Source organism: Paenibacillus sp. V4I5, assembly GCF_030817255.1.
GTDB lineage: Bacteria > Bacillota > Bacilli > Paenibacillales > NBRC-103111 > Paenibacillus_E.
Genome location: NZ_JAUSZB010000002.1, coordinates 7,406,454 through 7,637,139, shown reverse-complemented (window position 1 = coordinate 7,637,139; position 230,686 = coordinate 7,406,454). Strand labels below are relative to the sequence as shown.

Genomic DNA, 230,686 nt, shown 5'->3' with positions numbered 1-230,686 from the left:
AGGAAAAGAGCTCTAACGTCCCCAAAAATATTTCGTTGATTCTTCCAAGCCAAATTACCTTTATACCAACCGTTTGCCAGCACGGCGCCAAGGGTATGTTTTTCACCTTGCTGCAGCAGGCTCGTTACCTCATACGTCTGAACCTGCAGCCGGTGTCGGTAGCTGGTCCAGCCGGGTGTGAACTCCCAATCCCCGACACGAGATCCGTTGAGTTCAAGCTCATAAATGCCTAGACTCGTCGCGTAAATTGTCGCTTTACGAATTCCCTTACGTGCTGTGAATGTCTTCCTCAAATAGAAAGCTTCTTCTGCGTCAGGATCAATAGAAGCTGCATCAGGTGTAATCCACTTTGCTGACCAGTCATTGGGACTTAGCTGTCCCATTTCCCAGAAAGCGATTTCACTCCAAGGCGATTGCAAACCAGACTGATCCCATACTTTGACACGATAAAAGTAACGATTTCGCGCCAGAAGCTCTTGACCCTCATAAACAACAAGCACAGATTGTTCCGATTGTATGTGACCGGAATCCCAAACCAAACGACTCGGTTCGAAAGAATTTTCAATCCTACTAACCTGGATGTGATAAGCTGATTGGATGGTATGTTTGATGTCCGATTCTAGTTGCCAAGTAAAGCGAGGCTGGGTCGTATCCAACCCAATCGGGTTGACGCGGTATTCGCATGTTAAGTTAGAAATATGGAATGTCGTCATTCAAAAAAACCTCCTACTTTCATCAAAATGTCATGTACCCTTTTTATAAAGCAAGCATCAATATGTCCTATTGTAGTGCATCATATGACATAATATGAAGGTGGATTCAGACAATCTTATAGGTAGAATACGACACGGAATATTTATTTTTTTCGGCTTCCCCTCAATTTAGAAATCGCATACGAATAATATACAGTTATCGATAAATCACGTATGGGTAGGAGTTTAAGATGTTACAAAAAACACACAGTATTGCCGGATTCATTTCCGCGGAAATCGTTCTCACGTATCAAGATATTAGTTTCTTCTCATGGGATGCCGCTGGGGCTCTTCTACTTGGTTGTTTGGCAGGCACGTTAGCGGATGTCGATAAGCCAGGTTCTACCATGGCGAAGGTTCTTTTCCCTTTATCTGCTCTGCTGCGGCTGCTGAAGGTAAAGCATAGAACTGTCACCCATTCTTTGCTATTTCTACTACTCTTAGTTGTCATTGCAATGCCCTTATCTCCTTTATATTTCTGGGTATTCATCCTCTCTTACGCGTCTCACTCGTTTATCGATTTATTCAATGATAGAGGGGTTCAGCTCTTCTGGCCTATTCCCTTCAAGATTCGTCTACTCCCAAAATGGATAGCTATTGACACGGGGTCAGTGAGTGAAACCGTATTCCGCTGGTTACTTCTGGCTTTGAGTTTAATCATCCCTTTTTGGACTTATTTACTTCCTCAAATCTTGCTTCATAGCGCTTTGTTTTAATGCGTTGCAACAATGTAGTCCCCATTGGCATTGAGAAGAAATTGTGCATGATAAGCTCCTTGAGCGTCGGGCTCAGCTAAGCTCTGCACGATCTCGCCAACGGCAGGAACACCTAAGAAGTCGTTCAATTCCTTCTTCATCGTTGATTGGACAAGGATCTCGACTTCTTTCCCCCTATTTCCTGGAATAATAACAGGATGTCTCAAATGAGTCGGATTGTTCTCATCCAATAATTCAGAGTGGTGCAGCAGATGGCTCGGAATTTCCAGATTGTCTGGAACTGAGACCAATAAAACTGTTTCCGTATCATTCGTTTTTACTTGCATGACCCTTCCAGCCACATAGGCTGGAGCCGGTTGAATTTCTTCCATCGACATCATACTTTTCTCCGGAGAAATGAATGCAAACAGCAGAAACAAAGGAAATAAATGTATGAGACTTTTCTTGAACTCTTCCTTGTAACGGTACTTTGGCCTATTCATTCTATGCTCCCCCTTCTCGATTCATTTACATATCACGAGTCTTTTCATTCGTTAGTTATCCTTACCCCATACTTAAGCGTTTGAAAACTAAATGAAACGATTTTATGAAAAAAGAAAGTAGACTGGCCCAAAAGTCGGTACCCCGCATTTGCTGGGGACGTCGATTCGCTATTTGGACGAAAAATACCCGAAATCATCAGGAAGCGGAACGACGATGCGCTATTTCACGATTTTTGCCTCCGAATCGTTCCTTTGATCAAATAGCGCACCTACGTTCCTCACATTCGACTTCAAGCGCCGGTTTCCCAAAATAACGCATGGACGTTCCGCTAACTAGAAGTCCGTTGACTTTTCCCTTGCCTTCGGCAGAAAAACAAAAAAATGAGAAGGCAAGTAACTTTGCCACCTCATTTTTTTGTTTTTCTGTGCCCCTATTTACTTTTCGGACTGCCCATTCATACCAGATCCCCCATTTCCTTCCCTTGAATGGTGATCACAAATCGTGTATACAGCTCATAACAGGCAGAGCTAATACCCAATAACAAAAAGCCCAAGATTTACTTGGGCTTTGGTCGAATCAAAAGAAGCTTGGATACGATGATTATTGCATCGGAACCGATATTTGGAAACAGATGCAGCCGTCTGCAACAGACACTTCAATGGTCCCTTTGTAATGCTCGATTCGTTCCTTCACAACCGATAGACCAAGCCCCTGGTGATCACCGCCACCTTTGGTGCTGTAGCCAATCGTGAACATTTTGTTGTAATCATCAAGTTGGAATTCGGGATCAACCGGGTTGGTTACGGAAATGGTTAAATGGTTAGACTCCGACCATCCGTTCACCATAACTTCACGTTCGTCTGGTGGGAATTTATTGACCTCATCAAACGCATTATCAATCAAGTTCCCAATAATTTTCACGATATCAACGGATTTCACTCCTAATGACAAGCCTTCTAGGCCGGTAAAATGGTAATTGAAATCGATTTTGGTTCTCATGGCAAGCGCAATCTTTGCTTGGATAAGCGCTGCAATAGCCGGATGCCCAATTCGAATGATATCGTTCACTTCGTTAATTTCTTCAATTAATTCCTTCATGTATTTCATTTGATCTTCTTTTTTTCCTTTAGACAGGAGAGCATACATGGTTTGTACATGGTTTAGAAAGTCATGCCGTTGACTGCGTATCGTAGCAAACATGAGATCCACGTTTTGAATGTACATTTCTTGTGTAGACTGGACTGCTGTTTCTCGGCTTTTCGTAATAAATCGGAAAACCAAATATATAAGTACACAGCTAAAAATCGTAAATAAAACAATGAGAAGCGTAAGCTGAACGAGCTGCTTGTTTAAAGTGCTTTGAATCGTTTGATAATCCGAGACGATGGTGATGACATAAGGAACTTCCCTTTGAACTTCAGTCAATTTTTTCTTAACAGGAACATACATGAAGGTTTTCAGAATAGGCTTCCCATTCCAATTCTCCACAACGCTAACTGGTTTATTTTCCAGTATGGACGTCTTGTAGTTATCCAAATCTTTCGTACTCGTTATGTTATATGTACCAAATAAAACCGGGCGGTCATAGACCGATATGAATGGCACCCCACTACTGTCTTTATACTCAATCGGCTTTGTACCAAAAGTTACTCCGTTCAGTCCCGATATTTCCATAATATCTGGATTCGAAGCGAGCGTTTTCTTCACGATCGTATCCGCGCCTACGATTTGCTTGAATTTCTGAATTTTATCTGCATTGACAAATACACATATTAAATAATTCGTGCTTCCATCATAATAGTACCCAAACTTACTAACATCGCTTGAACCTGAAGCCGGAACTTCATAAATACCCGACCAGAAATTAGGCAGCTTTTGCCCTTCAGCAATCGTAACTTGATGGTTATCCAGAAGCTGGCTAAAAGCCGTAAACCAATACCCGAATGCTTTTGTACTTGTAATCTGAAGCTCCTTGGGCTCGGATGATTTACCTACCATAATATCATCACCATTTCGCTTCATCAGCGAGAAACCATCGACACCTGCTTGCCTGGCAAGCTCAATTAATTGTTCATTCGTAACTTTATCAATATCCGGATTTAGCTGACTCTTGGCGAAAAGCGCGACGGAATGAAGATTCTCACCAATCAAATCTTCTACAAAGAATGAACCTTCCTCTGATTGCTCAATGGATGTGCGAATTTGACTCGCAGTCGATTCCATACGTTCAGATAACGCTTGCGTTAAGAGAGATTTCGTGAACCAATAATAAGAGGTGTTATTCGTTACAAGCAATAAAATAACAATAGCAAAAGTGACATAAATGACTTTGGTGTTGATTCTCATGAAGTTTCACACTTTCATTTTTAATGTAAACTCAATATTACAACATAGACGTAAAATAAGGTTCGTTATTTTTCGACACAAACCGAGGAAATACCCCTCTTTCAGTAGTATAGTTGGATACGAATGCATTGTCTATCTATTAATATACATGCATCAAACCGTTTGGTAATATAGGGAAGAAATCAATAGATTTAAGATCGTGGGGGTCGCAATATATGACAAAAACAGCATTAATTACTGGAGCTTCTTCTGGAATTGGCGAGGTTTTCGCTAGACAATTTGCCGAGAAAGGGAACCATCTCATTCTAGTCGCACGCTCCAAAAACAAATTGGATCAACTAGCTTTAGAGCTTTCCACTACTTATGCTATTAAAGTCCATGTTATTGTTATCGATTTGAGCGTAGAGAATGCAGCATCCGAGGTCTTTAAGCAAACGGAACAGCTAGGAAAGCACGTCGATATTTTGGTCAACAATGCCGGATTTGGCTTGAGCGGCGAGTTTTTAAATCACTCCCCCGACAACTACCGGCAGCAGATAATGCTGAATATAACTTCGGTCGTGGAAATGACTCATTATTATTTACCGAAAATGGTTGCAAAAGGCGATGGGACCATCATTAATCTGGCATCCTTGTTATCCTTCTTCCCTTTTCCTTATTGTTCTGTTTATAGTGCGACGAAAGCTTTCGTTCTATCTTTCACTGAGTCACTATGGGAAGAATATCGCCATAAAGGAATTAAATTGTTGGCTCTGTGCCCTGGACCGACGGATACCAAATTTTTCGATACAGCCAAAGATGTTGAAACCAACAATAAACGGACACCGGAACAGGTCGTAGCTACGGCTATGAAGGCTCTGGGACGTAATAAAACCTACGTCATTGACGGCAGCGTAAATAAGTTCAATGCTTTTCTGGGACGCGTCCTCCCCAGGAAGACCATTGTCAAATTGTTCGGATCTGCCATCCGAAAATCGATGACAGCCAAGTAATACATGCAGTCCATTCTCCATTTGGAATTGGGCTGCATTTTTTCTTGATTAGAGCTTGATTTTCACGAGAACGAATGTTTGCTATAATGAATTCAACCAATAACAATTCCGGAACTTAACTATTTTGCAAAAGGAAGGATCTAGGTCATGAGCTTTCAGCTGACAGATGGGGTCATTAGGTTGTTGTGCGGCCGGTTTTCTTATGAAAAAGGAGAAGCCTACTACCATGAAAGACAAGTGTCTTTCCTAATTGAAGATCCTGAAACACCGCTCTATGAAGCCACGGTCGAAGGATATAACGGCACCTTCCTAGTGACCGTTGAAGAAGATACAAACGGGGAGGTTATTGCCCATTGCACCTGTCCTGCGTATGATCCGGACGATAAATATTGCGAACATATTGCTGCCGTGCTGCTGAACATTCATGCTATTCAGCAAGTACCTCGTGTTGTCGGTACAGCAGCCCGACCTTTTGGAAATCCAGAGGGAGATCGTAGATTGACGAGCCATATACTGGATTTGTTCGGGAACATACCGCAGCGTCCTAGCCGTTCACAACCTTTTTTCGATACAAGAGCAGTACTAGAACTGGAGATAACCTGCAAACCATTCCAATACGGCTATCGGAAGTTCATGTTCGGGATTGAGATGAAGGTCGGTCCTAAACGACTGTATATCGTCCAAAGGTTAAGAGAATTTCTTGATCATATTGAGCGGAGAGAAGCCTATGTATTTTCAAAGCATTTCACCTACGACCCTAAGCTCCATAGTTTTCAAAAAGAAGATGATGCGGTCATTCGGCAGCTCATCGAAATTTATCGCAATGAGCAGATGTACCTTGAGACTTCAACTACGTACTCCGTTCGTGCGAATTATTTGAGTGGCGATCGGATGCTTCTGGTTCCTCCGTTCTCATGGACAACCTTTCTTCCTGCGCTTACCGAGGCTAAGTCTGTAAAACTTGAGCAGCATGACCGCACATTCGATGGAATCCGTGTATCCGATGAACCCATCCCGCTCCACTTTGAGTTCGACCAAACAGAGGCCGAAGACTTCCAATTGGATGTCCAAGGTCTTGAAAAGATTACGGTTATGGAATCGTATGGGATTGTCCTTTCCGAAGGAAAGCTGATGCACATGCAAGCCGAACCGTGCAAGCGTCTTTCGGAGCTAAAGCAAATGCTCGAAAACTCCAGCAAGCACCAAATTCAGATTCCGCCCGCGCAAATGGAACCTTTTATGGAAAAAGTGATTCCTGGCCTGATGAAGCTAGGCAGTGTCCATATCGCTGGGGCCATTTCCGACCGCATTATGCGAACGCCGTTAAAGGCTAAGTTGTATTTGGATCGAGTGAAAGATCGACTGCTTGCCGGTCTGGAGTTTCAATACGGCGATATTGTCATTAACCCGCTAGAAGGCAATGAACAGAGACGCGGAACCGACCGCATTCTAATGCGAGACGGAGATCAGGAGCGACGAATTCTGGAGCTTATGGAGCAAAGTCCCTTCGCGAAGACGGAGGGGGGATATTTCATGGATAGCGAAGACGAGGAATACGAATTTCTGTACCACATCGTTCCGCAGTTGGAGAAGCTGGTGACTGTTTATGCCACATCTGCCGTGAAAACAAGACTTCTAACTGGACATGTCCCGCCGCGAGTTAAGGTTGATGTGGATGAACGAACGGATTGGCTGGAATTCAAGTTCGATATGGAAGGTATTCCTGAATCGGAAGTCCGCAATCTGTTGAAATCCCTTGGGGAGAAACGCAAATACCACCGGCTGCCGGATGGAGCGTTACTGCCGCTCGAAAGCGTGGAGTTTCAGGAAATTGTCCGCGTCATGAACGAAATGGGCATTACCAAGGAGGACGTGAAAGCAGCAGAAATTCGCCTCCCATTAGTCCGCGGGCTCTATTTGATGGACTCTGAGAGGCAAGGAAATACGGTTAAGCTGGGCAGAACATTCCGCCAGTTACTAGAAAACATGCGGAATCCGGATAATCTGGATTTCACGGTGCCGGCCAGTCTGGAAGCTGTTCTTCGGGATTACCAGAAGTATGGCTTCCAATGGCTGAAGACGCTGGCCCAGTACAGTTTCGGCGGCATCTTGGCAGACGATATGGGCCTAGGTAAAACCATACAAAGCATCGCTTTTATTGTCTCTGTGCTGCCCGAGATCAGAAAGCAGGCGCTGCCGGCGATTATTGTTGCTCCTGCTTCTCTCGTATACAATTGGCTCAATGAGTTGAAGAAATTCGCGCCAGAGATTCGGGCCTCCATTGCCGATGGGAGCAGAGAAGAGCGCAGCAAGATTCTGAAACATGCGTCACAAGTGGATGTCCTCATAACCTCATACCCGCTTTTGCGTAGGGATATCGACCTGTATACGGAGCAATCGTTCCATACGCTTATTTTGGATGAGGCGCAGGTGTTCAAGAACCACACCACACAGACGGCCCAGGCGGTGAAGGAGATTCAGGCCCAATACCGTTTTGCCCTTACTGGAACTCCAGTGGAGAACAGGCTTGAAGAACTTTGGTCCATCTTTGACGCGGTGTTCCCTCAATTGTTCCCCGGGAGAAAGGCATTCAATGACTTATCCCGTGAAAGTGTAGCCAAGCGGGTCCGGCCGTTTCTGCTGCGCAGGTTGAAGTCCGACGTGCTGAAGGAACTACCGGAGAAGATCGAGTCGCTGCAAGCTTCCGAGCTGCTGCCGGAGCAGAAGAAGCTGTATGTCGCCTATTTGGCCGAACTACAACAGGAAACACTGAAGCATCTGAACAAAGACAGCTTTAATAAACATCGAATAAAAATTCTGGCCGGCTTGACGCGACTTCGCCAGCTATGCTGCCACCCGTCTCTGTTTGTCGAAGATTATGCCGGAAGCTCGGCCAAATTCGAGCAGCTCATGCAGATTATCGAAGAATGCAGAAGTGCCGGCAAGCGGGTGCTGATATTCTCGCAATTTACAGCAATGCTGGGAATGATCGGGCGAGACCTAGGCTATCAAGGGGTGCCGTATTTCTACTTAGACGGTAAAACCCCAACTGCCGAACGTGTAGAGTTGTGCAACAAATTTAATGAAGGCGAGCGAGACCTGTTCCTCATCTCATTAAAAGCTGGCGGTACTGGACTAAACCTTACTGGTGCCGACACCGTTATCCTTTACGACCTATGGTGGAACCCTGCTGTGGAACAGCAAGCAGCCGACCGTGCACATCGTATCGGGCAGAAGAAGGTCGTGCAGGTGATTCGCCTTGTTGCGCAAGGCACCGTAGAGGATAAAATGTATGAGCTCCAACAGAAAAAGAAGAACATGATTGATGAAGTGATTCAGCCGGGTCAGGAAGCATTATCCGCCTTGACGGAGCAAGAAATTCGGGAGATTTTGATGATAGGATGATTACATGGCAAAAAGAAGGGCAATCCCAAGGTCATTGTAAGATGATGGAGGATGCCCATCTTTCGTCTATTATTAGTGTGATGGGTTACTTAGCTGCTATTTCAACGCTCTGCTTCCAAATGATCCTTTCACCTATACGTATAACAACATTCAATTGGTGAGTTCCGGCTGCCAGCGGTCGAGATGCTTTCAAGCTAAACAAAGCAACTGACGAATCACTAGCATCTGGCTTGCTAACGATCCCTTCCGTTTTGGAAACATGTGCGTCTCCACCTTGGTCTCCGTTCTCTATGAACATCTGAAGCGGCATCTGTCCAGACTTATAATCTTCCCGACTGGTCCAATCATAAGCAAAGGCTTGTAATTCTAGATGCCCCTTCTCCGCCTGGGTCGGGAGTTCTCCTAACGTCACATTATAATTCTTCTCAAACAAGCTGTATTCTTTCCCAGCAAATACCTGCATTAATCCAAAAAGCGCTTGAGCGTCTTTCAAATGAAGATACCAGCTATCGCGGGAATGACGCGGCATCTCTGCCAATTGAACACTTTTATCCTTAGTACCGTGCCAATAAATCATCGCATTCTTAGCTCCAGCTTTCAGCTCAAAAGAGTAGTCATCCTTACTCAAAGTGACAGCGGCGGTGCTCTGTACCTTTTCAACTTTGAATTGAAAATGTTCGGCAAGCTGGATGACATCCAAATAAGTTTGACTATTATCCGTATACCCAATCCGCTGACCATTGTAAAGCTGCAACCCATTATTCGCGGCAGGGGCAATTCCTAAGCTATTCGTGTTTATTTTTGAAATATGAGATACCGTTTGTGTATCTTCATCCCATATTGTATCTTGCCCCCAGTATGGAATCCATCCGGATCGCCCATCAACATGAGCTTTCAGCCACACGGGCCCGCTGTTGGGTGAATTCCAAACCTCTGTAACCTCCACCGTCTGATCGCGAAGCAGTAATGTTGATGAGCTGAACGGAGTTTCCGGGTAGCGCTGTAGTTCCCTTGGATCTTTAACTAAGACTTTCCAATGAACAGGTATTGCAGCTTCAGGCTCGCCAACATGTTTGTTTATCCATCCTGTCCCTTTAGAAGAACGTACATGGTACCAAGTACTGTTGTACCAGATCGGATAAGGGCCTCTCCCCGTATATAGTCGCTCTTCTATTTTCTCAAAAACGGTTACCGTTTCACCTGCTATAACGGCATCTTCCTTCTTCAGTCCATCCCATACATCATGAATAAGCGGCTTTTCACGCACGATATCCATGGTTTCATTCGTACTCAGGATTGGGACTCCCTTTTCACGCGTCCACGTGGTCCCTTGATCCGTTTGAACTTCGAATGCACGATCATAGATGGTTGTGAACTCCCTTGCGATCGTGTAATCGCCTGCCTTGGAGTTTGACCAATCTTGCTTCTGCTCGCCAATCCCCATAGCCGTTCCAAGATCACTATTGGACGGTAGCCCATAATAATGCGCTTTTCGCTGCACCTTATGTACAGTACCTATTTGATTGACGGGTATATGCGCCCAGAGATCACCTATCCAAGTGGTATGTACCTTAATCCATGCTTTACTGGTGGGGTCGTTCGTATAGAACCACTGTTTTTCGGCCGCAACTACTTCAACCTCTTGTGCGGATAATGAGGCTGCAGGTCCGCCTTTGGTGCTTTGACTGCGATATAGCGGAGTTTCTTCTAAAAGTGTAATTCGCTTAGGTGGTTCCATGTCAATTTCCCATGGATTTGGCCTGATCCACCGCGGTCCGAACATCGTCTCAATCTTCCAGGTGGCTGCACCTATCGACCATGAGCTATCTACCGTGAGGACATTTACCTCCTGAGGTGCAAAAGTACCTTCCGGCTCATCATCGGGCTGATTAGGATCTGCATAATAGGGTGTCTCCGCCAAAAGCTCAATCGTGGCAGGGAACCTAATTCCTTCTGGCGCGTACGAGCCGCCAAAGATGTTTTCAGCTTTCGTCTGATGTGCCAAACTGCCCAATCCTAGACCAGCAGCTAGGATTGTGATAGCTAAGATCTTCCTTTTAATCATCTGGAACAATCACATCCTGACTTGAATAAATTAGGGAAAACTTACCATTAATTTGACGCCAGTCATCGTCTAAAGTTGCTTACACCCAGCCCAGCTTATGAAAAAAAGCACCAGTTAGACCGTTCTCCTTGTCTTACTTACTTTACTTGCCTCAGTTACTTTAGTAGTATATCTAGTATCGAATGAATGAGGAGCTGCAAAACATATGTCCAATGATGAAATTATTCTAACTCCAGAAGGATTACGTAGTTTAGAATTAGAGCTTGAAGATCTCAAAACCGTCAAACGTAAAGAACTAGCCAGCCGTATTAAAACAGCGATTAGCTATGGCGATCTCAAGGAAAACAGCGAGTACCATTCCGCCAAAAATGATCAATCTTTTATGGAAACCAGAATATTGACGATTGAAAGAATGTTGAAGAAGGCTAAGGTTGTTAAGAATATCGGCACATCCAAAGTTCAAGTTGGCTCTACCGTTATTCTCAATGATGTGGAATTTGCTGAGAAAATTGAGTATAAAATCGTCGGTTCTCAGGAAGCCGATGTGAATGAAAATAAAATTTCCTACGAAAGTCCACTTGGCGTTTCCCTCATGGGCAAATCTGTTGGCGATGTGATTAGTGTGAATGCACCCATGGGTGTCATTAGCTATGAGCTGCTTGAAATCAGAGCGTAATCTAACGCAATCCTTCTACTAAACATAATAAAGGCATTGTCATGCAGCGGCGGCTGCACAGCAATGCCTTTTTGACTTGTTCCCAAACCTTACTCACCAATAGCTTGAATGATTTCCAAGGCCTTTTCCATTTTCTGAATATAAGCTGTCACATTGCTGGAACACATGAATTTGATGTTGGACTGCCCCTCGCCAAGTAATTGGTTCCGGTCATTGAGCAGCTGTATCAACCGGTTAACAGTACCCGAGCTTCCATCAACAATTTGAATGTGACTTGGCAGGATCTTTCTTAGAACTCCCCTATAAAAGGGGTAATGTGTGCATCCTAGAACAACAGTCCCATACCTTCTCAGGTCGAAGGGCTCAAGCTTAGCTAGAAAATAATCAATGATTTGTTGACTCTCCACATTTAACTGTTCACAGAATTCAACCAATTCCGGCAGCGGCACCGAATCCACCATACCCATATCATCCATACGAGAAACTAGCTCTCTATATTTCGATTGCTTGAGCGTTAAAGGCGTAGCGAATACGAGCACTCTTTTACCAGATGAACGATTCATTTCGAGAGCTGGCTTTACCGCGGGTTCCATGCCGATAATCGGCATCTCATAGGTTTTTCTTAATTCTGCAATGGCTATACTAGTTGCTGTATTGCAAGCAATGACGAGGGCTTTGACCTCTTCTTTGATAATCATGTCTACGGATTTTTTGACAAAAGCAAGAACCTCGTCCTTCGACTTCGTCCCGTATGGAACATGAAGGGTATCCGCAAAATATAGAAAATCTTCATGAGGCAGTTGCTTCATGGCTTCGTGTAAGACAGTAATACCGCCTATCCCTGAATCAAAAAAAGCTATTCTCATTATCTTCACCCTGTATGTATTGTTTCTTTTCTATAGCAATCCTGCCGTAATAAGTCCATTTCGAATACCATCTTCATCCACATGTGTCGTAACATGATCGGCATAAGGTAGTAAGTCTTTGTGGGAGTTCCCCATCGCGATACCGAATCCGACATACGAAAGCATCTCCACATCATTTAAACCGTCCCCGAAAGCTACGGCATCTTCCGGCTTCAATCCAACAAGCTCCAAAAGCGCGGCAATCCCTTGGGCTTTCGAACCACCTGCTGGTAATACGTCAATCGCATGCTGGTGCCAGCGTATCAGCTTAAATTCCGATTGCAGTTCCTCGTACAAATGATCATCCGTGTCTTCAATATGCAAGAAGATTTGATAAATATCGTTTGTTTTCCAGAAATCCGGGTCATACCCCGGCAAATCTACCTTCAAGGAGGAAATAGATCCTACAACAAAAGGATGGTCGTCATCCGTATCCGTGAAGTAGTTATGCTCCCCTTCGAATACGAGGGAATGCTTATGCTTAGCCGCCAATTTCACCAGTGCTTCTATGCTGTTCTTGGCAATAATCCGTCTGTAGAGCGGTTCACCACGATAAACGGCATAGCCGCCGTTCAAGCATACATAGGAATCGATCCCAAGCTGCTCAGCCAAAGGCTTGATGAAGTAGGGAGCTCGTCCTGTTGCAATAACCGGTTCAATCCCCTGCTGCTTTAATTGTTGAATAGCTACGATCGTACTGGCAGGAACTTCTTTTTCTTCGTTAACTAATGTGCCGTCAATATCAAAAAATACAATTTTATACACGGTATGGATCTCCTTTTCATTAGGGGACAGCCACGGCTGCTCCTCTTCTCTCTATCTCTCAATTAAACACCAAAAGCAGAGAAAAAACAAAGAAAAAGAGAATCCCTCAGGCTTCTCTCCGCCATGCCTAAACAATTTCATCAATAATCCCAAAAGATAAGGCCTCTTCAGGACTCATATACCAATTGCGTTGATGCTCCTGTACACGATGCAGCTCGTCTGTATGCAGTTTCGTTTTCGATAAGATATAGTCATCATAAATGTTTTGCAGCCTTTGTGTTTCATCCACACGATTCTTCAAGTGTTCCAAATGACCGTCGATATGTGTAGATACAGAATGATACATGAATGTACTAAGTCGGCCAGCGTACCTCTTATGACCACTAACAGCAATTAGTAAACTCATGCTAGCAGCAAGTCCATACACGTATGTATGCACCGGCGTCTTACTGTTATCAATCACATTGATCAATCCTAGACCATCATAGACACTCCCCCCATTACTATTAATAATTAAGTCGATGGGCAGACGTTTGAAGTCTTTTTCTTTCTTATCTTTGTCATCATCAAATTGATTAATTTTCATGATTTGCTCGACAATGGTTTTCACAGAGCTTTTATTAATGCCATCGAATAGATATAGGGTCCTGTCATTCATAGCATGCCTCCTGTCCATATGGCCTACTGATACGTTAGTCTATTCTCGTTTTATAGACTTTGTAACTCTTTTCCCTTTCTTTTCTGGATTTTGGGCAAAATAAAAAGGCCAACCCGTTGGTTGACCTCTCAATACCCTTTTGACAAGCTTGTTTAAACCGTTAGGAATATTAATGAGTTTTGAATCTAGAAAGCGATTCTTGCAGTTCTTGCGCCATATTGCTTAAATCCTCTGCTGAGGCGGATATTTCCTCCATGGTTGCGTGCTGCTTCTTGGACCCTTCAGAAATGCCTTGTCCATGGTCATACGAGGCTTTGGTCATGTGAACAATTTCGCTCATGGACGCCGTTACTTCCTCCGTGCCAGCCGACATTTCCTGAGATGCAGCCGATACTTCCTGGATTTGGTCCGAAATTTCTTGGAATGTCGAGGTAACACGGTTAAAGACTTGCCCTGCCGCATCAATAAGCTCGGAACCTTTCTCTACGTCCAGCACACCTTTATTCATTGCTTGTACGGCTCTTGATGTCGAAGACTGCACTTCCCGAATCAAACTCGAAATATCAGCTGCAGAGGATGACGACTGTTCCGCCAGCTTCTTGACTTCGTTCGCCACTACCGCAAACCCGCGTCCTTGTTCGCCAGCGCGCGCTGCCTCAATAGAAGCATTGAGTGATAGCAGCTGGGTTTGGCTTGTAATTTCGGTAATAACCGACACAATTTCACCGATTTTTTGTGAGTATGATTCAAGTGCTCTCATATCATCCGCAGATTTCCCGACGGATTCATTAATGAACTTCATCTGTTCGACAGCCTGATTGATCGCAACGCGTCCTTGCTGAACTTCCTGCAGTGATGCATGCGATGCTTCTGTCACGACCGACGAAGATTCTGCAATCCGTTGTACCCCAATAGCCATTTCCCCCATCGCGGTCGATGTCTGCTCCGCTCCCTGCAGTTGACCTTTACTCGCATTGAACACTTCTTGAATCGATTGGGCGATCGCAGTGGAAATGTCGACCGATTCCGCAGCGCAAGCCGTAAGCTCCTCCGACGAAGCGCCTAACAGTTCCGCGGTGTATCTAGCCTTTCCGACAATGTCTGAGAAAGAATCGAGCATAAGATTCATGTTATCGGCAAGCTGTCCGAGCTCGTCACTTCGCTTGATAGCAAGACGATGCGTTAAATCGCCCTCAGCCATCTTCTTCACTGCTTCCGTAATAGCAATAATTGGGCTCGTTGTTTTCGTCGAGACAATCAGTGCGAAAGCCGCTACTACGATAGTCGTAATCACTGTCAGCCATATCGATACTTGATTTGATGTCTTTACTGAGGTATATACTTCCTCATTCACTATATTCGTAACCAAGCGCCAGCCTGTTGACGGGATTGTATCAAAGCTAATTTCTGCAGCGACCCCATCCTCGCGAGTAAATTGAAACGTTCCTTTGTCATCTTTCAAAACAGTCTCTTTAAACTTAGCTGCTTCCGACGGCGTAAATACATCCTCCATTTTTTTGCCCACTTTACCTGCGTCAGGATGGGTTAAAAGCATTCCGGATGGAGACATTAAGTAACCGTAGCCTGTCTCCCCTATTTGTATCGTCTTGGTGTAGACGGTAAGATTATCCGTTGTTAATGGACAGAATAATCCACCGATATAGTTTTGCTTATCATCAAGCAGCGGGACAAATACAATGATGACATTTTTACCCGAAGCTTTACTGACTAGCAAATCACTACTCACTGGAAGCTTCGTCTGCTTGGCTTGCTTAACATAATCGCGTTCAGCAATGGGAATCTTTTGACCAGCCGAAGTAAGGGCAATATCATCTTTATTTGCATAAACATACTGTTCAACTTCTTTGTTCGCTTGTTCAAATTTCTTAAGCGTTTTCATAATTTCCTGTTCATTACCACTCTTGATCTCGTCAAACTTGAGCATTTCTTTCAAAATCGCTATATGCCGCTGGATGGAATAGTCAATTGCTGTTGCATTGGCTTTAACGACACTCTCTTCCTTGGAGTGAACTTCACTTGTCACGACATTCTTCAAATAGTAAGAAGAAAAAATAATACTAAACAACATCGGTACTAGCGCAATAATAAGAAACATGGCCGTCATTCTTGTTTTAAAAGACTTAAATGATAGATTTCTTGCCAAACCTTTTACATTTAGTGTTTTCTGTGGCTTCATTCCTTATGACTCCTCCATTTGATCATTAATCTTTCCTGTGAATTCGATATATTTCGTCAAATTCCTCTATATTTCGACATTAAGTAGAGGCAGCATTCAGTAATTATTAGAATAAAAAAAAACACGCCAATCCGCGATGTTTTTCACGGTTTGAACATGTTCTTTTTCACCCGACTATTCGGCATCTATTTCAACTAACTGCACAATAAAGATCGAGCCTTTGCCCAACTCCGTATCAACAACCACTTTCCCATGATGTGCTTCAATGATTTCCTTGACAATAGATAACCCTAGACCCGTTCCTCCGATTTTCCTGCGATCCGAATTATCGACACGGTAAAACCTCGTAAACAGTTTGTCCAAAGCCTCGGCTGGAATCCCAAGACCATAATCTTGTATCTTAATTAACACTTTACCGTTATCGGTTTCAACATAAATATCAATTTTCGTCGCACCCGGCGAATACTTAATCGCATTGGAGATCAAATTATGGAACACTTGCTTTAAACGGTCTTCATCTCCTTGGACAAATATTGGCTCGGCTGCTGCATGCAGCTCAGCTTCGTGATTGTCTTTCCCCTGCCACTGCTCAACGATTTCGCGGAGTAACAAAACAGCATCCAAAGATTGGAAATGAAACTCTTGCCGGCCCGAATCCATGCGCTGCAAATCAAGAAAATCGTTAATCAAATTCGATAGGCGTAAGGATTCTTTATGAATCGTCTCGATATACTTGGCGCGCTTCTCTTCCGTCACTGCACGTGTTGCCAGGATTTCAATAAAACCCACAATCGAGGATAGTGGTGTCCGAATTTCATGAGAAATAATGCTAACGAACTCATTTTTTAACTCATCAACTCGCTCTTCTTCGGTACGATCTCTAAATCCGATTAGATGTCCCCTTAGCGTCCCTTCCATTTCACCTGAAATTGGATTGACATAGCACTCATAGTGCCTTGTTTCACCTTTCAACGTTAATCTAGATATTCGTTTACGAAAAGGCGGGATGGTTTGTTCGAAATAAGCGTCAATGACCTCATCAAAAGCAGCGTCTGCGGTTTTCATTCCTAGACAATAGCTAGACATCCTTTCTCCGCTTTCGAGTGGACGTTCAAAGAAATGTTCCACGCGGCGATTTGTAAAGTTGACCCGTCCTTCTGTATCACACATGATAATGGCTTCATGGCTGGACTCAAGCATCCGCTCAATTATATCGCTTTGTTCTGAAATCTTTCTCTCAGCCAGCTGGCTTTCACCAAGCAGCACCTTATATTTATTTTTACTATCCTTCACCTGCTGGAAGAGCTCTGTCATACTCAGATACATTTTGGTAAACTCATATATCATTCCTGCAAGCACAATATTTGCAAATACAAAGGTGTTCCACCTAGCCACATACCATCCCACACTGAAGCGACCGCCGCCACAAAGAATAATCGCCACATCAAGCATTGAAGCTAGTATGGCTACACATAGCCAGGTCGAAGTAACCGTACTCGCTTTGGTTCTTTTATAGTAGACAATTAATGTTATCAAAGTAATGAAGACAATAGGCAGCCCAAGACCATATATAAACAAAGGCGTTAGCTTACCTTGTGACAACACGGCCGGCATTTGATTTTTGAAATGCGTAGTGATGTAAGTCAATCCTGTGATTAGTAAAACGACACCTATCAAGGTGTAAAGACCTAATCTCTTAGCCTTACTAGCACTATAATTAACATGCGCATATTTGGATTCAATCCTCATATGGAGAGCAATCGCTAAAGGAAAACCTGCGTGCAAGAATACGTATAGCCAAGCCGAAGTTTGCGTTCCTGCATGGAACAAGCCATTTTCAGCGAAAACACGAGGGAACGTGAGGATATAGACCAAACTCATACCACCAGAGAACAGATACAAGGCAAACAGGACGAGTACCGACGGTGATCGATTGATTTTGAACTGACTATAAATCACGTAGGCTGTAATTAATTCAAAACAAATAACGGTAGAGAAAATAGCCGGCTGATAGGCCTGCAGCTCGACTAACTGTATCCTTACAAACGGCACGGAAAATAGTGAAATCAAAGCCACAATAGCCCCAATCATAAAAGCAAACCGCCGCTGTGATGGATTTGACTTCATCGTTATTAAATTATATATCATTGCCGGTGAAGCTTGATCCTGATTCATAAAACCTCCGCGAATTGATCTTCCTTTTCACAAGATTCGACAAAGCTTAACTCACTTCCTTCTTGTAAAAAAGCCTCACTTCTTCCAGTTGCAGAAGTGAGGCTTCCTATGTACATTCATGCATCTTCTTGCATTTGATACTGGTAATGCGCAAGGGAAATATACCGCTGATCCGTAATGATGATACCTTCTGCTTGTAGTAAAAAACTTTGCATATGAGATCCCTCATCATCACTGATTGCTATCTCTCCCTTTGCATTAATGACTCTGTGCCACGGAAGACGATGCTTCTTGCTCATTGCATGCAAAATTCGTACAACTTGCCGAGCCGCCCTTGGGCTTCCGGCAAGCCTGGCAATCTGACCATAGGTCATGACTTTGCCCTCGGGGATACTTCGAATGATGTGAATAACCCGCTCCGTGAAAGGTGTCATTCTACACTAGCAAACTTGATGCATACCGGCTTAGACACATGTAGCACACTTCCGGTTGGAACGAGCTTCCCCGATTGCGAGTCACGTGAGAACGAAACAATATGATCCGAATCTTTGTTAGCTACCAGCAGAAATTGTCCATCCGGCGATATCGCAAAATTGCGTGGATGCTTCCCTAACGTAGGTGCGTACTCCACCACTGTTAACTTACCCGTAACTGGATCGATTGCATACACGACAAGACTATCGTGCCCACGGTTAGATCCATATAGGAACTTTCCATCTGGTGAAACATGAATATCCGCACAGGCATTTTCCCCATCATAAGACTCGGGGAGTGTGGAAATCGTTTGGATTTCGGTCAGCTCTCCTCGTTCTTCCTCATAACTGAATGCTGTGACTGTGGAGCCAAGTTCATTAATGACATAGCCAAAGGCATAGGACGGGTGGAAAGCAAAATGCCGTGGACCTGAGCCAGGGGCTACTTGCACTTCATGATGAGGAATAAGCCGTTTGGCAGGGATATCGAGCTTGTACATCATAATTCGATCCAAACCTAGATCACAGACTCCCGCATAACGGTTTGCTCGATCCAAGAAAACGGAGTGTGCACGAGGTCTATCCTGCACCGATAAGATGCTTGCGCCCTTGTGCTGCTGGATATCAGCCGTTGTACCTAAACGACCATCCGCTAATACAGGAGACAAACCTACCATACCCCCGTGATAACTGGATACCATCACCACTTGGTTCGTATGGTCTAATGTAATGTGGCACGTCGTCGCAGGCAGCGTGATCTCGTTGTTCAGAAACGTTAATTCACCTGTAGCTGAATCAATATTATAAGAAGATGCCGCCCCGCAGCGCTGCTGATTCTCGTCAACACCCTCTGATAAAGCATATAGTTTCCAATTTCTCGCATCTACAGTCAAGAACGTCGGGTTTTGCAAACCATTTACTTGATGGGTGACTTCCAAGCTTCCATTCTCTTCATCGTATTGGCAGGTGTATACCCCAGGATTATTCGAATCTGCATATGAACCTATAAATGCTAACGTTTTTTTCTTCTTTTCCAAAAATGCCACTCCCATTCTTCTATTATCGATAGAAGCATTATCTCAAATCCTCCTCTAAGGAGCAAACATTATGAATGATCGGTCGGCTGAGGAGTGCTGCTGATCCCATAGAAAAACAAATGCACCATTTCCTCGATCAATGTGTCTATATCCCCATGTATTCCGGAATACTCCTGCATGGTGTCTGCCTGGTTCGTCGGCGTTCTCCAATAATGAGGTGGCACAACATTATCATTTTCCGCTATACTAGAGTTATTCAATCAAGCTGGTCGTGAAGCACACGCCGCTTTCATCTATGTTCGTAAGGAGTCAGCTCCTAGCGAAAAGATGAGAGCGGCGTTTTGTTTTAGCCGACAATCGCTTAGAAAGTAGGAATAACGATGAAATTTGAGCATGCATTCGAAGCTTTCATGACTTCACAGATTGCATTAGAGAAGTACGGACGCAGACGAGAACGATTAGAGCGGGGGCTCGGATATGGAGAAATGGAATTTCTGCGCTCCGTCTGGTATCCGGCAGTAGGACATTTCGACCATCTTTACCCTGAATGGGAGGTGCGCGACTTCGCGAACGGCTACCGCTATTTGGACTTTGCTTATAGGCCAGGGGATGCTAAGGGTGTGATTGAGATCCAAGGCTACAGCTCCCACGCACGCGATCTTGAGCTATGGAGATTCAAAGACCTCTGTCTCCGGCATTGCCATCTTGCTTTGGATGGCTGGCTGGTGATGCCAATCGCCTACCCATCCATTGTTGAGACTCCGAAGCAGTGTCAGCAGCTTATTCTTTCGTTCGTAGGTAAATTCATCTCATCCAATGTACCAGAGTCACTCTCTTGGATTGAAAGCGAAACAGTCCGATTCGCGCGGAGACTATTGCGCCCATTCTCCCCTTCAGACCTTTCCGCTCATCTCCAAGTAAGCACAAGACACGCCAGAACTGTCTTACACCTTTTATGCGAAAAGCAGCTATTAATTATATCGCGCGGACAAGAGCGGGCTCGGATGTACCAGCTTAATTTATAAGGAATTACGAAGACTGGATCACTTGGATGGTTTCTGAGGAAATCCTCTTCAGCATGGTTTTCCAATTGGACCGGAAGGCCGGATTCACCTCGCATGTCGGGACGAGTACGTCATCGATACTACTGAAAGGGAACGTCGGTACGCTATTTATGCTAAATTGGCCTGTTTAATTACTTAGACGGAACTACAATCTCTTATTTCCACTTTTAGGACAGTATTTCAGCCAAAATGGCCATATAGCGCATCGACGTTCCTCTACTGACCAAAAAGGCAGCAATATTGATAAATAGCGTATCGTAGTTCCTTTTCGCTGCTCGGAGACCGATCCTTGAGGCGTATTATTGTTCCCAATAGCTACTCGCATCCAATCCTTTCAGCGAACCTAATCCTCTGGCGTTTGCGCAGCTGGGCTGCCGTTCCTAACAAAAAAAGAAGGCAAGACTCATCGTCCGCCCTCCTCTGCCAATCCTTATATTTTGCGTGAAGTCAGTTTCGCTTGTGTGAGAAGCATGAGGTAATCGTAACCGCCTGCTTTGGAATCTGTTCCCGACATATTGAAGCCGCCGAATGGATGTACACCCACCAATGCGCCTGTGCATTTGCGATTAATGTACAAGTTGCCGCAGTGAACAGTGTCTAATGCCTCAGAAATCCGCTCCTCATTCGTGGAGAAGTAAGAGCCCGTCAAACCAAATTCCGTATCATTGTACATCGCGATGGCTTCTTTCCAATCCTTCGCTTTAGCGATAGCCAAGACTGGTCCGAAGATCTCTTCCTGCATAACACGCGCTTTGCCGCTTACATCGCCGAACACAGTTGGCTGAATGTAATAGCCGTTTCCTTCGGCCTTATTACCACCTGCAAGCAGTGTTCCTTCGGTTTTCCCAATTTCAATGTAATCTAAAATTTTATCATAGGAACCTTTATCAATGACCGGACCTGCTGCGAAATTGTGCTCAGGCAGGCCGCTTTGCAGCTGGTTCGTCAGAGCAACTACTTTGTCTACCACTATGTCGTAAACAGATTCAACAATGATAGCACGTGAACCAGCTGAGCATTTCTGCCCTTGGAAGCCGAAGGCTGAAGCCACAATCGCAGCGGCAGCCGCGTCGAGATCCGCTGTTTCGTCCACGACAATACCGTCTTTGCCGCCCATTTCCGCAATCACACGCTTAATCCAAATTTGACCTGGCGCCACGTCCGCGGCCAACTTGTTGATGCGCAAACCAATCTCTTTGGAACCCGTAAAGCTAATGAAACGAGTCTTCGGATGTGTCGTTAAATAGTCTCCTACTTCCGCACCGCTTCCTGGAATGAAATTAATTACGCCAGCAGGAAGTCCAACTTCCTCCATAAGAGCCACGAATTTGTGAGCAATAACAGGCGTTGTTGAAGCTGGCTTCAGCAAAACAGTGTTACCAGAAACAACCGCCGCAATGGTCATTCCTACACAAATCGCTAGTGGAAAATTCCATGGCGGGATAATAACGCCGACGCCTAATGGGATATAACTAATTTGGTTGTTTTCACCGGGAATTTTGGCTAACGGCTGCGTCTCGTTGATTTGGCTCAAACGAATCATTTCGCGCGCGTAGAACTCGATGAAATCAATCGCTTCAGCAGTATCTACATCCGCTTCAACGTAGTTTTTGCCTGATTCCAGAATCATCAAAGCTGAGAATTCATGCTTACGATCACGCATTAGCGCAGCAGCTTTAAATAAATATTCCGCACGCTCTCTAGCGGGAACCTTTTTCCAAGTTTCGAATGTTTCGAGGGCAACGTTCATCGCTTTTTCAGCAAGTTTCTGATCCGCTTTGCTAACGTATCCAATGATTTCGTCTACATTCCCCGGGTTAATCGAAGTGATCTTAGCATCAGTTACAATTTTCTCAGTACCGATATATAGCGGGTATTCGCGCCCCAGCTCACTTTTCACATTGGCAATGGCAGCTTGCATCGCCTTCACATTTTCCTCTAGACCAAAATCAGTAAATGGCTCATTTGCATACGTACTAACCTTCGTAAATGTATTCATCTTTTTTTCTCCTCTCCGAATGGGAAACCTGGTTGTTATTTAAACATATTTTTCAGAACAAACCAGACATTCGCTGGACGCTCTGCTAACCTTCTCATGAAATATCCGAACCAATCTACACCGTAAGGGACATAGACACGAACCCGATATCCTTCTTTCACTAATTGCTTTTGCAAATCTTCACAAATCCCATAAAGCATCTGGAATTCAAACTGTTCGATGGAGATACGATTTGAACTTACAAATTCTTTGGTAAAATGAATGATTGCCTCATCATGACTAGCAATAGCTGTATAGTGACCGTTCAGAAGATGTTTTTGAATGATTTTTTTATAATTTTCATCAACGTCACTTTTTTCTGGAAAAGCAACTTGCGGAGATTCCTTATAAGCACCTTTCACAAGGCGCAAATTGGCTCCGAGTGCATGTAAATCATCGATATCCTGCATGGTGCGGAACAAATAAGCTTGAATGACAATGCCTACGTTGTCATATTCTTGTCGAAGCTCTCGGTAGATATCAAGGGAGATTTGACAATGCGCATAATCCTCCATATCAATTCGCACGAAATTTCCATGCTGACGAGCACAATCAAGAATACGTTTCATGTTGTTTACACAAAGCTCTTTGCTGATATCTAGCCCAAGTGAAGTCATTTTAAGCGAAAGATTGGATTGGACGCCTGAACTAGCAATCGCATCTAGCGTTTGAATACACATGGCAGCTGATTCCAACGCTTCTTCTTCACTAAAGACGAACTCACCCAAATGGTCCAGGGTCGCTACACGGCCATCTTGATTAAGCGCGCGCACAGCTTCGATGGATTGCTGGATGGTCTCTCCCGCTACAAAACGCGCTGCACCAAAGCGTAAACCATACTTTTTGGCTAATCGATTAGCAGTGCGGCTTTTGCCTAAAGATTGAAACATACTTTTCATCAGAAGTTCCATCTGCTATTCCCCCAAAAGGAATTATACAATAGTGTTGAATCAATGATTTTATTATACACTTTAACTTAAAATTTGAACACTATTTGTTTATGTGCATATTTTTCTTAATATTGAACAGTTATTATTTCTTTACCTTTATCATACTCACCATCTCGGCTTCCTGTGTTGAATCTCCCTTGCTTTCATGGTAAATTTAAACCAAATAAATGGTACAAATGAGGTCAATTATGTTCATTAATGAACACATTCCGTTGAACAACCCTATTCTCACTCTCCCTGTTGAAACAACGCTTGAAGAGCTTTCTTCCTATTTAAACAATGGAACGGCTGTTATCACCCATTGGCACGATGAGATATGTTTATTTACACCGGAAGATGCAGGCCTTATGACGGCCTTTTCCGCTAGAAACATCCAAGAATTGGTAGCAAGCAGCAAATACTTTGTACCCGCGATTATTACTATGGACGAAAACACCCCTTTGCCGCTTGTGCCTCAACGAACAAATCGACCGGTACTTTTCAAAAATAAGGATGGATCCATCAGGGGATACTCCGTTTTATCCACGTATCTCAATTTCGCCCTTTCCGAGCTGCAAAAGTGGTCTGCCTATTTCAATGCACTCGCGGATACCGTCACCGATGCTGTCACGGTCGTTGATCGAGCTGGCGCTGTGATCTGCTGGAATTCCGTCGCCGAGGATCTATATCATCTTCCGGCAGTAGATATTTTGGGGAAACGCATTGGCGAACACTTTGATATCGAAACACTGATGGTACTGAAAATTTTGGACGAAGGCCGAATGATTCGTAATACCTACCACCGTCCTCGGCCGGATACCCACGTCCTTATTAATGCGTCACCGATCAGAGATGCTCAAGGGCATATCATTGGGGGCATTGCGACCGAGCAGGATATCACACAATTGGTACGATTAAACGAACAATTAACAACAGTCGATTCTTTCGGACTACCGCAAAAAGATCAGGCTGAAGATCTCTTTACCTTAATCAAAGGAAAAGGACCTGCTATCGGCAAAGTCATCCAATGGGCCAAGAAGGTAGCAGCAACAGAAACACCCGTCCTCCTGATTGGAGAATCGGGTGTTGGCAAAGAGCAGCTCGCTCATATTATCCATCAGTCAAGTTCAAGATCCGAGCAGCCTTTCTTGACAATCAATTGCGGCATCGTTCCCACAGGTTTATTGGAAGCCGAATTATTTGGCTATCAAGGGGGCGCCTTCACGGGCAGTGATAGTGGACAAGCTGGTAAGTTGGAGCTAGCCAAAGACGGCACCTTGTTTATTAATGAAATCGAAAAGCTTCCATTAGAGCTTCAAGCTAAGCTTTACCATTACATTACTCAGCAAACGATCGTTCGCTCCGGAGGAAGTCAACCTATCAGCGTGCGTACCCGAATCATAATTGCGACTACACAAGATTTAGCAAGTAAGCTAGTCAATCAAGAATTCCGCTCGGATCTGTATTATGCGCTCAACGTGATTTCCATTCGGATTCCGCCTTTACGGGATAGAACCGAAGACATTCCTGCGATGGTCCAAATGTATCTCAAACAGTTTTCACTGCAATACCAGAAGCCTGTTCCCACACTTTCGCCAGAGGTCATCTTGGCTTTGACCAACTATTCATGGCCAGGAAACATCCAAGAATTGAAAAATGTCATCGAACGATGCATCATTCTTAATGATGAAGACTTGATCACCTTGGAACATTTACCAGTCACTTTACAGGAGCAGCAGCCAAGTCTTACTTCTTCAGAGACAGATACTGCGGCGAATTCATTAAAAGCAAAGGTATCTGATGTGGAAGAAATACACCTGATTGAAGAAGCTCTGACCAAAACGGCAGGCAATAAAAGCGCAGCTGCCAAACTGCTCGGCATCTCCCGCGGTACCCTTTACAACAAGATGAAGGAATATCAACTGGAGTGACATGATAGGAAGAACGTCCGAGTATTTCGAAGACACAGAAAAATGATCATGATTTCTACATAGTAGATTTCATGATCATTTTTCTGTGTAGGGAGTAATCGGATGGTCTTCACTGTTGTATTATTTGTGTTAAACGGTAGAATCGCGATGCAATTTCCGATACACTTAACTTACTTAGCTATTCATCAAACGTCATTGAGGAGGAAATAGGTTGGACACCGCTGCAAAACCACAGCAAAGTAAACGAAAAGCATTGCTTGAAGTATTTCTCGTATCAACAAAATTAGGGTTGACGTCCTTCGGTGGACCTATTGCCCATCTGGGCTATTTTCACAACGAATATATTCAGAAACGTAAATGGATGGATGAGAAAAGCTACGCCGATCTCGTTGCTCTATGCCAGTTTCTCCCAGGTCCAGCCAGCAGTCAGGTTGGTGTTGGTATCGGTACCATTCGGGCCGGATTGTTGGGAGGCGCAGCTGCTTGGCTAGGATTTACGCTACCTTCTATTATCCTTTTACTACTCTTTTCCCTACTGATGAAAGCTATGGATGTGAGCAGCAGCGGTTGGATCCACGGTCTCAAAATCGTCGCCGTTGCCATCGTCGCACAGGCTGTTCTCAGCATGGGAAAAAAGCTAGCGTCAGATAAAAGCACGGCCTCCATAGCTATTGCAGCAGCTTCGGTAACCTTGCTATGGCAAACGGTTTATAGCCAAGTTGTTATTATTGTACTCGCCGGACTTATCGGACTATTTGCCTTCAAAACCGTTTCGAACCAAGATATCAGCACCATTCAAGTGCGCGTTCATCGCTCAGTAGCGATCTTTTGCTTGATGCTGTACATACTGCTGCTCCTGCTTCTTCCAATTATCAACGGTTTATGGCACTCACAGCTCTTATCCCTTTTCGATTCGTTTTATCGGGTGGGTTCCTTTGTCTTCGGCGGCGGCCATGTCATTCTCCCCCTTTTGGAACGCGAAGTTGTCCCGCAAGGTTGGGTTAGTAAAGAAGTCTTCCTGGCTGGCTATGGGGCAACGCAGGCAGTTCCGGGCCCGCTTTTTACATTCGGCACATATTTGGGTGCTATGTTTGACGGATTCAGAGGGGCTCTCGTGGGAACCTTGGCCATTTTCCTGCCAGCTTATCTTCTGATTATAGGGGCCTTGCCTTTTTGGAATTCATTACGAACAAATGTCAAAATCCAAAGTGCTTTTGTAGGCATTAATGCGGCCGTTGTCGGTATCCTGCTCGCAGCACTTTATAACCCGCTTTGGACAACTGCTATTATTCGTCCTTATGATTTTGCATTGGTTATCGTGTTATTTGGCCTGCTGGTGTTCTGGAAATTACCGCCTTGGTGCATCGTCCTTTTAGGGGCTGCTGCGGGTGAAGCTTTGTATTATTTATAAAAAAGAAATCGTCCTTTTCCCACAGTAATGTGGAAATAGGACGAATTTTATTTTTGTCCGCTTTCAATCGTATATCTAACCAAATCAAGGGTCTCATCTAACGCATCCAGTTCTATACCCTCGCGCCATGTCAAAGCTCGCTGGATTAGCACACGTAATGTTTCTACCTCTTCATCGGGATAAAACGACATCGCCTTTCAGAAACCCTATTTCATCGAATTGCTTGATTTGCTCCTGTGTTAGCATAGTTGATTTCTCCTCTAACCGTGTACTTTCATCACTTTTTTCGTCCTTTGATCAATTGATCACGCATCCATGGATTATGTACTAAGCCGTCGTCATCTCGATGCAGAATATCATACAACCGCTTGCGAAGCTCCAGAACAATACTTTTGTTTGCAGGATGCTGAATGACGTTTCGAAGTTCGTACGGGTCGTCGATCATATCGTAGAGTTCATCGACATCCGTAGAATTCCAAACGTATTTCCATTCTTTGCTGCGAATCATTCGCTGTGTGTAGAGCCCAAATTGCCCACCATTGTAAGTCGTGACGACTTCATTCCTCCAATCGGCAGGTTGGGTGCCGCGAAGCAATGGCAATAAGGATTCTCCGTGAAACCGATGATCAGGTGGCGAAGTTGAACAACCGATCTCTAACAGTGTCGGCGGCAGATCCAACAAGGATTGTACGAATTCATCACAGCGTCTGCCAGAGGGGATGACACTTGGCCAACGTATAATGAGGGGAACTTTCACGACATCCTCATACATCACATAGTGTTTATCCAACATCCGATGTCCACCGCACATGTCCCCGTGATCGGATGTGAAAATCACGACCGTATCCTGGCTTTCCCCCAACAAATCTAGCTCCTCTAAAAGTCTGCCTATGGCATCATCCAATTGACTAATGATAGCGTAATAACGGGCGACGATAGGTGCCCAGTCCTCCCAGTCTAAGTTCTCGATCTGCCAATTCCGAAGCTGCTGCTCTTGAATATAAGGCTTATCAGCGAACGTTTCGCTGAAGCTGCCCCACATCGGAATGCTCTCTATGGCATACTTTTCAGCAAATACTGCTGTCGGATGGCACGGCAGATGGGGCTCTTGGAAATTCACTCGAAGATGCCAAGGGGAGCCTCCCTTGGACAACTGCCTCATTAACACTGCTGCCATTTCTCCTGTTCGGTGTGTTCGAGTATCCGCTAGTGGTAGAGGATCCGTTTCTCCGAAGTAACCACTAGTGTAAGCCAGCCCCGGATAAGCCTCCTGCAGCCATGTGCGGTATCTTTCATCACTAGGAACAAACTCGTCATACCCATAACAGGTAGGGTCATTAGTTGGATGAACATCCCACTTTCCGATATAACCATTGCGATAACCCGCCTCCTGTAAGGAGCGAGCCCACGAATAGGCAGTGGGCTCGAGTGCACTTACCTTCAAGCCAAGTTTGAAATTCCAAAGTCCGCCGAAGGCTTCAGCTCGCCTGCCGCATACGAACGATTGTCTTGCTGGGCCGCATACAGGAATTGGGGTGTAGGCACGGTTGAACCACATGCCCCCGGCAGCAAGCCGGTCTATATGTGGCGTTAAGACAGGGGCTAACCCACTATAACCAAGACAATCATACCTTAGCTGATCGACCATAATGATCAGAATATTGGGCCGTTGCGCCAGCTTAGTCAAATCGAATGCCTCCCCTCATGTCGGGCGGCTGCGGACGCTTCATCGAATCGCTCACGCCTTGGATCTTGTATCCATTCCGACCAAGTCAGGCCATACTGCTGTAGTATCTCATGGATTCTATTCCGGAACGGGAGTCCTGCTTCCATCTGTGTCAGCATAGGATCTATACGTCCATTTAGCATTTGCGCAACCCACTCATCCAAGCGATAAGCAAGATCATTCGCAATAGGAGCGGAGCTTTCGGCTACATTCCTCACTTCCTCTGGATCGGAGCGCAGATCATATAGCTCTCTATGTGGACGCACAAAAGGCCCAGAGTCTAACGTGCGGATAAATTTATAATCCTTCGTAACCACGCCTCTGCTGGCCTGCCAAGCACATTCACTCAAGTAAACGAAGTCATGCGTCCCATCAGCTTCTCCCCTTAAGCTAGGCCACAAGCTGCGGCCATCCAACGAAGGAGGCGCCTTAATCCCGGCGGCTTCTAATATCGTAGGCATCATGTCCACCTGCTGGACTAACCCTTTGACTCTGCGTCCGGCTGGAATTCGTCTCGGGTATCTCATGATCATCGGGACTTGAACCGTCGTCTCATAGAGACCGCAATGATCCCAATAAATATCATGCTCCGTCAAGCTTTCACCATGATCTCCGAATAAAATCAACAGGGTGTCCTCATATAACCCCTCTGCAATAAGTCGTTCATCAAGCTCGCGCAGACGATCATCGAGATAACGAACTTCCGCATCATACAATGCATTTACATAGGTAGCGTCCGTCACAGGACCTAATAAATCATAATGATGGTGCTTGAAAAAAGGGTAAGCCGCATGATTATATGCGGCTTGCATACTGCGATTCGCAGGATCATACGGATCGCGGCCCTGCTCATAGAACGGTGAAATATAGTTTTCCGGTGGCTGATAAGGCGTATGTGGATCCCAATAATGAAGAAATAGAAAGAAATCTTCCTGCTTATGCTCACGAATCCATTGAAATGCCAATTGATTTATGGTTTTTCCGTCAATGCTGCGCTTCTTGCCTACCGAATTAATGTAATACCGATATCCTCTTGCGAACCATTCCTTCAGTTGATATAAATTATCGACTGCTGCTGTCGTGAACCCATTGTTTTGCATAAGAGACGGGAGCCACGCTTCCTTCTTAGGCAGGTGAGTTAGCGGCGAACCGTGAGCGACAACCCCCGTTCGTAAGCCAACTTTTCCCGTGAAAATGCCGGTGTGGGCCACTTCAGTCGGAATATCAGCCGCATAGGCTCTTTCAAATAACGCTCCTTGGGCGGCTATTTGATCCATGTACGGTGACGTAGGCTTCGCATAACCGTAGCAGCCCAACCGAGTAGCGCGAAGGGTGTCCAAAGAGATGAAGACGATATTCATACAGACTCACCCCGACCTATTTTCGTGGCCATGAAGTCCATGATTAAGGCTACGTTGCTCTCGAGCTCGTCAACATGCGTACGGATCACGATGTCAGGCTGCTCCGGCAACTCATAAGGATCTCCAATGCCCGTAAATTGTGGAATTTCCGCTTTTCTAGCTTTGGCATATAATCCTTTCACATCACGTCGTTCACATTCTTCTAGTGGGCAATCAACGAATATTTCGACATATCCGGGCAGCTCGGCGCGGGCATATTCTCTCATTTCCTCATAGGGGGTAATCGCCGATACAATAACGATAACCCCGTTGCGTGATAACAACTTGCACATATATACAATTCTTCTGATATTTGTGTTACGATCCTCACGACTAAAGCCGAGACCTTGGGATATCGTCTTACGAAGTTCGTCTCCATCCAACAGCTCAACCTTACGGCCGTAAGCGCGTAGTGGTTCAACCAAGGCACAAGCCGTCGTTGATTTTCCTGAACCTGAAAGACCTGTAAACCATAGTACCTCCCCTTGTTCACTCATAACCTTCCTCCTTCGGATCGGTCCATCCGACATGGATGCACATCAGGAAACTTCAATAACTGTACCATTCGCAAGATGAGAACGAATAGCCGCTTCTATTATTTCTTGGACGGCAAGGGCATCCTCACCAGAAGCGGCGACTTGATCAGGGGAAATACCCTCCTTCACTTCTAGAATAAAAGCACCCAGTCGGAGCCGAAACGTATCCTCGAAGCCTCGCATTCCTGTCATGATGGAATTGCGATATACCCGCAGCTCTTCCTGCCTATGAGGATAATAAGTGAGCGATTCATAGACATTATCAAGAACGAACCTCCCTTGGTCGCCTGCCACTTCACAAGCCTCAATAGGATGAACACCAAACATGTCATAGCTGCCCATCAAATGGCCTACTGCACCAGAGGCAAACTCTAAGTTAATGGAAGCCGTTGACCAAACCGAGCGGCTAGGCCCCTTAGTCAGAAATGCTTGAACTCGCCGAACATTTCCGGCAAAATATCGCATGACATCCAACGAATGAGGATGCAGTGCCCGCAAATGTATCCAAGGACTGGATTCATTCGGATTGCCGATGGTGAGCTTCATGTTCACAAAGAGCTGGTGGCCAATGTCGCCTGCAGCGATCCATTCCTTCGCTTTCCTTGCCGCTGGAGTGAACCGATGGTTGAGATTACAACCAAAACGAACTCCCTTTTCCTTTGCAAATTGAACCATTTCTCTCGCTTCTTCCAAGCTGTTCGAAATCGGCTTCTCGACCAGGACGTCTTTTCCGGCAGCAATTGCCTTCATAACAGGCTCTCTATGGTGAGAGCCATTTTCTATCCCGCCGGTAGCGACGCTAACGATATCAATCTGTTCGACTTCCAGCATCGTATCAACATCATAATAAGCCTTCGCTCCAAACTGCGCGGCAACCGAATCCGCAAGTTCCCGGTTCAGATCACAAATCGCGGTCAGTTCAACCTCTGGGTGTTCCTTATAGCAGCGGCAATGAATACGGCCGATGTGATTGACGCCGATAACAGCTACCTTCAGCATGTTGAATCCGCTTCTACTTCTTCAGTGCCTACTTCTGTTTCTGCTTCCGCTTCATATTCGGCTTCGTCAACTGCGTCTTCATCCTTCATTTGCAGTGATTTCGCCGACTTCGGAGAACCAATATGCATGGAATCGAAGGCTTGCTGCGACGATTGAAACGGACCGCAACCGAGTCCATGCCAGTTCACATTTGTGTAGATCGGATTCTCTCGGCCCGTCTCTTTCTCCCGCTTCGCGATATGAGCCTCCAAGCGCTGCATCAGCAAGGCAGCTATGTCTGGCTCTTCATCGACCACATTGTGCAGCTCATCAGGATCACGAATCAGATTATACAGCTCAACCGGCGGCTTGAAATGAAGATCCGGCTCCAGTGCCACGATCAGCTTCCATTCCGGTGTCCGCCAGCCATGCTTACGCATCCACGTGCACTCGGTGATATACATTTCACTTTCGGGTACGCGATCCCGCTCCTCATCCCGAACTAATGGCAATAAGCTGCGGCCATCAAAAGAAATGTCACAATCTAGTCCCAGGAGTTCAACAATGGTCGGCATCACATCTTTGATTTGCGTGGAACTGGACACACGCTTTCCTGCCGGGAGCTTGCCTGGAAATCTCAGAATCAACGGGATACGTAAATTGGTTTCATATAAGCCATGATGATCATAGTAGCAATCATGTTCATTGAGCGTTTCACCATGGTCCGACGTGATGACAACAAGCGTTTCGTCTTCAATCCCCAGCGTGTTAAGCGCCGTAAAAATCGACTGAATGCCCGCATCCATATAAGCTACAGCGCCATCATATTGTGCATCGATATAAGTGCTGTCCGTGCAGCCTTCAGGAAACCAAGAACTGAAATAATCAGCAAATGGCTTAAAGGCATACAGCTCATCCAAAGAATGATTATCGGGATCACACTCATTGCCGTCATAAAACATCCGTTCAAACGGCTTTGGCGGCAAATAGGGGGAATGCGGATCCATATGACGTAGAAAAAGGAAAAATGGCTTCCCCTCTTCCTTAAGACGCTTCATTTCCGGGATGGCGACACGGTTCAAATTATCGGCCTTGGGACTTCGGCCCGTTTCATCAGCGCCCCAGCCTTCGAAATCCAAATAGGTCTGAAATCCCCGCGCGGAAGGATTCCCCGTGAATCCAATGCAAGTTGTATTGTAGCCCTCCTCTTCCAGCAGCTCGGAGAGCATTTTCACATGATCGCCAACGGCACCACCATGCCGCAGAGCAACAACATCGGTCCCGAAACAATCCATTCCCGTGAGCATAGAGGCATACCCCGGCGTTGTTGGGATGCTTGGGGAGAAGTGCTGTTCAAACAACACACCGCCCTGACTATATCGATCAATATGCGGAGTTGTCAGCCTATGATAGCCATAGCCGCTCATATGATCCCTGCGTAAGCTATCTATACCTAACAACAATAAATTCGGCAATTTTGTTGTCATTTAATCAACTCCTTCTTCCTTCATTCTGCTTTATCGCGCCCCAAAAGAACGTAGAACCGCATTCAAGTAGCCGTAACTTTCAGCTGCGACAATCGATACTTGCGCGAGCGAATGACCATTCGCTCCGATGACTTCCAAACAAACCGGCCCCTCATAGCCGTTATCCGTGAGTACTTTGCAATAGCCAATAAGATCAATGTCACCGCGCCCACAGGCCTGCTTGTCGATGGTTCCCGGACCCGCTTGCCTACCGCTGCAATCCCGGATATGAATATGCCGAACGCGTGATATCACGGCTGGCAGTGCGGCTTCAGGATTCTCACCGGCACGATAAATATGACTGGGGTCCATATCGATGCCGAAAGATGGTGCAGCAATCGCTTCTATCGCTATTAACGAGGTTGGGGTGTTATAAATTGAGCCGCCCACGTGAGCTTTAACACACAATGTAACGCCATATTCCCCCGCCAGCTTTGACATCCGGCCCAGCTTTTCAATCGTGAATAATAGATCCTCTTCGACATCCGATTTGCCGCCAGGACCCACATTAACAACCGGAATACCTAATTCAGCAGCCGCTTCGAACGCGAGAGGAAGTCGTGTTTCACTAAGCTCGGCGACTTCCATCGAAAGCAGCTTGAGCCTATGATCCGCGGCAATCTGCTTGATCTCTGCTGCTTGTTCACGCCACCGATCCAACTCAAGATGCTCGCACATGCCTTTGATCGCCGATATTTCAACACCGTCAAACCCGCAAAGCTTGATATGCTGCGCAGCTGTCGCGAAATCAAAATCCTTAAATAACACGGAATTAATACCTATCTGGATCATGTGCTCAACCTCCTAAAAGTTTTCGAAGAAAACTGACATCGTAAGCATAATCCTAAAGTTCAACAATGCTGGATGTTTCGAATGAACGTATGGCTGCCTCGATAATCGTTTGCGCCTTCAGCGCTTCTTCACCCGAACCATTGATTTGATCATAAGGCACCTTCGCATCAAGCTGCTCAATCCAATCGCTGATGCGGCTTTTGAACGTTTCATTGAAATTACGCATACCTCCCAGGTAAGTGTAGCTTTCCGTTGCAATACTGTGGCGGGGATAGAACGTCAACAGCTCGCAAGCATCATCGAGCACAAACCGCCCCTTGGATCCAACAACTTCGCATCGCTCCAAACCGTAGCTTGCCCCAGCATCGTAGCTGCCGACTAGGTTGCCAATTGCACCATTTTCAAACTCCAGCATAACCTGCGCATTGGACCAGATTTTCCTGCCTTCGCCCTTCATCATGAAGGCGGCTACCCGCTTCACGTCCCCACAGAAATATCGAATCACGTCAAATGAGTGCGGATGAAGCGCACGCAGATGAAACCATGGGGACGTTTCTACCGGGTTATTAATCCACATTTTCATATTGATCATATGCAATTGACCAAGACGGCCTTCCTCCACCCATTCTTTGGCGCGAAGGGCTGCCGGTGTAAAACGATGATTCAGATTCACTGCAAAAGGCAGCTGTCTCTCCTTGGCAAGCGCCACCATCCGCTCCCCTTCGTCGATCCGATTGGAAATAGGCTTCTCACCCAGAACAGGAATGTTCGCCGCTAACAGCTCCATCGTTGGCTGGTAGTGCTCGCCGCCATTCTCCTCCCCTTTGGTAGCCATGGAGCAAGCATCCAAATGGATGCCGCTGCTCAGCATATCCTGCACACTGTAAAATGCTCGGCAGCCGTATTTGACCGCTGCCGCATCAGCTTTCTCTTTGATAATGTCACAAACCGCTACAAGCTCTGTCTTGGCATGTTCTTTATACACTTTAGCGTGGATCGTCCCGATATTACCGATTCCGACTACTCCGACTTTTAACGTCATAGCTCATCCCTCCAGTGTCTAGCTAATAATCTCATTCCTTTTACTTATGTAACTCTCGAAACTGACCAGGCGAACAACCAACCTTCCGCCGAAATAAATGGGTGAAAAAGGCGGGGTCCTCATAGCCTACACGGTGAGCAATATAAATCACCTTCTCATCACCTTCTGCCAAATACTGTTTGGCACGTTCGATGCGAATTTCGTGAATACGCTCCATCACCGTCTGGTTAGTTTCCTGTTTGAATACCCGATTTAACTGACGGCTGCTGATGTTAAACAGCTCAGACAGAGCTGGAATGGTCATTTTTTTATCAAAATGGCGCTCCAAAAATCCGGTCATCCGACGGACAAGAATCGTATGATTACCTGATCGTTGCGAACCCTTTTTTTCCTTGTTCTTCACATCTGCGTAGCAGCGCGACAACAAAATGAGCAGCTCCAGCATTTGCAGCTTAACGATCGTTAAGTATCCCGGACGGTGCTGCTCCCACTCGGTAATCATCATCTCAAGCAGGGAAAGTACAGGAATGGATGCCAAACCACTCAAATTCAAACGATGATGAAAGCGTTCTCGCGGATTCAAAAAAGGGTGTACATAGTAGTAGTCCATGGACTGTGACACACCTAACTCCTTTAGCAGTGACTCATGAATGAGCTCAGGGGTGAATAAACAATTTATAATCTCGATGTGCTCATCCGGTTTCGTTCGGTAAGTATGAACTTCTCCGGGATTAATAATAAACACATCTCCCCCTTGAATGAGGTACGATTCGCCTTCAAACAAATGCTCTGCTTGGCCGCTGACAAGATAAACAAGTTCAATAAAGTCGTGTGAATGGCTCGACGGGGTATTGTCTTGATCATGAAAACAGCGACCGATGGTGAACGGGATTCGCTTATCATTCATAAATTGACTCTGCCGCAATTGATTGACCATAGGTTCGGTTCCTTTCTCCCTCTATCCTCATCTTAAGGCTTCCTGCTCGTGCTTTCATTGCGGTTTCAGCCATCTTGCATGGGGATTGCGCCATTTTCTCAATGAGATTACTCCTTCTGCAATTGAATGACATTTATGAATTTACGCTGCAGCAGCTGCACGTGATCAGAAGATGTTTGCTCGTCGGTGATGAGATGATGGATTTGATTCCAAGAGCCTATCATTGTAAAAGCCTGCATATCGAATTTACTGTAATCGGCGAGGACGAATACTTGCTCAGCCATGCCGACCATTTTTCTTTTAACCCGAGCTTGCATTTCATTGGATTCACTAACACCCCGCTCCATATGAACACCTTTACAGGAAACAAACGCTTTGTTAACGTGGTATTCATCCAAAGCTTGCTCCGTAAGCGGTCCTACGAAGGAAAGTGAATTAGGCACAAGGATGCCTCCTGTGCTGATGACGCTCACATTTTTCTTCTCACTAAGGACCAGGGCTACTTTCAAAGAGTTGGTAATAACGGTGAGCGGAATATCGGGAAGCTGGGCCGCCATATGCCATGTCGTAGAACTTGCATCAAGCACGATGCGATCATTCGGTTCCACATATTTGACGGCTTCTACGGAAATACGCTGCTTTTCTTTCACATGAATCGTTTCTCGCAGCTGGTACGACGTCTCCGATGTTTGCTGCTGAAGGCGGATCGCTCCGCCATAGCTGCGCAGCAGGCGCCCTTCGCTCTCCAAGCGATCCAGATCACGTCGGATCGTTTCTTCGGTTACCCGGCACAATTGGCTGAGTTCAGTGACGCGCATACTTCCCCGCTCGTTAACCAGCCGTAGAATGTGCTGAACCCTTTCCGCGACTAGCATCATCAAACACCTCCCTGAGCCTCGAATTTCCGATTTCCGAATGGTGAAAAATTAGCGGGATTGATCAAAAGCAAGCACCCGATCACGAATATCGCAGAAATTCTGGATGTTTACATACTCCAAAATGAACGGAACGCCTTCGGTATGTTCATGATACAAATTCAGCAGCTTAGCCCAATCAATATCGCCGTCTCCGACACAACGACCATAGGTATCATTGACTTTTCGGTCTTTCCCATGGAAATAGGCAAGATGCGGCGCCAAGTAACGGAACATTTCCTCTTCGGAGTTATTGGCAATTAAATTAGCCGGATCCAGCAGCACTTGAACATGCGGGGATTCTACCTGCGCCAGAAAATCAGCCGTTCGTTTCGCACTCGGAACCACGTCCAAGACACATGGCTCAAGCGCAAGCTTGATACCATAATGTCCAGCCCGTTCCCCAAGCCACCTCACTTGAAGCAGTAGTCGCTCGAAATCCTTTTCATAGGACTCCGCTTGTATACCGCGTTTACCCGGAATAAAACCACACTCCGTAGCAACAACCGGCACACTGTTTAAAGCAGCAATTTGCATATGTCGTTCAAAATATGTCAAATTCTCTTCCAACTCAGCGTCATCCGTTTCCAGCAAATTCGTAAAAACACCGATAGATGCAACTTCAACACCATACTTCCGGTACGTTTCTATAATTTCACGGCTTCGCTCATCCGTTAGGTCGCTCAGATCACTCCGCCCATTGTATCGCCAATAGTTGGAATCCGTCTGCGAGAAGCAAAGCTCCGTCCATTTGAATCCGCTACCTGCAAGTAAAGCCGCCACTTCTTCGTTCGTTAATTGCGGAAAGCTGCGTGAAACGACACCTATATCCATTCGTATGGAACCACCTTCACTGGGGATTTATTGGAGGAATTTTTGGCGGCGAGCCGCTTTGGCTGCAAATAGACTGAGACAGAGAGCCGCAGTGCCTTCTATGACCAAAAACAACATCATGTAGGACTCAAATGGAACATGAAGCAGAAAGTGTGAGAGCAAGTTGCACACAAATAAGAGACCCAATTGAATGGCTAGAAGCTTAGCAGTCGCTTGCATAACCTGTTTGCTTATCGCTTTCTTTTTCAAAAAATATTGGCAATAAAACACATAAGCGAGCCAAGCAACACCAAGCATTAAAAATGTGAAATTATCGATGCCCTGCCACGAAGATGATTTGACGTTAAAAAAAGCCAAGCAAGCAAGCAGCAAACTTCGTAACTCGAACCAATTCACAATACCCAGCACAGCGGTGAATAAGGTTAACCCCACAGAAATAAACCCAGCTGCTGTATCCCGTTGTTTCATCTCATGAAAAGGATCCATGCGTCGTCCTGTCCCTCCATTCCCTCTCCACTCTTTGCAACATGCGCAAGGATTGGCTGCGTGCTTCTTCACTTTCAACCAGCGCCGTTCTTCTTACATAAGCCAATAGTTTACTGATTTTGCTCAAATAAAGCTTTCTCGCTGTTTGCTCAATTCGTTTCACTTGCTTGGTATTTCCAAGCGATTGGTATCGAATAATTTGCCGATCATATTTCGCCGACCATGTCTCGGGAATAGCGCCTGTAGCCGTCAGTGTCTCCAAGTCTCGCAGCTTGCTGCCAATCATCTTCTCGAGCAGAACTCGCATATACCAAAGAGATGCCAGCATGATGAGACATAGGCATACAAAGAAGACCAGCAGCAGAAAGGCAATATACGTCATATTGTGGCTGCCCCCCTAAGCTCAAGCTCCCCTGCAAAATGACATGCGGCGAAGTGTCCTTCACCTACCTGTTTCAGCTCCGGGGACTGCATCTTGCATATGTCCTTCGCATAGGAGCATCTTGGATGGAAATAGCACCCCGATGGTGGGTTTGCCGGATTTGCAACCTCTCCGGAGAGGATAATGCGATTGGACTTCTTACGCGGATCCGGTACCGGCTTGGCAGAAAGCAGTGCTTCTGTATACGGATGCTTCGGTGTTGCGAACAAGTCCACCGTCGCTGCGGTCTCCACCATTTTCCCCACATACATGACCCCGACTCGGTTTGAAATATGTTGAATAACGCCTAGGTCATGAGAGATAAACAGATAAGCTAAATGCAGCTTTTCCTGCAAATCCTGCAGCAAATTAATAATTTGCGCCTGCACAGATACATCCAGAGCGGATACGGCCTCATCGCAAACAATGAACTTGGGCTCCGTTGCCAAGGCTCTCGCAATGCCGATACGCTGCCTTTGTCCTCCACTGAAAGCATGTGGATACCGTTCAAGATGCCGACTATTTAAGCCAACCATTTCCATAAGATCAGCAACGCGCTCTTTCAGTTGGGCACCATGAGCCATGCCATTGCAGATTAGAGGTTCAGCAATGATGTTGAGCACCGTCATCCGAGGATTCAGTGAGGAGTAGGGATCTTGAAAGATCAACTGCATATCCCGCCTTATCGCACGTAACTCCTTAGCATCCAGCTGCAAGACATCCTGCATGCTTCCCTGACGATTTCGGAATAAGACGGAGCCCGCTGTCGGTTCAATGGCCCTGAGAATACAGCGTCCAAGCGTCGTCTTCCCACAGCCTGATTCGCCAACCAGGCCGAACGTTTCTCCAGGTCGAATATGGAACTGAACATCATCGACAGCTTTGACGTAGCCAACGTTTTTTTGCAGAAATCCCTTTTTAATCGGAAAATATTTCCGCATATAACGGACATCCAGGATGAGTTCATCGGTTTGAACGCTCATGAGACCACCTCGGCTTCTTTAGTCTCCGCTTCAACCATTAAGCAGCGAACTGCATGATTCTTCTTAACCTGCACAAGAGGGATGTCAGCGACGTTACAAACACCGTCAACAGCCTGCTTACAGCGGGAATAGAAGCCGCATCCCTTAGGCAAATTCATCGGAAATGGAACAGTTCCCTCAATGGACTCCAGCCTTTTATTCGTCCTGCCAATCGCAGGGATGGAGTTCAGCAGTGCTTTGGTATACGGATGCTGCGGATTATGAAATAAGGAGTCCACATCGGTATACTCTACGATTTTGCCTAAGTACATAACCGCGACTTCATCCGACATTTCGGCAATCACCCCAAGATCATGTGTGATGAAAATAATGGAGGTGTCGTGATTGGCCTTCAGATCGTTAATGAGCTGCAGAACCTGCGCTTGGACCGTGACATCCAAGGCGGTTGTCGGTTCATCTGCAATGAGAATCGATGGATTGCAGGACAAGGCCATAGCAATCATAGCCCGCTGCCGCATCCCGCCTGATAGCTGATGAGGATACTCGCTGAGCCGCTGCTCGGGATTCGACATCCCGACCTTCTTCAAGATGTCCACCGCCAGACGGTATGCTTCCTGTTTATCCTCCGTCACATGAAGCAGAATCGCTTCCATGATTTGATTACCAATCGTATGGATGGGGGAGAAAGCCTTCATCGGTTCTTGAAAGATCATAGCGATCTCGTCGCCCCGAATAGTCCGAATTTCCTTACCACGCGGATCAAGCATCGCCAAATCTATGGCTTCATCCTTTAAATCGGCGGTTCTGCCTCGGAACAGCTTGATCTCACCTTTCACTTCACCCGGCTTCGGCACTATGCGAAGCATCGCCTGTGAGGTCACGCTTTTGCCGCAACCGCTTTCCCCAACGATGCCGAGCGTTTTGCCACGCTTAATTTGCAAATCGATTCCGTCCACGGCTTTCAGTACTCCTTCATCCAAATGGAAGTGAACTTTCACATCCTTCAATTCCATGATGACGGTATCTCGTTCTGACATTCACGCCACCTCCTATTTGTAAGGGTCCGCAGCATCCCGCAGTCCGTCTCCAAGGAAATTAAACATTAAAACCGTCATGATAATGAAAGCAGCAGGCCATAGCAGCCATGGATGATGGGCTAGTGTTTGTAAGTTTTGCGCATCCTGCAGCAGCACACCCCAGCTTACAACGGGAGCTTGAAGACCAATACCGAGGAAGCTTAGCGCCGTTTCTCCTAAAATAGTGCCGGGAATGGAAAGCGTGACGTTCACAATGATGTAACTGGCGAATGAGGGCAGTAAATGCTTGCGAATGATGCGGAAATCACCTGCTCCTGCCAGTCTGGCAGCCATCGTGAAGTCTTCCTCGCGGAGGGACAATATTTTTCCCCGAACTACACGGGCAAGTCCTGTCCAGCCAATGATGGAGAAGATGATAATCAAGCCAAAATAAGTTTGCAGCGCTGACCAATCTCTCGGTAAGGCAGCTGTCAGCGCCATCCAAAGCGGTATCGTGGGGATACATATCAGTAAATCTATCGTTCGCTGAATAATTGTATCTGTAACGCCTCCCAAGTAACCGGATATTCCCCCTAGCAATAAACCTAGGAAGAGCGTCACCACAATACCTAACAAACCGAACGACAAGGATATACGTGCTCCGTATATGATCCGTGATAATAGGTCATGCCCCAGCTTATCCGTACCCATCAGAATAAGCGCATCGTTCGGATTCTTCAGTCCAAACAAGTGTCGATCCATGGGAATGAGTCCCCACAGCTTATACGCTTCACCTTTCGTAAAGAAATAAATCTCGTATTTCTTCTGCTGATCTTCGGAAAAGGTACGCTTAAAGGTTTTGGGATCGACCTTCTCTGTCATCCCGTACACGAAAGGCCTTAGCTGAAAGCCCTTGTTCGGATCTACAAAATGAATACTTTGCGGGGCCGCATTCTTATATTCGGTGTACCTAGCTTCTTGCAGCGTGGGCGCCAAAAACTCACAGAAAATCGCTACTAGATAAAAAATCGAAAGTATGATGGCCGAGAATACCGCCATTTTATGCTTAATAAATTTCCACCACATTAATTGCCATTGTGAAGCTACTTCATATTGATTATCAGCACCCATCCTGTTTTGTCTATTGATTTTGGTCCTGCGGAACAACCGGTTCGCAAGCGTAGTCTTGCCACTCATTCTCCAACACCCCCGAAGCGTATTCTAGGGTCGACGAAAGCAAGCAAAATATCCGATAGCAGTGTCCCAATGACCGTCATGACACTAAGAATTAACAGGAAGCTTCCCGTTAAATAAATGTCTTGGAACATTAAGGCTTTGAGGAGCATCGGTCCTGTTGTTTGTAGATTAAGTACAATGGATACAATTGCTTCACCGGAAATAAGTGCCGGTAATGTCCAACCAATGGTAGAGATCAGTGGATTTATGGCTAAGCGAACGGGGTATTTGAACAACAGCTTCCCCTCAGGTACGCCTTTGGCTCTAGCCGTAATCACATACTGCTTCGATAACTCATCCAGCAGCATTCCACGTGTGACCCGGATCAGTGAGGCTGTTCCCGACATCCCAATAACAACAACCGGGATAATGAGTCTGGGCAGCATATTCATGACTTTAGCCATATTCCACGGTGCATCAACAAACTCAGGAGAGAATAGCCCTGTGATGGAAACACCTGTCTGAGCGAAGATGAAATACACGATGATCAATGCAATTAGGAAGCCAGGCATTGCAAGGCCGATAAAACCTATAAAGGTAAACACATAGTCAAGTACCGAATATTGGTGTGTGGCCGAATAAATACCGATCGGAATAGCTATAACCCACACGAATACAAGGCAAATGAGCGATATGATGACTGTCAACGCCAGTCTTGGGCCAATGACATCAGCAACTGGCTGATTCCATTGGAAGGATCGACCTAAATCACCGTGAATCAAAATATTTTTCATCCAGATGATGTACTGAAAAATTAATGATTTATCTAAGCCATATTCCTGTTGAAGGGTAATCACTGTACTCTCTGAAACCTCCGTACCCGCTAACTTCATTTGAGCAATATATTGCGTTAGGAAATCCCCGGGGGGAAGCTGAATAATCACAAAAACAATAATGCTGATAGCGATAAGCAGCGGGATGAGCTGCAGCACACGGTAGGAGATATAATTCAGCATGTGGATCCTCCTTCCAAAAATGTACCCTGTGAAACGAACCTTGAAGCCCGGATCGAACACCCTGCCGCCGTCCGGGCTCACATCGGTTCTTTCCTATTTATTTACCGAAGAAGAACTGCTCGCCACTGAAGTTCGCGCCGATGGCAAAGCTGGTGTCATTCGGAATGTTGTGCAGCTTCGCATTGACGATCAACGGCTGCTTCACTTCCGAAATCGGAATGAAGTAGTAAACATTGTCTTTCATAATTTGCTTAATTTCTGCCACTTTCTTCTTCGCATCCTCTGGTTTAGCAGCTGCTGCGTCATTGATCATTTTGTACAGATTTTTCACGTCTGCTGGCGGTTCCTTCCCTTGCTTACCGCCTGTAGTACGCCAAAGATCCCACTGGGTTCCCCATCTCTGCGTACCCCAATCTCCCATATACCAGAGCGGTGTATGCGTCCAAATCATTGTAGCCTGAAGTTCATTATTCGTACCGCGAGTCGTCCAAAGTGTCTGATCAATTGTCTTCATCGTCACATTCAGACCGAGCTGCTTCCACATTTCCACAATCAATTGCGTGAGCGGTACGATATCCGGCGCTTGAGCGCCAACTTCGAACGGGATTGTAAACACTTTACCATCCGGGCCTAATCGTTTGCCGTCCGCACCTTTCTTAAGACCCATATCATCGAGAAGTTTATTCGCCCCAGCCAGATCAAATGTCGCATCTTCAATACTACCCGGCTTCGCAAAACCATAGTAAACCGTATCGATAATCTCTTTGCGGTTCAAAGCCAGACTTAACGCTTTTCGGAAACGAACGTCCTGAACGACTTTTTGCCAGTTTGCATCATCGAATGATTGATTCAGGAATATATCGGTAGGTGTCACGTGCATATTCGCAAGCAATGCTTTATAGCCATTCTTTTCATTTTCCCTGTATAGAGGCATTTTGATTAGCGCTGCCGACTCCCTTGAGAAATCGACCTCACCGGAAATCGTTTTCAAACCAACGATCTCGATATCCTGTACGAGTGTACTTTGGATGCGGTCAATATACGGCAGTTGATTGCCAGCAGCGTCAACTTTGAAGTAGTATGGGTTGCGTTCAAAAGTCGTTACGCTTTCTGTCGTTTTGGCCATAATCCAAGGGTACAGCACAGGGAATCCGACCGCTTTCTTGTTCGCGAGTTCCCAGTTTGTGATGTCTTTATCGTTGAAAAGATTAAACCATTCGCCAGGCTGGAAGCCGGCTTCTTTGATCAATGGCTCGAGTTTATCCATCGTCGTGTATTTCTTGTGGAACTGTTTGAGATAGTGTGCCGGACGGATGAGCTCCGTATATCCACGCCAGCCTTGAATCGCTAATCGGATCAAGATTCCACCATATGGACGATCAAAGACCAACTTGAAGTTCATATCATCGATGACCTCAAGCTTCATCGGGGCCGCATCTGCTTCACCGCCGCCACGAAGCCATACCGGGAAGATCGGGGTCAGTTCAGGATTGTTCAAGATGTCCTCGACCGTGAACTTCACGTCGTCTGTCGTGACAGGCTTCCCATCGGACCATTTCAGCCCTTTGCGCATGGTGAAACTAAACGTTTTTTGATCATCACTGACTGTATAATCCTTGAGCACATTGCCTGTAATCGTGTCACCGAGAATACCCGGGGTGTTCAGCAGCGGCTCATTGTTCATGACGAAAACATCAGCATCCCAGTTAGGAGCAGATGTAACCGTTCTCAAAACACCTCCGTATGAACCGATTTCGTACTTCATCTGGCTTTCCGGAATTTCATTCGTGAACTTATAATCGCTAGGCAAGCGATCTTTCACAGCCGGAAGACCTTTCCCCGCTAGGAACGGTGAATCTTTAAAATCCGTCAACTGTGCTGGCTGCCCGCCGCCGCCGGCAGGTGCCTTCGATGCTTCCGGTGATTTCGATGCTTCTGTCGTTTGTGCTGGAGTTGGTGACGTGGATGCTGGACTGTCTGTACACCCCGAAAGTACCAGAGCCAACATCAGTGCAGAAACCAGGAGTACAATAACCGACTTCCTCCATGACTTCATATGCAACCCTCCGATTCCCTTTAATGGTTTTTGAGTTTGTGGACTCCTTCCCATTTTTATAACGAAATAGCAAAATAAGCACTACAATTTTCTGAAAATTCTGCATGTTCACTAAACACACTACTCGTCGTGAAGATCCGACAAGATTAGACCGATTTATCGCATGTTTAGTCCAATTAGACCGTTATCATTCGGGGAGGAATAGTGAAAAAAGATAGTAATCTTCTTCTCTCTACAGCAAAACTTGAACGGCCTTTCATGATTTTGTCCGACTTAATAGACTTATTGGGTGAAACCAAATAAACATAAAGAAAGTCCAATAAAGTCAAAAGCTTATTCACTGAAGATTCTCATCAGCGTGGTGGTTAACCACTCAGACTCTAATTTGGTCATGCTGCTTCACTTCCTCCCACATTAAGCGCCGAATCCAACCTCTCAGACTTCATTCCCACCGTTTCTGCGGTTTCAGCTGTTCTTTCATAGCCTTTTTGGATCTTATCATATACGCAAAAAAGACCTGGCTCCTCAGCCAAGTCTTTAATTCTAATAAAAAGTAATCGTTTACAATTTAACGCCCTAAATTTGCTTTCTTAGCTGTTGAGGCGTCATTCCTAACGTTTGCTTAAATAAGCGGAAAAACTGCGTTTTATCCTCATATCCGACACTGCGCCCGATAGATTCGACAGAATCCTCCGTCTCCAGCAGCATACGCTTTGCTTCTCGCAGCCTAACATCATGTATATATTCCGTGAATGTGAATCCCAGGCATTCTTTGAACATTTTGCTCAAATAGTACGGGGAATAAAAGCTCTCTTTTGCAAGATCATTCAGCGTAATGTGGCCGGCATAATGCTGCTCAATATACGACAGCAATTGCGGCAGCATGTGATAGGCCGTTCGTAGATCCGAGTTTTGCAGATTTTCCTGCATCATTCGGAACATCCGTGTTAATAGGAGCGTCGCATACCCATGCAGCATAGCTAAGTAGCCGCTCTTTTTAGCACAGTATTCCGAGTACATCGTTTCCAACAGCTGTTCTAACTCAATCATGCATTTTCCCTTAAAGGTTACGTGCGGTGCCGGGCTCTCTAACGAATCCTTGAATTCTTGGAACAATTTCAGCGGCAAAAAGTGTGATGTGGCATCTGTTGAACTTAACTGATCACTTAGAAATTTAGGATCAAACAAAATATTCATATACTGCATATCTTTCTGTACTGCAAACGAATGTCGGTCCCCAATATTCATGAACAAAAAATCCCCGCGCTGCACTTCATAAGCCTTTCCGTTCACTTCATGATAACCAGCACCCTGCCAGATATAAACCAACTCGACGAAATTGTGCGTATGCTCGGGTTCATTGGAATGCTGGTGGAGCTTGTAAAGCGCTATTTTCTCATCTTGTTGGATAAAATCAACGGATTGGTACATCTTCATCTGAACAACACTCCATTTCATAATGGTAATGTTTGTGATTGGCTTGAACAAACAATATCACAAAGTATGTTAAATCGTTAGATGAAGATGGGCTTAATTACATTGACCTAGGTACCTATTTCTCTATACAGAAACTGTCGAAAATCAAGTCTTCACATAGTGCAGAGTCTCACCTGGTTGAAAAATATGAAATTTCTGTCCTGGATGCTTCTGATACAAATGCTCAACGAAGGGAGCGATCCCTTCACTATTGTTTGGATACATATCGAAATGAACAGGCACCACCATGTCGAATTTCAAATGAGCCGCCAAATCCGCTGCTTCCAGAGCGTTCATGTTTCCTACGACACCGAGGCGATTGCGGAAAATGTCCCTTCCGTTAATCGGTAGAAAACCTACATCGATGGTGAAGCCGGACAGCGCCTCGACTAACTCCTCCGTCAAAAGCGTATCCCCTGCATGGTAAATACACAATCCATCCCACTTTAAGATGTAGCCTAAATAGTGATCCCAGCCTTCACGATCTCGCACTCGTTCCTCGTGCCAAGCCGGAATGGGGTGGATGATCAAATCCGCGCCGTATTGAAATGCCTCCTGGGTCCCAAGCGCATGCAGCCGCTCTGCTGAAATGCCGATAGCCTCCAACAAAGACAAACACGGCTTAGGAGCACCAAACTGGCATTTGGGAGATGCCAAGGCGATAGCCCGCAGCGTGTTTGGATCCATGTGGTCCATATGCTCATGCGTACAAAGCACGAGATCCAAATCCGTTAGTGTCTCCGGCTTCACAGGAGGCGTATACCTCCGCTGCCAAAAGGCCTCCGGAAACCCAGGAAGCTGATCAACAGAATCCGTTAAATAAGGGTCTATCGCGATAGCGATATCGTTTTTACGTAGAATAACGCCAACCTGACCGATATACTGAATCATTAATTGTTTATTCTTATTTGACATAGAACCTACCCTTTCCGTTCCTCATGCTGTACTCCGAATGAATGCGTCTTCGTGCCTTTTACACCTGGCTTTACCGCAAAAATCCCTCCAGCGTGAGGTTGATCACCCGCTTGATCCTCCTGAAGACCCTTGCGGGCGGTAGTAACGTACAAGGTGTCCAGTTCGTCTCCACCGAAAACACAGGAGGTCACTTTAGCTGCAGGAATGGCAATGCTGTCAATCTTTTGACCTGTTTTGGAATTCCAACGAGAAACCTGCCAACCATCCCAATGGGCGATCCACAGCATCCCTTCTTCATCAATTGTCATACCATCCGGGAACCCTTTTTCATTCTTAAAATCGATCAGTGTTCTCGGGTTGCTAATTTCTCCTTTATCCGCCTCATACTCAAAAGCGAGTACTAGCTTTTTCATAGAATCGATATAGTACATCTCTTTCTCATCTAGGCTCCAACTGATCCCGTTGGAAACGCCCACTCCCTCGTAAACCTTGCGATAACTATGATCCGTTTCTAACACATAGAGTGCGCCTGTTGCCTCTTTTTCAATAATTTCCATGGTGCCCGCCCAGAATCGTCCGTTAGGATCACATTTCCCGTCGTTAAACCGATTTCCCGGTAAATGAGATTCTGGATCAACAAGAGGCGTAAGCTTTCTCTGCTGCATCTGGTACGTTTGGAATCCAGACTGTGTCGCTAACATAACCTCATTTTCGCCGGCACAGACAACTGCACCGACATATTCCCCAATGGGAAAATCTTCGTTAAGCCCTGTTTCAGGATCGAACCTTCCAAATTTCTTACCTATAATATCAACCCAATACAGCAAACGCTGTTCTGCATTCCAGCACGGACCTTCAGCCAATGTGGCTTTGGCATCAAGTACCAGTCGCACGATCGGTGATCCCATTATGCATCAACTCCTCTCTCTAATTGTAAACCGTCCTCACAGAGATTGGAAGATGCAGGAAGGTTGCTACTAAGTTCTGCATTTCTTTAGTCGACAGTTCAAAAAAGTAACGGGTACGAATCCCTCAGAGGTACGTCTCTGAAAGAATCGCCTTCATTTACTTTGGATTCTTGAAGGTGACATGATAGAATGTAGTTTTACAACAGCATTGTGCTAATTTATCTGGGAAGGTTAAGGTCATCATGAATTCTTCAAATTTATTGCGTTCGTTTAACTTTTTGTATTTTGCACTTCTGGCTATGTTTGTTTCATTTCTTCCCGTCTATTTAGATGCGCAGGGACTTCCAGCAACGAAGATTGGTCTCATTATAGGAACGGGAGGCTTCATTGCAATCTTCTCGCAGCCTTTATGGGGCATGATCAGTGATCGAGGTAAGACAATTAAGAAGGTTATGTTACTCCTCTTAGGATGTTCAACCATTGTGGGGTACTTGTTATACGCCTCATCCAGCTTTATTGTGCTTCTTCTTTTTACGATGCTTATGTATTTTTTCTTAATGCCTCTCGATCCCCTGACAGAAAGTCTAAATTTCCAAACAGCGGAGGCTAACGGGGTAAGCTACGGTTCCATACGAACCTTCGGAGCTGTCGGTTATGCGGTCATGTCCTTGGCCGTTGGTTATACCACACAATATTTCGGAATCAATAGTTTAGCGTTCTTGTTTGCTGGAATAGGCATCATAAGCATTCTAATCTGCTTGCCATTGCCTGATGTGCCTGTAACTGGGAAACCGATCTCTCTAAAAAGTCTACGCAATTTCTTAAGCAATAAAGAAACCATTTGGTTTATGTTACTTATTTTTATTGTTGCCGTGCCTCAACGGATCAACGATACTTTTCTTGGCGTCTATATTCGAAAATTAGGCGGCACACCCGACATGGTCGGCTTAGCCTGGTTTCTAGCAGCAGGGAGTGAAATTCTCGTATTCGCTCTAAGCTTTTGGTGGCTTCGCAAAGGAAAAGAATTGGCTATCATTTCTTTCGCTGCTGTGTTTTACTTCATTCGCTTTTTTCTATCCGCGTGGGTGACTGATCCTCACATTCTCGTGTATCTTCAACTGCTGCAAACCTTCACATTCCCGATATTTTATTCAGCTGCTATCCAATATTTATACCGTATTGTTCCTGAAGAATGGCGTGCAACGGGACAGACTGTGCTTGCAATCCTTTTCTTTGGCGTATCGGGTATCGTCGCTTCTTATTTGGGTGGTTGGTTCTACGAAAGCTTTGGCGGGAAACAATTATATCTATGGATTTCAGGAATGTCCTTTGCAGGCCTACTGTTTAGTTTCGTTCTGAATGTGATCTATGGAAAACAGAAGCTGGTATCCTAGGCATTTTCTGATAGAATGGAAACACAGAGACAGAACGGGGGCAACATCATGGATTACATTATTTTGGACATTGAATTTAACGGTCGCAAGTTTGCGAGCGATTTACCTATGGAAGTTATTGAAATTGGAGCAGTTCGTTTAGATTCCTCCCTTCAGGCTATTGATGAGTTTTCATCTTTGGTCAAACCTGTTTATTTCTCTAAATTAAATGGATTTATCAAGAAAAAGACGGGCATTCCCCAAGAAGATATCGATCAAGCCGACGGCTTTCGCAAAGTTATTACGGATTTCGTGAATTGGCTAAATAGAAGCGAAGCTTTCCTGCTAGTCACCTGGGGTGGCGAGGATTTGAAACGCATCGTGTATGATACGCGGATGCATAAGTTGGATGATGCTTATTGGATGGCAGCAAGCTATTTTGATCTATTGAAAGGGTTTATCCGCTATAAAAATGTAACGAATGATGTCAGTGTCGAGGCTGCTTTGCTCGATCTTAACATAGCTGCTGAAGGCTCCGCTCACAGAGCATTGGACGACGCGCGTATGACAGCTGAGGTATTTCGAGCTATTTTTACAGAGTTAGATTTCGAACGCAAACAGCAGTACATCGACGTGTACGCTAATGCCAAGGAACGAAGGCTGGTTAAGACCGCTATTCGAGCCATGACGGCTCAAAAGGTAACCCCTACATGGGAACTGCTCGTTGAACATTATTTCGCTGACAAAGTGACACTTACCGATCCCAGAAAAGTCACAGAACTACAGACTCTTTTTGCCGCGGAAGTCACGAAAGAAAAACTAGTCTCAAACAAGGCACCTATTCAGTAAGCGGTAAAATATAACTAAAAAGCCAATCCATTAGACAACATGCAGAACATGTCTCTTGGATTGGCTTTTTCTTTGATTCTACCCATTAAAACTGATCAACACCTAAACGGTTATGATAGTAGGATGGAAATACATCACGCTCGCCGCGTTTCGTGCCATTTTGTTGAATAGCGAATAATTTCGCTGACAATTCATTGAACCATTGCTCGTCTCTGGTTGTTAGCGCCACATCAATCAAGCTCTTTACTTGATCTTCTATATCAAACTCGCTTACCGGTAATTTCTTTACGTCTTGACTGCTTACTTCCATTATTTTTCCGATGGCAGTTTCACGATCAGATGCAATAACATGCACCCGAGCAATGCCTAACAGCACATCAATAGACTCAATATAACCATGCAGCAATTCATCTTCATTTGTAGTTGCTACAACCCAATCACTGATTACAAAGTTCATGATCATCACCGCCATTAGCTTATTTTTTGTAAGGACTTTATACTGTAATTATAAATATTACAGTATGGTTTGTCAAGACCTACAAATTCCTCTTTTAATGGCCAATGGCAGTGATGACTAAAGCGAACATAAACCCGCAAATTATAGATACCAACGCATAAATCTCTTATAAACGAAGCATATTAGCCTATACTATTGAAAGGGTGAGAAGCATAGATAACTTAACAAATAACAAAGACACAAATATTGAATCTACGGTTAATGCTGAAGGTAAATCGGATGATACCAATGAAGACGGGCCAGATGATACGGTTATCAGAAGCTCCGAGCACACTAGTCCTGAAACATGTCGAGCAGGTTTTGACGATTAATCGTTAGAGAAAATAAATAAGCGCATGTTGGTTTCGGGAGAGTCCCGTGAGTCAACATACGCTTTTCACTTTTTTATAAGTGACTATTCATCATTTTTCTTGTTATCTTTCTCTACATCTTCAATTGTATATTTCATGCCTCCACTACGAGCATGATCCAAGACGACATTGACCTCCTTGGATTGTCCGCTTTTCGGATCGTATGAAGTGACAGTTTCTTTTTGCTCATCCATGATTTTCTTTCACCTCCGAATATAGACTGCTCATTTCCTTGGATATTCATCCGTATCCCTCACACACCAACAAGTAGGTTTGCAGGCTATCTTTAAAGTAGCGATTCAGCACCGTCAATGAACAACTCCGTGCCGGTAATATGGCTCGAGGCTTCCGAGGCAAGGAAAGCTACCAGATTAGCAACCTGCTCCGGCTGACCTGGTGCGTGTTCCAACGGCTGGCTGCCTTGCGGATATTTGACTGGAATTTTGATTTTTTCGAGCTCCGGCGTCGGCTGTGTATTTTCTCCAATGTTGGTCTTGATTGACCCTGGACAAATGGCATTGACGCGTATTTTGTAACGGGCAAGCTCCAATGCTGCCATCTTGGCGAATGCCACTTGTCCTGCCTTAGAAGTGCTATAGGCTGTCATCCCAAATCCAGAGAAGACGCGGCTGCCGTTAATGGAGCTTGTGATGACTATGCTGCCGCCGTTCTCTTTCATATGAGGAATCGCTTGTTTGACGCACAGGAAAGTCCCCTTAAGATTGACGGACAGCGTACGATCCCAATCCTCAGGCTTCATATCTTCGATCGGCGCCAAAACCCCGTTAATCCCTGCATTAGCAAAGACGACATCTAGTCGTCCCCAAGTTTTTATGGTCTGCTCGAAAGCCTGAGCAACACGGTCCGGATCAGAGACGTCGACATCCACTGTAATCGCCTGACCGCCTGCTGCCACAATATCCTGTTTCGTCTGCTCTAGCCTGTCGTCCTTCATATCCACAAGACATACTTTCATCCCTTGCTGTGCAAGCATCTCAGCGGCAGCCTGACCAATTCCTGATCCCGCTCCCGTGATCAATGCGACCTTATCCTTCAAATCCGGCAGTCCCATGCGCGGTTTTTGTATCGTTTGCACGCTAATGAGCTATCACCCCTAACCCAAATAATTAGTGGATTGAAAAAGAATCCTTGTTTGGTTTGCCCAATAGGAGTGAAAAATATGTGATTAGTTGAACTATAAATCTGAAATGCACCTTTACCCATTTGAATAAACTCTAGCTAGTATGAAAATGTCCGCGCCTTTAAGGAGACTTAAAAGTAATGCTGCCTTCGTACAACAATTGGAAAGCTTATCAGCGATATTTCAGCAATTGTTGTGAAACATACAACTATTTCTCCCATGAATAGCTCAAAAGTATGAAATAAGGGTAGAATTGTTGTACAACGTACGACATCTTCAGCTTCGTGAGAAGAAATAGCCGGTTAATACACTAATCCACAATCTCAATTTGCAAAAATACATAGCTAACCATGCTAAATAAGGGGTAAGCTTCGCTTATCCCCTAACCCGAAATATGTACAATTTAAAATTAATAGTGCACTCTGCCATTAGTAGTTTTTACTTTTAATGTTTCAATTTCACTTTACAAACCAGTCAGGATAGTCATCCTTCGCTATCACCCCATCCAATGGAAATATCATGTCGATAAACTCCCCTGTATATGCATTTATACTAATCCCAACGCCATCAATTGACACGGACCATTTTCTATTTCCAGTGGCAATATTCCAAAAAGTATCCTTATTGACCCAACTGCTCTCAATGTTATTTGTTTTATAAGATAGATTCATTTTAGTATTTACTGTAACCATATGTTTTTTTGCTATCGAAATTGCTTCGTCCGATGTAAGGATAGGTCTAGCATATTGATAACCTACAATAATGATAATAACAGCAAGTAATAGCGCAAGTCTGACAATTATTTTTTTCATGTACCAACCACTCCCTCGTTCCTGCTGAACAATGTCCTACCCAATCATCTTTCATGGAACGCTAGCTTATCTCAAACATGCTCTCTGATATTTTTAGTATATCTAGCAATCATACTATTACAACATTCTTGTCTCAAGTCAATAAAAAGTCGCTCATGTAAAAGAGTCCCCACCTTGGAAAGATGGGGACTCACTGTATTTTTTTTTTTGAGATTTAAAAGTAATGTTACGGAAGCTGCTTCACCGTCAAAACAAATGCTTTTGTTTCGGCATAACCGCCGCTCGTAATAACAGCCGTCATGATAACCGCGGTTTCTCCGCTGGCAGCTGTCGGTCGAGTGACGACACCGCTATTCGTGATAACTGCCGTATTGCTCGAAACCCAAATGACATTGGAACCATTCGGCCCACTTATAGGCAGGCCAATATTGTTCTTAACACTGGATGCAGAATCGGAAGTTCCGAAAGTGATGGCCAGCGCCGCCTTATCTGCAGCTACGCGCTGCGCGTCCGTCAATTGCTGCTTTACCGTCACTGTAAAGACCTTAGTGTCGGAATAGCCCCCGGCTGAGATGATTGCACTAAGAACTACCGTTATATCCCCTTGTCCGGCAGCTGGACGATTTACCGTTTTGCCGTCGTTCGAAATAACGGATGGATTGCCCGAATACCAGATGACGGATGATCCGTTAACGCCCACAGCCGGCAGTGTTAATGCATGAGTGACACTGGATAACGTATCTGTCCCTCCATAAACGATGGCCAAGGCCGCTTTATCGGCAGCAACTCGCTGCACGTCCGTCAATTGTTGTTTTACCGTCAAAGTAAAGGTTTTGACATCCGATGAGCTGCCCTTCGTTAAGATCGCCGTTAGTACCACCGATACGTCGCCACTGCCAGCGGAAGGTCGCTGCACAGTTTTACCGTCATTCGAAATGACGGATGCATTGCTAGATACCCAAGTGATCGCGGAACCGTTTGTCCCGCTAAGCGGCAATGTCAACGGTTGTGTTACACTGCTTGTTGTATCTGTTCCACTGAATGTGATAGTTAGCAGCGCTTTATCAGCAGCTACTTTCTGAGCATCGGTCAACACCGACTTAACTGTTAATGAGAATGATTTGGTTTCCGAAACACTGCCATAGGTTATGGTAGCTGTGAAAGTCACTACAGCATCGCCTTGCGCTGCTGTTGGACGGTTCACCGTTTTACCGTCATTCGAAATAATCGCAGCATTGCTGGATACCCAAGTAATCGTGGAACCATGAGTTCCGCTAAGCGGCAAGGCTAACGGTTGAGTAACAGCGCTAGCCGTATCCGTCCCACCGAAAGTAATTGCCAATGCTGCTTTATCTGCGGCAACTCTTTGGGCTTCTGAGTTCAGCTGCTTAACTGTTAGGGTAAACGTTTTGGTTTTTGATACGTCACCGTAATTGACAGTGGCTGTAAGAGTTACCACAACATCTCCTTGCCCTGCGGAAGGCCGAACTACGGTTTGTCCGTCGTTGGAAATAACCGAAGGTGTACTCGATTCCCAAGTGATCGTGGAACCATGAGTTCCTGCAAGCGGAAGAGCCATTGCCTGAGTGACTTGACTTTTCGAGTCAGTACCACCGAATGTAATCTCCAATTCTTTTAAGTCCGCGGCAACTCGCTGCTCTATCGTCCATTTATTCTGATCGTGCTTTTCTTGCTTCCGCTCCATTGCTCTACGTATAGCTTCACGGGCTGTTTCATTCTTTTTCCCTCGTTCAAGTGCATTTTCTAAGCCAGTTTTCTTCTCCGCATGTTTGTTCGGGTTCTCATCTTTAGCGAATGCGGCTCCTGTTACCATCAGGCTTAGGATCGCTGTGAAAAATAAGACTTTTGACTTCATTCAGTTGCTCCTCCTCACATTCTTTCTTTCCCTCATATACTTTCGTGAAATTTACAATTTTTAGGGGGTGCTGCCTTGCTTCAAAAATAAAGTATAGTTAAGGATTTTAGACGGCCCTGCTAGCTGTTATAGCAGCTTGTTTGTCTCGCAAAATAATTGTCCCTTGATTAGCGCTCTAACTGCTAAAAAGGAACCGCGGCTTGGCGCCCGGTTCCTTTTCATTCCATTTTCCTCCTTTTATGCTCGCACATTTATATTCCTTTTATAGGCGACATTATATCAATATAGATACTGCCGCTGGCGATAATAGGTTGATAGGTATCCAACCCTTTTAACACCACCCTGACCGCGTTTCCCTGTTTATCGAATTCGGCGCCATGGCATGGACATAAGAAGAAAAGATCCTTTTTCGTAATTCGTTGTTCTATCGTTGCCGGCAGCACATCGCAACCCAAATGCGTACAAACAGACGAAATAATGAGCAGATTCCCCTCCGGCCCCTTTGTGATATAGACAAACCCTTTGATGGATTTCTCTACCCATCCGTCCTTGATCGTTGCCTCATAGTCCACCTTTTCAACGCTAGTAATCGCGTTTAACCGGTCGAACTCACCGAGCTTCACGATATAGCCAGGTATCTCGGTAGCAGACTGCTTACTTTCTTTATCCTGCTGAACAGCTCCGTAATAAAATAAAGCGGTGTTCCCTGCCAGAATCCCTGTCGTCCCTATAACCCATTTACTCGCCGTGTTCAAGAATTTTCTTCTAGTAATCTTTCTAGGTAATCGTCCCTGCATGACGCACACCTCCTGAGAAGATGAATGACTTAACTAGAATATTCCTGCGCAATGATTCTAATATTTTCTGCGTGACATTCTTCCGTAAAAGAGGACTTATAAGCATGTTCATCACCAAGCGCGGCGATAGCATGCTCATCTTTTGCTATGACCGCCTTAATAAGCCGTTCCAAATGATCCGAAGACATGTCCAAACGCCTTTTCATCTCCGCCAGATTGATAGTAACTTGTCCATGCCCCGGAACTAACAGCTCGATGCTGTGTTGATCTAAAATCTGACTGGCCTTATTCAACGTTTCCTTATAGGCTTGGGCACTATGATAAATAAACGGTAATTCGAAATCGGATAAATAATCGCCCGTAATCCATATACCCAACGGCTCAATGACAGTAAACAATCCATCCGGCGTGTGTCCCGGGGATTTATAGAAGGTCAATAACGTATCCCCTATCCTTAGTTCCTCGGCATCTTCCGAGATGATAATATCAAGGACTGGAAATTCGACGGGATAATTTCGATTAATATAATGTTTCCTATCGAATTCTTGAATCAATGCAATCTTAAAGTCTTTCTTCGGATGACAGCTTAGTGCATAACTCCCAATGGTTTTAGCACCGGGAAACGCTTTATAACCAATAATGTGATCAAAATCGCCATGCGTAAATAACAGGTATAGGTCCCGATCACCTTTGACCGAATCAACATAGTTCCGTATTTCATCAACTTCATTTGGAAGCCAGTTCGGATCAACAATGAATACCATTTCCTTCGTCAGCACAACGGTTGATGTCGTTTGATATAATGCGCTTTGAAAAACGGTTGTATGTTCATTTTGATATGTAATCATGAGAATTTAGCTCCTTATATAAAACTATTCTTGTTTCTTATACTACCACGTGTATTTGAGTTACGGTATTTTTCCCATTCACATTGCGAGGTAACGAGAATTATGGTTCAACGCATAGAAATCAGGTTAATACATTAGGAACCCAAACAAAGGAGTGATTCATGATGAGTTCGCAAACCGAACACATTCAAACATTACCCCTACAGCATCAGAATCGTAGGCCCGGTCTGGAAAGCGATATGATACCCCGTCCAATCTCTGTTGACCGCAAGTATAAGGGTAGCGAAAAGCTGCTTGGCCGAACAGCCATTATTACAGGCGGTGATAGCGGAATTGGTAGAGCGGTAGCAGTTTACTATACGGCTGAGCAACGCAGTTGCACCCGGTCCAATCTGGACGCCGCTCATTCCTTCAACTTTCGATGAGGTGAAGGTATCCAAATTCGGATCCAACAGTCCGATGAAGCGACCCGGACAACCAGAGGAACTTGGACCGTCCTACATATTCCTTGCCTCAGACGATTCTTCCTACATGTCAGGGCAAGTGCTCCACGTGAATGGTGGACAAGTGGTAAAGGCTAACCAACTAAGATAAATTTGAAAAGGTCAGTTCCTTCTATTGAAGGCACTGACCTTTTCTGCGTATTTTCCTTCATATTCAGAATTTGATAATCCATGCAGTTTCTCGTTTCCTTCCACATAATGGTATAATAATTGTTACATACCACAGGCTAAGAAGCATGTTCATCCTAATCATTGAGGGGGAAGATTTATGAGAACGATCCTAGTTATTCTAATAGCTTTATCGCTTGGGATAACCTCTGGCTGTACGTCGAATAAAGAAGTTAGTGAACCATCTCCAGATCAGACTTCAACGACACAATTGGATATTCCCTATAAAATGGAAACCGTCGCCGAAGGACTTAACGTCCCTTGGGAGATGGATATTGCGAAGGATGGCCGGTTTTTTTTCACGGAAAGACCTGGTACTCTGCGTGTGATTGAGAAGGGTCTTCTGAACCCTGAGCCAGTTATCTCTTTCGAGGCCCCCTTCATTAGCGAAGGTGAGGGAGGATTGTTAGGGCTTGCGCTTGATCCCTCTTTTATGGAAAACCATTATATCTATGTCTATCACACCTATCGACTAAATGATCAAAGTAACAATCGTGTGTTGAGGCTTATCGAAAAAAATAACAAAGCGCAGCTGGATAAAGTGTTAATTTCCGGATTACCAGGAGCACAAAACCATAACGGCGGAAGGATTAAAATTGGTACCGATAAGCTGCTTTATATTACCTCTGGTGATCGGTATGATCCTCCTTTAGCACAAGATCCAACTAGCACGGGAGGCAAAATATTACGAATTGCCCTAGATGGATCTATTCCTGCCTCAAATCCTATTAAGAATTCGCCTATCTACAGCATGGGGCACCGTAACCCTCAAGGGCTCGCTTGGCATCCAGAAACAGGGCAATTGTACAGCTCCGAACATGGACAATCCGCACATGATGAGATTAATCTTATTGAACCTGGGGGCAATTATGGCTGGCCATTAATCGAAGGTGACACAGCATCGAGTCCAGTGAAAGCTAATCTTAAAACGCCAATCCTCCAGAGCGGGAAAGAAACGTGGGCACCATCAGGCACAGCATTCGTTAGCAAGGGGCCTTGGAAAGGCAGCCTCCTAGTGGCAGGATTACGGGGAGAACGGCTTTTAAAAATAAATCTAAAAGGTCCAAAGTACGATACAATCAGCAACGTGGAGCATTTGTTTCAAGGGAAGTTCGGCAGGCTTCGCAATGTCTATGAAGGACCCGACGGATCTCTATATCTCATGACGAACAACCGTGACGGTCGCGGCAAGCCAAATAAAGGCGATGATAAGATCATTCGACTGAAGCCAAACTTTTGACTCCATGACAATAGCTGAATAGCGTTGAATTCACCTTTCTGCCCTTTGCACTTCCTGAAGAAGTGTTAAGGGCATTATTTGTATTCTTACAACTGAATGGCAACCTAGAGGCATGTCATGAATAACGAGAACATACTAACGGCTCGTCAACTCATGATCTTGATTATTTTATTTTCGGTGGGAACGACCATTCTTGTAGTCCCATCGATGTCGGCCGCAGAAACTAAGCAGGATGCCTGGATCTCTGGTGTAATGGGCGTAGGCATTGCTTTTCTTATGGATGTATGTGAAGTTAGCGAAGATGTATTCCGATTATACGTTATTCGATATGAATGAAATTATTTTAGGGAAATGGTTAGGCAAAGCTGCAAGTGGTTGGGGAAGCTCATCAGCGTAATCACAAGTGGGATAATGATGCTTATACTCATCTTAGTTATTGCGCTGCAGCCATAGCTTGTCTATCCAAAAAGCAATCATAATCCCTATGACATATCTAAACAAATCAATCGTTAAATATCCTCTTCCAAGTATGAGGGATCCAATAATCGTATTTCTTATTTCGATTATCCATTCTGCTTTATATAACTGACTACATTCAATAGCAAAGCTAAATAAAACACTGATCACTACTGCCCATTTTAAACTTCTCTGTATAAATAAAAATCGAAAACCAAAATAGACCATACTTGCCCAAAGCACGTCCCCAGCATGTTTAGCCATAAATAATGGAATTACGCCGGAGAACGTTCTTGAGCTTAAGCCTAAAACGACGGTAGTTATGATGGCTGCAAAATACGTTATCCGAGTGTTCAAATAGTAACCTCCTTCCTTTTAATAGACTCACTAACTGGTGTATCATTCTCATTTGTTATATGATTTGAACATATTTCTCGAGTTAGTGTGGATTCCTTCATTCATGGGCTTGAGGGTTAGCTAAAAATGAAGGTAGATCAAATTTACATTATCAGCTTCACTATTTATACTAAAAGATGATTTTGATTATTGAAAGTAGAAAAAAAGGAGCTATTCTATGAGTTCTCCCGTTTTAAACGACGACCAATGGTTGATGCTGCTGGAGTACGTAGCCGAAACTTATAATGATGTTACCCTTAGTCGAGGGTTTACTTTCTTTAAACAACAGCGAGTAGCTTCCCTGAACATTTCTGAGACTCGTGTCGTTCAGGCAAGGGTGGTCGAGGAAGAAACAGGAGATTACCGAGTTACTCTGAATTTAGACAAGCCCCGTTCCAGTCAATGTAGTTGTCCAGTACCAGCCTCTTGCAAGCATATGGCAGCCGTTTGGATGGAGCTTGGAGATCGTCTGGGTTACCCCGCTTCCCAAATTATGAATGCCAAACTGCATCTCAAGCGGGTTACTTCAGTTACTTCCTTGGAGTCTACACTCACACAATTGCCCAAAATGGATGTATCCGGCTGGCAGAAGTTTCTGAATCATTATACGTCCCCCATTAAGGCGACTTATGATTTGGGAAATTATGTTGACATGTTAAGGCAGCAATTGCAGAACATCAAGAAGGTCACTATTCCTTTTTCTGATATCGATCGGATTTTTTTTGACATGCATCAGGAATTATTTATCCTTAGAAAAATAAAAGAGCAGAATGCACAAGGTGGCGTAAGTTACTACACGTCTTCCACCCTTTATCGGGTTTACGATGAAATCCATACTTGGCTTAAGCAACAATCGCCCCTTCTCAACTTCTCGATCTCTGGAGAGCGTCTTGAACAGACGTTTAGTTATACCAGACAGCAGATGGCTGACGAATCGGGTCATAATTATCATGATTATGGCGTCTATACCGTGCTTTGGAAATATTGGGTTACCCCAGATCCCGAGGCAAGTCCATATGTAACTAAGGAAATAGAAGCTCTTGAGACGATGACAATGGACAGCCCCTCCCCTTCTCTCTCAGCCGCAAAGGCCTTCTTATACTTGCAGCAATCTAGGAGTAAAGAAGCCTGGGAGGCTTTAGAAGCGAATGATATTTTCAAAGAGGCCCCTGCCAAACTGTTTATCCCTTTCCTTGACTATCTATATGACACCCAGAACTGGGAAGAGTTAGTGAATTGGTTGAGAAGATCCGTATCTTTTTTCAATCGGAAACGGACCAAAGAACTTGAACTTTATGCCGATTTTTGGACAAAAGCCATTGTGCATCTCCCTCAAGCGGAAGAACACATGTGGAGCGTTCTAGAAGAACTATTGCCTTATTCTTTCCGAATTATTGAGGAAATGCTGTACGATCAAAGGAAATGGAAGCCTTGGTTAGAAATGCAGATCCTACAGGGGCATGACCCTCTTTACCATCGCGTCAATGTTCTGCAGCCGATTGAGAAGGATACCCCTAAGCTACTTCTACCCTATTACCATCAAGCGGTAGATCACTATGTGAGTTTGAAAAATCGGCATGATTATAAATTAGCGGTAAGGCTCCTCAAGAGACTAGATAAAGTGTACAAGAAAATGAAACAAACCGAGCGATGGGAACATTTCTTTTCTGGTTTCGTGGAACGACACAGCAGGCTAAGGGCGCTGCAAGAGGAACTTAGGAAAGGAAAGCTACTCGGATGAGCACAAAATTGCATGATATGACATTGAACGTGACCTTAACGGACAGTGGCGATGCCTTACTCTGGGGGCTGCAGGACGGACGCGATGTGCCCGGAGATAAATTTCGAAAGCTGCTGTTCGCGTGGCACGAGTCCTCTTACTACGGGACCATTCTGGACCAACAGCTAGCGGGAGAGTTAACACTAACGGTCCTGCCCGTGGAGATGGTGCTCCCCTTCTTCGCAGAACCCTATTTCATGGATGTCCTTCGATGGGAAGGGGGAAACGAAACCACAAAGGGACTGTTAGAAGTGGCGCCGGTTCTATACCGAGAAGCTAAAGCAGGTCACTATATACCCAGTTATAGCGCATTCCGAAATGGGAATCTGGCTTGGACTTGGGATGCCGAGACGGAGTCATTGAAACAACTTGATTGGCATGCACTAAAAAGTTTAGATGGCTTAGGTGACGGAATGTCTGGCCTGCGTGCAGCCTTCTCCGCCGTAGTTTCGGCTGAGCACTATCCCAATGAAGCTGCACTATCCGATCTTCGGCGGGATTATCCAGCTCTGTTCCGTGCACAGACAACTGCGCCTACTTCGGCTGATGCGTTCACGAACGAAGAATGGCTTGCCTCTCTGGGCTGGAGACCGGACACCGCTCCCTTCCGCCCTGCTCTGCAGCTGCTGGAACCGGACGAGAACGATGACACTTGGCGTCTCCGCTTGGTTCTGCAAGATAAAAGCGAAGGATCTGTTTTGACGCCAATTCGCCTTTATGCAGACGGACGTGCTTCAGGCACGTGGGCCAGTGATTGGACCCCATATATCCTGGAGCGTTCTCTTGGCTGGGCTACAAGACTAACAGAAGCATTGCCTGGGCGCAGTAGCGGCGGCGAGCTATTTGCAGAGCCTCTAAGCGACGAAGCCGCTTGGTTGTTTTTGACAACGGACAGCCGCCTTTTATTGGAAGATGGCTGGAATGTCATGCTCCCCGGTTGGTGGGAAGCCGCCTCGAAACGCAAGCCTCGGCTGCGCGCACGTGTTTCCTCAGAAGCGGGCGGCAGAGGCGAGTCGCTGTTCGGGCTGAACTCGCTGGTAAACTTCGACTGGCGGATTGCCATTGGCGATACCGACCTGAGCGAAGAAGATTTCGCTGGTCTGCTTAGCCGCAATGAACGGCTTATCCGCTTCCGTGGACAATGGGTGTATTTGGACCCTGCTTTATTGGAGCAAATCCGGAGGCTCATGGAAAGCGTGAATCCGGAAGAAGGTCTGTCCCTGCAGGATATCTTTCAGCTTCACCTGTTAAGTGAATCCGAAAAGGAAAGAACCCAAAAGGAAAGTCTTACAGCGGAGGAAGAAGCAGATAATGAAGAACGGCTGAAACTGGAAGTCGAGCTGAATGCCCACCTCTTGGCGCTGCTTCGCCAGCTTGGGCAGCCTTCGGAATTAAAGGAAATTGCTGTGCCTGAGGGGTTGCGCGCTGAGCTTCGCGGGTATCAACACGAGGGCTTCACGTGGCTGAGCTTCCTTAGGAAGTTCGGGCTGGGTGCCTGCTTGGCCGATGATATGGGGCTCGGCAAAACGGTTCAATTCATCACGTATTTACTGCATCATAGAGCAGAGTCAGAGCACCCTGCCCTGCTCATCTGTCCCACGTCCGTGCTTGGCAACTGGCAGAAGGAGCTAGTCCGCTTTGCTCCGGATTTAAAGGTTTTTCTTCATTACGGAAAGGGACGATTAAGCGGCGAGGCACTTTCTACGGTTTTGAAAGACACAGATATTGTGCTTACCTCCTATACGACGGCGCTGATGGATCAAGAGACTCTACAGGAAACCATGTGGAGTTCCCTTTGCTTGGATGAAGCCCAGAATATCAAGAATGCCCACAATAAACAATCCGCAGCGATCCGTACACTCAAAGCTAGGCACCGCATTGCGCTAACAGGAACACCTATTGAGAATCGATTGTCCGAGCTGTGGTCGATTTACGACTTTCTTAATCCGGGTTACCTCGGGAACCAACGCGGGTTTCAGCACCGTTTCGCGAATCCGATAGAGAAGCACCACGATGAGGAACGAACGGCACAGCTGCAGAAACTCGTCAAACCTTTCATGCTGCGCCGTAAAAAGAAGGATCCTGCGATCCAACTCGATTTGCCCGATAAGCTTGAAACCAAAGTCTATATCAATTTAACAGCCGAGCAAGGAGCACTCTATGAACGATCCGTCAAGGATCTCATGGAACGTATGCAAAAGCTGGAAGGCATGGAGCGCAAAGGAGCGATCCTAGCGGCCTTAACACAGCTAAAGCAGCTGTGCGACCACCCCATGCTGCTAACGAAGGAAGCTAGTCTGCCGGAGGAAGCTCTGCTTGCCGAGGAGAGCCGCGAAGCCTTCGTCATGCGATCCGCGAAGCTTGAGCGGCTGGTTGCCATGGTCGGAGAACTTCGGGACGAAGGCGACTCCTGCCTGATTTTCACCCAGTATGTAGGCATGGGGCGAATATTGGCAGACGTACTGCGGGCACAAAGGAATGAACCGGTATTGTATCTGAACGGAAGCACGCCCAAGTTGGAGCGCGATAAGATGATTGATACGTTCCAAGCCGCTGAAGAAACGGGGCCGGGTATCTTCGTTCTGTCGCTGAAAGCTGGCGGAGTCGGACTCAACTTAACCGCAGCGAACCATGTGTTCCACTTCGACCGTTGGTGGAACCCTGCCGTAGAGAACCAGGCCACGGATCGCGCCTATCGGATGGGACAGACGCGCAATGTACAAGTACATAAGTTCATTTCCCTCGGCACATTAGAGGAACGAATCGATGAGATGCTCGAGAGCAAGATGAGTCTAAGCGAGAACGTGATCTCCACCTCCGAAGGCTGGATTACGGAACTCTCAAACGAAGAATTGAGAGATTTGTTTGCACTTCGTAAGGAGTGGTGATGGAAGAACAATGACCTCCTCAAGCATGAGGAGGTCATTTATATTATTTAGTCACTCATATCGTGTACCCCACTGGAGATAATAGACATTCAATTACATGATATCTGGCAAATAATACGCCAATTGGGAGGTAGTATTGTCGGTTCTGACGGAAGGCATACTAACTTTGTTTGGTAAACGGTATGAAGATGAGGGTGGATTTGTCATTATGATTCTAGAAAGAAAAATTATTATCCTTGTATGGATCTTGGGGCTTGCAATGGTCGTTATATTCGTTCGACGATCGAATGTTCGTCGATTTATTCTCGCTCATTTTACTTCCCAGACTATCGTTTGGTTTTCAGTAATCCTGCAAGTCAAGCTGAGGATCATTTCTTTCCCAGTTCGTGAGTTCCCGAGAGCGACAGATATCGGATTTACGATGACGTATTTACTGTATCCAATATTAAGTAGTATCTACATTCTCCTTGAGCCGCGGCGCTCGCGGACGATTAGAACCCTCTATCTGCTGCTATGGTGCACTGCTCTTGCCTGGTTAAATTATATGTTAACTCAGTACACACAATTGTTAGATTACAAGTTCCTCGACTGGTTCATGGGCAGCATGTTCTTTATTTTCTTACTGGTATTAACGAAAGTGATCGTTCGCTGGTTTTATCGAAATGGAGAAACAGAAACATTTGAAGCTGAATTACAGGGTAAATCATGAGCATGGATAGATGGGTGTTAACTGCCGTGTGGCTACTATCATTTGGGCTCATCTTCACCATCCCCCGTCGCAAAATCCGGCTTGCGGTTGTGTCCTTCCTATTCAAGCAGATACTTGCTTGTCCGCTTGGCCTGATAGTTGTAGAGTACAATTTAGTGGCTTATCCTGTGGTAGAGCTGCCTGATGTAAGCCGAACCAGCATGACTTACGAGTACCTTGCTTATCCGATCATCTGCATGGTGTTTAACTGCTATTATCCAAGCTGCCGGAGCCGCTGGGTACAGTTTAGTTATTACATAATTTTCTGCATTCCACTCACGATTACGGAAGTTATCCTTGAACATTATACGAATCTCGTCCGTTATGTTCACTGGAGCTGGTTCTGTACAGTGCTCTCTCTAATGATTACATTCTTATTAAGCCGAATGTTTTGTGTGTGGTTCTTCACTAGGAAGAGGGCGACTGCATCTAACATGTAATTCTTGTTAATACTCATGCTCTTTGGAAGTAATCATAACAAATAGAAACGGTATTCGTTCCAAGAGAACGAATACCGTTTTTTATGTTAGGCTAGGTACTTCTTAAGCGGTTCCCAGTAGTTTGTATGCCAACCGGGAGCCAGGTGAGCTTCTTGACCTTCAGGAAAGCCTGTATGGCTAAAGATGAGGCGGGTTTCCGCGCCTTGCCCTCCCAATTCGAACTTAACCAGGGAATATACGCCTTCTTCCCAATTCGCGACACGCCACGCTTGAACAATTCGTTTGTTTGGCTCCAGCTCAATATTTTTCCCCACAATCATCCCACCAAAGCAGGAGAAAGAGCCACCAGCATCTGGCGTTATTTCTGTAGGTGCTCCACCTGAGACTTTGCTAAACTGAGCAGCATCAGTCAGCGCTTCATAGATGCGGTTCGGGCTTGCAGCGAACACAACCTCCTGATGAATAGCTGAAGAATCGCCGATTTGCTTGTCTTTTCCCATTAACCATTGTGTAAGCTGCTCCACTGTCATGCTTTTTAACATATCAGCATGATCGTGAATCGCATGATGCCACATCTTCGCTTCTACTTCGTACCGGTTTTCCTCTTCTACTTTGAACCCGCAATCGCAAGATAATGTTGTCATTGCCTTCTATCTCCCCATAAGCTTATTTATGAAACGTAATTTAATGCATGGCCTTAACTGACCAAGGATCTACGCCAGGATCTCCACCCTCAGCCAACGTTTGGAGTCTAGATGTATAGTGCATCCAACCCTCTGTGTGAGCGGCGACTTCTTCGACCGGCAAATCGTAGTGAGTTAATAGCAGGACAGTACCTTTGTCTTTAGCAGTGAATTTAAATTCGAGCGTGCTTGAACCAGGTGGAACCACCTTGGACTTCTCCCAGCCCCACGTCATAACGATTTTCTCGTTTGGAATAATTTCTTTATATTCCCCCATCGCAATATCCGATCCATTAACATCGATCCGATATTTCCCTCCGATGCTTGGCTCCAACAAAATATGTCGGCCCATCCAACGAACCATCTTCTCTGGGTCCGTAAAAAAGGAGAATAAGATCTCCGGACGGCAATCGATGAACATCTCTTTCTTAATCGTGTCACTTGTTTGATTCATTTGATTCACGGTTACGCTGTCTCCTCTCTTCTTCTTCTGCGGCTTCCTTCAACAGCAGTAGACTATCATCCCAGAAACGGTCAATGTACGCTTTCAGATCAGCAAAACCTTCCCTCCTCATACGATAATACCGCTTGGTTCCCTCTCTCCGAACCACAAGTAATCCGGATTCCTCAAGAACCTTAAGATGTTGAGATACTGCTGGTGCCGAAATGTCAAAATGGGACGCGATGGAGCTTGATGTAAGCTCTCCGTCACGTACGAGATATAAGATATCTCTGCGTCTTGGCTCTACGATGGCTTGGATCACTTTTTCGATCATGACGTTAATTTAGCATATACTTAATTAAGTGTCAACTTAACTAATGAAACTATTTAAGTTGACACTTACGTAAGTGATTGCTAAAATACGAGTGTCAACAATGACTGATTTTATAAATTACGATACAAAGTAGGGAGATTATAGATATGGGAATTGATGTTTCGGCCAAGCTAGTGATTGCTCAAAGCCGTAAAGAGGTTGCTCGATATGCGATGGAGCCAACCAATGATCCCAAATGGACCAAAGGGATTACGGAGGCTGAACTCCTTACCGAACGCCCCATTGGCTTGGGAACTCAGGTAAGACGAATTGCAAAATTTCTAGGTAAGGAAATTCATTATGTGCTTAAAGTTGTTGAGTATGAACCCGAGCAGTTGATGGTGATGCAATCGATCAAAGGTCCTTTTCCGATGAAAGTCACGTATCAATTTGATGATGAAAATGAAGGCACACTAGCACAAATACGTGTTGAAGGTACCTCTGAAGGCTTCTATAAGCTTACGGATATCTTCATGTCCCCCCAAGTAAGAAGGAGCATTCAAGGAGACTTGAAGCGGCTTAAAGCTATAATGGAAAAATAAAAATATCAAATCGAAAGGGTGTTTCCTTTATGTCCATGCCTCGTCCTGATGAGGAGATGAAACAATTTTTCGCTGCCGTTATGCCCAGTGATCCTCATATTCATATTCGTCCCATGTTCGGTAATTTGGCCGGCTTTATTAATGGCAACATGTTCGTTGGACTTTACGGACAGCAAATCTTTATCCGCCTGCCGGAAGACGAGCGTACTCGTCTTATCGAACAAGAAGGAGCATGTTTATTTTCCCCCATGCCAGGAAAGCCGATGAAGGAGTATGTCACCTTACCGGAGCAATGGCGGGAAACGCCTGATACAATTACGACGTGGATCGAGCAATCCTTACAATGGGTCGCAGCGATGCCAGAGAAAATTCCTGCGAAGAAAAAAACGAGCACGAAGAAGAGTAAAGGCGAATAGCAATGCTCTCCTGACATACCAAAGACCATCCATTACGAATCATTGGATGGTTTTTTTATTTGATTTAAATGGGATTACACGTTTATGTCCTAAGACCATTTAAATCACAGCTTATAAGGATAATAGAGCGTTACGCTCAATCGCACCAGGCATTTTTTCCATCCAATCATTGTTTATCAGGAGTTCTGCACCATCGTCTGCATAAGTTCCGATTTCACCTGTAAGCCGAAGATAAACAGTTGTCAGATCCCTCCTCATGCTTGCTGCAAGGGAAGCTCCATAGTTCCCCATTCCTACCGCTGAAAGAAAGACTGTATGGTAGAGCATTAGCTTATCGGAAAATGGGGACTCCTTAGAATTCGAAATTTCTGTTTCCCAAGTCATGGGAGCCGGCAGCTGGTCATCGCGTAATAACGCGCTGAATACTTCGACATGCTTCGAGGAGATATCTCTGCCGCGCACGATATATTCTATGACTTCTTTGTTTTTAGCGACTTGAGAAAAACCTAACATCAATGCCTGACCTATGCTGTTCTTCATAACATTCAAATAAAGGTTTGTGATTTCTACGGCATTTAAGGGTCTACGATCGCCCAGCAGTCCATTTAACCAACTTTCTTTGTGCACGTATTCAACTGAATTGGGATACGGTATGTAAGGACTCCTAGGGAGAAGTCCTTTAGATTGCAGAATAGCCGTAGATTTCTCCAGCAGCTCAGCCGCAGTCTTCAGATTATGTTGAAAGAATGCACGAATATCCTGTCTTGAACTGCTTGCTAATGCCATTCCATAAGTAACTGTGCCAGCAATGCCCATATGTCTGAGATAAAGTAGCATAAAACCATCTGAAAATAGTCTTGGTGCATTTAGGTTGACATCCTTGTCTGTAAAGGCAAGAGGGATAGGGAACTCTTCGTCTTTAAATAACTTGTTTTTAAATTCCATATGTTCCGTTGTCAATCCAATAGCAAATTCAATGATTGGTTTTACTTCACTATCCTCAACAGTATGCAAGAAATGTTTAAGCACGCAATTGACCATACTGTCACTTAAATAACCTCCCCATAGAGGCGCGATATCACCAGAAGTTAGTCGAATATGATGCGGATTCTTTGCCAGTTTCGATTCATCTTGACTCATTGTATGCCCCCCCCTACTATTTTGTTTTGCGCTATTAGTTAGAATTCCATAAATACCAACTTCTATGTACAAAAAAAAAGCCTACCGATTCATCGGTAAGCTTCTTGTACAATTATTCCCTTTAGTGTAGTCCTTCTAACACGACTTCTTGTTTCACAGCCTCACTAGGCTTTTTCTTATCACGGCGAAGGAACAAGCCTAAGAATATCCCACAGATCGCAACGATTAGCATCACGTGGAATGTCTGGCCGAACGCTTCGGGCGCTACAGCAAGCATAGCCTTTTGCATATCAGCAGGACTGTTTATTGGAATGTTTTTTGCAGCTATGGATGAATTCACACGCGAGGAGAGAATTGTCACCAAGGTTGCCACTGCGAAAGAATTGATAACTTGCTGCATGGCACTCGTTAAAGAAGTAACTCGACTCACCAAATCATGCGGAGCTTTCTTGATGAGATGCGAATTAAGCGGCATCATCATAAGACCCATACCCGAACCAGCCATAATAAGCGGTAAAATTAAGTCATGACCTTCTGTCGTTAAATCAACATGCGAATATTGAAAGATCGCTCCGGAAACAAGACTGAGCCCAACAACAACCAACCAGCGAACACCGATTTTATCAAACAAGTAACCGCCAATCGGCATCATGATGGCCGAAGCTAACGCTTGCGGGAATAACGTCATCCCCGTATCGAACGCACCGTACCCGCGGGCTTGCTGTAGAAATTGCGGAAGCAGGAAAATGGCCCCGAACAAGCAGAATTGCAGTACCCACTGTACGAAAATACTGAAGGAAAAATCGACAGATCGGAACACTCTAAGCTCAAGCAATGGGAGTTTGGATTTAAGTTCAACAATGATAAAAGCGATCAAAGCGACAGCTCCAATGATGATGCCCCACAGCGTTTTACCGGAAGTCCAGCTTCAGCACCTTGTGTAATCCCATACGATAAGGATGCGAAGGCAATGGGCCCTAGAATCATGCCCGGTAAATCAAAACCAGCTACCTTCTTACGTGCGACAGCTGGCAGCTTCCATAGTCCAAAGATAAAGCTGAAAATACCAACGGGAAGATTAATTAAGAAAATCCAATGCCAGGAATGGTACTCAACGAGCCATCCGGATAAGATAGGCCCAATCGCAGGCGCCAGCAAAATGGGCACCCCCAGCATTCCCATCACCTGACCAATTTTGTTCGGTGGACTTAGCCGAAATACGTATGCCATAGCAACAGGCATAACGAATCCGCCGCCTAAACCTTGAAGGATACGGAAAACAATTAACCACTCCGCGCTGTTCGGTGTAGCGCATAAGACCGATGCTATGGTGAAAAGGACAACGGAAGTGAGGAATACATTCTTCGCCCCAAATCGGTCAGATAACCATCCCGCTAGAGGAATGACTGCCGCTGTCGCCAGCATATAGCCCGTTACGGTCCACTGAATGGTCGGTAAATCCGTTTTAAAATCGACGACCAGCTTTGACAAGGCCACATTCATCGCAGTCGTATCGAGGATAACCATAAATATACCCGATATGATAGCAATGAGCGGTACCAGAATGCTCGTAATCTTAAACTCTGGCTCCGCTTGGCCAGATGTTGTGGGTTGACTCATGTTGTGTACCTCCTTCACAATATGTATGCCATCGTGCTACAATAGTAACGGACAATTGTCCGCAACATCATAATACGGACAATTGTCCGCCATGTCAATTATTTCTTTTATTAAGGTTTGTTCTTATAGGAGGAGCACGTATGAAACATCCAGATACCAATGAAAATTCATTATATAGCCAAGATATGAAAGCAATTCCACCCTGCGGTCGACGTGAGGAACGTGATTCAGAGTATCGCCGGCGTATTCTTACGTCTGCCAGAAGCCTGTTCGAAACCAATCAAATTGAATCCGTTACCATGCACCAGATTGCCAAAGAGTCGGGTGTGGGACAAGGCACTCTTTATCGCCGTTACGCCCATATTGGCGAGGTTTGCAGCGATCTGCTTCGTTCAACAACAGCCCAGTTTCTTGCTTCTCTTGAAGAGGGTCTTGCTAATCCCGGTCCCGAGGTTACAGCTATGAACCAATTGGCGGACACGATCGCTCGAATTATTGATTTTGTGGACGATAAAGCCTCTTTACTTTCCGTCATCAACACCATGTATACCGAAAAACGAAGCTTCTATTTACACAAAAAGCCCATTTATATCCGACTTCACAGCATTGTTGCTCCTTTGATCACTCGTGCTGTTCAACAAGGAGAGATTCAACAGATCGATGTCAATTTGACTGTTAACACTATACTTGCCTCCCTAACGCCAGAACAGTACTTATATCATAGAGAAATTCTCGGCTATAACAAGGAGCAATTTGTTGAGGGCATTTGCCGACTCTTCGTGAAAGGAATATAAGCCCATGAGAATAGATATGAATCCTAGCCAGCTCATCTTCTGGAAGAAATATATCGCTAAAGCGAAGCTTGATTTATCGATTGCGGCTTACACCAAGGTGCTGAAATCCTGGAACGATGAGAATGCTTCCTGTCCGTTTAATCGCTTGTATTTTATTATCGAGGGAGAAGGCTTTGTAAAAATTGGGAAACAGACCTATTATCCGAAGCCAGGTGAACTTTATCTGCTTCCAGCGGGGAGTAATCAAGCCTATGGAACCATAAGCGATCACACTTTCGGAAAATACTGGTGTCATTTCACGGCCAAAATCGGGGATTTGGATCTGTTTCAGATTTTGCAAACATCCGCATTCATTACGATTAAAGATACAGAGGCTTTACGGAGAAAATTCGAACAACTGATAGCATATAATAAAGGTGAAGAGTTAACCTCTGCTTTTAGAGTCAATGCAATTTTAAGTGAATTCATTGCCGAATTCATTGAACAAAGTGAAACCGTCAAGCTGAATCTAGCTTCTACCCCTACTTTCGAGAAAATGAATAGTGTCCTGCACTATATGGAACAGCATATTGCTGACAATGTATCCGTCGATACATTATCCCAAATTGCGCACTATCACCCTAACTACTTTATTAATGCCTTTAAACAATTTACGGGTTATTCACCGATTCAATATATGAACCATTTGCGCTCGGAAAAGGCCAAGGATTTACTCATGATGACAGAATTAAATGTCTCACAAATCGCCGATTCGCTGGGAATGGAATTATCGTATTTTTCCCGCATGTTCCGAGAACAAACGGGTTTTACACCTACTTCTTTCCGTGATTTGAAACCGAAAATGATCGATTTATAACGAACTGTGATTAATTGAATCAAGGAAACAACGCAAAAAGGGCAAAAGTTAATTTGCCCTCTTTCTTTACCAATTTTGCGCTTTTACGGATAGAAAGCATTTGTCTTTGTCGTTGTCGGGCACCAGCGAGAATTAAGCAGAAACTTAATGAGCGTATTCTTAGCCCGCTCCGTACCGATATAATGCAGAGATTCCGCAGCATGAGCACGAACATATCTGTTCTCATCATCCAACGCGATTTCCAACTGCGGCACAGCTGCTTCCGCTTGAGAGCCTAATCGTGACAAGGATAAACTTGCCATGAAGCGAACTTGTGCGTTCTCATCTTGTAAACATCTACCTAAGCTTGACACAATGTCATCCAAAGGTGTGTCCATCAATCCAAGTGCATCCACTACGGCGCAGCGAACAGAATCAGCTGGATGTTCGAGCAGCTTTATGAGTGTAGGAACGGCTACTGCCGCTACCCCTCTTAATTCACCAAGAGCAAATATCGCATGGGTAGCGATTTCAGTATTTTCATGATGTAAAGCTGCAATTAGCCCGTTAACGGCCTCGCTTCCTGAAACGGATAACCCATAAGCCGAAACTCGTGATACTTGGCTATTCTCGCTATTTAATCCTTCGAGTAAAGCGTCTACTCCCTGCTGCCCTCTTCTTGCCAGATCATAGGCCGCATTGATTGCTAGCGGCTCAAAACCAGCTAACTTAGCGGATAACTCCTTAATTTGATCCGGATCAGATGCAGCTGTTCCTGCCAGACTGGCAATTTTTCCAGACAGCCAGTTCCAAGTTTCTTCCCACATCAAATCATGCTCGGCTATTGGCAAATGCAAGTTAGCTGGCTTTCTCCATGCTGCCTCTTGATTATTCCAACTAGGTGCTTGCGGCAGTTCTGTGCGCATGAATTCAAATTTCAGCATGTAGCGCGGCTGTCCTAACACATTCGGCGTGGAACGATGCCAAATATCATAATGGATCAGTGCAAAAGTACCCGCCTCGCCGCTTGCTAAGACTTCCCCTTCTTGTTCATTGGATTCAAAAGTCCGACTCTGGTAATTTTGTGTGCCTGGCATTACTCCTGTTGGTCCTAATTCCACTGGTGTATCCTGTGGGAAATACATAATCATTGCCCAATTGGGGTGGTGATTGCGCATTCTGTTATAACCCCAATAGCTGTCCTTATGCCAGCCTCCAGCCGTAGCTGAAGCATTGAAATGCCCATGTCTATGTGCGTGCATCATATAGTTCGGCCCTAATACGCTTGTTAAAGCACCTGTCACGACAGGGTGATCGAATACTTTTTGCAGCTCACGAATGCGGGGTAGTAAATTATTGCCGGGGTTGCCCTCTTCCGCATAAACCGTGTTTAATTGTGCTACAAGATTACTGTGAAAATCGCTCGAAAAATCAGTTTTGAGAATCAAACACCCGTTTGTAATAAATTCTCTCATTTGCTCGTCTGTCAATAATAAAGGTGTGTTTTCCTGCATAGCTGTTAGCCTCCTTGGCTTTGAATGAATGCGGTAACAATGACCTTATTATAAGAAAGATGGCTCTGACTAAAAATAGACGATCTTAATCAGAGCTAGCACAAAACTAAGATGGAACAAGAAACGACTCATTAAACAGGGTTTGGAATGTAATCTCCGCCACGGCAGCGTTTTAAATAGTTCAAAGCATGCACCTGACCCGTCATCTCGAGCTCATCACGGTAGACAGGATCATGCCAGCCTTCAATGTCGATTGTACCTTGGTAGCCTGCCTGACGCAGAATCGTAATAATATCGGACCAATTCGTGTCCCCAAAGCCAGGTGTACGGTGCCAAACGAACTCTTGGCTCCCATGGACCCCATATTCCCGAACAATATCCCACGCAATTGTCGCATCTTTGCCGTGGACGTGGAACACTTTATCGACCCATTTACGTAACTGCGGAATCGGATCGATTAAACTAACCATCTGATGGCACGGCTCCCATTCCAGACCAATGTTATCCGCCGGTACGGCATTAAACATTAGATTCCAGGCAGTTGGGTTATGGGCAATGTTCCAATCCCCTGTCTTCCACGTTCCGCCCATATCACAATTCTCAAAAGCAAGTCGCACACCGTGATCAGCGGCTCTCCGAGAAAGCTCACCAAACACTTCCTTGAACTTCGGTATGGACTCATCAATTGGACGATCCGGAATACGGCCGGTAAAACCGTTTACGATATCGGTACCAAAGAGATGTGCATGATCAATAAGCCGCTCCCAGCTCGCGAGTGTATCCTTATTATCTCCTGTTCCCGTGAGTGGATTTCCGAATACACCTATCGTAGATATGACAGCGTCGTGCTCTGCCACAATGTCGGCTACCCGCTTTGCCGTTTCTTTGAGATCGATATTCCCCGTTGTTTGCCAAAAGGATAAGCTGTAGGATTCAAATCCGTGCTTGGCAATTTGGGGGATGATGCGAACGGCATCTCCACCACCAACTAAAGTACCCACTCTAAGCTTCTTATTCATGATTGTATATCACTCCTATATTGGTATAAGATAAATGAATATGATCATTATAACTAGGAATATCGGCAAATTCACTATCCTATCTTGCTCCAAATAGGTCTTATCTTGATACTTAGGAAAGTGAGGCAGCTCATGACGTACCCTCAAGATTTAATGGAGAAAACACCACTCTGGGATAGCAGCTATCCAATCCGTTTCTACCGAAACCGACCGCATTCAGCCGCTAAAGACGATAACATTCTGTATCTTCACTGGCATGAACATTTCGAGATCATTGATATGCAGGTTGGTAAAGCGATATTTCATATAGATAGCCGTCCTTATGAGGCCAACGCTGGTGACCTGCTTTTTGTGCCCGCGGGAGCTTTGCATGTAGGCTACAACGCAGCAAATGAAGAAATGGAGTATGTCGCTGTCGTTTTTAATGCTTCCTTGCTGAGAGTGTTGCACCCAGACCCCGTGCACGAACGGTATATCCTCCCGTTTCTGGACGGGCGAGTTCCACTGCCTGTCAAATTATTGGCCGAGGATGAACTTGCTGCTCCTTACCGTAGACTCATTCGTGAATCTACAGCCGAGTTTGAGCATAAAAATGCCGCGTACGAGCTCGTCATCAAACATAACTTTCAGCTGCTTTTCGCTCTGCTATCTCGGCAGTTTTTACCGGAGAAGTTCATAGATAAACCTGCTCCTGCCCGTCATTCGGAATCTTTCAAACCGTTGATCCAGCATATAGAATCCCATATAGCTGAGCCATTATCGGTTGAGCAGGCTGCACGGATGGTGAATCTGAACCCGTATCATTTTTGCAAAACGTTCAAGAAGCTAACCGGACGTACCTTCGTAGATTACGTGAACTGGCTGCGAATCAACGAAGCTGATCGTTTACTTCGTGAAACCGAATGGACAGTAACCGAAATCGCTGAGCGGATTGGCTGCGGAAACGCTAACTATTTTACAAAGCTATACAAGAAATATAAGAGTTTCCCGCCTTCTGACATTCGGCGAAAACGGGAGTCCGCTATGAAGTCAGTCCCCCCATTATCTTAGTCTTGTGCTAACATGCGTGAGAAAAGTCTCTATTCAATTCCATCCAACTTCCTTAAACTAGAATTGAAACTTGATGCTTATAAATACGCTAAGTGCAAGCTTACTCTGAGGAGGGATCTAATGTCACATGACTTCATTCACGGGACAGATAGTCTTGTCATGAACGAAAAAGACGATGTTGCGACCGTGCTGCGTGATATTCCGAGCGGTGAATCTATTCATTTCTATAAGGGTGCAAGTATGCAAACGCTAACATTGCATGACTCTATCCCATTCGGACACAAGGTAGCCATTGCATTCATCCAACAAGGTGCCGAGGTCGTTAAATATGGGGATGTCATTGGTAAAGCAACCCAAGATATTCGAGCTGGCGAGCATGTTCATGTCCACAATATTGAAGGTATTCGCGGTCGCGGAGATATACCGAAAACACATGAATCCTAACTATGCCAAGGGGGCTGCGATATGACTACTATTATGGGTTATCAGAGAGAGAATGGGGACATCGGTATTCGAAATCATTTAATCATCATTCCGACCGTTATCTGTGCCAACCATGTTTGCAATCGAATTGCACAAATGATACCCGGAGCGGTCGTGATTCCTCATCAGCATGGCTGCAGTCAAATTGGGGATGACAAGAATAGAACCTTCGATGTTTTGGCAGGTACGGGGCAAAATCCGAATGTTGGTGCTGCTATCATTATTAGTTTGGGCTGCGAGGTCATCGATCCCATTGCACTAGCCGATGCGATTAAAGCGACTGGCAAACCCGTGGAGGTTTTTGATATTCAATCCATCGGTGGTTCGGTTAAAGCCATTTCGCATGGGACTGAAATTGCCAAAAGATTGCTGACCGATCTGGCCCAGCAACCGAAGGTTCCAATCCCGTTGAATAAGCTGAAAGTAGCGGTGAAATGCGGTGGCTCGGATGCTACATCCGGATTAGCTTCCAATCCTGCTTTAGGTGTAGCCGCTGATAAATTAATGTATGCTGGAGGCAGCATCGTCATCGGTGAGACGACGGAAATCATTGGCGCTGAGCACATTCTGGCCAGCCGCTGCAATACGACTGAAACAAGCGACAAGCTTTACGAAGCTATCGGGCGATTTGAAACAGAAATCGAGCGTATGGGCGCCGATATGCGCGGCGGTAATCCAAGTCCCGGCAACATTGCGGGTGGACTTTCTACGATTGAAGAGAAATCACTCGGCTGTATCAGCAAATGCGGCACGCACCCCATTCAAGATGTAATTGGTTACGCTGAACATGTTCCAGAACATGGATTATACTTTATGGATTCACCGGGAAATGACATCGAATGTGTGTCCGGTATGGCTGCAGGCGGCGTGCACATCGTCTGTTTCACGACGGGTCGCGGAACGCCAACGGGTTCAGCTGTTGTCCCCGTAATCAAAATTACGGCAAACAAATTCACCTATTCAAACATGGAAGACAATATGGATGTGGATGTGAGCAGCATGCTCGCTGGTACCTTAAATTTGGAGCAAGCAGGCGAACAAATCTGGCAGGAAATTTGTGAAGTGGCTGAAGGCAAACTGACTAAGGCAGAGATACTGGGCCATCAGGAATTCAGCATTAACCGTATCGGTCCTAGCTTATAGATCCAAGTATTATGCAGATGTCAGCCTGCCGGACACTAGGCACATATTCATCCCTACAAAACGGCAGGCATCACATAAGCATACACAGCAATAAAGTGACAGCTGCTTCCTGCAAGCACAAACAAATGCCAAATGACATGGTGATATTTTAACCTTCGCCAAAGAAAGAATGGCACGCCCATGCAGTAAAAAGCGACTCCGAACATTAACCAAGCTAGAGCCATTGAGGGAAGAAGTTCACCTAGTGGACCGACTAATGAAACCATGAAAGCACCCATCAATAAATACATCAGCAGGCCCCAAGGCATAAACCGCCTAATGATCAAATGAACATAGCGCACGCCTCCGAAAGCTAATCCCCATATCAACAGCAGCAAAGTGTAACCAAGAGTTCCTTGCAAGGTAATCAGTAGGAATGGCGTATACGAGCCTGCAATGGCAATAAAGATAGCCGAATGGTCCATGACTTCAAAGCGTTCGCCCCACTTCTTCGAGCGAGAGCAATGCAGCAGGGTCGAGGACAGATATAGCAAGCAAAAGGATACACCATAAATCGCATTGCTAATGATATAGGCAAGATCTTCGAACAGAACGGAACGTTGTAAAAGTAAAAAAAGACCGAAGGCACTTAGCGCCGCGCCCATGCCGTGGCTTAATGCATTTAACCGTTCTTCCCTCAGAGCCAATCTATCTTCCATTACGCAGGCTCACTCCTTTCTACTTAGCCCCTAGTTTTTCCTAACCTGAAGCCTAGTATGTAATCACCTCAGTCCTGATTGTAAGAATAAAAAAATGGATCCCGGCATCATGGCCGAGATCCATTTTATTTATTTCTTCATCGCCCCTTTAAATAGACAGCAAGCTCATATCTATGGGTATAGGCAAGCAGTAGAAAATTCCCTAACCAAACCCAAAGGATCGCACTCGAATAATCCCTCATATACAAATAGATCCCTACCAGCAGAAATCCGATAACAACCTGTAAGCCGTCTGCCTCTGTCGATGTAGACTTTCCTCTGTTTATCACTTTGATTGCACACAGTAAAATGGCCAATAACACGGCAAAAGCAAGAGAAACTTCAAAGCTTGATAATGCACTCCATACGCCGAAGGTCACAGCAATTGCTTTGCCTCCTTTCCCCTTAAGGAATGGAGAAAAGGCATGCCCGATAATCGGAGCCAGTGCGATAGAAATCATGGAGTACCCTTGAATCTTTTCATTCCCCAATACAAAAAGAAGGATAAGGTATCCTTTTAAAAAGTCGAGAATAATACCAACAACACCAAGCTTATAACCAGCTGCCTTCCACAGATTTAGAGCCCCCGGATTCCCGTCACCAACCGTCTTCAAGTTTTTTTGGGCGATAAGGCCAAGCCAGTATGAATACATGAAGGATCCAGATAGAAAGGCACAAACCGTCCAAACAATGGTCATTGCCCCCTCCTGCTTCCTACCTTGACGTGCCGTCCTTTCCATGACACATGCCCAAGGAATACGACCTGATAGACGGAATACAGCATGACGAAGATGAAAAATAATGTTGAGAGAACATGCAAAACAGGCATAATGATTCCAAACCTACCAACATGTTTAATCAAATAAAACAATTGAATCATGTATAAGAGATACCCAATGAAAAGGGGTAGCGCCCATGAAGTGTTGATAAATAGGAAGAAAGTTTCTGAAGCAATCAGCCCGACAACCCAAATGGCAACAAGGAGGATCGTGCCCGGACTTAACTTAGACGTGCTTAGGACTGCTCCTTTACCGAACCCTTGAACCTCGCTTTGGATCCCTTGTGGATACATACGAAAAGAAACCAGGCCTTGCCCGATAAAATTCGTCACTTGAATCCCGGCATTCCTATAGGTGGCCCCAAGGTTCAAATCATCCAACATCTCCGACTTGATGCTTTCATGTCCCTTGATTTTCTCATAATCTTCCCTAGTCGTTAAGATGCAGGAGCCATACAGACCTTTTTTCGGATTTTTCTTTTCAAAAGGAGATGTAAAAGCGAATACACCAAGCACATTAAAGATCAGCGCCAGTCTTTCAACAAACTTCTGCGTATAATGGAAGGGAACGATAGAAACGACGCCTCCCGCTTTATTTCTCGCCTTAACTAATGCCTCCAGCGCACGCGGAGCTAAGCGAAGATCCGCATCAAGAAAGGCAATTAAATCACCCGAAGCTTGTAAATATCCGTTCCATACGGCCCAGTTTTTACCCGTCCAACCCTGTGGAAGGCTCGTGCTGCTAATCACAGTAACCCCGTAACTTTCAGCTATTTCCTTCGTATCGTCCTCCGAAAAATCATCAACAACGATAATTTCAAAGGGTTCCAGGGTTTGTACCTTGAGTGCATGAAGAAGATGAGGCAAATTGCATGCTTCATTCCTGGCAGGGATTATGATAGACAGCTTCACATTTTCCGGACCTTTTTCCTGACTGACAGTAATCACATTTTTTCTAAATAACAAGAAACCACATAGACATCCGATGACAACTAATACATATATCGCCACCCTCGAACCCCCTCCTTCAATTCCCTCATAACGGATGGATGAAAGTGCTGCCCTTACAATATGGAGAACAGGTTGTAGTGATATATATGAACTTTGGGGTGATTTTAAGCCATCTACTGCTGCTCAACAAGCGAACATTTCCGCAATTGTGTTATAATGTTCAATATCAAATTACTGGAGGCACAATGGCATATGAAAATATATGTTATCCTCTCCTTCGATGGTGAAGGAATGGAAAATGTTTATGTAGGCGCAGATGAGGAGAAAGCACTTTCTCTGAAGCCGACTGACTTTGAAAACTGCGAGGCCCTTTTCGTAGAGATTTGGGAAGACGGCGAGAAAACCGATGATTACCGCTTAGAATAACTAGTGATACATACTTCCAAAACGAAATAATAGAAAGGCGGATATAACATGGTCCATGCGTTTACCATCCAGCCCACTTCGTATAATACTTTCGAAGACGAGACCGAGCAGCTCGAACAGTGTAAAGAATGGGGCTTGCTTTCAGAGAAAGCAGCGAAAACAAAGGCATTCTTCTACAAGGGGAATGGTATGAATCTGCCCTGCGGCATTGTTGGTTTTGTGGATAAAATGACGGCTGTCATTGAATTCGACAACAAGCAGCTGCACTGCATTCACCCCTCCTACCTGAAGGAAATGCAAGCTGCCAATTACAGCCAGAGAGGTGCAGGAACCGCTGACTCCACTGAGGCGGAAGCCCTGGAGCTTGAGACTTTGCAAGTAGATGCTCCAGCTAACGTAGAAGCTAATGTGGAAGCTAACGTAGACGCTAGTACTGAAGAGCTTGAAGTTAAAAAGGTCCCTAAAGAGCCAAAAAAAGAGAAGGCCAAAAAGGAAAAAGCTCCTAAGCTTCAACTTCCCGAAGAAAAGGTGAAAATGATCGCTACAGTAAAGGAATTTACAACTGTACCGAACAACTTCTCTGATACTGAAGATGAAGTCATTATCTACGAAGCTGTTTCCATGATAGAACCCGAAATGGAGATCGGTGAAGCCTGGTCCAGCCACAGTGCCACGCTTAAGAAATTGGAGCTAGAAATCGGGGACAAGCTCTCGTTCGAATGCAAAATTGTAGCGAAGAAGCTCTCGAAACATCCAGTACCTTACAAAATTAATAATCCTGCTAAATTACAAAAGGTAACATCCTAACCTGATATCTTGAAAACTTGTAAAGTTGTACTTTGTACAACTTTATTGAGTCTATGTAGCGTTATCCTCGCCAATGTTGTATTTAATACAATAGTTCCAACCAAAATTGGCCATTTCGAATGAAAAAAGGCTACTTTGTTGTAAGAAATACAACATCTCCAGCATGGCGAGCAGAAATCCGAGAAATTGTTGCTCGCTGTACAACATTTACCGTTAGCGCCTCCAAGGAGAGTATGTCATTACATACTCTCCTTTTGGCTGTCTCCTGGCAGTCATTTTTACTTTTTGCCTTTGGGAACATGTCGATTTACTATGCCTATTGAGCACTAATGTCGTTGATGGTATTTTAACGGCTCCTTTCGTTAAAGTTAAAGCCGATGTGATTAAGCTGTATGTGCCTGAATAAATGCTGCAGTTAGGATACATTTAAGAGAATTATACCGAATTCATTAAAGATTTTAAGATCTTTTCATAAAGATTACTGCATGTTACTTTAAAATATGAAAAAGAGGAGCAGCATCAAAGCATGCTCCTCCACTCTCGGCAGACTGTAATTGAAAAAAATCTCAGCAGGATTCACTAATACATGTTATAAGGTATCTTTATCCTTTTATACCACTAAAGGTAATTCCGTTAATAAACGTTTTCTGGAGAAAAAAGAACAATACAATAACTGGTAATGTCATCAAGGTGGATACGGCCATTAACAGGCCCCACTCGGAACCTTTTTGACTTTGGAATTGCTGCAATCCGAGTGAGACCGTATAGGAAGGCTCATTAGTTAAATAAAGCAGAGGACCAATGAAATCGGTCCAGCTTCCCATAAATTGAAACAGTGCCACAGCTAAAACGGCGGACTTGGCTAACGGAAACATGATCTGTAGATAAATACGAAACTCACTTGCGCCGTCTATGCGGGCCGCTTCGCGAAGGGTATCCGGCAGTCCAAGAAAAAACTGCCTTAATAAGAAAATGTAAAACGGTACTCCAAAAAATTGGGGAATAATGAGCGGGAGAGATGTTCCCACCCAACCCAATTTAGAAAACAAAAGGAAGAGGGGGATCATAGTCACTTGTCCGGGAATCATCATAACTGCGAGGGTGACGAAGAACAACACACCGCGACCGCGCCATTCCAACTTGGCAAAACTGTATGCAACCAAGGGACAGGATATGATCACACCGATCGTACTAATGATTGTAATCATCGCCGTATTTTTCAAATATGTCCAGAAAGGGATATACTCTACCGCACGGGAATAGTTACTCCACTGAAAAGGATGTGGGATCCACTCAGGGGGAAATGTAAAGATTTGTGTGAGCGGTTTTAGAGAAGTTGAGACCAGCCAAATAAACGGAATAATGAAAAAGAATGAAGCAATAATTAGGCATAAATGAGCTAAAGCTCGGTTAATTTTTTTTACAGCTAGAGGATTCATTCCTATATGGCCTCCTTTATTTCCCTTGATAATGAACCCATCGTTTAGACGAAATGAAAATCAATGCAGTTAATGCCATAACGATAACAAACAAAATCCATGCCATGGCGGAAGCATAGCCCATTTTGAAATATCTGAATCCGTTCTCGTATAAATACATGACGTAAAATGTCATGGAATTTGCAGGGGTACCTTGTCCTTTGGTCATTGTGTAAGGAAGCGTGAACTGTTGGAACGCACCGATCGTTCCCATAACCAGATTATAGAAAATAACAGGAGTTAGCAAAGGCAGCGTTACTGTTTTCGTTTTCTGAAACCAATTGGCCCCATCGATTTCCGCTGCTTCGTAGTATTCATCGGGGATGTCTCCTAATCCAGCAAGATAGATGACGACAGCATGACCAATACCCCAAAGCGACATAAGGATGAGCGAGGGCTTGGACCAAGCTTCACCACCCAGCCAAGGGGGGCCATCGATACCGATGCTTGCTAACATCCCATTCACCAAACCGAAGTTTGGATGTAACAACCACATCCACAGAACAGCCAAAGCCACCTGTGGCACAAGAGTCGGTAAGAAGAAGATCGTTCTGTATATAGCCATACCTTTGACCTTCAAATTTAACATCATGGCGAGTGCCACACCGAAAAATATACTTATAGGAACAAAAAATACAGCAAAATAGATTGTGTTGTATATGGATTTCCAAAACAAAGGATCATTAAAAAGATCCTTATAATTATTCAGACCGACAAATTCTCCAGGCTGCAGGATGCTGTAAGTGGTGAAGCTAAAGTAAATTGATGCGAACATTGGAATTGCATAAAAGCAAATGAGCCCTAAAGCCCAAGGTGAAGCAAAGAGCCACCCAATCACGTTAGTTCGGCGAAATGATCTTTGTTTTCTTGCTACTGGAGAAGCTTTTAAATGAACCGATTCGGCTAGTTTCGCCATGTACATTCTCCTTCCGAATATTATAGGCCAATAGGCAAGGAGCGAGAGCTCTCCCTGCCTACTTAGCATCTTATTTATTATATTTTTCCAGCGCTTTGTTTACGGTTTCTGTTACTTTATCCAGATTTTCTTTCGGAGTGCCATTACTACGAGTGGCCTTTTCCGTTGCAGAAGCTAATTCATTCCATAACAGCTGTCCTTCAGGAATGACCGGACGGTTGTGTGATTTAGGAAGAATATTGACGAATTCTTTCATAATTGGATCGTCCTTGTACCCGAACTTGGCGTTAACCGAATCAATAACCGACATGCCAGACTGGGCATTCAGCAAATATTGCCCCTCTTCTTTACCCAAGAATTCAAGGAACTTCCAAGCGGGTTCAATGTTCTTGGAACCTTTAGGGATAATAAGGGACATGCCGCCCGACCACGTCGTAAAGTTTGATCCAGTAGGTGTCGGTATCGGTGTAACACCGTAATTCAGGTTCGGCTTAAATTTTTTGATACCAGCTACCGTCCAGTTTCCACTTATCTTCATACTGATTTGACCGGAAATGAATGGATCCATTTCATCCGTACCGGCTGCGCTTGTGAATCCTGCAATGTCCTCGACATTGTATTTTTTACCAAAATCGGTCATCCACTGAAGCGCATCTACGACTTTAGGATCATTCGCAGTGATTTTGCCAGTTGATTTATCTTGGAAGTCTCCCCCAAATGACCATCCCCAGCTGTATAGCCAGCCTTGTGAATACCATGGAATAAAACCGATTCGTTTGAAACGTTTGCCATCCTTGATGGTCAACTTTTCAGAAGCCGCTTCGAGTTCGGCAAGCGATTTGGGAGGATTATTGGGGTCGAGCCCAACTTCTTTGAAATGATCCTTATTGTAAAACAGCAAACGTGAGTCCGTACCTAACGGAATGGCATATAACTTGCCTTTATAATTGGACTCATCCCATGCAAATGGATAATACGAGTTCTTATTTATTCCAGCTCCAGCAGCCATCGTAGATAGGTCAGTCAATGAACCTTGCGCTGCCCAAGAGCCGACCTTAAATCGGTCGAAATAGGCAATATCTGGAGGGTTGCCACCTGCGACCGCAGTAAGCAGCTTCTGATCGGCGCCCTCATTGGATTCTGTATACACCAATTTGATTTTGACCGTGGGATTTTTCGCTTCAAATGCTTTCACGACTTTATTCATATTTTCCAAATCGATCGAGGTAAGACCGTGCCACATAGTGACAGTTACATTACCTTGTCCGCCTTTCTCGTTCGAGGCTGCGGTGCTTGATGGAGTTGTTGAATTAGTGCCTCCCGTAGTTGGAGTAGTCGATGAACACGCAGTTGCAAGTACTGAAATAGTGAGAAAAGATACCAGTGTTGGAAATGCGAGTTTTGTGGATTTTCTCATGCGTAAATCCCCCTTAAGATAGATTTTTTTATTTCAACTTGACTCCCATTAATGTATGCGTTTACATTCTTGTTGACTATGACATAGTGTGAATCATATTGTGGGAAAGACGCAGGTGATGCTCCTTGATTCGATCTTATGTATGCATCGAGCAAATCCACCTCATTTCAATAGAATAGTATGCTTCTATATACTAAGTATATTAATATCAAAAAACATACCATGTCAACTTCAATTTCACGACATGAGTGTAACAAATTTCCATATATCAGACTTTCACCGCTAAGATACTGTCCTTACTAGGCTGGCGTACCCAAACAAAACAAAACAAAAAAAACATGGTGTAACCCATGTTTTTCAATCGCTGTTCAGTCACCGTTACCGGCTATTTTTTCACGACCATTCGATGTTCGATAATTCTCTGTTCGGGGACGGCTTCTCCGATTAACTGCGAGACGAGCAAGTCCACCGCTCCTTCGCCCATCCGTTTCTCGTCTTGTTGAATGTGAGTAAATATCGGCTTCCCAAGATAATCGTTGAGTGAGTCAAAACAAACGATGTCATATTCATCCAACGATTTGCCCAACGAATCGATAACCTGAGCCAGCATGGTTGCGACCAGAAATTCCGAGGCGACAAATGCCTTGACTTCAGGATATTGTTCCAAAAAGCTCTTAATCGTCTTTTTGTCACTATCGATTGCGGTTCCGTTAAGGTTCATAGGGAGGGTACCCTTTAAATTCGTCAAACAATAGTCCTGATTTAGCTTCAATCCCTCTTGTGTAAAGGCCAAGGTATACCCCAATATCCTTTCCTCCAAAGTTGATGTGTTTTCCTCCGGGGGAGACAAATAGGCGATTTTATCGTGGCCTCTCCCGATCAGATGAAGCGTAAGATCCTGGGCGGCTTTCTTGTTGTCCGTGTAAACCGAGCAAACCGGAATTCCTTTCAAGTATCTGTCGACTAATACAATGGGAAACTTGTCCAATACGAGACGAAGCAGCTCAGCATTATAATGTTCGCCATGAATGGGAGTCACGATTAAGCCCTTGATGCCTAGACTGACAAGCAATTGGATAGCGCGTTCTTCTTCTTCCTTGCTCCCCCAAGTTCGCTTGATGATCAGATCATACTTGTGCTCAGCACTCTGTTTTTCTATCGATCGAAGCAGTTGCAGGCCGTATTCGTCGGAAAAATTCGGAATAATGAACCCGATCAAAGGTCTTTCTTTTTCAGCGGGTACCATACCCGTTCTTTCCTCCGAATGACGCTTTTGTTCTAATCCACCAGTAACACCACTCGCTACAAACGAACCTTTTCCCTGAATCCGTTTGATGACCCCTGCTTCGGCCAACTTCTCCAGCGCTTTTTTGGAAGTGATACGGCTGACACCAAACTGTTCGGCCAGTTCTTTCTCGGAAGATACGCGATCTCCTGCCTTCAATCTTCCCTCTTTAATCTCATGAATAATATGCCTATAAAGCTGTTCATATAAATGTTCTTCCATCTGAATCACCCTACCGCTGTATTGTTAATATACTAAGTATATCATTCCATAGATGATTAGCAATCCTACCATTGTTTAATTAAATTTTCTTTCAAAAGTTCCTTGCTCAAAAAATAAGGGGAACCTACGTTTAAACCATGGTTGCATTGGTAACTCTAATGCTTCGTTAATATCTACCCAAAGTAGTTCTCCAAAGAACAATAATCCCCTTTTTGTTATTCAATTTTCAAGACCAAAAATGCCCGCTGATGATTGGATCAACAGCTCACGGATTTGAACATAAATAAAAGGAACTAAAAAGAAATGATCGAATTACTTAGAATGGTTAGATTTAGGATTTTATCATACAATTCTGACCCTTTTATTCAGCATGCCGGTTATCGTATTTTTCCAAAAGTTCTTCATTAGAGATAACGGAAATGATCAGAAAGAATCAGCAGCTGCAATCAGAAGCGGAACGGCTGACGGCACTATTGGGTTGACCCGCTCCCCAAACAACGACGGTTTTATTAAGATTAGCGTGAAGGATCAAGGAATCGGTATGACAAAGGAGCAGATTGATAAACTGGGATCACCATTCTATTCACTTAAAGAAAGTGGAACTGGATTAGGTATGATGGTGAGCTTTCAGATCATTCGCAATCTTCAAAGGAAAGTACGAATCAACAGTGAGAAAGACGTAGGAACAGAGTTTTCAATTTATTTGCCTATGATCTAATGCTTCATCTTTCTTCTTGCTTCTAGCTCCATCTTCAAGGCATATTCAACAGATTCTGCAAGGATATCGAATTTCTCTGCAACGGTGTACGTCAGGATCTTTCCACAATGGACGCAGCGATGCATTTGAATATCTGTTACTTTCGAACAATTTGTGCATTTAATCATCTATGTCGTCCACCTTTGTAATTATCATACCTCCATTATACACATATACATCAAAAAGCCACCTATTTAACTACCCAAAATGAACACCACAGGTTTAAAATGAATTCATTTATCATAGATGTATATCCATACAAAATGTAAACTTCAGGCAGGTGAATTGTAGTGTCCTACATGGATATTCCCTATAGCTTAGGAGAAAAGTCAGCCGTTCCCCTTTGCAAGTTTATTTCCATTTGGAAAGTTCAAGCCAACGACACCTATCAAGTAACTAAAAGTGCGGGATTTGTTACACCCGGGCTTTTTATTACTTATGAAGGAAATGGTGTCATCTCCCTAGCCGATGACCGATTTGACTTGTACCCCGGCTCCTTTTTCCTCGTACAAGATGCCATTCCTTGTACATACAACTGCCAGAATAACAATTGGAAATTTTACTTTATTGACTTCAGCAGCTTGGACATGATGCACTTCCTCCATCTTCCTGTTGGAGAAATCTTATCTACGGCGAAGTTGGCCGAAGCCCTTCAATTAAGCGAAAAAATCATTGAAACCCTGATCGCACAACCCACTGGTTACGCTTATTCAGCCAACATCCTGCTGCAGGAAGTGCTGCTCCTTTTCGCAAGGGAACAGTCGTTTTTTGCTGCGCCTAACCATACCGAGATGGACAGAATCCTCTACTATATGCACAAAAACTTAAACAAACCTATGCAAATTGATGAGCTTGTGCAAAAGAGCGGTTTGTCACGCACCTACTTCTTCGCTCGTTTTCGTTCCATGACCGGACATTCTCCAACCAGCTATATGCTTAAACTAAAGTTAGAGTCGGCCAAAGTTTCGCTTGAAACGACTAACTTACCAGTCAAGGAAATAGCAGCAGCTCTGCATTTCTATGATGAGTTTCACTTCTCAAAGCTCTTTAAGAAGCACTATGGCATGCCGCCTAGCGTTTTTCGCCGACAATAAGCATTATGATCACTTCATTGATCGTGACCTCGCGGCTTTTTACCGCTCCATCTCTCATCAACCTTCTCATTGACCGATTGATATCTCGCATCTACGCTGATCCGATATTGGTTCGTTGTGTTTTCTAGCGAACAATGAAGCAAATACATGCCGAAGATGAGAACATCTCCTGCTTCAAACGTTGTTGTAGCCCATTTCCCGCTGAATTTTTCCGTAATAACCAGCGGATCATCGGTATAATGTCCAATACCGTCACGATCTGAATCCTTCGTCCCGTAAGACTGTTTCAAGTCTTCGAAACGATGAGATCCAAGGCAAATTGCAAGTCCGCCCATTTCATAAGATACATCCCCTAGTGGCGACCAAACCGTATAGACTTTCTCTGTACCTCTTCCCATATAAACAATATCATAATGGGCTCCAGTAAAATCACCCTTGCCTACCGCCCGGAGCCATTTGTAATGATACGTAAGCGAGGGTTCCCCAAGGAGTTCATCAAAAAAGTGCATGATATGATCCCCGTTTAAAACATTAAGCAAAGCCGGCAGGTCCTCATTCGCCCCCCCCATGAAGATGCTCTTGCTGCCATCGGCCATTCTGCCTTCTTCCAACAGGGTATCGCGATCAAGCTTCCCCATCTTTTCCATTTTTTCTAAAATACTCGTGCGTGCATGAAGAACCTTCGTTCGGTCATGGAATCCGCGGATGAGTAGATATCCGTCTTCCTCCATCCGCTCGCGCAGCGACACCACATCATGAACAATCTCGTTTGAGCTCCTCAGCTCCGTCAAATAAGGACCACCCAGCTCCAACTCGCGACTTCCTACCTTCACCAACAATTCACATACACTCCTCTGCGTAATGACTTATGACTTAAGTGTAGGTGAAATCAATTCGTTGAGCCATGGATGATCGCATTTTAGGCATGTATAATCGTACAAATATTGTATTCTTTACTGATGTGGGTAACAGATTACAATCATTTATTCATAACGTTAATAAAGTTGTAATACTTTGTTCAAACCGTATTCACATATTATGTGAAAAAAATCACATACATTGGAGTAAGATAGAAATATATAGCAAATCAAATGGAAAACAGAAGGTGATACCACTTGAACCAATCTCGAAAACATGAAAAACGATTGATGTACCTGATGTTCATTGTTGCTTTTGTCATGTTACTCTCTTTTATCCGCAAGTTTTTTTGAACCTATGAAAGCTACAAAGGAGATGTGTCCCTATGCCTACCTACGATTCTGTATTTTATAGCCGCCTACTCACTGAGACCACACTGGCATTTCATATCATTTTCGCTACCATCGGTGTTGGCGTTCCGGTCATGATCATGTTGGCTGAGTTAGCCAGCATTAAACGTAAAGATCCCTATTATGCATTGCTGGCACGAAGATGGGCTCGGGGATTCATTATCACCGTTGCTATTGGGGTGGTTACTGGTACTGCTATCGGGCTTCAACTCAGCTTGTTGTGGCCAAAATTCATGGAGATTGCTGGGCAAGCTATTGCGCTTCCGTTATTTCTAGAAACTTTTGCCTTTTTCATCGAGGCTATCTTCTTAGGCATTTATTTATATACATGGGAACGATTAAAACCTAAACATCATCTGTTACTACTCGTGCCTGTTGTCATCGGGTCCTCTGCTTCAGCATTTTTTATTACGACTGTAAATGCATTCATGAATACGCCGCAAGGCTTTACTCTAAAAGATGGCTTGATTACAAATGTCCAGCCGATTCTAGCTATGTTTAATCCATCAATGCCAACTAAAGTGGCACATGTACTTTCCTCAGCCTATATGACCAGCGCATTCATCTTGGCTGCTATAGCGGCCTACTCCCTTCTAAGGAAAAAAGGGGACACTTTATATGCCAAGAAAGCTTTAAAGCTGACTGTTACTGCTGGGCTCGTTTTCGCCATAACCACGGCAATGATCGGTGATCTATCAGCAAAATTCCTAGCTCATACTCAGCCCGAAAAACTTGCCGCAGCCGAGTGGCATTTCGAAACATCAACGAATGCCCCGCTCGTTCTTGGTGGTATTTTGACTGAAAATAATGAGGTTAAATATGCGTTGAAAATTCCGTATGCATTAAGTATTTTGGCAGGCGGAACTCCCGAAACCGAAGTAAAAGGACTGAATGATATTCCGAAAGATCTCCGTCCTCCATTGTACGTGCATTATTTCTTTGACGCCATGGTTGCTATAGGGATGTTTGTGATTGTCGTTGGCATTTGTCATATGTGGTACGCACGCAAAAAATCCCGTAAACCTTATCCGAGATGGCTTCTAGCGATTATTGTTGGGTGTGGTCCTCTTTCCATGCTAGGCATCCAATGTGGATGGTTTTACGCGGAGGTTGGCCGCCAACCATGGATTCTACGCGGATATATGAAGGTAGCAGACGCCGCTACAACTTCACAAGACGTGGATACGATGTTACTGCTGTTCTGTTTACTTTATATCGTTTTAGCAATGACCGCAGTAAAAGTATTATCCAAACTTTTCAGAAAAAACGATGTTGCAGATGAACTGATTGCACTTGGTATTTTCGGGGGGAGGACCAAAGAATGAGTCTAGAACTTGTTGGCATAACTGTTTTGTGGATCTTTTTATACGGATATTTAATTGTAGCGTCCATAGACTTTGGTGCGGGTTTCTTCAGTTATTATTCAGTTATTACGATGAAACAGCATATCATTCATAAGATCATTGAAAGATATTTATCTCCTGTCTGGGAAGTTACCAATGTATTCTTAGTTTTCTTCTACATCGGTATGATTGGATTCTTCCCAGAAACAGCACGTTATTATGGGACCGCGTTACTTGTACCAGGCAGTGTGGCGATCATATTGCTAGCCATAAGAGGAGCCTACTACGCTTTCAGCAACTATGGTTCCAAGGATAACAAATGGTACATGCTGCTCTATGGAGCAACTGGCTTGCTCATCCCTGCAACCCTTTCTACGGTGCTTACCATTTCTGAAGGGGGAATCATCGTTGAACAGAACGGCATGATTTTGCTAGATTGGAGTAAGTTACTTAGGAGTCCTTATACGTGGTCGGTCATCTTGCTGTCGCTAGTGAGCGTCCTTTATATCTCGTCCATGTTCCTTTCCTACTATGCCTATAGAGCAAAAGACTTTCCCGCTTTTAGAATTTTACGAGGCTATGCTCTTTTCTGGAGCGGACCCACTATTCTTGCAAGTCTGCTTGTCTTTTTCGCCATAAACCAGCAAAACCCAGAACATTTCCGCAACATGCTTAACCTTGGATGGATGTTCGGAGCATCATTTCTCTGCTTTTTAGTTGCCGTCTACTTCCTATGGAAACAAATCAAGCTAGGTCTAGCGTTCATATTGGTGCTTTTGCAATTTGCTTTTGCTTTCTTTGGTTATGGTAAAGCCCATTTACCGTATATTTTATTTCCATACATCTCCATTCACGAAAATTTTACGAATCAAGCAATGGGAACTGCGCTAGTCATCGCCTTTATTGCAGGGCTTGTTATTCTAATCCCATCTCTGTTTCTGCTTATGCGTCTATTTCTTTTTGATGCTGATTATGTACAAGGTAAATTTAAAAAGAAGGGTGATTAAACCTATGGAAAACTTATTAATCCAATATGCTCCACCGATATTTGTTCTATTTTCACTTGTTTTTATGATTCTGTGGGTACCAAGAGCAGCCGAAGTGACTGAATGATTAGTAAGGCAAAGAAGTCGACTATAAGCTAGTCGACTTTTTTACTTATGATTCATGTTCGATATCATTTTCCATCTCGTCTTTGAGATTTTTCAGCAGTTTCTCTGGTTTACTTCCGAAATACTTCGTGTAGAGAGCTTCATAAGTCCCATCTTTGGAGACTGCTTCAATAGCCTTATTGATCCTTCCCATGTACATGTTCCGCTTTTTAGCAACGATAGCGTAGCTATCTTTGTTGAAAGCTTCTCCTACCTTTTTAGCTTTTCCTTCTGTTGAGTTTTGCAAATAATCTTGAATACTGTGCTCTTCAAAAACAACGGCATCAACCGTTTTATTTTTCAAATCATCGTAAGCATCCGAGATATTCGCATAGCTCCTTATTTTGATCCCTTTAATTTCACTCGCAAAATGATAAGCAGTCGATCCGTTCCTTGTTGCCACTACTTTCTGGGCCAAGTCATCTTTGCCTTTAATCACCTCATTATCTGATGCGGTGAGTATCGCTTCTCCCGATTGAAAATAAGGACTTGAATAGTCTAAATTGTTCTTGCGGGCATTCTTGATGGTCATTCCGGCGATTGCCAGATCCACATCGCCAGATTTTACACTTTTGTTCAATTCACCGTATTCCATGGCTACCCATTCATATTCTATTTTCGCCTTCTTAGCAATGGCCTGCCATAATTCCACTTCGAAGCCTTTCTTCTCTTCTCCTTCTGTATACGAGAAGGGCCGCGAGTTTTTCTCGATGCCGACTTTGATCGATTCATTCTTCGCGCATCCTGTGGAAGCAAGTAGTTCCAATAGTACGACCAACAGAGTGATCCCCTGTTTGCTTCGAACTCGTATTTTCATTGCTATAATGCCCTCCTTATCAGCATGTGTTATGCACTTTCTCTGAAATAAATTCGATATACGCCAAGGTACCTTCAATTTCATTGGAGAAAATCCAATAGAATACTTACTCTAGGGGTATTTACAGAATTTCACTTCCATTGCATAGGTCATGCTATCAGATTATCAGGTAAACAAAGGTATTATTTGTAAATCATTAAACAGTTATGCAGACTCGACAGCATATATTGTGCAAGTTTTCATTCAGAAGGATAAATAAGATGAAAAAGACCAATCCGCAAAATTATGGATTGGTCTTCTATTCATTCTACTTTCCGCTTCTCTTTGGTATCTTCTTCTAACAATCCTTTCGTTCCTTGTCTAAACTCCTTAATCGTTGTGCCGAATGCGCGGCCTAACTGCGGAAGCTTCGAAGGACCGAATAAAAGTAACGCAACTGCAAAGATGATGACAATCCCTGATACGCCAATGCCTGATAGCATGCTGTTCACCTACCCCATATATGGTTTCTGAATTAAAATTTTACCATGAGAGCTGTCACATACATAATAAGAATTCCTGCGGTTAGCCCTCCAAAATTCAGCCAAGAAACAGGAGAAAGATTTCTTTTCTCGGACTCTTTAAGAATCATTTTGGAAATGACATAGATGACTTGCAGTATAGCGCCTGCACCTATACCGAAGAATAACGCGGCTAATGTATCATTAAAAATAAATCCGCCTACCCAAGTCCCAATAATGGCAGGTCCACCGGCGATTAACGCTAACGAGACAAAGGTCTTCCAGTTGGGACGATCTTTGAGTAATGGTGCTGCGATCCCAACGCCCTCTGTGATATTGTGCAGGGTAAAACCGATAATCAAGAAAGTTCCCAAGGCTGCTTCTCCGACAGCAAAAGCGGATCCAATGGCAAGCCCTTCGCCAAAATTATGAAGTCCAATACCTGTAGCGATTTTGCCCGATACCCTTCTTCCCTCCAAAGAACTGCTGCTTAGCTTGCGATCATTCGACTGATCCACCGCTATTAAGAAGAGACAACTGAGCAGTGCGCCAAACCAAACCAAGCCTGTACCTTGAAATACACCTGGTGCTTCAGAAGCCATTTCAAACCCTTCTTCAAAGGTATCGATAACTAAGAAAAACAAAAGCCCTACCGTCAATGCAAGAATAGCATGCATGCCTTTAACTGAAAATCTACGTAAAAATGGATACCATAAGAGTCCTAACCCAACAGGAATAACCCCTACGTAGAAACCTATTAATGCATATTGCCAAAATAGTTTACCATTTGGTTCAGGTGTCGAAGCTGCGGCCGCAACTTCGCCAGTGAAAATCAATCCATTTGAGGTGATTAGTTTAACTTCATGTGGATCTCCTTGGACCCATGGGTAAGGGATTTTTACAGTTCCCTGTTCAAATCTTTGTAAGGTATCACTTGGAGAGAAATCCGCATTCCAAAAGGCTCCATCCACAACGACTTGTGCTATCGTTATTTCCTCCGGTCCTGAATTAAGCACCTTAAGCTGGATTCCTTCATCATTTAGCGTTATTTTCTCGACATTAAGAACTTCAATAGGAGCAGCCGGCTCATTTTCTATTCCTGTTCCCACTTTTGCAATGGTAGTGATAATCGCAATAAGTAAAATTAGGGGGAGAATTCCCCACAAGATAGCTTTAAATTTGTTTGTTGGAACCTTATTTTCGGTTTGAACATTGATATTCATCGTACGCTCTCCTCCTTTCTTATTCCGCTATGAAGAAGCCCATCCATCCGAGCTCAGCAAATTCACTTTGATGGGCATGAAACATGTATCGTCCAGGAGATGGGAATACAATTTCTAGAATGCCTCGTTCTCCCTGACATTGCATAATGGTATCTGTAAATTGGGGACGCGCTTCAGGATCCGCGCCGGTTGCATAATAGTTAAAAAAGTTCGCATGAAGGTGAAAAGAATTAATGAAATCAAATTCAGTAAGATTGCTTAAATAAATTCGTACTAGTTCCCCAACCTTAACCTTAATTGGTTCTTGTTGATAGGCGAATGCATATCCATTCACCGTATAGACTTCATTTTCCCCATCCAAATCAAGATCATAGCCGTTCATAAGCATATTGAATTCTTTGGCAGCAGCTCTTGGCTTCTTCGGATCAATAATGAAGTTACCGTAGAGTCCTTTATGAATATGTCTGGCGAGAGGAGCAACATGACAATGGTAGACATGCATACCGGCTGGCTTTGCTTCAAATTCATAAGTAAAGGTATCACCTGCATTAATTGCTTCCAGTCCGTCCATGTTGGTAGGATGCATACCATGAAAATGGATAGAATGAGGATGGCTCGAGGCATTCGTAAAATGAACTCGGAGGACATCTCCTTCTGTACAACGAATAGTGGGTCCTGGTATCGTGCCATTGAATGTCCAACCGGGAAACTTGATCCCTTTCGCGATCTCAACATTCGTTTCATAGGATGAAATTTCGTATTCCCGTAACGTTCTTCCATCAGGAAGCTTACTTACCTTTCCATAATCAAAAGCTGTGAGTGCTTTCTGAGCTGCTTTAAGGCCTTCTGTCACTTCCGTACTTGGAACATATCCATGTTTCATTCCTTCATGCAATTGATTTTTCATAGCATTATGAATGTCATGCTTATCCGCAGCTAATGATGATTTACCAAATAAGGATGATGGATTCAGTAAAGCACTGCCAATGACAGCAAAAGCCCCTGCAGTTCCCATTTTCAAAAGATTACGTCTTGATACCTTATCAATCGGTTTACGGAACATCGTCATGCCCTCCTATTTTATATTGCTTTTTTACAATACTTTTGTATTAGGGAAACTTTTTAGTTAAAAAAAATTTTGTTTATAATGGGACAAAGAGTTTACCAAGGGAAAAACCTTGACTTCACTATAAGCCCATATACATAGTTTGTAAACCTATTTTTTCCAAAGAAAAATACCGCCATTGCTATCCATCCAAAAGAAGGCTTGAGCGCATAAAAAGTCCCTGTTTTGTATGGTTACAAAACAGGGACTTTACCCACAAACTTACTTCTGAAAGGTTCTCGGCGAGCTCCCGAACTTTAGTTTGAAGGCTCGTTCGAAGTGAGTTAACGTATTAAATCCGGATGCATAGCAAATTTCTGTGACAGGTATATCCGATGCCATTAACAACGATTTAGCAAAGTTCAAACGCAGTCCCTGTAAATAAATCTGGAATGGGATTCCTGTCATTTTACGAAATGCATGACTGAAATAATTAGGTGCTAATGCCGCTTGTTTGGCTGCTTCCTCTAATCGTAGTGGATCTCGAAAATGGTGGTGAATATAGACAAGAGCTCTCTGAATCGAACGATGCTGAGCTTCTAAATCCTTTTCATTGATACGTGGGTGTTGCTGACTATAGGCTCGAAAAAGGTTAAGAAGGATCCGCTCTAACGCACCTTTCACCATCATTTGCTGACCTGGCATCCAATTATAGGCCTCACTGCTAATCAGGCGAAATTCGGACTCTATCATGTCAAAGTTAACATCGATATCAACCATATATTCGGCGAAGTGTTGAAACATCAGCTCTCTTATCTCTTCCCCAAGAAAATCTCCGGAGAAAACAAGGTTGTAAATATCCATGGGCTCATCGGGAAATGAATAGATTTCATGAAAATCTGCTGGTGTGAGTAGAAAGAGACTTCCCCTTATAAGTCGATGCTCAGTTCCATTAACGATGTTCACTCCTCGTCCACGGAGAACAAAGCAAAGCTCATAAAATTCATGCCAGTGCAAGGAGTGGTGCTCGTTATTGATGTGCTGAAAGTAAATTTGAAAAGAGGAGGAGGGATCAATAAATTGGTCATTCGTTAACCTAATCGGTTGTTTTTTCATATCTGCCCTCCGCCTCCATTGTGCCATTATTATAGCATATCGAGATGCACCTTAAATCGGCTATTACAGCTGTCTTTTATACGTTAGCATACGTATTCCCTGCTAGATCTTGACCGCGTGCCAACCAAACTTTAAAGTTTGGATTTTTCTCTGGATACACTTGCGTTTCGGTTGAGAAATAACGCATGGTATATCCACAACGACGGTTTTCACTTTTGTTTGGATCTGCACCGTGAATGATGCGCGAGTCATGCAGCGAGCATTGACCTCTCTGCAATTCGAAGTGAACAGCTGTTGATGTATCCATGTTTTTAATTTGCGTATTAAACAGGTTCTGGGACCCATCTACACTTTCATACTCAGAGAAACCGTTGGTATGTGTGCCTGGAATAACTTGCATACAGCCATTTTCCTTCGAACTATGGTCAATGGCGAGCCAAACCGTAATGATTTTATCAAATGAACTAACCCGACCATTCCAATAAGCCGAATCCTCATGCCATGGCGTTGCCCTGCCAATAAAGGGGTCTTTGCAAATAAAATGGCTGGACCATAGACCAATGTTCGGTCCGATAATAGGCTCCACGAGATCCAGAACTTCATCTGACAGGAGGAATTTGAGCAGCCGTTCTTCACGGAAATGAGGTGTGTCCAGCTCGTCAGACAGTTTACTTCCTTTTTGCTTTAGTTGATCTTCAAATATATCCGTCAACTCAGCTAACTTCTCTGCAGAATACAGCTGTTTTTCATAAAGTAAGTACCCATTCTTCTTATAAAATTCGACTTCCTCATTGGTTAATTTACTCAATGTAATCCCTCCAAGATGTATGTTCTTATCGACAAATTAACTATAACGCACATGTTGGATGACAGGCTTATCGTTTACTCAGAAAAAGTTAGCGTATCTTAAGGTAAAGCAAGAAAAAACGGCGTTACTAGTTGATCATAAGAAAAAAAGCCACTCTTGGAAGAGTGACTTTGTATACTGAATGATAAGTAACAAGATGATGATAACAATCAATTACCTGCGAGCTAACTTGGTCAATCGTCCATCCGAAATCCACTCGGCCACATAGACATCTCCACGCGAATCGACACAGATACCATGCGGAGAACTGAATTTGTTAGCGCGATAATAAGCCTTATCTAGATTAGGCCATCCCGCTTGAGATTTAGCTTGACGATCCTCACCCAAATGAGCAACTAATCTATCATGTTTATCGAATACCGTTACACGGCTGTATAAGTCCGGAAAATACATTTCATCTTTGTAGAAATAGAAGCTGCAGGGCATATCCATATCATGGTCAAAGGTGCGTTTGAATTGCCCATCGAGCGTAAACACTTGGATCCTATGATTGCCTCGATCCGCAACATAAAGTTCTGGTTCTCCGCGTCTCAAGTCAACGGATATACCATGTGGACAAGCGAATTGCCCCGTTTCTGAGCCCTTCCCTCCCCATGAACGAATATAGTCACCAAGTGCATTATATTGATGTACCCAGCTTTGACCATACCCATCTGAAATATAAATATCGCCATTTGGCGCCACAGCCACATCCGTAGGCACAAATTTGCGTTCATCATCATAAATCTCAGGCAGATCTGGCGTGCCGATCGTTAACAGATGTTCGCCGGTTAATGTTGTTTTAACCATAATCCCTTTGGCCGTGTCGGTCACATAAAGGAATTCGCCACCTGCTTCTTTGTGCAGATAAAAGCCGTGCGCGCCTCCTTCGAATTCTTCGCCCCAGGCATTCAAATATTGCCCATTACGGTCAAATACCACAACGGAAGGCTTTCCGGTATGGAACAAATAAAAGCGACCCGCTTCATCAACTTCAATTCCGTGTGTGTAACCTAATGTCACATTTTCGGGCACTTTTGCCCAGTTGGGAATAACTTCATAGTTATGTGACGTATTACCTGCTTGAAGGGCACTCAGAGATAGCGCTTCCAATTTATCCACATCCTTTTCTACTTATTTCCTTTTAATAATACCACTTAATTATTACTGTATACTAGTTCAAATGTTGAAAGCCAGTTACCTTCAGGAGTTGATACAACCATGTCAATCTGGGTAACCTATTGAGTGCCTTTTCGACAAAGGAGAGATTCAAACTTAGGATCAACGTTTACATAGTGGTAGGCACTAAAACAACAATCGATGGTGTTAATCCATAGATGAACACGTCAAAGGAGGAATTACACATGCCAAATAAAATTCATCTTGAAGCCGCAGCGCAGAAATTCGCAGAAGATACCGCAAAACCGCCCTTTCTCTTCGATCTAGGTCCGGTAAAAGGGCGCGAGACTGTTGACAAGGTGCAATCCGAGCCCGTCCATAAAGAAGCTGTCGACATGCAAGATCTTACAATCGCAGGTGGTCCGAGCGGTGAAGTATCCGTGAGAATTCTGCGACCAAAGAATTCACCCCCGACTCTCCCTGTTATCCTGTATATCCACGGTGCTGGGTGGGTTTTCGGAAATGCACATACGCATGATCGCTTGGTCCGCGAGCTTGCCGTTGGTGCTCAGGCAGCCGTCGTATTCCCCAACTATAGCCTTTCGCCTGAGGCCAAGTATCCAACAGCACTCGAGGAGATCTACGCTGTCCTCCAATGGATAGCCGACCATGCAAAAGAGTACGGCTTCGATGCTGAGCGTCTCACAATTGCAGGCGATAGCGTTGGCGGCAACATGGCCGCAGCCATTACGTTGGTCGCCAAGGAACGCAAGGGCCCGACCTTCCATAAGCAGCTGCTGTTCTACCCTGTAACCGATGCATCCTTCGACACGGATTCCTATGAGCAGTTCGCAACGGGATACTTCCTACGTCGTGATGCGATGCAGTGGTTCTGGGATCAATACACATCTGATCCCCGTGAACGAGCGGAGGTGACGGCATCTCCGCTGCGAGCTACACTCGAGCAGCTCAGCTGCCTCCCACCCGCGCTGATCATCACAGGCGAGGCCGACGTGCTGCGCGATGAAGGAGAAGCCTACGCGAACAAGCTTCGCGAAGCCGGCGTGCCCGTCACGTCCGTGCGCTTCCAAAGCATCATCCACGACTTCGTGATGCTGAATGCCTTGGCTGACACGGAAGCCGCGCGCGGTGCCATGATGCTTGCCAAAGCTTGGCTGCGAGAATCCTAACAGTTGCCTGCGGTGCAAGCAGGGTTAATACGAAGAAACAGAGGCACAATCCACCAGTGGATGTGTCTCTTGTTGGCTCAAGACAATCAATGATGTATTCTGTGTAACAATAAGGCAACTAATTTGCAATTTCCCTGCGATTGTTGCAGTAAATACAACATTTTCACTCAAAAGTAGCTCCAAATAGTGAAATGAGGCTAAATTGTTGTACAACATACAACATCAATAACTTGGAGAGAAGAAATCATCGAAATTGTTGTACATCGTACAACTTTCTCTCCTATTTTATCATCCTATACCCCGACCTGCTCCATCCATTCCGCAGCTACATCAACCGCTTGTTTAAAACACTCTCGCCCGTGGCTAATCAGCGCTTGTTTCGCTTTATCATATTCTCCTTCCAGCATCCATGCTGCATTTTGATCCTTGATCACGCCAAAAGCATCCCAGGCAGAGCGCAACGAGGAGAAGTATTTTCGATCACTCACCTCTTTTAACTTACTTTCTAGCCCTTTCATACATGTTTGTAAAATTACCTCTTGTGCCACTTTTTTCTGGTACCAATCGTTTATTTTTTCTGGATCCCTGGCCTCAATCAACGAAACCATGATCGCTCGCATGCCGGTCGCACATTCCATCCACACGTCCAAATCTTTCTGAAAGGCATGAGATTGCTGGAGTGAAGGCAATTTAAATTGCGAAACTACCGAGCGTAAAGAAAGGCTGCTCCGTGTTGCTTCTTGAATACTTTCATTCATCCCCACAATATTCTGAAGCTGAACATCAGCAGCAGCCAAAACTTCTTCGCTCCCAGCCGTTACTTGTTGAATCATTGCTGACGTTTGATTAATCGAATTTGCAATAGACATTGTATTGCTGGTAACTCCTTCTAAGCGACCATCTACTTCCTGCATGTCACCTAAAAGTTGACCAAGGAACGTCTCCATCATTTCATACTTACTAACCGCTCCTTGCAAGGTATGCGCTCCTGTACCAACCGTGTCCTGCATCTGGTGTATCGAACCTCGCAATCCATCTGCACTAGATGTAACCGTTTGGATAAGTTCCTGTATGTTAACTGTTTCCTGCTTCGTCTGAATGGCCATCTTCGAAATCTCTTGAGCGACGACCGCAAATCCTTTTCCCTGTTCTCCTGCACGCGCTGCTTCGATATTCGCATTTAGCGCTAACAATTGGGTTTGTTTAGAGATATGTTCGATTAGAATGGTCATGTCTGCTATTTTCTCAAGTGCTTTATTCAATTCATCCATTTTTACATAGATTTGCGTACTATCCTTGGAGATTAACTGCATTTGTTCCATCGCTACACTCATTTCCACTCTGCCAGAGCTCACTTCTCCCAAAAACTGAGTCGATGATTGGACGATGGCACTGTTGCTATCTCTAACTCCCTCAAGAAAGGTATGAATAGGATGGATTTGGTCTGATATGAGCTGGGCATGTTCAGAGGCATCCTGCATACCTTCAGCCATTTCTCGCATTGTAGCCGTTATTTCTTCTACCTGCACAGTAATCAGAGTTGACCTCACGCTCGTATCCTCCATCTTATGATAAAGCTCATTTGATGATTTATCGACGATTCGGATGAGAGATTTCAAACTGCGAATTGTTTTTTTCAACGTACTGATTAATGATTTCTCACCAACAACAGGGGCACAGCTCATACTGAAATCACCCGTAGCCATTTTTAATAAATCCCCATGAACCTTTTCATACGATGATGAATGAACTAGTTTGAACAAAGTGACTCCTCCTTTTACACATAAAAAAGCCTATCCCATTACAGAAACTGTAACGGATAGGCTTCGTTGCCAACTAGAATAGAAAAAACAATGTTAGATTTTCTACGTAATCACGTCTTTGTGATGGTTCGATTATATAAAAAATGTAGTTTTATGTCAATATATATAACATAACCATTACATACACTTGAATACCGTATTAATAGACAGGCTCTAACGTCACAGATATAACCTGCTGTCTGGCTGTATCCACACTCTTCAGGTCAATCAGATACACCGTCTCGGCATTCCCTGAATGATCCAAGTGTTCAGAAGTCTGAATCGCTGCATCCAACTGGCGGGCTTCATACACTAGACGAAGCTTCTGACCTTCACTCGCGCTTAAAATGATTTCCCCCTCCTTGCCAACTTTTGGCGGATAAAGGGTAATGAAACGCTCTGTAATCGATGTAGGAGATTCCGTAAATTCATAACTGTCAGTTATCATTAATTTGCCCTGCTGCTTGTCCAAATCGAACAAACGCTCCAATTTGTGCAGATGCGGTACGTCATAAGCTTGCCGCAGATCCAACAGGAATCGATCTCTTCCATCCTGAATACCCACTTCCACTATCCTCTGGCATAGAAGGCTAAATAAGCCAGTCTGTATACCGCTCGTACGCCCGCAATCGGAGAAATTCGCCACATGATTCTCCTGTAGAAAACAGAATTGCGGGAACTCCGCAATGTGCCTGGCTTTCTTTTCATCCAGAAGCAGATCGACCTGACCACCAGTACGCTGCTTAAGCAGCTCTGCAAAATAAACGTAATAACCGAAACCGTAGTACCAATAACCGAGACCTTCCAAACACGCCCCCTCTTCGGTGAACCCTTCAAGGAAGCACTCCATCGCTTCAAAAACGCGATTTAAGACAGGCATCAGGATTCTCGAATCCTGGATCATATAAATAGCAGCCATTCCGATGCTTCCTGCGCATACTGCCGACCAGTTGTGCGTTGCTGTCTCCCACCCAAACATTCTCTTGAGCTGCATATACGGATTCAGCACTCTTTGCATAACCTCGTGACGTGCGCGTTTAACAATAAGTGGATCGAGTCGATCCTTGAACAGTTGACAAATCTCACTCAATGCATGGGCCGTCTCTGATACGAACAAATCTACATGCCTTGGCGCCTCATCTTCTGCTTCGGGATCTTGGACGTTCAGGTGTGCAGGCAAGCACCATGTGTATTCATCGCATATGGCCCAGATGGTGTCCTCGAGTGCAGGAATGAATACTGCATCATCTTCTGTTAAAGCAGCGATTGCAAAAGCCGCAAGCCGACGTCGACGATCGAAGTAGTGCTTCTCGAACTCTTTTCTCGAACCATTTACTTGAAATAATCGAAATGCGCTGAAGGGCAGCGCCTCGATGGGCTGCGTGAGGAATTGGTCAGCCAACTGCCGGACTTCTATTCGGTGGACGGCTAGCAGCGGATTGTCCAAACCTGAGCGTATATCCACGGATCGCGTTCTGACTTCTTCAAAAAGGGAAGCATGGTCCGTCTCCGCAGCTTGCAGCGCTTCCAATAATAGTCGACTATTCAAGTGAACACCTCTTTTGGGTTAGTTATCTTTAAACCTACTATAATGAATAAGGCGTTTATCGTCTAGTTCATGTATTTACTTTTCCGCGTAAAATATTAACCTCTTTCGGACCTCATTGGTCTAACCTGCCGATACCGTGATCGCGCAGGGATTTGCGGCGAAGGCTCGCTGCTCCAAACCGAACTGGGAAGCTCTCGGCGCAGAACAGGCGCTACTTCAGTCGCAAAAATTTGCAATTACTCACAATTTCCTATATATTTCTATATTGCTGATTAAAAAAATATTATATATTTCGGATAATTTTACAAAATTAGTATGATCTGAATATTGAAATGAAGAGGTGCACGACAATGACATTAAAAAAAACTGCAGCAGGACTCATTTTACTATCCGTTATGTTGACAGGAGCAGCCTGCTCTTCCGATCAACCGAAATCTTCGCCAAGCCCCGCAGCTACAAGGAACACAACGGCTGCTCCGCAAGCAACTGCCGAAAGCCAAGATGCCGTTAATATGAAAGGCTATATAGCTGCTAGAATCGCTCAGGAGAAAGTGGACTTCCTCTTTGCGGAAGCCAAATCCAGTGATGGCGCGTTTATCCTCAACCCTAAAGCTGCAGACGGCAAAGAAAAAGCCGTGAAATTTCTTACCAGCTACTTCGATACAGCTATGGCAGAACAACTAGCTGGGCATTACCTAACTGATAAAAAAGCAGATAATGCTATCGTTACAAATAAACAATCGTTCTTCACTTCAAACCTTCTTGCCACGAAAAAAGAAGATATTACGTTTGACGCTTCGAATACGAAGGATCAAGTTAAATTCACTACCAAAGACGGTGTAACTTACACGACGAAAAAAGTGAACGACAAATTCGTTGTCGCTGCGGTTAAATAAGTAATAACACATCTGATCTAGGCTTATTATTAGGTGAGCACCAAAGAGTACCGTCAGGGAAGTTTCCAACCCTGACGGTACTTTTTTTGTTCCACACTATACTTCTATAACTAACAGACTCCACACATAAAGCTTAGGTAAGTTAACAAGAAGTGTTAAACCACGCTCGGTATCCTCAATTGTATACATTAAATCATGCGGTCTGCCCATCTCGATATCCGGGCTAGCTGTGAATACATGCTTAACCGGGCCATCGATTTGAATCCTCACCATGATACCCTCTACGGTCGTCGGCTGTAATTTACCTTCATTCCAGTAATCCTCTAAATTATTCGTGAGATTAATAAAGCTGATGAGCTTATGTGACTCATTCTCCCTGACAACCGTCCAAACTTTATTCGGTTCTCCATAGGTGGAGAAAGATGCATTCTCAAACATATACTCCAAATTATCGCCCTGCACATGCGTCATCGATACGTCGCGCAGCGTTGAATCCTGCAGTAGATGTACATAACGAACAAGAAAATCGTAATAATTTCTAATATTTCTCATAAACTCATCGCTTACAATCGAATAGTCGGCATAATATCCCTGTGTCAAAACACCATTGCTCTCACCTAACAGCAAATGATAAGCGCCTTGGGAGAAAATAATTGCGGAAAGCAACAATGCAGACATGTGAGCTTTCTCAATCGTTTCCGCTGGCTCCAAACGGAAAGGCTTCAAATAAGCAGCCAGTATAACTGGCTTTCCTCTACCTAAGTGCTTAGCCCAGGCAATCACCTGCTGGATATGATGATATTTCTCATATGGATTCCATACTTCGATATAAATGACATCCTGTTCAGCCAAAGCGACGGTATCAACCGGCCAATTCCCGACATTGTTGAAAATGAGACAAACATCGTCATTAATCTGGTCTAAGGCTTGACGGGTATTACGAATTAGAATCGGGAACTGCTCATCGAGCCGTTCGACCTTTTGTTTCCCGCCGAGCATGGAAATACCCGTTTTGGGATATCCATAGGTATCCATATGGATACCGTCGAAATGGACGTTTTCGATCGTTTTTTTGTATTCATTAATAATATGGTTGTGCCAAGGCGATTCTTCGTTGATATTCATGATGGAAAAGATGTTGATGAAATCAACAACATGGCCATTACTATAATAAAGCGCCCAATCCGGATGTTCTTCGAAGAAAGCTTTACTTGCCGCATAGATAGCTCCGTAGGCAATCGCCTTCATCCCGTAAGAATGGCATAGCGCGATTTTCTCCTTCACGACCTTCAGACTCAGTTCCCTTCCCATTAAATCGGTGAATACATCTTGTGGCGGCACGAGATCATTATGGCGGTACATCCAATCATAAAATTGAACTAAATTAATGTGCAGCTTATTAAGGCTGGTAACATCAGTCGTATCACCCTCTTCACGTGAATGAAAATCGCTTAGGAAACCATAACGAGGTGATTTCCTCCAGTTGGAGACCACATCAAAGGCACTGGAAAAATGCTGAGGCTCTGCTCCGTCTTGAATAAGATCAACATCAATACCGTAACCTTGAAAATCCGAATCAAAAGACGCTAGTTCAACCACGTGGGTTGAGCTTGAATTCGGCTGCAAAATAAGATCGAGTGAACATGTCTTTATGATTCGGTTGGAATCGAGAATTTTGACTTCCAGATGAATATGGGCTTCATGTTGTGCCGGATTATCCAGTTCAATTTCAATCGAAACAGGCTCATTTGTAACAAATTGAGCTTTGCTTGCGAAGACATCTTTCATTTGTGGAAACATGCTTTCTCACCCTTTCACTGCCCCTGCAGTTATCCCTTTAACAAAGTATTTTTGGAAAATCAAAAATGCGATGACAGCAGGCGCAAGTCCAATTACAGCGGCAGCAGCCATGAGGTTCCATTGGGCCCCGTACTGTTGAAAAAAAATGGACACGGCTAGCGGAATCGTTCTCATCAATTGGCTTGTCAGGAAAAATACCGCTTGCCCGTAATTATTCCAGATCGCTAAGCCCTGCAAAATGACTACCGCAGCGGTGACAGGACGAAGAAAGTGGAACGTGACTCGCCAAAACGCAGTGAACGGTGTACAACCGTCAATAATGGCGGATTCTTCAATTTCGCGAGGCAATACTTTAATGAAGCTGGCGTACAGGAACACGGAAAAAGGGATGCCGTTGGAAGCCATTAGTAAAATCATGGCCCAATGGGTATTAATACCGCCAATCGACTTCATGAGCGTATATAAAGGCACCGTGATGATAATCGCCGGAATCATCATACAAATTAGCAAAATATTAAACACGATCGCATGGAATTTGTTTTGATGCCTGGCAATCGCATATCCCGCACAGCTGGATACTAGGATAATCAAGAGCGCGCCGCCAATTGCGATAATCAGTGAATTCCCAATTGCTGCCCCCATCTTAGATACTTTCCAGGCTTGTGAAAAGTTAGCAAAATGGAAATCAGGAAACAACACAAACCCGTTAAATAGCGTCCGGGAAGGCGTATTTAGTGCCAAATAAAGCAAGATATAGAACGGAATTAAGGACAGCAAGGCCATAACTGTCACTAAAGCATATTTGCTAAACACTCGAGTTAAGTTCATAACGAAGCCCCCTTACATTTCAAACTCTCTTGTTTTAATAAATTTCATAAAAATAAACACAGGAATAATGATGATAGCGAATAAGATCATGGCTACTGCGGTTGAATACCCGGTGAAGCTACCATACAGCATTCTCAATATATATATACTAAGCGATTCAGTGCTGTAACCTGGTCCTCCATCAGTTAGAGCAATGATAACTTCGAATACAGACAACGAGCCGATAATATTCGTCACAACATTAATTTTGATAGATTGCACAAGCATCGGGATGGTGATGTACCATAACGATTTGGCATAACCGGCCCCATCGATTTCACACGCCTCATACATCTCTTTGGGAATCGATTGGAGCCCTGCCAAATAAATAATCATGGTCATGCCCACAAACTGCCATACGTTAATCAGTATTAGAACGATGAGAGCAGATTTAGGATTGCCAAGCCAATTGCCGCTAAGCACGCCTAAGTTCAAATTTTGCAGCACGTGATGCAAGAACCCGCGGTCCGGTTGAAGGATAAAGTACCACACATACCCCATAATGAGCGGGCTGATAACGGCCGGCAAATAAATGATAGCTCGGACCACACTTTTACCTTTGAAGGAACGATCCAGCACCAACGCATACACAAAGCCGAATAAGTTAAGCAGCGGAGCGCTTCCCAAGGCAAAGAGCACGGTAGTAGCAACGTCTTTTTTGGCTCGCTCGTCTTTAAAAAATTCAACAAAGTTCTGAAACCCAATAAATTGAGGTTGAGATATCCCATTAGAGTCGGTCAGGCTGATTCCGATCCCCTGGGTCAATGGATATATGAAAAATAGTCCAAATAAGATGATGGCAGGCAGCGCCATAAACTTGTGCAGGTTGTTCCATAGCTTATGCAGTATTTTCATCCATCTCTCTCTCCAATCATGGTTATAGACCCGGATTAAGCCGAGTCTATAGCATTTAAGTCTATCTATTCTGTAAGAACTCAACTTAGTTGACCTTACTTGTGTGTTGCTTTCCAGGCTTTATCCCAAGCCGTTTGGTATGCTTTTGCAAAGTCAACCGTTTTGGCATATTTGCCTGCCAGTAAATCTTGAACCATTCTTCCTGCATCATCGCCAGAGAAGCCCGAAGGTGTATCTGTGAACGGAATGTTAACGCCTGTTTTCAAAGCTTGCGAAACTTGTTCTTTCAATGGACCCCAATCTGCAGATACATCTGTGAACGCTGGAGGCGATTTCAAGAATTCGCTGTATGTTTTCAAATTCTCAGGTTTGATTAGGAATTCAAGAAACTTCTTCGCTTCTGCCGGGTGTTTGGATTGGGATGTAATTGCGTATCTAGAGTCGTCTGCGGAAAGCACGACCGGTTTAGTGCCATCTTGGATGGAAGGATATGGACTAAACCCGATATCATTTTGCATATTCGGATTAATTTTAAGCAGATCGCCCAGCACCCACATACCTTGACTGATCATCGCTGCTTTCCCCGTAGCAAATGCCTCTTTTTGGTTATCATAAGTAGCTGTCAAAGCGTCACCGTTCATAAGTCCCGCGCTTTTTAGCTCCAGCAGTCTTTTAGCAAATGTATCAATGGAACCATTCTCTGCGTCGAATGCCAATTTATCGGATTCATTATTGATGAATGCTTTACGGGAACCGTTCACACCTTGGGTTTGTTTGATGATACCGTGAGGCAAGAACTCTATGAAATGACCTAATGTCCATGACTCTCTACCTGCGATGAAGATAGGAGCCACATCCGGCTTTTTATCTTTGATCGTCTGTAAGTTTGTTTTGAAATCGTTCCAGGTTAAAGCTTCATTTAGTCCAAGCTCACTGAATATTTTTTTGTTGTAGAAGATACCAGCCGTCGTGACGTTCGTTGCGATTCGGAACTGCTTGCCCGTTTTCACGTCTGTGGATAATTCCTTGATTGCAGGGAGAACGCGGGACCAGAAAGCTTCAGTGGAAAGATCCAGATATTTTCCTTGGTCTATATAATCCTGCTCAACGACCGTTGTGATATCTGGAATATCACCAGAAGCGAATTTCACTTTAATCACATTACTTGCATCTTTTTGATATTCTTGTTCAACAACAATACCGGGATTTTCCGAATTGAATTTCTCGATCATCGTGTTGATTAAATCAACCGTTTCCACTTTTCCAGTGAAAAATTTCAGCTTTACAGTTTCTTTAGGTTTGCTCGTTGTTTGAGCTGTTGCGGCTGTAGCTGGCGCATCTTTAGGCGCTTCGGTCGTTTTTTGGCTGCATCCGGCAACAATCCCGCACAGCATGATGGAACTAAGCAGCACACTCATTTTCTTTGAGTTCATGGATATCCTCCCTTTATCGTATCCCACTTTATTCTTGGTTACATGTTTATCATAAGGTGGATTGAATCGACGTGATACACCGCATTTTTAAATCAAGGTACGATTTTTACAGATCGTGAAAAAACAAATTGCCCTCTGATATGGCAGCGTTTACACTAAATTCAGGGGGAGATTATATGTATCGATGGAAAAATTACCGTGAGTGGAGCATCAAGAGAAAATTGCTTGTCTTCTCCGCACTTTTCATTCTTGGATCCGTTTACTTAGAATCGATCCTTTCCTATTCCAAGTATACGAAGGATTTTGAAGCGCAGTCCTCCGATAGAGTTGGGCAAATTATTGAGCAGGTCTCCTACAATATCGATACGTACCTTGACGATCTGTTTCGGCTTTCCTTGTCGCCTTATATGAATGATAGCGTCATGAAAGCCATAGAAGATAATCCGAAGAACTCCGAATATGAACTTCTGCAGAAACGCCGCACGATCGAGGGGTATTTGGAAGAAATGATGATTTATCCCCGCAAAGATATTAATCGTGTGTTTATATTAACGGATGATGTGTATACCAGTGGAAGAATTCCTATCAGCGTTGACACAAAAAGCCGCTTTCAAGAATTCGACTGGTATAAGCAAGCCATGACAACGCAAGATTCCATTTTCGTGCCGACACATACCCAGCAGATGGTGAAAAACCAAGGCCCCAAAGTATTCTCCATCGTCAAACAGCTTAGAAGTACACGTAATACGGAGAAAATACTTGGCGTTATTAAAGTCGATGCGAACTACAAAGGCATTGAAGTCATCTGCGATAAGGTCAACTTGGGTATTGATGGAGGCTTGTTTATTATCGATGAGAAACACAATGTGATTTACGGCAATACGAAGAATTTGAATGCCCAGAAATTTTATGAAGCTATACAAAAAAGCGGTAAGAACATGCTATCCATTCAAGATAACAACACCCCTTATTTGCTGAATGCAACTCTTTTACCTAGATCAAATTGGACCATTCTTGCCGTAAGCTCGTTGACAGAGTTAAATCATAAGGCCAAGGAAACAAGAAATTTCGGCTTTTGGATGGCGCTGGTTTGTTCAGCCCTAGCTTTTATCTTGCTTTATTGGTTTATACGCAAGCTTCTGGCGCCGCTATTAACTATTGTACATTTGATGAAAGAAGTAGAGCAAAGCAATTTATCTGTTCGTTTTCCCGACCTTAGAAGAGATGAAATCGGATACTTAGGCACCTCATTTAATCGACTTGTCGCCAGAGTAAGCGAGATGTTGGAAGAGAATACGCAGCTCGTCAAAAAAGTGTACGAAACGGAACTGTTGCAAAAAGAAGCGCAGGTTCAAGCTTTATATAACCAGATCAGGCCTCATTTTATTTTCAACACGTTGAACATGATATCGATGCTGATGCAGACAGGCAAGCATGAAAAAGCCGTTGATCATATCCACAAATTAAGCGATTTGATGCGCAGCATTACCATGTGGGACAAAGAAATCCCCCTTCAGCGTGAGATTGAAATTCTTCAAGCTTATCTGAGCATCCAAAGCAGCCGTTATGAGGGAAGACTCGACTATTCGATCCAGATTGACCCTGCGCTCTATGATCTGCTCATCCCTGCCCTGCTCTTTCAACCGGTTGTAGAGAATGCAGTCATCCACGGATGTGAAGCGCAGCGCGAGAAAACAACCCTAAGGGTGTTCAGTGAAACGAAGGAAGAAGAGTTACTTTTCACCATTCAAGATACAGGGAAAGGTATGAGTCCCGAGACATTGGCTCAGCTCCGCCTTAAACTGAAGCGGTTAGAGATGGAAGAGCTTTTACCCGAAAAACCAGTTCGTAATGGTCTGGGTATTGGTCTTATCAATGTGAATAAGCGAATTAAGCTAAAATATGGTCCCGATTACGGGATAACCGTGGACAGCGTGCTAAATGAAGGAACAACTGTACGGATCAATTTGCCCCTTTATGGGCCAGAGAGGAGCAGCTGCGATGTATAAACTCATGATCGTTGACGATGAACCGTTGGTACGTGAATATTTGAAGCTGCATGTTAGCCAACATCATCTCGATTGGGAAGTTGCCGACGAGGCCATGGACGGTCAAGAAGCTTGGGAAAAGCTGCAGCAACAGCGGGTGGATCTCGTTATTACCGATATCAAAATGCCTGTGGTTGACGGGATAGAGCTGTGCCGCAGATTATCCCAATCGGAGAATCCACCGATCATTTTGATTCTCTCCGGTTTTGATGAATTCTCTATGGCACAGGGGGCGATCCGGTATGGTGTTCACAGTTACTTGCTGAAGCCGGTGGTCAAAGATGAGCTGATCGAGGTGATCAAGCAGATTACCGATCAATTGGAGCGGATATCCCGTGAGGAGCTTGCCTTTCGGGCTATGAAGAACGTCAGCAAAGATAGTCAAAACCAAGTGGTGAAGCAATTTTTGAGAGCCTTGGTAAGCGATAGCAGCGTGGAGATTAAAGCGTTATATCCGCTTGTATTTCGCATGAAGGTGCAATTGATTGAAACCGAAGGTATGATTATGGTGCTTGATTTGGACGAGGATCAACTTGCACAGAAGGGCATTCCCTTCAGCGATATATCGATTTTCCGATTTATTTTGAATCAAATCGTGAGCGAATTATCCGAGGAAGACGGCGGAATGGGATTTGTATTCTTGGATGAAGAGCAGAACACTTGCGTCCTAATGACCGGTGAAGACAAAAATCACATCAAGAGTAAATGTCAATATCTGTATGAGAGAGTATCCAACGTGATGCTGACGAATACAGGAGTCACGGTATCTGGCGCACTAGGTTCCTTTGAGTCCGAGTTATTTCATCTGCAAACCTCTTACCAAATCGCCAGCAAGACTCTTCACTATCGCCTTTTTGTTGAGGAGCCAACACTATTTGATGAGCTTGCTCTAAATGGCGAGCTGCAGCGCCTTACCCTGCTTGACCATACGCTGTCCTCCATCCAATTCGCTTTACTTGATCATAACGAAATCGTTTACTCTATGGCGATTAACCAGTATGTCGACAAAATGGAAGCCTGCAACGTATCCAGCATACTTAAATTTGGCATTTATTTAATACGAAAACTTGCCAAAGGAACGAAAGAACATCGAGGAGAAGTCTTGGAGAGAGCATTCCGGCATCTCCAGAAGAGTTGTCAACCAATGAGTGTGGAATGGACTGTCGAATCCACCCTTATCTTATTCCGCGAAACACTAGTTTTTTTTGCCTCAGGAAGAACTGAGGAAACGAACCCAGTCAATGAACAAGACATTGTCAGCCGCGTCAAAGCTTATATCTACGCCAATTACACCGAGCCGTTGAGCTTAGCTCTATTAGCTGAGAAACTAGGTATTTCCTCCGGATATTTAAGCCAAATCTTCCATAAAACCGTGCAGGAATCCTACATCAAATTTCTGACACGCGTCCGAATGGAGCAAGCCGCCAAGCTGCTGAAAGCCGTTCCTCCGGTAAAAGTATATGATGTTTCTGATAAAGTCGGCTACGTCAGCGTCAAGCATTTCTCCCACGTATTTAAACAGCACTATAACATGCCGCCCGGTGAATTTCAGGAAAAACACATGGGTGTCCAACGAGTACAAAGGGTGCTGGACTAAATTATTTCCAAATCACTTTCCGGATACCGTCGTCATACAAGAAAAAAGACGTGCTCAATTGAGAAACACGTCTTACTGGGATAGTTATCGGATCTTATCTTCCAACTAGCTCGAATTGAACGCCGCTCGTTATCGTATCAATTTCTTTCAACTCTTCCAAGCTAAGCTTTTCACCGATGACAGGCAGAGCCTCCGTAATATGCTGCGGCTTGGAAACCCCCAAAATCGCTGATGTGATTCCTTGTTTACTCAGAACCCAATTCAGCGCAAGCTGAGCGAGTGTCCAGCCTCTGCGTTCCGCGACTGGCTTTAACTGCTCCACGATGTGGAAATTACGTTCCTGTTCTAACAGCGTCTTGAGCCGCTGCTCACCTGCTGCGCCGCGTGTTCCAGCTGGCGGCTGCCCGCCGTAATTATACTTTCCTGTCAGCAGCCCGCGTCCGAGTGGGCTGTATACAATAACACCTACCCCTTCAGATACTGCAAACGGCACTAACTCCTGTTCGATACCACGAGCGATAATGCTGTATTCAGGCTGTACGCTCTCGAAGCGTTCAAGCCGAAGCTGTGCAGAGATGCCATGAGCCTTGGCAATTTGCCAAGCAGCGTAATTCGATGCTCCGATGTATCGCACTTTCCCCTGCCGAACGAGATCGTCTAACGTGCGGAGCGTTTCTTCAAGCGGAGTCTCTTCATCGAATCTATGTACTTGATACAAATCAATATAGTCTGTTTGCAACCTCTTCAGACTGTTTTCCACCGCGCGCTGAATGTGATATCTGCTTTGACCCGCATCATTAGGTCCAAGTCCGACTCGTCCATGTACTTTGGTTGCGAGCACGATCTGGTGCCTGCGGGCGCCAAGCAAATTGCCAAGAATCGTCTCTGATTCACCGGTTTCAAGCGGATTGCCTTTATCCATGCCCGAGCCGTAAACATCAGCTGTATCAATCAGCGTAATACCTGATTCTAGCGCTGTATCCAGCACGTCCGCAGACGCTTTCTGATCGATCCATCGACCGAAAGCCATCGTGCCCAGACTCACTTCCGATACCTTCAAACCCGTCCTTCCTAACCTTCTTTGTCCAATACTCATATCAACATCTCCTTTATCCTGGATCGATTATAAAGACAAAAAAGACTCCCTACTCGTTTCAATTGAATGAGCTGGAAGTCTCCTGTTGTCTGGTTGACTTGAACCTTTTATGTAATTCAGTCGAATTACTTGGATATATGGTGATCATATCACTTGATCTTCAAATTGGTCAAGTTTGATTAAATTGGGACTTCGCGGCGATCATCCGAATTTGCTTGGTGATCTCTTCGCCTCTTTTCAATGCTAATTCCAGTGGCAAAGCATCCTTTTTGCTAGGATTGGTATGACCTACATGTTCTTTCCATGCCGAGCCTAATAGTTGTTGACGCTGCAGGATCAATTGAAATAATTGCGATTTATCGGGTAGTTCTACGAAATCCGGCTTCTGTTCCAACGTAATATGAAATAAACGACTTAAAAGCGTTTTAGCCATCACCCAATGACCATCTGAGTTGGGATGAATACCGTCAACGGAACGATAGCCGGGGTTCATTTCGCGTTCTTGTTCTCTATGCTGAAGAAGTGGGTCGTAGATATTCACGACTTCATCCGCTGTTGAATCTAGCGTTAGCAGCCAATTCGCATAGTATTTAACGACATCATTGTAGCCTGCATATGGCTCCTTGTAGCTGTAGTCTTTCTGACCATCGGGCAAAAGAACATTCGCGTTCATAGATTCGGGATCAAAAGGCGGAGGCGTCATGACGATGGCTTTTGCCCCGCTTTGATGGATCATCCGAATGGCGGTAAGTATGCCATTTTGATAAGCTTGAAACCGTTCTATAGCGAATGGAGAATAGATGCCATCATTCATTCCATATCCCACAACAACCCAATCCGGTTTGCTTTCTTGTAGCGCTCTTGCTAATCGATCATGGATACAAGGACGTGGAAATGGATGATCGGCCTCGGTTAATCCAGAGGCTGTCTCACTGCTTACGCCAAGATTTATGAATGTAAGAGGTATGTCGGGCGTTTGCTGCCCAAAATAAGCATCCAAATAAGCAATAAACGTCCCTTCATCTGTAATACTGTCCCCAAGAAAAACGATTCTTTTACCACCAGTCAACCGTGATTCCTCTCCTTCGATTTGAGTCATATCAACTCTCCTTTTTATCGTATATCATGTATGATATTTAACGTAGAGGATTGCTATAATACCTCTAAAATTCGACTAGTTACTACCAGCTTTCATAAAGTGAGCATTCGTTCTTTTGCGGGAATTACTAATATGCTTGGACATGGCATCGGATGCGCCTTTGGGATCTCGCTGCTTTAATTTCTGTAAGATCGCATTATGTTCCGACCATTCCTCATTCGTGGTATTGATATCTAAATGCAATTGGATGTATGTTAAATATCTTTGAATCTGTTCAATATACCCTTTAACTAAATTCTGCAAATTGGTATTCTCGCAATAGGCAAGAATAGTACCATGTAAAGACATGTTCATTTCCTTAATTGTCCCCAGACCATTAGTAGCTTCCGATGATTGCTGAGTTTGAAGGGAATTCATGGTTTCTTGCAGCCGTTCCAGTATATCATCTGGTATAAGAAGCGCAGCCTTTTCAACGGCAAGTGGTTCAAGCTGCAGTCTAATTTCAAATAATTCGTCCAACTCTTTGACACTCATCATATTAACAAACATTCCTTTAAAAGGAATGACATTCAGATACCCTTCCGATTGCAATCTGGATAGGGCCTCACGAATCGGAATGTTGCTTACTTCTAAAGCGCGCGCTAATTGATCTATGTTTATTTTTTCACCGGACTTCAATTTATGAGATAAAATATCTTCTTTGACAATCCGATAAATTTCTTCGGTTAAATTAACACGATTAATTTTACTGCCCATAGGATACCCTCACCTTTTTTACACTTAACATATCATGTATGATCGAGGGTTATCAAATAATAAATATCGAGCCCTCCCTTGACTACAAGAAGGGCTCGATATCTCGGATACCTATAGCGTAACTCTTAGAAAAAATTTGTTTGCCACAAAGGGTTGGATATTTAATTGGACTTAGTGATGTTGGTTCTCATGCTCATTCGGATGATTGTCCTACTCACCATCCTCTTGATCATCCTGATCATCATCTCCATTTCCATCCTGATTCTCTAATTTCTTACTTGTTATAAAGGTAATTTCAGCCCCATAACTCGTTCCCGCTGCGTTGGTCGCGTAAGCTCTGGCGTAATACGTCGTATTTGGTTTCAGATTCTTTATCTTCTCACTAAACTGGCCTAATCCAGAGCCTAAGGATACTTTGGTTGATCCATCACCGGTTAGTGTAGGAGAAGGTGCTAATGAGTACACAATTCCTCGCGCTGTGACAGCAGTACCCCCATCAGCCGTTACTATTCCGGCAATGGTTGCACTTGTATTCTTGACCTTTGAAACCCCAGTCGTCATTACGGCAGCTGTTGAAGGTACCTGTGCAACCGTAAAGCTTAATTTATCCAGCAGCATATAACTGCCTGATTTTTTCACGACTTTGATTGTGTGCACGCTATTTGAAAGACCGGAAATACTGTACACCGTTTGTTGGACTAACCGCGTCGCATTATACGTGTTCACCGTTTGTTTGAAAACATCATCCACGTAAACGTCGATTTCACCCTGTGAAGCATCTTTTTCCGTTATAACTGCAATTCCGGTTCCTTTAAAGGTATATTCGAAATAATCGTTGTTCGTTTCTGTAAAATGCACGTCATTCTGATAGTCCCCACTGAAGACGAACGTCAGATTCGTAGTTCCCACCGGCTGCGCTGCAAGGTATGCCTTCTTGATCGTTAACGTATTGCCTACTAATGTATAATCGGTGCCTGGCACTAGGGTAGTTCGGCCATTGTTGATTCGATCAAGTACATACTCGCCAAGTGACAACGTTGTACTCACATCCGCCTGTGCAGTTACCTTTTTGTCAAAACTGCCTGTATCCGGACTCATCAGATCGCCTACAAGTATCGTTAATTTATCCAGCAGCATATAGGTTCCCGATTTCTTCACAACTTTAAGCGTATGAGAACCACTTGGCAATCCTGCAATGCTGTACACCGTTTGCTGTGCTAATCGACTGGTATGATAAGTACTCACGGTTTCCTTGAATACATCATCAACATAAATATCGATATCGCCCTGCGAAGTATCCTTCTCGGTGATCAACGCAATGCCCGTTCCCTTGAAGACATATTCAAAATAGTCATTGTTCGTCTCGGTGTAATGAACGTCGTTCTGATAATCCCCGAATACTCGATTATTGCTATATCCCCATGATCCAGAATAATGAATGGCAGCATTATCATCATTGATGCTAGCCGTGGCGCCGTGGGATGTGGGAACCGTCTGTTCTGTCATTTCCGAAGCAGTCGACGGAGTCAACTGGATCGACTGAATAGGTAGTTCTACTTGAACCGATTGTGCTGACACCTGTCTATACACACTTCCCGTAACCGTACTTCCCGCAGCTGATGGAGTCACGATCAATTTATCCAACAGCATGAAAGTCCCTGATTTCTTCACTGCCTTGATGGTATGAGGACCGCCCGGCAGTCCCGCAATACTGTATACGCTTTGTTGGACTAACCGACTATCATTAAATGTACCCACCGTTTGCTGGAATATGTTATCTACATAAATATCGATATCGCCCTGCGAAACATCCTTCTCCGTAATCAATTCAATACCCGTTCCCGTGAAGGCATATTCAAAGTAATCATTGTTAGCCTCGGAGTAATGAACATCATCGTTATAATCTCCGAGTCCCCGATTGTTGCTATACCCCCAAGAGCCGCTGTAAACAATGCCCGGATCGTTATCGTTAACAGAAACCGGCGTAATCGTCATCGAGCTGTCGCTTACTTGAATTGGAAGGTTCTGGGTAGCTCCCCCACTGAAGGAGAAGGTCAGATCTGTCCAACCAATGGGTTGAGCCGCAAGGTATTCCTTCTTGATCGTTACGACGTTACCCGATAATGTGTAGTCGGTACCTGCAACCAATGTGGTACCTCCGTTAGCCATGCCGCTGAAGGTATAGCTGCCTGGCGTCAGAGTAATCGTTACATCGGTCTGTGCCGTTAGCTTTTTATCAAAGCTCCCCGTAACAGGATTAATCAGTTCAGCGATGAGAACGCGCAATTTATCAATGAGCATATAAGAACCTGATTTTTTCACAACCTTGATCGTATGAGGACCGCTGGGTAGTCCTGATATTCCATAGACCGGTTGTTGGGCTAATCGGCTCGAATGATACGTGCTAATCGTTTGTTTAAATACACCATCCACGTATACATCCATATCGCCTTGAGATGAATCCATTTCTGTAATCACTTCAATGCCCGATCCGGTAAAAGCATATTCAAAGTATTCGTTATTCCTCTCGGTGAAATGTACATCGTTCAAATAATCGCCAAGCCCGCGATTCGTACTACGCTGCCAAGCGGCCGAATATGTAATCCCTGAGTCGTCGTTATTGATTGCAATTGAACCGCCTTGAGAGGTGTTGCTTACAACAATGGCAAGCGTCTGCGGATTTCCGGCGCTGAAGGAAATAAGCAGGTTCGTTGTCCCGAGCGGTTGTGTGGCTAGGTACTCCTTCTTGATCGTTACCGTATTGCCAGATACCGTATAATCAGTGCCTAATACAAGCGGTGTTCCACCACTTGTTATAGCACTAAACTGATTATCGTCTAGTAGCATCGTAGTTGTAACATCCGCCTGCAGCGATACCTTCTTATCAAAATTTCTAGTCGATGGAAGGATCGTACTGTTCTTAGGAGAGGTGTCACTCACTGCAATGGCCAGAATCGGCCTAGCTCCGGCGCTGAAAGTAAAAGTTAGCTGCGTAGTTCCGACCGGTTGAGTGGCAAGATATTCTTTCTTGACCGTTACCGCGTTGCCCGATACCGTATAGTCAGTGCCCGGCACCAAGGTTGCCTCGTCATTCGTTATGCTGCTTAGTGTATTTCCATTCAACGTCATCATCGTCGTTACATCCGCCTGAGCGGTTAAATTTTTATCAAAGCTCCCGGTAGAAGGGCTGATCGTGCTGTTTTGTGCCAATGAGTCGATCACGGTGATTGCAAGATTCTGAGTAGCACCCAATCCCCTGTTGCTATTTCGCTGCCAATCGCCCGTGTAGGATATTCCCGTATCATCATCATTGATCGAGGAAACGCCTCCTTGCGAAGTAACCTTCAACAAACGAGAAGCATGAGGAGCTAAATCAACCGAGCTGAAGCTGGAGTTAAACACGCCTAGTTCGCTATGACTCCATAGATCCCGCACAGAGGCTGCACCGCTTAAACCGATATCGCTCCAATTGACGTTGACCGTCGCGTTCGAGCTTCCCAGGTTAAACAATCCAACAGTATAGGTTCCATCACCGTTGTTCGCATACCAGACCTGCTGCTCGGATGCGAGGGATACGGGATGTGCCGGCTTACCGGCCTGATTGACGGCGATTGCCTCATCGTTCGTCAACAGCTGAATACCGAACTCATCCAGGTTGGTTAAGTCATTGCCTGTATATAATTGGGCCGACGAAATGGCCCAGAAAGTCATCGCTGTCTGCCGCTCATCCTTTGTGATGCCATCCATAGCGCCGTTACCGATATTCAAGGAATCGAAATCATTCCATCCGCCTGGACCTGCGTGGCGCCACCACTCTCCAGCTCGCGGAAATAGCCTTGCGATATTGGCCCAATTGGTTAATCCCGCTGTTCCACAATAACATTCAATATCCCAGTCAATACGCCATCCGTTCGCATACTTCTTCCAGGTATCCACATAATTAATATCCAGCGCCCATGATAGCTCGAACCAAATACCGTGCGGGGCTAGTGCTTGAGACCAAGCTTTAACATCATCACGGGCATCAATCGACGTATCATTATGTCCGGAGCCCGGCGTAACGCTATCAAATTTCACGAAATCTACACCCCAGGATGCAATCTGATCGGCAATGGAGTTTATGTAGCTCTGAGCACATGGCTTAGAGAAGTCAATTTTATAGCCTATATTCCAATAATCCGACGTAGTTAATGGAAGTACCACGATGTCTTGTGCATGGCAGGAAGAACCATAAATCGGCAAGTTGGCATCATACGCTTGCGGAGACATCCCTGGTATGAAATAGAGACCAAACTTTTGCCCATTGTTATGTACATGATTGATGACCTCACTAAGACCATTCGGATACAAAGTGGTGCTTGGTTGTGGGCGTCCATATTCATCCATGCTCCCATTCCAGGCTGCATCTACGTTAATATAATTGTAGCCATGGGGCTGCAGAATCTCATGCATTGCGTCAGATTGAGCCATAATCTGTGCGGCTGTAATCCAATTTCCGCTGTGATACACTTGCATGCTGTAGCTGCTCCAGCCCATGTATGGTTTTTGCGCTAACCCATTATCGGCTGCTTGTGCGAGTTGCCCTTTCGGAATAAAGACAGCAAACAAAGTGATAAAGAAAATAAAAACCAGAAGCCACAACCTAGTTTTCTTACTCATATATCCCACATCATACATCCCCTTTGATATTAAATTCACTTAAAAAAAGCCAGGTGCTTTTTTTCAAAACAAACACCTGGCCTCTTCCTCATCGATCGTTATTTCTTAAAACCTGCAGCATCATATGCCTTTTGCAAAATTTCAAGGTACCTGTTTACTTTCAAATTTTCCAATCCTTTTACATAGGCATCCCAATCTTTGGTCAAGTCTTTATTCCCTGTAATAAATTGAAGCGCACTTTGGTCAACATAGTTCTTAATGTTGGTTTGTAGAATGCTCGCTTCGTCTGTGAGTGCCGGATCAATCCAAATTGCCCACATCGGGAATAGTTCCTTCGGTTCATGGCCTTGATACAAGAGTGTCGCATTATACAATCTGCGCTCATAGTTTGCTGAGTCGTAGACATCCGTTCCTTGTACGAAGCTATCTCTGTACTCCTGCGGTTGGTAGAAGTGTCCCATACCGCTCCATCCGGCATTACGAGGAGGCTGCCCGTCTATAGCTGGAATCGTTGCAATTTGAGGGGTAACTCCCTTGCCAAGAGCCACTTCGCCCTCTTTCGGTTTTCTCCAATCGATACCTTCCATACCCGAAGCAGCATTCGTTTGTCCTTCTGTCGTATACATATAATCAACCATTTTGATCAACGCGATTTGTGATTCTTTGCTGGCCTTATTCGTAAGAACGAATTTCGCACCCGGTATTAAGCCGCCTCCATCATGAGTAGCGTATGAACCATGCGGTCCATTGAGCGGAGTTACGGGATTATAATCGGCTGAATTTTTGTTTCCTTTATCAATGTTAACGAAGATGGCTGGATGCATGCCCGCGCCTGCACCTAGGATCTGTCCTCCAGCATTCTCGCCAATTTTCTTAAATGCTTCGGCATTTTGTGTAAAAGCACCTGGATCGATCAAGCCCTCGTCGTACAAGGATTTAATATAGGAAAGTCCTTCTTTCCATTCCGGCTTATTGGCCGCAGTATCCACTTTACCGTTAACTAAGTTCAGGTAATTACGGTCGTCATTATAGATGAAGCCGTTCATCAGGAACGGTATGACACGCACACCGAAATCCTCGATCGATCCGCTAAGCGGAACTTCATCTGCTTTACCGTTGCCGTTCGGATCATTCTTCTTGAAAGCTTGAAGCACCTTCTTGAAATCTTCGGTCGTTTTCGGCATTTCAAGGTTTAATTTCTTCAACCAGCTTGTGTTGATCCACATTTTATTCGGGTAGGAACAATGGAAGCATTGCGTATAGGAGCCAAGTCCGTATATTTTTCCATCTGGAGCCGTGATGAAGCTTTTGAGTGTCGGATCCTTCTCCATCGCCTTTTTAATATTGGGTGCATACTGGTCGATCAAATCATTCAATGGAAGCAGAACGCCCTGCTTACCGAACTTGAGAAGATCGGCTTGAGAGAATTGGTCGATATAGGCCGTTAACATATACGCCTCTGGATAATCGCCGCTCGCTAATGAGATTTGCCGCTTTTCCTTGGCCCCATCATAAGGGATGATTTCGAACTTAAACTTCGCGTTAAATTTGGTTTCCAAATGCTTCGTGAACAGGTTCGTCTTCAAATCCATGTCGTTAGCCTGTTGAGCAAAGACGCTTATTTCTACGGGTTTAGCCACTTGTGCAGCACTTGGCGATGCTGTCCCTGTTGACGGATTCGACGATACCGGAGTCTCCTCTTTACTCGAACATGCGGCTAGAACCATACTGAACATCAAGATGAAAACCAAGCTACTAACCGATCTTCTTTTCAAATGAATCCGCTCCCTTTTTTGAATTAACTAGCTTGCTTATCTTTAATCCGTAGACGCTATGTTTGTAGTCAATCACCCCTTTCAATTCTTCAGTAGATCTGGTTATCCCTCTTTCACTTACCCTTTTACGGAACCTACCAGCATCCCCTGAACAAAGTAGCGCTGCACAAACGGGTAGATGACCAGTACAGGAAGCGTTGCCACGACGATCAGTGAATATTTCAAAAGCTCAGCCAACTGCTGTCTTTCTACCTGTTTCAAAGCATCTGTGGCATTTGAGCTGTTGTTAAGGATGATAATGCTGCGCAAAATGAGCTGCAGCGGAAACAGATTGGCGGTTTTGAGATAAATAAGGGCATCGAAGTAAGAATTCCATTGACCCACAGCGTACATTAAGAACAGAACAGCTATGATTGGTTTCGATAACGGAACCACAACACTCCACATGAACCTGAGATCGCTGCATCCATCTATTTCACTCGAATCAATTAATTCATCCGGAATCGAGGATTGGAAGAATGTTCTCGCAATGATCACTTGCCATACCCATATCGCGTTAGGAATTAATAAGGCCCATCTGGTATCGATTAGCCCCATCTGCTTCACTACTAAGTAAGTAGGAATCAATCCACCGCTAAATAACAACGTGAATGTAATTAGCATCATAAGCAAATTTCTTCCGAACAAAGTTTTGCGTGATAATGGATAAGCAATCATGATCGTAAGCATTACACTGATGATCGTTCCGGCAGCCGTATAAAAAAGAGAATTGGCGTAGCCTGTCACAATTTTCGGATTTTCGATGAGAGTTGCATATCCCTTGATGGAAAATTCTACCGGCCAGAGCCACACACGGCCTGAAGTTACCGCCGACGGACTGCTGAACGAGCTGCTAAAAATATAAATAAGCGGATATAAGACGATAACTAAAAGGAGGCTCAGTATCACGTAGATGCTAATCAAAAATAGTTTATCGCCAACCGATTCTCTGATCGTCGTTTTCATCGTATTCATCGTTTGGTTCCTCCATTGTTTACCAGATACTCGTATTCGATAATCGCTTTGCTACCATATTGACACCAACGAGCAGAATTAAATTGATTACGGAATTAAACAATCCAACCGCAGTAGCAAAACTATAGTTCGCGTTCAATAAACCTATTTGATACACGTAAGTGGCAATCACTTCGGAATTTATCTTGTTCAGCGGATTTTGCAGCAGATAGATCTTTTCGAAGCCAAGCGACATAACACTCCCTACATTCAAAATGAAAACGATCGTGATGGTTGGCATGATGCCAGGCAAGTCGATATGACGGATTTTCTGAAACCGTGAAGCGCCATCTACCTTGGCTGCCTCATAAAGCGAAGGATCGACTCCAGCTAACGCAGCCAAAAAGATAACAGCCGAATAGCCTGCCGTCTGCCAAATATCCGACCACACATAGATCGAACGGAACATGCCGGGTTCACCGAGAAAATTGATAGATCCCAGTCCGAAATAATTCATCGCAACATTAACAAAGCCTAGGCGCGGCGCTAGAAAAAGCATGATAATCGATACCATAACGACGGTGGATATAAAATAAGGAGCAAACGAAACCAATTGAACAAACCGCTTAAATTTTCCGTTGCGTATTTCATTAAGAGCTAAGGCTAACAAAATTGGAATTGGAAACCCGACAATTAACAAGTATCCGCTAATGAGGAGTGTATTTTTAATTAACGTCCAGAAAATCGGATTATCAAAGAACAATTGAAAATGTTTGAATCCCACCCAAGGACTTCCCCATATCCCTTTCGTAACGTTGTAATCCTTAAAAGCAAGGATGGCATTCAACATCGGATAGTATTTAAAAATAAGGAAAAACAAGGCAGGCGGAATCACGATAAGATACAATTGCCAGTGTTTTCTAAAACTTTTTGTCGCTGCTAAGAGGAGGCGTCCATGCTCTCTTGGTGCCACTCGGCTGCGTTCGATTTCAATTCCTTTTTCCAAAATGCTCCCCCCTAAATTCTCACGAAGTCATGATAGCGCTTTCTATATGGCTGATTATAGGGGTCTATTGCGGCCCTCGTATAGGTACAATTGCGTCGTTTTGCGAACAAATAACCCGAATTCAGCGGACATTTTTCCTATTCGAACGGCCATTTTTCCCGCTACAGCCATTTATGACAGAAAAAATCCTAACCGCTTAAGCGATTAGGATTTTCATTCTTCTAGAGACTGTCTGAACGAGCTTGGCGATACGCCCATAACTCGCTTGAATGCCCTTCGGAAGGAATGTGAACTGTTATAGCCAACATGCGAAGCGATTTCATCCACATTATGCTGGTTTCTTTTTAAAAGGTTCGCTGCGTGGTCCATTCTAACTTTTTCCAAATGATCGGATAAATTCGTCCCCGTTACCTCTTTAAATAATTGGGAGATGTATTTTTCTGGACGCTCAACGATCTCAGCTATCCGGTATAGGTTTAGATCAGGATCTGAATACTTTTCAGCGATATATTCATTAATTTGCTTCACTGTTTTAATGTGTGCATCGTTCTTTTTACTCGTGATGAGACCGCACATGGCTGAGATAATCTCATTGATTTCACGCGAAATCAGATCTATGGCTTCCGTGGCCTGGATGCTAATGATCCGATTTTTGATTTTCTCAAACATAGGGGATTCCATGAGAGCCTTCTGGTCGAGTAATTTAAGCAGCGTTCCCTTCACTTCTCCGATGAACTGATGCTTCATCTCCACAGAAAGCTCTCGATTTTCCGTATTTTGCTCGATCATCGACTTGACGATCCGCTCGGCTTCATCCACATCGCCAGCCCTAATCGTACTAATTAATCGCAGCTCAACGTCAATTGGATAATAATAAGTGTTACTCTCTATTCGGGTATCCCTGTACCAAACGATTCCTTTTCTATTCATATATACAGCGTATTCTAATGCCTGTCTGGCTTGCTCATAGGAACGGCTGATCTCCATGACAGAGGAAAAGGGATCACTTAGTGCTGCTGTAATGGTAATTCGATAATCGGTAAAGGCCAGATTAGCGAGATTAGCCACGAGCTGCTCGATATCTTCCTTGCCAACCTCTTCACCTTCATCCTTTTCTGCTACCGTAAAAAGGGTTACGATGCGATCTGAACCCAAATCCGTCATATGAACATGCAGGCGGCTGCCTGAATCAAGTAAAATCTGTTTCAGGATGAGTCTGGCCGCATTCAGTTCGTTGAGAATTTCAACGCTTTCCATGCCTGAGTATCCATTGATTTGCAGAATACCCGTATATCCGGCATTCATATTTAGTCCAGTATCCGCCTGCGCGGCAGCAGAAATCAATTCATCCTTGGATTGAAACTCTCCCGCAATTAACCTTTTATAAAAGGCATCGCGAATTAATGGCAGCTGCCGATTAAGCTCAGACTCCAGGCGCTTGTTGTTGGTAATGATATTGGATATATTGCCCTGCAAGAAATCATATTCATTGCGCTCTGTTGTAGCATCCTTGCCAAACTGCTCTTTCATTACACTAAGCAGCCTATTGATCGGGGCCGTATTTCGATAAGACAGCATAAAACCAACAAAAAGCCCGATCAGTATAGCAACGCCGGTCACCGACCAAGTGATGTATTTGATTTTATTCGCATTCTCCATTAAAACGTGCTTTGGAATGCCTGTGCTGTATACCCACCCCGTTGATTTGGATTGAATCCTTATCACGAGATCGTCATCATAGAATTGACTGACTTTCCCTTTATCGAAGCGGTTATCCGCGGATAATTGATCCATTTCCTGTTGACTGATCCCCTGCAAACTAATGGTATGTCCTTGCGTATCGCTAATATGCGTCCAGCCGCCGTTCGGATCTCTTGAACCAGACAAAACACTGTTGATCGTTTGTTCATCAATTATGGTGACAACTGTAGCCGGAGAAGAATCACTAAAGCTGTCTAATGGGAGCGATTGCATAAAAGTGATGACTGAGGTTTGTGTTCCGTTATTCACAAACGGTCTCAGCGGCATGATTTCGCTTCTATGCATTTTTTCTAATACCGTTTTTTTCCATTCGTCCAAGGAAAGATTGCTGTAATGCGAAGTCTGATAATAATGCTCAGGGCGAAAATAAGCATTGCCTGGCGTCACAACGACGTTAAAATTAGTCAAATAAATATAGAAATGCTTCAAAAAATCATTCGTTTGGCTGTAGGCCTTAATATCTCTCGTTATTTTCCAGATCCCATACACATTTGCTTTATCATCTACCAATTTTTCGTTCAAAAGGACACTAAGGTCTTGGTTTAAAGCCAATTGTCTCGTAAAACTTTCAACTTCGGCCATTCTGCGTTCCAGAATCTGTTGGCTCTTTTGAAGCTGCGTCACATTATTCTCAATGGAAATCGATTGCGTGACAGTGATCGAAGTACGGTATGACATATAGCCCGCTATGCTGGGGATGATCAAAATAACGATATAAGAGATCAGAAACCTTCGAAATAATCTGGAATACTTGGGCACTGGCAGTTCTCCCTTCCATTTTGGAGGTTTCGGAATACGTTCTTTAACAAGTTAGCACGATTCTTCAACAAAAAAAACCCCTAGTCGGGTCTTTTCTGATTTTCGTAGGACGACCGTAAATGGCGTGTTTGCGTGCTTGTTTTTTAGAATTCAAAACTTCAACCTCCGAATTGCAGCCCATGTAAACTGTACCTTATCTATATGATAGCGCTTACTACACGACTGATTATATAGATACAGGGCATTATCGCATAGGTACAATTGGGTCGTTGACCATACAGATTTCCTTATTCCTTATGAGTCACGTTCAACTGCTTGTCGATTCTATAAACATAATCTGGTGTTAGAACGAGCGGAACGCTTAGTTCACGGTAGCGCAGAAAGGTTTGACCCGCTGAGAATGCTTGAATAGTGGCTTCCATCAACTCACCGTTCTCCCAGACGATATCAACTTCTATATTTCCTTTGGCCCGAAGTCCTGAAACCTTACCTGTATGCCATTTCTTTGGCAGGGCGGGAAGCAAATTGATTTCTCCGGCATGACTTTGCAGCAGCATTTCCGCTATCGCCGCTGTCCCTCCAAAATTTCCGTCTACAACAAATATGTGTTTCTCCGCTCCGGCAATCCCCGGTTTGGAATACGTTAATAAGTTATCGAAGCTCAATTGACCGATTAAATGGGTTAAATGCTTATAGGCATGTTCGCCGTCCTCTAATCTGGCAAAGCTCGCTGCAAAAGAGGCAACCGTGAACTCCACATCTTCTAACGCCTCGCGAGACATGCGATTTTCTAATGTGATTCTCGCAGCTGCGCTCAGTTCCGTTGTTCCTCTTAGAGTGATTTGGTTACCTGGATGTAAGCTGATTAGATGAGATAGGTGTCGATGATCCGGCTGTGCTTCTTTATAATCTTCCAGCCATTCCTGTAATTGTCCCCTTTTGCCAATACGAAGGGGAGGCAGCTTAGCGATGGCTTGCTTCAGCTTGGATTGCATATCGAAATCAACCTGCAGCGTATCAGCAGCCTCCAAGCAAAAGACGAATAAGTCACGAACCAACACCTGATCGAGTGTTGATCCCATCGACAATTGATACACGTCGTCTTCGATATAGAAGCTATTTTCCGGAGAGTTAGAAGGGCCTGTTACAAGCCACCCATATTGTGGATGCAGCGTCATGTAATCGAGGAAAAAGGCGGCGGCTTCTTTCATCACAGGATAAGCTCGCTGCGCTAAGAACTCACGATCTAAGTTAAATTCATAGTGTTCTCGCAGTTGGCTTGCAATCCATAAGCCGCCTGTCACATTCAGCCCCCACGAAGTTTCCCAGCCTGGAGCCGTAAACCCCCATGCATTTGAGAATACGTGAGCAACCCAACCTTCGCATCCATAGAAATCTTAAGCTGTCGTTCGGCCAGCTTGCGATAACATCTCCAAATAATTCATTAAAGGGATATGACATTCTGCCAAATTGCTGGCTTCCGTTGGAAAGTAATTCATTTGTGTGTTGATGTCCAGATGGTAATCGCAGCTCCATTGCATACGATTGGCTTCGCCATCATTCCAAATGCCCTGTAAATTTAGAGGCAAAGGAGAATCCGCACGTGAACCGGAAATCATCAAATAGCGGCCATATTGATAAAATAAGGCGAATAATTGCGGATCATTATCTTGTCCGTTCTGAAGAAGACGAATTCTTTCGTCCGTTGGTAAGCGGGACGCGTCTGAATGACCTAAATCAAGATTCACTCGGCCATACAACCGATGATAATCGAATATGTGATTTTCTTTAAGCTTTGCATAACCAATAGCTAAAGCATGTTCCAATTGTCGGCCTGATTCCTGCAGCCAGCCTTCATCCTTTTTTCCATAATCGGTATTAGAGGCAAAGTAGATGCATGCTTCATCTGCGTTTCTTACGACGATTTGATCTCCCTCTACAACAATGGTTCCGCCCTGTACCACTACTTTGACCATGCCTTGACAGAAAACTCCGCACTTACCATCACTATGCATGGTCTCAATCGCTTGCCCTTCAAAGGTAATCGTAGCGTCCTCGGCAAACCGTTGCGTAAAATTCTCAGTCTGACCTTCCATTCCTAACGCGAATGAAATGCCCCCTTTGTGTTCACTCCAATAGCGCGAAGCCACAATTTCGTCTGCGTGCGAAGCAAATATTTCCCGGGTAAAGTTATTCCCATTTACGGTGTAAGAAGTATGAAAGATAGCGTTTTCAAGATTTAGTACACGCTGGAGGTCTTCACCTTGATGCTCAACAGTGAGAATTAGATGACACATCTGCAAATTCGTACCGAAATTTTGCTTCTTAGGCTGCAGTGCCTGCTGAGCTAGCTCTTCTCCGCGCTTGTAATCCCCTGCGAAGAAATGCTGCCTCATCTGATCAAGATCAGCTTTGCCCTTTGAATGGCTTTCGATCCTCTCCGTTTTTCCAGACCAATACGTGACTTCCGTCATACTCCAGGTTTCCTTCTCGATTCCACCATATATGATGGAACCAAGTCTCCCGTTTCCTATTGGCAGCCCTTGCGACCAGTTCAGCGCAGCGCTGGTATACCATAGCTTCAAATCATTCATGTAGAATTAGCCCCCTCAGTTTCGTCATATACTATATATCGTGTATGATTTAAACTTTAACATTTGCAAATAATCGTGTAAAGACAAGTTAGCTCCTCGTGAAAAAGCAGTTTGACTACAACCGATTTTCTACCGTGCTACTACCACCTTTTCATTATTTATTTCTACGATACGGATAACGAATGATTTAGTCAAATTGTGGGAATATTAACTTTGCCTAAAAAAACAATAGATCGGAGATGTATGCCATGTCTGACCAACAATCCGAACAACAAAGTGCAGAAATGGAAGCCCATAATGCGGTAGCTGATGCACTAAGCGAACTGAATCAAGCACAATCGATTAGTAACCATCGAAGAAGGGCTGTTCAGCAAGCGCACGAACAACTCGACCAAGCACATGCCCAATTAGCAGAAGCACGGACAGAACGATCTGGTAGTGCTGATGAAGATAGCCTCACGTAAATAAGAAGTATCCTCATCTTCATTTTTATATGAAAAAAAGGGCTGTCTCTCAAGTAGTTATTATGTCTACTTGCGGGACAGCTCTCTTTAATTCGGATCGTTTTTTTGTCTATTACTGCTTTTCCTCTAGTTAGCGGAACGTCGATTCGTTATATAAGGAATTCTGTGCAAAAATTCTGGTTATCCTAGCAAATTACGGTAAAGGGTAGAGAGGCATCATCGTCTAACGATTATAAGATACGTGCCGTAAACATGGATCTAGCTACTCTAGTACCGTTCGTCCTGATTTCCATATCAATCTTGCAAAATCTACGGCTCATCTCCACGATTGAGGGTATGATTTCGATGACGTCATCGATTTGCAGCGGGATTAAAAAATAGCTGGAAGAACTATCCAGAATGAGATCGCCTTTCTTGTGCTCCTGAACCGTGCGATAAGCTGCACGAATCATAATCGTTGTCAGTACACCTTCGGAGACCAAACCTTCAAAATTCGTCATTTGCGGTGTAACCGTTCCTTGGAAATACAGCTTGCCTTCCTCATCTCGAAGTTCGTCGATCCCCGAATAAATCTGTACCTCAAACGTTTCTGCGTTCTGAGGCTGCCTTTGCATATGCTGCATCGCTTTCATAACATCCTTACGGCTAATGACACCGATCATCTTGCGATCGGTATCGATGACGGGCAGCAGCTCAATACCCTCCCACACCATGGTATGTCCAGCTGATGCTACCGACGTTTTCAAGTTAATCATCAACGGATTAGGTGTCATCAAGGTGCCAATGAGCTGATTCGGTTTCGCGCCCATGATGTCCTTGGTCGTGATCATGCCAATCGGCACCTGATGGTCATCGATGACAGGATAACGGGTATGCGTCGTTTCCTCAACCAGCTTTTGCATGTCTTTGACCGTGTTAGCAGTCATCAGCGAATAAATAGGGCTGTCTTTGCGCACGATGTCATCGACGATCATAATCTTTTTCTTAATGAGGCGATCTTCCATGGCTCGATTAATCATCGTGGCAACCGTGAATGTATCGAATGAACTGCCGATAATAGGCAGCTGCAGCTCATCTGCAAGCTCCTTTACTTCAGGCGTGGTATCAAATCCACCGGTAATCAATACGCCAGCGCCCTGACTTAGTGCACACATGTGTGCTTGTACACGATTGCCGACAATAAGCAAATTGCCTGCTTCAATATACTTCAGCATGGCCTCCAGCTGCATCGCGCCAATCACGAATTTGTTCAGGGACTTATGTATACCCGAAGAACCACCTAGCACAACGCCTTCCACCACATTCACGATCTCCGCGAACGTTAATTTATCAATGACGGGTTCTTCTTTCTTCTCCATGCGAATCGTGCCGATCCGCCGTTTGGTGCTCACTAGACCGATATTTTCCGCTTCCTTGATGGCACGATAAGCCGTTCCCTCACTCACATCCAGATCTTGAGCGATTTGCCGAACGGACAGCTTGGTGCCTACAGCCAAGGATTCAATATATTTCGTAATTTGTTCATGCTTCGTATGAAGCTCCGAATGGCCCGTGCTCATGGTTCACACCTCGCTGAACTGTTCTATAACATTGAAATAATTATAGTATATCCAAATAAAAAAAGACAGAAGCCCTTAATGATGCGATCCTCATTAACAAGGATTAACACTCCTTTAAACTTCTGTACATCAAACCTCCAAAAATGTTTCAAAAGGAACATAAAAAAGCGTGGCTCATGTCACCTGACCTAACCTACGCTGTTGTATGAAGTCCCCTTCGCGATAAAAACGGTTTCACGAATATCGAATCATTCCTCCGTTAACGTGTATCACCTGGCCTGTGATAAACATTGAGTCGTTGGCGGCAAGATAGACATAGGCGGGTGCTACCTCGAAAGGCTGAGCGGCGCGCCCAAACGGGATGCCTGTGCCTAGGGTGGCCACATGTTCCTCGGAGTACGTGCTGACAGTGAGAGGAGTCCATGCCGGTCCGGGAGCAACTGCATTGACCCTGATCCCTCGATCGGCGAGAGACAATGCCATCGTGCGCGTAAAGCTTACAATAGCTCCTTTGGATGCTGCGTAATCGATAACGTTCTTATCCCCTTCATAAGCGACTCGTGAAGCCGTATTAATAATCGAACTCCCCTGATTCAAATATGGCAATGCTGCCTTCGTCAAATAAAACATGGGAAACACATTGGTTCGAAACGTGTTTTCGAGCTGTTCGTCGGAAACGTCCATGATGCTGGCTGTGAATGGTTGTACGGCAGCGTTGTTAATCAAAATGTCCAACCTTTGGAAATGACGCAGCGTTTCACCAATAATGTCAGCCGCATTCGCAGGATTACGAAGATCTCTGGGCAGGAGAATACATGTGATGCCGAATTGCTCAACGTAGAGCTTGGTTTCCTCGGCATCCTGATGCTCATTTAAATAAACGATCGCCAGATCGGCGCCTTCTTTGGCATAAACTGCCGCAATTGCACGACCGAATCCGCTGTCACCCCCGGTAATAATGGCAACTTTACCTCTTAGCTTTCCGCTGCCGACATAACCAGGGTAATCGAATATCGGTCTCGGCGTCATAAGGTACTCTAGTCCCGGGACTTGATCTTGGTGCTGCGGGGGGAATTCTACAGGCTTGTAAACCGTCTCTGTTTGGTAATCGATAAATGGATATACAGGATAGGGATGCATAGATTGCCTCCTCCAAAGATTGATCGATACTATCATATGTACAGAAGGCAATTCCATGAGGAAATAATAAAAAGCGTACCGGTTGGGACGGCACGCCTTTACGTTGAACAACATCATTTTTACTGCAAATATCGATACCCTTGGTCGGTTAAAAAGGCTTCAAATTCAGGTGAAACCGTCATCTGGGTAAATAGAACATTCGCAAGGTCAAACTTCATTTGGTGGAATGCCTCTTCTCCAAGCTTTTCTTTGATCTTTGCTATCTCTTCAACTTGAATCTGTTGGAATAGCTCTGCCGTTACTTTACGCCCGTCATCCAAAATTCCTAGTGGATGGTGGATCCACTGCCAAAGCTGTGCACGTGATATTTCCGCTGTGGCCACGTCTTCCATCAAGTTGTTGATGGGTACAGCCCCAAAACCACGCAGCCAAGCTTCCAAATACTGAATGCCGACGCTGACGTTTGTCCGAATCCCATTCTCTGTTATCGGCCCCAGCGGCACCTCTAGCAATTGTTCAGCGGTAATTTGGGTATCAGAAAGGTGCTTGTCAATTTGATTGGCCGTCGGCATATACTTATCGAATATCGCTTTTGCCACAGGGACTAATCCGGGATGAGCCACCCATGTGCCATCGTGACCATTTCTCACCTCGCGCAGCTTATCTGCTCTTACTTTCGTCATCGCCGCTTCATTTGCCTCCGGATTATTCCTCACCGGAATTTGTGCAGCCATGCCTCCAATGCAAGGCGCATTCCGCTTATGACAAGTCTGGATGGCGAGCAGCGAATAAGCATTCATGAACGGAGATTCCATTGTTACGAGAGCACGGTCTGGAACGATGACGTGCGGCTGCTTCTGCAGCTTTTTAATATAACTGAAGATATAATCCCATCGTCCGCAGTTCAGGCCAGCGCTGTGCTCACGAAGTTCATACAAAATTTCATCCATTTCAAAGGCAGCGACGATCGTCTCAATGAGCACCGTAGCTTTAATCGTACCTTGCAGAATACCAAGCTCCTTTTGAGCAAATAGAAACACCTCATTCCAAAGACGTGCCTCCATATGGCTCTCAAGCTTAGGCAAGTAAAAATAAGGTCCGCTTCCTTGCTGAATCTGTGTCTTTGCATTATGGAAAAAGAATAGACCAAAATCAAATAACGAACCTGATACAGGATGCCCATCAACCTGCATATGCTTCTCCTCCAAGTGCCAACCGCGAGGGCGAACTTTGAGCACTGCCGTCTGAGCTTGTAGCTTGTAGCTTTTCCCTTCCGGACTGGTGAAAGCGATCGTTCGACGAACAGCATCATACAAATTCACTTGACCATCAATCGTATTGTTCCACGTTGGTGAGTTGGCGTCTTCGAAGTCTGCCATGTAGACGTAAGCACCAGAATTAAACGCGTTAATGACCATCTTACGGTCGCCAGCTGGACCTGTTATCTCGACGCGTCTGTCCTGCAAATCCGCAGGGATCGGTGCTATCGTCCAATCACTGCTGCGTATCCGTGCAGTTACTGGTAAAAAACCCGGCAGCTCACCCGCATCAATACGACTCTGCCTCAGGTTGCGCTCCTGCAACAGCGCTAGGCGTTTTGCTCCAAATGTACGCTCAAGATGTGCTACAAATGCTAATGCTTCCGACGTGAGAATCTTCTGCCCCTCCGTAGAAGTCGGTTCGATTTCAATTCCCCTTAGCATGGTTTGATCGATCAATAACCTCATCTCCTTAAACCTTCTGGCATGGCTATTAATGAGCAAATTGCTCCTCTTCTGTGGAGCCGGCAAGCGCAGTAGTGGAAGAAGTTCCGCTCGTAATAACTTGGGAAACCTCATCGAAATAGCCCGTACCTACTTCGCGCTGATGGCGCGTCGCTTCATAACCGCGAGATTCACTAGCGAATTCCGTTTGTTGGAACTGAGAGTAAGCCGCCATACCACGATCTCTATAATCGTGAGCGAGTTCAAACATGCTGTGATTCAAAGCATGGAAGCCTGCCAATGTCACGAACTGGAACTTATAACCCAGCTTGCCAAGCTCTTGTTGAAATTTCGCAATCGTAGGTTCATCTAATTTTTTCTTCCAGTTAAATGAAGGAGAGCAGTTATAGGCGAGCAATTTGCCTGGAAATTGCTCATGAATCGCTTCCGCAAAGCGTCTTGCTTCCTCCAGGTTTGGCTCCGAGGTTTCACACCAGACCATATCCGCATATGGTGCATATGCAAGACCGCGTGAGATCGCTTGATCCAAGCCTGCATGGACATAAAAGAATCCTTCGGGTGATCGTTCGCCAGTTAGAAACGGTCGATCATTTTCGTCAATGTCGCTCGTCAGGAGACTTGCTGCATTCGCATCTGTTCGAGCGATTAGCACCGTCTCCACGCCCATCACATCGGCTGCCAGCCTTGCTGCGATAAGATTTTTTACGGCTTGCTGCGTTGGCAGCAGCACTTTGCCGCCTAAATGACCGCATTTCTTTTCGGAGGAGAGCTGATCCTCGAAATGGACAGCAGCGGCACCCGCTTCAATCATGCCCTTCATCAGCTCGAACACATTAAGTGGTCCTCCGAAGCCAGCTTCCGCGTCTGCCACAATGGGGAGATAGAAGTCAATGCTTCCCTTGCCTTCCGCATGCTGGATCTGATCGGCGCGCTGCAGCGCTTGGTTAATTCTTTTCACAACGCTAGGCACGCTGTTAGCTGGGTAAAGACTTTGATCGGGATACATATGACCGGATAAGTTCGCATCGGCGGCAACTTGCCAACCGCTTAAATAAATGGCTTTAAGTCCTGCTTTTGCTTGCTGCACAGCTTGATTTCCCGTTAGAGCGCCAAGTGCAGGTACAAAGTCCTCATCGTTAACCCGCTCCCAGAATTTGCGAGCTCCCTGCTCAGCTAGTGTCTGTTCAATGATTACGGAGCCACGAAGGCGAAGCACATCCTCTACCGAATAAGGTCGAGACACCCCTTCGAATCGCTTGGAATTCCAGCTTGCTTGCAGTTGTTCACTTTGACTTTGTTTGCTCATGATCCTTTGCACTCCTTTATTGGGTTTTGTTTGTTAAAAGGATACGTCTAGAAATCCGCTGCCGCCGCAAATCGGACAAGTGTTGGGCCAGAGTACACGATCCTGACCAAAATGGATTGGCGACCCCTCTTTGTGAAAATGCTCATCTGTACTTCTCATTTCCTCTAAATCTCCATTACCTTGGCATGTTGGACAATCCATTGTTGTTTCCTCCTCTAATGTATTAATACAGTTTTGTTTTTGTTATATAATATATAACACATAACTATATAATGTTCAATACTGTTTTATAAAATTAATTACTTTTTTTAATATACTATAACAATAAAAAACCTACCGAAAACTCGGTAGGCTTTACTTTCATTTTATAAGTTGCGCAGTCAGCCAATTATCCCACTTCCACATCATTATCAAAGGCATAGTACAGTGTTAAAGACAATGGAGACAATGGATACAGAGCAGTTTCACCACATTCATCGTGTTCCTTATGAACTTCTTGTTTTGCAACAGACCGCTGAAAATCATAGGCGCGAAGGTTTGTGAATTTCCTTCTTTCAAACTCCATCGACGATGCTAAACTACTCATAACCATCTCTCCCTTCAACATATGAACCATTGTACCAATACAGATTGTGTTTATAAGTTATATTGTATAACTAAACAAAACAATTATGCAATAACAACTTTAAAATATTTTAATTGTTATATAACATTATTTGTGACACACTCAAAAACAGCAATTAAAGTTAAACATAATAAATGATGTGGCAAGATTAGTGCTGTGTGACCCGAAAGATGGACACTCTGAAAAAGTGACCTTTTTGGGGACTTTTAACGTTTATTATCATGAATAAGAAAGGTGGAGGATTACACGTGTGAATTAAACTACAACATTGGTAATCACGGTAGCCCAACGAAGTTGCTGAACGACAATAACTCATTATATGCTATCGGTATCAATGGACATTAAAAAAAGATGACCCCGAGGAGCCATCTTTTAACCGCTTAATTTAGAGTCATTCTTTTAAGTGTCCAAGAATAGGGTCACAATTCATAGAACTTGCCCCATCATTCTTTGTTACTTCTTATAAACAATCGGAAAATCGTCTCCGGTCAAAAGTTCGCCTGGTTGAACATGAACATGCTTATTCATGGGATGATTGCCTACAGGCTCATAACGAATATGTCCCGGCATATAATGGACTGCAATGGCACGCCTTTTCATCTGCGATTGATTCGGCAGTGAGCCGTGCCATGTCATGCAGTGATGATAGCCAACCTGACCCTTCTTGATCTCGAACGGAACCGGCTTAATCTCCACACCTTCAGGCAGCAGTTCAGGACGCTTATGCTTCGGCATATGGTCAGCCCCGTGAAGCAAATGCCGCTGGTGATCTCCCCATTGATGACTGCCGGGTACCATCCACATGCAGCCGTTCTCAACAACAGCATCGTCCAGCGCCACCCATGCGCTTATTAGCTCTGCAGGCTTGATGATCGGCCACAGCGGATGGTCCTGATGCCACTTCGTAGGTCCGCCTGTGACTGGCGGCTTGTATTGAATTTGATCGTGCCATATGCGCAGTGTGTCCGTACCGGCGAGCCGTGCAACATCCTCGCATAACGCGAGGTTAGCTGCATGCTGCAAGTAGACATCGCTGGCCATCCAGATGTTAACAACCTGAACAATTGTTTCACTGGCTTCCATGCTCATGCCATATTCACTGCTCTCTGAAGCCAAGTTGCGATTCAGTACCGGTTTCTTAACGGTCTTCCCTTCCAATACAAGATCCAGCTCACGACGCAGAATCTCAACTTCCTCGTCATTCAGCACAACATCGCCCTTAACAAAACCGTCACGTTCAAACAACTGTACCTGCTCCGCTGTCAGCATGCCTAATCCCCCGTCCGCTCATTGTCGTAGCCGATGTTTCGGCTTACAAGATCAAGTGTATCAGCATACGGTTCACTAGTCGTTGCCGTAAAGATTAGAACTAGTTGCACTTTTCAAAGGTTTTTGGCCATGAGCAGCGAAGTAGCTTAGAATAACAAATCGACGAAGGAGCAAGCCAGATGGAACCTACACACCCGCTCGGGCCGATAGCCTTATTACTCCCTACAGTGAACTATGCAAATGTGGAGAGAGAAGTTTCGGCAGGCTTCGTTTTTGGCCCCCGTACGATCCCTGATTGCCAGCTTGTTTACGTTGTATCTGGTCGAATGGATTTGTGGATAGGCACCAATATGTACTCGCTGCTTCCCGGCGAATGTGCTTATTATGGATCGGGAACGCCGCATATGTTATCCGTGCATCCGAGCAGAGCAGCAACGTTCATCAGCCTGCACTTCGATTGGCAACGAGTGTCTCCAGAGCCTGTTCACCCTGGCGCTAAGTTGGAACGCTTTGCAGGCGGACCGCCATTTGACTCGCCTCTGCCGTTCACGGTTGAAGTTGAGGGTTATGGCAGCGTCAGCATTCCTGAGCATTTCAGGCTAGTCACGGGAGAACGGTTGCTGTATCAGATTGTTCAGGAATACAAAGAACAGGAGCCCGGCTATTCGCTCGTTTTAAGAAGTCTTCTGATGCAAGTATTAGCTGAAATTGTTCGCCAAGAATTAGAAATTTCAGCGCTTGATAGCTCGAAGCGAAGCATGATTGGACCGGCGCTGCAGATGATCAGTGAGCATCCAGAACATCCGTGGAGCTTATCAGAGCTAGCCCAGCAGTGCGGTTATCACCATACCTATTTTGCCCAATTATTTAAGGAAGTGATGGGCGTCTCGCCGAAACCCTACATGATTCGTAAACGGATCCAATTAGCGAAGAAGCTTCTGCTAGAGGAAGAAAAAGTAGAGGTTGTTGCCAGCAAACTTGGCTACGCTTCCGTCCATTACTTCAGTCGGCACTTCAAATCAATTACCGGCATGTCTCCGTCTTCTTTTCGACTTTACTGTGGCGAGAGAGGCCCTTTGGCTTAATAGCCTCTCCTCGCCTTTTGATCCCAATAGAACGATTGTTATGTTACTTTCTCACTAACTCAAAATCATCGAATGCTGCCCAGTTATTGCCGTTGGCGTCATGCCATATGCCAATCTCAACTTGGCCGTTTGTCACCGGGATGTTGTCTATCGTACATTTCGTATAATTCGGTATTGGACTCGTTCCAATAACGGCATCAATTTCAGCGGCACCGTAGTTTTTAGCGTATAGCTGTAACGCATTTTGTCCTCCGCTGGAGCGTACCCATACGCTAGCCGAATAGAGTCCGTTTGGCACTGTCTTCAGTTGGGCCGTTATTTGTTGGTAATTAGTCGACGCCCAATGGGTCAGTTTATAGCTTCCACTCCGTGGTAAATCCGTGTCCACTTTCTGCGCAAGCGCTCCATTGTGCCATTCCGTCCATCCTGTCAAATCTCCTGTTTCAAACCCGGGGTTTGTTAAGAGATTTGCAGGCTGTCCGAAGCTTCTTTTCGCCTTTTGGTCCAAATACAAGGATTGCGGCACCAAATCCAATCCTGTACCGATACCCTCTACCAGATCCTGTGGCGCGGAGCCATCCGAGGCTGGTACTGTATATGTCACACCGTTCGCTGCTCCCCTGGTTCCTATGACATAGCCCTGACCAAATTGCTTTGATTTCACAATGGACGATTGACCAGCGGCATAGGCAATACCGTTCGTATTCCAGATTACCGATTGGGTTGTTGTCCATCCATGCTCTATCGTTCCATACGGTCTATACACAGCTTCGATAAAGTCTCCGTTCATTGTCATGTTATCAAATAAGTTCGCCATACTTAAATGCATGTGAAAATCCGAGGCGAGACGGGGAAAGTTCGATGTGCTGTTGTGGATGACGTTTCCGCTCGTCCACAAGTATTGGAAAGTGAAGTTATGCCTTCCGTTCGTCGCTGTAGCATGTTGCACCAGGTTATCCGATCCCTGCATGATGTACATATACCCATTTCCGCCTTCGCCTTTATACTGCGGCTTCTGCAAATGTGTATTTTGGACGGTGACCGTTCTGGATTGAAAGAGTGAAATACCATGGGATAACAAATGATAATCCCCGCTATTCGAACTAGGCTTGTAGCTATTTACGTTATCTACCCAACTATTTTTGGCATTTGCGAACGTAATCGCCTTAGAAGCATGCACATCGTAAGCACCTGTGCCTGTTACATTAAAGTCCAAATCTCCCCAGCCTGTTCCCGTATGCTGCTTCATGCCGATGGACAAATCTTCGATTCCTGCCTCTGCAACGGCTTCGCCTACCTTATATACGCGTGCATTATCCCTTGTTTTCAACGTATATCGAATAGGAATATCGAGAGTAAGCCTATTGGCAGAAGCATCAATACCTGTAATCTTCCTGTAGAACGTCGGCCCCTTCAAAGATGCATCCCATTTGCCGGTCATACCGTGATCCGCAATGAAAGCATCCGTAGCATCGGAGTGCACGATGATAAATTCGTTGATGCTATACCCGCTGACACTATTAACGGGAATTGTCATCGCCTGCGGCTGCACATCACTTCGGATGGAAGTAGGGGTATTCGTTGGCGTAAACCAATCCGCCGACGTTACAGGCGAGATACGAATGACTGCTTTATTCCGCATACTCGTAGAATCATTGTAAATGAACGTTGATGTTTTACCTGAGCCCCGGAGCACGACATTGTCTTTATTAATCCAGAGGGCACTTGCGGCTGTTCCTTGCGGCTTAACACGATAAGTTCCCGCAGGTAAATAAACGATACCGCCTCCAGCAGCACCTGCCGCATTAATCGCATTCTGAATGGCATTGGTAGAATCGTTGGTTCCGCTTGAATCTGCCCCATATTGAGTTACAACGTTATAGGTGGCGCCTGGCGGAGTGGACGGGATGCTTTTCTCACCTCTCCAATAGCCCGCATACGAAAAGTCATGAAGAAATCGGCCTTGCACATCTTTAAACCCAGGGTTCCATTCAGATGGATATAACGAGCTTCTCCAAGGTGTCCCTGCATTTGCCGATTCAATAGGCACAACAAAAGACAGAACTAACATAAACATCCATACTACTGCTAACAACTTCCAAGCGAGCTTCTTTTTCATCAAATGAGCCTCCATTTTTCGATTTTTTCAAGCTCTTATGTCCATTTCTGGCTGTCCGAACGGTTTGATCACCCCCTTAATAAATCAATCAATATAATGTAAGCGTTTACTGACGGTCATAAGAAAGAGTCCCCTCTCTCTTACGGGGACTTATAATTGGTCTTAACGCTTATAGTATCTATCTAAAGCTGACTTCTGGATCTGAATGGCACGATCAATTTTGGATGCTTTAATTTTACTCACATAGGTGTCAAAGGTGTCCAAAGGCTCCACGCCAAGTATGATTTTTAACGACATCTCGTCGACAAGCGTCATAACATCGATCATGATGGAGGAGAGCTCTGCGCTTTCTAGCTCTGTCTTCGGCATTTGCGGGAGTATATGACTGTCAACATCGGTATTTGCCCAAACTTGAATGGCCTCCCTTTGCTGAGGCAATGTGTAATATTGCTCCATATAACGAACGTCCTGGACGAAAGGACCGAAGTAACTAGCCCGGTTATACATCGAAAGGGCTTGAGATGGCGCGAGTTTATAAGGATTTTTCAAAATTAAATCCGTATATCTCGGATATCCGCCTTCCAGGTTATAACTAATTCCCTCAATCCCGAAATTGAAAAGCATATGCCCTTCATCGCTATATCCGTAATCCAGCAGCTTCGCAGCTGCTTCAGCATTCTTACTTTTGCTTGAAATGGCAACCCCGCCTGTCCCCACATACGCATAGCTCCGCTGCCCGAACTTAGGCTTATCGCCTTTTATCAACACCGGATAAGGTGCATGCCCTAACAATGCAGCCTTTTCTTTGTCCTGAACGATGGGCTGCCATTTGCCAATACCTGCGCCAGCATTCCATATCGTTGCCCCGCTTCTTCCTGAAATCATATTGGCATCCAACGTTTTGGTATCCACTGTAGCGATATTTTTGTCAATCAACCCTTCTGCATACCATTTGCGAAAAGTAGCGAGAAACTGTTTATAGCCCTCTTCCATCGGCCCATACTTCACTTGGCCGTTTTCCAAGTAGAACCCTTTCTTGATCCCATAGGCACCCACGAAAGCACCGCCTTCAATGCCGAATAACGGATTGGGAACACCTAAGAAGGTCAAGGGAGCAGCGACTCCCTTCTTCTCTTTAAACGCTTTTAAAACGGTATACCACTCATCAATTGTAGTCGGCGTCTGGAGACCAAGCTCTTGAAGCCAATCCTGACGGATGATAGGCCCCTGATAGGTTCGAAGCAATTCATCGCCCCGAATGAATGGAAACACATAATAACTACCGTTGTCCGTTTTGACCTGTTTGTCTATTTCCGGGTGCTCACTTAAGTATTTTTTTAGATTCGGCGCATGTTTGTCTATGAGATCATTCAATTTCAAAATATAACCGTCATTGATCGCCTTCTCCGGTCCTCCAGGATGGTTATCCCATTCATATTCCATCATATCGGGCAAATCGCCTGACGCTAATAAGACATTCATCGCTTCTTTCGCTTGATTCGATGGCGGTTGAATGAAAGTCAGCCGTACCCCTGTCCGCTTCTGCCATTCTTGGAAGAACGGTATGTCCTGAATGTTCGGCTTTACACTCGCAGCGTTGCCGTTAAGTTCAGACCAATAGGATAGTGCCTTCTTGCCTTGGTCAGGTTGTCCTACCTTGGTAGTAGCTTTATTCGGCTCCTCTGCAGACTTTGCGGAGTTATTTCCAGAAGTACAAGCCGATAACAACAGGGTAATTACCCACATGAACAATAGGATTGAGGTACTTATACGTCTTTTACTCATCTGGTTACCCTCCATTGCCTTAATACCTAGCGTGAATCAGTTCATTTCCTTGAATTTCCCGGGAGTAATCCCCTCGTACTTTTTGAACACGCGAATGAACGTCGCAACCTCATTGTAACCCACATAATTGGCAATATCGGATATGGAGTCTTGCTTATAGCTGATCATGCGTTTGGCTTGCTGAATGCGAACCTTTGTAATGTAATCGAGCAGTCCCTCACCCGTTTGATCCTTAAACAATCTAGAGAGATAACTACCTTTTAACTCAAAGCGTTCACCGATAGTATTCACATTTAAATTAGAATCCTGATAATGCTCGTCGATGTAATGAGTCACCTTGGAGATAAGCTCACGCAGCGTCTCTGCGCGCTCTTTGGACAAGTTCGTCTCCATTTTCACAGCTGCAAACGCACAAACTTCTTTGAGCAAGGTTTGGAGTTCATGCTGCATTTCCAGTATCGTATCACAGGCGATGATCTTATCCATCCACAATGGATTGTCTTCTAAAATACGGCTATCACCGTCTCCTAGTTCATTGATCGCCTTCACCATCGTACCGACAAGATTGAAAATGAGACATCTAGCCAAGGTTAGTGACACGAGGGGCTTATTGAAATTCCGCTCCATAATTTCGTTCATACTAGCACTAGCCTGTTCAAAATCGCCAACTTTTATCAGATTTATAATCTGCTGCTCGACCTGAAGCGGATAATAATAGCCCAGCTGTTGCTGATCCGTGGAATCGATTCGAATCTCATCATAGGTGATGATCTCTCTTTTCCCTCGAACCATCTTATATTCCATGGCATCCAACGCCTCACTATACGCTTCGGCGACTCCAAACAAGGAGCCATGGATGCCGCCGATGGATAACGTAAGATCCATGCGGAATCGAATTAAAAACCGCTGTGCTTCTGTGGCAATCCAATGAAGGTCCTGCTTCATTTCAACAGCTTCGATATCTGCAAAGTTCACAAGACAGACCATCATATCATCTACTTCAGCCACATAACCCGCATGCCCACGCTGCCCAACAAGTTCTTCCACGACATTGGTTATAATGAACTGTATGAGTTTCCTTCTTTCATTCATATCCATTCCCGGCAAATTGGTGGAAAGGCTGTCCTGATTCTCAACAGCAAATAAAATGACAGCAAAATCAGTAGAGATTAAATCAATATGGAACGATTTGAAAGCTTCCTCATATGGAATCAGTGTATCCATCTTCCCTTTCAGAAGCCGATTGAGCATATTGGATCGCAGCACATGGTGATGGGATTGTAATTGTAAAGCTATTTTATCTTTTTCATTTCTTGTTTGTGAAATTGCTCTTTGGATGAAGTTAAGTTCATTGCCATCTGGCCGTTCCTGGGTGGAATTCTTATCAGAAAGCGACTGAACCAGCCGCTGAATAGGCGAATAATTGCGGCGCATAAAAAACCATGTCAATACGCCTGCTCCCATTAAACTTATTAAAATGCTAATATAGGTGAATTTACGGACATATTCTGCTTTCTCCCAATAAATACGACTAGGAATAACCAAAACATATTTCAAATCAGACACGGCAGATTGCATATAAAATAGCTCTGAATCCCCATTCTGCGCCGGCTTGTACATCACATCATCCCTATCCAACAATTGCTCCAAAATAAGGTTCTTATTGACCGACACAGGTAAATTGGAAAGAAGAACTTGATTATCATGATTAAGAATTAAAATCTGTCCGCCACTAAATCCTGAGATTGTTTCCATCGACTTCTGAAATTTTTCTATATCTGCCATGACGACGACGGTACCCGTTTGTTTACCGTTCAAATCCTTAGGCAGGTGTGCGATATAAGCGATTGAGTTTTGAGAATTCGCCGCATCCGCGCGAGGCAATAAGAGAAATTGGTTATTAGCCGAATTATGTATCGTATCGAGCCATTGCTCGTAGCGAAGCGTTCCTGTGTTGTGAATCGTATCAAAAGCAGTCTTTAGGTCCCTAACATTTCCCGGACGGAGGATCGATGATTCCTGATCCCAAGTGACATAAAATTCATCGATCGTTGCATATGACGTTTGGTACATCCTAAATTCCTTCACCAATTGAAAAGCGAGGAACTGATCGTCGTTTGACCGTAGATTGGAGTACATTAAGCTTTGAAGCTTAGCATTCCAAGTGACCTCCATATTCAATCGTTTCATTAAATCGATTTGATTATCAATCGTATATCGGACTTGTTTCAATAAAGAATCATTCGCACGATGAATCTCGCTCTTTAGTGCTTCACTTGATTGCATATAAATAATCCAGCTCATCATCATAGGTACGAACAACACCGCGCTATATGAAATTAACCAAGTAAAAATAATGCTTTTTCGTTTCTGCCAAAGAAATCGGATCTTCACATGGATCTCCTCCCATTGAATGGTAGATGAATGTCTGAAGGGATTGTCTCCACTTACCTCTATTATACCTCTGATTGCAAAGGGAGGAATGTCCAAAATGACAAAACCGATTGACAAAAGCTCTATTTAACCCGATTTTATTCGGTTTTAACCTTTCAAAGAACCTACCATAACCCCTTTTACAAAGTAACGTTGAACAAAAGGATAGATACAAAGCACAGGTACGGTAGCTACGATAATCGTCGCATATTTAATCGTTTCACCTATTTGATGTCGATCTCCCGCATCTGCCCCTACTGACATTCCGTCTGTAGAATTCGAGATTAATATCTCACGGAGTACAAGTTGTAAGGGGAACAGATCTCTGCTTTTAATAAATACAGAAGCATAGAACCAAGCATTCCATTTATCAACCGCATAATAGAGAATCATAACCGCAATGACCGGCATGGAAAGCGGAATAATGATTTTGAACAAAATGGTGAAATGATTTGCTCCATCAATCTTGGCCGACTCCTCTAAACTATCGGGTACAGACATGAACGCCGTACGCATGATGATGAGATTGAAGGTACCGATCGCAAATGGAATAATCGTAGCCCACAACGAGTCCAGTAGGCCAACATTCTTCACAACCAGATATAAAGGAATTAAGCCCCCGTGAAAAAACATGGTGAAAACGATGATCAGCATAAATGCTTTATTCCAAATGACATTTTTCCGTGAAAGCACGTAAGCCCCTAAAGCTGTCATCAAAATATTCACTAAAATACCGAACACAACGATAAATAGCGTATTGCGGTATCCGATCAGAATGCCTGGGTTTTTCATGACACCTTTGTACGCTTCCAGACTGAAACCTAAGGATTTATACAGAATTCCCTTGTGAGCCACGAGCTGACCTGCTTCACTAAAGGATGCGAAGACGACATATAACAATGGATATAAAGTAGCAATCACTAGCACTATTAAAATGAGATGAATACCAATATCGAACAATCTTTCAACTATACTAGGTCCCTTATTCATTTGCTTCACCTCACCATAAGCTGCTTTCATTTACTTTGCGGCTGATATAATTGGCTGTAACCAATAAAATAAGATTGATTACAGAGTTAAATAAGCCGACTGCTGAGCTGTAACTCCAACCGAATTCAAGTAACCCCTTACGATAGACAAAGGAAGAAATGACATCCGCGGTTTCATAAGTGACCGGATTGTAAAGGAGAATAATTTTCTCGAATCCTACATTTAATAAATTCCCCATTCGCAATATGAACATGATAGCAATCGTTGGCATGATGCCTGGTAAGGTGATATGAATGATTTGCTTCCACCTGGTTGCTCCGTCCATACGCGCAGCTTCATACTGCTCGGTATCAATACCCATTAATGCCGCAATATAAATGATGGACTCCCAACCAATTCGCTGCCAAATCTCCGAGAGAATATAAATAGGACGGAATAAATCAGGCTTCTGAAGCATCGTCTGGCCATCATATCCAAACGTCATAAAGATCTTGTTGATCACACCATCTGCATTCGTAAAATCAGTTATAATCCCACAAATGACAACAAGTGAAATAAAATAAGGCATATACGTAATGGTCTGAGCCACACGCTTGAACATCTTGCTGCGCACTTCATTGATTAGCAAGGCCAGAATAATCGGCGCTGGGAATTCAAATACCAAGGAGTACAAACTGATAACAAGCGTATTTTTTAAAATGCGCCAAAAGTAAAAACTGCTGAAAAAATCTTGAAAATGCTTAAATCCTACCCACTCGCTGCCTAGAATACCTTTCATGGGCGAATATTCTTTGAATGCAATCAGTGCTCCATACATAGGGGCATAATGAAAGATAATATAATAAACAAGCACAGGAACCATCATCAGATACAAGTATTTATTCATTATAAAATCACGAACATATCGATTTATGCCCGGTTTTTTCTTTGCTAGTACCATACTTTTGTGCGGTTGCGTAGTCTCCATCTTTTCCCTCACCTCATTCTGAATGGATGGAGAGAGCAAAGCTCTCTCCACTTTGTTCCGCATTATCTTTTGTTATAACGATCCAAAGCTGCCTTTTGAATTTCAATCGCACGATCCAACTTCAAAGATTTCATTTTATCTAAGTATTTCGGATATTGATCGACGGATTCAGTTCCAAGAACGATTTTTAAGGTCATTTCATCTACCAGCGTATTAATGTCACTCATGATTTTTGCATATTCCGAACTCTCTTCCGGCGTTGGCGTAAGCGGAGGCAGACTATACTTATCTGTATCCGTTTTCTTCCAAACATTGATCGCCTCACGCTGGGTTGGCAATGTAAAGAATTGCTCGGCATATCGTTTATCTTGGATAAACGGACCGTTATAGCTGCCGCGAACGTACATGGACATTGCTTGCGCCGGAGCTAATTTATCTGGGTTTTTCATCAATAAATCTGTATATTTCGGATAACCGTTCTCTAAATTGTAGCTAACGCCTTCTGTACCGAAGTTGAAAAACATGCGTCCAGCTTCACTATAACCATAATCCAGCAGCTTCGTCGCGAGTTCCGCATCTTTCGCCTTCGTCGTAATAGCCACAATCCCTCCAGAGGAATACGGTTTATCCTTTTGACCAAATTTAGGGATATCTCCTTTTTTCAACACTGGGTAAGGAGCTGCGACCAATTGTGCTTTCGGATCTTTCGCTTGGACAATCGGCTGCCATTTCCCAATACCGCCTCCAGCATTCCCAATACTTGCTCCCGTGCTAGCTGTGGAGAAGTTTCCATCCAACGCTTTCGAATCGACAGTGGCAATATTTTTGTCCAGCAAGCCCTCTTTATACCATTTGCTGAATAATGCCATATAATCTTTGTATCCGCTCTCCGCAGGACCGAATTTGATTTCTCCATTTTCCAAATAGAAATGGCGGTTAACCCCAAAAGCCCCTAGAAACGCGCCATTATAAGATTCATTGAAAAAGTTCGGTTTACTGATGAAAGAAAGAGGTGCAGCTGCTCCTTTCTTTTCTTTAAACGCTTTAAGGGCCGTTGTCCATTCATCAATCGTTTCTGGTACAGGAAGACCTACCTCGTCCAGCCAATCTTTGCGAATAATTGGACCTTGGAATACTTGCAGATACTCATCTCCCCGAATGAAAGGAAACGCATAGTAGCTGCCGCTATCGGTTTTTACCATTTTGTCAATTGCGGGATTGTCTTTCAGAAATTTCTTAAGGTTAGGCGCATGCTTGTCGATCAAATCATTCAATTTAAGGATGTATCCATCCTTAATCGCCTTCTCAGGTCCACCAGGGAAAGTAAGGAAATTATATTCGATGATATCGGGCAAATCCCCGGATGCCAACATGACATTAAGAGCCTCTTTGGCCTGACCCGTCGGCGGTGCGGAGAACTTGAGCTGCACGCCCGTTTTTTTCTGCCAATCTTGAAAGAAAGGAACTTCAGCGTGGGTTGTTTTAACACCGGTTAAATTGCCGGTTAGCTCGCCCCAATAGGTCAGTGTCTTATCGGTTTTGATTGGGTATGTCGTAACAGCGTTGTTCGCGGATGGAGATTGCGTTTCTTTCGTAGTATTAGGTGTAGATCCCGTCTGAGAGGAGCAAGCAATCATAGTGCCCATCATCAAGACAGTCATAGTTGAAGCTAACATTTTCTTCATTCATTGACCCTCCAGTAATTTTATGGTGAGATGCATCTCTTCCCTTAGATTAATGGAACGCCTCTGGCATAAATATGAGTAAAATGAGGAATGGCATGTTGATTTTCATTCAGAAAACTGATTATTTCGCCAAAGCAATAGAGTATTTCTAAAAACATTAGCCATATTTACAAAAAAAGAACGACTTTCGTCACTTGCCTATCTAAATTCCCATCTCCTCCGATTATTTTCTTGCAATCTCCAGTCATTTCAAGCGCTTAATCGCCAGTTTTCAAGAAAAACCCGACTTCGTCCAATCGGACAAAGTCGGGTTCCGTGTCTCAACACATGTTAGGATTTACACTGTGCGATGGCTTGTAATAATAGTTCCGCAAACACGGCGTCAATCTTTTTGCCAGATTGTGCACGAATGTGATTCTCCAATTCATTCCATTCGTTTTTCTTCTGATTCTCATCATCTTCCCGTTGAATCTTATCTATCATCGATAGCAAGCTGTTCAATATGCCCTGATTGGTGATCCAGCCTTGTTGGTAAGCGTAGTGAACAGCTTCGTCCAAATGATGGATATCCATCCGTACTTTTAGCAAGTATGCTGCGACAGTTTCGTTCCCTGCCTTATCAACCGTTTCTACCTTCACCGCATGTTCGCCAATTGCAAGTGATAACGGTCTAAACGAATAAGGGTGGTTTATTGGAACACCGTCCAACTCAAGAGACTCGCTTGCCACGCCGCTCACCGGATCGGAGATATCGAATTGCAGGCTGCCGTCATCGGTCCAATAGACATCCATCGTAACGGTAGGAACGATGACGGGAGCTGCTGAATCGATCATGATTGCTGCCGTTTGGATTGCTTCTTGATTTCCAGCATGATCGATACTGTAGAACTGGATTTGATGTATGCCTTCTTCAGCAACAACGATGTTGTTCCCTTCCACAAAGGCGCCTCCATCCAAACTGTAAAACGTCTTCTGCACACCGCTGTCATCATCACTCGCTGTTAATGTCACCAACTGCGCAGTACGCTGCCAATCAGACTTGGCGTTAGTTGCCGTAACCGGCGCTGCTGTGTCCTTTTTAAATGTGACGACATGCGTTTTGCCGAAAGATCCTGTGACAGCAATATTCAGTTTTAAGGAAGGCATCGTCTTCACAACCGTAACCGTGTCATCCGAACGAACCAATGATAAGCCTGCCTTGTTCAGTTCAAGCGAAATGGTGCTTTGTTGCTGCGTCGGATCGGAGACGGCTACGGTCAATTCGCTGTCCGTTTCCTTCACCATCACGGATGCCGGATTTTGCGCGGAAATGAAATCAACCGATGCCGGATTCCAGAAATTCAACGCCGTAATACCTAGCTTTTTCTCTCTGACCGCATGTACGTCCGTTGTATTGCTCAGCACCTCAACATTAGGAGCGCTGCTATAAAGCGCTATATCCGCTGTATTTTTATGAGGCAGCATGACATAGGAATAAGATGCATTCGATGGCGTTGCCCCGTGTTCAAAGGCTAAACTTAAATAATTTCGCGTGATCGGAGCAGCCGATTGTCCGCTATTAATATCTTTCCAGGCGCCGGTTCTCGCTTCGCGTAAACCAAACACATTAGAACCCTCAGGAAAATAATAGCCGATGTCGGAACCCGGCGCATTTCCGGCCAAGTGAGCCCACTTCACGTCCCCCATCGTTTCCGACCAACCGAGCTGGCTCGACTTCACGATTTCGTTAATCGTGAGCGCATTATCTCCCGCATCGTTTAACTTGCGGTTATCGATAATGGTCTCCACCGCTTGCGGTCCGGCTGTCGTGCTCGAAATACCGGCACCTAATGCGACGATTTCATCATCGAACATAAACCAAGACTTTTTGCCCTGTAGATTGCTTCCAGTCGATTGAGCAAGTGAGAAATCCATACCAGCTGCACCATAAAGGTTATCAATGGACGAGCCGCCGACCCATGTTTTCGGATTCATATAACTTTTCCATTCGACGGGCGTCGTACCTTTCCCAGATCCATCCGTTGTCGTGCCAGGCAGCCGGAAGGAATCCACAGTGGGCCAAAAATCATTGCGGTACTGGGTAAGATCGTGATCATATAAAAAAGTCATCCCGATGCCCGTGTACCAGCCCTTCAAATTCTCGTTATTGCCCTTTTCAAAGGCAGAGATGCGGTTTGAGAACAGACTGAGCCCGAAACCATATTCTTCACGTAAATGGACAACTCTGTCCATACCAGCAAACACTTGGTTTTTCAGCAATTCTCCGCGAGGCTGGATCGAAGCATCGTTCATCAATTTTTTGACTAGAGACAGCTCGTAAATCGGCAATCCCTCGTAATAATTGGCATATGTCGTATCCGACTGAATCCATTCTTTGGCCATTCGCTTAATCGATAATGCTACGTCCGCAGGTGCCCCCTCGGCTAAACGAAGTAAGGTAACAATCGTGCCTCTAGCGCTTCCTGAGCTTTGTCTAGAGATCCCTCTGCCGTTCACCATATCCATAAAGAGTCCTTTATAAATAACGGGTTCAAACGTATCCGATACCCAATCGTAAACATGATTCACGTTAGGATCCGCTACCGGCCATGGTGAACCATTCAACAAAAACGTCATATCGGCCGCACGATTGAGCCATACTGCACCGTACCCCGCTGTGTACGCGATGTTGGTGTGTTGAACAAGTGAACCATCCTCATAAACACCGTCTCCATGATCTGTGTAAACAAATTCCGGACCGATGGAATCAAGTCCTTGTGTGATCTTCGCACTGTTGCTTCCGATCAAACCACGCATCGTAACGACCAATGCTTTGTCGAGCAGGTTAGCTCCGGTTTCCGTTACATTGTTGAGTGTTCTCTTCTTCGGATCTGGAACGAAACGATCGACGGCTTTGATATACTTGCTTATTTGCGCCGGTGTCAAATGAGCGAACATCAACACAATCGTATCGTTCAGAATTTGCGGCGTTCCGATTTCCCAATCCCACCAGTTGCCGTACTCACTTTTGTTTTCGTTGTATCGATTAGCATACATCCAGTCCAACGCACTGATGATGTCATCTCGCAGCGCCGTATTCTGATACAGGCTTGAACCTTGAACAGAATAAGCGAGCGCCATGGCCTTCAGCCTGCCATAAGCATTAGATATTTGAGCCGAATCCGTCGCGCTGGACAGATCGTTCCACAAATAAGAACGACCCACAACTTTATTCAGCGTATCCCAATGCCCGGTTGAGTTTTCATTCGATACGCTACCGGCTAACTTAGTAAGGTTAGCGGCAATATCCGGATCAGCCGTATTGTACGAAGTGCCACCCGTTAATTTGCCATACCATTTCAGACGCAGCTCGCTGTAAGATTGAATCGTTTCAGCAGATTCTACGTTAACAAGACATTGAGCTTTTATCGTTCCATCTGGTGTCGAGACCATAATTGTAGCCGAGCCTAACCCTTCTCCGGTTACTTTTCCATTACTGTCCACTGTTGCTACATTCGGATTGCTGGAACTCCAGACAACTGTTTTGTCCGCTGTGTTCGCTGGTGTGAGCGTCGGTGTAATCGTTACTGTTGCATCTTTGGCCATGGAAAAGGCGGTTTGATCTAAAGCAATTCCCGTAATCCCGTTATATTCCTCCAAACTAATATCGTCAAACCATACTTTTCCTTTGCCCGTTTCAAGGAAAGGTTCAATGACCAACCTCGTGACACCCGCTGGTATGGTCATAAATACTTGCTGTAAAGTCCAATCCTTCGTACCTAACAACTTGGCAGAAGCAGGACCGTCTCCAACTTTACTCGTGTTATAGTATTGCGTTCTGAAGTAAGCCCCTGCGCCCGTTACGTTGTCGGTTTTTACCCACACTTTAAGTCTGTAAGATTTGCCGGCAGTTACTGTCGTGACACTTTGATTCACAGATACTCGGCTTGTTGCGAAGGCATCAAACAAAATCGACTTGCTCCCTTCATGATACGTGGTTGAATCCAGCATGACGTTCACCGTTTTATTCGGAGCTTTTCCGCTCCCGGTTGGAATCCATAGCCCCCAGCCAACAGGGACAGGACTTGTGACACCGCTCCAGGCGGCATCCGTTGTTGTGGTTGTCTGCTCGAAGCTTCCATTCGTCATCAGGTTCACCGCAGCAGCTTCTACCTTAAGGATAGCGTTTTCATAAAAGGGAATGTACGATCCAACCATGCTAAAAATTAAACTGACAGCTAACAGCATACTTACTTTCCTCATTAACTTCACCTCGCTAGAAATTAATATAAAAGCAATTAAAATGTAAGACATATAACGGGATTTGTATATCGACGATATTTGAACCATATCGTTTTTTTATGAAAAGTAGAGAACAAAACCCGACGAAGCCAATAAAAGGTCATAGTCGGGTCTGAGATGCTGCAATTATTTCTTGTTCTTTTCTTTAAAGAAGTCACTCGTTTCTTTTACGTGCTGCTGGAAGCTTGGGTCGTCTTTGTACGTTTTCACAAATTTATCCCAATCTTCTATGGAATTCTTGCCGATAATTACGTTAACCAGCATATCGTTAAGCTTCTTGTTCCAGTCCGCGCCCTTTTCTTTAAATGGGGTCGAATTCATCAAGCCATAAGTCGGATCCGGGATGGAGCTGATCGAGTCAACCAATTTTTTATTTGCCTCAAATACATCGTTCGGGATACCCGATACTTTCGCTCTAAGGTATTTATCAAAAGTACCCGTCACCCATTGGCCGGTCGTATCGCCCGAATATCCTTTTTTCTTGCCTTCTTCCGTTTGTTCGACAAAGCCGTCAGGCTTTAATTTGTAATCAACATCCTGAATACCGTACACAGCCAGGTTATAACCTTCTAAAGAAGCTGTGTAATCGTAAACTTCAAGAATTTTCTTCAGCTTATCCTCGTCTACAGATTTCTTATTGATCAGGAATTGACCGTAAAAACCGCTCGCTTGCTCGTAATAGGCTTTGCCGTCCGCTGCTTTTGGAAGCTCAAAAGCAACCAGATTTGCCTTAGGATTCGTTTTTTGCAGCTCAACATTGTATTTGTAGGCATCAACAACGTTAGCGATGGCAAGCCCTGCCTTCCCTTGCACGAGCATGTCTTTGATTTGTGCTGTTTTGAGTACAGGGAAGTCAGGCAAGATACCGCCTGTTTTGTAAACTTTGTTCCAATTGATTAGCGCTTCTTTCGCTTGCGGCGTCCACCAATATGGAGTCAAGCCTCCATTCTCTTCCTTCCACTTTGTTCCTGTTCCGAAAAGCGACAATAAATAACTAGATGGTCCAGGAGATCCAGGAAATACAGCGCCGTACGTGTCCGCAGTGCCATTGCCATCTGGATCTTTCTTCGCAAATGCTTCAAGCACGTTGTAAAGCTCATCCATTGTTTTCGGCGGCTGCAAGCCGAGCTTATCTAGCCAATCTTTGCGGATTAGCAGCGATTCATGACCGTCCAACGGTCTGACGCGAGGCAGCGAGTAGAGCTTTCCTTTGAGCGATGCGTTCTTGTACACATTCTCCGGATATTTGGCCAAGTTCGGGTAATTTTTAACATAGTCTGTTAATTCCCAGAAAGCGCCTTGATCGATCGCATTCAAGAAGGCAGGCGTTGAATTGAAGTCCTCGATGAATAGCACATCCGGCAAATCTCTGGACGCGAGCAGTGCATTTAATTTTTCCGATATTTGAGCGGATGGAATCCAACTCAGCTTCAGGTTGACATTTAATTTCTCATTCAGCTTTTTAACCGCTTCCAGTTCGCCCGTTGGAGCTGCGGCGAAGGCCAGCGTCGTAATCGAAATATCTGTCGGTTTCGCAGGCTTGCTGCTTGCTGTGCTGCCTGCCTTTTGACCTTCATTTGATGCGTTGCCGCAAGCCGCCAAGGATGCAGTAAGTGCAGCCGCTGTCATAACAACAGCCATTTTTTTTACCATTGGTTTCATGTGAGGACCTCCCAGGAATAATATCTTTATATTTACCTCTTCTGCTGTGCGTTTAAGCCAGCATCACCCCTTTCAGAGCTAACCTTTATCCTTTCACAGAGCCAACCATCATGCCTTTGACAAAATATTTTTGCAGAAACGGATACACGATGACGATCGGAAGTGATGAAATAACGACTGCGGCCATTTTGATCACCTGCGGAGGCACCGTCTGCTCACTCTCCAGCATTGCGGCAATAGACGGGTCCGCCATTTGCGAAGCAGAAACCAGCATCATTTGCAGCAGAACCTGCAGCGGTCTTAGCGTGTCAGTATTAATGTAGAGAACTCCACTGAAGTACGTATTCCAGTAGGCTACAGCATAAAACAAACCGAATGCCGCAAGCGCTGAAACGGACACAGGCAGCATAATACGAATAAAGACGCCGAAATCGGAGCATCCGTCGATTTTGGCCGCTTCCTCCAATTCATCCGGAATTTCCTGATAAAAGTTTTTCATTAAAAAGACATACCAAGCGCTAGTCAATGCGGGCAATATGAGCGCCCATACCGTATCCATCAAGCCAAGACTGTCCACAAGTAAATAGTTTGGAATCATACCTGGGTTAAAAAGCATGGTCAGCAAAATCGCAACCAAGAAAAATTTCTTTCCCTTCAGCCTTTTACGCGATAGGACATAAGCGAGTGCACTCGTAACGATTAGGCTCAAAAGAGTACCGAAGATCGCTAAAAATCCGCTGACTCCCATCGCTTTCACGAACGAATTGGTTGAAAAAATAAACTCGTAAGCTGAGAGACTCCATGTTTGTGGAATTAATACGATGGACTTGCTCATGTACTCTGTCGGATCGGTAAAGGATACAAGTATGACATACAGAAATGGCAGCAAGGTCACAAGCGCAAAAATGGTTAACACTGTGTAGTTGATCGCCGTAAAGAATTTCACACCGAAACTGCTATTCATGTCAGTAGAGTCCCTCCTCTCCGAATTTTTTGGCCAAACGGTTGGACATCACAACAAGGATTAGTCCTACCACCGATTTGAAAAGTCCGGCAACCGTCGCATAACCGAACCTACCTTGCTGGATACCGACACGATACGCATAGGTATCGAAAACATCGGCCAGATGCGCGACTGGTCCACTCATCATCAAGTAAATTTGTTCAAAGCCTACGTCCATCACTTGTCCCAAGCGCAGGATGAGCAGGACGATGATCGTGCTTTTAATACCGGGAAGCGTCACATTCATCGCTTGCTGCCAACGACTTGCACCGTCGATTTGCGCAGCTTCATATAGCTCTGAGTTAATGCCAGCAAGTGCAGCAAGGAAAATGATGGTCCCCCAACCGGCTTCTTTCCAGATGCTTTGTGCTGTCAGCATACCCCAGAATAAGTTCGGTTCCGTCATGAACTCGATCTTTTGTCCACCGAACTCTACGATCAGTTGGTTGATGACACCGCTGCCTTGACCGAAGATCAGAAAGCAAATCCCAACAATGATGACCCAGGAAAGAAAGTGCGGCAAGTAAATGACCGTTTGTACGATTTTTTTGAAAGCGAGCTTACGCACCTCATTCAGCAGCAGCGCCACTACGATCGGAATCGGGAAGAAGAAAAAGATGTTCAACAGGCTGATCGCCATCGTATTTCGGAACAATTTCATAAAATCGGGGTTGTTGAAAAACTCGTTGAAGTATTTCAGTCCCACCCACTCACTGTCCCAAAAGCCTAAATAAGGGGAATAGTTTTGAAAGGCTAGCAGAAGTCCCCACAATGGGAAATATTTAAATAGCAGGAAAAATAATAATCCAGGCGCTGCCATGGCATATAGATATTTGTCACGTTTTATCGCGACGGTCCAATCTTGTACCCATGAGCCTTTTACTCGAATTGCCTTTTCCACTCCAGCTGGTGCCGCTGCCTGGAGCGGTTCCAATCGACTTTGTGACAACTTCCTCACCTCTCGTTCATGTCATTAGCATCTCGTTGCTTTGCATGAACAGATCGTACACTGATCACAGCTGTCCGGACAATGACCAATTCTTGTAGTCTATAACGTCTGAGGCAAAAAAAGAGAAACCCCGCAGCAAAGGGGTTCCTCCGAAGATTTATACGCTTTTCTTGCTTAAGAACAAGCCTGCGGAACAAAATATGTGCATGCTAATTATCGTTGTCGGCTCCCCGGTACTGACCCGGCGTTACGCCGATGTGCTTTTTGAATACGCGAATAAAGTTTTTCGTCTAGTAGCCAACTCTTTCGGCAATATCCGAAACCGACAAATCTGTCGTTCGCAGCAGCTCAATGGATTGCTCGATCCTGATCTTCGTCAAATATTCGATAAAGGAAACATCCATCGTCTTTTTAAACAGCTTGCTTAAATAATGGGAACTCAAACCGCAAATTTGCGCACATTGATCAAGCGATAAATCAAAGTGGTAATTATCCTCGATATAGCGGACGACCTTTTGGATTAATTGTTCGTGCTCCTGGTGCTGTTTGCCATGCACATAAGCAACAATCGGATCGACCATTTGCAGCTTGAACCATTCGTTCAATTCACGAATCGTACTGATCTTGCGGATTTGTCCGTAAGGATCGGCTTCCGCTTCTCCGGACAACTGCGCCGAATCGATACCCAGCAAGTACGCAGTACGAATAGCAGCCGTTAACAGCCGATAATACGACATTTGTATCAGTTCAGGCTTTTGGACGTTATCACTCATCGACTTGGCGAATTCGGCCAGCATCCGCTCCGCTTCTTCCTGATCGCCTAGCTGCAGGGAATGTTCGAAATGGGTTTCGATTTCGAGCGGATAGCGGTAATGAAGTTCGGATGCGCCGCCACCGCCCGAATGCGTAATCACCTGATTACCGCCAACGATGATGCGAGAGCGGACGGACAGAACCGCCTCTTCATAAAGTTCGGGCAGATCCGTGATACTTTCGCTCTGTCCACTCAAACCGATTGTCACTGGAAGACGCAGATAATCGGACACCTGCATTCGCAGGCGTTCCGCAAACAATTTAACCTCTGTCTGCCCCTCATCTGTCTGCTCAGGATCGCGGAACAGCCATACAGCAACCTGGTCATTCAGAAGGTTAATGGCTATTCCCTCTATGTCCTCTGATTGCAGCAGTTCACCGACAATGTTTTTCAAGGCAAAGACGATCAAATCACGGTCATTTTCCTGGAAGCGCGAGCCACTATCCTGCGGCAGGTCGCAAGAGATGACGAAGATGCTGTTTTCCCGACCGGCAGGTACGTCGTATCTGCGTAACATGCCCTCTAACTGATCCCCAGAATAGTGGAGAAACCGTCCCTGCAAAAGCTGCAGCGCAAAAATTTCACGAACTAAGGGTAATTGATCGCTCAACTGCTGCTGCAGTTGATTGGCCGTGCTGCTCAGCTCCCCCCATCGTTTGCGTACGAAGCCAACTTCATCCGTTTCCGAGTCGAGTGCTTGTCCGCCTTTCAAATGAGCCACGAGGTTCTCGATCGGCCGATAGACACGCCGTGTGCCCCATAATGTGATTAAGATGCCCAATACAAGACAAACTGCGATGATCGTCAGCGTAATCATGGCAATGCCTTTCGATTTGGCGTTCAATTCATTGACCGGCACCATGTTAATATACTGCCATTTGTTATAAGAGGAAGTAATTGGCGTCACCATGTAATCCGTACCTTGAAAAGTGAAAGTAAACCGCTGCTCAGATTGCTTTTGAGCAATAAGATCGAATAAGCCTTCTGGAACGCTATTTCCGCTGCTTGAAGTCACGAGGTTACCCGTTGCGTTCAAGATGAACATGAGCTCGCCGCTATAACTGATGAATCGGTTCATAATGTTTTGAAAGAGTGCCTCATCGATGCGAATAAACAAAAGTCCAGTCGGATTTTTGGCTAAAAGCGGCACCTTAGATATCAGTGTTACGCCGTTTAGATGATAGCCGGGCAAATACGGGTAGGGTCCGGTGACCCATTTGATATGGTCTTCGGAGGCAAGTTCCTTCAGCAGCGCCTCGCGTTCTTTGTCTTCAGTGATTCTGCGGCCACCGTAGATAGGCGAAATTAAATAACCTTCGTCCGGTACGTAAATCGCAACATCGCTTACTTCTTTATTGCCATTTTGCAGCGCAGATAACTCTCGAGCAATGCCGGAATAAAAGCCGGTGTAGTTTGTGCTTTTCAGCTCGGTCAAATTCGAGCTAAAAAAACTGCCCAGCAGCATTTGAATGGCATTGTTTTGTATACGATCCAAAGTCGAATCGATACTGGAGGACACGTTATTCAAGATACGGACATTCGATTGGTTAACTTCTCTTTGCACGATCGAAGCAGAAAACAAATAGCTTCCGAATCCAACGGCTACTACCGGAATGACAGCTGCGAATAAAGACAAGGTAACCATATTGCGAAAAATCGTTTTACGCTGAAATAAGTGCTTCCAACTATCCTTAAACCATCTACGCATAGCGAACACCTCATCAACAGATTCATGAGCATTGTAATCGGTTGCTGGAATAAAATCAACCGGAAAAGCCTATTTTGATGGGAAGTAAACACCTACCTCTTCGATCTTGCGTGAAAAAAGGCGAACACGAAATCTTTACGATTTCATGTTCACCTTTTGAGAAAAGACCGATGTGATTACGCACTTACATTCGCGCCGACAATAACGGCTGGACTCTTCTTACGCTTCATGAGCTCAGGAAGGGCTATGCCGAACATCGTGATTCCCACGCCAAGCCACTGCAGCCAGTTAACGGACTCATTCAGCACGACGTATGACATTACGACGGCAGTCGGCAGTTCAGCTGCGCTCAAGATTGTCGCTAGTCCGCCTCCAATATGCGGTACGCCAATGGCATAGAACAACGGTGGAATAACGACACCGAAGAGAGCTAACAGCAGCGCCCAAGGCAACAGCGCCTCGTGCAAAGATCCATTGATAAGAAAATGCGGTGGAAACACCAACATGACGAGAATAAATGAACCTGACAGCATAATCGCGCTTCGTGTGATCGGAGCGACTTGTTTGGCTGTTTTACCGCTAAACCAGATGAAGAGCGCATAAGTAACAGCAGCCAACAAGCCAAGTGTAACACCAATCCAGGAAACAGCTTCCTGACCCCCGCCCAAATAGCCGCTTGCCATAATGATCCCAACAAACAAGACAACAAGCGATAAAATCTTATCTTTACCAGGACGTTTGCGTTCAACGATTGCCTCCAGCAAGATGCCCATCCACGTAAATTGAAACAACAAGATAATCGCGAACGAAGCCGAAAATATACTGCAGAGCCGCATAATAGAGCATTCCCGTTAAGCCGGTCGTCGTTCCTACGGCCATAAGCGAGAGTGCTTGACGCCTTGTTACTTTAAATGCACTCGAGGCTTTGGGCTGTTTATCGGACTTCGCGGTCACGAATACCAAGCTCCATAGCATAATCACACCGAATAGGTTTTGGCTGCCGACGACATCGCCGACATTGAAGCCAGACTCATAAGCTTTCTTAACAAAAGTAGATAATAAACCGAAGCTGCATGCCCCAGCTAAAACAAATAAAATGTATTTCATGATGCCTCCCCTGTGAAAAGAAAAAAGCGGACTGTGTGCCCAGTCCGCCACGTTTCGTTATTATGCCATTATATATAAATCTTATGACGAAATCGAGTCACTTCCATTTAAACTACTATACTGAGAAAGTGTTCCAAGAAGCGCTCAGCGTCTACTTCCAAACAAACATCCATGTTAGGCTCGTGTGCAGGCTTGCTTCGCAGATCACCTATTGTACAACCTAATTATCTTATTGATTAGTTAAGTGTTTTTAAATCTTCTTGGGTGGGCATGCCAGCTTGTGCGCCGAGCTTTGTTACAGACATCGCAGACACCTTACTGGCGAAAGCTACAGCCTCTTTCAACGCATTGCCCGCGGCCAGCGCATAAGCTAGTCCTCCGTTATAGGCGTCACCAGCTCCAGTCGTATCAACAACAGGAACACGGTAAGCTGGAACTTTCACAAGTGTTTCTCCTTTACGAAGAAAGGCAGAGCCTTCCTCGCCGAGCGTTGTTATGACACAGCTCGGTCCCATTTCAAGCAGCGCTTCCATAGCTGTCTGAAGTTGATCGCCAGAAGCATCGATACCCGTAATCGTCGACAGTTCTATGCGGTTCGGCGTTATATAGTCCACGCAGTTCAGCATATCCTCCGGCAGCTTGCGTGCAGGTGCTGGATTCAGAATAACTGTCTTGCCTAACTTCTTCGCTAACTGGCAAACGGCTGAAGCCGTTTCAAGCGGAATTTCCAATTGCACGAGCACGATATCATGCTCCGCGATGACTTGCTCCACTGCTTGAATATGTTCTGGCAAACAACTTGCATTTGCCCCCGGAACGACTACAATCTGGTTGTCTGATTCGGCCAGCATGATGGAGGCGATACCTGTCGGGGTTCCCGCGATCCGAATCACGTGATCTGTGGAAATCGCATCCTGCTGAAGCGATTTAATGAGCGATTGTCCGAACATATCGTCTCCTACGGAGCCGATCATCGTCGTCTGACCGCCTAACCTCGCAGCAGCTACGGCCTGATTCGCGCCTTTACCGCCTGGTATAAAGTGGACATGCTCGCCTGTCAGTGTTTCCCCAACACGCGGAAATCGAGACGTTTCCACTACAATGTCCATATTCAAGCTCCCGATGACCACAATACGGGGTTTATTCATCATTTCTTTTCCTTTCTGTCGAACCTCTTGGTATGAGAGTCACATCGAATAGATGTGTCTGCTCATCTTGGATATCGCCTTCAATCTTTTTGATCAGTAATCTCGTTGATAGCATGCCTATATCGTAAATAGGTTGGGCAATCGTTGTAATTTCCGGTTCGACGATGAGTGTTAAATCGATGCCGTCAAATCCGACCAACGCTACTTGATCCGGCACGCGCAGCCCCGTACGCTGAAGCTTTTTTAGCGCTCCGACAGCCATCGTGTCGTTGCCGGCGAAAATACCGTCGATATCCGGATGACGCTGCATCAAATTCTCTACAGCAGCCATCCCGCCATCAACACGGAAGTAGCCGGGCTCTACTAGACTTGGTGAGTACCAAGGAAGATGCTTCACGGATTGTTCGTATCCCATGAAACGCTCTCTTCCCGTCACCGTCTCTTGCGGGCCATATATGTGGGCGATCTTCTTGCACCCCACATCCATCAGATGCTGCACAGCCATCTGGGCTCCCTCAAAATGCTTCGAGCTCACGAGTGAGCAAGAAGCATCTCGCGGCGCTCTGTCAAGCATGACAAGCGGAATCTTTTCACTTTTTAGCGCTTCGACATCATCGGAGCGAAGGTTGTAAGAGGCGAACAAAATGCCATCTACATAACGCTGCTTCAGCACCTTAATGTACGTTTGCTCCTTTTCTGCCTTATTGTCCGAGTTACACAAGATAACCGTGTACCCGTACATCCTTGCTTCATCTTCAACAGCTCTGGCCAGTTCAGCAAAGAATGGATTCGTAATATCGGGAAAGATAAGAGCGATCGTCCCTGTTTTCCTTCCCGCTAGCCCTCTCGCTATCGCGTTAGGCTCATACTGCAGCGTCTTAATCGCTTGCTCCACTCTTAGCTTGGTATCTTCGTTAACATATCCGTTTTTGTTGATATAACGGGAAATCGTCGCCACCGAAACCCCAGCCAATTTCGCGACATCTCTAATCGTTGCCACTTGTTACTACCCACTCCTAATGATGCGAGCAACCGAATTCACAAACCAATTTATGGCATGTAGGTAAACGGTTACACATATCCGATATTTTCTATATCTCTATTATTATCAATCATTACGGAAAAATTCGTACCGGAACTGTTGCTATAACAAGAAATGTGTAACCGGTTACATGTTTTTGTTTTTATTATATCCTCATTCTAAAAAAAGTGTCAAGAAAAAATTAGCTGAAATGCGAATAGCCATGGGAGTTATTTATTGGATTTCAGAAGATATTAAGGATGTACAGAGAGCCTCGTAAGTCATGCTTGCAAGGCTTTGTTGCCTTGCAAATTCGACAAAAGCAAAGAACCCTTGCGGTCATTAAACGACCACAAGAGCTCTATTTGACCAAGCCTGCAATAATTGATAAAAGGTGTTTCTCTAAAATTTTTCCCAAGCCATCCCCATACACCATTCGATAGTAATCTTGTTTATTCAGAATTCGGACACTCATGTAGAAACCTCCGTCATTTGTTATCGTGTTCATAACTTCAACATAAGATCGGTTTCTTCAAGGAGCCATGTCCATAGTTATGTTTTCAAAAGAATAAATATTAGAGGATGTCATGCGCTGTGCTTTGAACAATATCTCTTTTCTTCTAAGCAAAAAAGGCACCTCGCTATTAGCTATTAGAGCGAAATGCCTTCTCTTACATAAAAAGCTGCCGAAATACCTAGCTGTTAGGTATCAATTGTCTTGCTTTTCAACTTCCATCTCTCCGTTAAGCTGATTGGCATAATCGCGCATCAAATCAAAATCCGGATTGCAGATATCCTCCTGCATGTTGGCTTCATCTAGATGCTGCGTATTCAAATGATTCTTGTTCTCGTTGTCCATCCTGCTCTCTCCTTCCTGAGAGTAGCTTTTCCATCCTCAACCAATTTATCCCATTTGGAAAATGACTGTAACGAGTGTCCCCTCCGGCACGCCAGGATAGCGGATTAGAAGCGTTTGAGATCCATGTTCCCAGCTTCGATCTACAACTTCAAGACCATCCGCTGTAACAAGACGAGGTTCCTCTGTCAGTCGGAGTCTTGTACTAACGGTGACTCCTTCAGGCGCCTCGGAGACGAATTGAAACTTCCTATTGATGGCGGGTTCCTCGTCACGGATTCGAGATGAACTGATGATGACGGCTGAAGTCAGATCAGGAGCTGCCTCAAGGTCATAGAGTAGACTGCCCTTGCCTGGTTCGACAACCGGATTGCTCACAATAGCAAGTCTGGCATCGAAAAGGTCGATGTAGCTGCCATGAACGGTGACCACCTCATCCGTAAGTGACTCTGTCATGACACGTGTTGCGACATAGGGACCTCGACGGATTTGAAGGTAATGTTTTTCGTGCAAAGGCTCCTCATCTCCGCGCATGACTAGTGCACGCTTTACACTTTCGCGTACCCAATTCGCGCCGTCTTCGGTTTCAGCCAGTCGAGCTGGATGAACGCGGTGGACGATAACACCGCCTTGACCTACCCGGTACTCCCCATCCTCAGGACGGCGCCCCATCCCAATGGCTTCGAATAAGTGATCATCTGGTCGTTCGTATGCTTTAGCGCCTTGGTTCCACCATTCCTTGACACTGTGGTACGGGTCACTGCCGTCTCCAACATAGATCAAGCAGCCTCCTTCTCGTATCCACTGCGACAGTACTTGATGAAGACCGGCGTGCTCCGGTTTCATAAATTCATAACTGAGCAGCAGCACTCGGTAATCGTCCAAATACCCTGGGAAATGAAGCAAATTGTCCAGCTGAACCGGGCGAAGCGGTATGCCATGCTTAACAAGCGGCAGCGCCAGCCCATAGAATGCCGACCAATTCAGCATCTCTTCGTGATGCTCGGAAGGAAGAATTAATGAACGGATGGTGCCATCGTAACGAAAGTCACCCTCATCTGCCTGCAGCTCAATGTCACCCCGTTGGAACATCGCTGAGTTGGCAAGGAGGAGACCGATTCCATCCGTTTGTTCATCGGACGTGATCTCCTCATGGCGGTGCATATCACGAAGTACGTGCATAACAGTCAACAGCTCGGTCGCGTAATCGGGGGGGATCATTTCTTTCCCCTTGCCGTCTTCCTTCGGATAGGCAACCTCGAACACTCTTCGCGGCCATGGGCATATCTCGTAATTGTTTACGTAAGGATGAAGCAGAGAAGCCACAACTGTATCTTCATAATTGACCTTGTAGTCCGACCACGTATAATTCGGATTGTCCTCAATTGGATCATGTAGAAACCACATATCACGCCCTGTGCCGCGAACAAGCTCTTGCATGACACCGTACTCAAGGAATGCCGTTTCGAACGTTCGTTCCTCGCGAATGCCTTTGTATACATTACGGGTACGCGATGTCCCCGTCCATACTTGGGCAATAAACCCGTCGCAGGTTGGCATGTTGACGAGCAGCGCTTCCGGACTCACAATCCGCCACTGTGTGTAATTGATCAGACTATGTGTCGGCACATAAAAACGGATCGCACGCCCATAATGGACTTCCGCATATTCCTTCATCTGCGCACATAAGCGATCTAGCGTACGATAGTACAGATACGCTTTCAACTTGGACGCCCGGTACTGAGCATCTGGCGACTCATGAGGCGGTATCCACGGCTCCTGATAAAATATGCGCCACTCCCGTTTGAAAGCTTCGGAATACCCGCCGGCTACCCAAAACTCCGGCTCCTCCAGATGAATGGCTACGGCCCCACTGTCGATCGCTCGCTTAATGCCGGCAGCCAGGTACTCGCTAAAGGAAATCGTCGGGACCATGTAAGGCACGTCTTTGCCGTGCAGCAGGTGGTCTCCAGCGCGATTGGTCTGAGCTTCGTCCCAATGATCACGGCCATCATACTCTCCGTACAAATAGTCTTGGTATTCTCCCCATGAAACTCCTGTCATCAGGTGGATGATATAGCCCCTTTCTTTCCACCCAGCGATTCGTTCCTCCAAGTCGTCCGAGATGCCATACACCATGACAAAATCGCTGCGCAAATCGTATTTAGCCCCATACGGACGCGATTCTTGAAAACCAGTCCATTCCTTCCTATCCGATACCGGTCTCGACAAAGGTAATCCCTCCTCTAGGAGTTTCCACTCGGCCGAACAAGAACGGGAGAGTCATATTACCTCTCCCGTCGTTCGCCACCAGAGCGGCCTCTTGTTAAGTTTTAGTTTGGCATTTGAAGTTTTACTACTTCTTTGCCTTTTAGATTATCATTCGTGAATTTCATCGCTTCGCGATAGCCTGTTTTTACCAGCTGCCCACGTAAATCATTGATGATTTTGAGTGCCGCCTCATCGGATTTGGCAAATATCGCTTCCTTCCAAACGTCACCGGTTTTATCCATGGATGGCTTAAGCGATTCCCATTGAGGGGCCTTCGCAATGACGTCCCAAGGATTATAGGCGGTGATGACTTTAATGCCGTTCGGACGTAAAATTTTACGTGCTTTCTCAAGAGCTGCCATGCGATTCTGATCGGCCCAGATGTCCCCATTACCTTTGGAATTCGTACGGTCCAGACCCGTCATATTTTCATAGCCGACGCCGATCCCTTCGTTCTTTTTCAACTTCCCGGTTTTGTCATTCACAAACTTATCAAACCATTCCTTTTTCGCTGTCGGTTTACCGTTCTGCATATCCCAATGAACACCTTGAACGCCGTAACGAGTAAGCATGAAACCTTCATCAGAAGCTAAGAAATCCAACAAGCGCAGTGCCGCATCCACATCCTTTGCTTGCTTGGTAATGACGGTCACATTGTTGCCTTGGACGCCAAGATCGGCCGGACGATTGGCCTCGGCGCCAGCTCTTTCAAGTGGACCTACAGGTACATAATCGCTGCCCGGGTGCGACTGGACGTAGTCCTTAGAGGCATCAAGAATAGCAGGATAGTGAGCTGCGAGGACGGCTACGCGGCCTTGCTTCACTTTCTCATTAGCGATAGGATCCGTCTGCGTAAACGCTTCGGAATCGAGCAGCCCTTGGGAAATCAGCTTTCGATAATATAACGTGTAGTCTTCATATTCTTTCGTAAAGAAATTATTCTCTAGAGCGCCGTCCCCTTTATCCAGGAAGCCAGACCCCATGAACATCTTATCTCCGATATTAACAGCCCAACCGTTATGAAAGCCGCCGAGCGGAATGACAGGTTGACCGCTTTCTTTGAGCCCTGCATCTTTGATCTTCTTCAAGAAATTGTACAAATCATCCTTTGTTTTGACGGACTGCGGATCGACACCTATTTTCTCAGCAATGTCCTTGCGTACATAGAAGCTGTACAACCAGTCCATGGCATCCTTATCCGTTGCGGGGTGATTTTGATATAGCAAATATTTTTTGCCTCCGTAGGCATCAATAGCTTTTTCATAGAGAGCAGGCGGTACATTTTCCTTGGCAATTTCTTTGGCTAAGTTAGGATAATTGGCCAGCTTGCCTGAGAGATCAACCAGTTGGCCCTCTTTTGCAGCCTTGACGATGCCATCCAACTCACCGCCCCACGCCGGTCCCGTATATATATCTGGCAGGTCTTGCGTTGCGAAGATCGTGTTGACTTTCTCCACTTCGCTTCCTTTGGTATATTCCATTTGAACCGTTACCCCGGTTTTCTCCTTGATCACTTTGGCAACGGCGTTCATGTCGCTTTCAGAACCGTTAGAACCATTCCAGTTGTTCAAAATTTTAAGTGTGACTTCTTTTTTAGTGTCCGTTTTCGCGGTTGCACTTGGACTTGTGCTTGAATTTCCACTTGGGCTTGCAGACGTTTCTTCCTTCTGGGTACAACCAATTAAACCACCTGCAAGCGTTAATGCTAATACGACGGAAGTACTTCTAGACCATTTCTTTTTCATAAGAACCCTCCTTCATTTTTATATGATAAGCCCCCCAAAATCGAGGACAGCTAACCCTTAACGGATCCTAGCAAGACACCCTTGACAAAATACTTCTGCAGGAATGGGTAGATACACAAAATCGGGAAGACGGTGATAACCAGGAGCGCCATCCGTAACGATTCGGGCGTTGAACCGGCTGGATTCACGCTAATCGTTTGGCCTCCTTGCTGAGCTGCCCGCTGCATCGAATTCGAGAGCGCTTCCGCTTCTGTCAGCATTTGCTGCAGCAGTGTTTGAACAGGCACAAGATTTTTGTTGGATACGTAGTAAGCCCCAGAGAACCAATCGTTCCAATGCGAGACACCGATGAACAAACTAATCGTCGCTAACACTGGACCTGATAAGGGCAGGATTATTTTCAAGAAAATCGTGAAATCGCCATAGCCGTCAATCCGTGCCGATTCGTCCAGCTCTTCCGGTATTCCCTGCAGGAACGTCCGGATGATGACGATATGCATGAAGTTGAATAGCATCGGAATGATAAACACCCAGAAAGAGTTGATCAAATGAAGCTTTTGCAGTGTGATGAAGTAAGGAATGAAACCCGCGCTGAAAATCGTAGGCAAAAAGATATAGAATGTGAAAAATGTTCTTCCCGGCAATGTTTTCTTTGCCAATGCGTAAGCCATAAGGGTACACAAAAGCACGTGTAGAAATGTGCCGAGAATCGTGCGAAGCAGTGTAATTTTGTAAGCTTGCCAGATACGAGGATTGTCGAACACCTGCACGTAGTTATCTAATGTAAACTGCCGAGGCCAGAAATATAGCGCACCCTGCATGGAGTCCTTTCCATCGTTAAGTGAGTATACGAGAATGTAAATGAACGGGTAGATCATCGAGAAACCGATCAGCGCCAAGATGATATAATTTAGTGTGCTGAACAAGGAAAAATTGCGCTTCATCTCATCACTTCCTTAGCGTCTTCGTGAGTAAACTTTCTTCGTAAGCGTTTGCTTTAAAAAAGGGACACATCGCTGTATTTCTTGGCGATTCGGTTGACAACTAGAATCATCACCAGGCCTATAATGCTTTGGAACAAACCAACAGCAGCCGCATAGCTTAGTCGGCCTCCACTAATACCGGAAGTGATGACATGCACGTCGAGGACACTCCCTATTCGAGCTGTTGCAGGCCCATTCAAAAGAAGCAGCTGTTCGTACCCGGCGCTCATCAAGCCGCCGACGGAGAGAATAAAGAGGATCACAGCAATGTTGCGAATGCCGGGGAGCGTGACATGCCACATTTGCCGAAACCGATTCGCGCCGTCAATCTTCGCCGCTTCGTACAATTGCTGATCAATCCCGGCTATTGCCGCCATGTAGATGATGGAGTTCCAGCCAATATTTTTCCAAACATCAGACCCCAATATCATGGGATAAAACCATGTGGTGTTGTAAAGGAATTGAATGCGCTCCATGCCAAGTAAGGCAATCAGGTCATTCATAGGTCCTCCATATGGAGTTAGGAGGCGCTGCATCAGCGTCACGACTACGACCCAAGATACGAAGTAAGGTAAGTAGGAAAGGGTTTGAACAACTTTCTTGAATTTCACTCTGCGAACTTCATTCAAAAGAATCGCGAGAATAATCGGCATAGGGAAACCAATGAGAAGCTTTGACAAACTGATCACAATGGTGTTACGTATGAGCTCTGTTGATTGATAATAATCGAAGAATTGGCGAAAGTATTTCAAGCCGGCCCAAGGACTTCCTGAGAAGCCGCCGGTGAATGTAAAATTACGAAACGCCACTTGAATTCCGTATAGGGGAACGTAAGAAAAAATGAAGAACCAAATGATGCCTGGCAGCATGAATAAGTAAAATACTTTATGCTGCCAGATGCGTTTCCATAGCAAACGCTTGAATGACATCGGTTTTCGGGGCTGAATTTGAGTCATAGAATTTGTCAGTGATTCCATTGTAAGCGTTTTACCTCCTTATAGGACTTATTCATAGGTTTCATTTGATATATTTATCATATCATCCATGTATACCTACTCGTAAGTCCAAATATTTATGATCAGGTATCACTTTCTTTGGAATTATCACTTTTTTTATTGTCAAGTCATCTTGAGTCTTTCCCTGAATTGGGTTGGCGTCATCGCGTAGTAATCTTTGAATACCTTTGTAAAATAACGGTAACTCTGATACCCGACCTCATCCCCAACTTGAGCTACGGTTAAGGCCGTTCGTTCAAGCAGTTCCAAGCTCTTCTCCATACGAAGGCGAACGAGAAAATCTACGAAGTTATAACCCTTCTCTTGCTTAAATATGGTGCTGAAATAAGAAGCGCTGATGCCCACATATTCAGCAACCTCCTGAAGAGAAATATCCCTAGACAGCTTGATCTTCATGTACTCAATGCCTTTGGAGACTGGTGACAGGTATAGAGCTTCGATGGCGATCGATTGCAGCATAAACTGAATCAACTCTTTTGCCTTCTCGGTAAGCTCAACGTACGTTTCCTGACAACGGATCTCCTCTATAAACATTTCCATAACTTCGCTCGTCACAGGAAGAGATTTAACTTCCCTGAGCTGACGAAACAGATTAACGAGCATCTCACCCACAATGAAACGTATGGAATCCTCCGATTCCCCGCTGCTGCACAAATTCCGCAGAAATTCGTTAAAGAGTCCATAACCCCCTTGTTCGTCGCCTTGTTTAAAGGCAATGATGAGCCTCTTTTCAAGCTCAGTCGGATAGAAGCCCTCGTTTTGTCCTTGCGATGAAGGATGAAATGGATTGACAGACCCTTTACCCGTGAAAAATTTATGCCTAAGTGCCTTGAAAGCTTGATCATAGGCCTCGGGAACATTGGAAATACCCTCGAACCGTTGACTGCATCCTACTGAAAGTTGAACATTAAATAACCGCAAATATTTGTTTAAGCTCTCTTGGAAAGCATGGCCCACTAGAAGTCCTTTGTTATCGACCGCTCTTTCTAAGCCGGCTTCAAGGAGGAACACGTAACGGTTCGGCGGCATCAACACAGAATCAACCGCTCCGTAACTGTGAGAGATTTCCTCCAAAATATTATGAACGATAAAGCGGCATAGTTTCTGATCTTCATCGTTGTAATTATCGGTGAACTTGGCGTAATCATCGAATTCCGCGACAAGCATAAGAAATGAGCCATTCAGTATGTCTAATTGAGCATCAAATTGATTGAACCACCGCTCTGGAGAGATCAGGATGTCTTTACGCGTCAGCCAGCGTTCATAGATTTGCGCTTTTTCAAGCAATGCCTTCTCCTTCTGCATTTGATTGGCATATAGGATTTTCGTCAACTGCAAATGACGCTCATCCAGTCTACGCGCGATTGTTTCGAATACTTCTGTTAATTGCTCTTTGGTCACAGGCTTCAGCAAGTAATCGCGCACGCCAAGCTTAATGGCCTGCTGTGCATAATCGAATTCCCCGAAACCGCTAAGAATGACAATTTCCACAGGTTCACCCGGCAGTGATCGGATACGCTCCGTTAGTTCCAAACCATCCATGTAGGGCATCCGGATATCGGTCATCACCACGTCCACTTCAGGACGTTCCTTCAGGATTTCCCATGCTTGCTGCCCATCCTCCACAATCGCAATGACTTCAAAACCATTTTGCTCCCAATTAATAACCTTAGTGAACCACTTGCGAGTTGATAATTCGTCTTCCACAATAAGCAGCTTATACATGTTCAACCCCCTCAAGCACTGGCAGCGTTAATACAACTTCCGTTCCTTTCCCGGGTTCGGACTTCATTGACATGCCATACTCACTGCCGAAATACATCCGAATTCGACTGTTCACGTTGTATAACCCGATGCCCTTGCTGGGCGAATGATCACTTAGCAAAGTCTCTACTTGAGACTTCGACATCCCCACGCCATTATCACGAACGGTCACGACAACAGCCTGTTCTGAGAGCTCACCTATTACGGTTACAGAGCCTCCCGCCATTCCCTTCAGCCCATGCTGGATCGCATTTTCTAGGAGAGGCTGAAGAATAATTTTCAAGGTATAGAGACTTGGTATCTGCGGATCTATTTGCCATTCAATCGTATGCCGAGCACCGAAACGGATTTCTAGAATCTTCAAATAACATTTGGCGTGATCAATTTCTTGTTCGAAACGGATGGTGTTACTTCCCTTGGATACCGATATTCGAAAAAGGTCCGCTAGTGCGACGACCATGCCAATGGCGGTCTGCTTCTCGTCCATGTCAATCTCGTTCTTGATTGCATCCAATGTATTGTACAGGAAATGAGGATTAATCTGTGCTTGTAAAAAATTGAGCTCCATTTCCCTTCTTTCCAGTTTTTCCACATAGTTTTGGTGAATGAGATCTCGTAAATTATCGAGCATGTTATCAAAATTACGATCTAATTCATCGATCTCATCGCCTTTAACACGGACTCTGCGGCTCGTAGAGAGCACCCCCCTGCCTACCCGGGATACTTTGGCGTGGAGACGTCGGATCCCGCGGGTCAGTTGACGAGTTATAAGCAAGGTCAGAAAAGAGAAAATAATCATACAAATGATACTAACTGTCAATATGGTTTGCCGAATTTCATTCACTTTGGATTGAATGGACGCTTTGGGCACAAGAAGGTACATCGTCCAGTCAACATTCTGGAGCTTGCGGTACCACATGACATAGTCGGTTCCCTGAATATGTAGGTTCAGCTCGGATTCGGAGCTTCGATCCTCACTGGTCCGTTCGACAATTTCCTGTGGAAGCGGTTTGCCAAGTTGATCGGTGTCAGGGTTAAACATGATGGTTCCCTTACTGTCTGCAATGATTAAGCTTCCACTTGCGTCAGCTTTGTTGCCCAACGTTTCCTGCACATACGTCACGGATGGGATCTGGATCGTTAGCTTTATATAACCAATTTTCTTGAACTCCCCGATGCTGTAAATCGGCCGCACCAACGCGTAATAATATTTACCGTCATAATGTTCAAGTATCCAAAACTTCGAGTCCGGTATCTCCTTCAAGCCGAGAACCCTTCGAAGCCTATCCTCTGGAAAAAGATATACACCATCGGACATGACATCCGGTGATGTGGAGAAAAATTCGATGCTCTCGACATCGGTCGCCTGATAGGCTTGGATAAACCGGACCGCACGAGAGATTTCCCGGTTCATGATAATAACGCCTTTTTCCCTGTACACTTCAGGTTCCGAAAGTACGTTTTGAACGGACTCCGACACCGTTAAATTGTCAAGAATGCTTTCATAGAATCGGATATTGTAGTAAATACCGTTGTTGGATTGGACTAATATCTTTTGATAAGAATCAGATACGTACCGGATAATGAGGTCTGACATTTGATTAAGGAAGTAATTCGTTAACCCTACAATCGGAAGTAGAATGGTCAGCAAATATACGATCATTAATTTTTTGTGTAACTTCATGCATGTCTGTCCCCCTTCGTTTAAGCAAGCATAATCTCTTCATTTCCCTAAGGGGACAGACATTTCCTTTATAGTAAAATTAACAAATGGTTCATTGTGGGATATGCACTGACACATTATCGATCTGTACAGTCGTATTATCGTCATACCACACACGGAACTGATAGGCATGCCCCAGTACGAAATCAGCCTCCATAGTAATGGACTGATACGTATCGGCGGCATTGAAATCACTGCGCAGCACGGGTTTTTCGCCAGTTACTTTGTTGCCTGTTCCGTCATAGATGTCGAGATTCAGCACCCGTTCGGAACCGCCTGCCGGATTGTCGATCTTTATGCGGAAGTCGACCTTAAGGCTTCCGGAAGGGAGATCCGCTACCCCAGGACCATGCAGCATATGACCTGCCGCATGGTCCTGCGGATTCGCATACCAACCATCGGAGGCTGCAGCTCCCGTATTATGGCCGAAGTCACGCTCCGCTTCGAAAATACGGCTCGTATAGTTCGCCGATACATGAATCGGAATCTGCGCTTCAAGGCCATTGTACGACGCCTTCACGATGGCATCTCCGCTTTGAAGCACCTGCAGAGCGCCACCGTCACCGATTGTGACCGTAGTTTCACCTTGCGTGACAGTCCAAGTCCCATCCACCGTCAAATTAACGTCCGGCTTGCCTTGCTCGCTCGCTTTTCCCCATAATTGAAGCTGCTTCTGCCCTGCATCTGTTCCGAACACCAACGAGGTTACATTCGATCCTCCGAATTTAAAATAAAGCGATTGTGTATTCGGCAGCGTTATTTCTGGCATATCCAGCCGCACGTGGTCGACTTTAACGTTCGCCTTATCTTCGAAGTGCACACGGAATTCATAGGTACTCCCGAGTGAATAGTCTACGTCCTCCAAGCTTATATCCATGTACTGGTCTTGTACGGCAAAATCCCGTAACTTCAGCTCTTTTGAAGCAATAATTTGATCAGCACTCGCATTATTAATATCAATGATAGCAATAGTATCATCAGGTAAGGTCGCGCCCGAAGCCTTCATACGGAAAGTGACGTCATGCACGCCTGATGGTAAATCGGCCACATAAGGTCCATATAACATATGACCGGGTCCGTGCTGCTCAATATTTGCCAACCAGCCATCTCCATCAATCGCCCCTGTGTTATGTCCGAAATCGTTCTCGGCTTCATAGAGTCGCTGAGCCAAATTACGGTTCATCACGACGGTGACTCGATCGATTTTAACCTTGGCGTTGCCATCATACCAAGCTCTGAACTGATAAGAATGACCCGCAACAAAGTCGGCCTCGAGTGTTGAATTATGATACGTGTCAGCACTCTGGAACTCGGATCGATGTACGGCTTTCTCTGCCACCACCACTCCAGCTGTATCGTCATAGATATCCAGATTCAGTACACGATCATTATCTCCACTCACCTGGTCAATCATAGCTTTGAATTTGACTTGGTTGCGGCCTGCAGGAATGTCTGAGGCACCTGGTCCGAAGAGCATATGTCCAGCTGCATGCTCCTGTGGATTAGCCGACCAGCCATCACCGTCCAACTTCCCTGTGTTATGGCCAAAATCGGTTTCCGCTTCATACACCTTATTGGCAACTTCCGTATCCTCTTTAGGTACGTTATTTTGAATCAGTTTCACCATTTTATCGGGCGTTACGACTTGAACATCGCCTTGCAGTTGATCGATAACAGCCTTTACTTCATCCATGGAGGATGACCAGGCATGAACGAGAACAAGCGAATAGCCTGCGGCACTCTTCGGATTTCTTGGCGCTGCATTGATATGCTGGACAACTGACGTAACATCGCTTCCAGCGATACCATGCCACAGCATTTCCCGCGGAGTGACGATGGGCTTATTGTTAGACCACTTTAAGGCCCCGTTTAACGCTTTATGATTGCTGTATTCCAAATAAATAACGCCATCCACATTCGGCTGAGCCGTATACTTATCCCACATCGCTTTTTTGTTGAAAGCATTAAAATCTATCACTTCAACGAGCGATAAATCAGCTCTGCCCATATCAGCGTTTAACTGTTTGAGATGCGCATCCAGCTCCTGCTCCGGATACATAGATGGATACATATAACCGCCGCCTGAAGGACCAACGACAAAATTATCTTCCTTTGTACCATCCTGATAAAATCGTTCCAGCACAGTCGGCGCCAAATCCATCATGCTGGGAGAAACAGCCCACCCCATATCGAAATTCCCACGGTTTGGGTTACCGAACCAAGGCTTGCCCTTCTCGGCCAAATCGTTCAGCATCCATTGGATATTATCGCCGTCCGACATGACGAATGACACATAATGCACATTATCCTGAACCGGAGGCTGCGTCTGATCCTTCTGTTTGAATTCTTTGATGTTAAAGCTGCTTAATACGGACAAATTATAGGCATGATCAGCCGGCAGTGTATATACACCCGCTGTCGAACTCGGACGTATGAAAGCGTCTTCGCCTTTTGACGCATCTCCCCATCCTAAGATGACAGCATCGGGCTCCGCGTCTGCAACGACGGATTGTCGGAACGCGCTGTTCCCATCATAAAAGGTGAAAGCGTTAGCCATTACAGCGTAATCTCGTAATTTGCCGCCCATACCGGACGCCAATTCTTCGCTCGTCTCCCCTTTTTGCTCAATCAAGGTGCGATGGTTGAGCTTATTCCAGTAGTTTTGCTTGACCCAAGCTTCATCCTTTGTCGAGAGATCCATTAATTGCTTGTAGCTTTTGGCTTGATTGACATCACCTTTTTCAATTAAAATGGCTTGCTTCAAATGGGCTAATGAAGTAGCTGCATTGATGGAGCTGTTCCCCTTTTCCCATAGTAAATAGCCATCAAACTGCTTCTTGAATTCCTTTACGAGCTTCCAAGGATCATGGATAAATTCCGTTTTCACCCCGTATTTTTGGACCAAATCGTCCAGCCATATCTTGTAATTCCCGGAATCGGGCAGTATGTAAATTTGATTAGATGACTTATTAGCGAGCAGCCCTTGCAGCGAAGCGATCATGGCACTTTCCGTTTCCGACATATCGCTCAAACGGATCACAAAAAGCTTTTTGGCTTTAACAGCAGCCTTTACGTAGTTAGCGTCCAATTGCGGTGATCCGCTTTGAGAAAGAGTTGTTGCATCATCTGACTCTGTTTCATTAGCTGCAGCGGCTGGAGACACAGATGTCCCTAAGAGTGACATGACAATAGAAAAGCATACAAACAAGACGAATAAACTGGTTTTTCTCATTATAAACCTCCTCATGATTCGAATGTATGACGGGAATAATTCACATTTGAATTATACAATATATCATTAACATATTCTACATGTCATTTAGATCATTTAAATCTACTATATTCACATCATTTTTGTCATGGTTCGACATACTAAACGCCTAGATAAACTTGAAGGCTGGGCCTCCGCTCCTATGGGATCGATGGTTATCCATTAACGAAAAAAAAGCCAAGCCACAATGGTGATAACCATCCATGACTTAGCTTTTCCAATTAACTGTGTATGATTAGAGGCACAACTTTCCCTTCATTCACATCAATTAAACCAAAATCCGTTATTTTCAGTGCAGGACTAACAGGTAAAGAATGAGTACTGATGGACATGATCGGATTATAATGGCAGTAGCCTAACGATTCCATAGCCTTGCGCAGCTGCTCAACTTCCTTCGCGACTTGCTCCAAAGGGACTTCGGTTAAAATACCGCCAACAGGCAGCTCAAGATTAGCGATCACTTTGCCGTTATCAACAACGCTAAAGCCCCCTTGATTCTTGATGACCTCATTCGCCGCAATCATCATATCGACGGGATTGTGCCCGATAACAAGCATGTTATGGTTATCGTGCGAATAAGTCGTTGCTATGGCTCCTCGCTTGATCGTATCTCCGCCGATTAAACCATAAGCGCGATTCCCGTTTTTCCCGTAGCGTTCAAACGTAGCAATCAGTCCATAGCCGCTTTCCTGCCAGTTAAGCATCCCTTGACGAGCTTCCACCTGGGCGTGATGCTCCTCTGTAAACGTGGAGCCATCCTTCACCATCATCGTTCGGCAGGCATACCGACCATCAGCGACTTCTGTTTCCATATAGAAATCCGATTCTGTTAACGGCGCCATATGAACACTTTGATAATAGTGCGCTGGAAAGGCGGGTGAATGGACGGTCGGCTCATACGGTTCACGCACATCGTAGACCTTGCGGCCATGCTTGTACACTTGATCGATTGTCAGCTGCTCCAAATTGGATATCAGTTGAAAATCGCCAATTTTACCTGGCGCAATAACGCCGCGATCATACATTCGCATTCTTTTGGCTGGAGAAAGCGTACTGGCATAAATCGCCTGCTCAGGTTTCATGCCCATCCCAATCGCTTTACGCACAAGGTGATTCAAGTGTCCCCGACCTTCGAAGGAATCTGCCATCACATCATCAGTTACAAAACAAAAATGCTCAGATACCTCATGCTCCATCAAATACGCTATCACTTCAGGCGTCATCGATTTTTCTTGAATTTCAATAAACATACCCGCAGCGATTCGTGCTTCCATGCCTTCGATCGATTGATGTGTATGATCGGAATCTACCCCGCTATAGATCATTCGGTGCAAATCCAAATCCAGCAGTTTGGGAACATGCCCTTCAATAATAAGATGAGGATAATGACTGCGGATATGATTTAAAATGTGATTCGTCTTGCAATCGGGATCCGTTATGACGTCTACGTAGTTCATGATTTCGCCTAAACAAATGATTCGTTCCGTACGAAGCAGTTCGTCCAAATCTTCGATTTCAATCGCTCCTCCGGTCGTTTCCATCGAAGTAGCAGGAACCGAACTCGGGATGGCGTAGAACATGTCCGCCACACAATGCTGGCTAGCTTTAATGAATTCCTTCACCCCGTCAAGTCCGAAGACATTGGCAATCTCATGAGGCTCTGGAACGATGGTTGTAACGCCGTTGCGAATGAGTCCGTAGGAGAATGTCTCCGGCGTGACCATCGTGCTTTCGATATGCAGATGAATATCAATGAGGCCGGGAATCATATAACGTCCTTGTCCGTCCAAGTGCTCGGCCGCTTCGAAGCTATCGGCAGCCCGTTCCCCGATATATAGAAACCTTCCATCCAAGATCGCTGCATTACCTTGGATGAATGTTTTAAAATAACTATTATAAATTCGTACATTTTCAATCAGTAAATCTACATGCATCTGCCTTCGCCTCCAAGTACATTACTCAACTAGAACTAATTTCTCGCTAGGAAAAAGAAGCCGGACCTCTTGACCATTCAGGTAAGGAAGTTCCATTTCTTTATTCACTGTGAAATTCCCCAGCTCCGTCTCAACAACGTATTGATAGCTTCTTCCAAGGAAGGTGCTGACTTTGACTTGACCTGTCAATCGATTCGCTCCTACCGCGATTTCATCAGGCATTCCAATCACAACATCATCCGGACGAATAGCCCCTTGCTTGCCAAGCTGTTCTCCTTTGCTTGGATGCTTCGTAACGGCGAACATATAGTCTTTCACCTTCAACGCAATCTCTTCATTTCCATCGAACCTGGAATCGAAGGTAATAAAATTCGTAAAGCCAATAAACCGAGCCACAAACTCCGTTTTTGGATATTTAAATATCGCCGCTGGAGCGCCAAGCTGTTCAATGATGCCTTTATTCATAATGGCAACTTGATCGGAGATGGAGAAGCACTCTTCCTGATCATGCGATACATAGACAGTAGTAATACCGAGCTCCTGCTGAATGCGTCGGATCTCCACCCGCATATTAATGCGCAGATTAGCGTCCAAATTGCTTAGCGGTTCGTCGAAGAGCAGCAATTCCGGCTCGATCACAAGTGCCCTGGCAATTGCGACCCGCTGTCTTTGGCCGCCTGAGAGTTCCTTCGGAAACCGCTTTTCGAAGCCGGACAGACTTACGATATCGAGGATGTTTCTGACTCGCCGATCGATCTCTGCCCCACTCACTTTCCGAAGACGCAGACCGAAAGCTACATTGTCATAAATGGATAAGTGCGGAAACAAAGCATAGCTCTGAAACACGAATCCAAAGTTCCGTTTGTTGACGGGAACGTGCGTATAATCTTTTCCGTTTAGTGAAAATTTACCTGCCCTCGCCTCTATAAATCCCGCGATTAGCCGTAGAGTCGTCGTTTTCCCGCATCCACTTGGACCGAGCAGCGAGATCAGACTTCCTTTTTCAACACTTAGGTTGAAGTCCTGCAGAATATATTGCTGGTCATAGGCAACCGAAATATTTTCCAGTGATAGCAATGCCATGGATGAAAGCCTCCGTTATCGTTTGGTGAAGTAGGATAAACCCATCAACCGTTCAATGATGAACATAAGTACGGCAGTGAAGAGCATTAGTAAGACAGAAATAGCGGCAATTGTAGGGTCAAAATGATTCTCCACATATGTCAGCATCTGTATGGGCAGCGTACTGACTCCGGGACCCGTCATAAAGACCGAGATGTCGACATTATTAAATGATTCTAAAAATGCAATAAGAATGGCTGCGATAATACCGGATTTGATGTTCGGTAGGACCACTTTGAAAAAGGTTTTAAGCTGACCGGCACCAAGACTTAACGCAGCTTCCTCAATTGCAAAATCAAAATTCGATAAGCTTGATGCAATGACGCGGATAATAAAAGGAAGCATAATCACGGTATGCCCAATCAGCAAAGCTGCATAGATCGGCAGGTGATAGGTGACGATAAGGTACTTGAGCATCGTAAACCCAAGCACGATACCTGGAATAAGCACAGGGGAAATAAAAATCGCATTAAGCGCCCCTTTCCCCTTAAACTCAAACCGGCTTAACGCATAAGCCGCTGGGATACCAAGCAGCAGTGCAAACAAATTACCGATCATCGATACAATAACCGAGGTACCCGCGGTCGTCATGAACATCTTGACTTCCAAAATGTTGCGATACCATTTCAATGAGAATCCTGTCGGTGGGAATTTCAATACACTCCCTGGCTCAAATGAAGCAAATGCAATAATGACGAGCGGCCCGAGCAAGAACATGTAGACAAGAAGCGTAAATAAGGCCAGTCCTCGATTCTTCTCCCGCATACTTCTACCCCTTCGGATTTAATTTAGTAGCCAGTTTGTTCATAAGCGCAATAACCACGAAGGTGATCACGATCATAATCACGGCAATGACGGAGGCGAGATACCAATCGTTCAGAGTAATCGCATTCTGATAGAGGAATGTTGAAATGACCCGCTGCTTGCCTCCGAGCAAAGCCGGTGTCGTATAAGCTGTTAAACTTCCGACAAATACAAGGATACTGCCTATAATTAATCCCGGTACACTAAGCGGAACGATGACCTTGACGAAAGCCGTAAATCGGTTAGCTCCCAAGCTCTCCGCCGCTTTGATCAGATCCGGATCTATATTCTCAAGAACACCGACCAACGTAATAATGATGAGCGGAAGAAACAAATGGAGAAGACCAATCATCATCGCAGCTGGTGTATACAAAATATTGAGTGGCTCTTGGATGATACCAATGGCCATCAAGGCATTATTAAGCAGCCCTTTTTTACCTAAAATAATCATCCAGCTGAACGACCTGACAACCGAGCTCGTAAGCAGCGGGAAAATAGCTAATGCAAGTAAGATCGCCTTTTGTCTCGGACTCTGTTTGGAGATGAAGTAAGCCACAGGAAATCCAAGCAATATGCAAAATAGGGTGGTTACCAAGCTGACACGCAGCGTCGTCCACACGATCTTGAGAAAATAAGGGTCTTTAAAGAAACTTAAGTACCCTCCCAGCGTAAACGTCCCTTTATCGAAAAAGGTTGAACCTATCGTGAGAAAGATCGGTATCACCATGAAAATCGTCAGGAACAGTAGTCCCGGTAGCAATAATAAAAATAAGTACGTTTTTTTCATGTAGCTTTACTCCTGTTCCTGGGTTCGCTAGGCACGCAAGGCGTGTATAAAAAGCTGGAGGAATTCGTCAGCCGATACATCCGTACACACATGAACATTAGCCTCTTTGGACAAGCGGTTCTGGAAATCGCATACGGTCTGTCCGTCGCACAGCTCGCTTCGGGTTTCGACATCAACGTAATAATGGCGTGTCGTGACCAACTGTTTATTCAGAGCCACTCCGACTGCAAGTGGATCATGAAGCGCACAGGCCCGAACTCCGTTACGTTCATAGTAACGCTTCATATAATTCGCGGTGCTTTCCTGAACATAGCGGGCTATGGGAGAATCTCCGAGCTCACGGATATGTTCATCGGTCAGCAGCGCTTTACGCGTCACATCCAATCCTACAAGGGTTAAGGATGGAAAACCTGCCTGGAAAACGATCTTCGCGGCTTCCGGATCGACAAACATATTGTATTCCGCCGTGGGCGTTACATTGCCGAAGCCTTGAACGACGCCCCCCATCACAATGACTTCCTTGACCTGATGAATCAGATCAGGATGCTTCATAACCGCCAATGCCAGATTCGTTAACGGCGCGGTCATAACCAACGTGACTTCTCCGGCGTGCTTCCGTACTTGTTCCACGATAAAATCGGAGGCATGTCCAGCGGTCGTCTGCATATGAACCGGCATATCGCTTAAAGCGCCGCCAAGCCCGTCATTGCCATGGACATGATGCTCAAAGTGAGAAGCTCGCATCAAAGGCTTGTCTGCCCCTTTAACGACCGGAATCTTCTCTTCCATCCCAAGCAGTTGGAGGATCTTACATGTATTCTTGGTCGCTTGATCCAGAGAAACGTTGCCATTCACGGTTGTAATTCCGAGAACATCCATGTCTCCGCTGCGAATGGCCAAAAGAATACCTAGCGCATCATCCACACCCGTGTCTACATCTAGGATGACCTTCTTTTTCATGACTAAGCCCCCTTTAAGTCCTATTGAAGAAATCAAGGGTATATAAGCATATACCCTTGATTGATTTTATTTATTGAGCAACTTCCTTGTTGAAGCGGGCAATCCATGCTTTGAGATTCTGATTGACGAATTTCATATCCAATTTGCGAAGTTTATTCACCACGTCTGCGCCATAGGTAATCCCTGTAGCTTCTTCAGGCGAAAGCTGAAGTGTTGTGTTTACAGGTGAATCTACTTTCGCTTTCGCTGATTTCTCCTGTACTTCCTTGCTCAAATGCCAGTTGATGAAATCCTCAGCCAGCTGCTTGTTTTTACTTCCTTTAATCACGTTGACCGTGTTCATTACGGCGTAAGCTCCTTCTTGCGGGGAGACGAACTTCGTTTCTGGCACAGCTGCTTTCAAATCCTTCACGTACATTTCCATGATAGGACCAGCAGCAATTTCCCCTTGTGCGAACATGTTTACGAATTCGGAGGTTTGGCCGTAGTATTTAACGACTCCTTTGTTCAACTCCTTAATTTTTGCAAAAGCTTGATCCTCATTAAACGTAGCATTTCCAGCAACGACAGATGCTGCATCCAAGACCATTGGGCCAGTTGTCCCCGTGATGTTAGGAAGTGTCAGCTTTTTGGAGAGTTCTGGACTCCATAGGTCGCTCCATGACTTGATTTCTTTGGTTGTTGCTTTCGGATTGTAAGCAATGCCTAGTCGACCTACCGTGTAGGCTGGACCATAATCTTCACCCAGCGGCGCCTTGGCCAGATCATAAATGTCTTTCAAATTCGGAATCCTACTGCGGTCGATCTTATCGAACAGTCCCGCTTCAATTCCTTGTTGTGCGTAATAGTCAGATAAATAAATGAGATCCACACTCGAGCTGCCCTGCTTCACTTTGTTCATACGTTCTGCGTTATTTCCTATCTCCAGAACAATCTTGGCATTATGCTCCTTCTCAAACGGCGCGTACACTTCTTTCTTAAAGAAATCATCCGCAAAACCCCAGGTGGAAATGATTAAAGTTGTAGGTTCCCCTTTGGATGCCGCTGTGGCAGCTGCTGTGGGTGCTGTCGTAGCTCCACTTGTATTACCCTGGTCCTTCGTGCCGCAACCTGTTAAGGCTAGTCCTACTACAGATAAAGAAATTAAACCACGAACCATTTTTTGTCTCATCATTCATCGTCCTCCCAAGTTTTATCATGTATAATTTTAATGCGTGAATCCCCTGTTAAATTTTTACTAGTATTCTTCATGACCCCAGAAATATGCGCGTTTCGCCTTAAATCCAGCTATACAAAAAAAAAAGAAAAGTACCCTTGATAGAAAGAAGCTTCTAATCAAGAGCACTCTTCATTGTAAACAATGCAAAGTGACATCTATTGGTATACATGTGGTTTCCTCTTAAGATAAATCAAAAGAGAACACCTTCGACTAAACTATTCGGTTTGTTTAAGAATAATGTTCGTTATTGCCCATTGCGTCGGCGGATCATAATCCCTTAATACCGCATCCATGGATAAGCCCAGTTCTTGCTCCAGCCTGTCCCGGATTCTCTTCTTGTATATAGAGGACATATAAAAATCGACTTCGTGTTTGAGCGTTGGCGCCTCGCCTTCCAATGCAGTTGAACGCGGTGAGCGGCGGTGCTTGGCATGAAAAGTAATAATATTCTGATCAATTGAAACCTTCAGCAATGTTGTGCCAAACCCAAACAACTCTTTGGAGATTTCGTTATAGAGGTGACACAGCTTCTTCTTGTATTCATTAGAATCTAGTTGTGGCATGGAATCACCTTCAAGATCAATTATCAACCCTTATGCGTTAAAATCTATCTTAATAATACATAGGATTTCAGAATTAATCAAGAGAATCGTTCGTCTTTCTCACTGAAATCGGGCATTATTTACCTATAACACATCTAAATGATCCAATTTCCCGAATGTCTTACAAATATTGCTTGATATTCGCGACGGATTCGGGCAGCATAACTCATCTTGGTTAACATAAATCAAGGGCTGCCTCGCTGAAACTTTTAATACTAGTACTTTATTACTAGTATTAAGAGTGCTATACTTTAGAATACATAGTAATTCTTCTGCTAAACGATAAGAGCAAAGCTAATGAAAATTAGTGACGCAAAGCTAAAGGAGCTAAGGCGAAATACTTCGCTATGCTTGCCAGTTACCGAAGGAAGGGATATATCCACAACTCCCCTTATTCTTCTTTTAAGGGGAGTTTTCCTTATGTTCTATAACAGTAAATAGCTAGGTAGAAAGTCCCTCTGAAAGGTGATAATTAATATGGCGAGACTAATGGTTGTTGATGATTCTATCTTTATGCGATTGATGATTAAGAACATCCTCTTAGAATTAGGGCATGAAATTGTAGCCGAAGCATCGAATGGACTTGAGGCCATCTCTCTTTTTTTACAGCATTCACCTGACATGATTACGTTGGATATCACAATGCCCGAGATGGATGGTATTACGGCATTAAAGGAAATTAAAAGTTACAAGAGCGATTCAAAGATCATTATGGTATCCGCAATGGGGCAACAATCCTTTGTTATTGAAGCCATTACCCTTGGCGCTAGAGATTTTATTGTGAAGCCTTTTGATAAAGACAGGGTAGCTGAAGCTGTAAAAAAGGTACTGAGTTCGTGAATGCCCACAATGCTCTCCACCTGAATGCCTCGCCATTCAACTTTTTGGACCATCACTTATTTAGCCGTGATTATGTATTTCGATACGGATTCATTCTTACTCTACTAATGATTACGGTTTTACATGTATCTGTTTTTCCAAAGTTTGATATATATGCTTTCTATCTACTTTCTGTCATATTTTGGGCATCGGATTTTCGAATAAACCGCTGGTGGTTCTAATCATTCTTTGTTCATTCGTAGTTTTGTTGAGGTCCTATTATTTTGGCGAAAAGTGACCTTATGGATACATATACAGAAAATTGATTTGAAAGAGAAATTCCTGGCGCTATGGTTGCCGAATACACTCTCAACTTGACCGTGCATGACCCCCTTTTAAATAGATCTATTGTAGAACTATATACAGGAATAAAGGTTTACAGAAATAAGGAGGAATGGGTTATGGGAGCCATTATTTCAATCGGTAATCAAAAAGGCGGCGTTGGCAAAACGACAACCACGGCCATCACGGGGTATCTTCTCTCTAAGAAGTACAAGGTTCTCTGTGTCGACTTCGATAGCCAAGGCAATTTGACACAGTTTCTTACTCAACGAGATATACACGATTACTCCAAAATGACTATTTTTGAGGCATGTAAAAACATGAATCCCACCCCCTACATCCGCAAGTTAACCTACAACCTTCACTTCATTCCGGCTGATGAAATGCTTGCAACTCTGCCCATGCTTATCCATCAAAATCCTTCAATGAGTTCGACCATTTTGAGAGATACACTACATAAAGTAAAGGCCAGATACGACTACATACTTATTGATTTACCTCCAAATCTCGGAGAGCACACGATTAATGGTTTAGTAGCTTCCGACTATGCAATCGTCATGCTACAATGCGAACCAATGTGTTATGACGCGCTGGACAGATACATCGCAACAATGATTCACATCAAAGAGGTTAAAAAACTGGACCTTGTTTTATGCGGCATATTGCCAACAATGATCGATTCTAGAACAATCATTGATAAAACAATCATTGATAGGGTAAGGAGAGAATACGAGGGAGTTGTGTTTCGATCGGAAATAAAGCGAAGAAATAGAATCAAGGAGTTTTCTATTACAGGAATACAGGAATACAGTAATATGGATACATCGGCATTAAGCAATTATAGAAATTTTGTCGAGGAGCTGGAGCAGCGTGTCCAAGCGTGATGCGATTGAACAGTTATTAGGAAAACGGCGGAGTCAAGAAATACAGGAAACTGTAAATACAGGTATACAGAAACCTGTAAATAAGAAAAAAGCAACATTTGATTTCGATGAACAATTCCATACTGAGTTAAAGATATTCGCCGCGAAACAGAATAAGAAGATGGTTGATGTTGTGGTAGAGGCCGTGAAAGAGTATATGCGAAGACATAAAAATAACCCACCGGTCGAGTAGGCCCTTCGGATAATTTAAATAACAGTTTGCTCTAATTGCCATTTTTTAATAAACATTAGCAACTTAAATGAATTCAGTTCTATCCTGTTACAAAAAGAATAAAGGGGATCGAATAGGAGTTTTCAGCCCATTCGATCCCTCCTATTTCGCTTATTCTCGTTGTCTACTTTCTTTCCAGATCAACACCAACTTTGCCGTCTTGCACATTCACCTTATACGTTTTTACCCAAATCTTTTCGCTGAATAAAGATTTGCCGGTTCGAATATCGAATTCCCAGCCATGCCAGGGGCAGCGGATGATTTCGCCCATTTTACCGTACTCGTATTCATACACGTCCGAAGGGAGCGTAGTACCAGATACGAGTCCTGCGCACATCGGCGCCCCCTGGTGGGGGCAATAATTGTTTAAAGCGTAATATTCATTGTTTATCCGGTAAATGCCGATGCTCTTCCCCTCGATTGTGACGACGGCGTGACCGCCTTCGGAGACAGCGTCCGCATCCAGCACGTAATGTACCGTCATAAGGTCCTCCGTGAGTTAAAGGTTATATAGGCTTTTGGCATTTTCGTAAAAGATTTTACGCTTCGCCTCCGGCTTTAGTCTCCGCAGAATCATACTTGGTGAATCGAAATCCCAATGCGGATAATCACTCGAATACAGAATCATATTCTCGGCATCAATCATATTGAACAAATCGATCAAATGCTGCGGATTATCCGGTTCCTCAATGGGCTGTGTAGTTAAATAACAATGCTCTCGAATGTACTGACTAGGCAGCTTCTTCAGCCAAGGGACGGTAGAGCGGAGCGCTTTATAGTTCTTATCCAGCCTCCACATCAGATGCGGCAGCCAAGCAATACCTCCCTCGGTTAGCACTACTTTCAACCGCGGGAACTTCTCAAATACGCCCTCGCATACCATGCTGACAAGATGAGCCATGAACATCTGCGACAAGCATGTGTGCCACTCGATGTAACGGGACGGATACCCAGCAGCGGTAGGTGCCGTGGAGCTGCCCCCTCCTTCCGCGCCTGGATGAATCGCAATAGGTAGACCATTCCGCTCCGCAGCCTCATAGATAGGATGATACTGTCGCTGGCCGAGGGGGGCACGAGCCGCACTAGAAATCATCACTTCGACGATATCGGGATGGCCCCCGACGCGGTCGATCTCTTTCGCGGCAAGAGATGGGTCCTGTGTGGCGACGGCCATGGCGCCTTTGAACGCCTTGTGTTTACCAAGCCATTCGGCGATCAAAAAATCGTTGTAGGCAGAGCAAATCACAGCCGCGTAATCAGGGTCGTGCGTCGTTGAAATATTGTAAACAACCCCAGTCAACACGCAGTATTCAACATTGTAGCCCTCAAGTAGCTGCTTGATCATGAGGTCTGGGTCCGAGCCGGCTTTACCGCCGCTGGCCGGAATAGCGTCCTTCTTCATGACGCCTATTGGCGAATAGTAACCGGAGCCTGCATACCCGATTCCGGTCGCTGCTACGCGTGACCTCCATGGTTCTGCCAGGTAAGGCAGCAAGTCAACATCATTCTGTTCATTGTGGACATCCACATCAATGACCTTGAAGTCTTCGGCCATACGAACCCCTCCGTTCCGGCGTATAGGTTACTTTGCCTCCTAGCTGCACGGATTGATTACTTCTTGCCGTATGTGCGGGTATAGGCAGCATTGTACATACCTAACAGTTCGTCAGCTCCTAGCTTCTTCGCCTGATCGATAAATTCTTGATACGTCTTATCGTTGATCGGCGTCTTGCCCGCTACGAATTCAGTCAGCTTCTGCTCGAGGAATTTGTTCAGGTTGTTCAGCTTCGATTTTTCCAGCTCCAGCTCTTCCTTCGTCTTGACGATCTGCTTCGGCGCTGGAATTATGAACGATTCGTATCTCTTGTTAATGTCCTTGCTCTTGTCGCTTAATCCGCGCTCCCACACCTCGCGGGATTTGGCATTATCGAGCGTAACCATATCGTACCAAACGCCCCAATCCTTACGCAGTGTCGTGAATGGCGAAGCGCCGAAATCCTTGTTGTAGACAGATTTGCCGTTTTCCTTCGTATACGTTTTGCCCTCGATACCAAGAGATAAGTAGTTAGATCCTTCTTCTCCCAGTAAGTAGTCAAGAAATTGAACTGCCCTGTCCTTGTCTTTCACCTTAGCCGAGATCGCGCGGCCGGCAGCGCCAACAACCGGACGTGAGAATTGGTAGTTCTTAATACCGTCTGCAGCAAATTGTGGAATCGCATCGAGTGTATACTCCGCTATACCCGCTTTACGTCCTTTGTCCATAAGCGTCTCCAAGTCAGCCTTCCAGAAAAACGTCACGAGTGATTTGCCTTTAAGAATCCGCTCTTCCCATTGTGCTTGCGTAATCATCGAGAATTCAGGATCCAGCAGCTTTTCGTTAAACAATTTATTCAAGTAAACAAGCGAGTCCTTATATCCTTTATGATAGGGAGCAAACGCGTATTTGTCGGTAGCCGGATCGACGTTATAGAAGCCATGTATGCCGGTGAACGCTCTGCCGAATGTCGTAAATAACCCGGTATCGCCAATAATGGCATTATTGATGAGGGGATAAGTATCCGGCTGCTTTTCTTTGAGCGTTTTGAGGAACTGATAAAACTCATCCACTGTAGTCGGCGCCTTCAGTCCATACTTATCCATGACGTCCTTGCGTGTATACCAGACGAAGTTAAAACCTTTCCCTTCTGCGTCGCCCTCGATGACAGGAACGGTATAAATACCGCCGTCAACGCCAGTTGCGACTGCTCTAGCCTCTGGGTATTTGTCGTAGAACGCCTTTAGGTTCGGTGCTTTATCCAAGTAATCTTTTAAGTTCAAAAATACTTTATCAGGACCGTGCTGTCTTCCCTCTAACGTATCTACCTGGATGAAGTCCGTGACTGAGTTCGTCGCAATCATAATTTGCTTCTTTTCCTTCAAACCTTCCTGACTGACCACTTGAAACTCAACCTTTACGCCGGTCTTTGCTTCGATTTCCTTGAAGATGTCCCAGTCCTGGCGCACTTTTCCTTCTGGACGGTCGTAAGCCAGCCACGTGAATGTGATCGCCTTCTTGGACTCGTCTGGTTTCTTCGTTTCTCCGGCCGCAGGAGTATCCTTCGGTTGGCTCGAACAGGCTGCTGCGACCAAACTAATGAGCATAACCGTAGTCAATCCTGTTGCGACAGTTCTTTTTTTCATCTGAAAACCTCCCTATCGTGGTAAAAAAGTATCCCTCTATAGCGTTAGATTCCGGGGGAATCTAGAACTATCCTTTGATGCCGCCGATCATAGTTCCCTGCACGAAGTATTTCTGGATGAACGGATAAACGCATAGGATCGGGAGCGTAGCGATCATGATGATGGCGTACTTCATCGTTTGGAGCAGGCTCAGATCGCCTTCAGCCTGAATTGTAGTACCGGCCACAAGAATGTTCCGGAGCATAATTTGCAGCGGGTACATCGAACGGTCGTTCAAGTAAATGAGTGCATCGAAGAAAGCGTTCCACTGATTCACAGCTGTGAATAAGCCGATTGTCGCTAATACTGGCATGGATAGCGGAAGCACAATACGCAGCAGCACTTGTAACGAGGAGCAGCCGTCGATCGTTGCTGCATCTTCAAGCTCCTCCGGCAATGCCTCAAAGAACGTACGCATGATGAACAAGTACCACGTGCTGATCAAGGAAGGCAGGACGATTGCCCAAATCGAGTTCAACATCCCTAGCTTTTGCACAACGAGAAACGTTGGAATCATACCGCCGCTAAACAGCAGCGTAAAAGCGGCCATCATCAGAATGATTCTGCGGCCGGGCAGCCATTTCTTCGCCAACGGATACGCCATAGCCGAGGTTACGAGCAAGGTTAGTATCACATGAACGATCGTATAACGGATCGTATTCCAGTAACTGATCCATAGATCCGGATTGCTCACCAACTGCTTATAGGCAATAAGCGTTACCCCCTTAGGAAAGATGAGCACATCCCCGCTCGATACGAGAGCGTTATCACTGATCGAAGCGCTGAATACATAAACCAGCGGGTATACCATAACGATCATCAGAAGGATCATGATCACATAGTTGAAGGTATCAAATACCCTTGAAGCCATCGATTGTTTGATTTTCAAAAGGGTTCCTCCTTTACCACAAGCTCGTTTCTGAATATTTTCTAGCGATCCTGTTAGCGGCGATGACGAGGATAAGGCCGATCACCGACTGAAATAACCCGACGGCTGTGGCGAAGCTGAAATCCGCATCCAAGATACCGCGCCTATACACGAATGTGTTGATGACATCCGATGTTTCATAGTTCATGGAATTGTAAAGCAGCAATATTTTTTGGAATCCGGTCTCCATAAAATGGCCAAGCGTAAGAACGAACAGGATGATCATGACGGGCACCATGCCAACGAAGGTAATATGTCGCATCTGTTGGTAGCGGTTCGCCCCATCCATTTTAGCGGCCTCATAAAGAGTTGGATCGATGCCGGCAATTGCAGCCAGATACAGAATCGTCCCCCAGCCGATTTTTTGCCAAACTTCGGAGCTGACGTAGATCGTCCGAAACCAATTCGGTAGCCCTAGGAATAGAATCGGCTCCATTCCGGACATTTTGACAAGAATGAAATTGATGATCCCGGTTTGCGGAGACAGAAACGTGACGAGAATGCCGGCGATGACTACCGTTGATAAGAAGTGCGGCATGTAGCTGATGCTTTGTACAATTCGTTTAAACGTTTTGTTCTTAAGCTCGTGAAACAGAATGGCCAAAATGATCGGTGCTGGAAAATGAAACAGCAAATCGTACACGTTGAGCATGACGGTATTGCGGATCAGCTTCCAGGAGTCGGGATTTACATAGAAGAATTCGATAAAATGCTTCAAGCCTACAAATTTACTGCCTAAAATGCCTTTACCGATCGAATAGTCTTGAAACGCGATGATGATGCCATACATAGGCACATATTTGAAAATGATGTAGTACAAAACTCCCGGCAGCATTAATAGATATAGCGCTCTATGTTTCTTCAACATGTACCACATAACATTTCGTTGCGGCACCATATCACCCACCCCCATTTACTCATAACACTTATAACTCTGAGTTAATGGCCTAACTATACAAAGCTAGGACTGCCCCGTAAAGATTGCATAATTACGGAAGTCTCTTTTTTTGCAGACGCTGGTTTCCTAGGATTCCAGGTCATTTCGGGAGATCGGATGAAAAAAAAGAGACTTCGGAAAAAATGAAGTCTCTGTTCGTTCAATGGTTAATCGTGCGATACTTCGCTGGCGTAATCCCTTCATATTTACGAAACGTTCGGATAAACGAGTTGCGTCCCCAGTAACCTACCTTCTCCGCAATGTCATCGATTTTCATGTCCGTTTCCAGCAAAAATTGCTTCGCCTTCATCAGCCGGTATTTCGCAATATACTCCACATACTTCTCTCCAACTTCTTCTTTGAAGGTACGGCTGAAGTGGCCGTTCGACATGTTCAAGAGCCCAGCGAAATATTCGATCGAAAGCTCCTCATTATAATGCTCATGAATATAGTCCAAAATCTCTGAAAACTGCTTTGCACGCTGATCAGGCTCCTCAGTCCGAAATAAGACACTGTGAATGTCCTGGAAACAGACTTTCAGTTCATCCCACGTCATACAACGATTGAGCCGCTCGAACAGGTCAGAATAGAACGGTACGTTAAAATCGTTATGCTCGGTTTCTACTGCGCGGATCCATGTGTTGAGAACGTCGGTACATAAATATTTAACCTGGATGGCAGTGGCATTCTTGCGTATTCCCACTTCAAGCATATCAAATGCAGATTGCAGCAGCTTATCATACTCCCGCGTCTTGAATTGGTTGAAGATACGGTTGACATCTTGAACGGATAAGAAGCTTTCCCACTGCGTTCGATCCCCTACATTCGGTCCACGGCATATCTCCACATCGGAATCAAGTCCGCGATTCTGCAGCACGGACAACGCGAGCTTATACGACTCATGCAGCTCCTCGGTAGCGTTCACCGTAATCCCGATTCCAATCGTCGCTTTAAAGTATTCGCTGTACGGTTCCAGCAAGAGACCGACAATGTTCGCGGCCTCCTCGGCTCCGAAGTGCAGAAACGGGTCATGCAGCACCACACACGCCATCACATCCGGCTTCGTTTGGCAGAGCCAGACCAGCGATGGCGACGATTTGACTATGCGTTCTTTGAGTTCCATGAATAAGAAAGACTTCGACGTCTCAGACAGCCGTTCATAGGCGGGCGAATTGTAGTGAAACGCAATGCAGAGAACCGTGCGCATCGCGTTCTTGTTATACGTAAACTCGATTTCCTTCGCATAATATTCAATGGACAGTGCGTCCCGATATTCGCCCAGCAGAATCTTGGTTACGAAAAGCTCCTGCAGGACGGGGAACATCCCACTCACCCTTTGGGACAGCTCTTTATTTTCTTCCGTAATTTCCTTTATCGGACGATAGACGCGACGGCTTAAATAGTAGGACACGAAGCTGCCCACCACGAGGAAAAAGACGAGAAACGCCCAACTAATCACCCGTGTGATGTACGCTGGCTTCATCAGGGTACGCAGATCCGCGATGCTCACGTAATACCACGAATCGTCGAAGCTAGATTTCACAAATGACATTGCGACTTCGCTCGTAATGAGAAATTGAGACCCCTTGGAATTTGCGCGTGTATGTTCCAGCACCGCCTTCGCTTCCTTCTCTGTCAAACCAACCTGATTCATGATGAGACCTTGGCTGCTCGCAATTGCCGTTCCTGTCACCCATTTTTCCGGAATACTGATCTGCTCTTTGACCTTGTCCTCAGCGAAATCGACAACCAAATACACATCGGGCTTAACGCTGTTAAACGGATAGCTCATTAAGGCGGACATGCCGATTGTACTCGGATCGGTAAAGTCCATCATTTTTTTGCCTGTAAAATGGGACAGGTACGCCTTTCTCTGCTTCTCGTCAAGCGGATATGTGAAATCAAAGTAATACCCTTTGTCCGTATAAATATCGACATCGACAACCAGATCGTGATTCACAAAATATAAGAATACCTTTGAAACCAATTTATCGGATTGAAGCTTCATCAACTGCTCTCTGAGAGAATAAAGCTGCTCCGCACGCTGTTGGTTTTCACGCGAATCGTCCACAGTACGGAGCAGACTCGTTAAATTGGAAGAGCTGAGCATGTTAATCATATTTGTCTTGAGCGAATCTAATGCGGTGTCCGTTTGCTTGGAAAAGTGGCTTATGATGACATCGTTGAGCTTCTCTGCATCCTTCTCGATCGTACGGACCACCAGAACATGTGCCATCAAACTGGCAACAATAACCGGCATGAGAATAACGATGAAATAGGTGGTAAAAAGCCGCCAAAAAAGGGCGAATCGGAACTTATGTACCTTAGAAATGCTCAACACGATCGCCTCCCGCCCCCTGTAACGTTCGCAGTGATGGCATTACGAATAACTAGCTTGTCGCGTTCTCAAATTTCCTTAATAGAGATGATACTGTTGTTTCATCTGCGCGAATTCCCGACTTTCGTCCCGAAATTGCTCCAACAACACCGAAACATCTAATGGATCTTCACGGTACACCTTATCCCCGCACAATAAATCAATAAAAGGCCTGGATCCCTCTTTAAAAGGTGGCAGGAAAGAAAATTGCTCATAGTTACGCTTAATGGTATACATCAGTGTGATAGCTGTCTCCAAAGGACGAATCGATCGGGTATCCAGTATATGAAGCTGAACGCCGCTGCATGACTCTCCCTGAAATTTGGAAAAGGTCGGTTTAAAATAGACCGGACGGAAAACGACCCCAGGCAGTTTCTTACTGTTCATCTCATCCGCCAGTTGTTGAGCGTCGATGAACGGAGCTCCTACAATTTCAAAAGGAACTGTGGTTCCTCTTCCTTCAGACATGTTGGTGCCTTCAAATATGCAAGTGCCGGGATACAGTAATGCGGTGTCAAACCGAGGAATCCCCAAAGAGGGCATCACCCAGTGTCGACCGGTATCAGTGAACTGCATCTTTCGCTCCCAGCCCTGGGCACGTATCACATGCAGATCACATTGCCAGTTCATCTGATCGTTAGCCATGGTGGCCACCTCACCGACAGTCAGACCGTAACGCACACAAAGTGGATAATTACCAACAAAAGATTGATAATCCTGCTTTAAAATGTTACCTTCTACCGTCACCCCATCCAACGGGTTGATCCGGTCCAAAATGACAAATGGCTTGCCTGCTTTCGCACAATCTTCCAGCGCATATAGCATCGTATAAATAAACGTGTAGTATCGTGTGCCCACGTCCTGAATATCATAGACGACCATATCTACCTCATCCAGCATTTCCTGACTCATGCGCTTGGAATCCTTACGGTACAAGCTGTATACCGGCACCTGTGTGATCGGGTCCAGATACGTTTCTATCAAGGCGCCTGCTGCTTGATCTCCACGCACACCGTGTTCCGGTGAAAACAGAGCTGTTAGATTGAAATTCTCATGCAAAATTTGAATCGTGGATACGAAGTCATTGTTTAAGCCGGTAGGTGCTGTAATGAGTCCCAAACGTTTCCCTTTAAATAGATGAGTGTACTGCCCAATGCAATCGATACCGTTTCTGATCATAACTGCCTCCCAAATTTTATTTGATAAAGAAAAACGCATTATTTCGCCGGTGGCGAGTGTTTTTGTTAAGTTTGTTACTATGTACGCAACGTCCGGGACGAATATGTTCAATCAATTTGAAGGTCATCTTCGGTTTACCCCAACGCAAAGTTGAGAAAACCTCTAACGAGGCCATTTATGAATGAGCAGCCGCGTATAGAGGTTGATTTTATTCTTATAATTCAGTTTTGAGAACACGCATATTTTCTTCTGGAATCATGAAGGTTTGTGCATATTCTTTTCTGGCTTCAAGGCCGCGGACTCTCATCAAATGCTTGTAGTATTCCAAATACTTGAACGACTTGCTGCCGGTTACGAACCAATGCGTGGAAACAGCCTTCACCCATAGATCGAATGCTTCTTGATCGTAGTCGACATACACATACGGACGATAGTCGACGGCGTCCTCCCAGTTCTCGGCATAATACAACCTCTGTGCAAAATGTGCTGGAAGCTCCCGCTCAAACGTCGGCAAGGCGGCAAAATAGCGGGCATCATTGACGATACGGTGCGTTGTCATATGATCCTTGTGCATGCTGTTCTTCCAATGCGTAATAATGACGTTGGGACGAACTTGACGAATGATATCGCAAACGCGAAAACGCATTTCTTGATTATCCTGCAGCTCGCCGTCAGGAATATCGTCGAATATGAACGCTTCCCCGCCCAGCATCTCGGCAAAGGTTTTCGCCTCATTCACTTTCTGCACGCGATATTCAGCCATATCTTGTCCTGCCGGGACGCCGCGTTCGCCAGCTGTCAACGCTAGGGTTGCAATGCGGTCCCCCTTCAAAGAGTGACTTGCAAGTACCCCCCCTGCCGTTAATTCGGCGTCACCAACATGGCCACCGATGGCTAGAATCGTTAACTTTTGCTCGCTCATTCACACAAACTCCCTTCTCATGACAGAAAATTGTTTGACGGTTGTAAAGCCTGCCTTCTCATAGATGCGGATAGCCGGATTCGAACTGCCCGTATAAAGCGACATGTATTCGGTCCCGATTGAACGAAAAGCTTCACACAGCTTAAAGAAAAGGATGCTGCCCAGACCGTGTCCCTCATGCTCGGGAATGACACCGATTCCGGCGAAATAGCCCCGGCCGTTGTCTTGACGAATGACCGGACCTGCAAATCCAATTACCTTGCCTTTATATGCAGCAATCACCACTGGCACACCCTCTGCCGTGCTTTGCCCGATTTCCCTCTGCCATAAAAGATTATTAAATCCATTCAGCATTTCATCCACGCCGTCATGCTTTTTCGGGTCGAACAATTCCACCGTGTAGCCATCGACTGCCGCCTTGCTTTCCTTGGCTTTGATATCCCCTGGTATGGTGAAACTGTCCAGCTTCAAATACATGGCGCACTCTTTAGCGCGTTCCACATACCCTGCCTGCAGCAAAAACGTATACAATTTACTTTCAATCGGCACGCCAGGCGCATTGTTATGCTCATGCTTCGGTGTCCCCGGTATATACCACGGCAATAACATCGGATTAAAAAATAAGGCATCACCTTGTTTTTTTCCCAACTGCTGAAAGCGACGCTCCAAAGCATCTAGCATGCCTTGATAATTCTCATCTGTTTGGAAATCATCGGCTAAAACAATGCAGGTGATGTATCCCGCCACTTCCCCAAGCGGCAGATCATCCCCTGTGCAGCCGCAGGCAAAGCCTTTGACTTCATTTTGTTCCAGTAACACAAAAGCATTTTGACTATCAAAATAAGTGTTGGCCGTGAAGATACGCTCAAAGGTTTGTTCGGTAAGCTCCTTGTAGCCTTCTTTCACGGCTTCTTCATTCCATAAGTCAATAACCGCCTGACGATATTGTTGATCCCATGACACAATCATGCTGAAGTAATACCTCCCCCATGCGCGGTTAGTACTAGCCCTTCACCGCTCCAACCGTTACACCTTCTAAGAAGTACTTTTGCAAGCTGAAGAAAAGAATAAACATCGGCAGTGCAGAGATCGTAGCACCCGCCATCATCGGCGCGATAAACGTCGTATTGGCGAAGCGGAAGTTTTTCAATCCCACTTGAATCGTCTGCATATCCATCGTATTGGTGACAAGAAGCGGCCAGAAGAATGTGTTCCAGCTGTCCATAAACGTTAGAATCGCCATGACGGCAAGCACGGTTTTGGACAAAGGCAGAATGATTCTCCAATAGATCGTGAACTGACTGCACCCTTCGATCTTGGCGCTTTCCATAATCTCATTCGGGATGCTGCTCATAAACTGTTTAGCCAGAAAAATATTATATACAGTAACAATACCCGGCATAATTAACGCGCTGTACGTATTTTGCAGCTCGAACACGTTAACAACCAGAATATACAAAGGTACTTGCGTAACTTGGTAAGGAATCATCATGGAGACAAGCAGTACGGCAAACAGCACGCCTCTCCCTTTAAAACGAAGTTTAGAAAATGCATAACCAGCCATGCTCGCAAAAATAACATTGGACACCATCACGGTGGTCGCGACGATCAGTGAGTTCAAAATCCAACGATACGAATACTCACTGTAATCAAAGAAAAATTTAAAGGAAGCGAATGTAAATTTGCTAGGTAAAATGGAATAGCTCACCGCTCCGGCCTCAACCGGATCAGCAAAGGATGAAATGACCATGAAATAAATCGGAAATATCGTCGCCAAAGCAAAAAGTAGAAGGAATATAAAAATGATTGAATTTCGAATGGTTTTTACTCTAGGTTTTCCTGCATGATTGCTGTATAAAGCCATTTTTTATACCCCTCTCTTAATACTCGACGTCTTTTCCTGCATATTTGAACTGTATAACCGAAATTCCCGCGATAATAACAGCTAGAATCAGCGATTGCGCCGCAGCTTTACCGAATTCAAAATAAGTAAATGCATTATTGAAAATCAGTAGACCAACCATCGTAGTGGCATTGTTCGGACCGCCGCCAGTCATCAAGTAAGCGTTCTGGAACACTTGGAAAGAACCGATAACACCCGTCACCAAAAGAAATAACGTAGCTGGTTTCAAAGAAGGAACAACGATGTGCCACAGCTTTTGAAAAAAGTTCGCTCCGTCCATTTCAGCTGCCTCGTAATACGTATCATCAATGCCGAGTAGACCGGCCAGGTAGATGATAATGCTTGTGCCATGACTGGACAACCAGGACATCAGAACCAATGAAAACATCGCCGTTTTGCTTGAGCCGAGCCAGTTCTGATTGGTAATGCCAAAGAAATGAATGAACTGATTTAAAATTCCGCCTTCCATTGGATCGAAGATCCAAAGCCATACGACGGATAAAGCAACACCTGAAGCAACAACAGGTAAGTAATAGACTCCTTTGAAAAAGCCCTGCGTTTTTTTCCTAAGCGGCAGAATCATAATCGCAATCACCATGGACAATAACAAGTTGACAGGTACTGTCAAAAGCGTATAGACGACGGTATTGCGCATTGCTTGCCAAAATAAAGCATCCTTCACCGTAGAGACATAATTGTCGAACCCAACATACGTGGAACCAAGAGGTTTATATTCTTGGAGACTAATGATAAATGCACTTACGACCGGATACGCCGTGAACATCGCAAAAACAACTAAAGCGACGGCAATGAATGCATATCCTGGGGCACCTTCTCCTTTGATTCCTTTTCTTTTTATCGGTTTAGCGATATTCGTTGCCATACTGTCTAACCCCCAAACCCCGTTTCAAAAAACTCGGATTAAAATAGTTCGGATAGCCGTGTAACAAGCATCACGACTATCCGAGGTTTACAACTTATGATTAATCTTTCACAACGCCGTCTGCGCCAAATGCGGCAATCGCAGCGGTTTTCACAGCTTCATACATCGCTTCAGGAGTAATTTCACCTGCGATCAAACCTTGGAACTTAGGCACGATAACTTCAGTTTCCAATTTAATCGCTTTAGCACCCAGTTCTGTCGGGATATCCGAACGAGCCGGTGTTGCATTTTTCAGCATGTAGTCAACAGCAGCGATGTTCTCAGGGCTTCTGTCAATTTTCATGCTTTCAGCCGCTTTTTTACCGCTTTGCGTAATGTGAGCAGAGAACAGATCACTGTTTGTTGCTGCAGCATTTTTACCGCTAGCTAAGAAGTAAGCAGCTTTTACGACATTCGCTTTGTGCTCAGCCGTAGGTTCCTTTTTACCGCGGAACGTCATGTAACCGTCAACGACAGTAGCGAATGATGGTTTTGCTCCTTGGAAAGTAGGGGCCGGCAATACCACATAATCAACCGGGATGGAATCTTTTACAGCACTTGCATCAGCTGCTTTAAGCTTTGCGTTATTGGTTTTAGCGGAATTCTCAAATACGGCTAGACCTTTACCTGTGATCATCGTTTGGCCTGTCAGGAACATGTTCCAACGCTTACCAGCATCTACAGAGCTAAGCTCTTTCGGCATGGAGCCGTCATCGATCAACGCACGAAGATCTTTCAGAAGACCTAGGTAATTTTTGCTAGTGTACGCATATTTCAAATCTTTATTAAACGCATGAGGCATGCCCGCATTTTTAGCCATGATACCCAAGTAGTCAACGGCTGCAACGCCTTTAACAGCGAACACGAAACCATAGCGTGTTTTGCCGTTTTCAGTTACGAGGCCTTTTTTGATTGCTTGACGGAATTCATCATATGTCCAGCCGCTCGTTTGTACTTTCTTCCAATCGATGCCGGCCTTTTCCAGGTACGCTTTGTTGCCGCCAAGTGCATGAACTTCCATGTACGCCGGGAAGCCGTAAAGTCCTTTGCCGTTCTTCATGTATTCAAGCGGAGCTTTCTCATAATCGTTAATCATCTCAGGAGTAGCTGAATCCGTGATGTCCATGAGCAAACCTTGCTGCAGATACTTAGGGATGCCATCAGAGCCTCCGAAAGCAATATCTGGCGGGCTGCCCGCATTCACTTGCGTATCCAATTTCTGCTTCATATCTTCCCAGCTTGCCGGTTCGATTTTCAAAGTCAGATTCGGATACAATGCCGTAAAGTCTTTGGACATTTGTTCGAAAGTCTTTTGGTAGTTTGGTGAAACTGGCGGCAGCAAAGCTGTAATGGTGTCTTTAGCTGTTGAGGCGCCGGCAGTAGCCGCTGGAGCAGGCGTGCCTGCTGGTGTAGTTGTTGCTTTCGTGCCGGAAGTACCACCACAAGCTGTTAAAGCCATGGTTAAAGCTACAACAGATGCTAATACGGGCATTTTTCTTTTCATGAAAATAGACCTCCATTATAGGGATCTTTGAGCGTTGCTCAAAGTCTCTCCTTTTTATATTAAGTATTTCAAACAACTTTGCTAAAAGTACGTATGGCTGTTTTCAAACGGCCGTCACATTGATTCAATGCTCGTTCTGCCTCCGCTGCATCCAAACCGGTTTTTATCATCATAATCGCTAATTTGCAATTCATGGAAGCGCTTTCCAGATGGGCAATAGCGCTCTTTTCATCTACCCCTGTTGCTGCTCTAATGATACGAACAGAACGATCATACAATTTGATATTGCTTGCCTTCATGTCTACCATAAGGTTGTTATACGTCTTTCCAAGCTTCACCATCGTACAGGTCGTCAGCATGTTAAGAACCAGCTTCTGTGCTGTCCCCGCTTTCAATCGGGTAGATCCCATTATCGCTTCCGGCCCAACCACTGGCGCAATACATACATCACAGACAGGCTCTAGTTTCGAATTTTTGTTATTCACTACGCCGATCGTTGCTGCGCCAATTTCCTTTGCTCTTTTCAAACTGGCAATGACGAATTGTGCGCTTCCACTGGCCGTAATTCCGATAACGGCATCCTTGTCTGTCACACCGCACCGTTCTATGAGTGCGATCCCCTCCTCCGCGTTATCCTCAAAACCTTCAACTGCAATTCTTAGCGCCCCATCGCCGCCGGCGATATGACCTTGCACCAGCATGGGGTCAATACCAAAAGTAGGAGGACATTCAGAAGCGTCGAGCACACCGAGTCTGCCAGAAGATCCAGCCCCTACGTAGAACATTCTGCCACCGTTTTTAAGAACATGATGTAAAATATCAACCGCTTTCATAATTTGCGGTATTTCTGCTCCCACTGCAGCGGGAACTTCAGCATCCTGCTCATTCATTAAACGCAGCATTTGTTCCGTTGTACATTCATCCATAATCAGTGTTTTCTCGTTAATCTCTTCCGTAGTCAACCTCGACAGATACTCATCCATAGCCATCCTCCTATCCTGTTTGTTTCAATTTCTAATTTCATACTAGCGAAAAATTTCATGATGGTCAATAGTTTTTGAAATTTTATTTCTTTTCACAATAAACTTTTGATTTTTTATTTTATTTTACAACAAAAAAAAGACAACGACCTTTTATCTGGCTAAGGCGTTGTCTTTGACTTTTTATTTACGATGTTTACTGCTGGCGATAATATCGTGCGTTTTAGCTAAATATTTCTTCACTTTCTTGTATTCCGCACTGGCTACACCAGCAAAAAGAATATCAATTACCGTCAGCATGGCAATTCGCGATCCCATGGCACCGCTTCTGATAGTTACCTCTGGTGTAGAGATGCTCAAGACGATATTCGCCTTATCTGCTAACTCGCTTTTATTATATTTGGTAATGGCAATAATGCATGCGCCATTCTTTTTGGCTATTTCGAGTGAATCGAGAATTTCCGTCGTACTGCCGGAATTCGATATAAAGATGGCCACATCACTTTTGTCCAGCAGTGTAGCAGCCGTAAGTTGGCTGTGCCCGTCCGTGTAGGTATGGCACATCTTGTTAATCCGTGAAAATTTCTGCTCCGCATCGATACCGACCAGACCGGAAGCACCGATTCCGAAAAATGCAATACGGTTGCTTTCACGCAGGACTTTTACAGCACGGGCTATTTCATTTTTATCAATAACACTGAGCGTGTCCTCAATAGATTTACTATTATTGCGAGAAATATTAGAGATAATGACGGATAGATCATCCCCTGGTTGTATATCGGTGTACTGGTTCTTCTCATCATCATCCATAGATCCAATTGAAGCTGAGATGCTTACAATAAAGTTCCGGTAACCTTTATACCCCATCGTTTTACAGAAACGAAGAACGGATGCGTCACTGGTCTTCGTCAGCCCGGCAAGGTTCTTAATCGAAAGATGCGGGATTTCCTCTAAGTTCTCCAAAATGTACTCGGCTACCAACTTCTCAACAGGAGTTAGGCTGTCTTTCATATCACGAATCTTTATTAAAATATTATCATTAATTGACATATATATTCCCTGTTCACCCTATTTTCTCTGAGCTAAAATTTTAATCTCATCATACGTATATTTGCTCAAAAAAACAAGATTAATATCTAAAATAATATACAATTTTGAGTAGTAAGGTAAGAAATTTATTTTCAATATAAATCTCTCAAAGTGAAATTAAATTCCAATTTATATTGCAGCGTTTCTGAAGGCGATGCTATAATAGCAGCGAGATTGAGCTGAATTAGGAAGGGTGAATACATGGATGACTAAAAAATTGAAAATAGCGATTATTGGATCAGGAAGCACCTACACCCCAGAATTGATTGAAGGAATGATTAAGCGAAAAGACGTATTACCAATAGATGAACTAGTACTCATGGATATTGATGCAAGAAAGCTCGAAATTGTAGGCAAACTCTGTGAACGCATGATAGAGGCAGCGAGTATTCCTTGTCGAGTTATCTTAACCGAAAACTTGGATGAAGCGCTGCGGGATGCGGATTTTGTGTTATCACAAATTCGTGTGGGTAAGCTGCCTGCCCGCGTACTCGACGAGACTATTCCTCTCAAATACGATTTAATCGGGCAAGAAACCTGCGGAATCGGTGGATTTTTCAAAGCCATGCGCACCATTCCCGTTATGCTTCATATTGCCAACCGTATGCAAGAACTGTGTCCGGATGCTTGGCTCATCAATTTCTCCAATCCAGCTGGCATCATTACAGAAGCTATGCTTAATCATTCCAAGGTGAAAATGCTAGGTCTGTGTAATGTCCCTTTCAACATGTTCAAGAGCATTCGTGAAACCTTGCAATTAGACCATGCTAACTTCACCTATGTTGGACTTAACCATTTAAGCTGGATTACATCTATTGAACAAGATGGTAAGGATTATGTGAAAACGGCACTTGATATGGGACTTAACAGTGAAGCGATGAAGAATATTCCTTCAAGCGGATTCAGTAAAGAGGTCGTTCAGATGGTGGGAGCCATACCTTCTTCTTATTTGGAATATTATTACTTCAAAGAGAAGAAGCTAAAATTGCTGAAAGAAAGCGAATTAACACGAGGCGAGAAATGTATACAGATCGAAGAGGAGCTGCTAAACATCTACTTGGATTCCGAGCTGCATTCAAAGCCGGAACTGCTTTCTACTCGCGGCGGTGCCAATTATTCGGAAGTGGCCATCAGTTTAGTCGATGCCATCTATAACGACAAACAAGAGGTACACGTTGTCAACCTTCTTAACAACGGAGCATTAGATTTCATGGAAGACTCCGATGCGGTTGAAGTTTGTGCTGTTATTGGTAAAAGTGGCGCCACACCGATCAAAGTGAAAGATTTCAATAATCAACATATCATTGATTATATGCGTATGGTCAAAGCCTATGAGCGTGAAACCGTGGCAGCTGCAGTGAACGGCAGCGAAGATGCCGCCATGCGTGCCCTTTTAATGAATCCATTGGTCGGTGACTACGATGCCGCACATCACTGCTTCAATGAGTTGAAGGAAGCCCACAGAGACTACCTGCCGCAGTTTTTCGCTAAAGAGAAGTAGTCATGATTGATAAAAACTACATTATCGGTGTCGACGGCGGAAATAGTAAAACGGACTACTTTCTATTTGATATCCAAGGGAACTTTATAGACCATATTCACACAGGTACATGCAGTCACGAGCAGTTCCCCGACGCATACTTGAGCTCATTCAGAATCATGAATGAAAATATTCAGCATTTGCTGACGCGCAATCAGTTAACCATGGATCATATTGCAGCCGGTGCCTTCGGATTAGCTGGTGCGGACATTCCATCCCAGAAGGAAAATTTATGCCACGTCATTGAGCGTATCGGCTTTACACACTATGCCATGGACAACGACTCATTCCTGGGTGTTAAAGCTGGCAGTGAAAAGGGCTTCGGCATTTGCTCCATTAATGGCTCGGGCTCCTCTACTGGCGGTATTTCTCCAAGTGGAAAGCGCCTTCAAGTAGGCGGTGTTGGCAGCGAGCTATCTGGTGATGAAGCTGGGGGGTTCTTTCTAGCCAGAAAAGTACTTCGGGCGGTATATGACTTTTACTACCGTATGGGGCCGGAAACCGGGATGACTGAACCCGTCATAAAGCTGCTGCAAATACCCGGTAAAGAACTGTTCATTGAATACGCCTTGAACGGCATTCAGAAGCGAACAAGTCCCACCACCAAGCTGGTGCAAATCCTGTTCTCCGCGGCAGATAACGGGGATTCCGTAGCTATGAATATTCTTGATAATACGGCCAAACAACTGGCCAACTCCACGGTCGGCTGTATGCACAATCTGGATTTTGACCATGAAGTCGATATCATTCTGGCAGGCTCCGTTTGGGTCAAAGCTGAAAGTCCTCTGCTGCTCCAAAATTTCAAAAATCATATTGCAAACTTGACCAATCACAGCTGCCATTACATCCTTCTAAAAGTCCCACCTGCAACTGGCGCAGTCCTATGGGCACTGGAACTAGCCTATGGTCATCCAGTGAATATAGATACTCGTCTGAAAGTGATTGAGGCGGTAGAACAACTCGAACGTCAATGAGCTATTTGGACAGCAAACAAAAAATGAGAAGGCAACAATCTTGCCATCTCATTTTTTTGTTTTTTCTGAGTCCCTAAGTTAATTACTTTAGGGACAGAACCTTTTTCAGCTTTAATACCGAACCATGCCTTGCACCTTTGGGACTAAGACATGTACCTCATAAAGCATCCAACAAACGTTGCCGATCATTCGATCCCATCGCTAAATGAATAAGGTGTGCCACCAATTTTTTCTGTTCTGGATTTAATCGTGCAAACACTCTTGGTTCTAGTAGACACATTTCCCTGATCACAGATTCCAGCTCTTCTTTTCTCGTATTGTCCTCAGGTTCGTCTTTAAAAGTAGGAAATGCCTTGGATTCCGCAAAGTCTTCAATAACATGATCTGCTAATAATCCCAAGTAGGGCTTCCTTTTTTGCTTAATAAACGTGTTGATTTCTTCAAGTAAAAATTGAAATGCCTCACTTTTTCTGCTTGCTCCAAAAGATAATTCCAATTGACCACCATTGTCTTCACTATCAAAATCAAAATGATCAAATCCTTTACTTTGAATATAAACACTATGATAGAAGGAATCACCTTTATTATTAAACGTTGTCGGCTGCTTATGCTTCTCCGTTAAATTCGAATCGATAAAGTAAAGTTTGGAATATTCATGATTGATTCGATCATTCCAACGAACATATTTGACTTCAAACTCCGTTTGTGTAGGCTCATGAACGATTTTAAAACATTCTCTTTCGGCTATAACAGATGAGTAATCTAAGGATATTCCATCCAATCTAACATCGAAATGTTTTTCAGAATGCAGTTCCAGGAACCACCCAAATTCCTTACATAAAAAAGCCAACAAATCCTCATATACAAAGTCTTTCATGATGTTATGAAAAGTGACCATCGTCCCTGAATCTTCATCTGTTAGTATGTTTTTCGTAACCTCATAGGTATCCAAATTTTTCGAATGAATACGAATGGTATACGTATTTTTAAGAAGGCCGTCTACATATGTCGTTTTCCATGTTGCATCTGAAGCAAAGTGATGGAAGGTTAATCGACCGATTCCATTCTTACCATGCATGGCAGAAGTCGTTCTGGCCCGCTTTTCAGGATCAACTTGTTTCTCTGATTCGAAAAATGGCGTAAACTTCCGATCTAATTCTCTCCTATCTATGCCATAACCATTATCAGCAATGACAATTTGATCTATGCCGCCTAGAACATTCTTATGAAGCTTAACATCTACAACGGAAGCTCGTGCATCGAATCCATTCCAAATATATTCAGAGATTGCTTGCAAATAATCAAACTTACGAAGAGTTTTTTCGATACCTTTTGAGGATATTTCTATTTTGCTTTTGCCCAAAACGATCAACCCCTTCAATGATTAATGAATCACTCCAATAACTACAAATCTATCATATTCCAAATCTTTCATTCCGTATGTCGATTCGTGCTTGCCTGATGCATATCTTTTTCGACAAAAAAACGACACCTCAAAGGTGTCGTTATCAATCACTTCTTAATTTCCTCCAGTGGAGAATGATGTCCGTAGAACGTTTTTTCTCTTATAACCGGGGCTGTCCATTTTACCGCATTGGCGATCACGCGCTGAACATCCTTGTTGTGATAGGTAGGATAAGTTTCGTGCCCTGGACGGAAATAAAAAATTCGGCCTTGACCGCGACGGTACGTGCAGCCGCTGCGGAACACCTCGCCCCCCTCAAACCAACTAACGAAGATTAATTCATCAGGTACGGGAATATCAAAATGCTCGCCGTACATCTCTTCTTCCGCCAAATCGATATAGGGGCCAATTCCCTCAACGATTGGATGTGAGGGATCAACAACCCAAAGCCTCTCCTTCTCATCCGCTTCTCTCCAAAGCAGATCGCATGATGTCCCCATCAGCTTGCGGAACATCTTGGAATGGTGGCCTGAATGCAGGACGACCAGCCCCATCCCCTCATGTACTCGGTCACAAATACGATCGACGACATCATCCTGAAAGCCCTTGTGATCGACGTGACCCCAGTAAATTAGAACATCGGTGGCATCCAGCTTTTCTTGGGTCAGTCCATGCTCAGGCTCATTAAAGGTTGCAAAGCTAATCTCAAATCCATCCTGCCTAATACCATCAGCAATGGCTACATGCATCCCTTTGGGATATATCCGGGCTACCTCTTCTTTTCTTTGCTCTTGGAGAAATTCATTCCATATCGTTACTTTAATCATACAACTCGCTCCTTTTTTTACAATGAATGCAGTTATATGGTTCTCGTTACTCCGTCCTTGGCTGAATCTATGATCGCTTGCAGCACTTGTTGATTACGGTATCCGTCTATGATTGTAGGGAGTATTGGAGAGTTAGCCTGCTCCAAATAATCCACAAAATCCTGCAGCATGGGCTTCATCGTCTTCTCGTCCAAATGAATGACTTTTTCTGTTAGCTCCAGCTTTTCGCCTTCTCTAACCGTCAAATGAACTTCATTCGGTTGCTCGACTGAAATCCTGACGGTGCCTAGATCGCCAAACAACGTAACATGAAATTGATTTTTCGTTCCAATGGCATTTTTATGGGTATAAAACGTGCCCATTACTCCGCCTTCAAGCACACACTGGAACCCGGTAAAGTCATCCACGTCAACTTCAACGGGTTGTAGTGTTCGCGGATCCGTTCGGTGATCGATAAACGTGCTCATCATACCGGACACTTGCGTAAATTCTCCTACAAAAAAGCGTGCCGCATCCACCATATGAGAGCCTATATCCGCTAATATACCTGACCCTGCCATCTCTTTGTTAAATCGCCAGGTGTACTCCTTGTTAAACATAGGCGCGTTTTCCTCTTGTAAGTAATGAGCGGCAATATGCCGAATTCGGCCTAAACTTCCTTGTTCTACAAGCTGTTTAACGTATTGAAAGCAAGGTCTGTAGCGGTAGGAAAATCCAATCATACAAGGGATCGGATTATTTTCATACAGGCTTAATAATTCATCTGCCTCTTCCATCGTTCGCGTGAATGGTTTTTCAGAAAATATCGGTTTACCGCATTCAATCGCATATTTTAAGATGTCATAATGGAATTTATTCGAGACACCCGATATGATAAAGTCAACATCGGCATCAGCAATGATCGCTTTATAGTCGCCATAGCGCTTCTCATCCGATAAGTTCAATCGATCACCGACCTCTTGAACGGCCTTCGCATTCACATCACAAATGGCTGTAACTCTCGTATTCGCAATTCTCGAAAGATGGTTCATATGATAATCGCCAATTCCTCCAAGACCAATGATGCCTACGTTCCATATGCCTTTGTTCATCCCGCTGCCCTCCCAATACTGTCTCTTCTATTACTTATCCAATCGTCAGACAAGAATTTCTTTCTATAATTTTGCTTTCAATAATCAAATTTTCCGAGTAATCCCCTTGCAGAACACCTAATTGGTGCATTAACAATCGGACAGATTGAGCCCCTAATTCCGAAGGCTGCAAATCCATGCTCGTCAATGACGGATTCGATTGAACCATCATAGAGAGATCTCCGCATATGACAAATAGAGAAACATCTTCTGGTACCCTGAGATTCAAATCCTTGAGTGCATTAAGGACACTGAATGCCGTGCGGTCATCATCTGCAATAATCGCGGTTACATTCTTCTTCAGTGTACCAAGGATATTAATCGTCTCGGCAAAGCCATAGTCCATGTATTCACTTGCATGAAGGGCAGGCTTATGATGTATCATGTGTTCTTCTACTTCAAGCTGATGATCTTTCATCGCTTTGATAAAGCCTGCTTTTCTATCGATGGACACGGTCATAAGTTCATTTGCATTTAAAAACATAATGTCTTTATGACCCTTGCCAATCAAATACTTGCATATGCTGTCAATAATCTTGTGGTTGTCGTTATCCACGCTGAAAGATTTATGAATATTGGAATTCATGACTCTACCGACAGTAACAAAAGGGATTTGTTCACCATGCATCAGGTTGATACGATCATCATCGGTCGTTGGGCTCATCACAACAGCACCATCAATCGGATAACTCGACAGGAATGGTGTTTTCACCTTTTGCACAGGAATCATATCAAGCAGAACCCTGTATCCATAAAAGGAAGCTTCCAGAATAACGCCATTGATGAACTGCGTATGAAATGCGCTAAAAAAGAAGCTGCCATGCGGGATGGTCAACCCGATCGCCATGGTTCTCTTCGTTGCCAAGCTTCGCGCAATATGATTAGGCACATAATTTAATTGTCTGGAGACTTGCATTACTCTCTCTTTGACTTCGTCGCTTGTGGGTCTTTTTTGGCTAAAAACATTCGACACTGTCCCTTTGGAGACTTTCGCTAATTTTGCTACTTCATCAATTTTAGCCATATATGATCAAACATCCCTTCAGAAAACCATCCATTTATCCTAATTCATCATTGAGTTTTTCCACTAAATCGATTAATTCCAGCGGATGGTTGATCGTATAGTCGGGTATTTCACTTTCGTCTGCGTGCAATTTCGGGTACCTGGGCGTCCAACTCAAGAAGACACTCGTAATCCCCATAGCATTGGCTCCTTTAACATCGCGGCTCAAGTTGTTCCCGACCATGACTATACGGGAGCAATCCTGCTCGCTGAGATCCAACGCTCCAATAGCGGCTTTAAACATACGAGAACTTGGCTTAGAAGCTTTAACCGTCTCTGAATAAACCATCGTTGTAAAATAATCATACAATCCATTTTGCGTTAAAATATTTTTGAACGATTGCGCCCTACCGTCGGCTACGATGGCTAGTATATATCCACGTTCGGCAAGCATCTTCACCATAATATCGGCCCCTGGAATCACATTAGCTTGAATGACAATATCATGGTCATCTCTAATTTCGGTTCCTTCATCAATGATGGTATCTCCGCAGTCCAGAAAAACAATAAGCTTCTTTGCATTAGGATCAATCGTTGTCGTATCACTCATGTGTTACACCTCTTAAGTTTAATTGACTCGCATAGTGGCAGGCTGCATAATGATTTTCGCCGACGGCCTGCAGGTCTGGTTCTTCCTGTATACATTTATCGGTCTTATACGTACACCTTGGATGAAAGTGACATCCGCTTGGAGGATTAGCTGGATTAGGAACTTCTCCTTCGAGAATAATGCGATCCTTCTTATAATTAGGGTCTGGCTCAGGTACAGCCGACAATAACGCCTCCGTATAGGGATGCTTGGGATGATCAAACAGCGAATCGACCGGCGCCAATTCAACAATTTTCCCTAAGTGCATTACAGCTACTCTGTCCGAGATGTTTTGAACGATGGATAAATCATGAGAGATAAAAATATAAGTGATCTGCAGCTGCTCCTGCAGGTCCTTCAGCAGGTTAATAATTTGGGCTTTAATTGACACGTCCAGCGCCGATACAGCTTCATCACATACGATTAATCTCGGTTGAGAAATAAGTGATCTTGCAATGGCGATCCGCTGTCTTTGCCCTCCGGAAAAGGCATGAGGGTACCGTTTGAGATAACTGACATTTAATCCGGTCTTCTCTGCGATTTGGGTAACTTTGTCATCCAATTGTGATTTCGTAAGCTTAAAGTTGGCGAGCAGCGGCTCAGCAATAATGTCGTATACACTCATTCTCGGACTCAGTGATGAATAGGGATCCTGAAAAATCATTTGAATGTCTTTTCTATATTTCTTGAATTCTTTGCCTCGCAGCCCTAGAAAATCAACTTGCTCTTCACCTTCAGGTTGATACATCACTTGCCCTGATGTGGCATCCATCCCTCTGACAATACATCGGCCTAATGTCGTTTTTCCACAGCCTGATTCGCCGACAATGCTTAGCGTCTCCCCCTCCAACAGCTCAAAAGAGACGTTGTTCAAAACACGAATGGATGAAGGTTTGCTAAACAGCTTATTCTTGGATTTTACTTGAAAATCCTTATTTAGATTATTTACTTTCAGTATAGGTTTAGACATCCTTATTCTCCTTCGCCTTCATCCTTATAAAGAAAACATCTAACCATATGGCTATCGGATATTCGCGTTTTCGGCACGGCGTGTTTATTGCATACACCTTCAACCCTATCCTTACAACGATCATAAAAGCCGCACATTGGAGGCATATTGAATGCCATCGGAACTGTTCCTTCAATCGATTCTAGACGTGTATGTCTATTTCCGCCTAATCTTGGCATTGATTTGAGCAGACCCTTCGTATACGGATGTTTAGGATTATTGAAAATTTCTTCTACTGTCGATTGCTCAACAATTTTCCCCAGATACATGACAGCCACTTCGTCGCACATTTCTGCTATGATTCCAAGATCATGCGTCACCAGCAGAATGGCCATGCCAAATTCCTGTTGGAGTCCCTTCATAAGCTCTAACACTTGTGCTTGAATGGTTACATCCAGCGCAGTTGTGGGCTCATCGGCAATTAACAATTCCGGATTGCAGGACAAGGCCATTGAGATCATCGCACGCTGGCGCATGCCGCCGGAAAATTCATGCGGAAATTGGTCAAACCGCTTCTCTTGATCGGAAATCCCAACTTTACTGAGCATTTCTAGCGCTATCTTCTTGGCCTCTTTTTTATTTTTGGTACGATGGATCAAAATGGATTCCATGATCTGATTCCCGATCGTATACATTGGTGAAAATGCCGTCATGGGTTCTTGAAATATCATAGCAATTTTGCGACCGCGAATCGATCGAATTTGTTTACTGTGTGTATCTAAAGATAACAAATCCAAATGGTTTAACGCCTTCTCAGAGGTGGAGTGATAAACAATCTTCCCTGAGGTTTCACACTCTTTAGGATTAATACTGATGATAGCTCGACTGGTCAGGCTTTTTCCACAGCCGGATTCGCCAACTAGACCTAATGTTTTCCCTTTTTTGATCTCAAAATCAACGCCATCTACCGCTTTCATTTCCCCATTATCCATTTGAATGCGAATTTTGAGGTCTTGCACGGAGAGAAGGGGCTGCTCGGATTGTGAAACGGAAGCTTGAGATGTCATAATATCTCCTCGCCTTACTCTAATATGGGTTATTTCTTGTATGGATCAGCAGCATCGCGCAATCCGTCGCCTAGAAAGTTAAAGGTTAATACGGTAACGATAACAAATCCTAAGGGGATTAGCTTCCATGGGTACAAAGCGACATTCTCGATCTGTTGAGCTTCCTGAAGCAGAACACCCCAACTGGTAGCAGGAGAGCGTATACCAAGTCCAAGAAAGCTCATGGCCGTCTCGCCGAGAATCATGCCGGGTATGGCAAGAGTCGTTGCCACAACCAAGTAGCTGATAAAGCCAGGCAAAAGATGTTTAATAATGATTTTAGCATCGCTAACACCGGCTATTTTGGCTGCTAGCACATATTCCTCATTTTTCAACGAAATAAACTTTCCTCTTGCTACCCTAGCCAACTCCGTCCAACCAATAAAGGCGAAAATAATGACAATGTAGATATACATCGTTACTACGGGCACACGCGGTGGAATTGCAGCCGATAATGCCATCCATAGGGGAAGCGTCGGAAATGAACGAATAATTTCAATGAAGCGCTGAATGACCGAATCGAGCCATCCTCCGAAATATCCGGATACACCCCCGATAAACAAACCAAGGACAAAGCTAATCGTTACGCCAATGAGAGGGATACTTAATGAAATCTGACTTCCCATGACAATACGCGATAATAAGTCTCTGCCCATCCCATCTGTACCGAATATAAATATACGACCAGGTTCATCGACGCCAAATAGATGTCTATTCGTTGGAATCAAGCCAAGAAATTTATAGCTTTCACCTTTGACAAAAAAGCGGATCGAATGGCGAACCTTCTCATCCGGAACAAAGACTTTACGAAGTGTAACCGGGTCTCTGGCTGACTTTAGGTCATAGACAAACGGTCTAAATTGAAACTTGCCCTCGGCATCTATGAAGCTTACTTTAGCTGGAGGCGCATTCACATATTTACTGTCGTAGCTCTCCAAACCATAAGGCGCTATAAACTGAGCAAAGATGGCTGCTATGTAGAACAAGGATAGAATCACTAAGCTGATACGGGCTAATTTATGCTTTTTTAACCTGTGATACATAAGACGCCATTGTGAACTGTAATAGACATCGTTGTTTTTTTGAGGCTTGATCACATTTAATTTCTGTTTCCCTGTTATCGGAATTGTTTTCATAGGTTATGTACCTCTGAACTCTGTGCGAATTTTTGGATCGAGCCATGCCAATAAAATATCCGAAATCAATGTCCCTATAACGGTTAATACAGCCATAAACAATAACCAAGTGCCTGCCAAATACATATCCTGGGCTAATAATGCGTTATACATAACGGGGCCTTGAATAGGTAAATTCAAAACAATCGCTGTAATCGTCGAACCTGTGAAAATCGAGGTTAGTGACCATCCAATCGTACTAACGATCGGATTCATAGCAGCGCGCGTCGGATATTTAAGCAATATTTTCGTTTCCGATAAGCCCTTTGATCTAGCTGTCACCACATTCGGCTTATTTAATTCGTCCAACATTTGACCTCTCATGACTCGAATCAGCTCTGCTGTGTTCGCCAAGCCAATTACAAGAACTGGGATAATCATATGCTTCAGCAAATCAAGAACCTTGTCCATCGACCAACCCGCATTGACGAATTCACTTGAAAATAGCCCTAGCAAGGGATCACCAAAATATACATAAGAGAGGTACATTAAAATAATAGCCATTAAGAAGTGAGGGGTAGCCATGCCAAGAAAGCCTATGGCTGAAAAAATATAATCACCAATTGAATATTGTCTTACCGCACAGTAAATGCCGATTGGGATCGCCACCGCATAGGTAAAGGCCATCGTTACCAAAGAGACGATGATCGTTAACCCCATGTATTGCGATATGACGTCCATAACAGGCCTGTTATAGCTGAACGAATACCCGAAATCGAAATTAATAACAATATTTTTCATCCACGCTAGGTATTGCATAAACCATGGTTGATCCAATCTTAAGCTTGCTCTCATTTCATCCATATCTTGTTGCGTCATGACATCGCCTGCCACAGACATCTTAGCCGCATAAGTCGATACATAGTCACCTGGCGGCAGTTGAATGATATAGAAGACGATCATTGAAATAAAAATAACGACAGGGATTACCAAAATGATTCTTCTTAAAATATATTGGAGCATCTCTATCCAATCCTCTCCACTTAATTCGAAGATGCTGTTGAAGATAAGGGGGAAGTTAAGCTCCCCCTTATTGGTTGACAGGTTTAACTTATGGCTTGATATAAAATTGCGAAGGATGACCATGCCCTAAACTGCGGAATTCATCGGCATGAACCAAATCTTTCGGTACGTTACCCATTTTATTTGAGGCGACAACCAACGTTGGTGTTGGACCGGCATAACCAATCATCCATTGATTTTTTTGATGAAGCTTAATGATCTCATTGCCCCATTTATTGATATCCTCTTTACTTGTAGATGATTTCACTTTGTTCCAGTAGTCCAGAATTAACGCTACATCCCCTTCTGGTTTGACCCCTTCTTTGCCATTGGATGATGTAAACAATCCGTAATGTCCGAACCATGGGGTCAGCACTCTCAGAGGAACAAGCGTATCAGGCCGGAAAGCTACATTGACTAACGAAATATTTTCAGTGGTCGCTGGGATCTTATTCGAGTACTTGAGTTCCTGCTGAGTTCCTGCATCCACAACTTTAACGTCCATCTTAATCCCGACGGCTTGATAATACTTTTTAACTAATTCTAGAAAAGTTGCCGTGTTAGTACTTCCTTCAATAACCGTAATCGTTAAATCTGAGCCGTCTGCATTCAAACGGAAATTATTTTTATCCCGTTTGGTCAAACCTAACTCATCCAATAATTGATTGGCACGATTCACATCGAATTTGCTCCACTGGTCTGACCAACCTTTTTGGAAACCAACTAAGCCCTCCGGAACCGATGCTTGCACAGGAGCACCTAAACCATTCGTAACGATCTCGGAAATTTCTTTACGATCAACGGCAACGGACAGCGCTTCTCTAAATCGAATATCCTGAAACAGCTTGCGCAGGTTAGGGTCTGGAGTGGTCTGATTGAGTTGAATGCCCGCACTTGACCAAGTTGGCGTGGTCCACGGCAATACCCGGAACCCTGCTTTCTTCTCATTTTCTTTCAATACGGTGAAATCTTTAAAATCAAAGGTAAGAAGATTATAATCTCCCGCTAGTGTACCAAGAACTCTTTGAGCGGGGTCTTGAACTTTAGTAGCGACAATGCGGTCCATATAGGGGAGTTGGTTGCCTTCGCTATCCACTTTCCAAAAGTAGGGATTGCGTTCCATAATAAATTGATCACTATTCGGATCATTTTTAGCGACCCAAGCTCTTAAAGTCGGGATTTGTGGGTTTACCCAATAATAATAGCCCGTTGCTACCAAGAATGACTTAACATCCTCAAAGCCCCATTTTTTTGCGATCTCTAGAGCTTTCTCTTGGCCTACAAATTCAGGCAGTATCGTTTTTTGGAAATGTGCCGGTGCAAAGAACCATTTGTTGTCAATGGCAACACGCTCCAGGAACAGCACACTTGGATACTTATGTACAACCTTAAAGCTATAATCGTCAATTTTCGTAACTTTAGCTAAAGCTTTTTCCCCTGTCACAGGATCGACGGAGTAATAAGCGTCATATATTTTTTTGCCGAAGGTTTCTTTCGTCAGCATGTGCTCCCAGTAGAACAGGACATCATCAGCTGTGAATGGCATGCCGTCTGACCACTTCATGCCCTTCCTTAAATAAATGGTGAATTCGGTTGAATCTTTATTCACTTCAAAACCTTTGGCCACATTAGGTTCAACAGCGCTTCCATCCTTGTTAAAACGGAAAAGCGCCTCCTCTGTCGGTTGACCGACTGCCCAACGATCATTAGGCCCGGACCAAGGCATTTTCCAGTCGCCGCCATATTTGCCGATCTCTTCGGTTACTTTTTCCACCATAATATCTTCCTTAATCGGCATACGTTCAATCACAGGTTTCAACGTGCCTGCACCGACGAGCTTAGTTAACATCGGGGCCTCTTTGTAGCCGTCAGCCTTCACTGGTGCAGAGGCAACAGGCGCTTTCGTTGCCTGAACATCTGAACTTGGCTTTGGATCACCTTCACTCTCACATGCTGCAAATACAACGGCAAAGATCAACATCATCCCTACAAAAAACAACTTGTTCTTGTTCAAACCAATCCCCTCCATGATTATACTGGTACTTCAATCTTCTTCATCAAGCTCTGAAAATTGTTTCCCTTCACCTCCTAGGTTGATCACGCATTAAACCGGTTTAATACAGATGAGTAGTACGTAGGTCGTAAATCAAGTTAAGTATATATGGAGTTAAACCGGTTTAATTGAATTTACAAAAAAAATAATTGTAAGCGCTTAATACTTTGCGAGTTAAGAGGACTTAGCACTCCCTCAATTAAACCGGTTTAATACAGGGGCAGCATAGGTGTATGCGCTTTATCATTTTGTAATATCGTACATCGGATTTACGTCTATTGCAACATTTTTTTTGGAAGAAATTAGGGGGAGTACAAAGCAGGAATGCCACTGTCCAAAGCTAAAACAAGTAACCACGCGTCCGTGCTGAATAAGCTCGAACGCGCTTATTCAGGAGCAACCCAAACCCAAAACATATAAATTCAAAAAAGACCCTGGGGGTTCACCTGCCCACAGAGCCTTTCTAATGAATCCTTCTTATTTCATAGGACTTTGACTTTTCCTTTTTTATGGGTATACATGCGATGATCCGCTTGGATAATTAATTCGCCTAAGGTTACGGGCATAGCTGGATTGTAATGAAATAATCCGAGACTAATCGAAAGATGATAGATTCGACCAGCGCCTAAATTAAAGCTATGTAACCTTTGCTGGATTTTCAAGATGATTTCCTGTTCAAATGTATCTAAGCTGGGTGAAAGTCCATGCGTATCCGGTAAAATAACGGTGAACTCATCTCCACCCATACGGGCAATAATATCAGAATCAAAGAAAACTTCTTTCAATATATTTGCCGTATCCATTAAGGCCAAGTCCCCCATATGATGACCATGGGAATCGTTAATTTGTTTCATGCCGTCCAGATCGGCAACAATCAAATAAAAGCCATTGCCTTCCTGACCATTCGCATGTATAAACTGCTGCGCCTGGTTAAAAAAACCTCGACGATTGTAGAGACTCGTCAGCTCATCAATAATCGATAAGTTATACAGCTCGTCCTGAAGTCGATGACGTTCAATTGCATAACGCATGGAACGCATAATGACCGAACTGTTGACTTGTCCTTTAATCAAATAATCCTGAGCTCCATGCTGTACGGCATTTATTGCAACCTTCTCATCATCAAGCCCGGTCAGTACAACGATTGGGATAGCAGGCGCTTGCTCCCGAAAGCTGATGATTGTTTCCATGCCATGACTGTCCGGAAGTGAAAGATCAAGTAAAACAACGTCAAATGCATCCTTGGTTATCAGTTCAATGCCCGTTTCCAACTGATCGACCCATTTCAATGCAATATTCTGATTATCTGTATCCGATAAAACTTCTCGAATCAATCGAGCATCTCCCGGATTATCTTCAATTAATAAAACCTTGATCAAAAGTTCTACCTCCTAGGCAGCTTAACAAGCGTAAGCCAAAAATTTTCAATCGATCTTACGACTGTTAAAAACTGCTCTAGGTTGACAGGTTTGGTGATATAACAATTCGCATGCAGATCATAAGCTCTTAAAATGTCTTGCTCTGCTTCAGAAGTCGTTAAAATAATGACTGGAATATACTTCAGCAGCGGATCTTTTTTGATTTCGGCAAGAACTTCAGTGCCATTGATTTTGGGAAGATTTAAATCTAATAATATAATGTCCGGCACAATTGCTTCCTGGTAGCTGCCTTCGCGTTTGAGATAAGCCAAAGCCTCTTCACCATCTTCAACCACGCTCAAATTATTGTTTATTTTCCCTTCCTTCAGCACTTCGACAATCAAACGAATATCTCCGGGATTATCTTCTACTAATAGAATTTCTACATTCTGACTGAGCTTATTATCAATCATATCATCTGTTCTCCTCTGTCTGGCAGCGTGAAGTAGAAGGTTGTCGAATAACCAGCTTCGGAATCAACCCATATTTTCCCACCATGACGTTCTATAATTTTTTTACAAATAGATAACCCTATACCAGTACCCTGGTATTTTGTTTTATTATGGAGCCTTTGAAAAATGAGGAAAATTCGGTCCCGATACTTCGGATCAAAACCAATGCCATTATCGCGAACTGAAAATAACCACTCATTTCCCTGCTGTTCAATCCCGACATGAATGATGGGTGCGCGGTTGGCATCGCGAAACTTAATGGCATTACCAATTAAATTTTGCAATAATTGCACCATTTGTGTAGGATCAGCCAGCAATGTAGGCAAAGGATCATGCGTGACCAACGCATCACATTCTTGAATCGCATGCTTTAGATTCGTAAATACATGATGCAGCACCACTTCAAAATCAACAGACTTTAGCTCCTTCCCCTTCGTACCCACCCTGGAAAAAGCCAATAAATCGTTGATCAAATTCTGCATGCGCTGCGCACCATCAACTGCGTAATGAATAAAATCATCCGCGTCCTGATCTAATTTACCTTGGTATCGCTTCGCTAATAGCTGCACATAACTGGCTACCATTCGTAAAGGCTCCTGCAAATCGTGCGAGGCTACATAAGCAAATTGCTCTAATTCCGCATTGGAACCAGCCAAGTCTTCCTTTTGCCGCTTAAGCTCAAGCTCATTGTCTTGAATATTATGCGACATTTGGTTAAATGCCTCACATAGCTGCAGCAGCTCGACGGGAGCTGATTTCATACTGCTGTAATCGATTTTATAATGATAATCGCCTTGCTTCAGTCGCTGAACCCCTTTCAATAAATGCTGAACGGGATATTCAATGTGATACGATATTCGCAGCATCACGATAAACCCGAATGTAAGCACGATACAAATGATTAAAATCATAACAAGTAATTGTCTGTTAAAGGTTCGATACACTTCGTCCCGCTCAATTTCGTTAACAGCTATCCATTTTCCGTCATTCACCAACTGGTAAGTCCCGAAAACTTCCTTGCCTCGGTAACTCTCATAAGTCGTGGTTGCTTGTATACCTTGCTTCGCTCGTTCGAGAATATCGCTGTTCAATTGAAACTCCAACCGTTTCCAATTTCCCTCGAATCGCGATTCCGTGATTAGATAGCCGTTGCGATCAATCAAATAGGATTCACCGCTGTCTCCATAACGAAATTGCTCCATGAGCTTATCGATTGTCTTTAACGAAACCGTTCCATAGATAACACCATCAAATTGCTTCTTTTTATCCATAACAGGAGCGGAAAATAGAATCATCGGTTGATTAGTAACTTTACCGAGCAGCACATCAGATATATATTCACGGCCTTTGGCGGCTTCTTCCAAATAGGTTCGTTCGGTAAAATAAGCGCCAATTTGGTTCATGGTGCTAAATTCCACAATGCCTTCTTTATTCGCAAAAGAGACCGCTTCAAACTCCTGTTGATGTGACGCAAAAAATGTAAGGTTATTTTGAATATCGTCAATATCAAGCTCTATGGTCGATTGTAAATTAGCTAGATTGCGGATTTCAGAAGCTCTTGTAGCTACCCAACTATCTATGCCTGTTTGCTGAATCGCACTATCTTTTCGCATCGAATTAATCTGATTGTTTTCCGTTTGGCGATACTGTAAAAAGGAATAAGATGAAATTGTAAGCAGTCCAACCATAAGCACTAAGGAAATTCCCAAAAACCGCAATCGTGCTTTTAAGCTTTGAAATCGAAGCAATCGCAATAAGAGGTTCATTGGTTCTTCACCATCAATCCAGAATAAGGGTCGCCTTATCCTTTATATAATTCACATCGGCTTCTTTCAATTCATTTTGAAGCTCTTTCCCTGACAAAATATGATTTAACGCTGCATTTATGGCATCATTCGCTGAATTGGTAAACAAATGCCCCGGGTTAATCGATGTTGGATGAAGCTGCAGTGCTTTCTGAACATCTTTCATTGCCGGATTGGTGTACTCGGCAATCACATCTTTAAATGCAGATAATGCAACGTTTTTGCTATAAATCGCCAGCATCTCTTTATCGAGCAGAAGTGACAATAAATATTTAGCTTTTACGGGGTGTAATGTCTTTGCATTAATCGAAACCTGCTTGTCCGGCGCTGCTGCCATAACTGTTTTTCCATTCTGATCCGGCAGGGCGAAAAAACCCATTTTGAAATCAGCCGTCTTACTATCTACAACCCCAGGCGTCCAACTGCCCATCAACTGCATAGCGCCTTTTCCGTCAATAAATTGCTGAGTCGACTCCTCATAGCCTATTTGTAAAGCATCCGGATTAAAGAAACCTTTGTGGGCGAGATCGGCAAATTTCTTCATCGCGTTGTTGACCTCAGGACCGTCAATTTTCACTTTGCCCGCATATAAATCCAACTCAAAATTAGGGTTTTGGAGAAACTCTGACGTTGCGGCTATGGGCAAATAAACGCCCTGAATCGTCCATACATCTTTAAATCCGCCTATGATCGGCGATAACCCAGCTTGCTTGATTTTGGCGTTTAAAGCCATAAATTCATCCCACGATTTGGGCGGCTCCAACTGCAGACGATCAAAAATAGTTTTATTATAGTACACGCCAAAGGTGCTCACATCAAGAGCCGCTCCAAAGGTTTTCCCTTTGTAAGCGACCGTTTGCTTCGCGGAATCTATCATTCGCTGGGTCCATGACTGATCCGATAAATCCAACAAGTAACCCGCTTTGGCGTATTCTTTGATCTTCTGATTAAATAGGATATCGGCGGCTTGGCCTGATTTTAACTGGTTTTCCGTGACCTCGGCAAAATTTTTCTCATCCAATTTGTCCCACCGGATCGTAGCGTTCGGATATTTCGCTTTAAACTTCTTCTCAACCGAATCAAAGTATCCGTTTTTATCTTGAGCCCAATAGGATACACGAAGCGTAAATGCCTCATCGGTTTGTTCTTCCTGTATCTGAGCTTTTCCATTCGATGGAACTGGTTGCTTTGCCGCTTTGCTGCACCCTGCCGTAGTGATTATAAAGGACAATGCCGTCAGACCAATGATCCATTTGCGCATCCGTTCATTCCTCCTGATTAGTTATAAACTTCGAGCTCATAAATTCTGGCGTAACCGTCAAATCCCGTCTGTGTCCCTTGTGTAATGTACAATCTGACGTATCTTCCTGTTGCGTTCACATTGCGATCCGTAGAATTGGCTGTGTTTCCCGTCACCGTATCGGCATCGGTGAAATTAGTACCATCATTACTCACTTGCAATTTGTAATCCTTGGTATTGAAATTGGCAGATTCTCCATTTACAGCCGCGTGCTTCACGACCCAACGGCTAATGTTCGTCATATAGCCAAGGTCTATCTTCAACCAATTCGGGGATTGCGCGATGGATGCCCATTTCGTACCCGTCGAACCGTCAACAGCATATTGCGGCGCTTCACTAGGCAAATTATAGGCATTTGCCGTCGCTGTCTTGTTAAACGCTGTATTTCCGCTTGCTGTACCATATACTTCGAATTCATCAATTCTTGCATAACCGTCATAACCGATTTGTGTGCCTTGCGTTATATATAGTCTAACATATCTGGCATTGGTATTGATGTTTCGATCTGTCATATTTGTCGAATTTCCTGTTACCGTGTCGACATCCGTGAAATTGATGCCGTCGTTGCTCACCTGCAGCTTAAAATCCCGTGTATTATATATCGCTGATTCTCCGCCCGCTCCCGCGTGTTTAACGACCCAACGCTTCAAATGATAAGACTTACCTAAATCGATTTTCAGCCAGTTGGGTGATGCCGCGACGGATACCCATTTGGTACTTGTTGAACCATCGACTGCATACTGCGGCGCTTCACTCGGCAAATTATTAGCATTTGCTGTGGCTGTTCGATTCAAGGCAATGTTCGTCAAACCATGGACTTCGAAATCGACAATTCGAGTAGTGCTAGCTCCATCCTGCTGACCTGCCGTTACATAGAGACGGACATATCTGCCGTTTGCGGATACATTCCGATCTGTGAGATTGGCGGTATTCCCCGTTACAGCATCAACGTCGTTAAAGTTCGTGCCGTCACTGCTGATTTGCAACTTATAGTCTTTTGTATTAAAAGCGGTAGATTCGCCGTTATAACCTGCGTGTTTGACAACCCAGCGGCTAATATCATAAGAAGCCCCCAAATCGACCTTCAGCCAATTAGGTGCTGCCGCAGTTGAAACCCATTTGGAGGTGCCCATGCCATCTACGGCGTGATTAGCTGTATCCCCACCCGAAGCGCTGTTGCTTGTTGCCGTTTTATTCTGCGAAATTGGAAGGGAATAAGTGCTCAGATCCTTGTCGTAGACATTCACGCTGCCTCCGCCGATACTGACGCTTTTGACAATATTCCCCCAAAGTAAAGAATCATAGATGTTTAAGGTACCGCTAAAAGATGAAGTCGTTCGCGCAAAGTTTTGCGTTGTGCTGCTTCCCGCTTGAAGTCCAATCATCTGGATCGTTCCGCCGCCTTCAACGGATACGTTTGGACCGGAAGAGGTATCGACGGAAGGCAAATAAAATGTTGCATTTTGCGGTCCAGCGCCCGCACCTTCTTTAATCGTACGAATACCTGATTTCACACCGAAGGAATCAACAGCGAATGTTTTCAGATCATTACCATTGCCGACAGTCAGGGCATCCGTATTAGCCAGTGTATAGTTTACGGCATGAGTAAAGCCATACGTATGAGGACTATTGTTATGTTTGGATTGAAAGTGTGTACCAAAGGTGACGACCGTTTGCTCCACCCAGCCGCGCTGCGTTCCGCCGCCCACATAAACTGCCTTTTTGGCCGCATTGATCCAATTGCCAGAAACGACAAAATCATTCGATGCATTCGTGGCAAAATCAGCGCCATTGTAGCTATTTTCAAGCTCGACGTATTTCATCCAGGTACCTGAGCCTGCACTACGTACGACATACGGATACGTATGAATCGGATACAGCGTTCTTAAATCGGATGGAATAGAAGCGTCGCTGCCATTCACAAAGCCTTGCTCAGGATGAAAGACGGTCAACCCGCGGACACCCGAGTTCGCATTCAACGTGATGAAGGCCGTCGCCGTATCCGGTGAAGCAGTATCCTTGCCGTCATAGGCAAGCAAAACCGTTGTATCTAGATTTTCATGCGCATGCAAGTAATCGTAGCTGCCTCGCAGTTCAACACCGCTTGGAACATTCAATGTTGTAGAAATCTTATATGAGCCTGGAGGCAGAAAAACAGTTCCGCCTCCGGCGTTGCCTGCATCCGTTAACGCGGTCTGAATCGCGGTGCGGTCATCAGTGATCCCTTTCCCTGTCGCATTGTATGGCGTATTTTTTACATTATAAAAATTCGTATCACTTGAAGGCTTCTTCGCAGGAGCAAACGTATAATGTTGTCCGCGTGCTTGCCACACCTGATCAAGATTGAGAAATTCACCAACCTCCGGTCGCAAATAATCCTGCTGAACGGAAGCGTTAATTCTCGACATAGCTCCATAGGAACCGTTAGAGGTGGCCGGACCTTGTTCCATCAAAATTCCCATTTTCGCATCGTTGACGCTAATATCGTACATCGTTAACCCGTCGTTTTTCCATAGTTTCATCCCATATAAAAATGAGTTTGTGTAATTTTTAATGTAACCAGCCTGCGTGCTGTCCGGTTTATTGGTGATCGCCGAAGGCGCATTTTTCCATATTCCCGTATCCATAAACACATTCGTTACGTAGGAATATTCATAATTGCCATCCATCGTAATGCCCTGAAACAAAAAGGTACCGTAAACATTACTTATATTGGTGCCGCTAGCGGATGAAAAATGGATGCCTTTAAACGAATTGTAGAACGTTACATTGGCTACATTCGCCGCAAAAGAATTCGAATCAATCGTGTACGGGTATGTGGTAGGCGTAAACACGCCCCCCGCGTAGCTGCCTTGATTCGGATACCAAATACTGAGATTGCGTACGGTCGTATTCGGCGCGTTCAAAGAAATCACTGATGCAGTCGTACTGTAAGCAGCCAATATCGTACCCGCAGCCGGTATGCCGTCCAGTGGACTTTTCCAATCCCCGCGCAGTGTTACATTGGTAGGAATCGTCAAGCCTCCGTTCAATCGATAAGTCCCCGCAGGTAGAAATACGACACCGCCGCCCATTTCCCGCGCTTGATCAAGAGCCGCCTGGATGGTTGCTGTCGCATCATTCGTCCCCGTTGTATCCGCGCTCACCGTTACATTGGCTACAACCACCTCCTCCGAGGTAAGTAAGCCGGTTTTGATCGTTGGAGCAGGATACGCTGGTGTAGCCCCTCGCTTTGTAAACGTGATGCTGTCCAAATAAGCCGCTGGATCCGGACCGCCAAATTCAATCGTCAGCACATGTGTCCCTGTGCTTAAATGAACAGGCATTGGCACCGTATAGTCCTGGAAAGTTGTGCCTGTTATAGCAGCCGTTGCACCGAGCTGAATGCCGTCTACAAGAGTGGTTATCGACGATTTCGTTGTGGAACTACCCATTTTTGCTCGGAATTTGATATCATGCCAGCCAGCATTCGCGCTGCTGACATTCACGGTATATTTCAGATATTCACTTACATATCCCGCTGTTGACGAGCCGCTGACCTGATCATTGGAACTTACCACGTAGCGATAAGTTGCCGAATTAATCACTTCTTTAAAAATATCGATATTTTGCACATCCCGATACGTGGTATCGCGAGTCATTTGTGAGGACGGGTGCGCGAAATAAACATCATTCATCGTACCTGTGTTAAAATCCTCCGCCTCAAACGTTCCAGGTACTTGAATCGTAGAAAATGGCGTTCCATCTGAAGCATGCGCAATTTGCGGCAGCATCCATGGAAACAAACTCAACACCAAAAAGAAACTCAAAATAACAAGACTAACGCTATTTTTCTGAATAAACACGATATCATTTCCCTCCAATATGGTTTGACCTATGAATTTAGGTCTAATTACCTAAGAATATTTTACCATAAACGAAGGAATTAATAATATAAAACTACAAATTTCGCATATATTCTACACGTGTCAAATTTTTAGAGATCGTCAGACCTTGAACTCTTGATTGAATTAAATGATAGCCTCTAGCAATCAGCACAAGAACAAAAAGGGCTGTCCCATCGGTCATTAATGACAGAAGGACAGTCCTTTGTTAAGTTATCATTTAAGCCTGGCTATTCCTTCTTCAATGCATTTCAGCACGTTATCGATTTGTTCCAATAGCCATCTTGGGAGGTTAAGGTTCTAGTGGAAGTACCGGCAAGATGGGGGGAGAAAACATAAAACAACTAAAATTCTATCCGTTTGTATTATGAAGTCAGCCAGTAATTACTGGTTGGCATTTTTGTGCTTTGCACTCTTTACCACCAGTAATGAATTTAATATGTCCACTTTTACTAAGTAAAATCCATTTTAATGGTTGTTAGAAAAACGATACTGTTTGTGTCAGTAAATGCTTTTTTGAAAATCATATTTGTTTTCCTGAACACAAAAAATCCGTCTAGTTCGCAGATACGAAATACTTAAATTGATAAGGCTGTTTACTTAAGAAGATGAATAAGGACAAAATAAGTGCTACTAACTCTCCTTTTATTTAAGGGTACTTTTTAGTACCTATATACCTAAATAGTCCCTATAGTACTTAAAAGTACGTACTTACCAAAAACAACTTAATGGTTTTATAATAGCACTTGTGAAGCGAAAGTAAAGCTTACAGCTGTTCAAAATACATGTCATTAGGAGGCAAAACATGAACCACTCATTATCACAATCTGCAGCACAACATAAAGTGAGGCAAAAAACAGGAACATGGGCGCTTCTTGCCCTTGCCATTAGCGCATTTGGAATCGGAACAACCGAGTTTGTTCCAGTAGGCCTGCTCGCGTCCATCGCGAATGACTTAAACATTGGCATTACGCTTGCTGGCCTTCTAATTTCTGGTTATGCGATTGGTGTCGCGGTCGGAGCCCCGATCCTTACCGCGCTTACCAATCGGATGAGCCGGAAGTCCTTGCTTATGACGCTGATGGTTGTTTTCATCATCGGTAACGTTATCGCTGCACTTTCACCGTCTTTTGAAATATTGCTTATTGCACGTTTCATCACCGCATTTTCTCATGGTGTCTTTTTCTCCATTGGAGCGACCATTGCTGTTCAGCTAGTATCTCCAGAGAAAAAGGGCAGTGCCATTGCACTCATGTTCACTGGTCTTACCATCGCCATTGTTACCGGTGTTCCTTTGGGGACATTTATCGGGCAAGCTTTCGGCTGGAGAGCGACTTTCTGGGGCGTTGCCTTGTTGGGTGTCATTGCGATCATTTCCAGTGCCGCACTCATTCCTAAAAATCTTAAGCAATCTCCACCAGCTAAATTTTCAGATATGTTCCGTTTGCTCACCAATGGCCGTTTGGTCCTGGGCTTTCTGATCACGGCATTCGGTTATGGCGGGACGTTTGTTGCTTTCACTTATTTAACTCCACTCCTACACGATGTGACTGGCATAAGTCCTGGCATGATTAATATTATCTTGATCATTTATGGTGTGGCTGTTGCATTCGGTAACTCAGCTGGTGGCAAATTAGCCAATAAGAATCCTTTACGCGCACTATTTTGGATGTTTATTATTCAAGCAGCTGTTCTAATCCTTTTAACATTCCTTGCTCCATTTAAAGTGGCTGGCGTGATTGGTGTTATCTTAATGGGCTTGCTTGCTTTCATGAATGTGCCTGGTCTTCAACTATATGTCGTCCAGCTGGCTGAAAAGTATGTGCCATCAGCGGTCGATGTTGCATCCGCGATCAATATTGCAGCGTTCAACGTCGGTATTGCTATTGGCTCAATCGTCGGTGGGGTTGTTATTGACTCCATGGGACTTGTTCATACCCCATGGATTGGTGCTTTAATGGTTCTCGTTGCCATCCTGCTCACTGGTATTTCTGCTAAGCTGGAACGGAAATCATAATAGGAGGCATTTATATGTTTGAGCATCATCGAACTTATCAAAGGATGTACAAAGAAGGCGGGTTAACGCTTGGTCTCCATATTCCATTAGAAAACTTTCAATCGAAAACACCTACGATGGCTAATTAGGTCGAGCTTGCTCAAGCTGCTGAAGGATATGGATTTACAACTCTCTGGCTCCGAGACGTTATTTTGGAAGATCCCTAGTTTGGGGATCCGGCTGTCGGTCAAATTTATGATAGTCTAATTTTCGGTACACACCTGCTTAGTCAGACAAAACAAATTGCGGTCGGAACATCTGCGCTGGTACTTCCGCTTCGCCATCCACTCAGGATGGCGAAAGAGGTTGCTACCATCGAAGCCCTCTTTCCCGAAAGGCTCATCATGGGAATTTCATCCGGAGATAGACGAGCAGATTTCAAAGGGCTTGTCGTAGATCATGCTAGCCGCGGCAGCCAGTTCCGTGAAGCCTACTAGAAAAGGCACTTTATGAACACTATCCTAGAATTGACTCCAGTTATGGTCATATTGAGCAAGCGACACTCGTGCCAAAACTGAAGAATAGAATTCCCACCATGATAACTGGCTTTGCACAGCAAGTGCTCGATTGGCTTGGACAGAACGGCGATGGATGGATGTACTATCCACAAGGGCCTATGCGGCAGCTAGAAGCCATAACGGTGTGGCGTGAGTCTGCTGCTCGCCAAAACCATACGGAGTTTCGTCCATTCTCTATGCCTATGCATCTCGATTTAGCGGAAGATCCAGATGAAGAAGCAACACCCATTCGGCTTGGTTTTCGAATAGGTAGGAATAAACTAATCGAATTAATTGAAGTTTACAAAACGATTGGTGTTAATCATCTCTTCTTCGCTCTCTTTGACAGCGATCGACCAGCTGGCGAGGTCATACATGAGCTTGGAGAATACGTGCTTCGCACTTCCCACCGCATCCAAACAGTCTTTGAAATCATAAGTCTAATCAAATAAACAGAAACCGGGTGGGCATTGTTTTTCACCCCATATTAGGAGGATAATCAAATGAAACACTTACAAGATACAATTCAATTAAACCATGATAAAGCTTTTCCTTGGCTAGGTCTAGGCGTCTTTCAGGTAGAGGATGGCGATACCGTCATTGCAGCGGTTGAAGAAGCCATTGTCGTTGGTTACCGTCATATTGATACGGCAGCTATTTATCAGAACGAAGAAGGGGTTGGAGAAGGTATCAGGCGTGGCTTGAATCGCACCGGCCTTCAACGTCAAGACTTGTTTATCACCTCGAAATTATGGAATGCAGACCAAGGTTACGATAGCGCTATAGCAGCTTATGAGAAAAGCTTAAAAAACCTAGGTTTAGAATCCCTTGATTTATACCTGATACACTGGCCTGTTGAAAATAAATATCTAGAAAGCTGGAGAGCGCTCGAGTTTCTGTATCAGGAAGGGCGTGTTGGAGCTATCGGCGTAAGCAACTTTAACATCCACCACCTTGAAAACCTGCTTAAAGATGCAACTGTGAAACCGGCTATTAATCAAGTAGAGCGTCATCCGCGACTTGTTCAGAATGAACTTAAATCTTTTTTAGATAAAAATGGGATACAAGCCGTCGCTTGGGCACCTCTGATGCAGGGAGAGATCCTGCATGAACCCGTCATCCAAGCCATCGCAGATCGCGCGGGAAAATCAGTTGCCCAAATCGTACTGCGTTGGCAGCTGCAAAGCGGCTGGGCAACGATTCCGAAATCTATTCAAGCTAAACGCATTCAGTCCAATGCAGAAATCTTTGATTTCTCCTTAAATGATACCGATATGGCCGCTATTTCTGCACTTGATCAGCATCGCCGTGTGGGTCCAGATCCTGATAATTTTGATTTTTAAGTTAAGATTAGATTTAACAAACGAGGCTGTCCCAAAAGTCATACTTAGGGACAGCCTCTTAAGGCCTATTGACCTTCTGGCACATTCGAAAATCGGTATTCAGAACGAAATTCGTATTTCCATTGGATTATTCCAATGAAATTAACAATCAGACTGCGAAATTCACAAATTGGGAGCTGAATTTCCCAAATATGGCTTTGGGGACAGCCACAATACCTTTTAATGCACGAAAATAACCAGAATTTGCCCGAGGGAACGTCGATGCGTTATTTGGACGAAAAACACCCGAATTCATGATCAAGAGGAACGACGATGCGTTATTTCGCTGTTTTTGTTACAAGCCCTATTGTATTTAGATGTTCTATAAATCCAATTAGATATTTGATAATTATTCATAAAAATATTTATACAAAAAAGCATAAAAAACCCCCTCCGGTAAACAGTGTTTAGTCCATGAAATCATGAAATAATGAACTCTTTTCTCACTGTATACTGTAAGGGGATAATACGATTAGCATGCCTTTATGCTTATTCAATCTCTACTATTTTCGGCGAACCAAGACAGCCTTTCTCTTAAATGAACGACGTCACCAACCAGTATGATAGCCGGGTTGGGCATATCTTGTTCCTGTAGCGTTTTCTCCAAATTATTTAACGAACTTATTATTGTCCTTTGATCCTCAGTTGTCCCCCAAGATACAACTGCAACCGGCGTCTCAGGGTTCCTTCCATAGTGAATAAGCTGGTTACACAAATAAGTGATATTTCCCATTCCCATATAAAATGCAATAGTATCAATGCCGGTAGCAAGCGCCTTCCACTTTTCAGGTGATATGGTGTCGTCTTGACACAAATGCCCGGTTACCATGGCAAACGTTGAAGCCACTTTACGATGTGTAACAGGTATGCCTGCATAAGCGGGCGCAGCGATTCCCGCAGTAATCCCAGGTATGATTTCAAATGCTATTCCGTGCTCAACTAATTTCTCCGCTTCTTCTCCGACACGTCCGAAAACACAAGGATCTCCACCTTTTAGACGAGTAACTATCTTTCCTTCAAGAGCTTTTAAGACAATGATTTCATTGATTTGCTCTTGCTGAATCGGGTGATGGTTCGGCTGCTTTCCACAATAAATGAACTCCGCATCTTTACGGGCATGATTTAATAGTTCCGGATTGGCAAGGCGATCATACACGATCACATCAGAAGATTGAATACATTTTAAACCTTTGACAGTAATTAAATCGGGATCTCCCGGCCCAGCTCCAACAAAAAATACTTTGCCTTTATTATTTTCCATTTATTTGTCACCTCAATAACAAAAGTTATTCCAATGCAGCTGACTCCAGCCATTCCATTTCCTACTAAAACAATTTTTTCTTCATCGTGATTCACTCTCACATTACATTTAATGTTATGTAATTGTTAGAATAATCAATTATTCGGCCTTCCTGAATAATACACGTCATATTATCTTACATACGAATATTAATTACTAATGTACATCAAGACTTCGTATTTATCAACAATAATTTGTAATCCCCTTAGGTTTAACACAAGAATACGTATATTAATCGAACTATTTATTTGTTTTTCCGTCCGATCGTTCGGGTTATATTCCAATTTTATGGACGTTTCATGTAATCATCCGAATAATCACGTTATATTTAATTACATACATTTAACGATACATCTCCCAAAACAAAGAGGTTGTCCCCTCAGTCTCTGAAGACTAATGGGAACAACCTCTTTATTGCATTATTGAGCCATATTCCATTCTATCCTATCCTTTAATTTGTTTCCCCTGTCCTTTAATCAACATAACAAGAAAAAGAATGGCCGGTATGACTCCAATGAATATCTTATTTAACATAAACTGCTCCCCGACGATTTTCCCAATCTCCAGATGCAACTGCCAGCTTGACGGGAGAAGGGAAGTTATATAAATAATGACTCCAACAGGAAGCGCAAACCTTCGATAGTCTGTTTGAAACAGCTGAGATAGCCCAAGTACGGCAGCCAAAAACCATAATGTCGCTTTGATAAATATCCCCGCATAAAAAAGCAAGATAACAAGTGCGTCAAAACGCTCGAATACTTCGGCGATCTGAATCAACTGAACAGCTTGTAATAAAGGTACAGTACTAATGTTAAGTAGTTGCGGACCCAGAACGATCAGATTCATTATGTTCGAGAAAAGGATAACCAGCCCGGATACAAAAAAAGATCGAACCGACGTTTTAGCCAACTCTTTCTTCTCGTTTAAATAACGCCAGAACATGAGAAAAATCATCATTTGGCCAAATGGAAACCAGACAGTGCTAGATATACTTTCTTTTAAAACTGGTTGAATGCCATTTTCCAAAATCGGAAGAAGATAATCAAAATGAACAACACCCGATACAAGTTGCATGATAAGCAAAATTAAATAAAAAGTCAGCACCCCAACTACGATAAATTCAGCCAACCGAAAGAAGACCTCTATTCCCTTGTATATTGCATAGATCGACAAAGTTATCATAATCAGCATGATAAGGGAAATTGGACCTCGCGGAAGAATGGTCAAGAGGGTAAGATCCCCAAAGTCTCGCACATTTCGCATGGCTTCGTAAGAAAACATCAGGACATAAAGTAATAAGACAAACTTCCCCACAAATGAACCGAAATATTGAATCAAAAGCTGACTCAAATTTTTTTCAGGTTCCCTTCGTTGGATT

General features: G+C 44.5%; 192 protein-coding genes, 4 pseudogenes and 1 riboswitch (2 of these 197 only partly in view). Of the genes and pseudogenes, 45 read left to right on the top strand and 151 right to left on the bottom strand.

Translation table 11 applies throughout. The features are described from left to right. A protein-coding gene (locus QFZ78_RS36215) for a family 78 glycoside hydrolase catalytic domain (protein WP_307554662.1) crosses the window boundary here: on the bottom strand, positions 1 to 713 show its start. The gene continues 1,963 nt to the left of window position 1, outside the view; the window shows 713 of its 2,676 coding nt (coding positions 1–713); its start codon is at positions 711 to 713; its stop codon lies beyond the left edge, outside the window. A gap of 230 nt (positions 714 to 943) precedes the next feature. Here QFZ78_RS36215 and QFZ78_RS36210 point away from each other — a divergent pair, with 230 nt between their 5' ends. After that, positions 944 to 1,468: a metal-dependent hydrolase gene (locus QFZ78_RS36210; protein WP_307554660.1), complete on the top strand. Its 525-nt coding sequence runs from the start codon at positions 944 to 946 to the stop codon at positions 1,466 to 1,468. On the opposite strand, the gene QFZ78_RS36205 is transcribed toward QFZ78_RS36210, so the two are convergent. Beyond that, a complete protein-coding gene (locus tag QFZ78_RS36205) occupies positions 1,465 to 1,950 on the bottom strand; it encodes a hypothetical protein (protein ID WP_307554658.1) in 486 nt (161 codons plus the stop codon). The two genes, QFZ78_RS36210 and QFZ78_RS36205, sit on opposite strands and share 4 nt — an antisense overlap. A gap of 601 nt (positions 1,951 to 2,551) precedes the next feature. Beyond that, positions 2,552 to 4,297 carry a sensor histidine kinase gene (locus QFZ78_RS36200; RefSeq protein WP_307554656.1) on the bottom strand — a complete coding sequence of 582 codons (1,746 nt, stop codon included), beginning with the start codon at positions 4,295 to 4,297 and terminating at the stop codon, positions 2,552 to 2,554. A 215-nt stretch (positions 4,298 to 4,512) separates the two neighbouring features. On the opposite strand from QFZ78_RS36200, the gene QFZ78_RS36195 reads away from it, so the two are divergent. Together QFZ78_RS36195 and QFZ78_RS36190 are read left to right on the top strand one after the other, a co-directional pair. Continuing rightward, positions 4,513 to 5,289, top strand: a complete 777-nt coding sequence (locus QFZ78_RS36195) for an SDR family NAD(P)-dependent oxidoreductase (protein WP_307554654.1) — start codon at positions 4,513 to 4,515, stop codon at positions 5,287 to 5,289. A 147-nt stretch (positions 5,290 to 5,436) separates the two neighbouring features. Next, positions 5,437 to 8,694 carry a DEAD/DEAH box helicase gene (locus tag QFZ78_RS36190; protein ID WP_307554652.1) on the top strand — a complete coding sequence of 1,086 codons (3,258 nt, stop codon included), beginning with the start codon at positions 5,437 to 5,439 and terminating at the stop codon, positions 8,692 to 8,694. An 85-nt stretch (positions 8,695 to 8,779) separates the two neighbouring features. Here QFZ78_RS36190 and QFZ78_RS36185 read toward each other — a convergent pair whose 3' ends face one another. Further along, positions 8,780 to 10,759 (bottom strand): hypothetical protein, encoded by a 1,980-nt coding sequence (locus QFZ78_RS36185; RefSeq protein WP_307554651.1) that lies wholly within the window; start codon positions 10,757 to 10,759, stop codon positions 8,780 to 8,782. 205 nt (positions 10,760 to 10,964) lie between these two features. Between QFZ78_RS36185 and greA the strand changes: the two genes are divergently transcribed. Continuing rightward, positions 10,965 to 11,435, top strand: coding sequence for a transcription elongation factor GreA (gene greA, locus QFZ78_RS36180; protein WP_307554649.1), 471 nt, complete (start codon positions 10,965 to 10,967; stop codon positions 11,433 to 11,435). Positions 11,436 to 11,524: 89 nt separating this feature from the next. Here greA and murI read toward each other — a convergent pair whose 3' ends face one another. The 7 genes from murI to QFZ78_RS36145 form a co-directional block, all read right to left on the bottom strand. Beyond that, a complete protein-coding gene (murI, locus tag QFZ78_RS36175; RefSeq protein WP_307554647.1) occupies positions 11,525 to 12,301 on the bottom strand; it encodes a glutamate racemase in 777 nt (258 codons plus the stop codon). A gap of 30 nt (positions 12,302 to 12,331) precedes the next feature. Then, positions 12,332 to 13,114 (bottom strand): Cof-type HAD-IIB family hydrolase, encoded by a 783-nt coding sequence (locus tag QFZ78_RS36170; RefSeq protein ID WP_307556084.1) that lies wholly within the window; start codon positions 13,112 to 13,114, stop codon positions 12,332 to 12,334. 118 nt (positions 13,115 to 13,232) lie between these two features. Continuing rightward, positions 13,233 to 13,763 (bottom strand): ATP-dependent Clp protease proteolytic subunit, encoded by a 531-nt coding sequence (locus QFZ78_RS36165; protein WP_307554645.1) that lies wholly within the window; start codon positions 13,761 to 13,763, stop codon positions 13,233 to 13,235. Between the two features lie 169 nt (positions 13,764 to 13,932). Further along, complete coding sequence (locus QFZ78_RS36160) at positions 13,933 to 15,960, bottom strand: methyl-accepting chemotaxis protein (protein WP_307554643.1); 2,028 nt, start codon at positions 15,958 to 15,960, stop codon at positions 13,933 to 13,935. A 174-nt stretch (positions 15,961 to 16,134) separates the two neighbouring features. Continuing rightward, positions 16,135 to 18,135 carry an ATP-binding protein gene (locus QFZ78_RS36155; protein WP_307554641.1) on the bottom strand — a complete coding sequence of 667 codons (2,001 nt, stop codon included), beginning with the start codon at positions 18,133 to 18,135 and terminating at the stop codon, positions 16,135 to 16,137. Between the two features lie 116 nt (positions 18,136 to 18,251). After that, the gene (locus QFZ78_RS36150) at positions 18,252 to 18,569 is read right to left on the bottom strand and encodes an MGMT family protein (RefSeq protein ID WP_307554639.1); all 318 of its coding nucleotides are present in this window, start codon (positions 18,567 to 18,569) and stop codon (positions 18,252 to 18,254) included. Next, on the bottom strand, positions 18,566 to 19,645 hold the full coding sequence (locus QFZ78_RS36145; RefSeq protein WP_307554637.1) for a lactonase family protein: 1,080 nt from the start codon (positions 19,643 to 19,645) through the stop codon (positions 18,566 to 18,568). Before QFZ78_RS36145 ends, QFZ78_RS36150 begins: the two co-directional genes overlap by 4 nt. Positions 19,646 to 20,025: 380 nt before the next feature. Between QFZ78_RS36145 and QFZ78_RS36140 the strand changes: the two genes are divergently transcribed. Then, positions 20,026 to 20,670, top strand: a complete 645-nt coding sequence (locus QFZ78_RS36140) for a transcriptional regulator (RefSeq protein ID WP_307554635.1) — start codon at positions 20,026 to 20,028, stop codon at positions 20,668 to 20,670. Positions 20,671 to 21,139: 469 nt separating this feature from the next. Here QFZ78_RS36140 and pruA read toward each other — a convergent pair whose 3' ends face one another. Together pruA and QFZ78_RS36130 are read right to left on the bottom strand one after the other, a co-directional pair. After that, positions 21,140 to 22,708 carry an L-glutamate gamma-semialdehyde dehydrogenase gene (gene pruA / locus QFZ78_RS36135; protein WP_307554633.1) on the bottom strand — a complete coding sequence of 523 codons (1,569 nt, stop codon included), beginning with the start codon at positions 22,706 to 22,708 and terminating at the stop codon, positions 21,140 to 21,142. 35 nt (positions 22,709 to 22,743) lie between these two features. Next, positions 22,744 to 23,658 carry a proline dehydrogenase family protein gene (locus QFZ78_RS36130; RefSeq protein ID WP_307554631.1) on the bottom strand — a complete coding sequence of 305 codons (915 nt, stop codon included), beginning with the start codon at positions 23,656 to 23,658 and terminating at the stop codon, positions 22,744 to 22,746. A gap of 227 nt (positions 23,659 to 23,885) precedes the next feature. On the opposite strand from QFZ78_RS36130, the gene QFZ78_RS36125 reads away from it, so the two are divergent. Both QFZ78_RS36125 and chrA read left to right on the top strand, forming a co-directional pair. Continuing rightward, a complete protein-coding gene (locus QFZ78_RS36125; protein WP_307554629.1) occupies positions 23,886 to 25,607 on the top strand; it encodes a sigma-54 interaction domain-containing protein in 1,722 nt (573 codons plus the stop codon). 211 nt (positions 25,608 to 25,818) lie between these two features. Next, the gene (gene chrA, locus QFZ78_RS36120; RefSeq protein ID WP_307554627.1) at positions 25,819 to 27,018 is read left to right on the top strand and encodes a chromate efflux transporter; all 1,200 of its coding nucleotides are present in this window, start codon (positions 25,819 to 25,821) and stop codon (positions 27,016 to 27,018) included. 47 nt (positions 27,019 to 27,065) lie between these two features. On the opposite strand, the gene QFZ78_RS36115 is transcribed toward chrA, so the two are convergent. The 21 genes from QFZ78_RS36115 to QFZ78_RS36015 form a co-directional block, all read right to left on the bottom strand. Continuing rightward, the gene (locus QFZ78_RS36115) at positions 27,066 to 27,209 is read right to left on the bottom strand and encodes a hypothetical protein (RefSeq protein ID WP_307554625.1); all 144 of its coding nucleotides are present in this window, start codon (positions 27,207 to 27,209) and stop codon (positions 27,066 to 27,068) included. Positions 27,210 to 27,295: 86 nt separating this feature from the next. Then, positions 27,296 to 28,705, bottom strand: coding sequence for a sulfatase family protein (locus QFZ78_RS36110; RefSeq protein ID WP_307554623.1), 1,410 nt, complete (start codon positions 28,703 to 28,705; stop codon positions 27,296 to 27,298). Continuing rightward, complete coding sequence (locus tag QFZ78_RS36105; RefSeq protein WP_307554621.1) at positions 28,702 to 30,105, bottom strand: sulfatase family protein; 1,404 nt, start codon at positions 30,103 to 30,105, stop codon at positions 28,702 to 28,704. The genes QFZ78_RS36110 and QFZ78_RS36105 overlap by 4 nt, the downstream gene beginning before the upstream one ends. Further along, complete coding sequence (gene cysC / locus QFZ78_RS36100; protein ID WP_307554619.1) at positions 30,102 to 30,641, bottom strand: adenylyl-sulfate kinase; 540 nt, start codon at positions 30,639 to 30,641, stop codon at positions 30,102 to 30,104. Before cysC ends, QFZ78_RS36105 begins: the two co-directional genes overlap by 4 nt. Before the next feature lie 42 nt (positions 30,642 to 30,683). Next, on the bottom strand, positions 30,684 to 31,679 hold the full coding sequence (locus tag QFZ78_RS36095) for a Gfo/Idh/MocA family protein (RefSeq protein WP_307554617.1): 996 nt from the start codon (positions 31,677 to 31,679) through the stop codon (positions 30,684 to 30,686). Next, positions 31,673 to 33,145: a sulfatase family protein gene (locus tag QFZ78_RS36090; RefSeq protein WP_307554615.1), complete on the bottom strand. Its 1,473-nt coding sequence runs from the start codon at positions 33,143 to 33,145 to the stop codon at positions 31,673 to 31,675. The genes QFZ78_RS36095 and QFZ78_RS36090 overlap by 7 nt, the downstream gene beginning before the upstream one ends. 30 nt (positions 33,146 to 33,175) lie before the next feature. After that, positions 33,176 to 33,976, bottom strand: coding sequence for a sugar phosphate isomerase/epimerase family protein (locus QFZ78_RS36085; RefSeq protein WP_307554613.1), 801 nt, complete (start codon positions 33,974 to 33,976; stop codon positions 33,176 to 33,178). 52 nt (positions 33,977 to 34,028) lie between these two features. Continuing rightward, complete coding sequence (locus tag QFZ78_RS36080; protein WP_307554611.1) at positions 34,029 to 35,018, bottom strand: Gfo/Idh/MocA family protein; 990 nt, start codon at positions 35,016 to 35,018, stop codon at positions 34,029 to 34,031. Between the two features lie 40 nt (positions 35,019 to 35,058). Continuing rightward, complete coding sequence (locus tag QFZ78_RS36075) at positions 35,059 to 35,955, bottom strand: AraC family transcriptional regulator (protein WP_307554609.1); 897 nt, start codon at positions 35,953 to 35,955, stop codon at positions 35,059 to 35,061. 107 nt (positions 35,956 to 36,062) lie between these two features. Beyond that, the gene (locus tag QFZ78_RS36070; protein ID WP_307556082.1) at positions 36,063 to 36,830 is read right to left on the bottom strand and encodes a DeoR/GlpR family DNA-binding transcription regulator; all 768 of its coding nucleotides are present in this window, start codon (positions 36,828 to 36,830) and stop codon (positions 36,063 to 36,065) included. A 51-nt stretch (positions 36,831 to 36,881) separates the two neighbouring features. Further along, positions 36,882 to 37,703: a sugar phosphate isomerase/epimerase family protein gene (locus tag QFZ78_RS36065; RefSeq protein WP_307554607.1), complete on the bottom strand. Its 822-nt coding sequence runs from the start codon at positions 37,701 to 37,703 to the stop codon at positions 36,882 to 36,884. Between the two features lie 27 nt (positions 37,704 to 37,730). Next, entirely contained in the window at positions 37,731 to 38,189 is a 459-nt protein-coding gene (locus QFZ78_RS36060; protein ID WP_307554605.1) for a hypothetical protein, read from the bottom strand. Continuing rightward, on the bottom strand, positions 38,173 to 38,571 hold the full coding sequence (locus QFZ78_RS36055; protein ID WP_307554603.1) for a hypothetical protein: 399 nt from the start codon (positions 38,569 to 38,571) through the stop codon (positions 38,173 to 38,175). Before QFZ78_RS36055 ends, QFZ78_RS36060 begins: the two co-directional genes overlap by 17 nt. Beyond that, positions 38,568 to 39,593 (bottom strand): ABC transporter ATP-binding protein, encoded by a 1,026-nt coding sequence (locus QFZ78_RS36050; RefSeq protein ID WP_307554601.1) that lies wholly within the window; start codon positions 39,591 to 39,593, stop codon positions 38,568 to 38,570. Before QFZ78_RS36050 ends, QFZ78_RS36055 begins: the two co-directional genes overlap by 4 nt. Beyond that, positions 39,590 to 40,630 (bottom strand): ABC transporter ATP-binding protein, encoded by a 1,041-nt coding sequence (locus tag QFZ78_RS36045; protein WP_307554599.1) that lies wholly within the window; start codon positions 40,628 to 40,630, stop codon positions 39,590 to 39,592. Before QFZ78_RS36045 ends, QFZ78_RS36050 begins: the two co-directional genes overlap by 4 nt. Positions 40,631 to 40,642: 12 nt before the next feature. After that, the gene (locus QFZ78_RS36040) at positions 40,643 to 41,806 is read right to left on the bottom strand and encodes an ABC transporter permease (RefSeq protein WP_307554597.1); all 1,164 of its coding nucleotides are present in this window, start codon (positions 41,804 to 41,806) and stop codon (positions 40,643 to 40,645) included. Then, positions 41,803 to 42,801 (bottom strand): ABC transporter permease, encoded by a 999-nt coding sequence (locus QFZ78_RS36035; protein WP_307554595.1) that lies wholly within the window; start codon positions 42,799 to 42,801, stop codon positions 41,803 to 41,805. The genes QFZ78_RS36040 and QFZ78_RS36035 overlap by 4 nt, the downstream gene beginning before the upstream one ends. 97 nt (positions 42,802 to 42,898) lie before the next feature. Further along, a complete protein-coding gene (locus QFZ78_RS36030; RefSeq protein WP_307554593.1) occupies positions 42,899 to 44,857 on the bottom strand; it encodes an ABC transporter substrate-binding protein in 1,959 nt (652 codons plus the stop codon). A gap of 576 nt (positions 44,858 to 45,433) precedes the next feature. Continuing rightward, a complete protein-coding gene (locus tag QFZ78_RS36025; protein ID WP_307554591.1) occupies positions 45,434 to 46,294 on the bottom strand; it encodes an AraC family transcriptional regulator in 861 nt (286 codons plus the stop codon). 144 nt (positions 46,295 to 46,438) lie between these two features. Beyond that, a complete protein-coding gene (locus QFZ78_RS36020) occupies positions 46,439 to 47,248 on the bottom strand; it encodes an MBL fold metallo-hydrolase (protein WP_307554589.1) in 810 nt (269 codons plus the stop codon). 5 nt (positions 47,249 to 47,253) lie between these two features. Continuing rightward, entirely contained in the window at positions 47,254 to 48,156 is a 903-nt protein-coding gene (locus tag QFZ78_RS36015) for an SMP-30/gluconolactonase/LRE family protein (protein WP_307554588.1), read from the bottom strand. A 242-nt stretch (positions 48,157 to 48,398) separates the two neighbouring features. Between QFZ78_RS36015 and QFZ78_RS36010 the strand changes: the two genes are divergently transcribed. Both QFZ78_RS36010 and QFZ78_RS36005 read left to right on the top strand, forming a co-directional pair. Then, positions 48,399 to 49,550, top strand: coding sequence for an MFS transporter (locus tag QFZ78_RS36010; RefSeq protein ID WP_307554586.1), 1,152 nt, complete (start codon positions 48,399 to 48,401; stop codon positions 49,548 to 49,550). A 48-nt stretch (positions 49,551 to 49,598) separates the two neighbouring features. Beyond that, entirely contained in the window at positions 49,599 to 50,378 is a 780-nt protein-coding gene (locus QFZ78_RS36005) for a 3'-5' exonuclease (protein ID WP_307554584.1), read from the top strand. 85 nt (positions 50,379 to 50,463) lie between these two features. On the opposite strand, the gene QFZ78_RS36000 is transcribed toward QFZ78_RS36005, so the two are convergent. From QFZ78_RS36000 to QFZ78_RS35970, 7 genes are all read right to left on the bottom strand, one after another. After that, positions 50,464 to 50,835 carry an IDEAL domain-containing protein gene (locus tag QFZ78_RS36000; RefSeq protein ID WP_307554582.1) on the bottom strand — a complete coding sequence of 124 codons (372 nt, stop codon included), beginning with the start codon at positions 50,833 to 50,835 and terminating at the stop codon, positions 50,464 to 50,466. A gap of 454 nt (positions 50,836 to 51,289) precedes the next feature. Continuing rightward, on the bottom strand, positions 51,290 to 51,439 hold the full coding sequence (locus tag QFZ78_RS35995; RefSeq protein ID WP_307554580.1) for a hypothetical protein: 150 nt from the start codon (positions 51,437 to 51,439) through the stop codon (positions 51,290 to 51,292). 92 nt (positions 51,440 to 51,531) lie between these two features. Continuing rightward, on the bottom strand, positions 51,532 to 52,317 hold the full coding sequence (locus tag QFZ78_RS35990) for an SDR family oxidoreductase (RefSeq protein WP_307556080.1): 786 nt from the start codon (positions 52,315 to 52,317) through the stop codon (positions 51,532 to 51,534). A gap of 527 nt (positions 52,318 to 52,844) precedes the next feature. Beyond that, positions 52,845 to 53,198 carry a hypothetical protein gene (locus tag QFZ78_RS35985; protein ID WP_307554579.1) on the bottom strand — a complete coding sequence of 118 codons (354 nt, stop codon included), beginning with the start codon at positions 53,196 to 53,198 and terminating at the stop codon, positions 52,845 to 52,847. Between the two features lie 226 nt (positions 53,199 to 53,424). Further along, positions 53,425 to 55,074 carry an immunoglobulin-like domain-containing protein gene (locus QFZ78_RS35980; protein WP_307554577.1) on the bottom strand — a complete coding sequence of 550 codons (1,650 nt, stop codon included), beginning with the start codon at positions 55,072 to 55,074 and terminating at the stop codon, positions 53,425 to 53,427. Positions 55,075 to 55,325: 251 nt separating this feature from the next. Then, positions 55,326 to 55,871 carry a QcrA and Rieske domain-containing protein gene (locus tag QFZ78_RS35975; RefSeq protein WP_307554575.1) on the bottom strand — a complete coding sequence of 182 codons (546 nt, stop codon included), beginning with the start codon at positions 55,869 to 55,871 and terminating at the stop codon, positions 55,326 to 55,328. Between the two features lie 29 nt (positions 55,872 to 55,900). Further along, positions 55,901 to 56,719: an MBL fold metallo-hydrolase gene (locus QFZ78_RS35970; protein ID WP_307554573.1), complete on the bottom strand. Its 819-nt coding sequence runs from the start codon at positions 56,717 to 56,719 to the stop codon at positions 55,901 to 55,903. A 161-nt stretch (positions 56,720 to 56,880) separates the two neighbouring features. Here QFZ78_RS35970 and QFZ78_RS38810 point away from each other — a divergent pair, with 161 nt between their 5' ends. The 4 genes and pseudogenes from QFZ78_RS38810 (at position 56,881) to QFZ78_RS35955 (ending at position 58,966) form a co-directional block, all read left to right on the top strand. Then, on the top strand, positions 56,881 to 57,144 hold the full coding sequence (locus QFZ78_RS38810; RefSeq protein WP_483874838.1) for a hypothetical protein: 264 nt from the start codon (positions 56,881 to 56,883) through the stop codon (positions 57,142 to 57,144). Continuing rightward, positions 57,089 to 57,313: pseudogene (locus QFZ78_RS38805) on the top strand (SDR family oxidoreductase); the annotation flags it as partial. The gene QFZ78_RS38810 and the pseudogene QFZ78_RS38805, both read left to right, overlap by 56 nt. Positions 57,314 to 57,490: 177 nt before the next feature. After that, positions 57,491 to 58,630, top strand: a complete 1,140-nt coding sequence (locus QFZ78_RS35960; protein ID WP_307554571.1) for a PQQ-dependent sugar dehydrogenase — start codon at positions 57,491 to 57,493, stop codon at positions 58,628 to 58,630. Positions 58,631 to 58,747: 117 nt separating this feature from the next. Further along, entirely contained in the window at positions 58,748 to 58,966 is a 219-nt protein-coding gene (locus QFZ78_RS35955) for a GerAB/ArcD/ProY family transporter (RefSeq protein WP_307554569.1), read from the top strand. A 93-nt stretch (positions 58,967 to 59,059) separates the two neighbouring features. Here the strand turns inward: QFZ78_RS35955 and QFZ78_RS35950 are convergent, their stop codons facing one another. After that, positions 59,060 to 59,443 (bottom strand): ribosomal maturation YjgA family protein, encoded by a 384-nt coding sequence (locus QFZ78_RS35950; protein WP_307554567.1) that lies wholly within the window; start codon positions 59,441 to 59,443, stop codon positions 59,060 to 59,062. A 217-nt stretch (positions 59,444 to 59,660) separates the two neighbouring features. Between QFZ78_RS35950 and QFZ78_RS35945 the strand changes: the two genes are divergently transcribed. From QFZ78_RS35945 to QFZ78_RS35930, 4 genes are all read left to right on the top strand, one after another. Beyond that, positions 59,661 to 61,223, top strand: coding sequence for an SWIM zinc finger family protein (locus tag QFZ78_RS35945; protein WP_307554564.1), 1,563 nt, complete (start codon positions 59,661 to 59,663; stop codon positions 61,221 to 61,223). Next, a complete protein-coding gene (locus QFZ78_RS35940) occupies positions 61,220 to 64,150 on the top strand; it encodes a DEAD/DEAH box helicase (protein ID WP_307554562.1) in 2,931 nt (976 codons plus the stop codon). The genes QFZ78_RS35945 and QFZ78_RS35940 overlap by 4 nt, the downstream gene beginning before the upstream one ends. Before the next feature lie 136 nt (positions 64,151 to 64,286). Then, on the top strand, positions 64,287 to 64,859 hold the full coding sequence (locus tag QFZ78_RS35935; protein WP_307554561.1) for a CBO0543 family protein: 573 nt from the start codon (positions 64,287 to 64,289) through the stop codon (positions 64,857 to 64,859). 2 nt (positions 64,860 to 64,861) lie between these two features. Next, on the top strand, positions 64,862 to 65,338 hold the full coding sequence (locus tag QFZ78_RS35930; RefSeq protein ID WP_307554558.1) for a CBO0543 family protein: 477 nt from the start codon (positions 64,862 to 64,864) through the stop codon (positions 65,336 to 65,338). Between the two features lie 86 nt (positions 65,339 to 65,424). On the opposite strand, the gene QFZ78_RS35925 is transcribed toward QFZ78_RS35930, so the two are convergent. The 3 genes from QFZ78_RS35925 to QFZ78_RS35915 are packed head-to-tail and all read right to left on the bottom strand — an operon-like array spanning position 65,425 to position 66,797. Continuing rightward, positions 65,425 to 65,982 carry an SRPBCC family protein gene (locus QFZ78_RS35925; RefSeq protein WP_307554557.1) on the bottom strand — a complete coding sequence of 186 codons (558 nt, stop codon included), beginning with the start codon at positions 65,980 to 65,982 and terminating at the stop codon, positions 65,425 to 65,427. 40 nt (positions 65,983 to 66,022) lie between these two features. Further along, positions 66,023 to 66,475: an SRPBCC domain-containing protein gene (locus tag QFZ78_RS35920; protein WP_307556078.1), complete on the bottom strand. Its 453-nt coding sequence runs from the start codon at positions 66,473 to 66,475 to the stop codon at positions 66,023 to 66,025. Continuing rightward, positions 66,459 to 66,797, bottom strand: a complete 339-nt coding sequence (locus QFZ78_RS35915) for an ArsR/SmtB family transcription factor (RefSeq protein WP_307554555.1) — start codon at positions 66,795 to 66,797, stop codon at positions 66,459 to 66,461. Before QFZ78_RS35915 ends, QFZ78_RS35920 begins: the two co-directional genes overlap by 17 nt. A gap of 146 nt (positions 66,798 to 66,943) precedes the next feature. On the opposite strand from QFZ78_RS35915, the gene QFZ78_RS35910 reads away from it, so the two are divergent. Both QFZ78_RS35910 and QFZ78_RS35905 read left to right on the top strand, forming a co-directional pair. Further along, entirely contained in the window at positions 66,944 to 67,378 is a 435-nt protein-coding gene (locus tag QFZ78_RS35910; RefSeq protein WP_307554553.1) for an SRPBCC family protein, read from the top strand. 29 nt (positions 67,379 to 67,407) lie between these two features. Then, positions 67,408 to 67,794 carry a TfoX/Sxy family protein gene (locus tag QFZ78_RS35905; RefSeq protein WP_307554552.1) on the top strand — a complete coding sequence of 129 codons (387 nt, stop codon included), beginning with the start codon at positions 67,408 to 67,410 and terminating at the stop codon, positions 67,792 to 67,794. Between the two features lie 111 nt (positions 67,795 to 67,905). On the opposite strand, the gene QFZ78_RS35900 is transcribed toward QFZ78_RS35905, so the two are convergent. The 3 genes from QFZ78_RS35900 to QFZ78_RS35890 form a co-directional block, all read right to left on the bottom strand. Further along, positions 67,906 to 68,934 carry a DUF3231 family protein gene (locus QFZ78_RS35900; RefSeq protein ID WP_307554550.1) on the bottom strand — a complete coding sequence of 343 codons (1,029 nt, stop codon included), beginning with the start codon at positions 68,932 to 68,934 and terminating at the stop codon, positions 67,906 to 67,908. A gap of 121 nt (positions 68,935 to 69,055) precedes the next feature. Next, entirely contained in the window at positions 69,056 to 69,811 is a 756-nt protein-coding gene (locus QFZ78_RS35895) for an MFS transporter (RefSeq protein ID WP_307554548.1), read from the bottom strand. Further along, positions 69,808 to 70,554, bottom strand: a complete 747-nt coding sequence (locus tag QFZ78_RS35890; protein ID WP_307554546.1) for a DHA2 family efflux MFS transporter permease subunit — start codon at positions 70,552 to 70,554, stop codon at positions 69,808 to 69,810. The genes QFZ78_RS35895 and QFZ78_RS35890 overlap by 4 nt, the downstream gene beginning before the upstream one ends. A gap of 140 nt (positions 70,555 to 70,694) precedes the next feature. Between QFZ78_RS35890 and QFZ78_RS35885 the strand changes: the two genes are divergently transcribed. Together QFZ78_RS35885 and QFZ78_RS35880 are read left to right on the top strand one after the other, a co-directional pair. After that, positions 70,695 to 71,348, top strand: coding sequence for a TetR/AcrR family transcriptional regulator (locus QFZ78_RS35885; RefSeq protein ID WP_307554544.1), 654 nt, complete (start codon positions 70,695 to 70,697; stop codon positions 71,346 to 71,348). A 4-nt stretch (positions 71,349 to 71,352) separates the two neighbouring features. Beyond that, positions 71,353 to 72,204 carry an AraC family transcriptional regulator gene (locus QFZ78_RS35880; protein ID WP_307554542.1) on the top strand — a complete coding sequence of 284 codons (852 nt, stop codon included), beginning with the start codon at positions 71,353 to 71,355 and terminating at the stop codon, positions 72,202 to 72,204. An 83-nt stretch (positions 72,205 to 72,287) separates the two neighbouring features. On the opposite strand, the gene QFZ78_RS35875 is transcribed toward QFZ78_RS35880, so the two are convergent. Both QFZ78_RS35875 and QFZ78_RS35870 read right to left on the bottom strand, forming a co-directional pair. After that, positions 72,288 to 73,697: a HEAT repeat domain-containing protein gene (locus QFZ78_RS35875; RefSeq protein ID WP_307554541.1), complete on the bottom strand. Its 1,410-nt coding sequence runs from the start codon at positions 73,695 to 73,697 to the stop codon at positions 72,288 to 72,290. A gap of 131 nt (positions 73,698 to 73,828) precedes the next feature. Continuing rightward, positions 73,829 to 74,716, bottom strand: coding sequence for a sugar phosphate isomerase/epimerase family protein (locus QFZ78_RS35870; RefSeq protein WP_307554539.1), 888 nt, complete (start codon positions 74,714 to 74,716; stop codon positions 73,829 to 73,831). Between the two features lie 132 nt (positions 74,717 to 74,848). Here QFZ78_RS35870 and QFZ78_RS35865 point away from each other — a divergent pair, with 132 nt between their 5' ends. The 3 genes from QFZ78_RS35865 to QFZ78_RS35855 all read left to right on the top strand — a co-directional run bounded on the left by QFZ78_RS35865 (position 74,849) and on the right by QFZ78_RS35855 (position 77,392). Beyond that, the gene (locus QFZ78_RS35865) at positions 74,849 to 75,766 is read left to right on the top strand and encodes a helix-turn-helix transcriptional regulator (RefSeq protein WP_307554537.1); all 918 of its coding nucleotides are present in this window, start codon (positions 74,849 to 74,851) and stop codon (positions 75,764 to 75,766) included. A gap of 120 nt (positions 75,767 to 75,886) precedes the next feature. Beyond that, positions 75,887 to 76,210 (top strand): UxaA family hydrolase, encoded by a 324-nt coding sequence (locus tag QFZ78_RS35860; RefSeq protein ID WP_307554535.1) that lies wholly within the window; start codon positions 75,887 to 75,889, stop codon positions 76,208 to 76,210. A 21-nt stretch (positions 76,211 to 76,231) separates the two neighbouring features. Further along, positions 76,232 to 77,392 (top strand): UxaA family hydrolase, encoded by a 1,161-nt coding sequence (locus QFZ78_RS35855; RefSeq protein WP_307554533.1) that lies wholly within the window; start codon positions 76,232 to 76,234, stop codon positions 77,390 to 77,392. Between the two features lie 53 nt (positions 77,393 to 77,445). On the opposite strand, the gene trhA is transcribed toward QFZ78_RS35855, so the two are convergent. From trhA to QFZ78_RS35840, 3 genes are all read right to left on the bottom strand, one after another. After that, positions 77,446 to 78,090, bottom strand: coding sequence for a PAQR family membrane homeostasis protein TrhA (trhA, locus tag QFZ78_RS35850; RefSeq protein ID WP_307554531.1), 645 nt, complete (start codon positions 78,088 to 78,090; stop codon positions 77,446 to 77,448). Between the two features lie 137 nt (positions 78,091 to 78,227). After that, complete coding sequence (locus QFZ78_RS35845; RefSeq protein WP_307554529.1) at positions 78,228 to 78,827, bottom strand: glycerol-3-phosphate acyltransferase; 600 nt, start codon at positions 78,825 to 78,827, stop codon at positions 78,228 to 78,230. Next, positions 78,824 to 79,918 (bottom strand): glycosyltransferase family 2 protein, encoded by a 1,095-nt coding sequence (locus QFZ78_RS35840; protein ID WP_307554527.1) that lies wholly within the window; start codon positions 79,916 to 79,918, stop codon positions 78,824 to 78,826. The genes QFZ78_RS35845 and QFZ78_RS35840 overlap by 4 nt, the downstream gene beginning before the upstream one ends. 192 nt (positions 79,919 to 80,110) lie before the next feature. Here QFZ78_RS35840 and QFZ78_RS35835 point away from each other — a divergent pair, with 192 nt between their 5' ends. Then, positions 80,111 to 80,284, top strand: coding sequence for a hypothetical protein (locus QFZ78_RS35835; protein WP_164826796.1), 174 nt, complete (start codon positions 80,111 to 80,113; stop codon positions 80,282 to 80,284). A 48-nt stretch (positions 80,285 to 80,332) separates the two neighbouring features. Then, positions 80,333 to 81,091, top strand: a complete 759-nt coding sequence (locus QFZ78_RS35830; RefSeq protein ID WP_307554524.1) for a hypothetical protein — start codon at positions 80,333 to 80,335, stop codon at positions 81,089 to 81,091. Positions 81,092 to 81,693: 602 nt separating this feature from the next. Here the strand turns inward: QFZ78_RS35830 and QFZ78_RS35825 are convergent. The 5 genes and pseudogenes from QFZ78_RS35825 to QFZ78_RS35805 form a co-directional block, all read right to left on the bottom strand. After that, positions 81,694 to 82,530: a carbohydrate ABC transporter permease gene (locus QFZ78_RS35825; RefSeq protein ID WP_307554522.1), complete on the bottom strand. Its 837-nt coding sequence runs from the start codon at positions 82,528 to 82,530 to the stop codon at positions 81,694 to 81,696. A 16-nt stretch (positions 82,531 to 82,546) separates the two neighbouring features. Further along, positions 82,547 to 83,485 (bottom strand): carbohydrate ABC transporter permease, encoded by a 939-nt coding sequence (locus QFZ78_RS35820; RefSeq protein WP_307554520.1) that lies wholly within the window; start codon positions 83,483 to 83,485, stop codon positions 82,547 to 82,549. Positions 83,486 to 83,555: 70 nt separating this feature from the next. Then, entirely contained in the window at positions 83,556 to 84,902 is a 1,347-nt protein-coding gene (locus QFZ78_RS35815) for an ABC transporter substrate-binding protein (RefSeq protein ID WP_307554518.1), read from the bottom strand. A gap of 385 nt (positions 84,903 to 85,287) precedes the next feature. Further along, positions 85,288 to 86,409, bottom strand: a complete 1,122-nt coding sequence (locus QFZ78_RS35810; protein ID WP_307554516.1) for a GntR family transcriptional regulator — start codon at positions 86,407 to 86,409, stop codon at positions 85,288 to 85,290. Positions 86,410 to 86,484: 75 nt separating this feature from the next. Continuing rightward, positions 86,485 to 86,601 (bottom strand): annotated as a pseudogene (locus tag QFZ78_RS35805) (DNA mismatch repair protein MutT); the annotation flags it as partial. 178 nt (positions 86,602 to 86,779) lie between these two features. Between QFZ78_RS35805 and QFZ78_RS35800 the strand changes: the two are divergent. Next, a complete protein-coding gene (locus QFZ78_RS35800; RefSeq protein ID WP_307554514.1) occupies positions 86,780 to 87,127 on the top strand; it encodes an ATP-binding protein in 348 nt (115 codons plus the stop codon). Here the strand turns inward: QFZ78_RS35800 and QFZ78_RS35795 are convergent. Beyond that, on the bottom strand, positions 87,124 to 87,294 hold the full coding sequence (locus tag QFZ78_RS35795) for a hypothetical protein (RefSeq protein WP_307554512.1): 171 nt from the start codon (positions 87,292 to 87,294) through the stop codon (positions 87,124 to 87,126). The genes QFZ78_RS35800 and QFZ78_RS35795 overlap by 4 nt on opposite strands. A 171-nt stretch (positions 87,295 to 87,465) precedes the next feature. Here QFZ78_RS35795 and QFZ78_RS35790 point away from each other — a divergent pair, with 171 nt between their 5' ends. Continuing rightward, positions 87,466 to 88,260, top strand: a complete 795-nt coding sequence (locus QFZ78_RS35790; protein ID WP_307556076.1) for a helix-turn-helix domain-containing protein — start codon at positions 87,466 to 87,468, stop codon at positions 88,258 to 88,260. Between the two features lie 14 nt (positions 88,261 to 88,274). Here the strand turns inward: QFZ78_RS35790 and QFZ78_RS35785 are convergent, their stop codons facing one another. Next, positions 88,275 to 89,093, bottom strand: coding sequence for a phytanoyl-CoA dioxygenase family protein (locus QFZ78_RS35785; RefSeq protein ID WP_307556074.1), 819 nt, complete (start codon positions 89,091 to 89,093; stop codon positions 88,275 to 88,277). Positions 89,094 to 89,503: 410 nt separating this feature from the next. Between QFZ78_RS35785 and QFZ78_RS35780 the strand changes: the two genes are divergently transcribed. From QFZ78_RS35780 to QFZ78_RS38800, 3 genes are read left to right on the top strand one after another with little or no spacing between them, the layout of a single operon-like run. Next, the gene (locus QFZ78_RS35780; RefSeq protein ID WP_307554510.1) at positions 89,504 to 90,853 is read left to right on the top strand and encodes a cytochrome ubiquinol oxidase subunit I; all 1,350 of its coding nucleotides are present in this window, start codon (positions 89,504 to 89,506) and stop codon (positions 90,851 to 90,853) included. Beyond that, a complete protein-coding gene (locus tag QFZ78_RS35775; protein ID WP_307554508.1) occupies positions 90,850 to 91,878 on the top strand; it encodes a cytochrome d ubiquinol oxidase subunit II in 1,029 nt (342 codons plus the stop codon). The genes QFZ78_RS35780 and QFZ78_RS35775 overlap by 4 nt, the downstream gene beginning before the upstream one ends. Positions 91,879 to 91,882: 4 nt before the next feature. Next, complete coding sequence (locus tag QFZ78_RS38800) at positions 91,883 to 91,984, top strand: cytochrome bd oxidase small subunit CydS (RefSeq protein WP_483874727.1); 102 nt, start codon at positions 91,883 to 91,885, stop codon at positions 91,982 to 91,984. Between the two features lie 45 nt (positions 91,985 to 92,029). On the opposite strand, the gene QFZ78_RS35770 is transcribed toward QFZ78_RS38800, so the two are convergent. The 7 genes from QFZ78_RS35770 to QFZ78_RS35740 form a co-directional block, all read right to left on the bottom strand. After that, entirely contained in the window at positions 92,030 to 92,839 is an 810-nt protein-coding gene (locus QFZ78_RS35770; protein ID WP_307554506.1) for a transporter substrate-binding domain-containing protein, read from the bottom strand. A 302-nt stretch (positions 92,840 to 93,141) separates the two neighbouring features. Then, complete coding sequence (locus tag QFZ78_RS35765) at positions 93,142 to 93,321, bottom strand: twin-arginine translocase TatA/TatE family subunit (protein ID WP_307554504.1); 180 nt, start codon at positions 93,319 to 93,321, stop codon at positions 93,142 to 93,144. Between the two features lie 32 nt (positions 93,322 to 93,353). Further along, a complete protein-coding gene (locus QFZ78_RS35760) occupies positions 93,354 to 94,562 on the bottom strand; it encodes a ZIP family metal transporter (protein ID WP_307554502.1) in 1,209 nt (402 codons plus the stop codon). A 19-nt stretch (positions 94,563 to 94,581) separates the two neighbouring features. Continuing rightward, a complete protein-coding gene (locus QFZ78_RS35755; RefSeq protein ID WP_483874844.1) occupies positions 94,582 to 95,445 on the bottom strand; it encodes a multicopper oxidase domain-containing protein in 864 nt (287 codons plus the stop codon). Positions 95,446 to 95,889: 444 nt separating this feature from the next. Continuing rightward, positions 95,890 to 96,723 (bottom strand): AraC family transcriptional regulator, encoded by an 834-nt coding sequence (locus QFZ78_RS35750; RefSeq protein ID WP_307554497.1) that lies wholly within the window; start codon positions 96,721 to 96,723, stop codon positions 95,890 to 95,892. A 76-nt stretch (positions 96,724 to 96,799) separates the two neighbouring features. After that, positions 96,800 to 97,531, bottom strand: coding sequence for a phytanoyl-CoA dioxygenase family protein (locus QFZ78_RS35745; protein WP_307554496.1), 732 nt, complete (start codon positions 97,529 to 97,531; stop codon positions 96,800 to 96,802). A 213-nt stretch (positions 97,532 to 97,744) separates the two neighbouring features. Next, a complete protein-coding gene (locus tag QFZ78_RS35740; RefSeq protein ID WP_307554494.1) occupies positions 97,745 to 98,683 on the bottom strand; it encodes a 6-bladed beta-propeller in 939 nt (312 codons plus the stop codon). A gap of 251 nt (positions 98,684 to 98,934) precedes the next feature. Here QFZ78_RS35740 and QFZ78_RS35735 point away from each other — a divergent pair, with 251 nt between their 5' ends. After that, entirely contained in the window at positions 98,935 to 99,879 is a 945-nt protein-coding gene (locus tag QFZ78_RS35735) for an alpha/beta hydrolase (RefSeq protein ID WP_307554492.1), read from the top strand. Positions 99,880 to 100,172: 293 nt separating this feature from the next. On the opposite strand, the gene QFZ78_RS35730 is transcribed toward QFZ78_RS35735, so the two are convergent. Continuing rightward, on the bottom strand, positions 100,173 to 101,642 hold the full coding sequence (locus tag QFZ78_RS35730) for a methyl-accepting chemotaxis protein (protein ID WP_307554490.1): 1,470 nt from the start codon (positions 101,640 to 101,642) through the stop codon (positions 100,173 to 100,175). Positions 101,643 to 101,841: 199 nt separating this feature from the next. Further along, a complete protein-coding gene (locus QFZ78_RS35725) occupies positions 101,842 to 103,230 on the bottom strand; it encodes a hypothetical protein (protein WP_307554488.1) in 1,389 nt (462 codons plus the stop codon). A gap of 350 nt (positions 103,231 to 103,580) precedes the next feature. Between QFZ78_RS35725 and QFZ78_RS35720 the strand changes: the two genes are divergently transcribed. Beyond that, entirely contained in the window at positions 103,581 to 104,126 is a 546-nt protein-coding gene (locus tag QFZ78_RS35720) for a hypothetical protein (RefSeq protein ID WP_307554487.1), read from the top strand. A gap of 96 nt (positions 104,127 to 104,222) precedes the next feature. Here the strand turns inward: QFZ78_RS35720 and QFZ78_RS35715 are convergent, their stop codons facing one another. From QFZ78_RS35715 to QFZ78_RS35700, 4 genes are all read right to left on the bottom strand, one after another. Further along, the gene (locus QFZ78_RS35715; protein WP_307554485.1) at positions 104,223 to 105,926 is read right to left on the bottom strand and encodes a glycoside hydrolase family 66 protein; all 1,704 of its coding nucleotides are present in this window, start codon (positions 105,924 to 105,926) and stop codon (positions 104,223 to 104,225) included. Between the two features lie 6 nt (positions 105,927 to 105,932). Continuing rightward, the gene (locus QFZ78_RS35710) at positions 105,933 to 106,754 is read right to left on the bottom strand and encodes a carbohydrate ABC transporter permease (RefSeq protein ID WP_307554483.1); all 822 of its coding nucleotides are present in this window, start codon (positions 106,752 to 106,754) and stop codon (positions 105,933 to 105,935) included. A gap of 12 nt (positions 106,755 to 106,766) precedes the next feature. Further along, positions 106,767 to 107,648 (bottom strand): carbohydrate ABC transporter permease, encoded by an 882-nt coding sequence (locus QFZ78_RS35705; protein ID WP_307554481.1) that lies wholly within the window; start codon positions 107,646 to 107,648, stop codon positions 106,767 to 106,769. A gap of 95 nt (positions 107,649 to 107,743) precedes the next feature. After that, positions 107,744 to 109,081 carry an ABC transporter substrate-binding protein gene (locus QFZ78_RS35700; RefSeq protein WP_307554479.1) on the bottom strand — a complete coding sequence of 446 codons (1,338 nt, stop codon included), beginning with the start codon at positions 109,079 to 109,081 and terminating at the stop codon, positions 107,744 to 107,746. A 176-nt stretch (positions 109,082 to 109,257) separates the two neighbouring features. Between QFZ78_RS35700 and QFZ78_RS35695 the strand changes: the two genes are divergently transcribed. Both QFZ78_RS35695 and QFZ78_RS35690 read left to right on the top strand, forming a co-directional pair. Then, positions 109,258 to 111,090, top strand: a complete 1,833-nt coding sequence (locus QFZ78_RS35695; RefSeq protein WP_307554477.1) for a sensor histidine kinase — start codon at positions 109,258 to 109,260, stop codon at positions 111,088 to 111,090. Then, positions 111,083 to 112,726: a response regulator transcription factor gene (locus tag QFZ78_RS35690; protein WP_307554475.1), complete on the top strand. Its 1,644-nt coding sequence runs from the start codon at positions 111,083 to 111,085 to the stop codon at positions 112,724 to 112,726. Before QFZ78_RS35695 ends, QFZ78_RS35690 begins: the two co-directional genes overlap by 8 nt. A gap of 94 nt (positions 112,727 to 112,820) precedes the next feature. Here the strand turns inward: QFZ78_RS35690 and QFZ78_RS35685 are convergent, their stop codons facing one another. From QFZ78_RS35685 to QFZ78_RS38740, 10 genes and pseudogenes are all read right to left on the bottom strand, one after another. Next, complete coding sequence (locus QFZ78_RS35685; protein WP_307554473.1) at positions 112,821 to 113,822, bottom strand: aldo/keto reductase; 1,002 nt, start codon at positions 113,820 to 113,822, stop codon at positions 112,821 to 112,823. A 169-nt stretch (positions 113,823 to 113,991) separates the two neighbouring features. Beyond that, positions 113,992 to 114,921 carry an SGNH/GDSL hydrolase family protein gene (locus QFZ78_RS35680; protein ID WP_307554471.1) on the bottom strand — a complete coding sequence of 310 codons (930 nt, stop codon included), beginning with the start codon at positions 114,919 to 114,921 and terminating at the stop codon, positions 113,992 to 113,994. 75 nt (positions 114,922 to 114,996) lie between these two features. Next, positions 114,997 to 115,677, bottom strand: a complete 681-nt coding sequence (locus tag QFZ78_RS35675) for a GntR family transcriptional regulator (RefSeq protein ID WP_307554469.1) — start codon at positions 115,675 to 115,677, stop codon at positions 114,997 to 114,999. Positions 115,678 to 115,887: 210 nt separating this feature from the next. Beyond that, positions 115,888 to 120,336 (bottom strand): X2-like carbohydrate binding domain-containing protein, encoded by a 4,449-nt coding sequence (locus QFZ78_RS35670; RefSeq protein ID WP_307554467.1) that lies wholly within the window; start codon positions 120,334 to 120,336, stop codon positions 115,888 to 115,890. 98 nt (positions 120,337 to 120,434) lie between these two features. Further along, positions 120,435 to 122,072, bottom strand: coding sequence for an extracellular solute-binding protein (locus QFZ78_RS35665; protein ID WP_373461158.1), 1,638 nt, complete (start codon positions 122,070 to 122,072; stop codon positions 120,435 to 120,437). Positions 122,073 to 122,228: 156 nt separating this feature from the next. Continuing rightward, positions 122,229 to 123,125, bottom strand: coding sequence for a carbohydrate ABC transporter permease (locus QFZ78_RS35660; protein WP_307554464.1), 897 nt, complete (start codon positions 123,123 to 123,125; stop codon positions 122,229 to 122,231). Between the two features lie 19 nt (positions 123,126 to 123,144). Then, complete coding sequence (locus QFZ78_RS35655; protein WP_373460422.1) at positions 123,145 to 124,092, bottom strand: ABC transporter permease; 948 nt, start codon at positions 124,090 to 124,092, stop codon at positions 123,145 to 123,147. Positions 124,093 to 124,323: 231 nt separating this feature from the next. After that, positions 124,324 to 126,630, bottom strand: coding sequence for a helix-turn-helix domain-containing protein (locus QFZ78_RS35650; RefSeq protein ID WP_307554461.1), 2,307 nt, complete (start codon positions 126,628 to 126,630; stop codon positions 124,324 to 124,326). 287 nt (positions 126,631 to 126,917) lie between these two features. Then, entirely contained in the window at positions 126,918 to 127,187 is a 270-nt protein-coding gene (locus tag QFZ78_RS38745) for a glycoside hydrolase family 95-like protein (RefSeq protein ID WP_373461157.1), read from the bottom strand. Between the two features lie 6 nt (positions 127,188 to 127,193). Next, positions 127,194 to 129,224, bottom strand: a pseudogene (locus tag QFZ78_RS38740) (glycoside hydrolase family 95 protein); the annotation flags it as partial. A gap of 248 nt (positions 129,225 to 129,472) precedes the next feature. Between QFZ78_RS38740 and QFZ78_RS35635 the strand changes: the two are divergent. Next, positions 129,473 to 129,688 (top strand): hypothetical protein, encoded by a 216-nt coding sequence (locus QFZ78_RS35635; protein WP_307554456.1) that lies wholly within the window; start codon positions 129,473 to 129,475, stop codon positions 129,686 to 129,688. A 230-nt stretch (positions 129,689 to 129,918) separates the two neighbouring features. Here QFZ78_RS35635 and QFZ78_RS35630 read toward each other — a convergent pair whose 3' ends face one another. From QFZ78_RS35630 to QFZ78_RS35600, 7 genes are all read right to left on the bottom strand, one after another. Further along, positions 129,919 to 131,247, bottom strand: a complete 1,329-nt coding sequence (locus tag QFZ78_RS35630; RefSeq protein ID WP_307554454.1) for a DRTGG domain-containing protein — start codon at positions 131,245 to 131,247, stop codon at positions 129,919 to 129,921. A 234-nt stretch (positions 131,248 to 131,481) separates the two neighbouring features. Continuing rightward, complete coding sequence (locus QFZ78_RS35625) at positions 131,482 to 132,387, bottom strand: SDR family oxidoreductase (RefSeq protein ID WP_307554452.1); 906 nt, start codon at positions 132,385 to 132,387, stop codon at positions 131,482 to 131,484. Positions 132,388 to 132,506: 119 nt separating this feature from the next. After that, positions 132,507 to 134,090, bottom strand: coding sequence for a malate synthase A (gene aceB, locus QFZ78_RS35620; protein ID WP_307556070.1), 1,584 nt, complete (start codon positions 134,088 to 134,090; stop codon positions 132,507 to 132,509). A gap of 49 nt (positions 134,091 to 134,139) precedes the next feature. Beyond that, positions 134,140 to 135,417 carry an isocitrate lyase gene (gene aceA / locus QFZ78_RS35615; protein WP_307554451.1) on the bottom strand — a complete coding sequence of 426 codons (1,278 nt, stop codon included), beginning with the start codon at positions 135,415 to 135,417 and terminating at the stop codon, positions 134,140 to 134,142. Positions 135,418 to 135,450: 33 nt separating this feature from the next. After that, positions 135,451 to 135,618, bottom strand: a complete 168-nt coding sequence (locus QFZ78_RS35610; RefSeq protein ID WP_307554449.1) for a hypothetical protein — start codon at positions 135,616 to 135,618, stop codon at positions 135,451 to 135,453. Positions 135,619 to 135,805: 187 nt separating this feature from the next. Beyond that, a complete protein-coding gene (locus QFZ78_RS35605; RefSeq protein WP_171640581.1) occupies positions 135,806 to 136,003 on the bottom strand; it encodes a hypothetical protein in 198 nt (65 codons plus the stop codon). Between the two features lie 492 nt (positions 136,004 to 136,495). Then, positions 136,496 to 137,311, bottom strand: a complete 816-nt coding sequence (locus tag QFZ78_RS35600; RefSeq protein ID WP_307554447.1) for a phytanoyl-CoA dioxygenase family protein — start codon at positions 137,309 to 137,311, stop codon at positions 136,496 to 136,498. 179 nt (positions 137,312 to 137,490) lie between these two features. On the opposite strand from QFZ78_RS35600, the gene QFZ78_RS35595 reads away from it, so the two are divergent. Then, entirely contained in the window at positions 137,491 to 138,396 is a 906-nt protein-coding gene (locus tag QFZ78_RS35595; protein WP_307554445.1) for an AraC family transcriptional regulator, read from the top strand. A 43-nt stretch (positions 138,397 to 138,439) separates the two neighbouring features. Here the strand turns inward: QFZ78_RS35595 and QFZ78_RS35590 are convergent, their stop codons facing one another. The 30 genes from QFZ78_RS35590 to QFZ78_RS35445 form a co-directional block, all read right to left on the bottom strand. Beyond that, positions 138,440 to 140,515 (bottom strand): glycosyl hydrolase family 28-related protein, encoded by a 2,076-nt coding sequence (locus tag QFZ78_RS35590; protein ID WP_307554443.1) that lies wholly within the window; start codon positions 140,513 to 140,515, stop codon positions 138,440 to 138,442. 162 nt (positions 140,516 to 140,677) lie between these two features. Then, positions 140,678 to 142,300 (bottom strand): extracellular solute-binding protein, encoded by a 1,623-nt coding sequence (locus tag QFZ78_RS35585; protein ID WP_307554441.1) that lies wholly within the window; start codon positions 142,298 to 142,300, stop codon positions 140,678 to 140,680. 36 nt (positions 142,301 to 142,336) lie between these two features. Beyond that, positions 142,337 to 144,694 (bottom strand): helix-turn-helix domain-containing protein, encoded by a 2,358-nt coding sequence (locus QFZ78_RS35580; protein ID WP_307554439.1) that lies wholly within the window; start codon positions 144,692 to 144,694, stop codon positions 142,337 to 142,339. 147 nt (positions 144,695 to 144,841) lie between these two features. Beyond that, a complete protein-coding gene (locus tag QFZ78_RS35575; protein ID WP_307554438.1) occupies positions 144,842 to 145,723 on the bottom strand; it encodes a carbohydrate ABC transporter permease in 882 nt (293 codons plus the stop codon). Positions 145,724 to 145,733: 10 nt separating this feature from the next. After that, a complete protein-coding gene (locus QFZ78_RS35570) occupies positions 145,734 to 146,663 on the bottom strand; it encodes an ABC transporter permease (RefSeq protein ID WP_307556068.1) in 930 nt (309 codons plus the stop codon). A gap of 89 nt (positions 146,664 to 146,752) precedes the next feature. Further along, the gene (locus tag QFZ78_RS35565; RefSeq protein ID WP_307554436.1) at positions 146,753 to 148,375 is read right to left on the bottom strand and encodes an extracellular solute-binding protein; all 1,623 of its coding nucleotides are present in this window, start codon (positions 148,373 to 148,375) and stop codon (positions 146,753 to 146,755) included. Between the two features lie 330 nt (positions 148,376 to 148,705). Continuing rightward, positions 148,706 to 152,617 carry a polysaccharide lyase family 8 super-sandwich domain-containing protein gene (locus QFZ78_RS35560; protein ID WP_307554434.1) on the bottom strand — a complete coding sequence of 1,304 codons (3,912 nt, stop codon included), beginning with the start codon at positions 152,615 to 152,617 and terminating at the stop codon, positions 148,706 to 148,708. Positions 152,618 to 152,782: 165 nt separating this feature from the next. Continuing rightward, positions 152,783 to 154,318 (bottom strand): extracellular solute-binding protein, encoded by a 1,536-nt coding sequence (locus tag QFZ78_RS35555; RefSeq protein ID WP_307554432.1) that lies wholly within the window; start codon positions 154,316 to 154,318, stop codon positions 152,783 to 152,785. Between the two features lie 85 nt (positions 154,319 to 154,403). Next, positions 154,404 to 155,282 carry a carbohydrate ABC transporter permease gene (locus tag QFZ78_RS35550; RefSeq protein ID WP_307554430.1) on the bottom strand — a complete coding sequence of 293 codons (879 nt, stop codon included), beginning with the start codon at positions 155,280 to 155,282 and terminating at the stop codon, positions 154,404 to 154,406. 1 nt (position 155,283) lies between these two features. Then, positions 155,284 to 156,270 (bottom strand): ABC transporter permease, encoded by a 987-nt coding sequence (locus QFZ78_RS35545; protein WP_373460130.1) that lies wholly within the window; start codon positions 156,268 to 156,270, stop codon positions 155,284 to 155,286. Positions 156,271 to 156,560: 290 nt separating this feature from the next. Further along, a complete protein-coding gene (locus QFZ78_RS35540; RefSeq protein WP_307554429.1) occupies positions 156,561 to 158,792 on the bottom strand; it encodes an AraC family transcriptional regulator in 2,232 nt (743 codons plus the stop codon). Between the two features lie 176 nt (positions 158,793 to 158,968). Further along, positions 158,969 to 159,556 (bottom strand): EamA family transporter, encoded by a 588-nt coding sequence (locus QFZ78_RS35535; RefSeq protein WP_307554427.1) that lies wholly within the window; start codon positions 159,554 to 159,556, stop codon positions 158,969 to 158,971. Beyond that, positions 159,537 to 159,899 carry a DMT family transporter gene (locus QFZ78_RS35530; protein ID WP_307554425.1) on the bottom strand — a complete coding sequence of 121 codons (363 nt, stop codon included), beginning with the start codon at positions 159,897 to 159,899 and terminating at the stop codon, positions 159,537 to 159,539. Before QFZ78_RS35530 ends, QFZ78_RS35535 begins: the two co-directional genes overlap by 20 nt. A gap of 236 nt (positions 159,900 to 160,135) precedes the next feature. Next, complete coding sequence (rbsK, locus tag QFZ78_RS35525; RefSeq protein WP_307556064.1) at positions 160,136 to 161,047, bottom strand: ribokinase; 912 nt, start codon at positions 161,045 to 161,047, stop codon at positions 160,136 to 160,138. After that, positions 161,040 to 162,047, bottom strand: coding sequence for a LacI family DNA-binding transcriptional regulator (locus QFZ78_RS35520; protein WP_307554423.1), 1,008 nt, complete (start codon positions 162,045 to 162,047; stop codon positions 161,040 to 161,042). The genes rbsK and QFZ78_RS35520 overlap by 8 nt, the downstream gene beginning before the upstream one ends. Positions 162,048 to 162,777: 730 nt before the next feature. After that, positions 162,778 to 162,927: a hypothetical protein gene (locus QFZ78_RS35515; RefSeq protein WP_307554421.1), complete on the bottom strand. Its 150-nt coding sequence runs from the start codon at positions 162,925 to 162,927 to the stop codon at positions 162,778 to 162,780. Positions 162,928 to 162,972: 45 nt separating this feature from the next. After that, positions 162,973 to 165,156 carry a hypothetical protein gene (locus QFZ78_RS35510; RefSeq protein ID WP_307554420.1) on the bottom strand — a complete coding sequence of 728 codons (2,184 nt, stop codon included), beginning with the start codon at positions 165,154 to 165,156 and terminating at the stop codon, positions 162,973 to 162,975. Between the two features lie 101 nt (positions 165,157 to 165,257). Then, positions 165,258 to 166,940, bottom strand: coding sequence for a type 2 periplasmic-binding domain-containing protein (locus QFZ78_RS35505; RefSeq protein WP_307554418.1), 1,683 nt, complete (start codon positions 166,938 to 166,940; stop codon positions 165,258 to 165,260). Between the two features lie 50 nt (positions 166,941 to 166,990). After that, entirely contained in the window at positions 166,991 to 167,884 is an 894-nt protein-coding gene (locus tag QFZ78_RS35500) for a carbohydrate ABC transporter permease (RefSeq protein ID WP_307554414.1), read from the bottom strand. A 53-nt stretch (positions 167,885 to 167,937) separates the two neighbouring features. After that, complete coding sequence (locus QFZ78_RS35495; protein ID WP_307554412.1) at positions 167,938 to 168,900, bottom strand: ABC transporter permease; 963 nt, start codon at positions 168,898 to 168,900, stop codon at positions 167,938 to 167,940. A gap of 141 nt (positions 168,901 to 169,041) precedes the next feature. Next, positions 169,042 to 170,664, bottom strand: a complete 1,623-nt coding sequence (locus QFZ78_RS35490; protein WP_307554411.1) for a response regulator — start codon at positions 170,662 to 170,664, stop codon at positions 169,042 to 169,044. Then, positions 170,657 to 172,387: a sensor histidine kinase gene (locus tag QFZ78_RS35485; protein ID WP_307554409.1), complete on the bottom strand. Its 1,731-nt coding sequence runs from the start codon at positions 172,385 to 172,387 to the stop codon at positions 170,657 to 170,659. Before QFZ78_RS35485 ends, QFZ78_RS35490 begins: the two co-directional genes overlap by 8 nt. A gap of 91 nt (positions 172,388 to 172,478) precedes the next feature. After that, complete coding sequence (locus QFZ78_RS35480; protein WP_307554407.1) at positions 172,479 to 175,658, bottom strand: GxGYxYP domain-containing protein; 3,180 nt, start codon at positions 175,656 to 175,658, stop codon at positions 172,479 to 172,481. 260 nt (positions 175,659 to 175,918) lie between these two features. Further along, complete coding sequence (locus QFZ78_RS35475) at positions 175,919 to 177,631, bottom strand: adenine deaminase C-terminal domain-containing protein (protein WP_307554405.1); 1,713 nt, start codon at positions 177,629 to 177,631, stop codon at positions 175,919 to 175,921. A 21-nt stretch (positions 177,632 to 177,652) separates the two neighbouring features. After that, positions 177,653 to 178,714, bottom strand: a complete 1,062-nt coding sequence (locus QFZ78_RS35470) for an ABC transporter ATP-binding protein (protein ID WP_307554402.1) — start codon at positions 178,712 to 178,714, stop codon at positions 177,653 to 177,655. Between the two features lie 15 nt (positions 178,715 to 178,729). Then, the gene (locus QFZ78_RS35465; protein WP_056839164.1) at positions 178,730 to 179,518 is read right to left on the bottom strand and encodes an ABC transporter permease; all 789 of its coding nucleotides are present in this window, start codon (positions 179,516 to 179,518) and stop codon (positions 178,730 to 178,732) included. Positions 179,519 to 179,522: 4 nt separating this feature from the next. Further along, a complete protein-coding gene (locus QFZ78_RS35460; protein ID WP_307554400.1) occupies positions 179,523 to 180,344 on the bottom strand; it encodes an ABC transporter permease in 822 nt (273 codons plus the stop codon). 27 nt (positions 180,345 to 180,371) lie between these two features. Continuing rightward, complete coding sequence (locus tag QFZ78_RS35455; RefSeq protein ID WP_307554398.1) at positions 180,372 to 181,304, bottom strand: nucleoside hydrolase; 933 nt, start codon at positions 181,302 to 181,304, stop codon at positions 180,372 to 180,374. Positions 181,305 to 181,374: 70 nt separating this feature from the next. Next, a complete protein-coding gene (locus QFZ78_RS35450; protein ID WP_373460424.1) occupies positions 181,375 to 182,475 on the bottom strand; it encodes an ABC transporter substrate-binding protein in 1,101 nt (366 codons plus the stop codon). 263 nt (positions 182,476 to 182,738) lie between these two features. Next, the gene (locus QFZ78_RS35445) at positions 182,739 to 183,086 is read right to left on the bottom strand and encodes a hypothetical protein (RefSeq protein WP_057306268.1); all 348 of its coding nucleotides are present in this window, start codon (positions 183,084 to 183,086) and stop codon (positions 182,739 to 182,741) included. A 316-nt stretch (positions 183,087 to 183,402) separates the two neighbouring features. Further along, positions 183,403 to 183,491: riboswitch (cyclic di-GMP riboswitch) on the top strand. 111 nt (positions 183,492 to 183,602) lie between these two features. Between QFZ78_RS35445 and QFZ78_RS35440 the strand changes: the two genes are divergently transcribed. The 3 genes from QFZ78_RS35440 to QFZ78_RS35430 all read left to right on the top strand — a co-directional run bounded on the left by QFZ78_RS35440 (position 183,603) and on the right by QFZ78_RS35430 (position 185,402). Further along, complete coding sequence (locus QFZ78_RS35440) at positions 183,603 to 183,965, top strand: response regulator (protein WP_307554394.1); 363 nt, start codon at positions 183,603 to 183,605, stop codon at positions 183,963 to 183,965. 440 nt (positions 183,966 to 184,405) lie between these two features. After that, positions 184,406 to 185,170 (top strand): ParA family protein, encoded by a 765-nt coding sequence (locus tag QFZ78_RS35435; protein ID WP_171648781.1) that lies wholly within the window; start codon positions 184,406 to 184,408, stop codon positions 185,168 to 185,170. After that, positions 185,157 to 185,402: a hypothetical protein gene (locus QFZ78_RS35430; protein ID WP_307554392.1), complete on the top strand. Its 246-nt coding sequence runs from the start codon at positions 185,157 to 185,159 to the stop codon at positions 185,400 to 185,402. Before QFZ78_RS35435 ends, QFZ78_RS35430 begins: the two co-directional genes overlap by 14 nt. A gap of 163 nt (positions 185,403 to 185,565) precedes the next feature. Here QFZ78_RS35430 and QFZ78_RS35425 read toward each other — a convergent pair whose 3' ends face one another. From QFZ78_RS35425 to QFZ78_RS35360, 14 genes are all read right to left on the bottom strand, one after another. After that, positions 185,566 to 185,925 (bottom strand): Rieske (2Fe-2S) protein, encoded by a 360-nt coding sequence (locus QFZ78_RS35425; RefSeq protein WP_307554390.1) that lies wholly within the window; start codon positions 185,923 to 185,925, stop codon positions 185,566 to 185,568. A gap of 15 nt (positions 185,926 to 185,940) precedes the next feature. Then, positions 185,941 to 186,996, bottom strand: a complete 1,056-nt coding sequence (locus tag QFZ78_RS35420; protein ID WP_307554388.1) for an amidohydrolase family protein — start codon at positions 186,994 to 186,996, stop codon at positions 185,941 to 185,943. A gap of 56 nt (positions 186,997 to 187,052) precedes the next feature. After that, on the bottom strand, positions 187,053 to 188,621 hold the full coding sequence (locus QFZ78_RS35415; protein ID WP_307554386.1) for an extracellular solute-binding protein: 1,569 nt from the start codon (positions 188,619 to 188,621) through the stop codon (positions 187,053 to 187,055). Between the two features lie 67 nt (positions 188,622 to 188,688). Further along, entirely contained in the window at positions 188,689 to 189,549 is an 861-nt protein-coding gene (locus QFZ78_RS35410) for a carbohydrate ABC transporter permease (protein WP_171693527.1), read from the bottom strand. A gap of 13 nt (positions 189,550 to 189,562) precedes the next feature. After that, positions 189,563 to 190,486 (bottom strand): ABC transporter permease, encoded by a 924-nt coding sequence (locus QFZ78_RS35405; protein ID WP_373461091.1) that lies wholly within the window; start codon positions 190,484 to 190,486, stop codon positions 189,563 to 189,565. A gap of 199 nt (positions 190,487 to 190,685) precedes the next feature. Beyond that, positions 190,686 to 192,866 (bottom strand): helix-turn-helix domain-containing protein, encoded by a 2,181-nt coding sequence (locus QFZ78_RS35400; RefSeq protein ID WP_373461090.1) that lies wholly within the window; start codon positions 192,864 to 192,866, stop codon positions 190,686 to 190,688. 75 nt (positions 192,867 to 192,941) lie between these two features. Next, complete coding sequence (locus QFZ78_RS35395) at positions 192,942 to 194,081, bottom strand: exo-beta-N-acetylmuramidase NamZ family protein (RefSeq protein WP_307554383.1); 1,140 nt, start codon at positions 194,079 to 194,081, stop codon at positions 192,942 to 192,944. Between the two features lie 214 nt (positions 194,082 to 194,295). Beyond that, positions 194,296 to 195,003, bottom strand: coding sequence for a PIG-L deacetylase family protein (locus QFZ78_RS35390; protein ID WP_307554381.1), 708 nt, complete (start codon positions 195,001 to 195,003; stop codon positions 194,296 to 194,298). Further along, positions 195,004 to 195,972: a GNAT family N-acetyltransferase gene (locus tag QFZ78_RS35385; protein WP_307554379.1), complete on the bottom strand. Its 969-nt coding sequence runs from the start codon at positions 195,970 to 195,972 to the stop codon at positions 195,004 to 195,006. A 34-nt stretch (positions 195,973 to 196,006) separates the two neighbouring features. Further along, complete coding sequence (locus tag QFZ78_RS35380) at positions 196,007 to 196,867, bottom strand: carbohydrate ABC transporter permease (RefSeq protein ID WP_307554377.1); 861 nt, start codon at positions 196,865 to 196,867, stop codon at positions 196,007 to 196,009. A 16-nt stretch (positions 196,868 to 196,883) separates the two neighbouring features. Next, a complete protein-coding gene (locus QFZ78_RS35375) occupies positions 196,884 to 197,789 on the bottom strand; it encodes a carbohydrate ABC transporter permease (protein WP_307554375.1) in 906 nt (301 codons plus the stop codon). Positions 197,790 to 197,889: 100 nt separating this feature from the next. After that, entirely contained in the window at positions 197,890 to 199,332 is a 1,443-nt protein-coding gene (locus QFZ78_RS35370; RefSeq protein ID WP_307554373.1) for an ABC transporter substrate-binding protein, read from the bottom strand. A 68-nt stretch (positions 199,333 to 199,400) separates the two neighbouring features. Further along, complete coding sequence (gene murQ, locus QFZ78_RS35365; protein ID WP_307554371.1) at positions 199,401 to 200,315, bottom strand: N-acetylmuramic acid 6-phosphate etherase; 915 nt, start codon at positions 200,313 to 200,315, stop codon at positions 199,401 to 199,403. A gap of 180 nt (positions 200,316 to 200,495) precedes the next feature. Next, positions 200,496 to 201,362, bottom strand: a complete 867-nt coding sequence (locus QFZ78_RS35360) for a MurR/RpiR family transcriptional regulator (protein ID WP_307554369.1) — start codon at positions 201,360 to 201,362, stop codon at positions 200,496 to 200,498. Positions 201,363 to 201,606: 244 nt separating this feature from the next. Here QFZ78_RS35360 and QFZ78_RS35355 point away from each other — a divergent pair, with 244 nt between their 5' ends. Further along, positions 201,607 to 202,902, top strand: a complete 1,296-nt coding sequence (locus QFZ78_RS35355) for a 6-phospho-beta-glucosidase (RefSeq protein ID WP_307554368.1) — start codon at positions 201,607 to 201,609, stop codon at positions 202,900 to 202,902. A gap of 2 nt (positions 202,903 to 202,904) precedes the next feature. Further along, positions 202,905 to 203,915 (top strand): BadF/BadG/BcrA/BcrD ATPase family protein, encoded by a 1,011-nt coding sequence (locus QFZ78_RS35350; RefSeq protein WP_307554366.1) that lies wholly within the window; start codon positions 202,905 to 202,907, stop codon positions 203,913 to 203,915. A gap of 157 nt (positions 203,916 to 204,072) precedes the next feature. Here QFZ78_RS35350 and QFZ78_RS35345 read toward each other — a convergent pair whose 3' ends face one another. The 15 genes from QFZ78_RS35345 to QFZ78_RS35275 form a co-directional block, all read right to left on the bottom strand. After that, positions 204,073 to 205,278, bottom strand: coding sequence for an ATP-binding protein (locus QFZ78_RS35345; RefSeq protein ID WP_307554364.1), 1,206 nt, complete (start codon positions 205,276 to 205,278; stop codon positions 204,073 to 204,075). A 149-nt stretch (positions 205,279 to 205,427) separates the two neighbouring features. Next, the gene (locus QFZ78_RS35340) at positions 205,428 to 206,147 is read right to left on the bottom strand and encodes a ThuA domain-containing protein (RefSeq protein WP_307554362.1); all 720 of its coding nucleotides are present in this window, start codon (positions 206,145 to 206,147) and stop codon (positions 205,428 to 205,430) included. Between the two features lie 32 nt (positions 206,148 to 206,179). After that, the gene (locus QFZ78_RS35335; RefSeq protein ID WP_307554360.1) at positions 206,180 to 207,238 is read right to left on the bottom strand and encodes a Gfo/Idh/MocA family protein; all 1,059 of its coding nucleotides are present in this window, start codon (positions 207,236 to 207,238) and stop codon (positions 206,180 to 206,182) included. Positions 207,239 to 207,272: 34 nt separating this feature from the next. After that, positions 207,273 to 208,301: a LacI family DNA-binding transcriptional regulator gene (locus QFZ78_RS35330; protein WP_307554356.1), complete on the bottom strand. Its 1,029-nt coding sequence runs from the start codon at positions 208,299 to 208,301 to the stop codon at positions 207,273 to 207,275. 34 nt (positions 208,302 to 208,335) lie between these two features. After that, positions 208,336 to 208,890, bottom strand: coding sequence for an HAD family hydrolase (locus QFZ78_RS35325; RefSeq protein ID WP_307554354.1), 555 nt, complete (start codon positions 208,888 to 208,890; stop codon positions 208,336 to 208,338). Next, entirely contained in the window at positions 208,883 to 209,899 is a 1,017-nt protein-coding gene (locus QFZ78_RS35320; RefSeq protein WP_307554352.1) for an ABC transporter ATP-binding protein, read from the bottom strand. Before QFZ78_RS35320 ends, QFZ78_RS35325 begins: the two co-directional genes overlap by 8 nt. 2 nt (positions 209,900 to 209,901) lie before the next feature. Next, positions 209,902 to 210,945, bottom strand: coding sequence for an ABC transporter ATP-binding protein (locus QFZ78_RS35315; protein WP_307554350.1), 1,044 nt, complete (start codon positions 210,943 to 210,945; stop codon positions 209,902 to 209,904). A 29-nt stretch (positions 210,946 to 210,974) separates the two neighbouring features. Beyond that, a complete protein-coding gene (locus tag QFZ78_RS35310) occupies positions 210,975 to 212,120 on the bottom strand; it encodes an ABC transporter permease (RefSeq protein WP_307554349.1) in 1,146 nt (381 codons plus the stop codon). A gap of 3 nt (positions 212,121 to 212,123) precedes the next feature. Continuing rightward, complete coding sequence (locus tag QFZ78_RS35305) at positions 212,124 to 213,122, bottom strand: ABC transporter permease (protein WP_307554347.1); 999 nt, start codon at positions 213,120 to 213,122, stop codon at positions 212,124 to 212,126. Positions 213,123 to 213,210: 88 nt separating this feature from the next. After that, positions 213,211 to 215,175 (bottom strand): ABC transporter substrate-binding protein, encoded by a 1,965-nt coding sequence (locus tag QFZ78_RS35300; RefSeq protein WP_307554345.1) that lies wholly within the window; start codon positions 215,173 to 215,175, stop codon positions 213,211 to 213,213. A 521-nt stretch (positions 215,176 to 215,696) separates the two neighbouring features. Then, entirely contained in the window at positions 215,697 to 216,593 is an 897-nt protein-coding gene (locus tag QFZ78_RS35295; RefSeq protein WP_307554343.1) for a GGDEF domain-containing protein, read from the bottom strand. Between the two features lie 5 nt (positions 216,594 to 216,598). Further along, positions 216,599 to 217,045, bottom strand: coding sequence for a response regulator (locus QFZ78_RS35290; RefSeq protein ID WP_307554341.1), 447 nt, complete (start codon positions 217,043 to 217,045; stop codon positions 216,599 to 216,601). Then, on the bottom strand, positions 217,042 to 218,850 hold the full coding sequence (locus tag QFZ78_RS35285) for a sensor histidine kinase (RefSeq protein ID WP_307554339.1): 1,809 nt from the start codon (positions 218,848 to 218,850) through the stop codon (positions 217,042 to 217,044). Before QFZ78_RS35285 ends, QFZ78_RS35290 begins: the two co-directional genes overlap by 4 nt. Before the next feature lie 13 nt (positions 218,851 to 218,863). Next, positions 218,864 to 220,150 (bottom strand): ABC transporter substrate-binding protein, encoded by a 1,287-nt coding sequence (locus QFZ78_RS35280; protein ID WP_307554337.1) that lies wholly within the window; start codon positions 220,148 to 220,150, stop codon positions 218,864 to 218,866. 17 nt (positions 220,151 to 220,167) lie between these two features. Then, on the bottom strand, positions 220,168 to 224,034 hold the full coding sequence (locus QFZ78_RS35275; protein WP_307554335.1) for a galactose-binding domain-containing protein: 3,867 nt from the start codon (positions 224,032 to 224,034) through the stop codon (positions 220,168 to 220,170). A gap of 844 nt (positions 224,035 to 224,878) precedes the next feature. Between QFZ78_RS35275 and QFZ78_RS35270 the strand changes: the two genes are divergently transcribed. The 3 genes and pseudogenes from QFZ78_RS35270 (at position 224,879) to QFZ78_RS35260 (ending at position 227,969) form a co-directional block, all read left to right on the top strand. Next, positions 224,879 to 226,090 carry an MFS transporter gene (locus QFZ78_RS35270; protein ID WP_307554332.1) on the top strand — a complete coding sequence of 404 codons (1,212 nt, stop codon included), beginning with the start codon at positions 224,879 to 224,881 and terminating at the stop codon, positions 226,088 to 226,090. Positions 226,091 to 226,098: 8 nt separating this feature from the next. After that, positions 226,099 to 227,056: pseudogene (locus QFZ78_RS35265) on the top strand (TIGR03571 family LLM class oxidoreductase). A 73-nt stretch (positions 227,057 to 227,129) separates the two neighbouring features. Beyond that, entirely contained in the window at positions 227,130 to 227,969 is an 840-nt protein-coding gene (locus QFZ78_RS35260; protein WP_307554330.1) for an aldo/keto reductase, read from the top strand. Between the two features lie 532 nt (positions 227,970 to 228,501). On the opposite strand, the gene cobA is transcribed toward QFZ78_RS35260, so the two are convergent. Together cobA and QFZ78_RS35250 are read right to left on the bottom strand one after the other, a co-directional pair. Continuing rightward, the gene (gene cobA / locus QFZ78_RS35255) at positions 228,502 to 229,269 is read right to left on the bottom strand and encodes a uroporphyrinogen-III C-methyltransferase (protein WP_307554328.1); all 768 of its coding nucleotides are present in this window, start codon (positions 229,267 to 229,269) and stop codon (positions 228,502 to 228,504) included. A 483-nt stretch (positions 229,270 to 229,752) separates the two neighbouring features. Further along, on the bottom strand, positions 229,753 to 230,686 hold the 3' portion of the coding sequence (locus QFZ78_RS35250) for a GerAB/ArcD/ProY family transporter (RefSeq protein WP_307554326.1). It continues 161 nt past the right edge of the window; the window shows 934 of its 1,095 coding nt (coding positions 162–1,095); the start codon falls outside the window, past its right edge — the gene reads right to left on this strand; the stop codon is at positions 229,753 to 229,755.

What these genes read in the sequence shown, in the direction of transcription:
- QFZ78_RS36210 (WP_307554660.1), top strand. Translation starts at nt 944, where the DNA reads ATGTTACAAAAAACACACAGTATTGCCGGATTCATTTCCGCGGAAATC.
- QFZ78_RS36205 (WP_307554658.1), bottom strand. Translation starts at nt 1,950, where the DNA reads ATGAATAGGCCAAAGTACCGTTACAAGGAAGAGTTCAAGAAAAGTCTC.
- QFZ78_RS36200 (WP_307554656.1), bottom strand. Translation starts at nt 4,297, where the DNA reads ATGAGAATCAACACCAAAGTCATTTATGTCACTTTTGCTATTGTTATT.
- QFZ78_RS36195 (WP_307554654.1), top strand. Translation starts at nt 4,513, where the DNA reads ATGACAAAAACAGCATTAATTACTGGAGCTTCTTCTGGAATTGGCGAG.
- QFZ78_RS36190 (WP_307554652.1), top strand. Translation starts at nt 5,437, where the DNA reads ATGAGCTTTCAGCTGACAGATGGGGTCATTAGGTTGTTGTGCGGCCGG.
- QFZ78_RS36185 (WP_307554651.1), bottom strand. Translation starts at nt 10,759, where the DNA reads ATGATTAAAAGGAAGATCTTAGCTATCACAATCCTAGCTGCTGGTCTA.
- greA (WP_307554649.1), top strand. Translation starts at nt 10,965, where the DNA reads ATGTCCAATGATGAAATTATTCTAACTCCAGAAGGATTACGTAGTTTA.
- murI (WP_307554647.1), bottom strand. Translation starts at nt 12,301, where the DNA reads ATGAGAATAGCTTTTTTTGATTCAGGGATAGGCGGTATTACTGTCTTA.
- QFZ78_RS36165 (WP_307554645.1), bottom strand. Translation starts at nt 13,763, where the DNA reads ATGAATGACAGGACCCTATATCTATTCGATGGCATTAATAAAAGCTCT.
- QFZ78_RS36160 (WP_307554643.1), bottom strand. Translation starts at nt 15,960, where the DNA reads ATGAAGCCACAGAAAACACTAAATGTAAAAGGTTTGGCAAGAAATCTA.
- QFZ78_RS36155 (WP_307554641.1), bottom strand. Translation starts at nt 18,135, where the DNA reads ATGAATCAGGATCAAGCTTCACCGGCAATGATATATAATTTAATAACG.
- QFZ78_RS36150 (WP_307554639.1), bottom strand. Translation starts at nt 18,569, where the DNA reads ATGACACCTTTCACGGAGCGGGTTATTCACATCATTCGAAGTATCCCC.
- QFZ78_RS36140 (WP_307554635.1), top strand. Translation starts at nt 20,026, where the DNA reads ATGAAATTTGAGCATGCATTCGAAGCTTTCATGACTTCACAGATTGCA.
- pruA (WP_307554633.1), bottom strand. Translation starts at nt 22,708, where the DNA reads ATGAATACATTTACGAAGGTTAGTACGTATGCAAATGAGCCATTTACT.
- QFZ78_RS36130 (WP_307554631.1), bottom strand. Translation starts at nt 23,658, where the DNA reads ATGGAACTTCTGATGAAAAGTATGTTTCAATCTTTAGGCAAAAGCCGC.
- QFZ78_RS36125 (WP_307554629.1), top strand. Translation starts at nt 23,886, where the DNA reads ATGTTCATTAATGAACACATTCCGTTGAACAACCCTATTCTCACTCTC.
- QFZ78_RS36115 (WP_307554625.1), bottom strand. Translation starts at nt 27,209, where the DNA reads ATGTCGTTTTATCCCGATGAAGAGGTAGAAACATTACGTGTGCTAATC.
- QFZ78_RS36105 (WP_307554621.1), bottom strand. Translation starts at nt 30,105, where the DNA reads ATGAATATCGTCTTCATCTCTTTGGACACCCTTCGCGCTACTCGGTTG.
- cysC (WP_307554619.1), bottom strand. Translation starts at nt 30,641, where the DNA reads ATGAGTGAACAAGGGGAGGTACTATGGTTTACAGGTCTTTCAGGTTCA.
- QFZ78_RS36095 (WP_307554617.1), bottom strand. Translation starts at nt 31,679, where the DNA reads ATGCTGAAGGTAGCTGTTATCGGCGTCAATCACATCGGCCGTATTCAT.
- QFZ78_RS36090 (WP_307554615.1), bottom strand. Translation starts at nt 33,145, where the DNA reads ATGACAACAAAATTGCCGAATTTATTGTTGTTAGGTATAGATAGCTTA.
- QFZ78_RS36085 (WP_307554613.1), bottom strand. Translation starts at nt 33,976, where the DNA reads ATGATCCAGATAGGTATTAATTCCGTGTTATTTAAGGATTTTGATTTC.
- QFZ78_RS36080 (WP_307554611.1), bottom strand. Translation starts at nt 35,018, where the DNA reads ATGACGTTAAAAGTCGGAGTAGTCGGAATCGGTAATATCGGGACGATC.
- QFZ78_RS36075 (WP_307554609.1), bottom strand. Translation starts at nt 35,955, where the DNA reads ATGGTCAATCAATTGCGGCAGAGTCAATTTATGAATGATAAGCGAATC.
- QFZ78_RS36070 (WP_307556082.1), bottom strand. Translation starts at nt 36,830, where the DNA reads ATGCTAGTCGCGGAAAGGGTTCAGCACATTCTACGGCTGGTTAACGAG.
- QFZ78_RS36065 (WP_307554607.1), bottom strand. Translation starts at nt 37,703, where the DNA reads ATGGATATAGGTGTCGTTTCACGCAGCTTTCCGCAATTAACGAACGAA.
- QFZ78_RS36060 (WP_307554605.1), bottom strand. Translation starts at nt 38,189, where the DNA reads ATGGATCCTTTTCATGAGATGAAACAACGGGATACAGCAGCTGGGTTT.
- QFZ78_RS36055 (WP_307554603.1), bottom strand. Translation starts at nt 38,571, where the DNA reads ATGACGTATATTGCCTTTCTGCTGCTGGTCTTCTTTGTATGCCTATGT.
- QFZ78_RS36050 (WP_307554601.1), bottom strand. Translation starts at nt 39,593, where the DNA reads ATGAGCGTTCAAACCGATGAACTCATCCTGGATGTCCGTTATATGCGG.
- QFZ78_RS36045 (WP_307554599.1), bottom strand. Translation starts at nt 40,630, where the DNA reads ATGTCAGAACGAGATACCGTCATCATGGAATTGAAGGATGTGAAAGTT.
- QFZ78_RS36040 (WP_307554597.1), bottom strand. Translation starts at nt 41,806, where the DNA reads ATGAGTGGCAAGACTACGCTTGCGAACCGGTTGTTCCGCAGGACCAAA.
- QFZ78_RS36035 (WP_307554595.1), bottom strand. Translation starts at nt 42,801, where the DNA reads ATGCTGAATTATATCTCCTACCGTGTGCTGCAGCTCATCCCGCTGCTT.
- QFZ78_RS36030 (WP_307554593.1), bottom strand. Translation starts at nt 44,857, where the DNA reads ATGAAGTCATGGAGGAAGTCGGTTATTGTACTCCTGGTTTCTGCACTG.
- QFZ78_RS36025 (WP_307554591.1), bottom strand. Translation starts at nt 46,294, where the DNA reads ATGAAGATGTACCAATCCGTTGATTTTATCCAACAAGATGAGAAAATA.
- QFZ78_RS36020 (WP_307554589.1), bottom strand. Translation starts at nt 47,248, where the DNA reads ATGTCAAATAAGAATAAACAATTAATGATTCAGTATATCGGTCAGGTT.
- QFZ78_RS36015 (WP_307554588.1), bottom strand. Translation starts at nt 48,156, where the DNA reads ATGGGATCACCGATCGTGCGACTGGTACTTGATGCCAAAGCCACATTG.
- QFZ78_RS36010 (WP_307554586.1), top strand. Translation starts at nt 48,399, where the DNA reads ATGAATTCTTCAAATTTATTGCGTTCGTTTAACTTTTTGTATTTTGCA.
- QFZ78_RS36005 (WP_307554584.1), top strand. Translation starts at nt 49,599, where the DNA reads ATGGATTACATTATTTTGGACATTGAATTTAACGGTCGCAAGTTTGCG.
- QFZ78_RS36000 (WP_307554582.1), bottom strand. Translation starts at nt 50,835, where the DNA reads ATGAACTTTGTAATCAGTGATTGGGTTGTAGCAACTACAAATGAAGAT.
- QFZ78_RS35995 (WP_307554580.1), bottom strand. Translation starts at nt 51,439, where the DNA reads ATGGATGAGCAAAAAGAAACTGTCACTTCATACGATCCGAAAAGCGGA.
- QFZ78_RS35990 (WP_307556080.1), bottom strand. Translation starts at nt 52,317, where the DNA reads ATGGGACTGCCGGATTTGAAGGATAAGGTCGCATTGATCACGGGAGCG.
- QFZ78_RS35985 (WP_307554579.1), bottom strand. Translation starts at nt 53,198, where the DNA reads ATGAAAAAAATAATTGTCAGACTTGCGCTATTACTTGCTGTTATTATC.
- QFZ78_RS35980 (WP_307554577.1), bottom strand. Translation starts at nt 55,074, where the DNA reads ATGAAGTCAAAAGTCTTATTTTTCACAGCGATCCTAAGCCTGATGGTA.
- QFZ78_RS35975 (WP_307554575.1), bottom strand. Translation starts at nt 55,871, where the DNA reads ATGCAGGGACGATTACCTAGAAAGATTACTAGAAGAAAATTCTTGAAC.
- QFZ78_RS35970 (WP_307554573.1), bottom strand. Translation starts at nt 56,719, where the DNA reads ATGATTACATATCAAAATGAACATACAACCGTTTTTCAAAGCGCATTA.
- QFZ78_RS38810 (WP_483874838.1), top strand. Translation starts at nt 56,881, where the DNA reads ATGATGAGTTCGCAAACCGAACACATTCAAACATTACCCCTACAGCAT.
- QFZ78_RS35960 (WP_307554571.1), top strand. Translation starts at nt 57,491, where the DNA reads ATGAGAACGATCCTAGTTATTCTAATAGCTTTATCGCTTGGGATAACC.
- QFZ78_RS35955 (WP_307554569.1), top strand. Translation starts at nt 58,748, where the DNA reads ATGAATAACGAGAACATACTAACGGCTCGTCAACTCATGATCTTGATT.
- QFZ78_RS35945 (WP_307554564.1), top strand. Translation starts at nt 59,661, where the DNA reads ATGAGTTCTCCCGTTTTAAACGACGACCAATGGTTGATGCTGCTGGAG.
- QFZ78_RS35940 (WP_307554562.1), top strand. Translation starts at nt 61,220, where the DNA reads ATGAGCACAAAATTGCATGATATGACATTGAACGTGACCTTAACGGAC.
- QFZ78_RS35930 (WP_307554558.1), top strand. Translation starts at nt 64,862, where the DNA reads ATGGATAGATGGGTGTTAACTGCCGTGTGGCTACTATCATTTGGGCTC.
- QFZ78_RS35925 (WP_307554557.1), bottom strand. Translation starts at nt 65,982, where the DNA reads ATGACAACATTATCTTGCGATTGCGGGTTCAAAGTAGAAGAGGAAAAC.
- QFZ78_RS35920 (WP_307556078.1), bottom strand. Translation starts at nt 66,475, where the DNA reads ATGAATCAAACAAGTGACACGATTAAGAAAGAGATGTTCATCGATTGC.
- QFZ78_RS35915 (WP_307554555.1), bottom strand. Translation starts at nt 66,797, where the DNA reads ATGATCGAAAAAGTGATCCAAGCCATCGTAGAGCCAAGACGCAGAGAT.
- QFZ78_RS35910 (WP_307554553.1), top strand. Translation starts at nt 66,944, where the DNA reads ATGGGAATTGATGTTTCGGCCAAGCTAGTGATTGCTCAAAGCCGTAAA.
- QFZ78_RS35905 (WP_307554552.1), top strand. Translation starts at nt 67,408, where the DNA reads ATGTCCATGCCTCGTCCTGATGAGGAGATGAAACAATTTTTCGCTGCC.
- QFZ78_RS35900 (WP_307554550.1), bottom strand. Translation starts at nt 68,934, where the DNA reads ATGAGTCAAGATGAATCGAAACTGGCAAAGAATCCGCATCATATTCGA.
- QFZ78_RS35890 (WP_307554546.1), bottom strand. Translation starts at nt 70,554, where the DNA reads ATGAGTCAACCCACAACATCTGGCCAAGCGGAGCCAGAGTTTAAGATT.
- QFZ78_RS35885 (WP_307554544.1), top strand. Translation starts at nt 70,695, where the DNA reads ATGAAACATCCAGATACCAATGAAAATTCATTATATAGCCAAGATATG.
- QFZ78_RS35880 (WP_307554542.1), top strand. Translation starts at nt 71,353, where the DNA reads ATGAGAATAGATATGAATCCTAGCCAGCTCATCTTCTGGAAGAAATAT.
- QFZ78_RS35875 (WP_307554541.1), bottom strand. Translation starts at nt 73,697, where the DNA reads ATGCAGGAAAACACACCTTTATTATTGACAGACGAGCAAATGAGAGAA.
- QFZ78_RS35870 (WP_307554539.1), bottom strand. Translation starts at nt 74,716, where the DNA reads ATGAATAAGAAGCTTAGAGTGGGTACTTTAGTTGGTGGTGGAGATGCC.
- QFZ78_RS35865 (WP_307554537.1), top strand. Translation starts at nt 74,849, where the DNA reads ATGACGTACCCTCAAGATTTAATGGAGAAAACACCACTCTGGGATAGC.
- QFZ78_RS35860 (WP_307554535.1), top strand. Translation starts at nt 75,887, where the DNA reads ATGTCACATGACTTCATTCACGGGACAGATAGTCTTGTCATGAACGAA.
- QFZ78_RS35855 (WP_307554533.1), top strand. Translation starts at nt 76,232, where the DNA reads ATGACTACTATTATGGGTTATCAGAGAGAGAATGGGGACATCGGTATT.
- trhA (WP_307554531.1), bottom strand. Translation starts at nt 78,090, where the DNA reads ATGGAAGATAGATTGGCTCTGAGGGAAGAACGGTTAAATGCATTAAGC.
- QFZ78_RS35845 (WP_307554529.1), bottom strand. Translation starts at nt 78,827, where the DNA reads ATGACCATTGTTTGGACGGTTTGTGCCTTTCTATCTGGATCCTTCATG.
- QFZ78_RS35835 (WP_164826796.1), top strand. Translation starts at nt 80,111, where the DNA reads ATGAAAATATATGTTATCCTCTCCTTCGATGGTGAAGGAATGGAAAAT.
- QFZ78_RS35830 (WP_307554524.1), top strand. Translation starts at nt 80,333, where the DNA reads ATGGTCCATGCGTTTACCATCCAGCCCACTTCGTATAATACTTTCGAA.
- QFZ78_RS35825 (WP_307554522.1), bottom strand. Translation starts at nt 82,530, where the DNA reads ATGAATCCTCTAGCTGTAAAAAAAATTAACCGAGCTTTAGCTCATTTA.
- QFZ78_RS35820 (WP_307554520.1), bottom strand. Translation starts at nt 83,485, where the DNA reads ATGGCGAAACTAGCCGAATCGGTTCATTTAAAAGCTTCTCCAGTAGCA.
- QFZ78_RS35815 (WP_307554518.1), bottom strand. Translation starts at nt 84,902, where the DNA reads ATGAGAAAATCCACAAAACTCGCATTTCCAACACTGGTATCTTTTCTC.
- QFZ78_RS35810 (WP_307554516.1), bottom strand. Translation starts at nt 86,409, where the DNA reads ATGGAAGAACATTTATATGAACAGCTTTATAGGCATATTATTCATGAG.
- QFZ78_RS35800 (WP_307554514.1), top strand. Translation starts at nt 86,780, where the DNA reads ATGCCGGTTATCGTATTTTTCCAAAAGTTCTTCATTAGAGATAACGGA.
- QFZ78_RS35795 (WP_307554512.1), bottom strand. Translation starts at nt 87,294, where the DNA reads ATGATTAAATGCACAAATTGTTCGAAAGTAACAGATATTCAAATGCAT.
- QFZ78_RS35790 (WP_307556076.1), top strand. Translation starts at nt 87,466, where the DNA reads ATGGATATTCCCTATAGCTTAGGAGAAAAGTCAGCCGTTCCCCTTTGC.
- QFZ78_RS35780 (WP_307554510.1), top strand. Translation starts at nt 89,504, where the DNA reads ATGCCTACCTACGATTCTGTATTTTATAGCCGCCTACTCACTGAGACC.
- QFZ78_RS35775 (WP_307554508.1), top strand. Translation starts at nt 90,850, where the DNA reads ATGAGTCTAGAACTTGTTGGCATAACTGTTTTGTGGATCTTTTTATAC.
- QFZ78_RS38800 (WP_483874727.1), top strand. Translation starts at nt 91,883, where the DNA reads ATGGAAAACTTATTAATCCAATATGCTCCACCGATATTTGTTCTATTT.
- QFZ78_RS35770 (WP_307554506.1), bottom strand. Translation starts at nt 92,839, where the DNA reads ATGAAAATACGAGTTCGAAGCAAACAGGGGATCACTCTGTTGGTCGTA.
- QFZ78_RS35765 (WP_307554504.1), bottom strand. Translation starts at nt 93,321, where the DNA reads ATGCTATCAGGCATTGGCGTATCAGGGATTGTCATCATCTTTGCAGTT.
- QFZ78_RS35760 (WP_307554502.1), bottom strand. Translation starts at nt 94,562, where the DNA reads ATGAATATCAATGTTCAAACCGAAAATAAGGTTCCAACAAACAAATTT.
- QFZ78_RS35755 (WP_483874844.1), bottom strand. Translation starts at nt 95,445, where the DNA reads ATGAAACATGGATATGTTCCAAGTACGGAAGTGACAGAAGGCCTTAAA.
- QFZ78_RS35750 (WP_307554497.1), bottom strand. Translation starts at nt 96,723, where the DNA reads ATGAAAAAACAACCGATTAGGTTAACGAATGACCAATTTATTGATCCC.
- QFZ78_RS35735 (WP_307554492.1), top strand. Translation starts at nt 98,935, where the DNA reads ATGCCAAATAAAATTCATCTTGAAGCCGCAGCGCAGAAATTCGCAGAA.
- QFZ78_RS35720 (WP_307554487.1), top strand. Translation starts at nt 103,581, where the DNA reads ATGACATTAAAAAAAACTGCAGCAGGACTCATTTTACTATCCGTTATG.
- QFZ78_RS35715 (WP_307554485.1), bottom strand. Translation starts at nt 105,926, where the DNA reads ATGTTTCCACAAATGAAAGATGTCTTCGCAAGCAAAGCTCAATTTGTT.
- QFZ78_RS35710 (WP_307554483.1), bottom strand. Translation starts at nt 106,754, where the DNA reads ATGAACTTAACTCGAGTGTTTAGCAAATATGCTTTAGTGACAGTTATG.
- QFZ78_RS35705 (WP_307554481.1), bottom strand. Translation starts at nt 107,648, where the DNA reads ATGAAAATACTGCATAAGCTATGGAACAACCTGCACAAGTTTATGGCG.
- QFZ78_RS35700 (WP_307554479.1), bottom strand. Translation starts at nt 109,081, where the DNA reads ATGAACTCAAAGAAAATGAGTGTGCTGCTTAGTTCCATCATGCTGTGC.
- QFZ78_RS35695 (WP_307554477.1), top strand. Translation starts at nt 109,258, where the DNA reads ATGTATCGATGGAAAAATTACCGTGAGTGGAGCATCAAGAGAAAATTG.
- QFZ78_RS35690 (WP_307554475.1), top strand. Translation starts at nt 111,083, where the DNA reads ATGTATAAACTCATGATCGTTGACGATGAACCGTTGGTACGTGAATAT.
- QFZ78_RS35685 (WP_307554473.1), bottom strand. Translation starts at nt 113,822, where the DNA reads ATGAGTATTGGACAAAGAAGGTTAGGAAGGACGGGTTTGAAGGTATCG.
- QFZ78_RS35680 (WP_307554471.1), bottom strand. Translation starts at nt 114,921, where the DNA reads ATGACTCAAATCGAAGGAGAGGAATCACGGTTGACTGGTGGTAAAAGA.
- QFZ78_RS35675 (WP_307554469.1), bottom strand. Translation starts at nt 115,677, where the DNA reads ATGGGCAGTAAAATTAATCGTGTTAATTTAACCGAAGAAATTTATCGG.
- QFZ78_RS35670 (WP_307554467.1), bottom strand. Translation starts at nt 120,336, where the DNA reads ATGAGTAAGAAAACTAGGTTGTGGCTTCTGGTTTTTATTTTCTTTATC.
- QFZ78_RS35665 (WP_373461158.1), bottom strand. Translation starts at nt 122,072, where the DNA reads ATGTTCAGTATGGTTCTAGCCGCATGTTCGAGTAAAGAGGAGACTCCG.
- QFZ78_RS35660 (WP_307554464.1), bottom strand. Translation starts at nt 123,125, where the DNA reads ATGAATACGATGAAAACGACGATCAGAGAATCGGTTGGCGATAAACTA.
- QFZ78_RS38745 (WP_373461157.1), bottom strand. Translation starts at nt 127,187, where the DNA reads ATGCTGCTGCAAAGTCATGCCGGAGAAATCAATTTGCTTCCCGCCCTG.
- QFZ78_RS35635 (WP_307554456.1), top strand. Translation starts at nt 129,473, where the DNA reads ATGTCTGACCAACAATCCGAACAACAAAGTGCAGAAATGGAAGCCCAT.
- QFZ78_RS35630 (WP_307554454.1), bottom strand. Translation starts at nt 131,247, where the DNA reads ATGAGCACGGGCCATTCGGAGCTTCATACGAAGCATGAACAAATTACG.
- QFZ78_RS35625 (WP_307554452.1), bottom strand. Translation starts at nt 132,387, where the DNA reads ATGCATCCCTATCCTGTATATCCATTTATCGATTACCAAACAGAGACG.
- aceB (WP_307556070.1), bottom strand. Translation starts at nt 134,090, where the DNA reads ATGCTAAGGGGAATTGAAATCGAACCGACTTCTACGGAGGGGCAGAAG.
- aceA (WP_307554451.1), bottom strand. Translation starts at nt 135,417, where the DNA reads ATGAGCAAACAAAGTCAAAGTGAACAACTGCAAGCAAGCTGGAATTCC.
- QFZ78_RS35610 (WP_307554449.1), bottom strand. Translation starts at nt 135,618, where the DNA reads ATGGATTGTCCAACATGCCAAGGTAATGGAGATTTAGAGGAAATGAGA.
- QFZ78_RS35605 (WP_171640581.1), bottom strand. Translation starts at nt 136,003, where the DNA reads ATGAGTAGTTTAGCATCGTCGATGGAGTTTGAAAGAAGGAAATTCACA.
- QFZ78_RS35600 (WP_307554447.1), bottom strand. Translation starts at nt 137,311, where the DNA reads ATGCTGACAGCGGAGCAGGTACAGTTGTTTGAACGTGACGGTTTTGTT.
- QFZ78_RS35595 (WP_307554445.1), top strand. Translation starts at nt 137,491, where the DNA reads ATGGAACCTACACACCCGCTCGGGCCGATAGCCTTATTACTCCCTACA.
- QFZ78_RS35590 (WP_307554443.1), bottom strand. Translation starts at nt 140,515, where the DNA reads ATGAAAAAGAAGCTCGCTTGGAAGTTGTTAGCAGTAGTATGGATGTTT.
- QFZ78_RS35585 (WP_307554441.1), bottom strand. Translation starts at nt 142,300, where the DNA reads ATGAGTAAAAGACGTATAAGTACCTCAATCCTATTGTTCATGTGGGTA.
- QFZ78_RS35575 (WP_307554438.1), bottom strand. Translation starts at nt 145,723, where the DNA reads ATGAATAAGGGACCTAGTATAGTTGAAAGATTGTTCGATATTGGTATT.
- QFZ78_RS35570 (WP_307556068.1), bottom strand. Translation starts at nt 146,663, where the DNA reads ATGGTACTAGCAAAGAAAAAACCGGGCATAAATCGATATGTTCGTGAT.
- QFZ78_RS35565 (WP_307554436.1), bottom strand. Translation starts at nt 148,375, where the DNA reads ATGAAGAAAATGTTAGCTTCAACTATGACTGTCTTGATGATGGGCACT.
- QFZ78_RS35560 (WP_307554434.1), bottom strand. Translation starts at nt 152,617, where the DNA reads ATGAGGAAAGTAAGTATGCTGTTAGCTGTCAGTTTAATTTTTAGCATG.
- QFZ78_RS35555 (WP_307554432.1), bottom strand. Translation starts at nt 154,318, where the DNA reads ATGAAACCAATGGTAAAAAAAATGGCTGTTGTTATGACAGCGGCTGCA.
- QFZ78_RS35550 (WP_307554430.1), bottom strand. Translation starts at nt 155,282, where the DNA reads ATGAATAGCAGTTTCGGTGTGAAATTCTTTACGGCGATCAACTACACA.
- QFZ78_RS35540 (WP_307554429.1), bottom strand. Translation starts at nt 158,792, where the DNA reads ATGCGTAGATGGTTTAAGGATAGTTGGAAGCACTTATTTCAGCGTAAA.
- QFZ78_RS35530 (WP_307554425.1), bottom strand. Translation starts at nt 159,899, where the DNA reads ATGAAATACATTTTATTTGTTTTAGCTGGGGCATGCAGCTTCGGTTTA.
- rbsK (WP_307556064.1), bottom strand. Translation starts at nt 161,047, where the DNA reads ATGAATAAACCCCGTATTGTGGTCATCGGGAGCTTGAATATGGACATT.
- QFZ78_RS35515 (WP_307554421.1), bottom strand. Translation starts at nt 162,927, where the DNA reads ATGGACAACGAGAACAAGAATCATTTGAATACGCAGCATCTAGATGAA.
- QFZ78_RS35505 (WP_307554418.1), bottom strand. Translation starts at nt 166,940, where the DNA reads ATGAAAAAGAAATGGTCTAGAAGTACTTCCGTCGTATTAGCATTAACG.
- QFZ78_RS35500 (WP_307554414.1), bottom strand. Translation starts at nt 167,884, where the DNA reads ATGAAGCGCAATTTTTCCTTGTTCAGCACACTAAATTATATCATCTTG.
- QFZ78_RS35495 (WP_307554412.1), bottom strand. Translation starts at nt 168,900, where the DNA reads ATGGAATCACTGACAAATTCTATGACTCAAATTCAGCCCCGAAAACCG.
- QFZ78_RS35490 (WP_307554411.1), bottom strand. Translation starts at nt 170,664, where the DNA reads ATGTATAAGCTGCTTATTGTGGAAGACGAATTATCAACTCGCAAGTGG.
- QFZ78_RS35485 (WP_307554409.1), bottom strand. Translation starts at nt 172,387, where the DNA reads ATGAAGTTACACAAAAAATTAATGATCGTATATTTGCTGACCATTCTA.
- QFZ78_RS35480 (WP_307554407.1), bottom strand. Translation starts at nt 175,658, where the DNA reads ATGAGAAAAACCAGTTTATTCGTCTTGTTTGTATGCTTTTCTATTGTC.
- QFZ78_RS35475 (WP_307554405.1), bottom strand. Translation starts at nt 177,631, where the DNA reads ATGCATGTAGATTTACTGATTGAAAATGTACGAATTTATAATAGTTAT.
- QFZ78_RS35470 (WP_307554402.1), bottom strand. Translation starts at nt 178,714, where the DNA reads ATGGCATTGCTATCACTGGAAAATATTTCGGTTGCCTATGACCAGCAA.
- QFZ78_RS35465 (WP_056839164.1), bottom strand. Translation starts at nt 179,518, where the DNA reads ATGCGGGAGAAGAATCGAGGACTGGCCTTATTTACGCTTCTTGTCTAC.
- QFZ78_RS35460 (WP_307554400.1), bottom strand. Translation starts at nt 180,344, where the DNA reads ATGAAAAAAACGTACTTATTTTTATTATTGCTACCGGGACTACTGTTC.
- QFZ78_RS35455 (WP_307554398.1), bottom strand. Translation starts at nt 181,304, where the DNA reads ATGAAAAAGAAGGTCATCCTAGATGTAGACACGGGTGTGGATGATGCG.
- QFZ78_RS35450 (WP_373460424.1), bottom strand. Translation starts at nt 182,475, where the DNA reads ATGAGACAAAAAATGGTTCGTGGTTTAATTTCTTTATCTGTAGTAGGA.
- QFZ78_RS35445 (WP_057306268.1), bottom strand. Translation starts at nt 183,086, where the DNA reads ATGCCACAACTAGATTCTAATGAATACAAGAAGAAGCTGTGTCACCTC.
- QFZ78_RS35440 (WP_307554394.1), top strand. Translation starts at nt 183,603, where the DNA reads ATGGCGAGACTAATGGTTGTTGATGATTCTATCTTTATGCGATTGATG.
- QFZ78_RS35435 (WP_171648781.1), top strand. Translation starts at nt 184,406, where the DNA reads ATGGGAGCCATTATTTCAATCGGTAATCAAAAAGGCGGCGTTGGCAAA.
- QFZ78_RS35425 (WP_307554390.1), bottom strand. Translation starts at nt 185,925, where the DNA reads ATGACGGTACATTACGTGCTGGATGCGGACGCTGTCTCCGAAGGCGGT.
- QFZ78_RS35420 (WP_307554388.1), bottom strand. Translation starts at nt 186,996, where the DNA reads ATGGCCGAAGACTTCAAGGTCATTGATGTGGATGTCCACAATGAACAG.
- QFZ78_RS35415 (WP_307554386.1), bottom strand. Translation starts at nt 188,621, where the DNA reads ATGAAAAAAAGAACTGTCGCAACAGGATTGACTACGGTTATGCTCATT.
- QFZ78_RS35405 (WP_373461091.1), bottom strand. Translation starts at nt 190,486, where the DNA reads ATGGTGCCGCAACGAAATGTTATGTGGTACATGTTGAAGAAACATAGA.
- QFZ78_RS35395 (WP_307554383.1), bottom strand. Translation starts at nt 194,081, where the DNA reads ATGATCAGAAACGGTATCGATTGCATTGGGCAGTACACTCATCTATTT.
- QFZ78_RS35390 (WP_307554381.1), bottom strand. Translation starts at nt 195,003, where the DNA reads ATGAGCGAGCAAAAGTTAACGATTCTAGCCATCGGTGGCCATGTTGGT.
- QFZ78_RS35385 (WP_307554379.1), bottom strand. Translation starts at nt 195,972, where the DNA reads ATGATTGTGTCATGGGATCAACAATATCGTCAGGCGGTTATTGACTTA.
- QFZ78_RS35380 (WP_307554377.1), bottom strand. Translation starts at nt 196,867, where the DNA reads ATGGCTTTATACAGCAATCATGCAGGAAAACCTAGAGTAAAAACCATT.
- QFZ78_RS35375 (WP_307554375.1), bottom strand. Translation starts at nt 197,789, where the DNA reads ATGGCAACGAATATCGCTAAACCGATAAAAAGAAAAGGAATCAAAGGA.
- QFZ78_RS35370 (WP_307554373.1), bottom strand. Translation starts at nt 199,332, where the DNA reads ATGAAAAGAAAAATGCCCGTATTAGCATCTGTTGTAGCTTTAACCATG.
- murQ (WP_307554371.1), bottom strand. Translation starts at nt 200,315, where the DNA reads ATGGATGAGTATCTGTCGAGGTTGACTACGGAAGAGATTAACGAGAAA.
- QFZ78_RS35360 (WP_307554369.1), bottom strand. Translation starts at nt 201,362, where the DNA reads ATGTCAATTAATGATAATATTTTAATAAAGATTCGTGATATGAAAGAC.
- QFZ78_RS35355 (WP_307554368.1), top strand. Translation starts at nt 201,607, where the DNA reads ATGACTAAAAAATTGAAAATAGCGATTATTGGATCAGGAAGCACCTAC.
- QFZ78_RS35350 (WP_307554366.1), top strand. Translation starts at nt 202,905, where the DNA reads ATGATTGATAAAAACTACATTATCGGTGTCGACGGCGGAAATAGTAAA.
- QFZ78_RS35340 (WP_307554362.1), bottom strand. Translation starts at nt 206,147, where the DNA reads ATGATTAAAGTAACGATATGGAATGAATTTCTCCAAGAGCAAAGAAAA.
- QFZ78_RS35335 (WP_307554360.1), bottom strand. Translation starts at nt 207,238, where the DNA reads ATGAACAAAGGCATATGGAACGTAGGCATCATTGGTCTTGGAGGAATT.
- QFZ78_RS35330 (WP_307554356.1), bottom strand. Translation starts at nt 208,301, where the DNA reads ATGGCTAAAATTGATGAAGTAGCAAAATTAGCGAAAGTCTCCAAAGGG.
- QFZ78_RS35325 (WP_307554354.1), bottom strand. Translation starts at nt 208,890, where the DNA reads ATGAGTGATACGACAACGATTGATCCTAATGCAAAGAAGCTTATTGTT.
- QFZ78_RS35320 (WP_307554352.1), bottom strand. Translation starts at nt 209,899, where the DNA reads ATGTCTAAACCTATACTGAAAGTAAATAATCTAAATAAGGATTTTCAA.
- QFZ78_RS35315 (WP_307554350.1), bottom strand. Translation starts at nt 210,945, where the DNA reads ATGACATCTCAAGCTTCCGTTTCACAATCCGAGCAGCCCCTTCTCTCC.
- QFZ78_RS35310 (WP_307554349.1), bottom strand. Translation starts at nt 212,120, where the DNA reads ATGAAAACAATTCCGATAACAGGGAAACAGAAATTAAATGTGATCAAG.
- QFZ78_RS35305 (WP_307554347.1), bottom strand. Translation starts at nt 213,122, where the DNA reads ATGCTCCAATATATTTTAAGAAGAATCATTTTGGTAATCCCTGTCGTT.
- QFZ78_RS35290 (WP_307554341.1), bottom strand. Translation starts at nt 217,045, where the DNA reads ATGATTGATAATAAGCTCAGTCAGAATGTAGAAATTCTATTAGTAGAA.
- QFZ78_RS35285 (WP_307554339.1), bottom strand. Translation starts at nt 218,850, where the DNA reads ATGAACCTCTTATTGCGATTGCTTCGATTTCAAAGCTTAAAAGCACGA.
- QFZ78_RS35280 (WP_307554337.1), bottom strand. Translation starts at nt 220,150, where the DNA reads ATGCGCAAATGGATCATTGGTCTGACGGCATTGTCCTTTATAATCACT.
- QFZ78_RS35270 (WP_307554332.1), top strand. Translation starts at nt 224,879, where the DNA reads ATGAACCACTCATTATCACAATCTGCAGCACAACATAAAGTGAGGCAA.
- QFZ78_RS35260 (WP_307554330.1), top strand. Translation starts at nt 227,130, where the DNA reads ATGAAACACTTACAAGATACAATTCAATTAAACCATGATAAAGCTTTT.
- cobA (WP_307554328.1), bottom strand. Translation starts at nt 229,269, where the DNA reads ATGGAAAATAATAAAGGCAAAGTATTTTTTGTTGGAGCTGGGCCGGGA.